The organism is Arthrobacter sp. R1-13 (assembly GCF_054161475.1).
Genome location: NZ_CP096420.1, coordinates 3149891 through 3380576 on the forward strand (window position 1 = coordinate 3149891; position 230686 = coordinate 3380576).

A 230686-nucleotide genomic window follows, 5' to 3' on the forward strand; every position below is an offset into this window, starting at 1 on the left:
GGTTGTAGGTCGGTGCCGGGATGTGCTCGATGATGGTCTGGAACAGCGGCTCCAGGTCTTCGTTTTCCGGGGCCGTGCCATCTGCGGGCTGCTCGAGGGAAGCACGGCCAACCTTGGCTGCCGCGTAGACAACAGGAACTTCGAGGATCTTGTCCAGGTCCAGGTCCGGCACTTCGTCGGCGAGGTCTGAGGCCAGGCCGAGCAGCAAGTCCATGGACTCGTGAACGACTTCATCGATCCGTGCGTCGGGGCGGTCCGTCTTGTTGACGAGCAGGATGACGGGAAGGTGAGCGGCCAGGGCCTTGCGCAGCACGAAGCGCGTCTGCGGGAGGGGGCCCTCGGAGGCGTCAACGAGGAGCACAACGCCGTCAACCATGGACAGGCCACGCTCGACCTCGCCGCCGAAGTCAGCGTGCCCCGGGGTGTCGATCACGTTGATGGTGATGGTCTCGCCCTTGGACGACGGGCCGTTGTATGCCACCGTCGTGTTCTTGGCGAGGATGGTGATGCCCTTTTCGCGCTCCAGGTCGCCCGAGTCCATGACGCGGTCTTCGAGGTGGTTGTGCTCGGCAAAGGAGTTGGTCTGCTTGAGCATGGCGTCGACCAGGGTGGTCTTGCCGTGGTCAACGTGGGCCACGATCGCGACGTTGCGCAGATCACTGCGCGAGGCAGTGTTTGCGGCGGTTTTGGTGGTGGTTTCAGACATGCGTAATGGCTCGATTCGATGGTGAAGTCAGCTGTAGTATCGCGACATTTCCAATCGGAACGCACGACAGATCAGGCCCTTTGCACAGGGCACCTATAGCCAGTCTAGTCGAACGTGCATTTATTGGCCTAAAAAACGAAAAGCAGTTCTGTGGCACCGTGACCAAATCGTGAACAGAGCGTTGCAGACATGAACCTAAAGTCACTGGATTTTCCTGACTTGATAGCCCATGATGACTGTGTTACCAGCAAGGAAGTCCGGAGACCATCGATGCGAATTGCCACGGCTCTGTACCGCTTCGCCGTGCCGATGGTTGCTCTAGGCCTGATCATGAGTGGTTGCGGACAGCCACCAGCGCCATCTGACACCGCGGGCGCAGCCAGGGCCGCCAGCGCCGCCGAAGCGCCCTCTGGCGCTAAATCAGGCGCTGACAGGCCGGGATCAGGCCATTCACACCCGGCGTCAGGGACAACGTCACCCGGGCCCACCGCGACAGCGGAGGCTGGCCCGAAGACCGGCCCAACAGCAGGGTCAGCGAGCGCGGACGCAGGCAAGGCTCCCGGCCTCGCGGCAACCGGCAGGGCCCTCCCCAATCCGGCAACGTTAGCTCCCGGCTCGCTGTATCTGAACCCGGCCACTGGCCAGAATGAAGTCATCGTGGCCGATCTGCGCCGCACGGTATTGCTCATTGGCGATTCCCAGTCTGAACCCTCCAATTCCTGGCCGCGTACCGGGCTAGCCGCCGTCGGCTACAAAGTGGTCTTCTGCGGCAGGGGCGGAACTGGTTTCGTGGCCTCCAACGGAAGGTTCGGAAACTATATTGAGGCCTTGAACCGAGGCGAGTGGACACTGCCATACGGTCAACTTCCCCTGGTGGTGATCGAAGGTGGTGGCAACGATGCGCGGCAAGGAGCAACCGACGCCCAGATCGTTGCCAATGCTGAGCGCCTGATAGCTGCCTTGAAGCAGAGGTACCCGGATGCGGCAATGGTTATGATCGGCACCCTGGCCAAGGGAGCCGGACATGGGGGAGGCCGCCGCACAGAGGTAGACGCGCTGCTGGGTCGCGTGGCCGCCAAACATTCGCTGCCGTTCGTGAGTGCGGGCGACTGGTTGACGCGTTATGACCTTTCCAAATACATGTCCGACGAAGTGCACATGGACGCGCAGGGCCACAGGGCCCTCGCCCAATTGCTGGCGGGACGTCTGGCCCAACTGCACATTCAGGCCCCCCAGCCAGGCGAGGAGCCGGGTCCGGAGTTTGACTGAGGGTCGGCGTCGCGCTGAGGGCCGGCGTCCCGACCCTCAGCGGTTTCCTGCTACTCGATCCCTGCCAACTGAGCCCTCAATTCCCTTCGCTCGCGCTGCTTCTCAGGATCAGGCAACGGAACGGCGGCGAGAAGCCTCTGAGTGTAGGCTTCCTGCGGGTTGCGAAGAATCTGGTCCCGGCTTCCCTGTTCCACGATCCGTCCGCGCTGCATAACGCAGATCCTGTCTGCCAGGACATCCACCACCGCCAGGTCGTGCGTCACGAAGAGACAGGCGAACCCGAGTTCCTTTTGCAGGTTCTGGAAAAGCTCCAAAACCTTCGCCTGCACCGAAACGTCGAGGGCCGACGTCGGCTCATCCGCCACCATGAGCTTGGGTTTAAGGGACAGTGCCCTGGCAATGCCCACTCGTTGCTTCTGGCCGCCGGACAGCTCGTGAGGATACCTGTTGCGGTAGTCACGAGGCAGTTCCACCTGGTCCAGCAGAGCCTCGATCCGTTTCTGCAAGGCTGACCCCTTGGCCTCCCCCGCAAGGAACATCGGCTCGCCGATGCTCTCGCCGATTGGAAGGCGGGGATTCAAGGAAGACGAAGGATCCTGGAACACCATGCCGATATGGCGGCGCACGTGGTGCAGCTGCTTTCCGTTCTTCTTGGCGGCAGAGATGTCCTCTCCCACCACCCGCATGGTTCCCGCCGCGACAGGCAAGAGTCCGACGGCAGCTCGTCCGATGGTTGTCTTACCTGAGCCGGACTCGCCCACCAGACCCACCACCTGGCCGGGATAGATGACCAAGTTGGCACCCTCCACTGCCCTGAAAGCCGGAACCCGTCCCTGTTTGGGGTATTCGATGGCGACGTCAGTCAGTTCGAGTACGGGATCACCCTTGGGCCTGGCCGCCTCTGCGGCAGCAAGGGCAGCAGCGTTCTCGCGTTCCCTGCGGACGAGTTCCACAGGATCGACGGACGTAAGTTCTGTGTGAGTTGCGGCTGCCAAGGCGGCTGTGACGTCCACTTCGCCCTCGTCTGCGCTCCCTTGCCCAAGATGGGGCACCGCGGCCAGAAGTGCCTGGGTGTAGGGGTGTTGGGGGTTATTAAAGATTTGCTCTGCCGTGCCGGATTCCACTATGACACCCCGGCGCATCACCGCAATCCTGTCGGCGAGATCAGCAACCACTCCCATGTCGTGGGTGATGAGCACAATGGCGCTGTCCAGCTTGTTCCTCAGATGCCGCATGAGATCCAGGATTTCCGCTTGCACCGTCACATCAAGGGCCGTTGTGGGCTCATCGGCGATCAGTAGCTTGGGGTCGCATGACAATGACTGGGCGATCATGGCCCTCTGCCGCTGTCCGCCTGACAGCTGGTGGGGATAGGACTTGAAAGCCTTCTCGGGGTCGGGCAGCTCAACCAGCTCCAGCATGCGCAAGGCCTGCTCACGCGCCTGGTCAGGTGATACCTCATTGTGCAGCCGAATCGTTTCCACGATCTGAACGCCCACGGTGTAGACCGGGTTGAGGGCCGTCATGGGCTCCTGGAAGATTACCGCGACGTCCTTACCCCTGACTGCCCGGATATTAGCGGCGTTTGAGCCCAGGAGTTCCTTACCGGAGAGCTTCACGCTTCCTGAAACCCTGCTGTTGCTGGGAAGAAGTCCAAGCAAAGCCATCGAACTGGCGCTCTTCCCGGAACCGGACTCGCCCACGATAGCCAGGACCTCGCCAGCCCTGACCTCATAGTTAAGTCCGATTGCTGCGGGCACCCACTTCTTCTCCACACCAAAGTCAACGCTGAGGTCGCGGACTTCCAGAACCACCGCGCCCCGGATTCCATCTGGTCCCGCAGCTGGAATCGGTTCTGGGCTGAGGCTGTTAGTCATGCGATATTCCTTCCGACCGGGACGCGTGGTCAACGGTGATTAGTACTGTGGCACGGAATCCTGAATTATTAGGCGCATGAGCACCGGATCGCATGCCGAAAATGAGGAAGTCTTCAAGGCCAGGACGAACAAGTGGTTCGCCCTGCTCTCCTGGCTTGTTGCGGGAGTGGGTGTTGCAGTAACGGCAGCCACCGGCGGTCCGGGCGCGCTGGTGGGAACGATGCCCCTCCTGCTGCTCGCATTCCTGGGTTGGTTGTTCTTCTGGATGCCATCGGTAGTAGTGCGCGACGACGGAATCACTTTGGAGAATCCCTTCCGATCCGTCCTGGTGCCGTGGGCTGCGCTGGTGAATGTGGATACACGCTACGCCCTCACTCTGGTCACTGTTGACAAGAGCTACGCTTCCTGGGCCGCGCCTGCCCCGGGAATCCGAGGTGGACGCAATGCCCATCCGGAAGACCTTCAGGGCCTGCCTGCATCCAGCTACGGTCCTGGCCGCTCGATCCGTCCGGGGGATCTGAAAACCACGGATTCGGGCGCAGCGGCACGTATAGTCCGGGGACGCTGGCAGGAATTGATTGACAGCGGAGGCCTGGAGCAAGGCAGCGCCGACACCACGCCCGTGACTGTGACCTTTCGCTGGCTGGCGATCGGCGCCGTCGTACTGCTTACCGGCGCAAGCTATTGGGCGATAGCCGTTCTCTGATCCGGTCACCGCGTCCTTCATGGTTCCTTTATCTCGCGTACGACCAGAGTGGGCGAAGCCGCACCAGGGACTGCAGGGTTGGGATCCGCAGCCACCTTCTCCCCCGTTTTGGGGCTGCCGCCCGGCCCCACAGCCTTCTTGGCGTTGAACTTCTTCTGACGTGGATCAAAGGCATCGCGCAGTCCGTCGCCGATGAAGTTGATGCTGAGGCAGATAAGCACAATGAAGAGCCCGGGATACCAGAAAAGCCAGGGCCGGGTAGAGAAGGCTTCCTGATTTTGGGAGATCAGCAGGCCGAGTGATGTGTCGGGGGATTTCACCCCGACGCCCAGATAGCTCAAGGCAGTCTCCAGCAGGATCGCGGCCGACATAGTGAGAGTCACATTTACGATCAGAACACCCACAGCGTTCGGCAGAATGTGCTTGAAAATGATCCGGGCGTTGCTGGCGCCCGAGATCCTTGCTGCATCCACGAATTCACGCTCCCGCAGTGTGAGGAACTCTCCGCGCATGAGCCTGGCGAGGCTTACCCAGCTCACCAGACCGAGGAATATGCCAAGAACAACAACGCCATTGCTGGCCGCGAGGCTGGAGAACCAGCCACCCTCGTCCCGGCGGCTCGCTCCTTGAGCCACTACCGCTGCGAGTAGGAGCACCGGGATGATGATGATGATGTCCGTGATCCTCATGAGGATGGCCTCGACCCAGCCGCGGAAATAGCCTGAGAGCCCACCAACCACTGTTCCTATCAGCCCGGCGATGCCACCAATCAGGATCATGATGGTTATGGACTGCTGGGCGCCTCGCATGGTCATGGCAAAGAGGTCGCGGCCAATCCGGTCCTGCCCGAACGGGTGCTCCCCCCACGCCAAGGGCCAAAATGAGGATGTCGGGGCACCGTCGTTGACCAGGGGTGAAACATCCAGGTGGTTGTACTTCCACCACCCCGGGAGTCCTGCCCAGCCTACGGACGTGAATGCCAGGAGGAAAATGAGTGCAAAAGCCACCAGTCCTACGATCGCACCACTGTGGCCCAGGAAACGCTTGCGGACGATCTGCCCTTGGCTGAGGCCTCTGAATTCCCGGTCGGAGGAATCGACCGGCGTCCTTGGGTCTGCCTCCTGGGCAAGCAGTTCTTCCTGCTGGGTCGGCTGGCTCATGCCTTAATCCTTACGCGCGGATCGAGTGCGGAATATGCAAGATCCGCAATGAGGTTGAATGTCATCGCTGTTATTGCCACGCAGACAAAAACACCCATGACGGGATTGGGATCGGTGTGCATGAGGCCATCGAGGAACAGGAATCCCATTCCTCTCACGGAGAACACCGTTTCTGTGATGACCGCGCCACCGATCAAGGCGCCGATGTCGAAGGCCACGATGGTGGCAATCGGGATCAGGGCATTTCGGAACGCGTGCCCCATCACTACCGACCTCTCGGACAGGCCTTTCGCCCGGGCGGTGCGGATGTAATCCATGTTCATGATTTCCAGCATCGATGACCGGGTAAATCGGGTGTAGCTGGCAAGGGACACGAGGATGAGAGCCATGGTGGGCAGTATCAGGTGCGTAAACGTATCCAGGCTCAGGACCCAGAAATCGCCTTCGATGTTGGGCGTTCCTGCCCCGATCGTGGCAATGGGGCGGCCGCGTACCCTGCTGTTGTTGAAGTAGCTCGGCCAAGCCTGCATAAAACGGTCCAACATAATCAGTCCGCCGACCAGGAATGCCGTGACTCCTGCTGCCCTCATGGACTGGCCCCGGTCGTAGCCGCCCATCAGGTACCCGGTGGCCACGCCGATGACGATGGTGGCGATGGCCAAGAGAAAGATCATGAGCCCTGTGGCCTGGTTGAGGAGCGGCTGCACGGCAAAGTAAGCAATCATGCCGAGGCCAACGACGATCAGCGAAGAGTGCAGCGCCCGGCGGTTTTTCAGCCCGGCTGCCAGAAGGGTGACTGCAAAGGCAATCCCCGTACCCATAACTGCAATGACCACGGGTCCGAGCCCGGGGTTCCGGAACCACTGGACTGCGGAAAAGTAGACGAGGATCAGGCTAACTGCGCCAAAGACGGCACCGCCTGTAATGACCCGGCGTCGCAATTCTCCGCCGACTGTCACGGCCACAATCAGCCCAGCGACGGCGCCTACAATGAGCGCGATGTGAAGTGGTATTTCAGGATTTCGAAGGAAGTCGTTGAAGCCGATTGCCCCATACTCCTTCAGTAGCACGGCAACCCAGAAGATCGGCAGTGAGAAGAAAAGGAACGCCATGAACGTTACGCCGTAGTCGAGCGCACTGTACTGCCTCAGGGCGGTGACGATACCAAACGTGATCCCGATGAGAATGGCAAGGATCGTCGCGCCGGTGACGAGCGTAAGAGTTTGTATGAGGGCAAACCCCAACGCCTCGGTGATGGGCTGCCCGGTGATGTTCTTTCCGAGGTCGCAGGTACTTCCGAAGGGAACGAGGCACTGGGCTGCCCCGCCGAGCCATTTGAAGTAGCGCAGGGGCGCCGGAGTATCCAGATCAAGGAGTTCGGTCCGGGCGTCGATGAGCTGTTGTTTGTTGGCCGCACTGCTTGTGCGGAGGTCGGCAAGTGGATCCCCTGACGACGCGGTCAGGAGATACACGAGGAACGATGCCCCGAGAAGTATGAGGGCGGCAGTGAATAAACGGCGGACGATGTAGGTCACCATTGGGGAAAGCCTCGTATCCGGGCTGGGAAGCCAGCCCTTAGCAGAATCATGCTCACCTCCGTGAAATGCATGAGGAGGCCGAGCAGTATGCCTTGTGGCAGCGAAGGGCGCCGAGACGTGTTGCATTGTCCCGGCGCCTTCACTTTGCTATGCGCTAGTGGAGCGCGTGCTTATTTTTCAGCCCATTCCCAGAAGTTCCACCACACTCCGGTCTGGTTGGGCATGAATTTCACACCCGTGACCCTGTCGCTGTAGGCGTCCACACCCACGAGCTGGAAGAGGGGGAGACCGTAAGCGGAGTCCCAGATCTTCTTGTCGATCTGGACTTTGAGCTCGTCCTGTTTCTGCCGGTCGGCGGTCACGATGAGTTCGTCCATCATCTTGTCTGCTTCTGGATCGGTGAACCCGTTGAAGTTCGAGCCGTTGCCGGTTTTGAAAATCTGAGGAACTCCGGAAACTCCCACTCCGGGATTGGTCCAGCCGAAAATGGTTGCATCGTAGCTACCGTCGCCCAGTGCCTTTCCCCAGTCGGAAGCGCCAAGGCCTCCGTCCACAATTTTGAAGCCGGCTTTTGTTGCCGATTCACGGATCAGCGAGAAGGCGTCAACCCGGTTTGGGTTGTCCTTGTTGTACATGATCCGAATCTCCGGCGTTGCACCATTCAGGAGCTTCTTGGCGCCATCAATATCCACGTCCTGGTACGAAGCGGAGCCGTTGACCTTGACTGCATCCGCATAGGCGGCCTGGGCAGGGACGAACAGCTGCGAATCCAAGGGCTTTGACTCCGGATCGAGCTTCTTGACGATCTTGTCGACGATGTCCTTCCGAGGTACGGATTTCATGAACGCTTCTCGGACTGACTTCTCTGCGAAAGCTCCTGAATAGTTGAGGTCAAGGTGGTCGTACGATAGTTCACTGCCGGCGTCAACAGTTACACCCTGACCTTCCAAGGCCTTCAGCTGCTCTAGAGTGTCGGCCGAGGGCTGCGGGGCAATGATGTCTGCTTCGCCGTTTTTCAATGCCTGTACCTGAGCCGGTGCCGAACCGATGAAACGGACTGTGATTTCGTCAAGGTTTGCTTCGGGGCCCCAGTTGTAGTCCTTATTGCGAACCATAGTAAGGGACTGATCCTGCGTCATACTCTTGACGATGTACGGCCCATTTGACAGGTAAAGCGAGTTATCGGAAGGAAGGGTCTTGGTATCAAAGCCCGTGTTCCAGAGGTCCGCCATGGTCTGCAGCTTGGGGTCGGCAGGCTTCGGGGAGGCCTTGTCGCCACGTGGCTTCTCTTTGAGGAAGTCGATGAACTCCTGCGTATCGCTCATTCCGGCTTTTTTGGCCAGGACGTGTGCGGGGATATCGAGCGAGGGGCCACCCAGTATTGTCTCCCAATCGGAATACGGCTTGGAGTACTTCAACGTCAGGGACCGGTTGCTGTCCCCAATTTCCGGGAAGTCGGTCAAGGCCAGGCCGCTGCTGTCCCCGGCTACCGAGAAATAAGACGTTCCGGTCTTCGCCTCGGGATCAGCGTCATTGTAGTACCCGGACAAAGCGGCCCACTGGAGCAGCAGATCCGCGGCTGTCACAGGAGTTCCGTCGGACCACTTCACGCCCTCATTGACTGTGTACTTCACAGTCAAGGGATCGTCCGAAGTCTTTTCATACTTACCAAACTTTTCGTTGTGCACGACGTTCAGCTGGTTGTCAATGTAGTAGAAACCCGAGTGTGTGGCGTAACTGATCTTGGAGTTGATTTCGTTGTTGCCGTCGGCAGTATTGGTGTTAAACGAATAGAAAGTGTTGGTTTCGACGACGGTCGCCGATCCGCCCTGCTTTCCCGCGGCTTCACTGGTTGGAGTTGTTCCTCCGCCATTGCCCGCACAGGCGCTCAATGCCAATGCTGTAGCAGCGGCAACACCTATTGCTTTGGAGATACGTCCCAGACGCATTCCGCCTCCTATGTCTCGAGTATTAGATGGACTCCCGCTTTGGGCAGAAGCCAGACAGCCCCAGCCCCCAGCGGGGAAGTGGCATGCCTCACATGAGCAGTAGCCTAGACCCGAAGGAGCGTCGCCCGGGACAAAAGTTACCTCGTAGTAAAGTTTGTTATCGAGATGCAACCAAGGGCTGTTTCCAGTTGCCTTTCGATTGCTGCACGCAACATGCCCGTTACTTGTCCGGAATAATCCCCAATCACCACGAAAGCCCCCATCCAACGGAGTCGCGGCTTCTGTGGTTAATCCTCAATCACTGAAATCCGTGATCTGGAGGAGACACGGCAACGGAAGGACCACTGTTCATTCTTCCTTCATGTGCCGTTTTCGTCGCCGTGTTGGAAGTCCGGGCCGCTTCGGGCCAAGGTCCCCGAAGCTTCGCCCGAGGCGTCTCAAACTGCAGAACTCGACGCCCATCCTGTGGTTAAAATTGGGCAAACGCGCGGCGGTCATCCTTAGCTGGATCTGAGCTTGTGCCGATAGCTTCGGGGCATCGTCCGTCGACGCTCAAGCCACTAAGAGCGCGCCGCAGTCCCTGCTGCGACACATCTGGCGACCCTGGCGGATCGGCTCAAGGAGTATTTTTCCAGGCATCAGGTCCGTCAAGGGTGCCCGTTTAGATAACCTCCGTCGCGGACACGCAGGCGGGTATGCTTCTGCGGGTGAGTGGGACACAGAGTTGACGACGCCGGCTGCAGATCCATCCTCGCCGCGAAACCTCGACGGGCAGCCGCCCCAGGCCGGGGCCACAGCTGCTTTCGTCGTCCTCCTGCCGCTGATTTATCTCCTCCCGTTCGGGATACTTGCCGTAGTTGCCACTATTACTTCCGTAAACAAGACGAGTTGGGAAGACGCTTGGGCCATCGTTATGTTGATAGGCATCGTGGCTGCCTACTCAGCGGTCTTCGCTGCCCTGATGCTGGTGCTCCGCCGGAACTGACGATTCCGATCCGCGTAGCGTGGAGACAATCTTCTATTGGGGGAAACGCATGAATGTGTATCCAGCTGTCGGTGTTTCGCGGACAGAGGACAGCTAGTGCACCCGGAGCCACCATATGCGGCATTCTGATCGCCACGATGGTTGTTTTGAGCGGCCGCGCTGCCCACCATTAATAAGTGGGAATGGTGGACACACAGCACCGGTTTGCGTTTGCCCTCTGCCTGTTGATTCCTCTAGGCGGAACGGCGGGGTGCGCCTATGAATATTCCGAGCCTCCACGCACGCCAACAGCTGACTCAACCTCGGTAACAGGGGCCCCGAAACCCTACCGGGATCCGCAGGTTCTGGAACAGGAGGCTAAGAACTACGCTCACCTGGAGCGGCTTATAGGGGAGCTGCCGGAGCCGGTCCTCCTTTCCGATGTGGGGCCGCTGGACGGCCCTGGCAGGGGATTTGGCAAAACTGAAAGGGTGCCGGCCGCCGGGCGTTATACCGTCACCGCAGCCTGTGTTGGTGCTTCCGGTGCGAAGGTAGCCGTAGGACAGGAGCATCCCGGCGCCCCCTTTCGGCCGGTGGAACTCGCGCTGGATTGTACCGGGGTCACTTCGCAGGTCATTGCACTTCAGGAGGGGTACGTTTTCGCACATCTGTCCCTCCCCGCCCCGGGCGATACTCCATGGACGGGAGCGGTTGGCGGTGTGCGCGTGAGCCGACCGGTTGAGGCGGCGCATGCCTAGCTGTACTGCCCAGGGACGTTGGTTGGGTGAATGTGATGACTCGCTGGAGTCCTTGGCTCATGGGTGAGGACCTCCGGTTGCACAGTGGAGTTGCTTAGACAACCGCTGAGGCGACCAGGAGGTCCTCATGTCCCACGCTAATGCCGCTTTGACTCCACGCCAACGTTTGCGGGTCGCGCGTCTGGTCATTGACCAGGGCTGGCCGGTTTCCCGTGCCGCCGAGCAATTCAACTGTTCCTGGCCCACCGCAAAGCGCTGGGCTGAACGCTACGCCGCGATGGGTGAGGCAGGCATGACTGACAGGTCCTCGCGCCCGCACAGTATGCCGAACCGGACTCCTCAGCAGCTCGTCCGCAAGGTCGTACATCTTCGCTGGAAGCAGCGGCTGGGACCGGTCGCGATCGGAGCGAAGCTGGCAATGCCTGCTTCGACGGTTCATGCGGTTCTGCTTAGGTGCCGGCTGAACCTGTTGCATCACGTGGATAAGCGCACCGGGGAGGTCGTCCGCCGGTACGAGCACGACAGGCCCGGGGCCATGATCCACGTCGACGTGAAGAAACTCGGAAATATTCCGGACGGGGGCGGCTGGCGCTACGTCGGCAAACAACTGGGTCACCGCAACCGTGCAGCGACGCCAGTCAGAACCGGCAGTCGCCGCCACCCCATCATCGGCACGGCCTACGTGCACACCGTCATCGACGACCATTCCCGGGTCGCCTATGCAGAGATCCACGGCAACGAAACCGCGGCCACCGCAGTAGCCGTCCTGAAAAGGGCTGTGTCCTGGTTCGCTGCCCGCGGCGTCACCGTCGAGCGGGTCCTCTCCGACAACGGATCCGCCTACAAATCCTGCCTCTGGCGGGATACCTGCCGCGAACTGAACATCAAGGCCAAGAAGACCCGCCCCTACCGCCCTCAGACCAACGGCAAGATCGAGCGGTTCCACCGCACCCTCGCTGACGGTTGGGCCTTCAAACGCTTCTACGCCACGGAGTCAGCCCGCAGAAACGCTCTCCCGGCCTGGCTACACCACTACAATCACCACAGGCCCCACACCGCAATCGGAGGCCACCCGCCCATCAGCCGCTTAACCAACCTGCCTGGGCAGTACACCTGATATGTAGTCCTGCGTTGTCAATAGGCATGGGGAAGCGGTCCCGGGGTTGAGTTGCCTGGGACCGCTTCCCTTTGTGGCCGGGATGGGCGTTGGTGTGTGGTCAGCGTGTCGTTGGCGACGGCGCGGTCAGACTGATATGCGCGGGTTGGTTACCGCAGGACGAAGTGTTCGGCTGGAGGTTACCGCTGGTCTAGCAATGACGGGCGTCGCCGTTTCCGGTTGCCCATAGGTGTATCGCGGGTTTACTCCACGCGCTGCAAGGACCACTCACGACTTTCACTTCCCGGGTTTTTCCTTGCCCCCTGGATCAGGGGCCGGAAGCTGTCGAGCGGGGGCCGACTTCGGCCTGATGTGCGCCGGTGGCCAGGGACCAGCACCAGCCGGCGAGCTCGCGGGCGACGGCGACGTTGGCGATGACCGGACGCTTACGGCGTTCGAGATAGTTGATCCAGCGGTTGTGCAGGCGCCGGTTCCCGGCATGGCCGCGGATCCGTGCTTCGGAACTGGCTTCTTCCCACCGGGACCGCATCAGCCGTGACGGGTTGTCGTATGGTCTGCGGTGGTGCCAGGCTGCCTCGACGAGCAGCCGGCGGGCGTGTGTGTTGCCGGTTTTGGTGATGGAGCCCAGAGACCGGGACGCTCCCGATGAATGCTCTGTCGGGACCAGCCCGAGGTAAGCCCCGATCGTGGCGCCGGTAAAGCGATGCCAGTCACCGATCTCCACAGCCAATCCGAAGGCAGTCAGGGTCGAGATTCCCCGCAGGCACTGCAGCGCCCGGACAACGGATGTGTATTCGCTCCCGTACGCCATCGCAGTGATCGCCTCATCGAGGCGGTCGCGGCGGTCCGAGATCTCGTGCATCGCCTCAAGAGAAGACTCGTAGGTCAGTTGCCGGGCAGGGGCATCGAAATGCTGCCGGGCCAACCAGAGCTGATGGGTTCCGGTCCAGGCCTGCCCGCCCGAATACACCATGCCCTGGCGAAGCAGGAGCTTGGAGATCCGGTGCCGGGACCGCATCAGATCCCCGCGGACATCTTCCCGGGCGCGCACGAGGTCCCGTGCCGCTTCTTGGTCCGCTGACGGGATCCTGACCGACGTAATCTCGCCGAGTTTCAGCAGCCGGGCCAGATGGAGTGCGTCCTTGGCATCGGTCTTCACTCGGTCCCCGGACGGGCGCTGGAGTTTGGACGGAGCCGCGACCACCGTGTCGATCCCCGCCGCGAGCAGGAACCGGGCCAGACCGAAACCCGTCGGGCCGGCCTCGTAGACCACCCTCACCGGGGTAGGCAGGGATACGATCCAGGCAAGAATCTCGCCATGGTCCGGAGTCATCCGGTGCGGAATGACTTCACCGGTCTGCCCGTCCAACGCGCATGCGACAACGGTACGGGCATGGACATCCAAGCCAACGCTTGTACGCTCGAACATAGCTGGAACCTCCAATTTTCAAATGTGGCTCTACCTGTCCGCCAAGTGTGGCAGGCAACCCACGCCTTGCTTTGAAAAGGAGGTTCCAGCCCTTTCGGGCCACACTTCCTGGTCCTTCTGGCAGAGGCCATCAGCGCCGGGACCAGGATCCGGAACGCCACTACACTTTTACAAGCGCCCCCACGAACCTGGCGATCCGGATCCGCCCCGGCGACAATGGCATTCAGAAGGACCGCCCCTCGGCAGCGAGCCCCTCCTGCCTCATATCGTCTAGCCGGCGTCCGGAAGTCTCCGTCTACGCCGAGAATGTGTCTATATGCGCCGTTTCAAGCCTACGTGGGCGGTCCGATATCCGAGTCGGGTGTAGAAGGCTCGAGCTCGTTCCCGTGCTTCGTCGGTGGTCACCTGCGACAGTTGCGCCCCACGCGCCCGCCCGAAATTGTGGGCCCACTCAAGCATCGCGGTCCCCAAGCCACGTGAACGTTCCGTGGCCGCAACTCGCAGTCCCTCGATTTGCAGTCGGGAAGAACCACCCCGGGAAAGGCCTGGAATGACGGTCAATTGCATCGTGGCAACGATGCGGTCGGCACCGTTGCGGACAACCCCCAAGTAGTTGGAACCGTCGCGAACAACCATGTTGTAGGCCGTCTCGTATCGTTCAAGCTCGACGCATTCCCGATCGGGACCGAACTGGTCATCAGACAGCAGCGCGGCGATGGCCTCAACATCATCGCGGCTCGCCCGCTCCAGCCTGAAGGTCCGGCCCGCCACCCGCAACAGTCCTCGAACCGAGGATCGCGCGTCTGCCTGCAAACGAGCGACCAGCAAATCGAGCCACCCGCCGACGTTGGATCGAGCCTCAACGGTGTCGGGATAGCGACATCTCAAGTGCAGACCTGACTCGTCCAGGATGAACCAAAGCATGACATTGTCGGTGTCGATTGTCGCGCTCACATAGTAGGCATCGAGCCCGACAGAGTCGATTCGCACCGGTAGTCTCCGCAGGTCCAGCCAAGAGATCGCGAACATACCGGGAGCTACCGGCATGCCGCCCCATGGAGCCAGCACGTCCGCGAGCGGCCATGAGCCCAGCTGTACAGCCTCTTTCACCGCAGCCGCTGCCGAACGCGGCTCGGCAACCGCCGACTCAAGTACCGAATTAGTAATGAACCAGCCGACTGAGTCATGCCAGTTGTCATCAAAGCGGCTGTGGACGGGAAAGACGGCTCGAAGCGGGGTTCCTGCCAACTCGCGGGTCACCGCAGTCATCGCAACAACAGCAAGTGCGAGCGTCGAGACACCGTCGTTGCGGGCCTGCGCGGCAAATGCCGCAGCGTCGTCGACGTCGAACACATCGCGCACTTCTACGCGCTCGCGCTGCGGATCGGGCGAACCCAGCGGGAGGGGGAATTTCGGCATTACTCCCCCGCTGTCCCCGATGATGTCTTCCCATCGCTGATGCACATGGTCCGGCGCTGTATTCCGATCCAGCAGTACTTGCGTGTGTTCAACAAATGCCGGCGCTGGCCCAGGGAACGGTTCATGGCCCGTCCGCCCGGTATTGAGCGCGGCCAGCAGGTCTCGCGCGATCACCAGCATCGACCACATATCGACGTGAGCGTGGTCGGCCGCAATCACGACGGTGAGTCCAGCAGCAGTCTCCAATACGCACAGCCGGTGGGAGGGCTGTTGGTATGGCGAACATTCGGCGTCGAGAATGTCCCGCACCGCGTCGTTGACGGCTTGACCGGGAGATACCTGATGCTCAACCCAGGTTCCGGGACCGATGTGGATTTCGTGAAGCTCCGGATCACCATCCTCACCTGGCACGAAGGCTGTTCGCAGGGTGCCATGACGTTCGACGACGGCCAGCCATGCATCCGCAATTGATTCACGACTAGCTGGCGTAGGCAGCCGAAAAGACAGCGCCATCCAGGAGCCGGGGCGGTCACCTGCCCCCACATGAAGCCGCTGGTCAAAAGACACTGGGAGACGCCGGTCGAGCGCAGACACACTGACGTCGTAGCCCCAAAGTCGTCCGAACGGTAGTCGCAGGTGCGTGACGTTGGTCAGGCGCATGGCAGTATCCTATAGCCCAAGTTAGCCTGAATGCCCAACGCGGCCGCTCTAGGCGAAGCGGTCATTCACGAAAACGAGGAGCCTGATGCCCACTTTCGAGGTTCCCGGGGCCGAGCTTGCGGTTGCTTTGAGCGACGAAGGTGGACACCCAGTTGTCCAACTGCACGGTCTTACGTCAAGCCGCGCGCACGATCGGGTGCTCAACCTCGACCTCGGACGAGGGCTTAGCGGCACACGACTGCTGCGGTACGATGCACGCGGCCATGGCTGGTCGACGGGGCGGAAGGTCCCGGAGGACTATCAATGGCAAAGCCTCGCCGACGACCTCCTGCGACTGCTCGACCACTGGTTCCCCGGCGAACGCGTTCACGGAGTTGGTCCCTCCATGGGTACCGGCACACTTTTGCACGCCGCTTCCCGCGAGCCAGACCGCTTTTCCGGGCTCACCCTTATGGTGCCACCGACCGCGTGGGAAACCCGACCTTCACAGGCTGCAAACTACCGGGTGTCCGCGGCGCTTATCGAATCTGTTGGCATCGATGCATTCCTCGCCACGACGCGCGGAGCAACACCGCCGCCAGCCACAATTGGTGCACCGGAGACGGTGCCCGACGTCGCCGACGCCCTGTTGCCTTGGGTGTTTCGAGGCGCAGCACTCAGTGATCTGCCTGCTCCTGAAGCTGTTGCACGAATAAACGTACCGACGACAATCTTGGCATGGGTAAACGATCCGGGCCACCCGCTGTCAACTGCGGAATCCCTTGCTGCACTGCTCCCGCAAGCAACGCTGACGGTCGCCCGCACCCCAGCAGATGTCGAAGCCTGGCCTAAAGTTCTGAGCCAGGATGTCGCCCGTCGGGGCTAGCAGCCAATCCGCCGTACTTTCTCACAGGTGAAGCGGAACTCGACTTAAACGTTGAAGCGGAACTCCACGACGTCGCCGTCGGCCATGACGTATTCCTTACCTTCGATGCGGACCTTGCCGCGGGACTTCGCCTCGGCCATGGATCCCGCCTCGATGAGGTCCTGGAAGGAAACAACCTCAGCCTTGATGAACCCGCGCTGGAAGTCCGAGTGGATCACCCCTGCTGCCTGCGGCGCGGTATCCCCCCGGTGGATGGTCCAGGCACGGGTTTCCTTCGGACCAGCCGTGAGGTAGGTCTGCAGCCCGAGGGTGTGGAACCCCACGCGGGCCAGCTGGTCCAGGCCGGATTCGTCCTGACCGTTCATTTCCAGCATTTCGCGGGCCTCTTCCTCGTCCAGTTCAACGAGGTCCGACTCCAGCTTGGCGTCAAGGAAGATGCAGTCGGCCGGTTCGACCAATGCACGCAGTTCAGCCTGTTTCTCAGGACTGCCCAGGATTCCTTCGTCCGAGTTGAAGACGTAGATAAACGGCTTGGCCGTGAGGAGGCTGAGCTCTTTGAGGTGCTCCATCTCCAGTTTGTCGCTCTTGATCGAGGAAAAGATGGTGTCGCCGCGTTCCAGGACGGTCTGGGCAGCCTTAATGGCTGAGAGTTCTGCAGCGTCCCGCTTCTTGATCTTGACTTCTTTTTCGATCCGGGGAACGGCCTTCTCGATGGTCTGCAGGTCCGCGAGGATGAGCTCGGTGTTGATTGTCTCCATATCGGAGCGGGGATCCACCTTGCCGTCAACGTGGATGACGTCGGGGTCATCGAAGACCCGAACAACCTGAGCGATGGCTTCTGCCTCACGGATGTTGGCGAGGAACTGGTTGCCCAGTCCTTCACCTTCGGAGGCGCCCTTGACGATGCCGGCGATGTCAACGAACGAGACTGCCGCCGGCAGGAGCCGCTGGGACCCAAAGATCTTCGCAAGCTCCTGAAGCCTGGGGTCGGGAAGGTTCACAACGCCCACGTTCGGTTCGATGGTGGCGAACGGATAGTTCGCTGCCAGTACCTGATTCCGGGTCAGTGCGTTGAAAAGAGTTGATTTGCCGACGTTGGGCAGTCCGACGATGCCAATAGTAAGAGCCACGAGCATAGATTCTACCCGCACCGCCGTAAAAGCCGTGGGCCGGCGTGGAACTCCACCCATATGGCCCCACCTGGTGCGTCCGTTCCTAAAACTGTCGTACGCCCATGTCACAGTGAAGGCATGGACGCTTTTGCACTGATTCTCGCTCTTCTGATGTTGCTTTTGGGTGCCCTTACCGGGGCGGTTGTCACCTTTGTGATGTTCCGGCGCCGCAATGTGGCCCTGGAACAGGATTTCGACGGCGTCTCCGCCCGGCTTTCCGAAGTCTCAGCACAGTTTGCGGCAGCGGACGCCGAACGTCGCCTCCTTGCGGCGCAAAACCGGGAGCTGGGCGAGTCACGAAACCAGGACGGAAGCGTACTGCGGGCTTTGGGCCCCGTCGCTGAGAAGCTCTCGGCGGTACAGCAGCAGGTTTCACTTCTTGAGCGTGATCGGCTGGAGCAGTACGGTCAGCTGGCCCAGCAATTGCAGGAGGCCCGGCTCTCCGATGAACAGCTCTTGCGGTCAACGCATGCCCTGGAGTCGGCTCTGCGCTCGAACAGTGCGCGCGGCCAATGGGGCGAGGTGCAGCTCAGGCGCGTTGTTGAAGCCGCCGGGATGCTGCGCCATGTTGACTTCCACGAGCAGCTTCACAGCGCAGGAACAGACAACTCGGTCCGCCCTGACCTGGTGGTTCAACTGCCGGGAGACAAGCAGCTGGTTGTCGATGCCAAGGTGCCGTTGTCGTCTTATCTGCAGGCTCAGGAGTCCCTAACCAGTGACGTCCGATCTCAGCCTGGGTCAGGAGCAAATGCCCAGCAGCTGCTTCTGGCCGCGCATGCAAAGGCGCTCAAGGCGCACGTAGATTCCCTGAGTAATAAGAAGTACTGGGACATCCCGGGTAACTCGCCGGAACTGGTGATCTGCTTCCTCCCCGCAGAATCCATTCTCGCAGCGGCCTTGGGGGCAGACCCGGGGCTCCTGGACTACGCCCTGAACAAGAACGTGGTCCTGGCGTCACCGGGTACTTTGTTGGCCGTGCTGAAGTCGGTTGCGTTCACCTGGCGCCAGGATGTTCTAACGGATAGCGCCCGGGAGTTGTTTGAGCTCGGTCAGCAGCTCTACGAACGCATGGGAACACTGGGAGAGAACGTCACCAAGCTCGGCTCATCGTTGAAAACGTCAGTGGACCGCTACAACTCACTGGTGGGCACCCTCGAGGCAAGGGTGTTGCCCACGGCAAGAAAGCTGAACGCCCTTGATGCCAGCGGCCTGGTAACGCCCGCCGCCGTCGAGGTTACGCCCCGTTCCATCGCTGCCCCGGAACTGCAGGCCGAATTGCGCGAAGAGGAATCTGCGGCCTAGGAGCGGGCTCCGCGTCCGCCCAAGGCCCGCGTCACGTCGCCGGCCTGCTTCAGGGTGGCGCGGAGCTCCTTAGGCAGCGAGAACAGAAGGTCTTCCTCGGCAGTGACTACTTCCTCAACGGTTCCATAGCCGTAGTCAGCCAAGAGGCGGAGGACATCCTTGACCAGCACTTCAGGTACGGAGGCGCCGGAAGTTACGCCGACAGTCGCAACACCCTCAAACCAGGTCTCGTCCACCTCGTTGGCAAAATCGACCCGGTAGGACGCCTTCGCGCCGTACTCCAGAGCAACCTCAACGAGGCGAACCGAATTTGAGGAGTTGGCGGAACCGACGACTATGACGAGATCTGCCTGAGGGGAGATCTTCTTGATGGCCACCTGTCGGTTGGTCGTCGCGTAGCAGATGTCGTCACTGGGCGGATCCTGAAGCGTAGGGAAACGCTCCTTCAGCAGGCGGACCGTTTCCATGGTTTCGTCGACACTCAGGGTGGTTTGGGACAGCCAGATCACTTTCTCGGGGTCCCTTACCGTCACCTTGTCCACTTCATGTGGACCGTTGATGATCTGGATGTGCTCCGGCGCCTCCCCTGCCGTGCCTTCCACTTCCTCGTGGCCGTCGTGGCCGATCAGGAGGATATCGAAATCGTCCTTGGCAAAGCGCACCGCTTCCTTGTGGACTTTGGTGACGAGGGGGCAGGTGGCGTCGATCGTCCGAAGCCCGCGGTCCTCGGCCGATTGGACCACCGCCGGGGAAACTCCGTGTGCCGAAAAGATGACCAGGGCACCTTCAGGCACTTCGTCCGTTTCGTCAACAAAAATGGCTCCCTTTTCTTCAAGGGAACTGACGACGTGCACGTTATGCACAATCTGTTTGCGAACATAGACCGGCGGACCGTAGTGCTCCAGGGCCTTCTCCACGGCAATCACGGCGCGGTCTACGCCGGCGCAGTAGCCCCGGGGAGCCGCCAGGAGCACCTTTTTGGGGCCTGACACAGGGACCGCAGCCAGCACTTCCTCAGGCGTTCGCCGCCTGCGCGGAACTGTTGGCATAGGTACGGATACAGCTGTCGAGGTCATTGTTCAATGCTACCGGCTCCGTTGCGGGTGCCATGCTTCGGTCATTCCGGCCTGCATCCTAGACACGTCGTCCCGGAAAGATCGCTAACACGATTCCCGCCAGCAGGAGGAATCCTCCGGTCCAGAAAGACGTGGTAATCCACTGCCCAAATGATGCAGCCGACGCGTTGACCAGTTCCTGCTGGAAAACTTCGGCAACAGAGTTCCCTGAGGGCATTGCGGAAACGGCGGCCGATGCGAGGTCCGACCCGAGCTTCCAGAGCGCTGCCATAAATAATCCGCCTACCCCTGCCACGAGGAAGATGACCCAGCGACGGCGGGCCGCCACCAGGGCGAGGACAAAGGCAATCCCGGAGCCGACGGCCATGGCATACCCCATGGGCGCGTATGCAGACAGGTTGGCGATCAGCTCGCGATGACCGGATTGCCCGATGTTGATGAGGGTTTCCCCTGGAGGATTGAACGGCACTCCCGTTGTTTCCGATAGCTGGCGTGTCAACAGACCAAGAAGCGGGGCAACATCAAGTGTGAGGGACGTTGAGGCATCAGCCTCGGGTGGCAAGCTGCCGGGATCGGTGAAGCTGAGACGGTGACTCTTCCGGAGGGTCTCCTCCCACGCTGCAGGATAGCCGGGCAGGCCCGTAAGGGAACCTGCCGCCGCTTCCAGGACAGGAGCCATACCGTCTGCCATGAAATCCGGAATCTGCCCGGCAGGATTGAAACTGGCTACAGCGGCCGAGGCAAGACGCCGCTGGAATTCCGGTTCCTTGCCCAGTGGAGACGCTAACCGGACAAAGCCGTCCTCCTGAACGATGTTCTGATCAACCCACATTGCCGGAACGGCCATAGCCGCGAGCAGTAAGCCGATCATGACCGCTATGGCGGAAACAAAAGTACGCAAGAGAGTCCTAGTTTGTTGGTTGGGATACAGCCATCCTAAAGGTCGGGCAGGACAGCCTCATGCCAGACAAGGGATGTCGGCCCGTGATGATAGAGCTATGGATAGAGTGATTGATATCTGAACCGCGTTCCTCAACATCCGCGAACACCCCGTACGAAATACCAGCTCAAAGGATCACCGCCCATGCATCAGTCAGGTACCACCGATGGATTGCCGCGTGTCTGAAGTCGTCACGACCACAACCACGGTGCCGGCTACGGCTGCGGAAACGAGTCCTGAGAATCCGTGGCCGCTGCAACTCCTCTCCCAAAAGCTGAAAGCGCATATTGAACGGGCTCCGTCGGTCTGGGTCGAGGGCCAGGTTATTGAGCTCAACCGCCGAGGGACCAACGCGTTCCTGACGCTGCGGGATGTCGATGCTGAGATCTCCCTTCCCGCTTCTGTCTGGACCAAACTGCTGGACCGTCAGGCTGCGCCCCTGGAGCGTGGATCACGTGTGGTTGCCCTGCTCAAAGCCGAATTCTGGGTGAAAACGGGCCGGCTGAACATGGCTGTGAAAGATATACGTCCGGTTGGCCTGGGGGATCTCCTGGCGAGGATCGAGAGACTCCGACAAGCACTGGGCGCTGAAGGACTCTTTGCCGAGGCAAGGAAGAAACCACTCCCCCTCCTCCCCCACCGGATCGGCCTCATCACCGGCCGTGATTCGGACGCCAAGAAAGATATCCTCCGGAATGCGGCATTGCGCTGGCCTGCCGTCGAGTTCGAGATCAGGGAAGTAGCCGTCCAAGGGAACACCGCCGTTTCGCAAATGATCGCGGCGCTGAAGGAACTTGATGAGGCACCTCAGGTCGACGTCATTGTTATCGCCCGTGGCGGAGGCGCCTTGGAGGACCTCCTGCCGTTCAGCAGCGAGGAGCTTGTCAGGGCCGTTTCAGGGGCCACCACCCCGGTGGTCAGCGCCATTGGCCACGAAGCAGACCGTCCCATCCTCGACGACGTCGCTGATCTTCGTGCTTCCACTCCCACCGACGCGGCGAAGAGAATCGTGCCGGATGTTGTGGAGGAACTCTTCAGGGTGAGGCAATCGAGGGACCGGCTTCGCAGTTCTGTCACGCGCCTCGTGGAGAGGGAAAGCGAGCGATTGGGCTCCTTGCGCAGCCGTCCAGCTCTGGCGGCACCGGAGGTTCTGCTGACCAGCCGGCATGAGGATATCGAAAGGTTGAGAACCCGTTCCGGTTCGTCCATTGACGTCGCCTTGGTGAGGGCAGCCGACGGGCTCGTACATCTCACGGCGCAAGTTCGGGCCCTGTCACCGCAGAAGACCCTGGACCGGGGTTACGCCGTAGTTCAGCTTGCCCTGAACGGCGATACAGGTGAGCCTGGGGAAACGCGGCGCAGGGAAATTGTGCGTCATCCTTCCCAGGCTCCCGCGGACGCGGAACTGTCTGTCCGGGTAGCGGGCGGCAGGTTTACAGCAGTGTCCACCGGCGGCACCGAAATCATCGAACACTGACAATCACCGAGCATTGACAAACATCCAACAAGGACGCCCTTCATCATGGACGTCCCAAAGGCCCGGAAACCCAGCAAGGAGCACCACTATGGCAGCGGCACAGAATCACCAGGCGGACATTGATTCGCTCAGTTATGAAGAAGCGCGGGAACAATTGGTGGGAATTGTGGGAAAGCTGGAGGCGGGAGGAGCCAGCCTCGAAGAATCGCTTGCCCTCTGGGAGCGTGGCGAGGCCTTGGCCAAGCGTTGTGAGGAGTGGCTCGACGGCGCACGTAAGAGACTCGCCGCAGCACGGGACCACGTCCAGGAGAGCTGAGCGGAGCGTTACTCAGGAACGCTCGACGAGCGCCTTTTCCTGTTCCACATCGAAGTCAGCCTCCGGCCACTTCAGTTTCAGCTCCTTCAATGCGTCAAGGAGCAGCTGCTGGACCGCTATCCGCGCATACCATTTCTTGTTTGCAGGAATGACATGCCACGGCGCAATTTTAGTGTTCGTGGCATCGATTGCCGCCTGGTAGGCGTCCATATAGTCGTCCCAGAACGCACGTTCCTTCAGGTCCCCGGTGCTGTACTTCCAGTGCTTTGCCGGATTGTTCAGCCGGGCCAGCAGACGCTTCTTCTGCTCATCCCGGCTGATGTTGAGCATTACCTTTACAATCCGGGTGCCGGAGTCCGTCAACCGCGCTTCGAACTCGTTGATGGCGATATAGCGGCGCTCCAGCTCCTTCTTTGAAGCCCAGCCATACACACGGTGGATCAGGACATCTTCGTAGTGGGATCGGTCAAAGACTCCCACCATCCCAGCTGCCGGCACTTCCTTTTCAATCCGCCAAAGGAAATCGTAGGACTTCTCCTCGTCAGTGGGCGCCTTGAAGGCCTTCAGCTGTACGCCTTGCGGATTCATCGCCCCCATAACGTGTGAGACGATACCCCCTTTGCCTGCTGTGTCCATGGCTTGCAGGATCAACAGGATGCGCTTGGTTCCGCCGAACCTGGCCTCCGCGAAAAGCTTTTCCTGCAGTTCCGTCAGTTCGCCGTCGAGGTCCTTAAGTAGCGCCTTGCCATCCTCTTTGACTCCGACGTACCCGGGTGTCGAGTCAGCGTCGACGTCCCCCAACTTGAAACCTTTTGCCGTCACCAGCGTTTGCGAGGGTTTCTGTCCGAACTTCACAACAACTGACATGGGAAGCCTCTTTCCGCTGCAGTGCATCCTGCGGCCGCGCTTGCCGTCAAGCACATTCCGCACGTTCACCTCCGATGAATCCGGGCGTGAACTGTTGAGATCAGGCTAGTTGCCTTGGTAGCGGCTCAGGAAGTCCCCCATACGGCCAATTGCCTCTTCAATATCCTTCACGTTGGGAAGCGTGACCATCCGGAAGTGGTCCGGCCGCACCCAGTTGAATGCCCGGCCATGAGAGACGAGGATCTTTTGCTCCCGCAGCAGGTCAAGGACAAACTTCTCGTCGTCCCTGATGTGGTAGACCTCGGGGTCGAGCCGCGGAAAGAGGTAGAGCGCCCCGCGGGCTTGTTGCGTACTCACGCCGGGGATGGCGTTCAGCAGATCGTAGGCTTTGTTCCGCTGCTCCAGGAGTCGACCGCCGGGAAGGATGAGGTCATTGATACTTTGATAGCCGCCTAGCGCTGTCTGAATGGCATGCTGCGCCGGCACATTCGCACACAAACGCATGTTCGCCAACAGGTTGATTCCCTCGAGGTAATCTGCCGCTGACTTTTTCGGCCCTGAAATCGCCATCCATCCGGCGCGGTAGCCACAGACACGGTAGGCCTTGGAGAGTCCGCTGAAGGTGAGGCAGAGAACAGCGTCTCCGGTTAGACCTGCCATATTCACGTGGACGGCATCCTCGTACAGGATCTTCTCGTAGATCTCGTCCGCAAACACCACCAGACCGTGCTTTTCAGCAAGCGCCACGATCTTACGAAGAGTACTTTCCGGGTAGACGGCGCCAGTGGGGTTGTTCGGGTTGATCACTACGATCCCCTTGGTGCGGGGAGTGATTTTCGCCTCCAGATCCTCAAGATCAGGCTGCCATCCGGACTCCTCGTCGCAGAGGTAGTGCACCGGCTTTCCGCTTGCCAATGCAACCGAAGCCGTCCAAAGGGGGTAGTCCGGAGTAGGGATGAGAACTTCATCGCCATCGTTGAGCAATGCCATGAGAGACATGGTGATGAGCTCGCTTACGCCGTTGCCCAGGTAGATATCGTCAACGTCAATGCTCTGGATGCCACGGGTTTGGTAGTACTGGGAAACGGCGGTGCGGGCAGAAAAAATACCTCGGGAATCGCTGTATCCCTGGGCGTGGGGAAGATGGCGGATCATGTCCACCAGAATGGCGTCAGGTGCTTCGAATCCAAAGGGCGCTGGGTTCCCAATGTTCAGTTTGAGGATTCGGTGGCCCTCAGCCTCCATCTGCTGGGCGGCCTCGAGGATCGGTCCACGGATGTCGTAGAGGACATTATGAAGCTTGGTGGACTGCTTGAATTCTGCCATCCATCAAATATGCCATATGGAGGATGTTAATCCCCTGAGACTTGACTCACACTCCGGAGCCCGTCACTTGGTGAAGCCCTTGTCCTTTAGCCAGGCCTGTGCTGCTTCCTTGGGGTCTTGCTTCTGATTGCCGCTGACTGCGCGGTTCAGGTTGATCAGGTCCTCCGTCGTCAGCGTCTTGGAGACGTTGTTCAGCGTCTCCTTCGCCTTATCCGTCATCTGGGCTTCGTTGTAGAGCGGAAGAACCTGCTGGGCAATAAAGTTGTTCTTTGGATCCTCCAAGACCACAAGATCGTTGTCGGCAATGGCAGGAGTGGTGGTGTAGATGTCGGCAATCTGCACTTGGTCCTCCAGCAGCGCCTTCACGGTGACGGCTCCGCCACCATCGTTGAACGGTTCCAGCTTTTTGGGGACGCAGTCATAGTTCTTTTTGAGGCCGGGAAGGCCGTAGGCGCGCTCCGCAAAGGTGGCCGGAGCGCCCACCACCAGTTCGCTGCATGCCTTGGCAACGTCCGCGAGGGACTTCAGCTGGTACTTCTCCGCCGTCGCCTTGGTCACCACCATGGCATCCTTCTTCTCGGCTTTGGAGGCATCAAGCACTCCAAGGCCTTTGGGCAGTTTGCCAGGCAGCGCCCGGATAATGTCATCGGCGGAAACCTGGGTGGTCTCCTTGTCGACCAGCAGCAGGAGATTGCCGCTGTAGTCCGGCACGATATCGATTGAGCCGTCCTGGACGGCCTTGAAGTAGACCTCCCGTGATCCGATATTGGGCTTGGTGCTGGCCGCAACCCCCGCGGCGTTAAGAGCCCCCGCGTAGACTTCGGCGATGATCTGGCTTTCGGTGAAGTCTGCCGAACCAATCACAAGTGGCTCACCGGTGGAGGCGGAACTGCTGGTGGCAGGTGTGGTGCTTACCGGATCCGATCCGCCCACACAGGCACTCAAGGCCAGTGCCAGGCCCAAAGCTGTGGCCCAGCCACCCAAAGCACGGCGCCCTGTCATCTGACGTCGTAAATCCTTCAAAACGTACCTCCTTGGAGAACAGGCTACGGGGATGTGGAGGCTGTGTGCCTTACCAGCGGCAACATCGGACGGTCAGGCAAGACGATCATAAGCCGGGTCATTCTTGGCGGTACAAATTACCACCACAGCCTACCCAGTCCCTTCGACAAAGCCGGAGGGACCGGCACGCCGGAGTGGAGTCGCCCTTTGCTCGGAACCAGCCGGCAGGTGGATGGGTCCTGATAAGAATCAGAACCCATCCACACCGTCAGTTCCTTCCGGACTTTCCGGACTTTCCGGACTTTCCGGATTTGCCTTCCCGCTCCACTGACTTTTCATGGCCATACCGTTCAGCTGACCGCTGACTTTTGCCCGCCGCCACAACTTTCTGGTGCCATTCCCGCTGGTAAGCCCTGCGCGCCGCAGCATCGTGGCGCCTGTTCAGCGCAGCAAGCTCGCGCTGAAGCTTCAGGTAGTTGGACCAGCGACGGTTATCCAGGGTTCCGTCGTCCAGTGCAGCCTGCACAGCGCATCCTGGCTCCCGATCATGGGCACAATCAGAAAACCGGCAGGCCTCCATGAGTTCCTCAAGGTCGCCGAACATCTCGCCCATTCCGCCCTCGGCCTCGAAAAGTTCGAAGCCTCGAACGCCGGGGGTGTCCATGAGCACCGCGCCGCCAGGCAGCGGCACCAGTTCCCTCGCGGTAGTCGTGTGCCTGCCCTTGCCGTCTCCGGTGCGGACCTCCCCGGTGTCTTGTGCCTGGTATCCAACCAGCGCGTTGATGAGCGTGGATTTTCCCGCCCCCGAAGGCCCCAACAGCACCAGGGTGGTTCCGGCGGGCACACGGCCCGAGAGTTCCTCCAACCCGTCGTGCTGTTCTGCTGATGTGGTAACCACATCCACACCGGCTGCTTGAAGCATGACCTGCCCAACGACGTCGTCCGCTACGTTGGCCAGATCCGCCTTGGTGACGATGACGAGCGGAGTAGCACCTGAATCCCACGCCGCTACGAGGGTCCGCTCGATCCTGTTGTGCGTAAGCGGCCGGTCAACCGGGACCACCACGCCGACGATGTCGATGTTGGCCCCGAGCACCTGGGCATTCGAGGATGCTGCAAATGCACGCTTTCGGCTGAGTTCCGAGTAGCGCGGGAGGACACTTTCGATAACGGGCTCGGCTGAGGCGTTCATCCCCAGCCAGACCCAGTCGCCCGTTGCGGGGATGGAGCCATGGAGGGGGTAGGGGACGTGGAAGAACCGCTCCGCCGCCGCTACCAGCACACGGTTGCGGTCCATCCGCACCACCCGCCCGGGCATGGTTCCGTCTGCCTGGCGGTGTGCGGCGAAGTACGCTGCCCTGGCCGGAGTGAATCCGTACTGAACGGGACCAGCCAGAACAGGTCCGTTGTTTAGGAGAGATTTGAGAGAAGGTTCAGCCGATGGAAGGCTGTTGGTGTTTTTCAATGGGAAGCCTTTGATGGGCCCCGCCAGTGCACAGAAGCGTCTGTGAGCCGCTAGGAAGTGCGATCAGACAGGGAAGGAAGGTTGGCGTGATTGAGGCGCGAGGCGCGCAGAACTATGACAGTCATCACTTCCACCTCCCCCTTTTTGCTTTCGCAGCGTGTCCCTGAAACGGCCGCCGGCCAACCGGCAACTCTGACAGGCTATCGAACTCTGCCGTTGCTGGCCATACCCGCGGACCGGACCCCAACATGGGCTCCAGGACCGCTGGCTTTCGCTGCCGTTGCCATGCACTGACACTGCATTCGGTTCTACAGTGGGGAGGTGACCAATCTTGAAGTCAGTCCCCGGGAACAAATATGTCCACCTGCAGACATTGGTGAGGGTTCGGGAGCCGGCCCGTGCCTGCAGTTGTGGCCCGCCCGGGAAGTTCCGCTGGGCGGTGTTCGTGCCATGAATGTCCAGCGCACTCTCCCCCAGCGAGGCCTGCCGACAGTCGGAGCCTGGTGCTTCCTCGACAGCTTCGGGCCCGACCGCGTGGCAATGTCCGTCCTGCCCCATCCGCACACGGGCCTTCAAACGGTAACGTGGCCGCTCATCGGCACCATCCGCCACCGCGACAGCGTGGGGAGCGACGTTATCGTCCGGCCCGGGGAATTGAACATCATGACGGCCGGCCACGGCATCTCCCACTCAGAATTCGCCGTGCTGCCGCAGCCCTCCCCTATGGCGGTCCAGGAGGAAACGCCCGACGGCGGCCAAGAGCTGCCGCTGCAGCGGGGACTCCAGTTCTGGGTTGCCTTGCCGGACAGCGAGCGGCACAGGACGCCGGCGTTCGAGCAGCACCGGGAGTTGCCATCGGTTGAGGGCGAGGGTTACGTGGCAACGGTCATGGTAGGAACTTTCGCCGGATCAACGTCGCCGGCGACCATGTATTCGCCCATCACAGGAGCGGACGTCACAGCCCAGGGACCTGTCGGGTTGCCACTGAATCCAGAGTTTGAGCATGCCATCCTGGTCCTTGACGGCAGCCTGGTTCTTGAGAATCAGCACGTGACTCCGGGCCCACTTTGCTACCTCGGGACAGGACGGGATTTCCTTGATCTCGACGCAGCTGCCGGTACCCGCTTCATCCTGCTGGGCGGCGAACCGTTCCAGGAAGAGTTGCTGATGTGGTGGAACTTCGTTGGCCGGACCCACGATGATGTGGCGTTGGCCCGCGAGGACTGGGAGGCGCAGGCCGGCCTTGGGGAGAATTCAGTTGAAGTCAGCCGGTTCGGAGTGGTGAGGGGGCATGGGCCCGAGGCCGGCTCCGAAGCGGGCCGCATACCAGCCCCGCCCTTGCCTGGTGTGCGGCTCAGGCCGCGAACACGTTCCTGATTTGTATGCAGGATCAGGCCTCTGAGCCCTGCTCCGCAAGAAGCTGAAGAACCCCGAATACAGGCTCCCTGTCCAGGACGCGCACATCGTTGATACCTTCTGACGCCAGGTGTTTCCGGAAGGAGTCCTGGATCCAGGAAACGTTCATGCCAAGGCCTCCTCCAAGAATTACGGGGCCGTCGACGTCGAGCTGCCGCAGCGTTTCCACGGCCAGATCCGCCAAGTCACTGCCTGCCTGTACCAGAAAGGCCAGGCTGGTGGCATGGCCGCTCTCGGCTGCCTCCACGACAAGGCGTGCGCGTTGGGCCCAATACCGCCGCCCTGTCTCGGCCGAATGGAAGAGTGCAATCAGCTTGTTGGGATGATCAACGGCGCAGGATTCCAAAAGCGCGGTGGTGAGCTCATCGGGTTCAAAGCCCTGGTTCATCCGTCGGAGGCTGTGGCGGACAGCCTCCCGGCCAAGCCAGTACCCGCTGCCTTCATCTCCCAGCAGATATCCCCAGCCGCCCGCCCTGGCTTCTTTGCCAGCCTCGTTCCGACCCCAAGCCGCGGATCCTGTGCCACCGATGACGGCCACGCCCGTGCTGGCACTCCCAGCCGCCAGAAGCAGCCGGGAATCATGGACAACGGTGATCCGCGCCCCGGGGACGTGGGGTGCGATCAGTGAGGCGAGCGCGGCGGCGTCGTCGTCGGTATCTATGCCTCCGGCCCCCGCATACACCTGCGCGATGGAACCGCCGCCTATTCTGGCAAACAGTTCAGCGAGATTCCGAGCTGCTTCTTCACGGCTGACGTTCTGGACGTTGGAGCTCCCCACAACCTCGTCTGCAACGGCTTCACCGTCGAGGAAGCGGACCCCATGGGTCTTGGTTCCTCCAATGTCCAGACCGATGACACTGCCTGCAACTCTCCCGGCAGGGAGGCGGTCCGCATCAACGGAATTCGATTCTGGGAAGCTGTCAGCACTGTTCACCTGAACAGACTACTTAACCGGCGGCAGACAGCCTGCAATCAGGGCAATATTGGCCGCAACATTTTCTGCCTCCCCTCCTGCCGGCCGTCCGACTCCCCTAAGCCGCTGTCTCCAATCCGCTGATCAGTGGGTGCGTTCGATGGCCTGAACGAGGTCTGCCACCACGTCGCTGGCACCTTCAAGTCCCACCGAGAGCCGAAGCAGGTTTGGCGATGGCCGCGCTTCACTGCTCACCGGTCGGTGCGTCAGGCCTGCAGGATGTTGGATGAGCGTGTCGATTCCGCCCAAGGAGACTGCATGGGTGATCAGGCTGACCGCCGAAGGAATTCGTTGGGCATGCTCAGGGCTACTGACCTCAAACGCTATCAAGGAGCCCGGACCGGACATCTGCGTACCCACCAGCCCCAGGGGATCGCACTCAGGCAACCCCGGATACAGGACCCCCTTGACCAGACCGTGCCCGGCCAGCGCCGACGCCACTTTGGAAGCCGTGGCCTGTTGCGCCCGGACCCGGATGGGCAAAGTGGCAAGTCCCCGGTGGAGCAGGTAGGCGGGCCAAGGCGTGAGGATACCTCCTGTGACGGCCCGGACGGCTCGGAGCCTGACCGCCCACCCGGGCGAGGTTGCCACGACACCACCCATGGCATCTCCGTGGCCGCCCAGGAACTTTGTGGCACTGTGCAGAACCATGGCTGCGCCGTGCCTGAGCGGCTGCTGAAGCACAGGGCTGGCGAAAGTGTTGTCCACCAGCAGTGGGACACCATCAGCGGCGGCAGCCAAGGCAGCAATGTCCACCAGCTACAGGCTTGGATTTGCAGGGGTCTCTACGATCACCAGGCCAGTGTCCGGTCGAAGGGTAGACCTGACTTCATCAGCAGTTGCGAAGGTAACCTCTGTTCCCAGCGTTCCTTGGGCGAGTACGTGATCGCTTCCGCCGTACAGAGGGCGGACAGCGACGACGTGTTTTTTGCCCATGGAAACCACGGCAAGCAGCACTGCCGAGAGAGCCGCCATACCCGTGGCGAACGCAACAGCCTCAGGGGCGTTCTCCAAGGCAGCAAGCCCATCTTCAAACCGTGCCACAGTTGGGTTCCATAGCCGCTGGTAGACCGTACTCTGATCCTTGAGATGGGCTCCACCGGTCGCAAGATGTTCATAGGCCAGTCCGCCTTCCACAACTGAAGGCAGCGGCGCAGTGGTTGAAAGATCGATGGGGACCGCGTGCACGCCCTGCTCCGTCAACCCGTCGCGTCCGGCATGTACCGCAAGTGAATCGAATGAAAGCACCGTGCTCCTTCTGAATATTCGTCATTGAATCTCGAAAGTATCTGGCATTTATTCGGGATTGCCCAGAGCAGTTGAATTCTAGGGATGAAAGAAGCGGTTTATGATGAACGCAGCACACTCTGAGGAGGACTTGTGGCCAGCAACGCGAAGAATATTCGGCCGGGATCGTTGAGCAGCGAGCCGCTGGACGCCATTGACGAGAAACTTCTCGCGGCTCTGGTGGAGGACGCGAGGATTTCCAACAAGCAACTCGCTGAACTGGTGGGAATTGCCCCTTCAACTGCCCTGATGCGTACCCGTGCCTTGTCCGAGCGGGGGATAGTGCAGGGGTATGAGGCGAAATTGAGCCTCTCGGCAATCGGCCGATCGGTTCAGGCACTTGTCGCCGTACGGCTCCGGGCGCACGATCGTGATCAGATTGACAGGTTTACTGCCCGCGTACCCCATCTCCCGGCCGTACTGTCGACCTTTCACACTTCAGGGTCGGTCGATTACCTGCTGCATATCGCCGTCGCTACGACGGAGGACCTCAGGGACTGGGTGCTGGACAACCTGGCCACCGACCCCGTCGTCGGCCACACCGAAACCACCCTGGTGTTCGAGCACATTCAGGGCAACCACGGTCCGTTGCCGGAGTAAGCTGACCACTGCCAAAATGACGGCGCACAACGCGCAAAGCAGCACAAACACTGTGACGGATGCGGGAAGGCCCCATGCCGCCGTCGCAAGTCCCAAACCGATCACCGGCACCGCGCTGCCCAGGTACGTGATGACGTAGACCGCACTGACGACCTGCGCATGCCGGGACGGTTCCGTCCTGGCAGCTACGTCGTTGAAGGCGGCCCGGAAGGAAAGGCCTTGGCCGAAGCCTGCGCCCATGCTTGCCAGGACCAGCAACCATGGGGTGGTCCGAGCGGCCGCGACGGCGATCAGGGCGACCGAAACTGCCAGGACGAGAAGACCCACCGGAACCACATAACGCCCACGGACTGCGAGTAACTGACTCAGCGCTGATGAACCCAGCGTCAATCCTGCCAGTACACCGATCAAAGGCCTCGAGTCCACGTGGACTATCCCGGCGAAGTACCCGGGGGCAAGGGATAAACAGAATCCAAACACCGCGAAACTAAGGAAGCCAACAGCGGCCGCGAGCCAGAATGCCCCACGCGCTTCCTGGGAGACTGATGGACGCCGGGGTGCCAGCGCCTTGATGGGCCATGCGCCATTCACGGGCCGGACGGCAGGCCGCGCCTTCAGGAAGTACAGAGGCACCAGCAGCCCGCCGAGGATGACGGAATGAACGGCGAAAGGCGTGGAAGTGGGCCCTGGGAGGAGCGAAAGCACTCCCCCAATCACAGGACCAGCAGCCACCCCTCCGGCTGACGCCAACAGTGTGAACCGGGACGCCCAGTCCGGTCGCAAGGGCAAAAGTTCGCGAAGTGCAGCAGCACTTGCGCCGGTGGCGAGTGCCACTGCCATGCCTTGGAGTGCCCTGCCAGCCGCAAGCGCGGCAAGATTGCCAGCGGTCGCGAAGACCAGACCGCCCATCAGCCCCACCAATACTGCCAGCAGCAACGCGGCGCGCCTGCCAATGTGGTCCGACCAGTGGCCGGCAAGCACCAGCGTGGCCACCAACACCAGGACGTAGGCGGAGAAAGCAATGGTGACATCCAGGGACGTCAGGCCGAGCTGAGCCTGGTAGAGGGGGTACAGCGGCGTTGCGAGGTTCGCTCCGACCAGCAGTGTGAAGATCACCATTCCCGCCAGGACCAGGCGGGCCGTGGTGGAAGCATCCCATCCCCTGGGGCTAACGGCGGCGGAGGACATACGGAGCTCGCCGAAGACAGTCATTGCCATGCCTTTCCCGATTATCCGGACCACACCGGATCCTTGTGGGACCGGCAGCGCTCCGGGCAGTTCTGATGGCTATATTTTCGCTCGTGAATGACTTGTGGGACTGAGAAAGGTGTAAGACTTGATCAAAACAGTCAAGGCCTGACCGTGGTAATGAGCCGGAGTGACGATTTGAACCAATTAGATCCCACGGATCTGAAGATCCTGCTGGAACTGATCCGGGACCCGCGGATCCAGATCGGCGAACTCAGCGAACTGCTGGGGATCGCCCGCAACACGGCCCAGTCCCGGGTCCGGCGAATGCTCCGCTCCGGCGTCCTTCACGACGGCGGTCGCGAAATCGATCTTGAGGCGGTGGGATACGACGTCGTCGCCTTTGTCACGATCGAAGTGACACACCGCGAACTCGACGGCGTCGTAGGCGCCTTGCGCCTCCTGCCCCAAGTGCTGGAAGTCCATGAAATCTCAGGCCGGGGAGACGTCTGGTGCAGGGTGGTTGCCACTGACACCCACAATCTCCAATCGGCCCTCCGGTCGGTTCTTAGGATCAAGGGGGTGATCCGCACCGAGACTGTCCTGGCTCTGCACACGCACATTCCGTACCGGACTGAACCGTTGATCAGCCGCCTTGCCCAGGGCGATACGCTTGCCCGGCAACAGACTCGGGGCAAAGCCTCGGCGGGGACATCCCCGTCCCAAGAGGGGAATAGGATTTCCACATGAGAATGGCGCTACCGTTTCCCGACCACCTGGCTGCATCCGAGCCCCCGAAGGTCTCCTCCTGGCTGGGTGACGGGATGTATTTTTCGTGACGATCATCGACAATGCCGTCTACGTGGACGGGGTGCGCAACTCACAACCTCACACCCTTGAGCAGACGTTTGAGACGCTCAACGAGCATGGCGGAATGGCATGGATCGGTCTATACCGCCCCACTGAAACCGAAATGGCAGAAGTGGCGGAAGAGTTTGGGCTCCATGAACTCGCCGTCGAAGATGCGATCTCCGCCCACCAGCGCCCCAAGCTTGAACGGTACGGTGACAACCTTTTCACAGTGTTGCGGCCTGCCAGATACATCGACGAATCCGAAACGGTGGAATTCGGCGAGCTGCACATCTTTACCGGGCGAAACTTCGTGGTCACCGTACGCCACGCTGAAACCGGTGGGGTTGCCCGTGTCCGGCGCAGGCTCGAAAGCAAGCCGGAACTGCTCGCCCACGGGCCGGAGGCCGTCCTTTACGCCCTCATGGACCAGGTAGTTGATGACTACGTTCCAGTGGTGGCCGGGCTGGAAAACGATATCGACGAGATCGAGGACCAGCTTTTCAGCGGCGATTCCCATGTCTCCCGACGGATCTATGAACTGGCTCGCGAGGTCATCCAATTCCAACGTGCCATCCATCCGCTGCCTGGCATGATGCAACTCCTCAAGCGGGGGTTCGATAAATACGAAGTGGAGACGGAACTCCAGCACAGCCTCAGGGACGTTGAGGACCACGTGGAACGGCTGATTTCCCGCGCAGATTCCTTCCGTGACCTGTTGCAGAATGCCTTGACCCTTGATGGCACACTGACGGCCAACCGGCAAAACGAGGCCAGTGCAGAACAGAACGAACAGGTTAAGAAGATTTCCTCCTGGGCGGCCATTTTCTTCGCCCCGTCCTTCGTAGCGGGCGTTTACGGCATGAACTTCGACTTCATGCCGGAGCTTCACTGGGAGTTCGGCTACCCGATGTCCCTGGCATTGATGGCGGGCATGGCGGGACTCATGTACGTCATTTTCAAGAAGAAGGGCTGGCTGTAGCGCGGAATGACCAAGACAGTGAATTCCGAGTGGAACCAGGGTTTTCGCGGCGGACGCATCATCATCCCCGGTACGGCGCGCCAATTGGGTGCTTTCGGGCTCTTCCGGCCTTCGCCCTCGAAGGGACAGTCACACGGGCACACCGTTCTTAAGCACGCCGAGGGCGGAGTTCTGTGGATAAGCCTCGGTGAACTGCTGGAGCAGAACGTCCCTTTGCCGGAACTGACTGACCTGGCGGACACATTTCGGACGTGGGTCCTGGACGCCCATGCACCGGAGATATTCAGCGGGTCCAGCCCCGTGGCGAAGCGTTTTGTTGACGTCGCTGCCGTCCTGGAGCGTTGCGACGTCACCGTGTTTCTTGTCTCAGCTAGCCCACTGCCTGTGGGGTCGGACAACCCGTTTTCCGCCCTTGAAGTGGTTGAATCCTCAGAAGTTCTGCCAATTGAAGGTGTCCACGGGTCCTGAGGAACGCCTGGGAGGTTCACAAGGTGGTCCGGATGCAGGCAACGAACAGGCAGTACTTGCATTCATGATGTACCGTTCTATCCCGACAGGTTTAGGCGAAGCAAAAGGACATATCAGGTGGCAACGGACTACGACGAAATCCGATCAGACGTCGCGGAGACGCGGAACGCATCACTCGAGGCGCTCAAGTCTGCGAATTCTCCGGATGCACGGAGCGTCGTGCGGGAACTTGACGAGACGGACACGGTAGACGGCGTTGAACTTCCGGGTGCCGATTTGTCCGGTGAGGAACTGAGCATTGAGGTAGTCCCGCAGAAGGCGGATGAATTTACGTGCTACTCATGCTTCCTTGTTCGGCACCGTTCACAGATCGCCCGCGAAAAGGGCGGACACGCCTACTGCGTCGACTGCGAAGGCTGAGAACTTCCACGCTCCAGGCAGGGCCCCAACGGGCCCTGCAAACGTGGAGCTAAGGGGATTCGAACCCCTGACCTCTTCGATGCGAACGAAGCGCTCTACCAACTGAGCTATAGCCCCCGACAAGAACATCTTTAAGTCGGATCCAGTACTGCCGTCCTTAGGCTACAAACTATCCGCATTCTTTGCCAACCAGGCTGGGAATGTCTCACGGCCAAAGGTTTGTTCAGCGATCAGGTTCTGCCCCTCACGAAGGTACTCACCCATGCTGCCTGGCAAAGGCAGCTCAATAACTTTCCCACGGGCATGGGTCGCCGTCTGCCAGATTTGTGCCATCGACCTCATTGGCAGAATCTCAGGACCCCCAACCGTACGCACGCGATGAGGCTCCCCAAGCCGGCTCCCCAAAGCCTCCTCGAGCAGGGCAGCGGCTGCTTCTGACGGGGAAATAGTCTGGAACCTTGCACCTTTGAACACCGGCATCAGCCGCACCCGCGAACCGGCATAGAACACCTCCGCCAGGAGACTGTGGAATTGCGTTGTCCTGACAACGACCGTTTCCACGTCCGAGCCGGCATACCTTCGTTCCTTTTCCGCTTTTGACCGTTGGTAGCCCAGGCGTACCTGATCACAATTGATGATGGAAAGCAGCACGACCTTCCTCACGCCTTCCATCTTCGCGGCGTGCAGCAGCCGGTCTCCCCCATCGGCAAAGCCCTTAATCGCCTTTCGTGACCGCCCTTCCAGGCAATCAACCACGACGTCGGCACCCGCCAACGCTTCTGCGACCCCCGACCCCGTGGCGACGTCCGCAGCCCAGTAGGCGGCGCCGTCGTGGTGCTTTGCCGTGCCCGGCATCGGTGGACGACGGCTGAAGGCCGAAACCTCTATTCCACGACCCAGTGCCTGCCGGACAACCTCGGTGCCAACCTGCCCGGTGCCACCGGCAACACAGATACGAATCATGTTCCGAGGTTAGGGCCAGGGAAGAGATCATGCACTATCACGAGACCCGGAGAGCGAACCGCAACTCGACTCGATTGCTTGACCTGATTAATCTGTGGCGTAAATGTAATGAACTGAGACCGGGCGGAGGGGCTACTTTGAGGTCCTCATGCTGATATCCTCTGATCGGAATTCAGTGTCCCGCGCGCTACCTGCCAAGGTGCGATTTACCTCGGTGGTAGATCGAGAGTTCCACATTTTGCTTTTTTGGGGGGACTCCTTGGCTCGCAACGCTGTTCGCCGTCGACTGCTGGCTGTTGCCATCGTCACCGGCTGTCTCTTTTCGGGCCTGTCCCCGTTAGCCGCTGCTTCAGCGCTGGAGGCCGCCCAGGACCCGTCGTCGTCTGCCACAGCAGCATTGACCGCCGGCAATCTTAAAGTGGAACACCGCGCGGACCCGTTGGGGGTTGATGCCCAACAGCCCAGATTCAGCTGGGAGATCCAATCCGCAGCACGGGACAAGGCCCAGTCGGGCCATCAGATCCAAGTCGCATTAAGCAGGGAAGCTCTGGCTACCGGAACCCCGGATGTGTGGGATTCAGGCGTGCGGCCAGGAGACGCCCAGAACCTGGTCCGTTACGAAGGCCCGGGCTTGTCCTCGGCGACTCCCTACTACTGGCGCGTCAAAGTCTGGGATGAGGCCGGCTCAGAATCCGCCTGGAGCGCAATCGGTACCTGGACAACCGGGTTATTGAAAGCTGAGGACTGGAAAGCATCGTGGATCAGTCCGGCATCCACCGCCGCAGGGGGTTCTTACCTCCGGAAGACTTTCACCCTGCCGGCCAAACCGCTTCGGGCTACCGCGTTCGTCTCAGGGCGGGGAATGTTCGAGCGTCCTCTGGATTACCAGGGATACTGCTGCCTCCAGACAGCAACCCTGGCGCGCGGCATCTATGAACTGAGCGCCAATGGCAGCAAAGTGGGTGATGCCGAGCTGGAAGCCCAGCCAACAGACAGCCGGGTCAGGTCGCTGTACAGGACGTGGGACGTCACCGGGCAGCTGCAAGCGGGCCCGAACGCTTTGGGCTTCCTCATCGGGGAGGACTCCGATGTGATCCTCCAAATCAACATTGAGTGGGAATCCGGACCCGCCACCGTCATCACCACGGACGGCACGTGGACGTCGCGGCCGGGCCCTGTAACCCGTGCACACAAGTTCCACGGGGAAACCTTCGACGCGCGGAAGCAGCTCGCCGGCTGGGATACCGCCACGGGAGGTGGGTCTGGCTGGAGTACGGTGCGCAGCAACAGCGTCCGGGGGACTTTGGAAGCGGCACCCAACAGCCCCATGCGCGTAGTCAATCAACTCCCGCCCGTCAAAACTCACCAACCGGCTCCGGGCGTTTATGTGGTTGATTTCGGTAAGAACATTTCAGGGAGCGTCGCCCTCTCACTGAAAGTGCCGGCGGGACGCACTGTCACCGTCAAACACGGTGAGCGCCTCCACAACGGCAGGGTCAACAATGGAGTGATCCAGGCCAACCAGACCAGCACATTCATCGGTGACGGCAAGACGTCCCAGTTTGCTGCCCGCTTTGGTTACGCAGGGTTCCGCTGGGCGGAAATAACAGGGCTGGACGCCGCTCCCCCTGCAGGCTCAGTAACAGCGCGGGAAATACGGAACGACGTCGCTCCCACTGGGACGTTCAAGGCTGCCACGCCTCTCCTGAATTCGCTGCACGACGCCAACATGCAAACCCAGGTTAACGGCCTGCACGGAATCCCGGAGGACACACCCACACGCGAGAAGCGCGGTTGGATGGCCGACGCACACCTGGCGGCTGAAGCGACCATCAACAACTACGATATGGCGGCGTTCTACACCAAGTTCATCCAGGACATGGAGGACGCCCAGAAGCCTTCAGGCTTTGTTCCTGACATCGTGCCTATCGAACAGGGCGAATTCTGGAACACCCAATCGGACCCGGTCTGGTCAGCCGCAACTGTCCTTATCCCGTACTACGTGTGGAAGAGCTACGGGGACACGGATGTCCTCGCCGGTCACTACGACTCCATGAACCGCTGGATGGCACACACCCAAAAGTCCACTGATGGCTACCTCATCACGAGGCCGAGCCACACCTGGGGACAGGACTGGGTTGCAGACGAGGATACAGACAGCAAACTGTTCCAAAGCGGATTTTATTATCTGACGGCCAAGCTCATGGCTGAGATGGCCAGCAAACTGGACAAACCAGCGGACTCTGCGAGGTACACAGCCCTCGCCGGCAAAATTGCGGAGGCCTTCAACTCACGCTACTTCGACGCCGGACGGGCCAGCTATGGAGTTAGCCAGTTTTCCAACGCCCTGCCCCTGACCTTGGGCATCGTCCCGGCAGGCCGGGAGGATGAGGTGGCCAACACCCTCGTGCATCAGGTGATGGTCCTGGGTGGGGGACACGTACGTGGCGGGCTTCCAGGCGCAAAGTACATCGTTGATGCGTTGGAGATGATGGGTCGCTCCGACGTTGTCAACACCGTGGTGGCCCGTACAGACAGCCCCGGATGGGCCTACATGCTCACGCATGGACCAGGTTCAATCTGGGAGGAATGGTATGGCTCGCCGTCCCTGAATCACCCCATGTTCACCTTCATCGACACCTGGCTCTACTCCTCCGTGGCCGGTATTTCGCAATCCCCGGCGGGCGGATACCGCGAGATCGTCTTCGATCCGCGGATTACCAAGCAACTGCCTTCTGCCGCCGGTTCCATCCAGACACCATACGGTGAGGCAAGTTCCACATGGGTCAGGGATGGCGACAGAACCACCTACTCCATCTCGGTTCCCGTTGGCGCCAGCGGGAAGCTGGTCCTGCGCAACACCGCTCCAGAAGCAGTAGCCGAGTCAGGCGAGCGTGCTGTCGTCGGCAACGGCATCCGATCGATAGAAGCAGCTGATACGGATACGATCGTCACCCTGGGCTCCGGGACATACAACTTCATGGCCGACCCCGCCCTGGCTGACCTCGTGACCGCATCGGGCACAACCGGCGGAATTGCTCAAGAAATAGCGGCCATGGACGCGGCGACCCCAGGGTCCAGCGGGCTCCGCAAACCGGCAGAGGAAACCGCCGGCCAGGTGAACGGTGCACTCGAGGCATATCTGGAACCCACCGGAGATCCTGCGCCCCAACTGCAGAACGCCATCTCGGCAGCCCGCACCTTCAGCGCCGCCGTCACCCAAGCCCGTGCTGAAGGGCTTCCCGCCGCCACAGCCGATTCCCTCTCAGTTCGATCGGCGGCGACCATTCATCAGCTTTCGGGGGCTGTTGCAGCCTCCGGTGTCACCGTTACGGCTGAAGCGGTGGAAGGCCAGCTAGCGCCCGGTGGCAGCACAGACGCCGTTGTCAAAATCGTAAATACGGGAGACACGGCACTGGTTCAGGCCAGCGGCGGGCTGTCCCTGCCGGATGGATGGTCAGCCCGGGCAACTTCCCCATTCCCCGCCGAGATCGCGCCGGGTGGGGAGGGCAGTGCAAGCTACAGCGTTTCAGCCCCCCGGGGCAGCTCAGACGGAAGCCATACCGTTCTCGCTCAGGTCTCCTTCAAACGCGGCGACGACGTCGTGAGCAGGAGCGCAAAGCTGGATCTCTCCGTTGGAGCCCACCTGCTCGCATCAGGCGCTGAAATGCGACCGGCTGTCACCGAGGGAGGTGCTACGGGTTATGCAGCTGTCAGGCTGCGGAACCTGCTGACCTCCACCGATCAGGCTGTTCGTGTCTACGCTGCCCACCTCCCCCAGGGATGGACTGCACAGCAGGCTGTGTCCGCGGTGATTCCCGCCGGTGCGGATCACACAGTTTTCGTTCCGCTGGACTCTTCGGGGTCCGCCCTCAGCGGCACGGTTGAATTGTCAGTCTCGGACGAAGCCGGTTCTGTCCTGGCCACTGCCCAGACGGTGGCCCTCGTACGGGGCAGCCGCAACTGCAGCCTCGATGCGACCGGCGAATCCTGCTTGCCCGGAAGTTCAACCATGCTGGGCAATTTCGAAAATGGGAACCTGTCGGAATGGTCCGCGGGGGCTGATTCAACACTGGCCGCTGGTCTTATCCCCGGGGCAGAAGGGGCTGAGGCACTCGTGGGGCATGGAGCCCTGAACGTCTCTGCTGTGGCACCCTCCGCTGCACCTGGATGGCGTGAAACCTCCGTCACGTTAAGGGATCCGGTGGGTACCGGCACTGCTTCTGCCCTCCTCGCGTCTCTGAGGATGACAGGTACGCCGGACGGTGTCCACGAAGCAAGGATCCGGGCCACTGACAAGTCAGGCCACATCTCCGAACTGATCCGCAGAGTGGCCCCGGGCTCCTGGAACCAGTTGGTGCTGCCTACCGTGGAAGCGGGGCTTGAGAACATAGCATCCATCAGCATCGGGCTCCGATCCACGATTCCCGGAGCTGATTCGCCAGGCTTCTCCATTGACGACGTCCGGGTCGACTACGGCCGGGGCGGGGTGAACTTCGCCGCAGGAGCGGAGGTCGAGACTGTTGATTCCTTGGAGTCCGACGCTTGGATGGCAGACTTCCTGGTGGATACACAGACGTTCAGTACCGCCGAAAGCCAAGGCTATCGAACCCCCGACAATGGACCTCATTCCGTAACGGTCGACCTCGGTGCCGGCAGGAACCTCGGCTCTGTCATTCTCCACCCCGTGACGACCGTTCCGGGCCAGGCACCTGAGCTGCAGGACAAGGATCTGCCTGCTTCCGTTCAGGTGGAAGTCTCCGCCGATGGCCGGCAGTACCAGCCAGCGACCCTTAGCCCGCCCGGATCAGCCCCGGCCGGGCCCCCGTTTGAGTTCAAACTCAGCCCTGTCGAGGCCCGCTACGTGAAAATCACCAAGACGGCCGAAGCAGAAGGATCACCCGGCGTACCTCTGTCTCTTTCTGAGATCGAAGTGTTCGGTGCCGGTAATACCGGATCGGGCCAGCCTTCTGACCAGACAGTGGACCAAGGGCAGGCCGTCACCTTCGCCACCCTGCCCGGACGGCCGGGAACATCCGTTAAATGGCAGCGTGCTGATGGCGCCGGACAGGTTTTCCGAGACATCCCTGGAGCCTTGGGAAGCACAGTAATCTTGCCCGTTCCGGTGAAGTCCGACGACGGTAGCCAGTTCCGCGCCGTCGTCGCCTCCGCGGACGGTACCGTTCTCAGCGAAACGGAACCGGCGACGCTGACTGTCAGGCACGTTCCCCTTGAGGTAACAGCCCATCCAGAGGACCTCTATCTGGCTCTGGACAATGCAGCCGGAGGAGAATTCAGCGGCTCATTCGCCGGCTCCGGAAGCCGTCTGCACTGGCAGAGCAGCGAGGATTCCGGTGCGAGCTGGAGGAATATCAGGGATGCAGGAAACGACTCGCTTACCGTCTCCTTCCCGCAGGGCACGGCCCTTCCGGCTGAACAGTTCAGGCTCGTGGCCACCAACCTCCTTGGCGAGCGGGTAGTCAGCCGGGCAGCCCGTGTGGATATCGCCCAGGCCCCCAGCGTGACCGCCACCGCTGTTAACGTCGCAGCCCAACCTGGACAACCGGTCGAACTGCGCGTCGAGGCCGAGGGAGCGCCCGCACCTAAACTGACCTGGTTTACCCAGGCGGATCCAGGATCGTCCTGGGTGGAGGTAGCCGAAGGCTCGGAGGAAAGTCTCCGGGTGGAAGCTGACGCCGTCCGCAATGGTGCCCGGTACCGGGCAGTAGCTGAGAATACCTTTGGCACCGCTACGGGATCGGAGATTATTGTGTCCCTTCTGACTCCGGCCAACTTGCCCGCCGAAGCCCTCAGCCCCGTGGGTGACAAGGCTGCGGAAGGCTCCGGTGCCCCGCTCTCCGTAACAGGAGTAACCCTCACGCCGCTCCTCGTTGCCTCCTTACTGCTCCTCGCCGGCTGCCTCCTCATAGCCGCACAACGTCTTAACCTCCGCCGCCATGCAATACGAGTCCAAAGGAACGCCAATGACTGATCTGAGAGCAAAGATGGCAAAGGGAGTGGCGGTGGGGACGTTGGCAGCCACCCTTGCTGCCGGGCAGTTGCCAATAGCTGCTGCTGCCGTCCAGTCGGCCCCTGCCTTGCGGAACGGGACTGTTGTTACGGCAGAGGAAACCCCTGCGCCGGAAACCTCAACTGCCACCGCAACGCCTCCCGCCGCAGGTGGTACCAGCAACGAACCCGCGCCCACCAGCCCTGCTCCAGCCGCTGAACCCACAGTCACGGCCGCCCCCGAGGGCGCGGCCACTCCGGGTTCCAGCCCCACGACTGATTCCCAGGCCACTCCGGAAACAACGGCCCCGGCAATCACAACCGAGGCTACGCCCGCTCCCCAGCCCACTGCTCTTGGCCAGTTCTCCACAGAGGCGCTGACGCCTGTATCGGTCCAGGATCTGAACACCTTCTTCGAGTCGCTGAACGCTTACCGCCGGTTGCACGGAGTCCCCGCCGTCGCCCTCAATTCCACAGTGAGCACCGACGCCCAAAACTGGGCCAACTCCCAGGCCGATTTTCCAAAAGCTGAGCCGGTCCCTTTGGACAATCTTCCGGCCGCAGCCAAGTACGGGCAGGTTACCGGCACTGTCTACAACGCCGCCGGGCCCACTGCCAAGCAGCTCCACGACCAGCTGATTAAGGACTTCGGATCCACAACGGCTCAGACAATGCGCGATCCGAAGTATTCGGAAGTAGGAATTGCAGCTGTCCGAAGCGGTCAAAACCTTTATGTCTACGAGGTTTTCCTTGAGAAGGCTGCGGAGAAATTCCCCACTGACTACGTCCGCTACTCCTGGTCTCCCGCGATCTACTCCGTCAGTTACACCTGGTCGGGCATGGTGTGGAAGAAGCTTGAGCACGCAGATTGGGCTGCCGCAGGATTCCCGGCACCGCGGATCGCAGGTTGGATTCCGGGTACCCGCGTTTTCACTTTTGCACCCGCGCCGGAAATTTATGCCACCTCCGCTGACGGCATCACCCATCTCCTGACGTATCGCGAATGGCAGGACATGGGCTACAAACAGCCTGAACGGACCGCGGGGAGTTTCGTTAAGTATCCGTGGTCAGGCAGCATCTACTCCGTGGAATTCCGTAGTCCTGCCTGGGTATGGAAGCGACTCAGCTACCCCGACTGGCAGCAGCTGGGAATGCCACAGCCGCAGATCGCGGGCTACATTCAAGGCACGACTTACTACCAGTACTACGGCTCCGGCGAGATTTTCGCCAAAGGCGAGGACTCAGTGATTCATAAGATGACGCTGCCGGAATGGGAAGCCGCTGGAACCCGTCCCTTTACCCGCTTGGCAAGTGCCTACTACAAAACCTCATGGTCAGGGACCATCTACTACAACGCAAATGTGAATGTGGAGGGTAGCCGGCCGATCGGATATGCAGAATGGTCGCAGGCGCAGTTTCCCACCCCGACAATCAATCAATTTGTCCCCTTTTCCTTCTACTGGAAGTACACCACCTCCGGAAACGTCTACTACCGGTCCCCGGGCGGGCAAGACATTCTTATGACTTACCAGGAGTGGCAACGGGCCGGAACACCATGGCCTCGCCCCTATACCAATAAGCCTGCGGCAGGAGAGCGCTAGTCCCTGGGCTTACCCGGCAAGAGAGGCTGGTCCTCAGCTTGCCGGGCAAGCCTGTAATGGAAGGGTCAAAGGGGAACTGCACCGCTAAGAACGGCCGCGAGAAAGTATGCGGAAGGCTGATCAGGCGCGACGGCGCTGAAGGACGTCATCCAGGTTGCTCAGTGCGCTTTGGGGCTTCGTCACTGGCTGCTTAGCCTGTGGTGCCGGAGGGGCAGCTGACGTGCCCTGCTTCAGTGAAGGCTTTCCGGCTGCCTTGGGGGCCTCCGGCAGTTCAAGGGGTTCCGGCGCTGCGCGCTCAGCTTTGGCCGCCTCAACATAAGTCGGCTTCGGCACCTCCACGGGCTCCCAGCTGGAACCCAGCCCACCCGGCACATCGGCCGACATAAACGGACGCCGGACGCTGTGGTCCCCTGACGCCACTGCTTCAGCCAAGGCAGCCTGCCGAAGTTCCAATGCGGTCAGCGGTTTGACCTGCGGGCGGGAAGCTTCGGCATCAAATAAAGGGATGTCATCATCCGAGCGGGTTTTCGTATTGCTCGTCGGGGCATCAGATGGGTCTCCAGAGGCCCGGTCCCTGCCTTGGCCAGTCGGCCCGGGAGCACTCATGGCGGACCTGAAAGCAGCTTGCACTTTGGCGCGCCGGTCCCGTACCGCGAGCCGCCGAAGCAAAGCAACTGTCAGCACGGCCGTTGCCAGAGCAGTAAATGGCAACCAGACAGGTCCGATACCGAAAAGACGAAAGACTCCGGACATGGCCGCCGCCAGAAGGGACATCACTCCGATCAGCGCAAGTGCGCACCGGCCATAGCGGATCCTGAACTGTTTGGGAGGCACCGCAGACTGGCGTTCCGAGTCGCGGGGCGCTACTCCCCTGGCGGATTCAGTACCGGGCACGGTGTCCATGGTTTTCTCCTGCTGGACGGCCATTTTCAGGACCGTTCCGGCTTGGGGGTCTGTTATTTCGACGTCGACGGGTTCCAAAACTGCCTCACCGGCGGTCTGGAGCTGCTGCCGGCCATTACGAAGCACATAGGGGGCAACCCATACAATCCAGAGCGCGACAGCGATAACAAGGATCACTGAGCTGCTAAGAGGGAAGTCCACACTCAAAACGGTATGAGCAATAGATGAAGCGGGCTTGCATTGTCCACGGTGTGTCGCAGGTCGGTGTCAAAATCAATGGTCAATTTCCGGCTGTACCCGTCCCGCCGTCTTCCCTCGTCTCTTGAAGCTGAATCCTAGCGGGGACGGTTTTGGAGCCAGCGGTTGAGAATTCCTTCCGGAACTTCTTCAGTTGTGAGGGCGAATGACCGGTGGTCGGCCCATTCGCCATTGATGTGGAGGAAACGTGGCCGATACCCCTCATCCCGGAAACCAAGCTTCTCGACAACACGGAGGCTGGGTCCATTATCAGGCTTGATGTTGATTTCCATGCGATGGAGCCCCAGGGTACCGAAGCAGTGGTCAGTGGCCATCGCCACCGCCGTGGGAGCAATCCCCCTTCCAGCATGGGACCTGTCCACCCAGTAACCGAGGGTTGCCATCATGGCAGATCCCCAAACAATTGACGAAACAGTCAGTTGACCGATAATCACCGGTTCGCGGACACCTGGACTCCACTCCGTGATCAAAAAAGGCAGCGCAGTTCCTTGGGCCGCCTGGATGTTGAGCGATCTGACCATCTGCCGGTAGCTGGGAAGTTGACCGCCCGGCATCGGATTTGAAGCCTCCCACGGAGCCAGCCAGTCCCTGTTGCGGGAACGGACCTCTGTCCATTCCTTGCGGTCCCGATAGCGGATGGGACGCAGAACGAGCTCGCCGCAGCTAAGCGTCACCGGCCAAATGGAACTGCCCATCAACAGCTATTTAGACAGGCTGGCAGTGAAGTCAGGCAACCAGTCCCGAAGCCCGGGGCCAAGGTCCTCGCTGTCGCAGGCCAGTTCCACGCAGGCTTTCAGGTAGCTCAGTTTGTCACCGGTATCGTAACGCCGGCCCCGGAAAACAACACCGTAGACTCCATAGCCATCGGCGTCGCCGGCAGCCAGTTCCTGCAGGGCGTCGGTCAGTTGAATTTCTCCGCCGCGCCCAGGCTCAGTGCCTTCCAGCACTTCAAACACGGCGGGGTGGAGGACATAACGGCCGATCAAGGCCAGGTTAGAGGGGGCCTCGTGCGGTTCGGGCTTTTCAACCAAGTGCTTGACCCGGACGTAGCTCTCGCCGTCAAGCTCCTCGATGTCTGCACACCCGTAGGAGCTGATCTGGGAAGGTTCCACCTCAATGAGCGCTACAACTGAGCCGCCCGTTTTGGCCTGTACTTCGATCATGGTGCTGAGCAGTTCATCCCGGGCATCGATGAGGTCATCGCCCAGGAGCACGGCAAAGGGCTCGTATCCGACGTGTTGTTTGGCACGGAGGACCGCATGCCCAAGTCCCTTGGGATCTCCTTGCCGGACATAGTGAATGTCGCCCAGGTTGCTGGCTGCCTGGATGGACTCCAGTTTGGTGGTATCCCCCTTGGCCTCCAGCATGGCTTCAAGAGCCGGGACCCGGTCGAAGTGATCCTCCAGTGCGCGCTTGTTCCTGCCCGTAATCATCAGCACGTCACTGAGGCCCACATTGACTGCCTCTTCGACGACGTATTGAATGGCCGGCTTGTCCACGACGGGGAGCATTTCCTTAGGCATTGCCTTCGTTGCCGGGAGGAATCTGGTTCCGAGACCCGCGGCGGGGATGACAGCCTTGCGGACGGATGCGTTGGTGGTAGTCACTGGACTAATCTAACGGAGGCGCCAGTTATTGGGTAATCATTCAAATGCTCCGGTTGCCCACGTAGAAGCGGTGGCGGGGACTGAAAGGCACTCCAATGTCAGTGAAAGAACTGTTGCGTTCCCGGCATCGGATGGCACGTGCTGCCATGACTGAAGATGACCGAAACCAGGCAGGCAATGACCTCGCCCTCCAGGGTCTGGCGTGGGCCAACCAGCAGGTTTCGGAGCAGCTGGCTTCCGGTAAATTGCGAACAACGGGATCGGCCACCTTTGCCGCCTACCTCGGAGTTGGGACGGAACCGCCCACTCTCCCCCTCATCAATGCGCTCCACGCGGCCGGCAACCGGATACTGCTGCCGGTCTGCCAACCTGAGCGCAGATTGAGCTGGGTCTACTGGTCACCCGAGTCCGCGTTCACTAGAAGCAAATACGCCCCGATACAGGAGCCAATCGGGGAACAGCATGGCTTAGGTGTTGTTGGCTCCGCAGCGGGAATTTTCCTGCCAGCCACGGCTGTGGACCGGGCGGGCAACAGAATAGGGCAGGGCGGCGGCTACTACGACCGCCTACTGGCGGACCTCAATGAGGGTGGATGGAATGTTCCCGGAATAGCGGTTGTTTATGACAGCGAGGTGTTGGCAGCGGGTTCCATTCCAGCCGAAGCCTTCGACCAGCCAGTCCGCTCCATCCTGACGCCGTCGGCGATCATCCAGCTGTGATGGACGCGAATCGTCGGGATGATAGAATTAGCACTCAGGCCCTGCGACTGCTAAAGGCGGGCATCCGGAAACGGAAATCCGCCAGGCAGCACGGGACCTGATCGTTTGCCCAAGAGGAGGAATTTCAGTGCCCACGTATGCATATGCCTGCAAGGACTGCAGCCACGCCTTCGACATCGTGCAGTCATTCACTGACAGCACCCTTACCTCCTGCCCTGAGTGCCAGGGAACCTTGCGCAAAAAGTTCAACAGTGTCGGAGTTGTGTTCAAGGGCTCCGGCTTCTACCGGACGGATTCCCGCGACGCCAAGGCCGGCGGCGTTGCGGCTTCTGCCCCGAGCACCGCTGCAGCGGCCAGCACTTCGGCCGCCGCTTCTTCGGGCACCGCTTCCTCCAGCGCAGCCTCCTCAACCACCGGTTCCAGCACTGGTTCTTCCAGCACACCAGCGTCTGCCGCGGCCAGCTGACGCTCGCTTGGTAGGTCGTCAACTGCGCAGGAGCATTCCACAACCGCAGCAGTTTTCCACATAGGCGCCAGCCACTCTTTTTCAGGCCATTCGGCCCTCTGTAGCTTGGCTGTATGCCGCTTAGAGGAACCGCCCGTGCCAACGCTCCAGACTTTCGTGGTTCCCGTTCGCGAAACTCCCGTAGTGGGCCACATTCGGGCTCACCTCAACGCAGAATGCTGGGCTGGCTCAACAGGAACCGTCGGCTTGCCGTAGCGCTTTTGCTCAGTGCAGCAGCTGGCATCACTGTCCAACAGCTCACCCCTGCTCCTGCCCAGACACTGAGTGTCATGGCTGCCGTCAAGGATCTTCCCACAGGCAGGACGCTTGGCCCTGACGACGTTATGGAGGTCCATCTTCCCTTGGAGCTCTTGCCGGAAGGGTCCTTCACGGACTCCACCGGGCTAAAGGGAAAACAACTGGCCGCACCTCTGAGGAAGGGGCAACTGTTCGCCGATTCCCACCTGGTGGGACCAGGTCTCCTCACCGGAGCGCCGCCCGGTTCTGCAGCCGTCCCGCTCCGCTTGGCGGATCAGTCATCCATCCAGCTTCTCACCCCCGGGCAACTCATCAACGTGGTCCTGACCGGAGGGAACGGCTACGAGCAGCAGGCTTCGTCCGAGGTCCTGGCGGAATCCGTACCGGTTCTCTGGACCTCGGCCCAGGGCGGCAAGACCGGTCAATGGCTGGAAAATGAAGACGCCGACGGTCTCATCGTCGTGACAGCCAACCCCGACCAGGCCGGCCGCCTTGCCGGGGCTTCGACGAAAGGAAAACTGTTCTTCGTTCTGGTGGGCTGACCTTCCGGCCATTGTGTACGGACCGGCAAAAGATCAGTCCCAGTGGGGAGGCTTCTGTTCCTTGAGCCAGGAATCGTGGTCGTACCCGGACGCTTGATCTCCCCATCGGCGGGGATCATCTTCGGAGGCTTTATTGGGCAGGACATCGCTCGACGCCGCGCCGGTCAGGACCGGCCTGGCTGTGCCCCGTTCCTCGCTGGGCGCGCTCTCCGTTTCGGTTTTGCGGGTTTCGGCCGCCCGACCCGCAGCAGCCTCCGAGGAGTTTTGGCTGGCCCTTTGGGGCACCGGCGGTTCATTGTTCTGTTTCATGGCCTGACGTTCCTCTCCCCCACGATCCGGGGCAACCGCGTTCGCTCCGCGGTCAGTCGCTCCCCGGCCAGTGGTTGCAGAGTCAATCGTCCCATGCTCCGCCGTTCCATGGTCAGCCGTTCCATGGTCAGTGCTCCCATGGTTGATCGCCCCGGAGTCCAGTGACAAGCCGTCCACGTCTTCATCCAGGAAGCCCACAGCTGTTGACCGGGAGGACGCCATCGGCTTTTCCAACCCCAGGTAACCTCCGATACGGTCTGCGCAGGCTGAAGGGTCAGTGAAGACCTCAATAGTCCACAGCGACAGATACCTCCAGCCAAGCCGCTCCAACAGTTGCGGTCGGAGCCGGCTCCGTTCACGGACACTCATAAGCCTGTACTGCTCGGTGCCATCGGATTCGATGGCAACAGGGCGCGGTATCTCAGCGTCTTCCTGCCCAATGGTGTTCATTGGATCCGCAGCGGCCACAACGTCGAGAACGCCGTCGTACTGGTGCCAGACCCTTGCTCCACGAGCCCGCAGACGGTCGCCGAGGTCCGCGACCAGAGGGTCAGCTCCCAAGGCCTGCTCACTGGCAGCGGCGCGCGACGCCGGAGTGCCCAGATCGGTATTGCCGGCGATTTCGCGGTTCAGCAATTCGTAAAAGTTGAGGGCTCCGTAACTCAACCGGCTGACATCCAGATCTTCGGGCCGGAAGCAGCTCAGGACATGCATCGACCTCCGGGCCCTGGTCATGGCAAGGGCAAACTTGGCACTGCCGCCCTCGGCCGACAACGGTCCGAACGTGTGAAGCGCACGCCCATGGGGAGTCCGGCCATAGCCCGGGGAAAAGATGACATGATCCCGGACAAGGCCTTGTGCGCGCTCCAAATCAACCACGCGGAATGATTCAGGCCCTGCGGTGAAAAAGCTGGCAAGCAGCGGATAGTTGGGCAGCTGCAGCCGGATGGCTTCACCGATGCGTGCTGCATGGCGAAGACTTGCAGTGACCACCGCCAGGGAGGTCCTAGGACGGAGGCGTGCGTGCTCGAAGACAAGCTGTACAGCGCGGTTGACTTCTGCAGCCGCGGATTCCACCCCTTCGTGATCGGCGCTGGGCAGACCCGTTCCGTCCGGAAGGTACTCCACAAACAAGGAACGATCCAGGCCGGTTGCAGCTTGTCCCTCGGGCAGGCGGCGAAGTTCGCCGTCGTAAAAGCTCTTGCTCAACTGCAGCACGAGGTCCTCGTCCACCGCACGGTACACCGAACGCAACCGAGTGACCGGCAATACCGCTGAAAGTGCTGTGTAGGCGCTCTCAACGCCTTGGAAGGGTGTTTCGCCGGCGGCCAGCCGTTCAACACCTACTGTGAACGTCCGTGGGCTGGCAATCTGGTCATCTCCAAAAGCTATGACTTGCCGTGCGCGGGCAATGGCAGGCAGCACGGCCTGCAGTGAAGTGGCTTCAGCGTCAAGGATCACAACGGCATCGAAGCGCTGGTCGACGGGGAGGAGCCCGGTCAGCAAATATGGGCTTACCGACCACACTGGTACGAGCATGGGCACGAGGTCCGGAGCCTGTGCCGTCAAGGCGCTCAAAGTGATGCGTCCGTCCTTCAGCAGGCTTCTGAGGAGGTCGGCCTGGCGTGCGTGCTGTGCGATTCCAGCCCGCCACCGTTCGGCCAGCTGCCACCGGAGCCGTGCAGCGCCGCTGGCGATGTGGGCGTTATCTGCCAGCCTGTACTCTGCTTCAAGCTGGCGCAGGGCTTCTCCGTCGGACATAGCAAGGTAGTCATCGCCGCTGATCATGGCTTCCAGTGCTGACTGCCACCAGGCGAGCTCGAGTTCGGCAGCTACACCATCCGGGGACACCTCACGCTCGGCAAGGTCGGTCAGGAGCTCCCCGAGGCCGTGTTCGCGCATGTTTTCAATCAGCAGCGTTCGCTCGGGAAGCGTCTTGAGGGTCCTGCTGTCTGCCACGAGGCTTTCGAGGCGTTCCATCAGTTCCTCGTACCGGGCGTTTTGGAGGTCGCCCCCGGCCGCCGTGTGGGCCAGGGCCGTGCCAAGCTGGATCAGTTCCCGTTCAAGACCCCGGTACATAACATTCATTTCGCCCAGCCCTGAAGGCACCGCAGGGTGACGTTGGGTTGTGGCGTAGTTTGCCCAGAGAGCACGCTGGTCCTGGACCAGCACCAGTGAGCTGTGGAGGTCGGCAATATGGACGCCCGGGCGTACATATTCTTTCGCTACCCGGCGCAAGCGTGACCGTTGCATGGAGGGCATGTCGATACTCCGCTCCCGTCGCCAGGCGGAGGAAGCGGTAGCCGAAATAAGGTCGTGGACTGGGCGGTCAAAGATGTCGGGGGTGAACTTGTCCAGGCTCTCCCGGACAGCCATCAGCAGTTCGAGCTGTGCCCCCCACTCGGAGAATGTGGAACCCAGGCTGATTTCGGCATGTTCGGCTACATCCCTCATTCGGTCCCGGAGCATCGGCAGCTTTTTCTCAATGGATCGGGCCACTTCGAGGGCTTCTTCGGTCTCCTTCCGGGTCACCAGACGGGCCCCGTGCCAGGGGCTGGTGGTGGAAGCACGGCTGAAGCTGCCAAGTTCGGCGGCACGCTTGAGCCGGCCGGCGAGTTCGGCACGGTCCCTGATGCTGTCCAGTACGCTCCGCTTCAGCCGGACGGTAGTAGCAGGAGCCGGCTGAATGGACGTTAACTCAGCCAGTGACTGCATGGCCTGGTATGGGGAGCACCCCCAACGCTGGCGGACATTGTGGAGGGAAGCAACGTGGTCCTGCAGGGCATGGCGGTGCTCAGTCAGCGTCTTGTGAAGATTGTCCAGCTGGGGTTGGAGAGACTTCTCGTTCCGCACGATGGCGCGGATCAACTGGCCTTTCAGCTGCAGCGGGGCGGCATTGCCGGAGAGTTGGAAAAGGATGGATTCCAGCGCCAGGCTCTCCAGCTTCGAGGATATTTCGCCAAGGCTGGCGCGCCTGTCCCCCACCACAAGAACGGACTTGCCCTCGTCAACCAACGCACCGATGGTGTTGATGGCGGTCTGCGTCTGGCCGGTGCCCGGCGGACTGCTGACCAGCAGCGAGTCACCGGCGCGCACGGAGTCCACGACGTACTGCTGATCCATGTCTGCGTCGAGGAGCAGCAGTTCGTTGGCCGGATCCCGCTCGTCGAGCGGGGGAAAGCGGTCTTCCTTGAGGGCGGGAACATCCAGAGGCTCCCCTGCGGCGGCCTTTGCCAACGCAGCCACCAAGGCGTTGTTCGGATTGATCCAGGGATCATCCAGGTTGCCGGAGAGGTCAGCGAATGTGGAGACCAGGAGATTGTGCTCTACTTCGGCGCCGTGAATGGGCTTCACCAGGGTTGCAAGCCGGTCGAGAACTGGCTGAGGATCAAAACGTGCGGTGCTGTAGGCCATTCTTGTGACGGCGTTTACATCGAAGACAATGCCGTGGACCTTCTTGAGATGCCGGATAAGGGCAGGATTGATCTGTGCTTGTTCTGTCAGCTGGAGTTCGTAATCATCTTCACCCTGCCGGATGGTGAGGGAGATGGCTGTGAGCATCACCGGCGCAGAGATCCGCTGGGGCTTGCCTCCCACTGCCGAGGTCCACACGACCGTTCCGGCGGAAAAGTAGGCGGCGTCGATTCCCCGATCATTGCCGAGTTCAAAGATCTTGGAGCGGAGATTGCGTGAGGCTCGGGCCGCCACGACGTACTGCTGGCGGTCCCGGATCAGGGTAGACAAGCGGGTCCGCCGCCCAGCCATCAGTTGCGCAAGCCCTGAGGGATGGGCGTTGGTCAGGTCGATGGAACCTTCAGGGGTCTTGGTGAAACGAAGCATTGTGTCTGCACCGGTTACCGGTTTGAGCCCCGACAGCCATTTCCTGAACTCCTCAGAGCCCTCTGGGTTGTCTTGCCCTACTGACACTGCTGCCTTCTTTTCTATGCTCGCGTTTTCTGTGCTCGCGCGTGACGCCCTGGACCATACCGGCATAGTTTCGAGCGTAGCCGGAATTGACCGCCTGTGAGACTCCGCAACACTGGGGCCGGCAAAATTGCACGGTTTTAGCCCATCCCGACAAAAAAGTGGCCGGCCTCCCGCTGGAGACCGGCCACTCAGAGGACTACTCCCACTCGATGGTTCCCGGGGGTTTGCTGGTCACATCCAGCACCACACGGTTCACGCCTTCGACTTCGTTGGTAATCCGGTTGGAAATCTTAGCCAACAGTTCATAAGGCAGCCTGGACCAGTCTGCGGTCATGGCGTCTTCCGAGGAAACCGGACGAAGGACGATCGGATGACCGTAGGTGCGGCCGTCGCCCTGAACACCAACGCTTCGGACGTCCGCCAGCAGAACCACCGGCATCTGCCAGACTTCGTTGTCCAGTCCGGCGGCGGTAAGCTCTGCACGTGCGATGGCGTCAGCCTTGCGGAGCAGGTCCAGCCGTTCCTTCGTGACCTCCCCCACGATGCGGATACCAAGCCCGGGCCCCGGGAACGGCTGGCGTCCCACGATCTCCTGCGGCAGCCCAAGCTGGGCCCCTACAGCGCGGACCTCATCCTTGAACAGGGCACGGAGCGGCTCCACAAGCTCAAACTGCAGGTCTTCCGGAAGGCCGCCCACGTTGTGGTGGCTCTTGATGTTCGCTGCGCCTTCGCCGCCGCCGGATTCGACGACGTCCGGGTACAGAGTGCCCTGGACGAGGAACTTGATCTTCTCACCGTGAGCAGCAGCTTCGGCGATGATGGCCAGCTCAGCTTCTTCGAAGGCGCGGATGAATTCGCGGCCAATGATTTTGCGTTTTGTTTCCGGATCGCTGACGCCGGCAAGCGCAGCCTGGAAGCGCTCCTGCTCGTTGGCCACATATAGTTTGACGCCGGTAGCCGCAACGAAATCGCGTTCCACCTGTTCGGCTTCGCCCTCGCGGAGCAGTCCGTGGTCCACAAAGACGCAGGTGAGCTGATCACCTACCGCGCGCTGGACCAGTGCAGCCGCCACGGCTGAATCCACTCCGCCCGAGAGTCCGCAGATGACCCTGGCGTCACCGATCTGCTTCCGGATCCTGTCAACCTGCTCTTCAAGAATGTTCCCTGTGGTCCAGTTGGGCTGCAGCTTTGCGCCCTTGAACAGGAAGTTTTCAAGGACCTGCTGGCCGTACGCGGAGTGTTTCACTTCCGGGTGCCACTGGACGCCGTAGAGGCATTTCTCTTCATTGGCGAACGCCGCAACTTCAGCGCCAGCCGTCGTCGCCAGTACTTCGAAGCCTTCCGGCGCTTCGTGCACTGAGTCGCCGTGGCTCATCCACGTGTTCTGGTGCTGGGGCATCCCTTCCAGCACGGAGCGGCCTTCACCGAGGATGGTTGTCTGGGTGGACCCGTATTCCCGCAGCCCTGTTTTGTCCACCTTGCCGCCAAGGGCGTTCGCCATGGCCTGGAAGCCGTAGCAGATGCCGAAAACGGGAATCCCGGCCTCAAACAGATCGGCGCCGACGCTCGGGGCACCGTCCGCGTACACGCTGGACGGGCCACCTGAAAGGATGATGGCGGCTGGGTTTTTGGCCAGCAGTTGCTCGGTGCTGTAGGTATGCGGAACCACTTCCGAATACACATTCGCTTCCCGGACGCGGCGGGCAATCAGCTGCGCGTACTGGGCACCGTAGTCAACAACCAGCACCGGCTTCTGGGAAGTCTGGGATGCAGTGGGAGTAGTCACTGTCCTAGGGTACTTGGCGCTGTTGCCCCGACGCACCTTGAGAAGCCGCCTTACGCGCCTTCTGCGGCCGGACGTAAGGCAACTCACACCCTCGGCGTCAGCAGTGCAGGGGGCCTGGATCAGTAGCGCTTGGACGCCTGCGGGTTGGCAGCGAGTTCTGCCTCCACTTCAGCATGGAACTTCTTCTCGACGATGAAGGAAAGGAACGGCACCACACCGCCCAGCGCAAGGATGATCATCTTCATAAACGGCCACCGCATCAGGGACCACAGGCGGAAGTTCGACATGAGGTAAACCACGTACATCCAGCCGTGGACAATGAGCACAGTTACAGAGACGTTGAAGCCTTCCACCACGCCCTTCGGCTCGGCGTCAGCGAAACCGAAGCCATGGGGCTGCCCCGTGACTGCGTCAGTACCGCCGGCAAACAGGTACTGACCGAAGCCGTAGCGGGCGATCAGTTCAGCGCACAGGAGCAGCAACATTGCGCCGGTCAGGTATGCGAGGACCTTGTAGAACTTCAGTGCGGAGCGGATCTGCGCCTCGGTGCCGCCAAATCGTCGCTTTTTACCTTTTGACCCGGCTCCGCTGGGAGATTGGGGCTGGATGGCGGGCTTGGGCTCGATCATGGTTGTACCTTTTGTTCAGAAGGGCTGGGCTGGTGTTCGGGTGCGCCGGCAGGTTGTCCGGGTGCACTGGCGGTTTGGTCAGAGGGCCTGGGCTGGGTGCGGGCATGATGCCCGTCATCTTCCGGGAGGGCGCCGTCGTCGTCGAATTCGTCTTCAAGGCCTCTGCGGTAGTCGTCTTTGACAAGGCGCCACCAGATGAACAACGCGAAGCCCGCGAAAACGACCCATTCCACGGAGTAGAAAAGATTGAGCCAATTGACCTGCTGGGGCGGAGGCTGGGCACCGATATTCAGGGGCTTCAGGTCACCGGATACGGCCGCCGCGCTGACGTCGGAGCTTCCGGCCATTTCGACGGTGGCAGCCATGAAGCCAGGGTAGCTGCTCACCTCCCAGACGTTGATGAGTTCCGCCACCGAAACGGCTGTCGCCCGGCCGGGGCCGGCGTCTGTGTTAGGCAACGGGGCTTCGGAGGGCAGGAGCCTGCCCGTCAGTTCAACAACGCCCGACGGCGGCGCCGGCACCTCTGCGGGATCCGCCACCCAACCGCGGGCGACCGGAATCCACATTTGAGGCGACGCCCCTGCACCGGACAGAAGCGGGGCATCCTGGACAGCGAAGGCATTCACCACCCAATAGCCGGTGGCCCCGTTGTTCAGCCGCCCTGGAACCAACACCTGCTTCCGGGGGTCGTAGCTCCCCTTGGCAATGACCATCTGGTCCGCAACTGAACCGGGGAAAAACGTACCCGGCTGCAGCGTTGCGGTCAGCGGACGTACGTCCTCCGTCCCTGTTGAAACCGGAACCTCCACCTGGGTGGACCGGCCAAACTGCCATTGGCTCAAGAGAACAAAAACGCCGGAAACGGCGATGGCAAATACCAGGCCTAAGATCCAGCGGGGTTTGAGCGCAGTTTTCAACACACATTAACCGTACTTCGTCGCCGCGTAGAACAACGAAACGCGCTGGAATCCCGACGCCCTGCTGAACCGTTCCTCAGTGGTCGAAGAAGACGAGACTGGAATTGATGAGCTCGGCAATGACTTCGGGATCGTAGGCCCGGCGAAGCGACTCCCGGAAGGATTCCTTGGACAGTGACCTCGCAAGAGTGGCCAGGACTTCCAAATGGTCAGAGAAGGAACTTGCCGGTGTAGCGATCAGCAAGATGACCGTTGCCGGGCCGTCGGAGGCGCCGAAATCCAAAGACCTGCCATATTTGGTGACTCCGACAGCTATGGACGTCCGCTGCACAAACTCGCTGCGTGCGTGGGGCAGTCCCACTCCTCCGGGGAGTCCCGTAGCGAGCTGGTGTTCCCGGGCGTTGACGTGGCGGAGGAAACCCTCAAGGTCCGAGACACGTCCGGCAGCGTGGAGCCGTTTCGCCAGCTGGACAGCGGCATCGGTCTTATCCTTGGCGTCCAGCTCCAGAATCACCATCTCGGGCGTAGTAAGTTCTGCATCGTAGCGGTCAAGTGGTTCCGCCAAGTGGTGTCCCTTCGGTGCGGCATGGAGGTGCAGGCGGCAGCCCGCTCAGCGCAGGGGAACGATGTCCTCGACTCCCAATCGTGCGGCGTCGGCAGATACATCATCCGGTTGCTCCTGGCTCAGCCGTTCAGCTTCCACCCGGGCAAGGTAATGCTTGATTTCGCTTTCGCGTTGCGCATCGCTCCAGCCAAGAATCTCCCCCATAAGTTTAGCCACGACCGGAACGGCAGAAACACCGCGATCCCAGGCTTCGATCGAGATCCGTGTCCTGCGCGTCAGGACGTCATTCACATGGCGGGCGCCTTCATGTGTGGCTGCATAAACTGCCTCGGCCTGAAGGTAATCATCAGCACCGGGGATCGGCTCGGCGAGCGCAGGGTTGTCCTTGATCAGCGCCAGGACTTCCGGCGCCATTGAGCCATAGCGGTTGAGGAGATGCTCAATCCTCGCTACGTGGACCCCTGATTCCTCCGCTGTTCTGTTACGCCGGTTCCAGGCCGCCTTGAAGCCGCTGGCCCCCAACAGCGGAATGGTGTCAGTGCAGCTTGGCGGAACCCGCTCATCCATGCTCCGGGTGGCTTCGTCCACTGCGTCCTTGGCCATAACACGGTAAGTGGTCCATTTGCCGCCCGCGACCACAACAAGACCGGGTACGGGGTGCGCGACCACATGCTCACGCGACAGTTTTGCTGTGGAGTCGTTTTCGCCAGCCAGCAGCGGGCGCAGGCCTGCGTAGACTCCTTCAACGTCCTCCCGCGTCAGTGGGCGCTTAAGCACCCTGTTGACGTGGTCCAGAATATAGTCAATGTCTTTCCTCGACGCCGCCGGATGGGCCTTGTCCAGGTTCCAGTCGGTGTCCGTGGTCCCGATGATCCAGTGCCTGCCCCATGGAATGACGAACAACACCGATTTCTCGGTGCGGAGGATCAGCCCGACCGTTGACTGGAACCGGTCGCGGGGCACCACCAGGTGAATGCCCTTGGAGGCGCGGACCTTGAGTTGCCCCCGCTCCGTGACCATGGCCTGGGTCTCATCGGTCCACACACCTGTGGCGTTAATAACCTGCTTGGCCCGGATGTTGAAGGTGGAGCCGTCCTCATGGTTAACAACCTTTGCCCCCACCACCCGTTCGCCTTCCCGCAGGAAGTTAACCACCGATGTCTGGTTGACTGCGTGCGCGCCGTAGTAGGCTGCCGTCCGCACGAGATTGGCGACATACTTGGCGTCGTCCACCTGCCCGTCGTAGTAGCGGATCGAACCAACAAAGGCGTCGTCCTTGAGGCTTGGAGCCGCCCGAAGGGTGCCTCGCCGGGTCAGGTGTTTGTGGAAGGGAACGCCGCGCGGGTGCCCGCTGGATACGGACATGAGGTCATACAGGGCGATTCCGGCCCCTACATAGGGCCGTTCAAAAAATGGCCTGGTCAGTGGGTACAGGAAAGGCACGGGCCTGGCGAGGTGCGGAGCGAGCTCCGAAAGCAGCAGGCCCCGTTCCTGCAAGGCTTCCTTGACGAGCCCGAAATCCAGCATTTCCAGGTAGCGAAGCCCGCCGTGGATGAGTTTCGAGGAACGTGATGACGTACCGGCCGCCCAGTCGTTGGCTTCCACAATCCCGACGTTGAGACCCCGGGTCACAGCATCCAGGGCGGCCCCGGTCCCCACGATTCCGCCACCGACGATGAGGATGTCCAGTTCCTTGCCCGGGCCCGTGGTGGCCCTCAGGGCTGTCAGGGAAGCCTCCCGGGCCTCGGGCCCCAACGCCCCGGCTGCCTGCGGCGAACTGCTGGAAAGACTGCTCATTTCTCGTCTCCATCCACTTCAAAGCTCGTAGTTCACCAGACTACTTGTATGTTTCGTGGATGGGCAGGGTTGCAGCCGAACAGGCCCGGCGCTCCGGACGACTCTCTGGGAGGTTCAGTTACCGGCGTAGGGCGAGACGACGACGTCGACCCGCTGGAATTCCTTCAGGTCCGAGTAACCAGTGGTGGCCATGGAGCGGCGGAGCGCCCCAATGAGGTTGGACGTTCCGTTGGTGTGGTGTCCCGGCCCGAAGAGTACTTCCTCAAGCGGGCCCACAGTGCCTACGTTTGCGCGGTCGCCGCGCGGAAGTTCAAGGTGGTGGGCTTCCTGGCCCCAGTGCCAGCCCTTGCCCGGAGCTTCCTCTGCACGAGCCAACGCGCTGCCCAGCATGACGGCGTCGGCGCCCATGGCAATTGCCTTGATGATGGCACCTGAGCTGCCCATCCCGCCGTCGGCAATCACGTGGACGTACCGTCCGCCGGATTCGTCCATGTAGTCCCGGCGGGCAGCAGCGACGTCGGAAATAGCGGATGCCATGGGCGAGTGGATCCCCAGGGCCCGTCGGGTGGTGCTGGTGGCTCCGCCGCCGAAGCCAACGAGGACACCGGCTGCTCCAGTGCGCATGAGGTGCAGGGCCGGTGTGTAGCCGGCGGCGCCGCCCACAATCACCGGAACGTCCAGTTCGTAGATGAACTGCTTGAGATTCAGGGGCGCATGGTCCTTGGAGACGTGCTCGGCAGAGACGGTGGTCCCGCGGATCACAAAGATGTCGACGCCGGCGGCCAGCACTGTCTTGTAGTGTTCCTGCGTGCGCTGCGGCGTCAGTGAGCCCGCGACCGTTACTCCCGCGGCCCGGATTTCCGCCAGGCGCGAGGTGATCAGATCGGGCTGGATGGGCGCGCGGTACAGCTCCTGCATCCGTCCGGTCACCGCCGGGCTGTTGGTCTTGTCTTCCAGGGCGCCAATCTCGTCCAGAACGGACTGTGGATCCTCGTACCGGGTCCAGAGACCCTCAAGGTCCAGCACGCCAAGTCCGCCCAGCCGGCCCAACGCGATAGCCGTGGCCGGAGACATCGCGGAGTCCATCGGAGCGGCGATAACCGGCATGTCGAATTTGTACGCATCGATCTGCCACGAGACTGACACATCCTTGGGATCCCGGGTACGCCGGTTGGGGATGATCGCTATGTCATCCAGGGAATAGGCACGACGCCCACGCTTGCCTCGGCCGATCTCAATCTCGTAAGTCACGTCACCACTTTACTTGACGGCCAAGGTACTCCCGTGAGGCGTGACGTTGCGTACGTTAAATGAGAGTTATATTCCAATTGACGGACGCTGTCAATGCATTTACAACATGCGAAATTCTGTTTACATTTGCACTCGGCTGCCAAGCTCATCCCGCTTGCGCCATCATCACTCCACCCAGATTCGGGACGAAGTGCTGTGCCCGATCCGAGAAAGCAGAACCCATGGAAAGTGCAAAATGCAGGACACCCCGTGTCCTGGCCCTGTCGTTAGCGGCCGTCGTCGCCCTGATGGCATTGGCAGGAGCCCCGGCAACCGGTGATCCCGGTAACGGAGGCGGAGGAGATTCGGCCGGAGACGCGTTCGTGCAGAACGTCTCCCCCGGGGAGGGGTATTCGGAGTTCATCGTCGAATACAAGGACGGGCCTTCCGGGGCAACGCCTGGAGCCCGCGCGAATGCCTGGGGCAAGGCCGCGCGAGCGCAGGGAGTTTCGGTCCACGAAGTACGTTCACTCGCTACAGGGGCAACCCTGATCGCAGCCGACAAGGCGCTTTCCGGCCAGGCCGCCAAGGATTTCATGACTGAGCTGGCGGCGTCCGGGGCAGTCACCTACGTGGAACCAAATGCCCGGATGTCTGCCTCCCTTACACCCAATGATCCGCGCTACAGCGAACAGTGGGATTTCACAGCCACGAACGGTATGCGCATCCCTGGTGCCTGGGACATCTCCACCGGCAGAGGCGTGAACGTTGCCGTCATTGATACCGGCATCACGTCCCATCCGGACCTGAACGCCAACATCCTGCCTGGCTACGACTTCGTCTCCGATTCCACGGCGGCCCGGGATGGCAACGGCAGGGATGCCAATCCGCAGGACCAAGGCGATTGGTATGCGGCCGGCGAATGCGGCCAGGCTCGGGCAGCTAATTCCTCCTGGCACGGCACGCACGTTGCCGGGACCGTGGCGGCGGTTACGGCTAACGCTACCGGGGTGGCTGGCGTCGCCCCCGACGCAAAGATCGTCCCGATCCGGGTGCTGGCCAAGTGTGGAGGCTCCCTCTCGGACATCGCTGAAGCAATTGTTTGGGCAGCTGGAGGAACGGTGAGCGGTGTACCAGCCAACGCCAATCCGGCCAAGGTGATCAATATGAGCCTGGGAGGTTCCGGCACATGCGGAACCACCTATCAAAATGCCATCAACGCTGCCGTCAACCGCGGAACAGCAGTAGTGGTGGCAGCAGGCAATGAAACCCAGAACGCCGCTAACTCCCGGCCGGCAAACTGCAGCAACGTCATCACGGTTGCAGCCAGCAATCCGAGCGGCTCGTTGTCCTACTACTCCAATTACGGTTCTGCCGTGGATCTGACAGCACCCGGCGGGGATGTAAGGGTGGCCGGCGGCGGGATACTTTCGACGATCAACACAGGCACAACCACTCCCGGTGCGGCCGGATATGCCGGCTACCAAGGCACATCGATGGCTGCTCCCCATATCGCCGGGCTGGCGGCCCTGATGAAGGCCAAGCAAGGCGCCCTCACTCCTGCCCAGGTGGAGTCCACCTTGAAGCAGGGCACACGGCCCATGCCAGGGGGTTGCACGCTCGGCTGCGGGACAGGACTCTCAGATGCTGCCAAGACGATGGGGTTGCTCGCCGGGACCGGCACGCCGCCTCCCTCCGGCAACCTGCTGCTGAACCCCGGATTTGAAACCGGGGCAGTGTCCTGGTCCTCCGACCACACGGATACTTTCGAAAGCGGCGCCGGAGCGCGCACCGGGACCGGATATGCGGGCCTGAACGGGTGGGGCCAGTCCAGCTCCTACAGCCTTGACCAGCCCGTTGCCATCCCTGCCGGCGCACCCAGCGTTTCTCTGTCGTTCCACCTCAACGTGCAGACAGATGAGGGCACAGGGAGCACGGCTTATGACACCCTCAAAGTCCAGGTGATCAGCGATGGAACCACCACCACGCTGGGCACCTATTCCAACCTGAACAAGTCAGCCGGGTATGTCATGAAACAGCTTGATGTCACGGCCTTCAAAGGCAAGAACGTAACCATCCGCTTCCTGGGCGTCGAGGATTCGTCCTTGAAGACCACGTTCTTCCTCGATGACACGGCGCTGACCACCGCCTAGCAGCTGCACGCGAAAGCGGAGCCGTCGGAGGCGAGGCACCTTCGGCGGCTCCGCTTGCCTGCCGATGCTGGGTCTGTACAGCTAGATGTCCTCGGGCTGGTCAACGGTGAGCTGGGATTCGAACATCCGGAAGTAGCGGCCACGGAGGGCCACGAGTTCACGGTGCGAGCCCTGTTCCACGATTTCTCCGTCCTCCAGCATGTACACAACATCAGCCTTTTCAATGGTGGCCAGTCGGTGGCTGATGGCAATGATCGTGCTGCTGCGCTCGGCGAACAGGCGGGAGAATATTCTGTGCTCCGCCAGGGCATCGATTGCCGATGTTGGCTCATCCATCACCATGAACGAGGCGTTGCGGTAGAAGTTCCGGGCCATCGCCAACCGCTGCCATTGGCCGCCTGAGAGCCCGCTCCCCTTCCGTCCGCGCGGATCCTCCATCCAGTTGCTGACGTGATTGTCCAGGCCGTTGGGGAGCTTGTTGATGAACTCCAACGCTTCAGCATCCGCTGCTGCCTTGCGGATCCGGTTCTCGTCGCGGGACGAGTGGACATCCCCGAAGTAGATGTTCTCTGCCGCCGTCGCGAATTCATACTTCAGGAAGTCCTGGCTCAATACGGCCAGGTGCCGGTGCCAGGAGGTGACGTCGACGGCGGCGAGGTCGACGCCGTCGAGCATTACCTGCCCGGAATCCGGATGGTAGAGCCCGGCAAGGATGCGGATCAGAGTGGACTTTCCGGCTCCGTTCTCGCCGACAATGGCGATGTGCTGACCCTCCTGGATGGTCATGGAGATTCCGCGGATGACTTCGATTTCGCTCCCGGTATACGTGAAGCGGATGTCGCGAAGCTCCACTTTCTGTGGTGCCTGGAGCAGCGGCGGAGCATGTTCGGAATGGACGGGCAGCGCCATGAACTGCTCGTAGTCCTTGAGGTTGGCCAGGTCCTCATCGATTGAGCTCAGCGATGAGACGAGGTTGTTGGCAGTGGACAAAGCCCGGCTGACAATCTGCTGGACGTAAAGGAATTGCCCCACCGGCTGGGCCCGGGCGATGATCTGGCCCACCACCCAGATGAGCGAAACCACCTCCGCACCGTACTGGAGGGCGTCCGCCGCAAGCTGCTTGGGAATATACCGCTTTTGGAAATCCAGGCGGCGGCGTTCATCCGCATCCCTCAGCCTGGACCGCAGCTCCATCAGGTACCGCACAATTCCGTAGAGGCGCATCTCGGCAATGTGCTGGGGGCGCAGCAGGTTGTTTTCAATCATGCGGCGCTGCCGGCGGGAATCAACCTGCGTATTCCAGTGCGCAATCTGCTCCCGGGAGAGCTTGAACTGCAGGTACACACTCGGAACGATCGCCACCAGTACGATCACAGCTATCCACCAGCTGACCAACAGCAGCGCTCCGATTGCAAGGATGACGGAAACCAGCTGGGTGAAGATCGCGGCGATCCTGTCCAAAACCCGGGCGTAGGAGTCCGAAAACCGCTTGGCACGGTCATAGAGGTCAACGGTCTCTTTGTCGTCATAGCGCCAGAATTCGAGGGCCAGGAACCGCTCATACATGAGGTCACCGACGATGGCGCCGACCTTGAAACTCATGAGCTGCTGGATGTACCGGTCCACGCTGCTGAAGGCACCCCAAAACAAACCCAGGGCTGCCGTGATGACGACATAAACAATTGCCTGCTGGCCTGCAGCCGAGTCACCGGCGTAGGCCGCGGCCAGGGCTGTTGTGGTGAGCGCCGCGAAGTACGTTGTCACCAGGGGAAGCAGCGCCGAGATCAGCGAACCGGCCACCTTCATAACGACCGCGACCGGCGAGGCCTGAAAACTCACCCGGAGAACCTGCGCCACTGCCTGGGCGTAGGGCCTCACAGCCAGCCTCCGCTGAGGTTCCCTTTTGGGACTCAGTTCGGCCGGATGGCGTGGTTCAGACATGTCCCCAGCCTAGTCCCGGCTGGGCCCACGGCGTCCGGGTTCCCTGGCCGCAGCGGAGCAAGGTCAGGGAGGCGCCGGCTGGGCCCACGGCGTCCGGGTTCCCTGGCCGCAGCGGAGCAAGGTCAGGGAGGCGCCGGCTGGGCCCACGGCGTCCGGGTTCCCTGGCCGCAGCGGAGCAAGGTCAGGGAGGCGCCGGCTGGGCCCACGGCGTCCGGGTTCCCTGGCCGCAGCGGAGCAAGGTCAGGGAGGCGCCGGCTGGGCCCACGGCGTCCGGGTTCCCTGGCCGCCGCGGAGCAAGGTCAGGGAGGCGCCGGCTGGGCCCACGGCGTCCGGGTTCCCTGGCCGCAGCGGAGCAAGGTCAGGGAGGCGCCGGCTGGGCCCACGGCGTCCGGGTTCCCTGGCCGCAGCGGAGCAAGGTCAGGGAGGCGCCGGCTGGGCCCACGGCGTCCGGGTTCCCTGGCCGCAGCGGAGCAAGGTCAGGGAGGCGCCGGGGATTAGCGGGAGCCGTAGTTTGGTGCCTCTACCGTCATCTGGATGTCATGCGGGTGGGATTCCTTCAGCCCTGCGGGAGTGATGCGTACAAACTTTCCGCGAGCCTTGAGTTCGGCAATGGTCGGAGCTCCCGTGTAGAACATGGTCTGACGCAGGCCGCCAACCAGCTGGTATGCGACGGAGGCCAGCGGACCACGGTAGGCGACGCGTCCTTCGATACCTTCAGGGATGAGCTTGTCGTCACCCGAAACGTCTGCCTGGAAGTAACGGTCCTTGGAGTAGGACGTGTTCTTGCCACGGGATTGCATCGCACCGAGTGAGCCCATGCCGCGGTAGCTCTTGAACTGCTTGCCGTTCACAAAGATCAGCTCACCTGGGGACTCGTCACATCCAGCCAGGAGTGAGCCCAGCATGACGGTGTCCGCCCCGGCGACCAGGGCCTTGCCGATATCGCCGGAATACTGGAGTCCGCCGTCGGCAATCAAAGGAACGCCTGCGGGGATGGCTGCCTTGGCAGACTCGTAGATTGCAGTGATCTGCGGAACGCCCACACCTGCCACAACCCTCGTGGTACAGATGGAGCCCGGCCCCACGCCGACCTTGATGCCGTCGGCGCCGGCGTCGATCAGTGCCTGTGCGCCCTCGCGGGTCGCGGCCTGGCCTCCGATAATGTCCACATGGGCGGTAACAGGATCCGACTTCAGCCGGCGGATCATGTCCAGCACACCCTGGGAGTGGCCGTTGGCGGTGTCAACAAAAAGTGCGTCCACGCCTGCATCGACAAGGGCCATGGCACGTTCCCAGCCGTCACCGAAGAAGCCGATGGCTGCCCCGACACGGAGGCGGCCTTCGTCGTCCTTCGTGGCCAGCGGGTACTGCTCAGCCTTCGTGAAGTCCTTCGTGGTGATCAGGCCCTTGAGGCGGCCTTGCTCGTCTACCAGCGGGAGCTTCTCGATCTTGTTGGTAGCCAGCTTGTGGGAGGCCTCTTCGCGGCTGATCCCGACGTGCCCGGTGACCAGCGGCATTTTTGTCATCACGTCGCTGACCAGGCGAAGCGGGAAATCGGACTCCGGGACAAAGCGGGTGTCCCTGTTGGTCACGATGCCCAGCAGCCTGCCGCCGTCGTCCACCACAGGAAGCCCTGAAACGCGGTACTGGGCGCAGAGTTCGTCCAGTTCCGACAGCGTGGCCTCGGGGCCGATGGTGAGCGGGTTGGTGATCATTCCCGACTCGCTGCGCTTGACCCGGTCCACCTGGTCAGCCTGGTCCGCGATGGCCAGGTTCCGGTGGATGACGCCGAGGCCGCCTTGCCGGGCCATGGCAATCGCCATACGGGACTCAGTGACCGTGTCCATGGCAGCAGAGAGCAGCGGGGTGTGAACCGAGATGCGCTTGGAGATCCGGGAGGACGTATCGGCGTCGGAAGGGATGACGTCAGTGTGCCCGGGCAGGAGCAGGACGTCGTCGTAGGTCAGGCCGATGAAGCCGAAGGGGTTGTGTTCGGGCTGGGTCATGAGTGCGCCTCTTACCTTGGTCACGGGGTCGGTTAGGGGTTGCAACCGATGACCAGCCCGTCATTACGGGACTGGCCTGTGCAGAGATTGCTGCAGGAGGTCCATGCAGAAGTGTTGAATAAATACTAGAACCTCCGAGGCGATCCCCATATTCCGTGAGCCCAATGTGAGCAACGGCACCGTCCGCATCAGGCAGGCTTGGTCTATTTCCAGCCGGTTGCCGAGAGGAGCCGCTGCTCAAACATGGGAATCATGCTTTGGACGTAGGTTTTGGTGAGGTGGTTGTCGTCCTTGTAGACATACACATTTCCCACCACAGCAGGGCAGATTCCATCAGCACAGATGAAGTCGCTCATGTCCATGAGGTAGAGCCGGTCCACTGTTCCCTTGTAGTCGTCCAAAGGCGATGAGGCCGCCAGGGATTCGGCGAGGGGCGGATTGCACTCCGGTGCCGACCCACCCTTCTTCTGGACGCATTCGGGCATGTTGATGGTGAACCTTGGATTGTCCCGGATTCCCACTACTTCGATGCCGGCGTCAGTGAACGGCCTGATTCCGTCGACGTAGCCGGGGACCTCGGTTTCGAAGGGCGCCTCCTTGTGCGTCAGCGACGCCACCGTGAAGACGGCATCGGGGCGGTGCTTCATCACGTACTCGGAGCTGGCCTTGTTGAAGGCATTGCACTCCGTGACGCGGTCCGGAGTCTCCGCGCCGAACCTGCAGTTCCCCAGCAACAGCGTGACCACTTCCCAGCCGCGCTGCTTGGCGATCGGGCCAAGGGCGGCCATGTACTGCTGCGCATGGGAATCCCCAAGAACGACGATGCGCTTCGTAACAACGTCCGGTTTTGAAAGCTCACTGCAAGACGAAAGGAGTGGGTCGTCCGGGACATTGGTGCCGGTGCACGGCCCTTCCAGGCTCGCCCATTCATCCTTCATGGCCACGGGCGCAGGAATGACGGTGGCCTCCGGAGTCGGCTTTCCCGCGTTCCCCGGCGTCAGGGCCATGGCACCGGGCGTCAGATCCCTGGGCTGAGCGGCGGCAGCGGCCTCTTCCGCCGTGAGCCGGGTCTGCCAGAGGGACACCGGCCCGGCGAGAAGGGCTCCGCAGGCCATCACGACGACGGCGGTCCGCCAGGTTTTGCGTTCGGGCCAGTGCCACAGCCGCAATGGTGTCTCAACAAAACGCGTGGTGAGCACTGCAAGCACCAGCGATACCGCCAGAATCGCGAGGCCTTGGGCAAGACTCGGTGTTGAGATGCCCAATTGGGCCAGGACAAACACCAGCACTGGCCAGTGCCAAAGATAGAGCGCGTACGAGTTGTTGCCCAGCGTGACCAAAGGCTTCCAGCTCAGCAGGCGGTCGACCCCCACACGGCTGCCGCTCTGGCCTGCCACGATGATGGCAGCAGCGGAGAGCGTGGGCCACAAGGCCGCAAAGCCGGGGAAGGATCTCTCCACTGTAAGCAGCAGGCCACAGGAAATCATGGCGATAAACCCCGTCCAGCCGAGGATTGTCCTAAGGAGCTTTCCGGGTTTTATGAACGGAAGGGCCAGGGCAAGCAGGGAGCCCAGTGCGAACTCCCACAGGCGCGTTCGGGCGTCGAAGTAGGCGTAGGCCTGGTTGGTGGCGGTCTGCTGTATGGAGAAGGCGAGAGAGACGGCGAAAATGACTCCGAACGCTACCGCGAGCAGCAGACGGTAGGAGATCCCCGTACGACGAAGAATAGTGCGGTGCAGGATTGCCGCACCGGCAAATATTAGTGGCCAGAGGATAAACACCTGGCCTTGGATGGATAGGGACCAGAAGTGCTGAAGCGGACTCGCGGCGGCGTGGTCCTGCGCGTAGTAGTCAATGGCGGTGTCGGCCAGCAGCCAGTTCTGCCGGTACAGCAGCGACGCCCACGCCTGATCAAGCACGTCAGGCCAGCGCCCGGGCGGAAGGATTGCCCATGTGCCGATCAGTACGCCCAGAATGACGACGACGACGGCTGGCAGCAACCGTTTGAAAAGGTGCAGCCAGTAACTGACCAGCCGTAAGGGCTTCTTTGCCTCCGCCTTACGGGCAAAGGAAAGGGTCAGCAGGAATGCGGATATGAGAAGGAAAACATCAACGCCTCCAGAGACCCGGCCCAGCCACACGTGATAAGTGACCACCATCAGCACGGCCAGTGCACGAAGTCCCTGCACTTCGGGAAGGAAGTGCTCGCTGCCGCGAGCAGGCCTGGCTGCTCCGACCTCGTTCTTGATGGTGTTCGTTGAGACCGCCACCATCAGATGTCCCAGCCGGTCAGTGCGCCGAAACGCTCCTCGAAAGCCGGGACCAGGGTCTTCATGTAGGTTGCCGTGGGATGGTTATCGTCAAGATAAACGACGATGTTTCCGATGACCGCCGGGCAGAATCCGTTGGGACAGAAATAGTCGGATAGATCAAGGTTGAGGATCTGACCGTACTGGCTTGCGGGAGACTCCCCGCTGTACGCCTCGGATTTCGGAATCCCGCAGGCCTGTTCGTCCTGGGCATTCTTAGTGATGCACTCCGGGACCGAAGCCGGGAACCGTGGTGTATCACGTACACCCATGACAGGAATTCCAGCGGCACCAAGGGGTTCCAGCATCTTCGCCCAGCTCGGGTCCAGATATTCAGTGCGATCGTCACCGCGCCCCAGCCTGGTGCTGGTAGTGAAGACGAGGTCCGGTTTCATCTTGACGATTTCGTCAGAGGCGGCCTTGTTGAAGGCCGCGCAGTCTGCGGGGACTGTGGTGTCGGTACCGTCAGTGATGGGGCACATCGACTTAAGGAAGGCCACCACTGCCCAGTTGTGCTTTTTTGCCATTTCCATGACGGGAGTCCCCCACACTCCGGCGTGGGAGCTTCCCCAGATGACAATGGACTTTTGCGGCGACTCGGTCACACCGTTGCTGCATTTGATCCCCTGGGGATCGTGAAACTTTTCACATCCGCCCGGATAGTCTGCCCAGTCACTTCCGACGGTGGCAAGATCCGGCAGCTGGACGGCGTCGGCTGCAGCCCTGTCCACGTAGCCGGGCTCAAGGCTTTTGGCTCCAGGATTGTTGTAGACCGCTTGGGCAAGTGCGGCATCCGCCTCCATCTGGAGAGCAATCCGCGCACCGCCCAGAGGGGCGGCCGCAACCACCAGAGACAGCGTCACCGCCACCAGGGAACGGCGCTTGTTGACTTCCGGCCATTTCCATTCCCGCCAGGGCTTCTCGAGGAAGCGGGTGGTCAGGTACGCGAGAATCAGTGAGGCGCCGATGATGACGGTCCCCGAAAGCCAACCGGCATGCTCCTTGCCGCTCCAGGCCAGCCCGATGACAAGCAGTGGCCAATGCCAGAGATACAGGGCGTAGGAGTTATCCCCCAGCTTGACCAGCAGTTTCGAACTGAGAATCCTGTCGACGCCCAGGACGCTCCCGGTTTGGCCGGCCGCAATGACACAGGCCGCAGCGAGCGTTGGCCAAAGTGCTGCCACACCGGGAAAGGCAGCCTGCACATTGAGCAGGATGCCACAGGCCAGCATGGCAAGAATACCCAGCCAGCCCAGCACGATGCGGACCTTCCGGGGAAGGCGCAGTCCCGGGAGTATGAGGGCCACAATCGTCCCCAATGCGAACTCCCACAGCCGGGCCCCTGTGTCAAAGTACGCCTGCGCCTGGTTGGTGGCGGTGAAGTGGATGGAATAAGCCAGTGAAACCACAAAAATGGCGCCGAAGACATAAACAAGAAGAGGGCGGTAGTGCAGCCGGTATCTCTTGGCCACCCAGGCCGCGAAGACAAAGATCAGCGGCCAAAGAATAAAGACCTGCCCTTGGATGGACAGTGACCAGAAATGCTGAAGGGGGCTGGCGATGCTGTGGTCTGTTGCGTAGTAATCCACAGCCTGGCTCTGAAGCAGCCAGTTCTCCGTGTAGGACAACGACGCCCAGCCCTGGTGGATGATATCCAGCCACCGCGTGCGGGGAAGGAGCAGAAATGTGGCCACCAGAGTCACAACAATGACTGTCACAGCAGCCGGGAGAAGCCTGCGGAAAAGGTGCAGCCAGTGCTTCAATAGGCTCACGGGAACCCGTTGTTCGTACCGTGCCACGAACTGCAGCGTCATCAGGAAGGCTGAGATGAGCAAGAAGACATCAACACCACCCGAAACCCGGCCGAACCACACGTGGTAGCTGACCACCATGAGCACTGCCAACGACCGCAGGCCCTGTATTTCCGGGCGGAAATTAGATTTTCGACGCACGTCCGGAACACCGTTTTGATGGCGTGGCGGCATCACGGTTCTCGCAACAGACACAGAAAAACCCTTCAGAGCGCCTAATCAAAACATCTATGTTACCGATTCGTGACCTTTAGTACCAATCGGCAGTATGGGCCGCCTTGCCCCGGGAGCCATTAATTCACGTTTTTCTGGGAAAAGACAAAACATTTCTTGAGGAATCCGGTCATGAAATTCCTCGAATCAGCTATAGAAAGTAGGCTTAGTATCCGCGAAGGAAGCGATATTCAGAAAGGATCAGCTGATGAGCGAACACCAGGACGATGGGCAGGGATTCGTTGTACCGGACCCGTCGGCGGTGCGTGAGGACATCCCGGGCGACTCCGGAGACGAAGCCAATGTGATCCGGTTCATCGAGGAGCAGGCGCTGATCGAGGAACAGGCAGGCGGCGTCCAGCCGGAGCGTTACGACGTTCCATCCGATGAGCCCGGCATGGGTGAGGCCCGCGGAGATCTGGACCTCCCCGACAAAACCGGCTCCAGCACTGCCGATGACAGCAGTGACGATCCGATGCACGGCGGCGCAATGGAGTAGCAGGGCAGCGCAGTAGCGGAGAACAGCAAAAAGCTCCGGCCAGGAGTTCCTGGCCGGAGCTTTTTGTGCGAACTGCGGGTTCAGCTAGTGCTTGTGGCCTGCGTGTTCTTCTTCTTCTGCAGGCTTCTCGACAACAAGGGTCTCGGTGGTGAGGACCAGTGCCGCGATGGATGCTGCGTTACGGAGTGCTGCGCGAGTCACCTTGACGGGGTCAATGACACCGGCAGCGATGAGGTCTTCGTACTGCCCGGACTTGGCGTTGAACCCGTGGTGCAGTTCTGCCTCAGCCACCTTGGCGACCACAACGTAGCCGTCGAAGCCGGCGTTCTGAGCGATCCAACGCAGCGGCTGGACCAGGGCACGGCGCACGATGCCAACAGCAGCGGCTGCATCGCCCTCGAGTGCCTGGACGGCCGGGTCCTCATCCAACGCCTTCAGGGCGTGGATCAGAGCGGAACCGCCACCGGCAACAATGCCTTCTTCAAGAGCAGCGCGCGTGGAGGAGACAGCATCCTCGATGCGGTGCTTCTTTTCCTTCAGCTCAACCTCGGTGGCTGCACCGACCTTGATAACTCCGATGCCGCCAGCCAGCTTGGCGAGGCGCTCCTGCAGCTTTTCCTTGTCCCAGTCGGAGTCGGTGCGGGTAAGCTCGGCGCGCAGCTGGGAAACCCGTGCCGCGACATCCTCAGCCGTTCCAGCGCCATCGACAATGGTGGTGTTGTCCTTGGTAACCGTGATGCGGCGGGCCGTACCCAGAACCTCGAGGCCAACAGTGTCCAGGCTCAGCCCAAGCTCCGGGGAGACTACCTGGGCACCGGTCAGGGTGGCGATGTCCTGAAGCATTGCCTTGCGGCGGTCGCCGAAGCCAGGAGCCTTGACGGCAACCACGTTCAGGGTGCCGCGGATGCGGTTGACGATCAGGGTGGACAATGCCTCGCCGTCGACGTCTTCAGCGATGATGAAGAGCGGCTTGGAGCTCTGCAGTGCCTTCTCCAGCAGCGGCAGGAAATCCTGTACCGAGGAGATCTTGCCCTGGTTGATCAGGATCAGTGCGTCTTCGAGGACAGCTTCCTGGCGTTCCGCGTCAGTGACGAAGTACGGGGAGAGGTAGCCCTTGTCGAACTGCATGCCCTCGGTGAGGACCAGCTCCGTCTGGGTGGTGGAAGATTCTTCAATGGTGATCACACCATCCTTGCCAACCTTGCCGAATGCTTCAGCCAGGAGTTCGCCAACCTCGTCGCTCTGGGCCGAGATGGCTGCAACGTTGGCCACCTGGGTTCCCTCGACAGGCCGGGCGTTCTCGAGCAGACGGGCGGCGACGGCCTCAACCGAGACCTCGATGCCGCGCTTGATCTGGCCGGGAGCAGCGCCGGCAGCAACGTTGCGCAGGCCCTCCTTGACCAGGGCCTGGGCCAGGACGGTCGCAGTGGTGGTGCCGTCGCCGGCGACATCGTTCGTCTTGGTGGCGACTTCCTTGGCCAGCTGGGCACCAAGGTTTTCGTAGGGGTCATCCAATTCGACTTCGCGGGCGATGGTCACGCCGTCGTTGGTGATGGTGGGGGCTCCCCACTTCTTGTCCAAAACAACGTTGCGGCCACGCGGGCCCAGCGTCACCTTGACGGTATTGGCGAGCTTGTCGATGCCGGCTTCGAGCGACCGGCGGGCAGCGTCATTAAACGCAAGCTGCTTTGCCATGGTTGTGTCCTTTCAAAGACAGAAACCCCGCGCTGCTGACCGTCAGACAAGTCAGACGAGTCAGCTGCGCGGGGTCCAAGAGTTACTTAACGACGATCGCCAGAACGTCGCGAGCGGACAGCACGAGGTACTCGGTGCCGCTGTGCTTGACTTCGGTTCCGCCGTACTTCGAGTAGATTACGACGTCGCCTTCAGCGACATCGAGGGGAACGCGGTTGCCGTTGTCGTCAAAGCGGCCGGGGCCTACTGCAACAACTTCGCCTTCCTGCGGCTTCTCCTGTGCGGAGTCCGGGATGACCAGGCCGGAAGCCGTGGTCTGCTCGGCTTCGAGCGGGCGGACAACAATACGATCCTCAAGAGGCTTAATAGAGACCGACACTCGGACCTCTCCTTTTCGTCAGCAAATTCATGGACAGTAAAACTGTGCCTTTGGCTGGCAAACCGTCGTCGCGGGTGCCGGCAGCAGCCGGGCTGGCAGTTCTTCATGTGTTAGCACCCTCCTAGGGAGAGTGCTAATGAAGACTCTATGTAACCGTTAGCACTCGGTCAAGGCGAGTGCTAAGAATTTCGTCGGAAGTGAACACTCCTGGCCGCCTTTTACCCGGTGGGCTAGGAGTCCGCCAGATCGTCGAATCCGAGGTTCTCACCGTTATCTTCCCTGTTCTGCGGCGAGTTCCGGCTACGGAACAAGACTATGGCTGCTGCAACCGCCGTTGCAGCAGAGGCGATCAGGACAACAACACCGCCAACCCGGACAGCTGAGTAGAGCTCCCGGATGTCCCTGGCTTCATCGCTGGGATCATTGATGTTCTTGCCGCCCACCGAGTAGACGGTGGCGTTGAAAGTATCGAGAGCGAAAATGACGGCGAGCAGTGCGAGGCTGATGATGACGATGGCGGCTGCCGCTATGAGGGCCGGCCGGGCGTACTTGACGATGCCGTCAGCGGGAATCTGGTCATTTGCGGCTGCCTGCGGTTCTTCATGCTCTTCCATGTCTTCAACCCTAGCGGGGCCACCACCGAGTCATGGCCTCCACTAGGGTTGACTGCATGGCTGACGCAACACAGGACCTTATCGCCCCACTGCTGACCAGCGAGGGGTGGGAGCTGTTGGCCTCTCTGGGTCCCTACCGTGAAGCGGAGGCGTTCCAGCAGAATGCGGCGCTTCGAAAAGCCGGGCACTCCCCCGCCCTCGTCTCGGCTGTCCTTACCCAATCGCGCCTTCGAACCAAGGCGGAAGGCAAATTCGGCGAGTTTGCCCGTCAGATGATCTTCACACCCGCCGGACTGGAGCAATCCACGCGCCTCCCTGTTGCCGCGCGCCACGCCGAACGGTTTCTCAGGGCCGGCATCAGGCATGTGGCGGACCTCGGCTGCGGTCTTGGGGCGGACTCCATGGCCCTTGCATCGCTGGACATTCGCGTTACTGCGGTGGAGCAGGATGAAACAACCGCAGCCTGCGCCACCATGAACCTCATTCCGTTCCCGAACGCCACGGTGGTCCATGCCGACGCCACCACGGTTTCCCTTGAAGGTATCGACGGCGTCTGGCTGGATCCGGCTCGCCGCACCACCTCCACTTCGGGAACACGGCGGATCTGGGACCCGGAGGATTTCTCACCCCCACTGTCATTCGTTGAATCGCTTGCAAAATCAGGCCGCTCTGTTGGCGTCAAGATGGGCCCTGGTATCCCGCATGGCTCTGTCCCGGCCGGATGCGAAGCCCAGTGGGTTTCGGTAGGCGGAGACGTCACGGAGGTGGCCCTCTGGTTCAACGCTGTCCGCCGCCCTGGAGTCCGACGTGCCGCTCTGCTGCTGGGAGCCCAGGGGGCCGCGGAGATTACCAGTGAGGAAGATTTCGACGGCGGTCCCGTAGCCCCTGTGGGGCCGGTCGAAGGCTACCTGTATGAACCCGATGGCGCCGTCATCCGCGCCGGCCTTGTGGCCGACGTCGCGCTTGAACTCGATGGCCATCTGGTGGATGAGCACATTGCCTACATCTGCGCTGCCGGTTTGCGTGATACACCTTTTGCCCGCGCCTACAGGATCCTGGAGGTCATGCCGTACAACGTCAAGGCATTGAAGTCATGGGTGAAAGACAACCGGATCGGCGTGCTGGACATCAAAAAGCGTGGGACCTCCGTGACGCCCGAGGAACTCCGGAAGCAATTGCTCGCCGGTGCCAAGTCCTCAGGAAAGAACGCAGCAAAGAAAACGGCCACCCTGGTTCTGACCAGGATCGGTGAGGACCGGGTGGCCATCTCGGTGGAGCCCGTTTTGTATCCTTAGTTCTGCTTATTGGCTCGGCTTACTGGGCCCGCATGAACTCCTCTGCAGCGCGCACCTGGCTATCCGTAGGCCTGATCCCGGTGTAAAGCACAAACTGCTCAAGCGCCTGGATGGTGGCAACTTCCGCGCCGGTAATAACGGTTTTGCCGGCTGCCCGGCCGGCAGCAACCAGGGGTGTCTCCGCCGGTAGCGCGACGACGTCGAAGACCACCTTTGCGGCATCGATCACCGGCTGCGGGAAGGACAGGCCGTTCGCCTCCGCTCCCCCGGCCTTGCTGCCTGCCTTACCGCCTGCCATGCCGATGGGGGTCACGTTGATGATCATGTCCGCCACGCGGGCACTGTTGACCTCAGTTGCGGGACCATCGCTGTCGCCATCGCCATCGAGCTGCGCCTGCCAGCGAAACCCGTAAAGATCGGCCAGCGAGCGTCCGGAGGTCTCATTCCGGGCAATGATGGTCACGTCCCGGAAGCCGGCGTCACGCAAGGCGGCCGCAGTGGCTTTCGCCATACCACCTGATCCCTTGAGCAGCACGGAGTAGTCGTTTGGGACGTCGTTCCGCTTCAGCAACTGTTCGATGGCTGTGTAGTCGGTGTTGTACGCCGTCAGCCGGCCAGCGTCATTGACGATGGTGTTGACTGAGTCGATGGCTTTCGCGGACGGATCCATGACGTCAACCAGTTCGATGACCTCTTCCTTATAAGGCATGGAAATCGCGCAGCCCCTGATTCCCAGGCCGCGAACACCGGCGATTGCCTGGCCCAGATCCGTGGGGGCAAACGCCTTGTAGATCCAGTTCAGGCCAAGCTGCTCATACAGATGGTTGTGGAAACGCGTCCCGTTGTTGCTGGGCCGGGCCGAGAGCGAGATGCATAAGGTCATGTCTTTATTCAGAATGGGCACAGCACCATTAAACCGCTTGTAAACGGCTCGCCGTCAGCCCTGGCGGGCTTTCCGTTCCGCCTCTTCCCCACCCTCGTTCCTCGGGCGGGGACCCCGGAGGCGTCTCTTAACTCATTTCAGCCCTGGCGGGCTTTCCGTTCCGCCTCTTCCCCACCCTCGTTCCTCGGGCGGGGACCCCGGAGGCGTCTCTTAACTCATTTCAGCCCTGGCGGGCTTTCATTCGCGGATTCTTTTTGTTGATGACGAATGTTCTTCCTCTTCGGCGGACTATTTGGGCACCTGGAATCTTTTTCAGGGCACGCAATGAATTCCTGACCTTCATGTTTTCTCCTTCAATGGTTGTGACCGGTGATGTGCCGGCCGTTTTCTACAGACTGCTTTCCAGCTCCCAGGGGTCCTCAAGGGTGGCGAAGTCCTGGGCCATTTCTTCGTCAGTGAGCTGGCAGCCATCAAGCAGGGAGCGGATCTCGCCGCCGTCGATGTCTTCTCCGCGACCCGTCACCGCTACCACGGTGCTCCGGTCCCCAAATCTCGGGTGCCAGGCAAGGATGGCATCGGCGTCGCCGGCGTTGGCCGTCAGTCCTTCTTCCTGGTCCGCTACCCAGCGGCCAGTGTTTTCCAACCAGACACGGGGACCGATGCCCATCAGGCCGATCCTCTGGGCCGGAGCGGACGCCATCCAGAGCCTCCCCCGCAACCAGTGTGACCCGGCGGCCAGCAGAGGAAGGGCCTCCCGGAAGCGCTGCGGATGAAGAGGCCGCTCCACAGAGTGCAGGACGGTGCAGAAGTCCCCGGAACGGTCCTGGACAGGAACCCGGACAGCCCCGAGCCGTGAGCGTGATACCGCTTCCCGCGCGTCATAGCAGCGGGGACGGAAGTCGTCGTGTGTTTCAACGAGTACGGCATGCGGGGCCAGTTGCGTCATGAGCTGGACCCCTGAGTGCCAGTCAGTTGATTCCTTGTCCACACTGCCGGCAAGTTGGGCCCCGAGGCCCGCCTGGACCATCACGGTATCAACGTGCGCGAATTCGGAAATCAGGAACTCTCCGCTGGTGCGGTCGTCTCCGCGTGCTGAGGTAAATCCCGATTCGAAGAGTGTATGCCTGTCCCAGATCTGGTGCTCGAGTTCCGTGGGATCGACCGCCAGCACCGCATTGTCAATGAAGATATTGGCCCCCAGCCTTGCTGTCAGCTCTGCGACCACCAAGCCTGTGGCTACTCCAGGCGGGAGGCCAAGAACCACATGGGCGCAGTCCGTATCCATGAGCCGCTCCACGGTGGGCACAACATCGAGCCTGACGGTGCAGCTCAGGCAGCCGTGCTCCAGTGGCGTCTCGGCACGCTCGATAAGCACGCCGTCCCGAAAAATCCGCCGCAGGACAACGTACCCCTCAAGGAGATCATGATGCACCACCACGGAGTTTCCATGGGTCTCCCCCAGGCGGAAGGTTGCTTCCTGACGGCATTGGGTATCGAGCGAACTAACCAGGGATAAATGCATTCCCCGAGCTTAGATGACAATCATTCTCATTAGCAAACAGCACGACAGGGGAATCCCAATCCGGGAACGTCGCCCCGGCATAGGGTCCCCTGATCCCGTCCGGCCCCGCCTACGGGCAACCCGAACCTCGGGGATAACTTCCGACGTCGACCGGTAGCTTTCCGGGGGCGCCAGCCTTGCCGGTAAGAACCGCAAGCAATGCGTCAAAGGCCCCCGGTGTGCGCCCGTACAGTGCAATCCTGGTGGCGGCTGTTGATGAAGCGAGGGACCAGGGTGCATCGAGGGAGACGGCGACGTCGGCTTTTACGGGCCCTTCGCCGAAGCCGATGAGGCTGACTGTAGGGCCGGTTCCAATGGTGACACCCGCACCCGCTGCGGCTTTCGCAAAGCGTGCACGGTCCGCTGCCGAACCCCCGGCCACCGTGACAGCGCCCTGAATGATCGGTCCGCGGCAAGGACCGGAAAGTACCGTGATTGCCGTCGCAGAGAGCTTCCGCGACAGATCCGCGCCGCTGCCCGGAGCCGGAGCGGGTGGAATCGTTGTCCGCCCCCGCCAGAGCATCATTGTTGCAACCCGCTGGGCTGCCTCGTCCAGTCGCTCCTTGGCGAGCGAACCATCTCCCACGGCAGCAACAATAGCCTGATGAGCGGCCTCGACGTCGGGTGGCATCAGCAGGAGATCCGCGCCGGCTGCCAAAGCCTTGGGCGCAGCAGACCCGCCCGGGAACTGCTTCTGAATAGCCTCCATGTTCAGGGCGTCGGTAACGGCAACTCCTTTGAAGCCGATGCCGCGCAGGACGCTGTACGTTGCTTTCGACACCGACGCAGGCATGCCCGGTTCCAGGGCCGGAACGGCGATGTGCCCCGTCATCACCATGGGAACGCCGGCCGCAATACCTGCCTTGAACGGCATCCAGTCCCTTGCCTCGAGTTGGGCCGTGGGAGCGGGCTGAACGGGAAGGTCCAGGTGGGAGTCCACTGTCACGGAACCGTGGCCAGGAAAATGCTTGATGGCCGGGAGTACCCCTGCGGCCAGCATCCCCTGAGAAAAGCCTACAGACATTTGGCCGACTGTTTCGGGGCTCCCCGATATCGAGCGTGACCCGATGGTCGGATCCCTCGGGCCAATAGTGACGTCCGCGTCCGGCGCGAAATCCACGTTGAACCCCAGCCCCGCCAGTTCACCCGCCAGCGAGCGGCCGGCGTCGGACGCCAAGGAGGGATTTCCGGCTGCCCCGTAGCTCATGGGCGAAGGCCATTCGGTGAGTGGCGTGCGAAGCCTTGAAACCAGACCGCCTTCCTGGTCGACGGCGATCATCCCCGGCCATTTTCGGCCGTCCGCCGTAATGGCCTTCTGCAGGGCAGCGGTGACCTTGCCCATTGCTGCCGTGTCGACCTGGCCGTCGGGGGTCCCTGGAACGTTGTCAGCCATAACTATGGAACCCGCGAGGTGGAGCCGTTCAATGGCGGCCGCCTGGGCCCCGTGGTCCAAGCCCTGATAGAACGGCAAAAGGACCTGGCCCGCTTTCTGGCTGACGGTCATGGCCGAAACGGCAGTGCGGGCGGCGTCCAGATCCTTCTGTCCAGGACCCCAGCCCAACTGTTCACCGGCGTCCGGTGAGTTTGTCGCGGGCGGAGGTGCCGCCGTCGTCGATTCCTGGGCCGATGGCGAGGCAGACGCACCGGGAGCCGGGCTAGAGCCGGATGGGGATGGCGTGCCGCCAGTGGGCCCTGGTGTACAGGCGGCAGCCAACAGGACGATTCCGAAAATCATCGTCAGGATTCTTGCGGGAGAACCACTGGTTCGAACACTGCTTGGACCCTCAGGGTGAACGCTGCCAATCCGAAAGGTGCCGATGTGAAAACTGTCACGTGCGCTTTGAAACCAAGCCATCATACCGATGCTACCCCTGCACTAGACTTGAGGCACGGTTGCCCGCTCTGGGGGAGGCAGCGGCAACGGCAAGTAAAAACGTAAAGGGACCACATGAAGATTGATTTTGCTGCCTCCAGGCAATCAACTCTTGGAGTGGAATGGGAGCTTGCGCTCGTCAATGCTGAAACCGGTGAATTGGCGTCCGTTGCCAATGAGGTTTTGCGCGGGGTTGCCGTCAATCACCCGGAACTGAACGACGACGACGAACACCCGCACATCAAGCAGGAGCTTCTGCTGAACACGGTGGAGCTCGTCACCGGCATCTGTGAGACGGTGGCTCAGGCCAAGGAAGACCTCAGCAGTTCCCTCGCCGCTGTACGTGAGGTCACCGACCCCATGGGCGTGGAAGTTTTCTGTGCCGGAAGCCACCCCTTCAGCCCGCCGCAGCTTCAACCCGTCACGGATAAGGCCCGCTACGCCAAGCTGATCGACCGCACGCAGTGGTGGGGCCGGCAGATGGTGATTTACGGCGTGCACGTCCACGTCGGCCTGGACCGCAAGGAAAAAGCCCTTCCCGTGGTTGATGGCTTGGTCAACTACTTCCCCCATTTCCAGGCATTGTCAGCGTCCAGTCCTTTCTGGGGCGGCGAGGATACCGGTTACGCCTCGCACCGGGCCCTGATGTTCCAGCAGCTTCCCACCGCAGGGCTTCCATTCCAGTTCTCCACCTGGGATGAATACGAGTCGTACGTGCAGGACATGTTCACGACGGGAGTCATCGACACCCTCTCGGAAATCCGCTGGGACATCCGCCCCGTTCCCAATCTGGGAACCATCGAGATGCGGATTTGCGACGGCCTGGCCACGCTTGAGGAAGTGGGTGCCGTCGCTGCGCTGACCCAGTGCCTCGTCGACGAACTCTCCACCACCCTGGATAACGGCGGAACCATTCCCACCATGCCGCCCTGGCACGTCCAGGAGAACAAATGGCGTGCCGCCAGGTACGGCCTGGACGCCATCATCATCCTGGACGCAAAGGGCAATGAACAGCTGGTGACCGACCACCTCCTGGAGACACTTAACCGGTTGGAACCTGTGGCCGCTAAGCTCCGTTGCGCGGATGAGTTGGCCGACGTCGAAAAGATCATCCGCCGGGGCGCCGGCTACCAGCGGCAGCGCCGCGTCGCCGCTGAAAACGGCGGCAATCTGCAGGCTGTGGTCCTCGACCTCGTGAAACAAATGAGGAACGGACCCACAGCCTGAGCGGCGGCCTCGAGGCAATAAATTAGTTCGCGCCCGGTGTAACCAAAGTCCCCGAAACGGAAACTTCAGGAGTGTGGCACGTTGCCATGCAGGTTCGATCCGGGGGAAAACCGTATGCCGCGTAAGTTGTTCTGTGAGTTGTCGCCGTTGACGTACTGGATATCGGTACAGCGGATGGTCCTCCAACGAAAGCTCCAGGACGTGTTTTCCGGAGCAAGGTTCGCCACTGTCAGAGATGGCGAAACGCTGCCGGTGGTTGTTTACCGGCACAACTCCCTGATCCGGAGGAAGCTCGGCAACGTCGACCTGCACTTTCAGGAGAACAAAGCCGTCAGCCTCGGAATCGCCGCGCCCTTGGTAAACCGCGTGGAGATCAGGCCCGGCGAGACGTTTTCCTTCTGGAATCTGGTGGGAAGCTGCACGGCGGCTAAGGGCTACCGCGAAGGTCTCACCATCAATAACGGGCGGGCCGAGTCAGGGATCGGGGGCGGGCTGTGCCAGTTCACAAACCTGCTGCACTGGATGGTCCTCCACAGCGAATTGACCATCGTGGAACACCATCACCACGGCGAACTGGATCTGTTTCCGGACTTCAACAGGCAGATCCCCTTCGGATCCGGCACGTCCATCATCTACAACTACCTCGACTACCGCGTCCGCAATGACACCGAGCAGAGCTTTCAGTTCCTGGTTTCTGTCACCGATGAGCACCTGTGCGGCGAACTGCGGGCGGAGAAGGTACCCGCGGTGAAGTTCCACATCAAAGAAGAAGACGCGTACTTCCAGGAGTCCGGCGGGCAGGTTTTACGGCACAACAGGATCGTCCGGCTGACCAGGGATAAACGGAGCGGCCTGATCGTCTCGAGAGAGCAGATCCTGAAAAACACTGCGCTGGTGGTCTACGACCGCGACCTGATCACGGCAGACATCCTGCCCGAAGAGGCAATCGTCCGCTCCGAGGGTTACAACGTTCTTGTCTAAGCCGAAAGTGTCGTTCAGGCCGAAACCGTGGCCTAAGCCGAAACCGTGGTGACCGGCATGGAGGAATCCGGCGCGAAAGCTATCCCGCTGGGCCCGATGCCGGCCATCATGAGCTGGGCTCCCAGGGCTGCCACCATGGCGCCGTTATCGGTGCAGAGGTCCAGGGGCGGGACGTGCAGTGCTATTCCGGCAGCGCTGCAACGTTCGCCGGTGAGCTGCCGGAGCCGGGAATTGGCCGCGACTCCCCCGCCAAGAAGCAGGCTGGTAATGCCGTTCTCCCGGCAGGCGAGAACCGCCTTGGACGTGATCACATCCACCACGGCCTCCTGGAAGGCTGCCGCGACGTCCGCAACCGGAACCGGCTCTCCCCTCGCCTCAAACTGCTCAACGCAGCGCGCGACGGCGGTCTTGAGGCCGCTGAAGGACCAGTCGTAGCGGTGGGGGCCGGGTACGTCTGCGGTGCCCATATACTTCGGCTGGGTCAGTCCTCTGGGAAAGCGGATTGCCTTTGCGTTTCCCGTTCGCGCCAGCCTGTCGATTGCTGGTCCTCCCGGGTAGCCCAGTCCAAGCAGCCTCGCCACCTTGTCGTAGGCTTCTCCGGCCGCGTCATCGATGGTGGAGCCGAGCATCTCCACGTCGTCGGTAATGCTCTTGATGCGAAGTATTTCAGTGTGCCCCCCGGAAACCAACAGGGCGCCAAGGTTCTGGGGCAGGGCTCCTGCCCTTTCACCATCGGCCTGGAGCACGCCGACCCCTACGTGCGCCACCAGATGGTTGATGGCATACAAGGGTTTGCCGGTGGCCACGGCGAGCGCCTTCGCAGCACAAACCCCCACCATGAGTGCGCCCGCCAGGCCCGGACCTGCGGTGACCGCGACGGCGTCGACCTCTTGCAAGGTGACACCCGCATCCGCGAGCGACTGCTGGAGGGTGGGAACCAAAGCGTCGAGGTGGGCCCGGGAGGCGATTTCGGGTATCACGCCGCCAAACCGGACGTGTTCCTCCATCGAGGATGAGACCGTGTTGCTCAGCAGGGACGTTCCCCGCACGATGCCGACGCCGGTCTCGTCACAGGATGATTCGATTCCAAGAACCAACGGCTCGTTGCCGTTCATGGGCGTTCTGCTTCCGTTGTGGGCACTGTTTCCGATAGTGGGAGCCGCATGATCAGGGCGTCTACGCCGTCCCGGTAATACCGCGGGCGGACGTGGATCTGCTCGAAACCGAAGCGGAGGTAGAGCTGCTGGGCGCGGGGGTTGTCCGCCCGGACCTCAAGCAATACATCTTCTGCGTTCCGGCGGCGGCTTTCCCTGATCAGGGCGGTGAGCAATGCCGAGCCGATTCCCTTGCCTTCCTGCTCCGGAATCACGGCGATGGTCTGGACGTCGGCTATGGGCTGGATGCACATGAGCCCGGCATAACCCACGATGGTCCCGGCCGCTTCGGCGACAAGATAGTGGCGGGTGTCTGACTGGCCCAGCTCGTCGAAGAACATCTGCAGTGGCCAGGCGTCCACGGGAAACAGTTTGCGCTCAAGCTGGTGTACTGCGGGAATGTCTTCGGCTGTCATTTCCCGCAGAATCACACTGCCCGTATCCTCGTGGCGTCCGCTCATAGCGCCCGCTTTCGGGGCCCCGGGACCTGGGCATCGGACTCGCGCAGGTACAGCGGCGTGGAATCCGGCAGTTCCCCGCCAGCGGCCAAACGAGCCAGGGCGAATTGCCCCAGGTAGAGTGCGTCCGGCTGCTCGGAGCTGAAGTCCGGATTGGCCTGGAGGGCGTCGGGGTACAGCCCGGCACCGGCACCATAGGCGGGGAGATCCGGAACGTCCACGGCAAAGCCGACATGCGGGCCGTCAACGAGTTGCGGCAGTTGCCCCTCTTCCAGGGTGTAGCGGGCCCAATAAACCTCTTTGCGGCGGGCGTCGGTGGCCACGATGAACTCAGGGACCGCCTCTGTTGATTCAGCCACTTCCAGGGCCACCGCATCCAGGCTCATCATCCCATAAAGGGGCTTTTGCCAGACGAATGCCAGTGTACGGGCGGTGGCGATCCCTGAACGCAGCCCCGTAAACGGCCCCGGTCCCACCCCTGTAACGATGGCGTCGATATCAGAGCCGGTGACGCCTGCTTCTGCCAGCATCCGGTTAATGCCTGGTGCCAGAACCTCAGCGTGGCTTCGGGTGTCTTCGGTGGAGAAGTTGCTCACCACGCCTTCCATGGCGTCATCGGAAACCAGGGCGGCACTGGCGACAGCCGAGGTGTCGATGGCAAGGATCAGCATCAGGAGATTCCTTCCGCGATGCCCGGCCACGACGGTTGCCGGGCCCACCGTGGCCCAAACCCACGGATCACAATGGTTCGTGGTTCGTCATCGTCCTCGGGAGCGAAATCGAGGACTGCTGCCTGTTCCGGGCTCGCCTGTTCCGGGCTCTCCGCTGGGTAGGAGACACCGGGGAGTCCTGCCGATCCCAGCCGGCGATAAAGTTCAACCTCGAGCCGGCTGTCACTCAGGTGCTCTACCCGTTCCCTCCCCCATTCCACCACTGTCACGGAGCTGTCCATCGTGTTCTCGAGATCGATGTCGTCTATCTCCGACGCCGATTCGAGGCGGTAGGCATCCACGTGTACCAGGTCCGGTCCGCCGGGGCGCGGCCCCTCGGACAGGTTGGGATGGATGCGGACCAGTACGAAGGTAGGCGAAATAATGCCTGCCCGTACACCAAGGCCCTCGCCCAATCCCTGAGTAAAAGTGGTCTTCCCCGCCCCGAGTTCCCCTGTGAGAACCAGGAGGTCCCCCGCCTCGAGTACCGAGCCGATAGCGCTGGCAAGCTGGTGAGTCTGTTCGGCGGTTTCGACGTGGAACGTCTGTTCCCACTGGGCTGAGTCCGACTGGGCTGAGTCGGATCGGGCCGAGCGGGATGGGGCTGAGGCGGGCCGCTCTGAGGCGGGCAGCGGGCCCTGTTCGGCGCTCACGGCGTCGTCTCTTCATTGATGTAGCGACGGGGCACGCGCGGGCTGATCCTGGTCACGATCTCGTAGTTGATGGTTCCGGCTGCCCGGGCCCAATCATCGGCGGTGGGGCCGCCGTCGTTCCCGTCCCCAAACAGAACCGCCTCGCTTCCGAGCCTGCTGTTCCCTCCGGCCGCCAGATGCAACGGTCCAAAGTCCACCACCATCTGATCCATGGCGATAGTGCCCACCACGGGGTATGTCACGCCGTCAATGCGGACCGGGCCTCCGGTGGCCACGCGCGGAACCCCGTCGGCATAGCCCAGCGGGATGAGTCCGAGTGTGCTGGCACTTTCCGTGCGGTACCGAAGTCCATAAGAGACTCCCTGATGGGCCGGGACGTCTTTGCAGTGCGCCACCAGGGTGCGGACAGTCATGGCGGGCCGCAGCCCGAGCTCGGCCGAAGTCTGTCCTCTGAAAGGGGAAAGCCCGTAGATGCCAAGCCCGACCCGCACGAGGTCGAAGTGGGTATCGGGTCGGGACAGCGCAGCGGGTGTGTTGGCAAGATGCCTTATTTCCGGGTCTATTCCGGCATCCTCCGCCACAGCCAAGGCATCGCGGAAGGCCGCAAGCTGTTCATCCGTCTCGGGCCGCTCGGGTTCGTCCGCCACGGCAAGGTGCGAGAAGATTCCAGCCACCCGCAGCAGCCCCTCCTCCTGGTATTCAACCGCTGCGCCCACGAGCTTGTCCCAAAACTCGATCGTGGCGCCATTACGGCCAAGGCCGGTATCCACCTTCAGATGAACTCTGGCGGGGCGCTCCTGATCCCTGGCGGCAGCCACAATACTGTCCAATTCCCAGCCCGAACAGGCGATATCTATTCCGGAAGCAACGGCTGCAACGAAGTTGGTTTCGCGCGTATGCAGCCAGGCTAGTATCGGAGCGTCGATGCCGGCAGCCCGGAGGGCCAGAGCCTCGGATACGTGGGCCACTCCCAGCCATTGTGCTCCAGCCGCGAGGGCGGCCCTCGCCACGGGAACCGCACCATGGCCGTAGGCGTCGGCTTTCACCACCGCCATGACCCGCGCAGGAGAAGCCACGGCTACCAGTCGCCTCACATTGTGGCGGATGGCCTCAAGGTCGATGACGGCGGACCGCTCGTCGCTCACATTGGGGGAAGCATACGACGCCGGTGCAGGGCCGCCTGCTGCTGGGTAAGTCACCCTAGTGATTCTAGTAGCGGCCGGACAAGTCGCTTAATTGGCCGCCCCGGCAGGCGACTGGCGGTCACGCCGTCGGGTTACGCATCGGAAAGGTGCGCGATGGTGGCCGTCGCACGTCGCTGTGCCTCGGGCGGGACATCCCGGACGATCTCCTCAAGGAACTTGTACCGCCGCAGCCACTGGCTCCCCTGCCGCTCGGGCCGCGCGTTCGCTTTCTTCCACCAGTCAGCGATGTCTCCCCAGCCGGGCGCAGCCAAGGATCCACCCACCTGTTGTACTGCCAGCGCGGCGCAGAGGTTGGCGAAACGCAGCCGGTTACCCAGGGGCCATCCCGCCAGGCACCCTACGACGAAGGCGGCACCAAAGCAATCACCGGCGCCGGTGGGATCAAGCGCGGGAACCGGCAGGGATGGCACCCACTCCTCTTCGCCTGTCTCGGAGTCCACGGCCATTGCCCCTTGAGGTCCGAGTGTCACCACCGCAACAGGAACCCGGTCAGCCAACGAATACAGTGCTGCCCACGGATCACGCTTGCCGGTGAAAGCCATAGCCTCCCGCTGGTTGGGCATAAAAGCGTAAAAGTACTTCAGGTTGTCCAGCCTGCTGGGCAGCCACGCCCCGCTCGGATCCCAGCCGACATCCCCGAAGAGCTTCACGCCGTCTCCCTGGGCTGCGAGCGCCCATGGCTCCATTTCTTCGGCGAGGTCGGTGACGGCAGCGAGGGCGGGCGGTGGGTATCCAATCAGGTCCGATGACGTCAAGGGCGCCGGGTGACCGTGGGTAACCATGGAACGGTCCTCCTGCACACCGAGCGAAACAGTGACCGGCGAATGCCAGCCCGGAATCCGCCGGGAGAGGGACAGGTCCACGTGTTCCTGCCCTGCCAGGATTTTCCAGTTGTAGTCCCCGTACCCGTCATCCCCGAAGGCGGCAGCCAACCCCGTCCGCAGGCCAAGCCTCGCAGCCGCAATCGCCTGGTTGGCCACTCCGCCCGGGCAGCTTCCCATGCCGTCGCTCCAGACTTCCGTGCCTGGCTCGGGTGCATGCGGCAATCCCGTGAAAATGATGTCCTGGAAAACCGTGCCGGAAAGGAGCAAATCGAAACCGTCTGCCCCCGGAGTACGGACACTGGACAGGGGATCGAACCGTCGGGCGGGAATAGCGTCCATGTCCCGCAGACTACGCTGTGACGCTACTGCTGGAAAGGGGGAGGCATAGACTCTGGTCATGCGGCTTATGATTGCCGGCGGCGGCGGTTTTCGTGTCCCCCTGGTCTACCGGGCATTGGCCTCCGGGCCCTTCTCCGGCCTGGTCCGGGAACTGGTCCTCTACGACGTTGATCCTGCAAGACTGGAAGCCATGGGCGCCGTTCTCCGTGCGATGGCGGATGAATCAGCATCGTCAGCATCCGGGAGCCGGCCGACGATCCGCACCACCACCTCGATTACTCAAGCCCTGAACGGCACTGACATGGTTTTCGCAGCGGTCAGACCAGGAGGTACTGCGGGCCGCGTCACCGACGAGCGGGTCGCCCTTGAGCTGGGACTGCTAGGGCAGGAAACCACCGGAGCGGGTGGGATTTCGTACGCCCTGCGGTCAATTCCCGCCATGCTGGAACTGGCTGAGGCCATGCGGCAACTCGCTCCGGAGGCCTGGCTGATCAACTTCACCAATCCCGCAGGGATGGTCACCGAGGCCCTGCGGCCCATCCTCGGCAGCCGTGTAATCGGCATCTGCGACTCCGCCAGCGGGCTGGTCCGGCGCGCTGCCGAAGCGGCCGGAGCCACCCTTCCCGAAGGAAAGCTCGACGGCGTGGGTTACTACGGGTTGAACCACCTGGGCTGGTTGTACCGGCTGGAGTCCGGCGGCCATGACCTGCTGCCGGAGCTTTTGTCCGACGCCCAGGCACTGGCCGGCTTCGAGGAAGGGAGGCTCTTCCCGCAGCAGTTCCTGGCACAGCTGGGCTGCCTGCCCAACGAGTACCTCTTCTACTACTACGACACCGCCAAAGCCGTTGAGGCAATGCGCGCAGCTGAAGGCACACGAGGCGAATCCATTCACAGCCAGCAGCAGGACCTCTACCCGCAGCTGGCCGTAGCAGGACCCGCGGCCTACTCCTTGTGGGAGTCCGCGCGCCGCTCACGCGAGGAGGGCTACCTGGCTGAGGCCCGCCCGGCAGGGGAAGGTCGTCACGCCGAGGACCTTCATGGCGGCGGCTACGAGCGGGTCGCACTCTCCGTGATGCGGGCGCTCGCAGGCGCCGGCAACGCCGAACTCATCCTGAATACTGCCAACGCTGCCCGCGGCAAAGCCGGCGCCGGTTCTGGCGCCAACGGAAGTACAGCGATACCCGCGATTCCCGGACTGCCCACGGACGCCGTCGTCGAGGTTCCCTGTGTTGTAAGCCCCGAAGGCGCCCTGCCGCTACTGCAAAGCCACCCCAACGATTCGCAGCTTTCCCTGATGCTCCGTATCAAGCAGGTGGAAAGGCTGACCATCCGGGCCGCCACCATGGGGGATCGCGACGCTGCGATCGCCGCGTTTGCCGGGCATCCGTTGATCGCGTCAGACAGTCTGGCGTCAGAGTTGCTGAACGGCTACGAAAAGGCCTTCCCGGCATTGCGGGAACGCTGGCGTTAGCCGGACTCAGTGGACTTCTACAGCTTCCGGTACATCACGTGAAGCCCCACCAGGCCGTGCTTCGGGTGGTTGAAAGCTTCGGGGATGGTGGCCAGTACCTCGAACCCGAGGCTCTGCCAGGCTTTTACGGCCCTCGTGTTGCTCTCGACGACGGCGTTGAACTGCATGGCGCGAAACCCGGCCTCACGGGCGGCCTCCAGGGAATAGGTGCAGAGGGCACGAGCCACGCCTTTCCCACTGTGATCCTGGTGCACCATGTACCCGGCGTTGGCCACATGGCTTCCCGCTCCGCCGTAGTTGGGGTGCAGCTCACCTGTCCCTATCACCAGGCCGTCCTGGACCGCGACGAAGGTCTGCCCTGGTGGTTGCTTGAACCAGATCTCCTTTGCCTTCGCCTCGGAGGTGTCAGGATCCCAGGTATAGGTCTCGCCCGCGCGGATGATCGGCTCCATGATGGCCCAGATTCCGGGCCAGTCGTCCTGGCTCGCGGATCGGATCCGGAAAGTTGTTGATTCTGCTGATTCTGGTTTTCGGCTCACTGGCGCCACGTTAGCAGCCAGGCCAGGGCTGCAATTGCGCCCGGTGTACAGGAGTAGTGTTTTATCGAATGCTGTTGGAGAGGCCGAAAGGAGAGCCGTGACCCTGATTCGGCGTGTCGCATTCCTGTCATTGCACACCTCTCCCATGGAACAGCCTGGCTCCGGGGACGCCGGTGGTATGAACGTCTATGTCCGTTCACTGGCTTCGGCGTTGGCCGCTGCCGGTGTGGAAGTGGAAATCTTCACGCGATCCACCTATGCCGGGCAGCCCGCCGTCGAACATCCCGATCCCGGTGTCTGTGTACACAACGTGATTTCGGGACCGCCGCGGAAGCTCCCCAAGGAGGATCTTCCCGAGCTGCTGCACAGCATGGTTGCGGAAATCCAACGGATCCGTGAGCGCCAGCCACACGGGCGCTACGACATCATCCATTCCCACTACTGGGTCTCGGGAGTGGCCGGACTGGAGCTTTCCCAACTGTGGAATGTCCCTTTGGTGCACACCATGCACACGATGGCCAAGGTCAAGAACCTGCTCCTGCATTCCGGGGAGAAGCCTGAACCGAGGCGGCGCGAGGACGGCGAACACCGGATTGTCGACGGCGCCACCCGGCTTATTGCGAACACCGGCCACGAGGCATCTGAGCTCGTTTCCCACTACAACGCCGATTTTGACCGCATCGACGTTGCCCCTCCCGGCGTCGATCTGACCGTCTTCACTCCCGCGTTCCGGAGCCGTTCCCGCAAGGAGCACGGCGTGCAGCCCGGCACCTTCCACCTGCTGTTCGCCGGCCGCATCCAAAGGCTCAAGGGACCCCAGATTCTCCTAAAGGCGGCCACGCTGTTGCGGACCCGGCGTCCGGACATCGATTTGCGGCTGACCATACTCGGGTCGTTGAGCGGGTCAAAGGACTTTGATTTGAAAGCCCTCATCAAGGCGGCAGGAATGGACGACGTCGTAACCCACCGTCCGCCGGTCAACGCAATGGACCTCGCGAGCTGGTACCGCTCAGCAGACGTCGTGGTGATGCCGTCGTACAGCGAGTCCTTTGGTCTGGTGGCGCTGGAAGCCCAGGCATGCGGAACGCCCGTGGTGGCGACGAAAGTGGGAGGGCTTTCCCGGGCTGTCTTCCACGGCAGGACGGGATTGCTGGTTGAAGGTCACAGCCCTGCAGATTGGGCCGACGTCCTGGAAGCTCTCTATGACGACCCCACCACCCGTGAGGATATGGGGCGGGCTGCAGCACTGCATGCCGAAAGCTTCGGCTGGCAGCGCACAGCGGCCATTACGCTGGAAAGCTACCACGCCGCCGTCGAGCAGTATCTTGGACACCGGCAGATCCCGGCCCGAGCGACCCCCTAGCCCCCTAGCTGAAGGACGACGATGTCTGAAGAAAAGGTGATGAGCGATCTTGAAATCGCCCGGCACGCAACCATGCGCCCCATCGGGGAGATTGCGGCGGCGGCAGGGATCAACGACGAAGCGGTCGAGGCATACGGCCGGTTTAAGGCCAAGATCGATCCGTCCCGGCTTGCGGCGTCGGAAGCGCGGGGGAAGGTTGTGCTGGTCTCGGCTATGTCTCCCACTCCGGCGGGCGAAGGAAAGTCCACAACCACGGTGGGTTTGGCTGACTCCCTGGCACGCGCCGGCCATAAGGTGATGATTGCCCTGCGCGAACCCTCGCTCGGGCCGGTCCTGGGAATGAAGGGTGGGGCTACGGGGGGCGGATACTCCCAGGTCCTGCCGATGGACGAGATCAACCTGCACTTCACTGGTGACTTCCATGCCATCACCTCGGCGAACAATGCGTTGATGGCGCTGGTGGACAACCACATTTTCCAAGGCAACGAACTGAACATCGATCCCCGCAGGATGACGTTCAAGCGGGTGCTGGACATGAATGACCGCTCGCTGCGCGAGGTGGTGATTGGACTTGGCGGCCCGGTCCAGGGCGTTCCGCGGCAGGACGGATTCGATATCACCGTGGCCTCGGAAATCATGGCGGTCTTCTGCCTAGCTACGGATCTGAGGGATTTGAGGGAACGCCTGGGCCGGATCACTTTCGGTTACACCTATGAGCGCCAGCCTGTGACTGTGGCCGATCTCGGGGTCCAGGGCGCGCTCACCCTGCTCCTCAAGGAGGCCATCAAACCCAATCTGGTGCAGACCATTGCCGGCACTCCTGCCCTCGTCCATGGCGGCCCGTTTGCCAACATCGCCCATGGCTGTAACTCACTGATTGCTACCCAGACTGCTCGCCGCCTGGCCGACATCGTGGTTACCGAGGCAGGTTTCGGCGCCGACCTCGGGGCCGAAAAGTTCATGGATATCAAGGCCAGGGTAGGTGATGTGGCACCGTCAGCCGTGGTCGTGGTCGCCACGATCCGGGCACTGAAAATGCATGGCGGGGTGGCAAAGGACAGCTTGACTGCACCGAACCTCGAGGCCTTGGCGGGTGGCGTCGCAAACCTTCAGCGGCATGTGCACAACGTGGAGAAGTTCGGACTGACACCCGTGGTGGCAATTAACAGGTTCGCGACGGACACGACGGAGGAACTCGACTGGCTGATGGACTGGTGCGCCAGGGAAGGTGTCCCGGCCGCCGTCGCTGATGTGTGGGGCCGCGGAGGTGGCGGAGACGGCGGCGACGATCTGGCAGTGAAGGTGGCGGCCGCCCTGGACGTTCCGCACACTTTCCGACACCTCTATCCGCTGGAGATCTCTGTGGAGGAGAAGATCCGAACCATTGTGCAGGAGATGTACGGTGCCGACGGCGTCGACTTCTCGGTACCGGCCCTCAAGCGGCTGGCGGAGATCGAGAAAAACGGCTGGAGCGTGCTGCCCGTCTGCATGGCCAAGACCCAGTACTCCTTCAGTGATGATGCGTCACGGATGGGCGCACCAAAGGGTTTTATCATTCATGTGCGAGATCTCCTGCCGAAGACCGGGGCCGGCTTTATCGTGGCCCTCACCGGTGCCGTTATGACCATGCCCGGACTCCCCAAAGACCCCGCCGCGCTGCGCATGGACGTAGACGCCGACGGCAACCCGGTAGGCCTCACCTGACCCTCCCTCACCTTTCGCCGGTTTTAACCCCACCCTCCATCACATCCCGCCCCCAAAAACCCAACCCTCCATCACATCCCGCCCCCAAAAACCCAACCCTCCATCACATCCCGCCCCCAAAAACCCAACCCTCCATCACATCCCGCGAGGACCATCGTCGCCTGTGGATAACTTCTGCAGGAACTGTCCAAGGCGGGTAACAATTCCCCTATGCAAAAAACCAGCCTGCCGGGCGACCTTGGGACGATGCCTTTCACTCTTGAAACTGCCGTGAGACTCGGCGTCACGGAGAGCAGATTGCGAAATTCGGATGTGGCACACATCAGCCGGGGCCTGTACCGCCCCGTCAGTTGGGACTTTGAGTTGGAGGCGGCGGCGAGGGCTCTGTCCGACGCATCTCCGGGAGCCTGGATCTCCCATGTCACTGCCGCACGCATAAAGTGTTTGATCTTGCCGCCTTGGCTTGCCGAGTCAGCTGAACTCCACTTGAGCAAGCCCCGATTACTCCCAGGAGTACGCCGCAAAGGAGTAATTGGCCATACAGTTCTGGCTCGGGAAGATGAAATCGAAGTGACAGACGGAATTCGGATCAGCACCTCGTCCCGCACGTGGCTCGATATGGCCAGACGGCTGTCCCTAGACGATCTGGTATCCATGCGAGACCAGCTGATCAGGATTCCGCGTCTGCATTTCGAAGGGAGATCTCAGCCGTTGGATACATTGGCAGGCCTGGGCTCCCTCGTGGACCGCCACCCAAACCTTCAGGGGGTTGTGCGAGCCAGGGAAGCCTTGGAGCTGATGCGGGTGGGGGCCGACTCAGGACCCGAGACACTGCTTCGCCTGGCAATTTCCGACTCAAATCTGCCAGAACCTGAGCTGCAGCTGACACTAAGGCCGGAAGACACGAACTCGCCTACGTGCGACCTTGGCTATCGTCAGCGCCGATTAGCAATCCAGTACGACGGCGGTCATCACCTTCTGGAGCCACAGAGACTGAGCGACAGGCGGCGGGATAAGGCTTTCGAAGCCGCTGGCTGGGACGTACTGATCTTCGATAAAGAAGATCTCAGCGACAGATTCCAAAAAGCCGTAATCAGAATCCGTCGGATGCTTCGCACCGGTCGGCTCGACCACCCGGCAGCGTCAGGATTTGTCGACGCGATGTGAAGGAGCGTTAGCCTAAAACCAGCGAAATGTGAGGGAGCGTTATCGTAAAACCAGCGAAACGTGAGGGAGCGTTTGTTAGAGAAACGACGAACGCTCCCCCACCTGCGAAAGGTGAGGGAGCGTCAGCCAAAAACCCGCGAAAGGTGAGCGAGCGTTTAGGTTAGCGCTCGAGGTCTCCGCGGATGAAGGCCTCAACCTTTTCGCGAGCAAGGTCATCGTTGAACTGCTCCGGAGGAGACTTCATGAAGTAGCTCGACGCGGAGAGGAGCGGTCCCCCGATACCGCGGTCCAGGCCGATCTTTGCGGCGCGGATGGCATCGATGATGACGCCGGCGGAGTTCGGCGAGTCCCAAACTTCCAACTTGTACTCCAGGGAAACCGGAGCGTCGCCGAAGTTGCGCCCCTCCAGGCGCACGAAGGCCCATTTGCGGTCGTCAAGCCACTGGACGTAGTCGGACGGGCCGATGTGAACGTCCTTGGCAGCCAGCTCCGCCTCGACGTTGGAGGTCACGGCCTGGGTCTTGGAAATCTTCTTGGACTCGAGGCGGTCACGCTCCAGCATGTTCTTGAAGTCCATGTTGCCGCCGACGTTCAGCTGGTATGTGCGGTCCAGGGTTACGCCGCGGTCTTCGAAGAGCTTGGCCATCACGCGGTGGGTGATGGTGGCACCGATCTGGCTCTTGATGTCATCACCCACGATGGGTACGCCGGCAGCGGTGAACTTGTCAGCCCACGCTTTCGTGCCTGCAATGAACACGGGAAGGGCGTTGACGAAGGCAACCCCGGCGTCGATGGCGCACTGGGCGTAGAACTCAGCGGCTTCCTGCGACCCGACCGGGAGGTAGCAGACCATGACGTCCACTTCGGCATCCTTCAGCGCCTGGACAACGTCCACGGGCTCTGCCGGCGACTGCTCAATGGTCTCGAGATAGTACTTGCCGAGGCCGTCAAGAGTGTGGCCCCGCTGTACGGTGACGCCCGACGGCGGGACGTCGGCGATCTTGATGGTGTTGTTTTCGCTGGCCAGGATAGCGTCAGCAAGGTCGACGCCGACCTTCTTGCCATCGACGTCGAAAGCGGCCACGAACTGAACATCATTGACGTGGTACTTTCCGAACTCCACGTGCATCAGACCCGGAATCGTTGCCTGGGGATCGGCATCCCGATAGTAATGAACGCCCTGGACCAGTGAGGCGGCACAGTTGCCTACACCGACGATTGCAACACGAATGGGATTTGAAGACACGGAACTCCTTTGAGAACAAACGTCACGCACCCTGCGCGGTCCTGCCCTGATGCGGAACGGCGGCTGATGGGCACAACGCCATGCGGCGCCCTTGCAGTCTATCCAATGGTGCCGTTGCTTCGCTTGTTCCCAGCTCTGCGATGCCACCTGTGTTACAGACAGCTGTTGCCTCCCATCCCGCAGGATGAGAGGCAACAGCTGTCAACTGGCCAGGGCCAGTCACGCAGGTCCGAGACGTATTGCTCCGGGACGGCTTAGGCCTTCAGAGCCACACTGATGTCGGACTCGACGGCGAACTGGTCAATCGCTGCCAGCTCCTCCTCCGTAAAGGCGAGGTTATTGACGGCCGACAGTGTGTCTTCGAGTTGAGTGACACTGGAGGCACCGATGAGGGCTGAGGTGACGGGGGTTCCCTTGGGCTGGTCACGGAGAATCCAGGCTACGGCCATTTGGGCGAGTGTCTGGCCTCTCTCCAAAGCGAGGCCGTTTAGCCCGCGGATGCGGTCCAGTTTGTCTTCAGTGATCGCTGCCCCGGAAAGGAAGCGTTCCTTGGCTGCTCGCGAGTCGGCGGGGATGCCGTTGAGGTAGCGGTCGGTCAGCTGTCCCTGTGCCAGCGGCGAGAAGGCGATGGAGCCGGCGCCCACCTGTTCAAGTGCCTCATACAGGTTCGGTGTGCCGTTCTCCGTCCAGCGGTTCAGCATCGAGTAGCTGGGCTGGTGGATCAGCAGCGGCGTGCCAAGGTCCTTGAGGATGGCAGCGGCCTCAATGGTCTGTTCCGGGGTGTAGGAGGAAATGCCTGCGTACAGGGCTTTTCCTGAGCGCACTGCATAATCCAGTGCCCCCATGGTTTCTTCCATGGGGGTCTCGGGATCGGGACGGTGGCTGTAGAAGATGTCCACGTAGTCCAGGCCCATACGCTGCAAGGATTGGTCCAGGCTGGACAGCAGGTATTTGCGGGAGCCCCATTCGCCGTAAGGGCCCGGCCACATGTAGTAACCGGCTTTGGTGGAGATGATCAGCTCATCGCGGTAGGGCTTGAAATCGTCCTGGAGGTGCCGGCCAAAGTTGGTTTCGGCCGATCCGTCCGGCGGGCCATAGTTGTTGGCGAGGTCGAAGTGGTTGACGCCAAGGTCAAAGGCGCGACGAAGGATGGCACGCTGTTCGTCGAAGCGTTTGTCATCGCCAAAGTTGTGCCACAGGCCCAAAGAGATGGCCGGAAGCTTCAGGCCGCTGCGTCCAACGCGGCGGTACGGCATGGATTCGTAGCGGTCTTCCGCAGCAGAATAAGTCATACGTACCATCCTGCCAGCCGCAGGACCGTCCCGGGGCTGGCGTCCAACATTCGGTCAGCGAAGTCAGGTGAGTCAGGTAAGTATGGCCGCGCTGTGCCCGGGCAATTCCAACTTTCCGGACTCCAGACGCACGCCGTCCTCGGTGGCCAAACGGATTGTCTCGGCTTCCGTGTTGAGCCTGCAGTCTCCGCTGGAGAAATTGAAGACGACGTGGACTGAGCCCCGTTCCAACCGAAGCCACCGGTCCTCTTCGCTGAATTCCACCCTTGTTTCCTCGAAGCCGGGAGCAACAAGATCGGGCAGCGACTTCCGGAGAGCAGTCAAGGACCGGTAGAGCTCCAGCAGGCGGACGTGGTGGCCCTCAGCGGCCTCATTCCAATTGAGTTTGGACCGCATGAACGTCTCCGGGTCCTGGGGGTCCGGAACCAGGGCAGGGTCCCAGCCCATCCTCTCGAACTCCTTGATCCGCCCCTCTGCTGTAGCCTTCCCAAGCTCCGGTTCAGGATGTGAGGTGAAGAACTGCCAAGGCGTCGTGGCGCCGTATTCCTCGCCCATGAACAGCATGGGAGTAAACGGTGATGTCAGCGACAGAACGGCGGCCAAGGCCAGCGGACCGTAGGAAAGCGACTGCGAGAGCCTGTCACCAACAGCCCTGTTGCCGATTTGGTCATGGTTCTGGGTGCAGACAACCAAGGCGGATGGATGAACGAGGTTGGAGTTGATGGCCCGGCCGTGGCGTCGGCCGCGGAAACTTGAATAGCTTCCGTCGTGGAAAAACCCGCCCGTCAGGACCTTCGCCAGGGCAGCCACGGAATCGAAGTCGCTGTAGTAACCGGTGGTCTCGCCCGTGAGGTTCACATGGGCGGCGTGGTGGAAGTCATCGCTCCACTGGCCAGAGAGCCCGTACCCATTGAGCTCCCTCGGATAGAGCAGGCGGGGGTTGTTGAGATCCGACTCGGCGATCATGGTAGCCGGGCGGCCTGTCTCAGCGGAGACAGCCTCTGCCAAAGCCCCAAATTCTTCCAGGATGGGAAGCGCACGTTCATCCTTTAGCGCGTGAACGGCATCGAGACGCAGCCCGTCGACGTGATAGTCACGCAGCCACATGGCCGCGTTCTGGAGGATATATGCCCGGACTTGGTCCGAGTCCGGGCCATCAAGGTTGATGGAATCGCCCCACGTGTTGCTCTTTCCGGACGTGACGTACGGGCCGAACCTGGGCAGGTAGTTGCCGCTGGGGCCGAGGTGGTTGTAGACCACATCCTGGATGACGCCCATGCCGGCCGTATGGGCTGCATCCACAAAACGCTGGTAAGCCGCTGGCCCGCCATAGCCCTCGTGCACTGCATACCAGAGCACGCCGTCGTAGCCCCAGTTGTGGGTGCCGTTGAACGCATTGACCGGTAGGAGCTCCACAAAGTCGATGCCCAGCCCGGCCAGGTAGTCGAGGCGCTGGGCCGCGGCGTCCAGAGTCCCTTCAGGAGTGAAGGTTCCCAGATGCAGCTCATAGATGACGGCGCCCTGCAGCTCGCGGCCTTTCCACCCGCCGTCCTGCCATTCGTGGGCCGTCGGATCGAAAGTTCGGGACAACGAGTGCACGCCCTCAGGCTGCCTGCGTGAGCGGGGGTCCGGAAGGGGAATGTCTTCGTCATCGACGAGGTAGCCGTAATCCACTTCGCCCTCCGCCGGAGCCTCCGTGGCAGTCCACCAGCCGTCGTCGCGCCGTGTCATGGGGTATTTTTGGCCAGCCGCCAATAGGGTGACGGATTCGGGCTCTGGAGCCCAAATGTCGAAGCGTTCGCTTCCGTTCACTGGAAGAGTCATCGGGTGGTTCTCCGTTCAGTGGGTGGTTTAGGAGGCTGGCTAGACGTTTTCGCTGATGGGGATGAGCAGCGCCACTGGGTAAACCCGCAGGATGTCCGCCACCTCCACCGGGCCGGGACCAAAGATGGTTCCAGTGAGCTCGTCCTGCATTTCCGCGTCAAGAGCGACGGCGGTATCCCGCCATCCGCCCTTGCGTTCGAGTCCGTGGGGGAGCCTCGTGACCAGGGTCAGCGCGCCGGCCTCGGCGGGTCCCGTGCTGTCAGCGCGGCTGAAGGCGAGGAGATGATCAGCCGCCGATCCCGTGGCTTGCACCGGCTTGTAGCCCCTGAACAATTCGGGACGGTCGCGGCGCAACCTCAGGGCACGTGAGGTCACCAGCAGCTTGCAGGCCTCTGCCTGGAAGACTGCCGGAAGCTGACCGTCATCCAATTCAGCCAGCGTGTTCCGTCTGCGCTGGAAATCCACTGGCCGGCGGTTGTCTGGATCTGCGAGAGAACGGTCCCAGAACTCTGTGCCTTGGTAGACGTCCGGCACGCCAGGCATGGTGAGCTGGACGAGCTTGGCGGACAGCGAATTCGACGCCCCATGCGAGTCAATGCCCGCCACAAAGGCTGTCAACTCTGTGCGGACATCGGGGTCGTCAAAAGCGGCGTCCACAGCGGCCAGGAGTTTCTCCTCGAATTCCGCGTCAGGATCCGTCCAGCTGGTGGAATTCCCGGCTTCACGCGCAGCCTTTTCTGCGTAGCCGCGGAGTCTGGCACGATCCGCTGGCCACGATCCGGCGATCGCCTGCCACACCAATGCTGCGAGGGGTCCGTCCGGTAAGGGTGCAAGCTCGCGCAGCCGTGCCAGGGTGGCCGCCCATTCAGGCGCCATTTCCGAAATTACGGAGATGCGTGCCCGGGTATCCTCGCTGCGCTTGGTGTCATGAGTGGTCAGGGTGGTCATTGACAGGGGCAGCCGCTCCTGGCGGCGGACCATCCGGTCGTGGAATTCCTGGGGGCTGAGGGCAAATTCCGTGGGGTCGGCGCCGACTTCCGTAAGCGTCCCCAGCCGCGTGTAGCGGTAGAACGCTGTGTCCTCGACGCCCTTTGCCATCACCATTCCGGACGTCTGCTGGAATCGACGTCCGAGTTCCGCATCGGCGTTATTGAGCAGCGGCAGGAGTTTAGCCACGGCATGGGAGAGGTCGGGCCTCGTGTCCATGGCGGCTTCGCAGGCTTCCTTCAGCACCTCGGCACCCTCGGGCAGGTAGGTGCGGTAAACAGGGAAGGCCGCAATAATCTCAGACAGCGCATCAGCAGATTCAGAGGCAGTGAGCCCCAGATCCTCAGGCAACAGCCTGACGAGCCTCAGGATTTCGGAGTGCAGCATCCCGTCGGTAATAGCACGCTTGGTCCCACGGATCATGGCGGCGTAGTCAGCTGACTTGCGGGTGCCACGCAGGCGGGCATCAAGCCGCGTCAGGGGCGCCTCCCCCTTGGGATCCACGAACACCCGGTCAACGTCCGCCAAGGCGTCATATCCGGTGGTGCCTTCACACTGGAATTCCGGCGGCAGCTCCTCCCCCGGTTCGAGGATCTTCTCCGCCAGGACGTACGCGCCGCCAGTCACTGCCTTCAACCGGCGAAGGTACCCGCCCGGGTCCGCAAGACCATCGGGGTGATCAATGCGAAGCCCGTCTACCAGGCCTTCTTGGAACCAGCGCGCAACCTCGGCGTGGGCTTCATCGAAGACCTCCGGGATCTCAACGCGGACTCCGGCCAGCGAGTTGATGGCGAAGAATCGGCGATAGTTCAGTTCGTCGTCCGCCCGGCGCCAGGCGATCAGCTCATAGTGCTGCCGGTCATGGACGTCACGAGGGCTGTCGCCGGGAGTATACGTCCCCTCGGCCAAGGGAAAGCGATGGTCGTAGTACCGCAGTTCGCCATCCTGGATCTCCAGGTGTTCGACGTCGTCATCGCTTCCGAGAATGGGTACGCGGACGCGGCCGCCCCCAAAGTCCCAGTCGACGTCGAACGCTACAGCGTATTTCGACTGCCGGCCTTCCTTCAGCAGCGACAACCACCAGGGGTTCTGGTGGGGAGTGGCGACGCCGACATGGTTGGGAACGATGTCAACAAGAACCCCCATGCCGGCGGCGCGGGCAGCTCGGGAAACTGCGGCAAGCCCTTCGGGACCACCCCGGTCCGGATCCACGACGCTCGGGTCGGTAACGTCGTAGCCATGGCCAGATCCCTTTTCCGCACTCAGCAGCGGCGACAGGTAGAGCCAGTCCACTCCCAGTGCGTGGAGATAGTCCACGATTCCGACGGCGTCGTGCAGGGTGAAGTCGGCGCGGATCTGCAGCCTGTAAGTCGAGACGGGGGTCTTCATGAATCAGCCGCCTTCGGCTTTCCTATCTTCCTGGTGTGTTTGGGCTCCGGCGCCGCGGGGGATGTCAAAGCCGCCGACTCCGGCGTGGAAGTCTGCGACAACGCGGCCAGGGAAGCGGCCACGGAGTGGTCCGGCTCCACTTCCGGAGTGCTGTGCGCCCGGAGTACCACCAGGGATTTGGCGTCCACCGGGAGGCTGCTTCCGGCCACGACGGGCTCTGTGTCGGCGTTGTGACCGGCAGTATCGATGATGATGTCCCAGGCCGGGGCGTACTCATCGGAGGGCAGTTTAAACTTCACTTCGTCGTCGTGGGCATTGAAGTAGAGGACAAAGTTGACGTCGGTAATCCGTCGGCCCCTCATGTCCTTACCCTGGATACCGTCGCCGTTGAGGAACATGCCCACGGAGCGGCCCAGGCCCACCTCCCAGTCCTCGGGCTGCATGGTTGAACCGTCCACGTCCAGCCATACGATATCCGGCAGCCGCTCGCCTTCGCCTCGGCGTACGGGCCGCCCGTCAAAGAACTTGCTGCGCCGGAAAGTGGGATGTTTCGCCCGCAGAGAATTGACAGCTGCCGTGAATTCCACCAAGGGCTGGTCAACGCTGTCCCAGTTGATCCAGGTCAGCTCGGAATCCTGGCAGTAGCCGTTGTTGTTCCCTCGCTGCGTCCTGCCCAGCTCGTCGCCATGGAGCAGCATGGGAACGCCCTGGGACAGCAGCAGGGAAGCGATGAAGTTGCGCTGCTGGCGTGCCCGCAGTCCCAGGACCTTGGGATCATCCGTGGGGCCTTCCACACCACAGTTCCAGGAGCGGTTGTGGGATTCGCCGTCGTTGTTTCCCTCACCGTTGGCTTCATTGTGCTTCTCGTTGTAGGAGACAAGGTCGGACAATGTGAAGCCGTCGTGGGCGGTGACGAAGTTGATGGATGCGACCGGACGTCGGCCGGAGTGCTCGTAGAGGTCAGCTGAGCCTGTGAGCCGGGAAGCGAATTCGCCCAGCGTGGACGGTTCTCCCCGCCAGAAGTCACGGACGGTATCCCGGTATTTGCCGTTCCACTCTGTCCATTGCGGAGGGAAGTTGCCCACCTGGTACCCGCCCGGACCAACATCCCAAGGCTCGGCGATCAGCTTCACCTGGGAGACTACGGGGTCCTGCTGGATGAGTTCAAAAAAGGTGGAGAGTTTGTCGACGTCGTAAAACTCGCGGGCCAGCGTGGAGGCGAGGTCGAAGCGGAAGCCGTCCACGTGCATCTCCGTGACCCAGTACCGCAGCGAGTCCATCAGCAGCTGGAGGGAATGGGGATGGCGGACGTTGAGGGAGTTGCCGGTCCCTGTGTAGTCCATGTAGTGCTTCTGGTCGCCTTCCATGAGGCGGTAATAGGCGGGGTTGTCGATGCCCTTGAAGGACAGCGTGGGGCCGAGGTGGTTGCCTTCCGCGGTGTGGTTGTAGACCACGTCCAGGATGACTTCAATCCCGGCACGGTGCAGCGTACGGACCATCGCCTTGAAGTCCTGCACCTGCTGGCCGGTGTCGCCGGTGGAGCTGTAGGTGTTGTGCGGGGCGAAGAAGCCGATGGTGTTGTAGCCCCAGTAGTTGTTGAGGCCTTTGTCCTGCAGGATGCCGTCGTTGACGAACTGGTGCACGGGCATCAGTTCAATGGCGGTAATCCCGAGCTTCTGCAGGTGGGCGATCACTGAAGGGTGCGCGACGCCGGCGTAGGTGCCGCGCTGCTCCTCGGGAATCTCCGGGTGAAGCTGCGTGAGGCCTTTGACGTGGGCCTCATAAATCACTGACTTGTGGTACGGAATCCGGAGGTTGTGGTCCCCGTCCCAGTCGAAGTAGGGGTTGATGACAACGCCGAGCATCATATGTCGGCTGGAATCGGCATCATTTCTCGAGTCGGGGTCGCCCATGTTGTAGGAGAACAGCGACGGGTCCCAGTCCACCTGGCCGTGTACAGCCTTGGCATACGGGTCCAGGAGCAGTTTGTTGGCGTTGAACCGCAGCCCTGACGCGGGGTCATACGGCCCGTGAACCCGGTAGCCGTACATCTGGCCAGGCTGGACCTGCGGGATGTAGCCGTGCCACACGTAGCCGTCCACTTCCTGCAGCTCGAAGCGGGTTTCCACCCGGTCCTCGTCGAAAAGGCAGAGCTCCACCTTCTCCGCTCTTTCGCTGAACAGTGCGAAGTTGGTTCCTGTGCCGTCGAAGGTGGCTCCCAGCGGGTAAGCCGATCCGGGCCAGATTTCCATCAATACTCCTCAGTTGTCCAACAGTTGCAATTCACACTCGCCATCCAGCTTATAACTGGAAAGTAAGCTTACTATTATTGCGGGTGTGACCATTGCACATTAGCGGGTACCCGCGACAAACGCCGCACAGCTATTCTGTCCGGGCGGGCCACACTCCCGGCACTGCATCTGCCAGACGGCCCGCTGTAAGGGGCCCTCCGGCCGACGCCGCGGTTCCGGCCAACCCGTGAACGCTGGCGGCCATCGCGGCTATCGCCCCCCACCGCGCGTCCGGATCAATTCCGACGGCGGCGAACCGGTCGGCGTCGGATCCCACCTGTGCCAGTAAGGCGCCCAGCACTCCCGCGAGTACGTCCCCACTGCCGGCAGTGGCCATCCACGCTGTTCCTTCCGCTTGGGTAAAAACCGCTCCCGTGGCTGCAGCGATGACAGTAGTGTGTCCCTTGAGAAGGACTGTTCCGCCCGTCAGAGTCGCAGCCCGGCGCGCCGCCAACAAGGGAGCCGCGTCGATCTCTGACCGGTGCGTGGCGGTGCCGAGCTCCGTCAGCAGCGTCGCCAACTCCCCCGCATGCGGAGTGAGGACCACTTGGGCTCCAAGGCGGCCGGGGAGGACCTGAAGGGCCCCGGCGTCGGCGATTACCGGCAGTCCTGACTCAAACACATCACGCACCCTGCCCAGCTGCTCCCCCGCAGAATCGTCCAGGCCAGAGCCCACCAGCCACGCCTGAACGTGTGCATCCGCCACGCGTCCCTGTCCGCACACCACTTCCGGGCAGGCGGCGCGAACTGCGGCTGCGACCTCCGGCGGACCGAGGTACCTGACCATTCCCACCCCTGCGGCAAGCGCCCCACGGCAGGCCAGCACAGCCGCACCAGGGTAGCGTTCAGATCCGGCCACGACGCCCAGTACGCCGCGCGAGTACTTGTGGGAACTGCGATCCGGCTGCGGCAACAGGGCCTTAAGGTCTTCCTGTTCAAGGCGGCGCAAGACCGGTGACGGCAGTGCCGACTCGATGCCGATGGGGACAATCACAATCCTTCCGGAGCTACCGGCCCCCGGATCCGCCAGCAACCCGGCCTTTACTCCCCCAAACGTCACGGTCACGCCCGCCCGCAGCACCGGCCCGTGCAGCTCACCTGTATCAGCATCCACACCGCTTGGAATATCGCACGCCACAACCAATGGGGTGCCCTCTGTCCCAAAGAGCTCCGCTCGCAGAACCTTGGCCTGCAGTTGCTCGATGAGTAATCCCGCCGCTCCAGTGAGCCCACCACGCGCACCTGTCCCGAGGACCGCGTCAATGACGACGTCGGAGCTTGCGGCGGCGGCGGACAGTTCAGGGATGTTGTCTTCCGTCAGGGCGTGCGTTCTTCCGCCGGCCCGGCGAAAGGCCGCGAGGCCGGCGGCGTGCGCGTCACTGGCGGTGAGCACCGCCGTCGTACGCATTCCACGGCCGGCCAGGAAAGCAGCGGCAAAAAGCCCGTCTCCCCCGTTATTGCCCTTGCCCACGAGGACGGTGACGCTGGAGCCGTAGATGCGTCCCCTGGATTTGAGCTCCCGGATGATGGCGTTCGCCAAACCATAGGATGCGCGTTGCATGAGAACAGCGCCCATACCGTCGCCCAGCAGAGGCTTTTCAGCCTCGCGTATCTGGGTTCCGGTGTTGGCGCTGATCATCGTGGTGGTCCAATCCTGTTGGTCCATTCATGCTCGTCAAATCGTGGCGGGAAAAGCCTAGCCCTCGGCGATAACGGTGGCCGTGGCGATGCCGCCGTCGTGGCTCATGGAGACGTGCCAGCGCTTGACGCCCTTGTTTTCTGCCACAGCCAGAACCGTTCCCTTCACCTGGATGGTGGGGCCGTGCTGGTCGAGTCCGATCCAGCAGTCCTGCCAGTTCATGCCCGCGGGAGCGCCGAGGACCTTGGCCACGGCCTCCTTCGCTGCGAACCTGGCAGCAAGGGACCTGGTGTTGAGTTCCCGTTCAGCCGGGACGAACAGCCTGTCCCGCAGCCCCGGCGTCCGCTCAAGTTGGCGGCCAAAGCGCTCGATATCTACTACGTCTACCCCAATGCCAACAATCATGGCGTCACTCTACCGTGACGCTCTTGGCCAGGTTGCGCGGCTGATCGACGTCGTAGCCCTTGGCCTGGGCAAGTTCGAGGGCGAAGATCTGCAGCGGAACAGTGGCCAGGAGCGGCGCGAGGAGGGTGGGCGCCTCCGGGATGTAGAACACGTGCTCAGCGTAGGCCTTGACGGCCTCGTCCCCTTCTTCGGCGATGACGATGGTCTTGGCACCACGGGCACGGACTTCCTGGATGTTGGAAACCACCTTGGAGTGCAACGAATCGCGTCCCCGAGGCGACGGAACCACCACAAACACCGGCTGGCCTTCCTCAATCAACGCGATCGGGCCGTGCTTGAGCTCGCCGGCGGCAAAACCTTCAGCGTGGATGTAGGCCAGTTCCTTGAGCTTCAAGGCGCCTTCCATGGCAACCGGGAAACCGACGTGGCGGCCCAGGAACAGCACGGACTTGGCGTCGGCCATGGAGCGGCCCAGTTCCTTGATCTGCTCCTCGTTTTCCAGGATGCGCTGGATCTTGGCGGGGATCTTGCCCAGATCCGCAAGGATGTCCTTGATCTGGCCCTGGAAGATGTTGCCGCGCAGCTGAGCCAGGTACAGGCCAAGCAGGTAAGCAGCCGTGATCTGGGCCAGGAATGCCTTGGTGGAGGCGACGGCGATTTCAGGACCCGCGTGGGTGTACAGGACGGCGTCGGATTCACGGGGAATGGTGGAGCCGTTGGTGTTGCAGATGGAGAGGGTCTTTGCGCCCTGTTCCTTCGCGTAGCGGACAGCCATAAGGGTGTCCATGGTCTCTCCCGACTGGGAGATGGAGACGACCAGTGTGTTCCCGTCCACGATCGGATCGCGGTACCGGAACTCATGCGAGAGCTCAACTTCGGTGGCGATCCGGCACCAGTGTTCAAAGGCGTACTTGGCCACCTGCCCCGCGTAGAAGGAGGTTCCGCAAGCCAGGACAATAATCTTGTCGATGTCCTTCAGGATTTCGACGTCGACGCGGAGCTCGTCAAGGCTGAGCTTGCCGTGGATGTCGGAACGTCCCAAAAGGGTCTGCCCGACGGCGTCCGGCTGATCGTGGATTTCCTTCTCCATGAAGGACGAGAAACCGCCCTTTTCAGCGGATTCGGGGTCCCAGTCGACATGGTATTCCTTGCCCTGTGCGGGGGCTCCGAAGAAGTCCGTGATCTCAACGGTGTCTGCGGTGATGGTGACGATCTGGTCCTGGCCAAGTTCCACGGCCCGGCGCGTGTAGTCAATAAAGCCGGAGACGTCGGAGCCGAGGAAGTTTTCGCCGTCGCCCAGGCCAACTACCAGCGGTGAATTGCGGCGGGCGGCTACGACGACGTCGGGCTGGTCACTGTGCACGGCAAGCAGGGTGAAGGCGCCTTCCAGACGCTGGCAGGCAAGCTGCATGGCCTTGGTGAGCCCGCCGTCGGAAACGTCGCCGTTGAGCTTCGTCCTGAAGATGTCAGCGAGAAGCGCAGCCGCCACTTCAGTATCGGTTTCGGAGAGGAAGGTGACGCCCTTGCGGAGGAGCTCGAGCTTCAGCTCGGCGAAGTTTTCGATGATGCCATTGTGGATCAGGGCGAGTTTGCCGCCGTCTGCCAGGTGCGGGTGCGCGTTCTTGTCAGTGGGTCCGCCATGGGTGGCCCAGCGCGTGTGCCCGATTCCAGTCAAGGATTCGGGCAGGGGGTGCTCCTCCAGCTCAGTGACCAGGTTGCTCAGCTTGCCCGACTTCTTCCGGAAGGAAATTTCCCCGTCTGCCAGGACTGCGACCCCTGCTGAGTCGTATCCCCGGTACTCCAGGCGGCGCAGTCCTTCCATGACCACGTCCAGCGCATTGTGTCCAACATGCTCCCCGTTCGAAGAACGGCCTACGTAACCCACAATTCCACACATGGTGACAAGCCTAGCGGGTTTGCGCGTTCTTCCCATTTCGCTCTCGTGGGCAACAAGGGCAGAATCTCTAGGGTGACTTTGCAACGCAATGAATCGAACGGTGAGGGTGTCTCCCCGTTCGTGGAGCTGGACCGGCAAACCTGGTCCCGGCTCTCAGCCCAGATGGAGCAGCCTCTGAACGAAGAGGATGTGCTTCGTCTCCGCGGTCTTGGTGATCCCCTGGACATCGAGGAAGTACGCGAGGTCTACCTCCCCCTGTCCCGGCTCCTGCACCTTTATGTGGAAGCAGCCGGGCAACTCCACGCGGCCACCACCACCTTCCTGGGTGACACTACCCAGCGCACACCGTTCGTCATCGGCGTGGCCGGTTCTGTCGCTGTGGGCAAATCGACCATCGCCAGGGTTTTGCGGGAGATGCTCCGCCGCTGGCCGGGAACCCCGAACGTGGAGCTCATCACCACTGACGGCTTCCTCTACCCGCTCGCCGAGCTCAAGCGCCGCCAACTGCTGGACAGGAAGGGCTTCCCGGAGTCCTACGACCGCCGGGCGCTTCTGCGCTTCGTCAGTGAAATCAAGAGCGGCGCGGAGGAGGTCCGGGCGCCCTGGTACTCGCACGTGACATATGACATCGTGCCGGGCAAGGAAGTGGTGGTCCGCCGTCCCGATGTGCTGATCGTTGAGGGCCTGAACGTCCTGGCGCCTGCCCGGCCGCGTCACGATGGCAGGCAGGGCCTCGCCCTGAGCGATTTCTTCGATTTCTCAATCTATGTCGACGCGAAGACGTCCTACATTGAAGAATGGTATGTGGACCGTTTCCGGAAGCTCCGCAGCACTGCCTTCGCGCAGCCCGAATCCTATTTCCATCGGTACGCCACGCTCTCTGACGAGGAGGCTGAGCGGACTGCCCGGGATATCTGGAAGCGCATCAACGAGCCCAACCTTGAAGAGAATGTGCTGCCCACCCGAGGCAGGGCCCAGCTGGTCCTCACCAAAGACGCAGACCATTCCATCCGGCGCATGCTGTTGAGGAAGGTCTAGCAGGCATGTGCCGCGACTGCGCGTCGTTCCCTGCCGGGCTCCCCGTTGCGGGACCCTCAACTGCCGGGGCCGCTCCGCTGCCGAGCCGGCGTGTCTTCACCCGGCTCCTGGCCACCGGGGCAGGCCTCACCGTCCTTGCCGCCTGCACGCCGGCGACCACGGAAGCGTCTCTCAGCTCCCCAGCGGTTTCACAGGCAGGCCCGGCAACAGGATCCCCCTCGCCTACTCCGACCACCACTGCAACTCCGATTGCCACTGACACAGCCTCGGCGGCAGCGTCTGCAGCCGCGCCGCCGTCGCCCGTTCCATCGCCCGTCTCGCCTGCCGCCGCCCTGGCGCAGCAGCACTCCCTCACTGACCCCGCAAGCCCCTGGCTTGTGGTCAACAAACACCGGCCCCTCACCTCGCCCCAATACGCGCCCTCGGATCTGGTACAGCCGAACGTTCCGCTGGCAGTCAGCGGGGAGGCATCCCTGCTTAACAGCACGACGGCGGCTGCCGCTGAGCAGCTGTTCGCTGCGGCTGCTGCGGAGGGAGTTACCATCACTCTGGCTTCGGGCTACCGGTCCTATGCCACCCAGGTGGCGACGTATGGCAGCTATGTGAGCTCACAGGGGCAGGCGCAGGCTGATACGGCGTCGGCGCGTCCCGGGTACTCCGAACACCAGACTGGTTGGGCTTTTGACATTGGTGACGGCGGCGGGGCGTGCGGATTCCAGCCGTGCTTCGCCGAGCAGCCGGCCGCTGTCTGGGCCAAGGCGCAGGCACACCGCTTTGGGTTTGTGGTCCGCTATCCCTGGATGTTCCACGAGATCACGGGTTACTACTACGAATCCTGGCATCTGCGTTACATCGGTATCGAGGCGGCCACCGACATGGCGAAGCGCGGAATCGCCACCCTCGAGGAATACTTCGGGCTCGAAGCGGCGCCGGGTTACCTCTAGGACCGCCCTGATAGCCATACGGTCAGGAGCGCTTTTCGGTGACAAGCTCCAGCGCGAGCTCCTTCTGGACCACGGCGGCAAGCCTGTCAGCGATCCGCTGAGCTATAGCCTGTTCTCCAGCTTCGACCATGACCCGCACAACAGGTTCGGTGCCAGAGGGGCGCAGCAGCACGCGTCCGGTGTCTCCGAGCTCGGCTTCAGCCTGCGCCACGGCGGCTGCCACTACGTCATCTCCCTTGACCCGGCTACGATCCACACCCTTGACGTTGATGAGGACCTGCGGGAGCTTGGTCATCACCGTGGCAAGTTCCTTCAATGGCCGCCCGGTCAAAGCCACCTGTGCTGCAATCTGCAGGCCGGTGAGGACGCCGTCGCCCGTTGTCGCGTGATCCGCAAAGATCACGTGTCCGGACTGCTCGCCGCCAAGGTTGAACCCGCCGTCGCGCATTTCCTCCAGGACGTAACGGTCCCCTACAGCTGTTTCACGGATGCTGATGCCGGCTTTGGTGAGGGCGATTTTGAGGCCCAGATTGCTCATCACGGTTGCCACCAGGACGTTGTCCTTCAGCTTTCCGGAGGTTTTGAGCGCAACTGCCAGGATGGCCATAATCTGGTCGCCATCCACCTCGTTGCCCTCATGGTCAACGGCCAGGCAGCGGTCAGCGTCGCCGTCATGGGCGATGCCCAGATCAGCTCCATGCCGCAGCACAGCCTCTTTGAGGGGACCGAGGTGGGTTGAACCGACACCGTCGTTGATGTTCAGGCCGTCGGGCTCGGCACCGATCACCACGACGTCGGCGCCGGCGTCCTTGAAGACCTGCGGGGAACATCCGCTGGCAGCACCATGGGCGCAGTCCAGGACCACCTTCAGTCCGTTCAAACGATGCGGGAGGGTGCCCAGGAGGTGCACGATGTAGCGGTCCTCCGCGTCAGAGAACCGCTGGATGCGTCCCACGTCGCTGCCGACGGGCCGACGGGCCTCATTGCCCATCTCGGCCTCGATGGCGTCTTCAACGTCGTCAGGGAGCTTCTGGCCGCCGCGGGCGAAGAACTTGATGCCGTTATCCGGGGCAGGGTTGTGGGAGGCGGAGATCATCACGCCAAAGTCAGCTTTCAGGTCCGCCACCAGGTAAGCGGCGGCAGGTGTTGGCAGTACCCCTGCGTCGTAGACGTCGATTCCGGAACTGGACAGCCCGGCTTCCACGGCGGCAGCGATGAACTCGCCGCTGGCGCGAGGGTCCCTTGCCACGACGGCGCGGGGGCGGCTGCCGTTGGTGTTGCGGTCGTGACCCAGCACGACGGCGGCAGCTTGGGCCAGCTGCAGTGCCAGCTCGGCTGTAAGCAGGCCGTTCGCCAGGCCACGGACACCATCTGTTCCAAATAATCTAGACATCGGGTCAAGTTTAGACGACGGTCCGCTGGCTCCGACCCAAAGCCCCGGTTCACTACAACCCGGTGCAGAACGTCGTCACCCGCCGAGCCGCGCAAAAGACAGTTAACGACGGAAGCCCGCCCTGCGAACAGGACGGGCTTCCGGGAAGCGGATTTAGCGCTTGGAGTACTGCTGAGCCTTACGGGCCTTCTTGAGGCCTGCCTTCTTACGCTCGATGACGCGTGCGTCGCGTGAGAGGTAGCCGGCCTTCTTCAGGATGGCGCGGTTGTTCTCGACGTCGATCTCGTTCAGTGAACGGGCGATGCCGAGACGCAGGGCACCGGCCTGGCCGGAAATGCCGCCGCCGTGAATGCGGGCGAAGACGTCGTAGGCTCCGTCAAGATCAAGGATCTTGAAGGGCTCGTTGACGTCCTGCTGGTGCAGCTTGTTCGGGAAGTAGTTGGCCAGCTCGCGGCCGTTGATGATCCATTTGCCGGAGCCCGGCACAACGCGAACGCGTGCAACGGCTTCCTTGCGGCGGCCAACAGCTGCGCCGGCAACGGTCAGGGCCGGGCGCTCCTTCTTCGGTGCAGCAGCTTCTGCAGCCGCTCCGCTTTCCGAGGTGTAGCTGGTCAGGGTTTCCTCAGCCTCAACGGCTTCGGTGGTCTCTTCGTTCTGAGCCACGGTTCTCCTTGTATAGATAAGTTGTTTGGTGGCCAGGACTACTGGGCGACCTGGGTGATTTCGAAAGTCTTGGGCTGCTGGGCGGCGTGGGGGTGCTCAGCACCGCGGTACACCTTCAGCTTGCCCAACTGCTGGGCAGCAAGGGAGTTCTTGGGGAGCATGCCCTTGATTGCCTTTTCAACGGCGCGGACCGGGTTTGATTCCAGGAGTTCCGCGTAGTTGACGGAGGTCAGGCCGCCCGGGTAGCCGGAGTGGCGGTATGCCCGCTTCTGCTCCAGCTTGGCACCGGTGAGGGCAACCTTCTCGGCGTTGATGATGATGACGAAGTCGCCCATGTCCATGTGGGATGCAAAGGTGGCCTTGTGCTTGCCGCGCAGCAGGATTGCGGTCTGGCTCGCGAGACGACCAAGGACAACGTCTGTGGCGTCAATGACGTGCCACTGGCGGTTGATATCGCCGGGCTTCGGGGTGTACGTACGCACGGTTTTTGCCTCGTTCTTATTCTGGCGTTCTTTTTTAGGTGTCACTCAAGCGTGTGCACCTACTATCTATGCGCTACCGGAACAGAGGTGAGGGCTCTATGTAACCAGTCATCCTGAAGTCCCGAATGTGCTCGTTGAGTAGTTATCCTGCAACCGGATTCTCAAGCGGGCACGCATCATCGAGATAGGACACGCACAACGACTGTCAAATATACCGTGGAGGGGCCGTCCGGGTCAAAATGGGGTAACCGGACAAGGCATCTAGTCTCCATCCACCTGCCGGCCAAGCACCAGACCCGAACGACAGACCGAACATAAGACCTGCCTTATAAGGAGCAATGTGTCCGTGTATCCCACCGGTGAGGCCAGCATGCCGTTGTTCGTCCTGATAATTGGCCTGCTCGGTGCCGGTCTCGGGTTGTTGGCGGAGATAGGCGTCCGGAAAGCCGTTCCGCGGCTCAGCGTTGACGCTTCCGTCCGCCTCAAAATCACGACGGCGGCGCTCACCGGGGCCCTTTCGGCCGCCATGGCATTACGGTTTGGCCAATCATGGGCACTTGCTGCCTATTTAGTGCTGGTAATTCTTGCCGTTCAGCTTGCCTTGATTGATATTCGCCATCACCTTTTACCTAATCGGCTGGTGTTAGCGCTTCTCATGGCCGGCGCCGCATTGCTTGCTGCCGCAGCCGCTGCCTCCCCCTCCTGGAATGCACTGCTTCGAGGGGTGGTTGCGGCGGCCATCCTCTTCACCGTTTACCTGATTTTGGCGATAATCTCGCCCCGCGGCATTGGAATGGGCGACGTGAAACTTGCCGCACCACTCGGTTTGTACCTTGGCTACTTGGGTTGGTCGCAGGTGTTCTACGGCGGGGCCCTCGGATTCGTGGCCGGCGGAGTGGTCACGGCCGTCCTGGTACGGGCAGCACGCGGAGAAAAGCCTTCAGAAGTGGCTTTTGGGCCATCCATGTTCGCGGCCGCTCTCGCCGTGATTCTGCTGCCGATCTGACGGTTAGCAAGCACCCTGCTTCGCCTTGATTGGTAAGGCTACTTAGTAAACCAAGTAGTCGGCAGTTAGGGACCCCTCGAGAAACTGAGTACACCCAATTCCTGGCTAAGTGCTGCCCTGAATTTCATTGGAAAAAGACGAGTACAGCCACTCATTGTTCCCCGTGTTTGCGCCATGCAATTGTTGTCCCAACGGAACTCCAGACGTCTGGGAAATGGGGGCAGCTGGAATTCCGTAAACCAATTCAATGTAATTCAATCTCTTGAAAAGGATAATAAAATGACTTCTCTTATGGTCTCATTTCTCGCCATGGTTGCCGGCGTAAAGGATCGTCTCTCCAACGAAAAGGGCGCAACTGCCGTTGAATACGGTCTGCTGGTTGCCCTGATCGCAGCTGTCATCATCGGCACTGTCGTGATTCTCGGCGGGCAGATTGATCTTGCGTTCCAGACGATCGTCGACCAGATGCCGGAACCGGCGGCTCCCGTAGTCGAATAGTCGTTCCCAAGCAAGATCCAGGGCGGGCCTGCCGGCAGCGGACTTCCCGCTCCACCGGCAGGCACCGCACTGGATCCTACTTTTTTCCAAGATCTTCGTCTCGCAAGGTCTTTCACTTCTTAGGTCATTCTCTTAGGTCTTTCGTTTTCTCCAGGGGGAACTCGTGGCTAGAAAATCTCTTCGCCGGCTCACCGCTCTCTTGAGCGGACTGGCCGTTGCCCGTCGATTGCCCGAATCAGAAACCGGAGCAACTGCTGTCGAATACAGCCTGTTGGTTGCGTTTATCGCTTCTGTCATCATTGCGGTGGTTACCACCCTTGGAGAACAACTCCTGCCCGGTTTCGAAACAGTTATCGGGGGTTTCTGATGCAGAACTTGTCTTGGCGCAGCAGATTTCCCGGGCACAAACGCACCGCAACGCGGCTTGGCGAAAAAGGTGCTGTAGCAGTCGAATTTGCACTGATTCTCCCCATCTTTTTAATGCTGGTTTTAGGCATCTTTGAATTTGGCCGCGCTTACAACATTCAGGTGTCGTTGTCTGAAGCGGCCAGGGAAGCTGCCCGCCACGCGGCAATCCACTATGCCGATCCGGACTACAGCGACGAAGACGCGCAGAACGCCGGCGTCGCCGCTGCTCCCTCTGTTGCGCTGGAACCGGCCGATGTTGCCCTTACCTATGACGACGGGGCGTGCTCGCCAGGGGACAACGTGACAGTGACAGTCACTTTCAACACAAGCTATCTCACTGGTCTCCCTGGATTGGTTCCAGGAATGCCAACGGACATTTCAATTTCTTCAAGGGGAGTAATGCGATGTGGCGGCTAACACGCGAGGATTCGGAGCGGGGCGTCGTGGCGCCCCTGACAGCTCTGCTCATGGTGGCATTGTTGGGGATGACGGCATTCTCCGTCGATGTTGCCATGATGTACTCCGAACACTCCCAACTTCAAAATGGTGCTGATTCCTCCGCGCTAGCGGTTGCCCAGGCTTGCGCTAATGACTCTTCGTCCGCAGAGTGCACCGCGCCTGATGACTTGGCCAAGACCATGGGAAATGGCAACACGCTGGACAATGCGACCAATATCCAAAACCTGGTTGTTGATACAAGTGCCGGCACAGTCGATGTCACAACCCAATCGAGGGACACCGATGGCAACAATCACTTTTCACTGACTTTCGCCCGCGCCTTGGGAATCGACACCGCTGACATCGGCGCATCCGCACGTGCCAGCTGGGGACCACCAGGTGCCGGACCAACTCTGCCGTGGACTTTCTCCTGGTGCGTTTTTGAGCAAGCGCTGAGTGAGGAGCAGCTAGAGGACCTCATCGCCACTGGTGATTTCACCGGTGACCCATCTCTGACCGACGTACTCATTCGGTATGACACAAAGGCGCCCACGACTACGTGCAATGGGCCAACAGGACATGTTGTACCAGGTGGCTTCGGCTGGCTTGATCAGGATGACAGCGGGACATGCACCGCCGACGTCAGTGTAGATGACGCCTCCGCCGGAAGCGATCCGGGAAACAACTTCCCGGCCTCCTGTAAGGCCAAGCTGGATGCCCTCAAGACGGGTCCAACGTTGATCCCCATCTTCCAGGAGACCAACGGGGAGTCCGGAAACAATGCAGAATACACCATCTACGGTTTTGCTGCCTTCCAGGCCACTGGCTGGAGGTTCGGCGGTCAGCCGGAGTTGAACTGGAACAGCACCACCGCACCTGCCTGCACCGGCGACTGCCGCGGCATCAAAGGCCACTTCGTCCGCTTCCTCTCATTTGAAGAGGGCCTCACGGGTACCGGACCAAACCTGGGCGGAACCACTGCCCGACTCATCGGCTAGATCCCACCATCTAACAGATTGGAAAAACCAAATTGAAAACTCGCCTACTGGGAGGCGCTGTAGCACTTGTGCTGGCAATAGTTGGCACTCTGCTTCTGGTCTCATACGTACAAGGTTCCGAGCAACGTGCTCAAAAGGACCTACAACCCCAAGAAGTCCTGGTTGTTCAGAACCAGATTCCGGAGGGCGCAACCCTCGAAACCATACAAAGCGCAGTGAAGCTCGAGTCCGTACCGTCAGCTTCGGTTCCCAACGGCGCCCTGAAGAGCCTCGAAGGGCTGCAGGGCAAGGTCGCCGGCGTCGAACTCCTGCCGGGTGAAGCGCTCTTGGGTGCACGCATGGTTGACCCGGAAAGTCTGTCCGCACCAGGGTCCGTGCCTGTTCCCGCAGGCATGCAGGAGATATCGGTTGAGCTGGGCGCCGAGAAAGTCATTGGTGGCCGGCTTGTCGCAGGCGACACTGTCGGAATAGTTATGTTGTTCGCCGATGGTGCCCTTCCAGCCGGTGCCGCCCCGGAATCGGGACAAATGGTCTTCCACAAGGTTCTGGTCACCAGCGTCCAGCGGGCCCTGCCTAAGGCCACGAAATCCACAGCCGAGACGGACCCCGCCGAAAAGGCCAACACCCAACTGCCGACCGGCTCGTTCATTGTTACCTTCGCCCGGAATGACACCGACGCCACGAAGATCGCTGTGGGCGCCGAGTTCGGAGAGTTGTGGCTCACGAAGGAGCCTGACACAGCCAGTGAGAGCACGCCCGTAGTCATCAAGAAAGCCGAGCTGTTCCAATGAGCCGCTTCGTCCTGATCACCGCAGACGCTGACTTCGAACGCCGCGTCAGGCAAGCTACGTCAGGTGTCCACGGCAGTCTGCACGCCATCCAGGCCGATTATCTTCCCCCGGGCCCAGATGATGTCCTTCGCCTTTTGACCGGCGATCCGGCTGAAGTCTTGCTTCTCGGTCCTGGCCTCCCCTTCGAAGATGCGTTCAGGCTGGCCAGTCTCTTCGATCTCCAGTATCCGGAGATCAGCGTCGTCCTCGTTGCGGCTGGGGATTCAGAGCTCGCCCTGCCGGCGATGCGGGCCGGAATACGGGATCTGCTGGATCCCCAGGCCGACGTCGATACCATCAGGATCCTGCTTGAACGTGCCAGCCTGGCATCAGCCGGGCGACGTCGGGGCCTTGGCAATTCCGTAGAGGGGCAGCGACAGGGCGGCCGGGTCATCGCCGTTATGTCGCCGAAAGGCGGAGTGGGCAAGACAACAGTCGCAACGAACATTGCCGTGGGATTAGCGAAGAGCCGCCCCATGGCAGTAGTAGTTGTCGACCTTGACCTGCAATTCGGAGACGTCGCTTCCGGGCTCATGCTTGCCCCGGAAAAAACGATCTCCGATGCTGTGACTGGAGCAGCGGTTCACGACACAATGGTCCTCAAATCCTACTTGAGCGTGCATTCAGCAGGACTTTACGCCCTGTGCGCCCCCCATGATCCGGCCGACATCGACGGTATCTCAGGCGGAGACATAACCCAGCTACTAAGCCAATTGCAAAGCGAATTCGAGTACGTCGTTGTGGACACCGCGCCTGGTTTGGGCGAGCACGTTCTGGCCACGTTGGAAGTTGCCACTGATGCTGTCTGGGTCTGCGGAATGGACATCCCGAGCATAAGGGGACTACGGACGGGTCTCCGCATTCTCAAGGAGCTCGATCTGTTGCCGCAACACCGCCATGTTGTCCTAAATTTTGCCGACCGGAGAAGCGGGCTTTCGCTGCACGACGTTGAGGCCACCATCGGCTGCCCCGTTGACGTCGTTCTGCCAAGGTCGCGAACGGTGCCGTTTTCCACCAATAAGGGCGTCCCCCTGCTCCAAGACGGCTCGAAAGACCAAGCAGCAAAGGGCCTCCACCACCTGGTCGACCGCTTGGGGCCGAACTGGGAAGCAAGACCACACAAGAAACTGCACCGAAGGGCGGTAGTGTCATGAATTTGTCCAAGCGACTGAATGCTGTTCGAGGATACGACAATCTGGAGACGTCGCCGGAGCCGGTTGCGGCAAATCAGTTGACCGGAACTCCTGCTCCGTTCGCAACACCAGTCCCCGGCAGTGCAGCTCCGTTCGGAGCACCGGCCGCCGGCACTACAGCTCCGTATGGAGCACCGGCCGTTGGCACTACTGAAGCAAGAGCCAACGCGGTGGAATCCAGCGACGCCTTGAGTGCCGTTAAAGAACGCGCGGCCACAGCCCTTTATGAGCGTCTTGGCAATCGGATCAGCGACTCTTCCGTGAATGAAGACGAGCTCAGCGCTTACGTAAAAGACGAGCTTCGCGCAGTGATCGAGGAAGACGATATTCCCCTTTCCCCCGGGGAGCGTCAGCGCCTCATCCAGGAAATCATGGATGACGTCCTGGGTCACGGCCCCTTGCAGCGCTTTCTTGATGACCCTTCGGTGACAGAAATCATGGTCAACGGACCCGACAGCGTGTACGTAGAGCGTGGGGGCAAGCTGCTTCTGACGAACGCGAAGTTCAGTTCTGAGGAGCATTTGCGGCGAATTATCGAGCGGATAGTGACCAAGGTTGGGCGTCGTATCGACGAATCATCGCCTCTCGTTGATGCCAGGCTGCAGGATGGCTCCCGTGTCAATGCCGTCATCCCGCCGCTTGCTGTCAGCGGGTCCACGCTGACCATCCGAAAATTCGGGCAGGTGCCGCTGACCGTTAACAACCTGATCGAATTTGGCACAATGTCGCCGGGAATGGCCGAACTGCTCCACGCGTGTGTCAGGGCCCGCCTGAACATTATCGTTTCCGGCGGAACCGGCACCGGTAAGACGACGCTGTTGAACGTATTGTCCTCGTTCCTGCCAGCAGACGAAAGAATTGTCACCATTGAAGACGCGGTTGAGCTCCAACTCCAGCAGGACCATGTGGTCCGGCTGGAAAGCAGGCCACAGAACATCGAGGGCAAGGGTGAAATCAGCATTCGCGATCTTGTTCGGAACTCCCTCCGCATGCGACCTGACCGGATAGTCGTAGGCGAAGTCCGTGGCGGCGAATCGCTGGACATGCTGCAGGCTATGAACACTGGGCATGATGGTTCAATTTCAACGGTCCACGCGAACTCTCCCCGGGATGCCATTGCCCGCCTGGAAACGCTGGTCCTTATGGCCGGCATGGACCTCCCGCTCCGTGCAATACGTGAGCAGATTGCCTCAGCAGTGAACGTTATCGTCCACATTTCCCGCCTTCGCGATGGCACCCGGCGGGTAACCAATATCACTGAAGTCCAGGGGATGGAAGGCGACATCGTTACTCTTCAGGATGCCTTTGCCTTTGACTACAGCGCGGGAGTGGATGCGAATGGCCGTTTCCTGGGCCAACCCATACCCACCGGGGTCCGACCCAGGTTCGTCGACCATTTTGCAGACCTTGGTATCACCATCTCGCCGGCGGTTTTTGGAGCCATGCCCATGGGAGGCGGATACCGATGACTACCACAAGTCCTGTCTTTTTGGCTTTTGGTGTTGGTCTTTGTTTCGTAGCCCTCACGATCGGCCTTTTGCTGGTACTTCGCCCGGGTTCTGCCATTCCGCTATCGCGACGCAGGCCAGACGTCGTTGATAAAGCGTCGCTTTTAACTCAAGCCACAAACACTGCGGTTTCGTTTATTGACCGTGGGGTCGGCAAGAACGTCAAATTCGTTTCGCCAGATGCATTGGAACAGGCCGGATTGCGCCTCAAGCAGGCCGACTTCATCCTCTTCGTGGCCTGTGCTGCTGTAACAGCTGGCGTCGTGGGTTTTATCCTCGGTGGAATTATCTTCGGCTTGCTTTTGTTGGCCGTGACTCCCTTTGCAGCCAAGATATGGTTGGCTTTCCTCACCGCCCGCCGACGGGCCAAGTTCGCATCCCAGCTCGGGGAAACCCTGCAGATGCTTTCAGGTGGACTTCGCGCCGGGCACAGCTTGTTGAGATCCATTGATGCCGTGGCTCAGGAAGCTGAGGCACCGACCTCTGAGGAGTTCACTCGGATCATCACGGAAACACGGCTTGGCAGGGATCTTAGCGAGTCCCTTGCGGAGGCCGCCCTCCGCCTGCGAAGCGAAGATTTCGATTGGACCGGCCAGGCTATAGAGATCCATCGCGAGGTCGGAGGCGACCTGGCGGACGTCCTCGACCATGTGGGGGAAACCATCCGGGAGCGGGCAGAGATCAAGGGGCAGGTACAAGCACTTAGTGCTGAGGGAAAGCTATCTGCCTACATCCTTATCGCATTGCCGGTAGGCATGTTTATCTACCTTAACTTCGCCAACCCATCCTACCTCGGCACCCTGTTCACCAGTCTGCTCGGGTGGGGCATGGTTGTCTTCGCCCTGATACAACTGGCGATTGGCTCCTTTTGGCTCAGCCGTGTCGTCAAGATTAAGTTCTAGGGGGAAATTCAATGTCTAACATCGCTTGGATGATCATCGGGATGATCATCATGCCCATCACCTTTATCGTTTGGTCATTGATAGCTGTCGATCGGCGGGGATTGGCTGCCGTGCAGGGCAACTTGGGCCGTGCTGTGAAAGGTGCCGCGATGGGTTCAGCGGCGGCCCTGGCAGAGCGCCCCGCTCTTGCGGACGTCGGCCGCCGCCTCACTCCCAAAGGGTATGCTGGCTGGCTCGACAAGCTTCTCGCCAAAGCAGGCCGTCCGGCCGGGTTTCCCCTGGAGCGGTTCCTGATGGTGAAACCGGCGGCAGCGTTGGTTGTCGCCCTTCTGGCGCTACTGGTAGTTCTAAAATCCCCATCCCCGGGTGGCTTTCTACTGGCTCTCTTCGTCACGGCCCTGGCTTATTTAGCACCGGATATTATCGTTCACAGCAGGGGTGCTGAACGCCAAAAGGCCATTGCTCTGGAACTACCCAACACCCTGGACCAAATGTTGATCTCCGTTGAAGCCGGGCTTGGCTTCGAAGGGGCTATGGCGCGAGCCAGCACCAACGGTCGGGGACCTCTGGCTGTCGAACTTGGCAGGGCCTTGCAGGACATGCAGGTGGGGCGAAGCCGCAAAGATGCCTACTTGGCGATGGCCGAAAGGGTGGACTCTGCTGACCTTCGGAGTTTCGTCCGATCAGTGGTTCGAGCGGACACGTACGGCATCGCCATTGCCGCAGTTCTTCGTACCCAAGCCAAACAGATGCGCGTCAGACGACGTCAGCGCGCCGAGGAGAAGGCAATGAAACTGCCGGTCAAGGTGCTTTTCCCGCTGATGTTTTGCATCCTGCCCGTACTCTTCACCATCATTATCGGCCCGGCCGCCATCAGCATTATGGATAACTACATGGGAAAGATGTAGACCCAGTTCAGGCCTCTACGCCTGACACCCTGCCCGACCAGGACAAAGACCGGACCTCCCGCGGAACCCAGACCGCGGGGGGTCCTCTTACGTGAGGGCGCAATCTGCTTGGCACCTCGGCGCCGAGCAACGGAGGCAAGAACCAGTCTTGAGCTAACCCCAAGTGAAAACGCAGGTTGCGCAGGATTTGTGCAGGAAAAAGGGCCGATTGGGAAGCCTTAGCACAGGATGTTGCAAGTTCCCGTCAACACCCCGTCAAGCGTTGCTATGTTTTTTCAGAGCTGGTGCAGGACCAGCCTCCCCATACTCGCTCAGGAGTCTCAAATGCTTTCTCTCTACACCAGTCTTCTTGCCCGTCTTCATCGCGAAGACAAAGGCGCCACTGCCGTCGAATACGGCATCATGGTAGGCCTCATCGCCGTCGTGATCATCGTCGCCGTTGCTCTCCTCGGCACCACGTTGAATGAGATGTTCGAACAGGTTCAGTGCACCATTCAAGGTGACACGTACAACCCTGCAGGCGGAACCACCTTCGCTGCTCGCTGCACGTAGCCGCAAGCAACGGAAGGGGTGGTGGAGGCGATACCCTCCACCACCCCTTCGGCGCCTTAGCCAGAGCTACCAATAGATGAAAGGCGACACCATGTCCAGGGCCTCCGAGCGCGGCGCCGTCGCTGTCGAGTTCGCCATCCTGGCACCCGTCCTCATCATGATTCTGATGGGCATCATGGAGTTCGGCCGCGCCTATAACACTCAGGCCACCCTGACCAATGCCGCCCGGGAAGGCGTCCGGGTCATGGCAATCTCCGGCAACCAGGCATCGGCGAGGACAGCGGCACGGAATGCTGCCGTCGGCCTCACCCCAGGCCTTGTCGACTCACAAATCACCTTCAGTGCTGCAACCTGCCCCGCTAACACGCAAATGACGGTGACGGTCACATACAATCTCACCACGCTGACAGGAATCGCAGGACCTTTCGCCATGAGAGGCAGAGGAGTTATGCAATGCGGCGGCTGAAGTTACGCCAAGGCAAAGAACGCGGCGGCATCAGCGTTATTGTGGCCCTCCTCATGGTGGTGCTCTTGGGATTCGGTGCAATCGCAGTGGACGTCGGAATGCTCTATTCCGAAAAGGCACAGCTTCAGAACGGCGCCGACGCCGCCGCCCTGGTGGTGGCACAGAGATGCGCCAGGAACGCGTCCGATCCGAACTGCGCTACAACCTCGGCCCTTGCAACGACCATGGTCAACGGCAACGCTCTTGATGGCAGAAGCAACGTAAGATCCCTCGCGCTCGACCTTCCGAACCGCACCGTCAAGGTGATGGCCAGCGCACAGGAACAGGGCGAGGAACCAAACAGGGTGTCACTGTTCTTTGCCAACGCCCTCGGTATTTCCAGTGCCGAGGTCAACGCTACATCCAGCGTCCAGTGGGGCAGCCCGGTGAAAGGTCCTACTCCGTTCCCGATTACTGTTTCCATCTGCCAGGTCCGCGGTCAAGCCGGTGTGATGCAACTACTCCAGCTCCACGGGGACAATGCCAATCCGGACTGCCTTTATGGGCCATCCGGCGCGGCAGTTCAAGGGGGCTTCGGCGGTCTCAAGCAAGGTACCGGCATCTGCGGAGCCATAATCGACATAACAGCCAGCACCGCTGGCGGAGATACCGGCAACAATCCGCCGCCGAATTGCGAGGTCACGCTGAACTCCTGGGCGGCGGACATGAACGCAAGCAAAGACGTCATTCTGTTGTTACCCATCTTCAATTCCGTTACCGGAACCGGAACTAACGCCATCTATGGATTGAAGACGTTCGCCGCTTTCAGAGTGGTTGGGTGGAAATTCGGCACGCCCGGGCTCCCTTACACATTCCGCAACAGATCTACCGACAACTCCTCTGGCCTTGAATGCCGAGAACCATGCCGGGGCATCATCGGTACTTTCGTCGAATATGTCTCGCTGGCTGATGGCTACACTTTGGGCGAGGTAGACCCAGACGGCGTCACCGTCGTCGAAGTTACCGGTTGATCCGAGCCATGAGAAACCTCGAACTAGAACTTTTCAGGAGCAGTCAGTGAAGTCACGCTTGTTGGCAGGAGTCGCGGCGGTAGTCCTGGCCATCGTCGGCGCTGTGCTTATGTTTAGCTATGCCCAGGGAGCCGATCAGCGCGCCGTCCAGAACTTGGAACCCGTGGACGTGCTGGTGGTGAAGCAGGCAATCCCTGCCGGTACGCCCGTTGAAGCCATCAAGGCGTCAGTCGCAGTCGAACAGCTGCCCGGTGCCTCCGTTACCGAGAGCTCCCTTAAGACTCTCGACGGTGTGACCGGAAAAGTAGCGGCGGTGGACCTCGTTCCAGGCGAACAGTTGGTGGCCGAGCGCCTCGTGGCACCAGAAGAACTGAAGACATTCGGCTCAGTTGAAGTCCCCGCCGGACTTCAGGAGGTGTCCTTTCAGCTGGAACCCCAGCGGGTTGTTGGAGGGCGGCTAACTCCGGGCGACCACGTCGGGGTGTTTATCTCGATGAAGGAAGGTGGGCTGGAAGCGAAGTCCGATAAGGAAACCACTCAGCTGGCCATCCATAAGGCCCTAGTGACTGCAGTCCAACGGGCCCCGGAAGCTGCAGCAGCAGCGCAACCGGAACCGGCTGCGAGTGCGGAACCAACTACAGATCCCCGCGATTCAACCCTTCCCACGGGTTCGCTGATGCTCACGGTAGCAGTGAACGACGTGGACGCCGCCAAGATCATCTTCGCCGCGGAGTATGCCACCATCTGGCTCACTCGAGAGCCACTCGATGCACAGGATAACGGGCCCCGCATCATGCAGCGTCCGGAGGTCTACAAGTGAGCCGCTTCGTACTGGTGACGCCCGACGTCGGCTTCGACAACCGTCTGCGTCAGGCTGTAGCCGGCGGACTGCAAGGCGGCGTGCAAACCTTCTTTACGAGTGAACTGCCCAGTGACCCCCACGAGCTGTTTGCCCAGCTGGACCAGGAATTTCCACAGGTGCTCATTTTGGGGCCCGAAGTTCCTGTTGATGACGCGCTGCGCCTGTCCACAGTATTGGCCGTTGGCTTTCCCGAGCTGAGCGTTGTCCTCGTTAATGAACCGGATCCCTCGTTCATCCTGCAAGCCATGCGGGCAGGTATCAGGGACATCCTCAGCCCAGCTTCCGACCCCGCGCAGATCCGCGTGCTCTTGGAACGGGCGTGCCAGTCATTTGCCAGCCGACATAGATCCCACGAACCGAAGGAGCCTGGCTCCCCCAATACTCCCCGGGGTTTGGTCATCGGCGTTTTTTCGCCCAAGGGAGGCGTGGGCAAGACCACAATAGCTACCAACATCGCTATCGGTCTCGGCAAAATCGCACCGATGAGCGTGGTGATTGTGGACTTTGACCTGCAGTTTGGCGATGTCGCCTCAGGCCTTTACCTCAATCCCGAACACACGGTGACGGACGCCGTCTCCCCGGCCGCAGCCCAGGACTCACTGGTCCTGAAGGCCTTCCTGACAGTTCATCCAGGAAGCATCTATGCCCTGTGTGCTCCGCGAACCCCTGTGGAAGCAGACGAAATCACCCCGGAACAGATCAACCGCCTGCTGGAACAGCTCGCAGAAGAATTCCAGTACGTCGTTGTCGACACTGCCCCCGGTCTCCCTGAGATCGGTTTGGCAGCCATGGAACAGTGCACGGACGTGGTGTGGGTCAGTGGCATGGACATCCCCAGTGTGCGTGGACTGCGTTCCGGGTTGGATGTCCTGCGTCAACTCGACATCCTTCCGGAGACCCGCCATGTGGTCCTCAACATGGCCGATGCGAAGGCCGGGCTCACAGTCCAGGACGTAGAATCCACTATCGGCGCCCCAGTGGACATCAGTATCCCCCGTTCACGTGCAGTCGCCTTCTCCACGAACCGTGGCATTCCTGTCCTTCAGGAGCCGGTGAAAGATCCCGCAACCAAGGGCCTACGTCAGTTGGTAGACAGGTTCAATCCAGCCTGGCGGGCGCAGGCACAACGAAAGCTGCATCGAAGGGTGGTTGTCTAAATGAAACTCTCGGAACGTATCCAGGCGGCCCAAGTTAAGGGCCAGCCCCAGCAGACAGCTGCTGCGGTAACCACCGCTCCCCCTGCTCACACCTATTCGAGAGCAGCACCCAGCCAGCCTAAATTGAGTGAATTCAAGCGTGCCGAGGCCCGCAGGCCTGGTCCCAAGCCGGCTTCAGCAGAATCCTCCACAATGCACGCTGCGCCTGCGAGCGCCCCTTCAAGTGGCGGCTTTGTGGATCAGCTTGAGGTGCCCAAGCCCAAAACCCAGCAACCCGTCGACGTCTTTGCTGCTCTCAAAGAACGGGCTGCCACAGCATTGTTTGAGCGCATGGGAACCCGCTTCAATGATTCAGCGGTCACCGAACACGAGCTCAGGACCACGGCTCGCGAAGAGCTGACGCGGATTATCGACACGGAACAGGTCCCCTTGTCAGCCGAGGAGCGATCCCGGCTCGTTCGTGACGTTGCTGATGACGTCCTGGGATATGGACCCCTGCAGCGGCTCCTTGACGACCCGGCAGTCACCGAGATCATGGTGAACCGCATGGACCAGATCTACGTTGAGCGGAAGGGACACCTGACGTTGACAGAATCCCGCTTCAGCTCAGAGGCGCATCTGCGGAAAGTGATTGAACGCATTGTTTCCAAGGTGGGTAGGCGCATCGACGAGTCTTCACCCCTGGTTGATGCCCGGCTTGAAGACGGCTCACGCGTAAATGCAGTGATCCCTCCGCTGGCTGTGGGTGGCTCGTCACTTACCATCCGTAAATTCAGCAAAGTGCCCCTGACCGTCAAGAACCTGATCGACTTCGGAACACTCACCCCGGAGATGGCGGAACTGCTGAACGCCTGCGTCAAAGCCAAGCTGAACATCATCGTTTCGGGTGGAACCGGTACAGGGAAAACAACCCTGCTGAACGTGCTTTCATCCTTCCTGCCCGAAAACGAACGAATTGTGACCATTGAGGACGCCGTAGAACTGCAGATCCAGCAGGAGCACGTAGTCCGGTTGGAAAGCCGTCCCCCAAACACCGAGGGCAAGGGCGAAGTGACCATCCGCGAGCTGCTTCGAAATTCCCTCCGTATGCGGCCTGACCGCATTGTAGTGGGTGAGGTCCGTGGCGGTGAGTCCCTGGACATGCTTCAGGCTATGAACACTGGCCACGATGGATCCTTGTCCACCGTCCACTCCAATTCACCCCGCGATGCGGTGGCCCGCTTGGAGACGCTGGTGCTAATGGCGGGCATGGATCTGCCACTCCGGGCTATTCGGGAGCAGATTGCCTCGGCCGTGAACCTGATCGTCCAGATCTCCCGCCTGCGGGACGGCACCCGGCGAATCACCCACGTCACCGAGGTCCAAGGCATGGAGGGCGACATCGTCACTCTTCAGGATGCCTTCGTTTTCGACTATTCAGCAGGCGTCGATCAGCACGGCCGTTTCCTGGGCAGCCCTGTAGCCACCGGCATTCGCCCCCGGTTCATCGATCGTTTTGAGGATCTGGGAATCCATGTTTCACCCGGGGTCTTTGCCACTCCGGCCGCTCCCGGATCCTCGAATGTGGCCCGGCCATGATGTTGACAGCCGGAGCGGCCATCTTCCTTGCAGCTGTAGTGCTACTGGGCTTTGCCGTCATCGTCCGGCCCGCCCCAGAGGTGCCCCTCGACAGGCGACGCCCCTTTGAAGCCGATCCACCCTCACAGCTGACCCGCATCGCGGGTTCCACCGTGCAGGCATTCGACAAGGCCCTTGAGGGTGGGAGCCTCCGCCTCTTCAACCGGGAGAAGTTGGAGCATGCAGGACTCCGGATGACGCAGGCCGAATTCATTGTCCTGGTGCTGGCCGGTGGTGTTGTGGGCGCGTTGGTTGGCATGATTGTCCTCGGGCCTGTCCTCGCCATCCTCCTGTTTATCCTTGCGCCGTTTGTTGGCCACATGGTCCTCAATTTCCGGGCTGGCAAGAGGCGCAACAAGTTCGATCAGCAGTTGGGGGACACCCTTCAGCTGCTGGCCGGAGGCCTTCGTGCCGGTCATAGTATTTTGCGCGCCGTGGATGCCGCAGCCGTGGAGTCGCAGAGCCCCACGTCGGAAGAAATGCGTCGGGTCATAACGGAAACCAGCTTGGGCCGTGACCTGCTGGCATCACTGACAGATACAGCGGCGCGAATGAGGAACGAAGACTTCGTCTGGATTGCCCAGGCTATCCAGATCAACCGGGAAGTCGGTGGCAACCTGGCGGAGGTCCTCGATCAGGTGAACGAGACCATTCGTGAGCGGTCAGAAATCAAGGGCCACATCAAGGCTTTGGCCGCGGAGGGAAAGTTCTCCGCCTACATTCTGATCGCGATGCCAATAGGGATCGTAATCATGCTCATGGCTATAAACCCTGGATACATGACTCCGATGTTCACCCACCCCTTGGGGTGGGGCATGATCGGGCTATCCGTCGTCCTCATGACGATCGGCAGCCTATGGATGCGCAAAATCATCGACCTGAAGTTCTGAGCTGAATCATGAACCCTTTGATACTCTCCTCGCTCCTTCTGGTAGCTGTGCCCATCGGCTACCTCACCTGGTCCGTTCTGTCTGTGGATCGCAAAGCCCGGGCCGCCACTGTGGAGATACTCAGCCACGGCAGGCAGGACGTTCAGGCCCCGGAAAAACCCAGCAGCGGCCTTCTATCTTCCATCGGCTACCGCCTCACGCCACCTGCCTACGCCCGTAAGCTCGACCGGCTGCTTTCGCTTGCAGGCAGGCCGCCCGCCTGGCCACTGGGGCGTATCCTTGCGGCTAAGCCGATCCTGGGACTGATGGGGGCGGGAGTGGGGCTCCTGATCAGCACCAGCTCCCCTGCACCCATGATCAAGCTCGTAGGCCTGGTGGTCCTCTTTTTTGGGTACTTCATCCCCGACCTCATGCTGTACAGCAAAGGCAGCGAACGCCAGAAGGTAATGCAGCTCGAATTGGCCAATACAATGGACCAGATGCTCATCGCAGTCGAGGCCGGATTGGGCTTCGAAGGCGCCATGGCCCGAGCCGGAGAGAACGGTAAAGGACCTCTAGCCGAAGAACTGGTCCGCACGCTTCAGGACATGCAGGTGGGGCGGAGCCGCCGGGAATCGTATCTGGCCCTAGCCGAGCGCACCAATCTTCCGGAGCTCCGCAGTTTTGTCCAGGCCATTGTGCAGGCTGATACCTATGGCATTGCCATTAGCCGGGTCCTGAGGGTTCAGGCTAAAGTCATGAGAGTCAAGCGCCGGCAGCGGGCCGAGGAGAAGGCCATGAAGCTTCCGGTCATGATCCTCTTCCCGCTGCTGTTCTTTATCTTTCCCGTGCTGTTCATCGCCATCCTGGGCCCAGCCGTCGTCAACACAGTCATGACTTTCGCGGGCCAATGAACACGGCCGCCATCTACACTTCCGCTAGCCAATGAACGGCGTCAGGGCTAAGCTTTGCGGCTCTCAAGGAAGCCACAATGTTTCCGCAGGATATACCGAGGGCGGGCAGTTCCGCCAAATCAGGAAGTAGCCTTAACCCATGTCGATTCCGAGCCCTATGTCCAGTGACGGTGGTGTCAGCCGCTTCATGCCAGCAGCACCGCTTGGGCATGCCAGGCTGGCAGCAGACTTCGGAGTCCTTGACCTGCTGCTCGTGGACCCCGCAGTGTTGAAGGACCTGGAAGACCAACTGGATGGCCGGGCCGTGGCACAACGGTTTGTGAGCGACTACACCGACATGTGGGAACAGCGGTTCCGTCGACTCGCCGCTTCTGTTGCGACCCAAGACTGGCCGGCAGCTATGGACGCTGTGATCAGCCTGAAGATTGCCTCCGCCATGGTGGGTGGACAGCGACTCGCGTGGCTGGCCGAAAGCCTGGAAAAGCTCATCCGTCGTGAAGACTACACAGCTGCAAATCCCCTCCTGGCAGATATTGCTGAGCATGGAGGGCAAACCATCCGCGAGCTCCGGTTCATGTACCTGGAAGTCGCTGAGTAAGGTTTCAGTTGGACTCATCCGGTTTGGATGGAGCCAGCCGGTAACCTACTCCACGGACCGTCTGGAGCCAGCGTGGTGACTGCGGATCCTCCCTGAGTTTCCGCCGGAGGTTCCCAATATGGACTTCAACTGCCCGCTCGTCGGATTCGCTGATGTACGTATTCTCTTCGTAGTAATCCCCCCGGACGACCCGGACGAGATCCGCCTTCGTGCACACAGCGCCCCCACCGCGGAGCAGCTCGTGCAAAAGGTCGAACTCACTGCGGGTGAGGCCCAAAGCTTCACCGCGGAGCACTACTGAACGGGTTTTACGGTTCAGGTCCAGGCCGTTGTGCCGCAGGACGGCGGTGTCCTGCTGGGCTGCCGGAACTGCCGAAGGTACCGGAGCCGACGGCGGCTGCGCCCCCTCGCCGTGGTATCTGGGCCGGCGCATCATTGCGGCGACCCTGGCCCGCAATTCACGTGGCCGGAAGGGTTTCGCGATGTAGTCGTCGGCTCCGGCGTGAAGCGCCATCAAAACATCAGGCTCTTCTGTTCGGCCCGTCAGCATCACCACATAAGCGTCGCTGAAGTTGCGGATTCTCCGAAGCACCTCAAAGCCGTCAATGTCCGGCAGGCCAACATCAAGCGTCACAACGTTGGCTTGATGCTCCCGAACAATTTCAACCCCCTCGCGCCCGTCGGCTGCCGAATGAACTTCAAAGCCGGCTTGCCCCAAAACCGCTTCCAAAAGGTTACGCATGTCGGCGTCGTCTTCGATTACGACGGCCACCCCAAGATCGTTCATTTGTTACCCCATGTCCGGTGAATTCCCTCATCTGCCCAGCGCCAATGCGGCATTCACTGCAACACTATCCACGCTACAAGGCTCAATGTCACTTAGCACTACTTTTTTTCATCACGAATGGGCCAGTGTGATTTATCATGACAGCAAATGCAAAATACAGAATCCAGCGACAGCTTTATTGCGCGGACCATCGACCGCTACTTCCGTAGGGTGGGAACTCGTGCCCAGGTAGCGCTGTGCCAATTGCCGCTGACGCTGATTATCGGCATATTGGTCGTGGCGGCCCCTGCTGTCTGGGCAGGCGTGTTGAGCAGCCAGCTATTTATGGTGTCCCTTTTGATGCATGCCGCAATATTTGCGAGTTGCCTTCTCATCCCATGGGAAAAACTGGGCCCCCAAGCGCCGCTGTTCATCCCCATCCTAGACCTTATCGCCATCGGATTAAGCCGCAACGGAGCTGGCGCGAGTTTACAGGGCCTGGGTGTCCTGGCGATATTCCCGGTTATCTGGCTCTCCGCGGCCAGCGTTTCGGCCAGAACCAGCATCACTTTGAGCTTTTTCGGGCCATTGATGATCTCGCTGCCTTCTCTGTTGGCGAAGATTCCAAATATCACTCCAGCTGACATTATGACCGCACTGTTCTTGCCGTTTATGATGCTGGCTGTTTCCCTTGCCATACGTTTTGCCAGTGTCAGTATGAGACGCCAGCAGCGGCAGCTTGAAGGGCAGGACGCTGAAATGCGGGCGTTGCTTACAGAAAGCAAAGAACGCGAACGGCTGCTACACACGGTGTTGGATACCGTCGACGTTGGAATCATTGCTGTGGATTCCGCAGGTAAACTACTGCTGGTAAATCACCAGCAGAGCCTCTTTGAGTCCAGAGAGCATCCCAGCGAAGCAGAAGGTGCCGCAGGTTCTGAAGGGGAACAGCCTTTGCTTTTAAGCCAGGATCGAAAAACGCCCCTCCCTCCCGATCGGCACCCGGTGGAACGGGCTATTCGGGGCGAGACGTTCGCAGATCACCTCGTGTGGTTGGAAGATGGATCACGTCAGCGGGCGGTCTCCACTGCCGCGCGCGCTATGCGCAACGACGACGGCGACTTTGACGGCGCCGTCGTGGTGTTTAACGACGTAACGGGTCTTGTGGAAGCCATTGCTTCCAAAGACGAGTTTGTAGCCAACGTTTCCCACGAGTTCCGTACCCCGCTGAATGCCATCATTGGCAATCTGGATCTTGTCCTGGATGACGAGCAGGCGCTTCCTCCTTCAGCAGTGGGGCGTCTGGAAGTGGCTCAGCGAAATGCTGAACGTTTGCTGGCGCTGGTGTCCGATCTTCTGGTTTCTGCTTCCACGGCTGCGCACATCTATCCGAAGCGGACGGATTTGGCAGGGCTGGTGGAGACCAGCATCGGCTCGGCACACCTTCAAGCCGAACGCTCCCGGGTTGAATTGGATACGGATGTTCCGGCCCCTCTCTGGGTGCAGGTGGACCCCCTGCGGATCGGCCAGGCGCTGGATAATCTGGTTTCCAACGCCATCAAGTATTCCCCTGATGGAGGCCGCGTAAAGGTTTCCGCGCGCGCCGAACACGGTTGGGTGCGGCTGCAAGTCCAGGACGCTGGAATGGGCATGACGGAAGCCGAAACGTCACGGATCTTCACCAGGTTTTACCGGAGCGCTGCCGCGAAGGAAGCCCGGATTCCCGGCGTGGGATTGGGCTTGTCAATCACCAAGGCCATAGTGGAGCGTCATGGCGGGGCGATTTCCTGCACCAGCAAACCAGGCGGCGGCAGCACATTTACGGTCGCGCTCCCGGCTGACGGTCCCCCGCCGCAGGCCTAAATCCAGGTCGTTTTGACCAACTCTTGAGCATTCCTGCGTCAATGCTAGGAAGAACTCAATCGCTCCTTGAGTCGAGATCGCAACAATTATTGCAACGGGACGCTCAGGTCCCGGCAGTAAGTTCTCAGCAGTAAATAGGTCTCAGGGGGGACACAAAATGAACAAAGCAACAAAAGGCGCAATAGCGGCCGGCGCAGCAGGCATCCTGCTCCTGGGGGGAGCAGGTACCTTCGCACTCTGGGAGGACACTGACTCCGTTGACCCGGCCTCAATATCAACAGGTGTACTCACCATGGCCGTCGGCGCCGGCAGCTGGTACGACGCAACTGCCGGAACAACCGGAACAATCACCAACATCGCCGACTTCGACATCGTTCCCGGCGACACCATCACATACACCACGCCCGTAACCATCACGGCCGAAGGCGACAACCTGGACGGCGAGTTCAAAATCCTCAAAACTGCCTTCGAGACATCGGCAGAGACGGCCGCGCCGTACCTCAACGTCACCGTGGCTTCCAACGCCGCAACAGTCCCGGGGCTTGTCGTCAACGGAACAACCGGAACGATTACCTTCGCTTCAGCGGGAACCTACAGCGTGAATGTCACAGTCACCGTGGTATTCGAAAACGTCACGGGCGTAATCGGCCAGAACGCAGATATCGACCTCACCGCACTTGCCCTCAAGCTCGAGCAGGCTTAGCAGCTCCTGCTGTTGCCGGAGAACACACAATGAAAAACGTACTGTGGCTGATTCTTGCGGGGATGGTGGTGCTCGTCCTGTTGGTTTCGACCAGCACCACCGGAGCCCTCTGGCACGATCAGTCCACAGTCGACGCCGGCTCCGTTTCCTCGGGCAGCATGGTGCTGCAGGTCGGCGGTCAGGAAGCATACGTGTTCACCGCTTTGACAGCCAGCAACCTCGTCCCGGGACAGTCCGTCCGGGCACCGCTCAGCATCAGCAACGGCGGAAGCACGGACATGGTCTACGGTCTCAGTGCCGTTACCACCGCAGCTGCTGGCCCGGCTGACGAAACGCTGGCCGCCTGGCTGCGCCTAACCGTCACGGATGATGCAGCTTGCGAGGTTTCACAAACCCAGGACGTGGGCCTTCCTTTCAAAGATCCGCTGGATGGGACGGCGACATTCACCGGAAGGGAACTGGCGCCGTCGTCGTTCGAAACTCTCTGTATTGAAGTCGAACTCGACGCCAATGCACCAATCGCTGCCGCCTCAGGTTCGACGACGGCGACGTTCACTTTCAGGGGTGACCAGAAACTATGACCATGACTCAGCCCTCGGGATCCCAGAAAACTTCGGCATCCCGATCGACGTCGGCGGCCCGGCCAACGGGTCCATTGTGGTGGATCCTGCAGACCGCGTCGTGGATGCTCCTGCTGACCATCGTGACCCTGCTCGTGGCCATGATCGGCCTTCCTCGGGCAACAGGGGCAACGCCATACACCGTGCTGACGGGATCTATGCGGCCCACGATGCCGCCAGGTAGCTTGGTGGTCACCAAGCCGGTCGAAGCCAGCGAGCTGAAGGTCGGCGACGCCATCACTTACCAACTCCGTTCGGGCGAGCCAGAAGTGGTCACCCATCGGATAATTTCCTTGTCGCAGACACTGGGCGGAGAAACCCTCTTCACCACGCAGGGGGACGCCAACCCGCACCCGGACGAGAAGCCAGTCAAGGCCGGCCAGATCCGCGGCGTGGTCTGGTACAGCATTCCGTTTGCAGGCTATCTGAACTCGCTGCTGACGGGCGAGCAGCGCATCTGGGGTGTAGGATCCGCAGTGATTCTCCTCCTTGGCTATGCCGTCTTCATGGGTGTAGGTGCGATGATGGACGCACGGAAGGCCGTGCGGAAGTCGGGGGGCGCACGCACCAAGGTGCAGGCATCATGAGATCCGAAATCCCCCGGTTGGGGAGGCGGGGAGTTATGGAATCTGCCGAACGAAGTGTCCGTATCCGCGCGCTGCTGGCCGCTGGAATGGTCCTGGGTCTGGGCGCCGTTGGCACCCTCGCCGCTTGGACCGATGAGTCCACGGCCACCGCCACCTTCAGTGCAGGAACACTGGATCTTAAATTGAGCACCGTTCCCCAGGGCCCTTTTACCGATACCGTGGCGCTAACCACGCTGGACATGCCGGCGATGTACCCGGGAGTGAGCAAGGCCGGGATGGTCTCGGTCTCCAACTCCGGCACCGTGCCGCTCGCCTACACCCTGACCGGAGCAGCTAGCGGTGAACTTGGAGCGGCGCTGAAAGTCAGCGTTTATCTGGGTGGGACGGCCACTAACGTTGCTTCGACCGGGACCTGCAGCGGTACCTTGCTGGGAACTGCGGACCTGCCCCTCGCCGGGACGCTCATTTCCTCTGCCCGAACGCTGCCCGCCGCGAGCACCGAAAGCCTTTGCCTGCTGGTGAAATTGCCGGCGACCGCATCTAACAGTCTTCAGGGCACCACCACAACAGCCAACTTTACGTTTACCGGCAGCATGGGGAGCTAAAGGGCCATGCGCAACCTCTCGCGGTTAGAGAACAATCTGCTCACCCTCGGAGCGGTCCTCGGAACCCTTTGCCTCCTGGCAGCACTAGCGGGGATGATGCTGGGAGCAAAGCCGTTGATTTTCCGTTCGGGATCAATGTCACCTGCCATTGCAACCGGCGCCCTCGGGATCAGCTTCCCGGTGGATGCGCAGGAGATCAGAACCGGCGACATCATCAGTGCCGAGAACTCTGCCGGAGTCCGTATCACGCACCGGGTTGTGACCTCAGAGGTAGGGAACGGAGCCGCCACCGTAAGGCTCAAGGGCGATGCCAACGCCGTCGCCGATCCCGAACCATACGTTCTTCGGACGGCAGACCGGGTGGTGTTCTCCTTGCCGCTTCTGGGCAATGGAGTAGCCTGGCTCAGCAGCCCTGCAGCGATGTTTGTGGGCGGCCTCTTCACCGCTTTCCTCCTGTATCTGGCCTTTGGATCGGCCAGAACGAACGGTGCCGACAAGCGGCCTAAGAACCACGACGACGGTCCCGATGCAGAACCGGTCACACCTCAAACTGCAAGTTCCAAACCTGGCAAGGCCCGCCACAGCAGTAAGCGCCTGGCAATAACCACGGTGACCAGTCTCGCGTTGGTGGCGGCAGGTGCCCTTCAGACCAGCACCCCCAGCCAAGCCGCCTTTATGGACACTGCCTCGGCCTCAGCCGGCTTTACAGCTACATCTCTGCAGGCCCCAACGCTGGCCTGTACGAATTCTGGCAACTATGACGTGACACTGACGTTGACTCATCCTGGAGGTCCCGCTACCCTCTACGAACTCAACTCGGCGGTGCCCGCCAGGACCTGGAGCACCGGAACCTGGTCAGCGGGCGGCTCGGTCAACTTCCTTGTAGACGCTGACCATTCGGCTTTCACTTTCAATCAAACAACAAACGTAACCTTCAGGGGACTTTCCAAAGTCGGCCTCTGGACGTCGCCAGCCGCCACGAAGGCGGTCACCTACACGCCGGAGTCGACCGTGGTGATTATCGGCTTGACTCCGGCAAAGCTACGCTGTGCCTAGGTTTCTTTCGCCAAGCCCTACAGCTAGTTCCGCAACGCCCGGGTAAGTTCCGCGCGGGCCAGCAGTTCGCTGTCCGAGGGATAAGCTACTTCCTCCAGGACGAGCGGGTGAGGGGCGGCCAAGACGGACCTGGCATCACGCTTCTGCAGCAGCAGCCGCTCATGCAGCCACCCCGGCGACTCGGCGCCTTCGCCCACGTAGAGCGCAGATCCGATCAAGGCACGCACCATGTTGTGGCAGAAAGCGTCAGCCTGGACTGTTGCCACAACGACGCCGTCGGTCCCCCGGGCGAATTCGAACCGCTGGAGCTCCCGGATAGTGGTGGAACCTTCCCGGGGCTTGCAATAAGAGAGGAAGTTCTGCAGGCCCAGAAGTTTGGAGGCGCCCTCGTTCATCAGAGTCAGGTCCAACGGCGCCTTGTGCCACAAGGTGGAGTACCTGCCCAGCGGATCCCACAGTGCCGGACCATCGGCGATGCGGTAGCTGTAGCGCCTCCACAGGGCAGAAAAGCGGGCATCAAAACCCTCTGGGGCCAATGCCACCCGGTGGACTTCGACAGCCCCCGTGAGGTCACCCAAGCCCCTGCTGAGGGAACCGCGCAGGCGGCGGAGAAGGGCGACGGCGGGATCAAGTTCGGCGCCCCGGTTCAGCCCCAGCCACTCAGCCCGGGTGAGGTCCAGATGCACCACCTGACCGCGGGCGTGCACTCCGGAGTCAGTCCGTCCGGCAACTGTCACCCGTACCGGCCGCCGGATCAGCAGCGCCAAAGCCTCCTCGAGGACGCCTTGGACGGTCCGCAAACCGGGCTGTACTGCCCAGCCGCTGAACGGCCCGCCGTCGTACGCCAGATCGAGCCGGATACGCAAAAACCCGCCGTCCCCCAAGACGGGGGCAGCGGGTTTTTGGTCGTTCATAGACTTAAGTCTAAGCCAAGGTTTTAGCGAATTACTTCGCGTCCTTTTCCTCAGAGGCAGCAGCCTCTTCGGTCTCAGCAGCTTCAGCAGCCTCGGCCTCAGCGGCAGGAGCCTCTTCGGTCTCAGCAGCTTCGGTCTCAACAACCTCAGCCTCAGCAGCTTCTTCAGCAACCGGAGCAGCAGCTGCTTCCTTCTTGTCGGCGTCGCGCTTGGCGGCGTTGGTAGCCTCGGCTACGACGGCCTGCTTTGCGGAAACCGGCTCAAGAACGAGCTCGATGACAGCCATGGGAGCGTTGTCGCCCTTGCGGTTGCCGATCTTGGTGATGCGGGTGTAGCCGCCATCGCGGTTCTCCACAGCCTTGGCGATGTCGGTGAACAGCTCGTGGACGACGCCCTTGTTGCTGATCAGGCCGAGTACACGACGGCGGGAAGCGAGGTCACCACGCTTGGCGAAAGTCACCAGGCGCTCGGCGTACGGCTTCAGGCGCTTGGCCTTTGTCACCGTGGTGGTGATCCGCTTGTGCTCGAACAGTGCTGCTGCCAGGTTCGCGAGCATAAGACGCTCGTGAGCCGGGCCGCCTCCGAGGCGCGGACCCTTAGTGGGGGTAGGCATTATTGTTTCTCCTCATATGAAAGCCAGTGGGCCGAGCACAACGTGGTGCGCCGGCCCGCTGGCCAAGATCTGCTTGTTAGAGCTCGTCGTCGCTGAACGCGGCGTCGTCCTCTTCGATGGCTGCGGCGCGGGCTGCAAGGTCGAAACCGGGAGGCGAGTCCTTGAGGGACAGGCCCAGTTCAACCAGCTTTGCCTTGACCTCATCGATGGACTTGGCACCGAAGTTACGGATGTCCATCAGGTCAGCCTCGGAGCGGGCAACGAGTTCACCCACGGTGTGGATGCCCTCACGCTTGAGGCAGTTGTAGGAACGGACGGTGAGGTCCAGATCCTCGATCGGCAGGGCCATGTCTGCTGCCAGGGCAGCATCCGTCGGCGACGGGCCAATCTCGATACCTTCAGCTGCGGTGTTCAGCTCGCGGGCCAGACCGAACAGTTCCACCAAGGTGGTGCCTGCGGAAGCAACGGCGTCGCGGGGAGCGATTGCCTGCTTGGTCTCGACGTCGACAATCAGCTTGTCGAAGTCAGTGCGCTGCTCAACACGGGTGGCTTCCACGCGGAAAGTAACCTTCAGCACCGGCGAGTAGATCGAGTCGACCGGGATACGGCCAATCTCGGCGTCGCCGGACTTGTTCTGAGCTGCCGAAACGTAGCCGCGGCCGCGCTCGATGGTGAGTTCGAGCTCGAACTTGCCCTTCGAGTTAAGCGTGGCGATGTGCAGATCCGGGTTGTGGAATTCGACGCCGGCCGGCGGAGCGATATCCGCGGCGGTGACGACTCCCGGGCCCTGCTTGCGCAGGTAAGCAACAACCGGCTCATCGTGCTCGGAGGACACGGAAAGGTTCTTGATGTTCAGGATGATCTCGGTGACATCTTCCTTGACACCCGGAACCGTGGTGAACTCGTGCAGCACGCCATCGATCCGGATGCTGGTGACAGCAGCGCCGGGGATGGAGGAGAGCAGGGTACGGCGGAGGGAGTTTCCGAGGGTGTATCCAAAGCCCGGCTCCAGCGGTTCAATGATGAAGCGGGAGCGGTTATCGGAGACGACCTCTTCGGAGAGGGTGGGGCGCTGTGCAATGAGCACTTAGGTTTCCTTTCGGCGAGCATCCGCTATATGACGCAACACAGGTGGTGGAAAGTTCGGTCTAAAGACTTAAAGCGGGCGGGCTTGCCCGGACCTGTTACGGTCCGGGCAAGCTCACGCTGCTGGGAAGAGCCTTAGACGCGGCGGCGCTTCGGCGGACGGCAACCGTTGTGGGCGCTGGGGGTTACGTCCTGGATGGACCCAACCTCAAGGCCAGCGGCCTGCAGTGAACGGATAGCGGTCTCGCGTCCGGATCCCGGTCCCTTGACGAAAACGTCAACCTTGCGCATGCCGTGCTCCTGTGCACGCTTTGCAGCAGCTTCGGCAGCCATCTGGGCAGCGAACGGGGTGGACTTACGTGAGCCCTTGAATCCAACCTCACCGGACGAAGCCCAGGAGATGACAGCACCGTTCGGGTCCGTGATGGACACGATGGTGTTGTTAAAGGTGCTCTTGATGTGCGCCTGGCCAAGCGCGATATTCTTCTTGTCCTTCTTACGCGGCTTGCGAACCGCGCCACGAGTCTTCGGGGGCATTATTTCTCCTACAGAAAGTTTATTGGGGAAAGTCAGCAGCTATTTCTAGCGGCCGGCTTTCTTCTTGCCGGCGACGGTACGCTTCGGGCCCTTGCGGGTACGTGCGTTGGTCTTCGTACGCTGTCCGCGTACGGGCAGGCCCTTGCGGTGGCGCAGGCCTTCGTAGCTGCCGATTTCAACCTTGCGGCGAATGTCAGCTGCTACTTCGCGGCGAAGGTCACCCTCAACCTTGTAGTTGCCTTCAATGTAGTCACGCAGCTCAACCAGCTGCGCGTCCGTCAGGTCCTTGACCCGAACGTCAGCGCTGATGCCGGTAGCAGCCAGGGTTTCGTGTGCACGGGTCTTGCCCACGCCGTAGATGTAAGTAAGCGCAATTTCCAGCCGCTTTTCGCGGGGAATGTCTACGCCAGCGAGACGAGCCATAGTGGCAGTGCTCCTTGAATAAACCGGAGGTCGTAGGCAGTACACCCGCACGTTCTGTGCGGCCCCAGCCTCCGACCGGGGGTTAACTGTCCAGGCTCGTTATTACTCGATGTCCCGGTTCAGCTTGTGCTGCCTTTTATTTACTTGCGTGGGTTAGCAACCCAGGGATTTCCAGAAGGAAATTAGCCCTGGCGCTGCTTGTGGCGCGGGTTCTCGCAGATCACCATGACCCGGCCATTACGGCGGATCACTTTGCACTTTTCGCAGATCTGCTTGACGCTCGGCTTGACCTTCATGGCGTTCCTTTGCGTGTTGCAGTTGGACCACTGGAGCGGCTTCCAGCTGATGCCGTTGCCGCCCAGAGCTTATTTGTAGCGGTAGACAATACGACCACGTGTCAGGTCATAAGGGCTCAGCTCCACCACTACCCGGTCCTCAGGGAGAATCCTGATGTAGTGCTGACGCATTTTTCCAGAGATATGTGCAAGTACGATGTGCTTGTTGGTGAGCTCAACACGAAACATCGCATTGGGCAGCGCCTCAGTCACAACGCCTTCGATCTCTATGACCCCGTCCTTCTTGGCCATATCCTCCGCTAACTGTTGTTGCCACAGCCCTCCGGAATGCACCGGGCATGACTGTGAACGTTTTTTGATTGATTGGCCATCGCCTAGCGACCGCAAAAGGGCGCAACAGGGCAGACAACCAACAGACAACACTACGCCATGATGGCGCAAATGTTAAATCCTGCCATGTTAGCGCACGGTGCCCCTAAATGCAGCAAATTCCCCCGCCGGGGTGCTGACACTCTCCGCGTTGGTGACCCCGTCCATGATGGCCAGATGCACCACGTCGGCTGCCGCGCTTTGCAGCTTGATAAGACTCAACATCCGGGCCTCCGCACTGCTCCGATCCAGCTGAACGGCGCCGGTCGCCAGGGTGAACACGGTGTCGCCGTCGGCCAAAGTGTGGCTCGGATTCAACGCCCGCGCGATCCCCGCATGAGCCGCCGACGCCGTCCGCTTGCACTCAGCCTTGTCCAGGACCGCATTCGTGGCGACGACGACGAGCGTTGTGTTGAGTTGTTGCGGTTCTACCGCTGCCGGAGCCACAACCCTCGGCGTGCTCGCTCGTTCCTCGCTTAGACGCACGCTGCCGGGTTCCACCCGCTGCTCCGATGTGGCAGCCTCACCACCTGCTTCGCCTAGTTGAAACGGTAATCCCAGCGCGTTAACCACTGCCAGTGCCCCTACTACCACCCCATTCTCGAGGGTGATTGAGGCCGTGCCTACTCCGCCTTTGTAGGTTCGGGCCATGGCTGCTCCGGTGCCGGCTCCCACATTGCCGCGTTCGACGTCGTGCCTGTCCTTCTGGGCGAAGGCGACAGCAGTGGCTTCGTAACCCATGCCCTGATCCGGGCGGGCAGCGAAGTCTCCTCCCCTGCCGAGGTCGAAGATGGCTGCGGCCGGGACGATGGGAACAACTCCGCCGGGAACTTCAAAGCCCCGGCCGTTCTCCTCGCACCAACGCTGGGCGCCGTGGGCTGCCACGAGTCCGTACGCACTGCCGCCTGCCAGGACCACCGCGTCAACGAAGGAGGTCAGCGTGGTGGGATCCAATGCATCGGTTTCGTGGGTGCCCGGCCCGCCGCCTTGGACGTGAACGGAGCCGACAGTCCTGGGCGGCGGCAGGACGACTGTCACCCCGCTCAACCACCCGTCGTCGGACTTTTGGACCTGGCCTACCCGGATACCTGTGACGTCAGTGATCGCTCCCATGGCTCCATTGTGGTGCACGTGTGCCGTTATTTACCTTGCTGCTCCCGCAGCATCTTCTCGACATCGAGGGTCGCGGGGCGCATGCCCACTTCGGGACAGAATTCCTCAGTTGATATCGGGACGTCTCCCGGGGCAGGCAGTACCGCGTACCGCCAGTCATCCCGGATGCACTTGACCAGCACAGGCACTTTTGACGGCGCCGGAGGTGCGGTTGCAGGCGGCTTCGGTGTGGGCCGAACGGTGGCTCCGGCCTGGATTCTGCCCTCGAGCCACAGTGAACTGCAGAGCTCTACAGGATCGACGGCCTCGGTGTTGTCCCCGGGTCCTCCCACCGCCAGAGCCACCTCTTCAGCGTAGGTGTTGGCGGAGGGACCCGAATAACAGAAAGCAGTGTATTTTGCCTGTTCCGGCGTCACATTGAAGATATAGAAACCAGCAGTCGCAGCAGCGAGGATCACGGGCGCCATGACCGCCGCGCTGATGCGGCGGCTGCGCTGCCGCCGCCGGCGCAAATCGGCGCTGATCCTGTTGGTGAGCGCGGCACGTACCCGCTCACGGCTTTCACTCAGATCCTCCATTTTTGAGTCACCTCCTCCCCCTGGGTCTCGTTAAACAGCTCTTTTAGTTTGGAACGCATCCGCAGAACGCGGTTCTTTACGGCGGCAGTGGTAATCCCTGTAGCTGCGGCAATCTGGGCGTGAGGCACATCGCCCAGGAAGAACATCCGGAAAACGGCCTGGTCCTGGACAGACATAGTTGCGACGACCGCCATTACCTGCGAGATCTGGTCATTGGTGACCACAATGCTCTCAGCAGAGACGGCCACCAATGCCTTACTGGCGTCCAGCTCATCAATGTCAGCTGTGGGCTGGTTCCCGTGTTTCCGGTTGTGGTTGTAGCTCAGGAACTTGGCTGTGGAAAAAATCCAGGGGCGCAGCGAACCGTTGACAAGGCTCACAGTCTTTGCCTTCTCCCACAGCAGGAAAAACGTCTCCTGGGCGAGTTCTTCTGCAGCGGGGATACTGCCTGTCATCTTCACGAGGTATCGCAAAACGCCATCGGCATACCGGTCATAGACCTCGGCAAACGCGTTCTCATCACGCTTTACAAGCCCTTTGAGCAAGAGTGCTTCGTTATCAGGGTCGTCCGGCCCGACGCCGTTGCCGGTCCGGGACCTGAAAAAACCTGCCACTTAGCTAAGGCGAAAAGCTGATGGACGACGTGCGATCGTTCATGGTGCCAACCCAGGATGAGGATGCGTACCAGCCGTAACCGGCCCCTGTACCGTTTGAATGCTCGTGGAGGTACAAGCGGCAGCCTGATCCGCCGATAAAGGAGGAAAGACGGTCATTCCAACCCGTCCAGGTCAGGTCAATAAAATCCCTGTAGCCGGACCAGCACGAATTCCCGACGATGTTCAAATAGCCGCCGCCGTAACCGGAGTTGTCATAGATGGTGCCGATGACAGATGCCGCCTGAGCGGTTGGGGTTGATTCGGACTGGAGCCCGAGCCCTTCCGTACCTTTAGCCGTTTTTCCCGTATCCACGCCGGAAAGCTCCAGCGATCGGTTGAGCTCTTCAGGTGTGTCATGGCAATGAAGCTTCTGCTTGATGACGTCCGCTGAGCAGTATCTGGCAGCGGATGCAGGATTCTTCGCTGCCGTCATGGTTGCTGCAAGGGAAAAGCAAGCGCCAAGTGCCAGGACAGCCTTCAATGAACCGCGACGAACAGACATGTCCCCAGTTTACCCATGGGCCCCCTCCCCCTTTTGCCGCCGCGCATTTGAACGGCCGGCTATTGGGTTAATGTCCCGGGAGGGGAAAAAGTCTCAGGATCAGGGAATCGGGGTAGGAACTACTCCCAGCGGTGCCAGGCGCTCCGCGCCGCCATCCGGAGCGGAAAGAACCCAGATCCCCTTACTGTGGACTGCAACGGAGTGCTCCCATTGGCAGGAGCGCTGGCCGTCGGTGGTGACCACGGTCCAGTCGTCGTCGAGCACCGCGGTGTCAATTCCGCCTCGGACGAGCATCGGCTCGATGGCCAAGCAGAGACCCGGGCGGATCTTTGGCCCCCGGTGACCCGTCCTGTAGTTGGGTACGTCCGGTGCCATGTGCATCTCAGAGCCGATGCCGTGACCCACGTAGTCTTCCAGGATTCCGAGCGGTTTGCCCGGCACAGATGAGACGTAGTCATCCACTGCGGCGCCTATGTCACCGACGTACTTTCCAGTGGCAAGCGCTGCTATCCCGTGCCACATGGCTGTCTCAGTCACGTCCGAGAGGCGCTGATCGGCGGGATCGGCCGTGCCGACAATGACGGTCCGTGCGGAATCGGAATGCCACCCGTCCACGATGGCACCGCCGTCGATTGAGAGAATATCTCCGTCCCGCAAGATCCGGCTGCCCGGGATTCCGTGCACCACTTCCTCATTGACGGAGGTGCAAATGGTCGCCGGGAACCCGTGATAGCCCAGGAAATTTGACTTGGCACCGGAGTCGCTGAGGACAGCGGCGAATACCTCGTCCAGCTCCTTGGTGGTGGTGCCGGCAGTGGCAGCGGCGGCAGCGGCATCGAGGGCGCGACTCAGAACAAGCCCTGCCTTGTGCATGGTGCGTATCTGGGCGTCGGTCTTGTACTCAATACGGGGCTGGCCGAAGGCCATCTTCCGATCCTTTCAGAGGGTCTGCAAGCTGTTGGGGATGCGCTTGGGGTAAATGGGTGAGGCTCCTCCCGATAACCGGGAGGAGCCTCGTAAAGCTGGGCTGATCAGGCCGCCTGGGCAGTCTTGATGGCCTGCATCACGCGGTCCGTCACTTCGTCGATGGCGCCGATGCCGTCGACCTGAGTGAGAATGCCGCGCTCCGCATACTTCGCCACAACGGCTTCAGTCTGCTCGTGGTAGAGGTCCAGGCGGTGCCGGATGACGGCTTCATTGTCGTCACTGCGGCCGTTCTCCTTGGCGCGTCCCAGGAGGCGGGTAACCAGCTCCTCGTCGTCCGCGGTCAGCTGGAGCACGACGTCGAGCTTCTGCTCACCGTCCGCGAGGATCTGGTCCAGGTAGTCGACCTGCGCCGTGGTGCGCGGGTAGCCGTCCAGGAGGAAGCCGGCGTCGACGTCGCCTTCGCTGAGGCGGTCGCGCACCATTTTGTTGGTGACGCTGTCCGGAACAAAATCTCCGGCGTCCATGTACTTCTTGGCCTCGAGGCCCAACGGAGTCTCACCCTTGACGTTGGCGCGGAAGATATCGCCGGTGGAGATCGCTACGACGCCGAGCCGCTCCGAAATACGTTCCGCCTGCGTTCCTTTGCCGGAGCCAGGAGGTCCGATAATCAACATTCTGGTCATCGTAAGAGCCCTTCATAGTGACGTTGCTGTAGCTGCGCATCAATCTGCTTGACCGTTTCAAGGCCTACGCCCACCATGATCAGGATCGAGGTGCCACCGAACGGGAAGTTCTGGTTGGCGTTGATCAGGACCAGGGCCACCAGCGGAATCAGTGCGACGAAGCCCAGGTAGAGAGCTCCGGGCAATGTGATCCGTGAGAGGACGTACTGCAGGTAATCTGCGGTTGGCTTGCCGGCCCGGATGCCGGGAATGAAGCCGCCGTACTTCTTCATGTTGTCCGAGACCTCTTCAGGGTTGAAGGTGATCGCGACATAGAAGTAAGTAAAGAAAACGATCATGGCGAAGTAGAGCGCCATGTAGATGGGGTGGTCCCCGCGTGTGAGGTTGTTGTTGATCCATTCAACCCACGGCTGGACGGGTTCGCCCGCCCGGGGCTGGTTGAACTGGGAGATCAGGCCCGGCAGGTACAGCATTGAGGAAGCGAAGATAACGGGCACGACGCCGGCCATGTTCACCTTGATGGGGATGTACGTGCTGGTTCCGCCCACAGTTCGGCGGCCGATCATACGCTTCGCGTATTGCACGGGGACGCGCCGCTGGGACTGCTCCACGAACACGACAAGCGCAACGGTCAGAAGGCCGATCGCGATCACCATAAAGAACGTTCCCGGGCCCTGTGACGTCCAGATGGCGCCAAGAGAGGTGGGGAAGCCGGCGGCGATCGACGTGAAGATCAGGAGGGACATACCGTTGCCGACACCCTTTTCAGTCACCAGTTCACCCATCCACATGATCAGGCCGGTACCGGCCGTCAGCGTGATGATGAGGAGGATGGTGGTAATGACGCTGTCATCAGGAATGATCGGAAGGTTGCAGCCCGGCAGCAGCTGGCCGGAACGGGCCAACGACACCAGCGTCGTGGCGTTCAGCAGGCCAAGGGCGATAGTCAGGTAACGCGTGTACTGCGTCAGCTTCGACTGGCCAGAGGCGCCCTCTTCATACAGTTGCTGGAAACGGGGAATGACCACCCGCAGGAGCTGCACAATGATGCTTGCCGTGATGTACGGCATGATCCCCAAGGCGAAGATGGACACTTGCAGCAGGGCACCGCCACTGAACAAGTTGACGAGCTGGTAGATACCGCCCGTGGTCTGACCTGTCGACAAGCATTGCTGGACATTCTGGTAGTTCACACCAGGCGAGGGGATGAAAGCGCCCAAGCGGAAGATTGTGATGATTCCCAGCGTGAACAACAACTTGCGTCGCAGATCAGGCGTGCGAAAGGCCCGGCCAAATGCGCTAAGCAAGCGTCCTCCTGAGTTGTTTAATGAAGTCATGTGAGCAGGGTCAATAAACCCAACAACCGAGTCTAACGGGTGGATGCGCTCCGCCGATAATCGGTGAGGCCCCAAAAATGAAAAAACTCCCGGTCGACGAGGCCTGAGCCCCGGCAACCGGGAGTTTTTTCGCAATAGGCAACTGCTTGCCCACACTCATTTAGAGTGCGGTGGTGCTTCCGCCTGCTGCAGCAATCTTTTCGGCAGCGCTGGCCGAGAATGCATCGACCGTGACGTCAACCTTGACGGTGATGTCACCGGTGCCCAGCACCTTGACGGGCTGGTTCTTGCGAACGGCACCCTTCGCGACCAGGTTCTCCACCGTGACAACGCCACCTTCCGGGAACAGCTCGTTGAGCTTGTCCAGGTTAACAACCTGGTACTCAACCCGGAACGGGTTCTTGAAGCCGCGCAGCTTCGGCAGGCGCATGTGCAGCGGCAACTGGCCGCCGGCAAAGCCAGCCTTGATCTGGTAGCGGGCCTTCGTACCCTTGGTACCGCGACCAGCGGTCTTACCCTTGGAACCTTCACCACGACCAACACGGGTCTTGGCGGTCTTGGCACCCGGGGCGGGACGCAGGTGGTGAACCTTCAGTGCGTTCTGCTTCTCAGCAGTGGCGCCCTGTGCCTTTTCGGCGGTGTTCTTCTCTGCCATTTACTTCGCCTCCTCTACCTTTACCAGGTGCGGAACCGTGTTGAGCATTCCGACAGTCACGGCGTCGGCGGTGCGGACAACAGTGTGTCCGATCCGCTTCAGGCCGAGGGACCGCAGGGTGTCGCGCTGGTTCTGCTTGCCGCCAATGGCGGACTTGATCTGAGTGATCTCCAACTGTGCGTCAGAGGGAATCAGGTTCTTGGCCATGTCTTAGACACCTGCCTTCTGGTTCTGGTTCAGAAGAGCGCGCACCAAAGCAGCCGGAGCAACCTCGTCCAGGGGCAGGCCACGACGGGCTGCCACAGACGCGGGCTCTTCCAGGCGCTTCAGAGCGTCAACAGTCGCGTGAACGATGTTGATGGCGTTGGAGGAACCGAGCGACTTGGAGAGGATGTCGTGGATGCCCACGCACTCCAGTACTGCACGGACCGGACCGCCGGCGATAACACCGGTACCGGCGGAAGCCGGACGCAGCATTACGACGCCTGCAGCAGCTTCGCCCTGCACACGGTGCGGGATGGTGCTGCCAACGCGGGGAACGCGGAAGAAGGACTTCTTGGCCTCTTCAACGCCCTTAGCGATTGCTGCGGGAACTTCCTTCGCCTTGCCGTAGCCGACGCCGACCATACCGTTACCGTCACCAACGACGACGAGTGCGGTGAAGCTGAAGCGACGACCACCCTTGACGACCTTGGAGACGCGGTTGATGGTAACAACGCGCTCTACGAACTGGCTCTTCTCGGCTTCGCGGCCGCCGTCGCGGCCACCACGGCCACCACGGTCGCCACGGCCCTGGCCACGGTCGCCACGCTCGCCACGACGAGCGCCACCACGGCGGTCATCAGCGGCTGCGGGGGCAGTGGTCTCAGTGGCTTCAGCAGCTGCGGCAACGGATGCCTTCTGATCTGCAGACACAGTGTCCTTTTCCTTGTTTGCTTCCGTCACAGTGACAGCCCACCTTCACGTGCACCGTCAGCAACAGCTGCGATCCGACCGTGGTACTTGTTACCACCGCGGTCGAAGACTACAGCTTCGATACCGGCGGCCTTGGCGCGCTCAGCGACGAGTTCGCCAACGCGCTTGGCCTTGGCAGTCTTGTCGCCGTCGAATGCACGAAGGTCGGCTTCCATTGTGGAGGCGCCAGCCACGGTCAGGCCCTTGGTGTCATCGACAACCTGGACGAATACGTGGCGTGCGGAACGGTTGACGACCAGACGAGGACGTACAGCCGTACCTGAGAGACGCTTGCGGATACGAAGCTGGCGACGGCTGCGTGCGGCAGACTTGCTCTTGTTCGTACGCTTCTTGTTAATTGCTATGGCCATGGTTACTTACCAGCCTTTCCGACCTTGCGGCGGATGACTTCGCCGGCATAGCGGATGCCCTTGCCCTTATAGGGGTCCGGCTTCCGCAGCTTGCGAATGTTGGCAGCAACTTCGCCGACCTGCTGCTTGCTAATTCCAGAGACAGAGAGCTTGGTCGGACCCTCTACTGCAAAGGTGATGCCGTTCGGTGCAGAGACATTGACGGGGTGGCTGTAGCCCAGAGCGAACTCCAGGTCAGAACCCTTGGCCTGAACGCGGTAACCGGTACCGACAATTTCAAGCTTCTTCTCGTAGCCTGCGGTGACACCCTGGATCATGTTGGCGATCAGGGTGCGTGTCAGGCCGTGCAGCGAACGGGAGGCGCGCTCGTCGTTCGGGCGGGCGACAGTCAGGGTGCCTTCTTCCAGGGATACCTCGATCGGGCTGGGCACAGTGTGGCTCAGCTCGCCTTTGGAACCCTTGACGCTGACGACAGAGCCGTCAACCTTGACCTCAACGCCGGCAGGAACGGTGATGGGGAGACGTCCAATACGTGACATTATTCTCTTCCTTTCCCGTTACCAGACGTAAGCGAGGACTTCGCCGCCCACGCCCTTCTTGCCGGCCTGCTTGTCAGTCAAGAGGCCGGAAGAGGTGGACAGGATTGCGACACCCAGGCCACCGAGCACGTGCGGCAGGTTGGTGGACTTTGCGTAAACGCGCAGTCCCGGCTTGGAAATACGACGAACGCCAGCAATTGAACGCTCGCGGTTCGGGCCGAACTTGAGCTCGAGGGTCAGCTTCTTGCCAACCTCAGCGTCTTCTTCTTTCCAGGAGGCGATGTAACCTTCGGCCTTCAGGATGTCAGCGACGCGTGCCTTGAGCTTGCTGTAAGGCATAGACACGGAATCGTGGTATGCCGAGTTTGCGTTGCGCAGACGCGTAAGCATATCTGCGACAGGATCTGTCATAGTCATGTGGGCTCTTGCCCTTCCTCATAACGGTTTCCGCTGGCTGGTCCGGGAATCAATTCCCAGTACCTGGTCAGGCGGACCTTTTATGTAGCTAGATTAATCTTCGGTCTTGAACGGGAAGCCAAGCGCCTTCAGCAGCGCGCGGCCTTCGTCATCGGTCTTTGCAGTGGTGACAACCGTGATGTCCATACCGCGAACGCGGTCAATGGAATCCTGGTCGATCTCGTGGAACATAACCTGCTCGGTCAGACCGAAGGTGTAGTTGCCGTTGCCGTCGAACTGCTTGCCGCTGAGGCCGCGGAAGTCGCGGATACGGGGCAGTGCGAGGGTTACCAGGCGGTCCAGGAATTCCCACATGCGGTCTCCACGCAGAGTTGCGTGTGCACCGATGGGCATGCCTTCGCGCAGCTTGAACTGAGCGATCGACTTGCGGGCCTTGGTGACCTGGGGCTTCTGGCCGGTGATCAGGGTGAGGTCGCGGACAGCGCCGTCGATCAGCTTGGAGTCCTTGGCGGCATCTCCAACACCCATGTTCACGACAACCTTGACCAGGCGCGGAACCTGGTTAACGTTCTCGTACTTGAATTCCTCAACAAGCGTGTCCTTGATGGAATCCGCGTACTTGGTCTTCAGACGAGGAACGATCTTGCTTGCCGGAGTCTCGAGAGTCTCAGTCATTAGATGTCCTTCCCGGAGCTCTTGGCCACGCGTACGCGCACTTCACGCTTCACGCCATCGCGCTCAACGGTCTCGGTGCGGAAACCTACGCGGGTGGGCTTCTTGGTGGACGGGTCAACCAGAGCCACGTTGGAGATGTGGATTGAAGCCTCAACGACCTCGATGCCACCGGTCTTGGTGCCGCGCTGCGACTGACCGACCTTGGTGTGCTTGGTTACGCGGTTAATGCCTTCAACCAACACGCGGTTGGTCTCAGGGAATACGCGCAGAACCTTGCCCTGCTTGCCACGGTCGCCGCCGCGCTCAGCCTTGGCGCCAGTGATGACCTGAACGAGGTCACCCTTCTTGATCTTAGCCATGGACTACAGCACCTCCGGAGCCAGAGAAACGATCTTCATGAACTTCTTGTCACGGAGCTCACGACCAACCGGTCCGAAGATACGGGTGCCGCGGGGGTCACCGTCGTTCTTCAGGATCACAGCTGCGTTCTCGTCAAACTTGATGTAGGAACCATCCGCACGGCGGCGTTCCTTCTTGGTACGGACGATGACGGCCTTAACCACATCGCCCTTCTTTACGTTGCCGCCCGGGATTGCGTCCTTGACGGTAGCGACGATGACGTCGCCAATGCCTGCGTAGCGACGGCCAGATCCACCGAGAACGCGAATGGTAAGGATTTCCTTAGCACCCGTGTTGTCGGCGACCTTGAGTCGCGACTCCTGCTGAATCACTGTTTACTCCTTGCGTCGCGCGGGTTCTCAGACCGAAAATCTTCCTACGGAATGAGCCTTGCGGAACGGTTGATCGGGGTGTCTCTTGACCTGCCTGGATTTTGCCAGACCAGGCCTAAACTCCCGTGCCAAAAACATTTGCTTCCCAAGCGGATTCTGACTGATCAGGACGCAAGGGGGCACTATGCCGTGGCACGATTGTTTACGAGGTTGATGACGGCGCACGAACGGCGCCATACAAACTCAATATCCTAGCACAATTCTTCCGGGTCCCCATATCACAGGGAGACGCGGAAACCCCCGCTCCCAAAGGGAACGGGGGTTTCCAGTGCAGCTTCGTCTCAGCGAAGCCGCTGGTGTTACTTGGCCTTTTCGAGGATCTCCACAAGCCGCCAGTTCTTGGTGGCGGACAGCGGGCGGGTCTCAGCGATGAGCACGAGATCGCCGATGCCGGCGATGTTCTGCTCGTCGTGAGCCTTGACCTTCGAGGTGCGGCGAATGACCTTGCCGTACAGGGCGTGCTTCACGCGGTCTTCAACCTGGACAACGATGGTCTTTTCCATCTTGTCCGAGACCACGTAGCCACGACGCGTCTTACGGTAACCGCGCTGCTCAGCCGTAGCTGCCTCAGCAGAAACAGTTTCCGTCACGTTCTCGTCCTTTTCACTCACTTGGCGTCCTCCTCGGTCTCAGCTTCGGCCGGCTTTTCAGCCTTCTCAGCCTTGGCTGCTGACTTCTTGGACTTCTTTTCTTCCTTGGCTTCCACAACCGGTGCGGCAACCTCGGCACGAATGCCCAGCTCGCGCTCACGGAGAACGGTGTAGATGCGAGCGATGTCCTTCTTTACCGCGCGCAGACGACCGTGGTTCTCCAGCTGACCGGTGGCGGACTGGAAACGCAGGTTGAACAGCTCTTCCTTGGACTTGCGGAGTTCTTCAACGAGACGCTCGTTGTCGAAACCGTCCAGCTGTGCGGGTGCGAGATCCTTCGACCCTACTGCCATTTCTATTCACCACCTTCGCGACGCACAATGCGTGCCTTCAACGGGAGCTTGTGGATTGCAAGGCGCAGGGCCTCGCGAGCTACCTCTTCATTGACACCGGAGAGTTCAAAGAGAACCCGGCCCGGCTTGACGTTTGCAACCCACCACTCCGGAGAACCCTTACCGGAACCCATACGGGTTTCAGCAGGCTTCTTTGTCAGCGGACGGTCCGGGTAGATGTTGATCCAGACCTTGCCGCCACGCTTGATGTGGCGGGTCATTGCAATACGTGCGGATTCGATCTGACGGTTAGTGACGTATGCCGGGCTCAGAGCCTGGATGCCGTACTCACCGAAGGAGACCTTGGTGCCGCCCGTAGCAGCGCCGGAACGACCCGGGTGGTGCTGCTTACGGTGCTTGACTCGACGTGGGATAAGCATTTAAGCCTGTCCTCCTTCTACTGCAGCGGGTGCAGCCTCAACTGCCGGAGCGGCTACTGTCGCTTCAGCTGATGCTGCTGCTGCTTCGGCTGCCGGACGGTCGGTACGACGGCGGCGGTCACCACGGTCAGCGCCACCGGGGCGGCCCGGGCGGTCGCTGGCACCACGGCCGCGGGACGGAGCAGCAGCTGCCTGCTGTGCCAGTTCCTTGGCGGTGACGTCACCCTTGTAGATCCAGACCTTCACGCCAATGCGGCCGAAGGTGGTCTTGGCCTCGTAGAAGCCGTAGTCGATGTTCGCGCGGAGGGTGTGCAGGGGCACACGGCCTTCGCGGTAGAACTCCGAGCGGGACATTTCTGCGCCACCCAGACGACCGGAGCAAGCGATACGGATACCCTTGGCACCGGCGCGCTGTGCGGACTGCATTGCCTTCTTCATCGCACGGCGGAAAGCCACACGTGAGGTCAGCTGCTCTGCAACGCCCTGGGCAACAAGCTGGGCTTCCATTTCGGGGTTCTTGACCTCGAGGATGTTCAGCTGAACCTGCTTGCCGGTGAGCTTTTCGAGCTCGCCGCGGATGCGGTCTGCCTCGGCGCCGCGGCGGCCGATAACGATACCCGGACGTGCCGTGTGGATGTCCACGCGGACACGGTCGCGGGTGCGCTCGATCTCAACCTTGGCGATACCGGCGCGCTCCATGCCCGTGGACATGAGCTGGCGGATACGGATGTCTTCGCGAACGAAGTCCTTGTACCGCTGGCCTGCCTTGGTGCTGTCAGCGAACCAGTGCGATACGTGATCGGTGGTGATGCCGAGTCGGAACCCGTGCGGGTTTACTTTCTGTCCCACTTAGCGAGCCTCCTCTTTCTCCGGGGTAGCGACTACCACGGTGATGTGGCTGGTGCGCTTCTTGATCTGAAATGCACGACCCTGAGCACGCGGCTGGAACCGCTTCATGGTCGGGCCTTCATCAACAAACGCTTCGCTGATGATGAGGTCACCTTCGTCAAACGCCATGCCGTCGCGGTCCGCGAGGACCCGGGCGTTGGAGATTGCCGACTGTACTACCTTGAATACCGGCTCAGAAGCTGCCTGGGGGGCAAACTTCAGAATTGCCAGAGCCTCGTTCGCTTGCTTACCACGAACAAGGTTGACGACGCGCCGGGCCTTCATAGGCGTTACGCGGATGTGACGCGCAATTGCCTTGGCTTCCATTGCTTTCCTTCTCTCGTCTTTGACGTAAGTGCAGGCGCCTAGCGGCGCTTGCCCTTACGGTCGTCCTTGACATGGCCGCGGAATGTCCGCGTGGGAGCGAATTCGCCGAGCTTGTGCCCGACCATCGACTCGGTGACAAACACCGGAATGTGCTTGCGTCCGTCGTGCACGGCGATCGTGTGGCCGAGCATGTCGGGGACGATCATCGAGCGGCGGGACCAGGTCTTGATGACGTTCTTGGTGCCCTTTTCGTTTTCCCTGGCTACCTTTACAAAGAGGTGCTGGTCAACGAAAGGACCTTTTTTCAGGCTGCGTGGCATGTGTCCAGGCTCCTATCGCTTGTTCTTGCCAGTACGACGGCGACGAACAATAAGCTTGTCGCTCTCTTTGTTGGGGCGGCGGGTACGGCCTTCAGGCTTACCGTTCGGGTTGACCGGGTGACGTCCACCGGAGGTCTTACCTTCACCACCACCGTGCGGGTGGTCAACCGGGTTCATGGCTACACCACGGACTGTCGGGCGGACGCCCTTCCAGCGCATACGGCCGGCCTTGCCCCAGTTGATGTTCGACTGCTCAGCGTTGCCCACTTCACCGATGGTTGCGCGGCAGCGCACATCGACGTTGCGGATTTCGCCGGAGGGCAGACGCAGCTGGGCGAAACGGCCTTCCTTGGCGACGAGCTGTACAGAAGCGCCGGCGGAGCGTGCCATCTTGGCGCCGCCACCCGGACGCAGTTCAACTGCGTGGATAACGGTACCCACCGGGATGTTGCGCAGGGGCAGGTTGTTGCCAGGCTTGATGTCAGCGTTGGCACCTGCCTCTACGAAGTCGCCCTGGGACAGCTTGTTCGGCGCGATGATGTAACGTTTGGTGCCATCAACGTAGTGCAGGAGGGCGATGCGAGCCGTGCGGTTCGGATCGTACTCGATTTCGGCAACGCGGGCGTTGACGCCGTCCTTGTCGTGGCGACGGAAGTCGATCAGACGGTACTGGCGCTTGTGTCCACCACCCTTGTGACGGGTCGTGATCTTACCGGAGTTGTTACGGCCACCCTTTTTGGGCAACGGACGTACCAACGACTTTTCCGGCGTCGACCGCGTGATTTCAGTGAAGTCCGCTACGCTCGAGCCGCGACGGCCCGGGGTAGTCGGCTTATATTTACGGATTCCCATAATTCATTTCCTCGTTAAAGTGGTCTCCGCTACGCGAGCGGACCGCCGAAGATGTCGATAGTGCCTTCTTTGAGGGTGACAATCGCACGCTTGGTGTTCTTGCGGGTACCCCATCCGAATTTGGTCCGCTTGCGCTTACCGGCACGGTTGATGGTGTTGATCGATTCGACCTTGACGGAGAAGATTTTCTCCACGGCCAGCTTGATCTCGGTCTTGTTCGAGCGGGGGTCCACCAGGAAGGTGTACTTGCCCTCATCGATCAGGCCGTAGCTTTTTTCCGACACGACAGGTGCAAGCACGACGTCGCGGGGGTCTTTGATGGTGGCTGCACTCACTTGGCATCCTCCTCGTTCTTTGCAGCCTTGTCAGCAACGAATGCTTCGTAGGCAGCCTTGGTGAAGACTACGTCGTCAGAAACGAGAACGTCATAGGTGTTCAGCTGGTCTGCGTACAGAACGTGAACTTCCTCGAGGTTGCGCACGGACAGTGCTGCAACATCGTTGGCGCGCTCAATGACAACGAGCAGGTTCTTGCGCTCGGAAACGCCGCGCAGTGTTGCCAGTGCTTCTTTGGCAGACGGCTTGGTGCCGGCAACCAGTTCAGCAACAACGTGGATGCGTCCGTTGCGGGCGCGGTCAGACAACGCGCCGCGCAGTGCAGCAGCAATCATCTTCTTGGGGGTCCGCTGGCTGTAGTCACGGGGTGTGGGGCCGTGGACAACGCCACCACCGGTCATGTGAGGAGCACGGATTGAACCCTGACGGGCGCGGCCGGTGCCCTTCTGCTTGAACGGCTTGCGACCGGCACCGGAAACTTCGGCGCGGGTCTTGGTCTTGTGGGTACCCTGGCGAGCAGCAGCGAGCTGTGCAACGACGACCTGGTGCAGCAAGGGCACGTTGGTCTGAACGTCGAAGATCTCTGCAGGCAGGTCAACCTTGACAGTGCTAGTCATTGAACTAGGCTCCCTTCACGGCAGTGCGTACGAGTACGACCTGGCCGCGGGCACCGGGAACGGCGCCCTTGATCAGGAGCAGCGACTTCTCGACGTCAACCGCGTGAACGGTGAGGTTCAGCGTGGTGTGACGGACGGCGCCCATGCGGCCGGCCATTTTCATGCCCTTGAAGACGCGGCTCGGGGTGGATGCGCCACCGATTGAACCGGGCTTACGGTGGTTCTTGTGGGCACCGTGGGAAGCTCCAACGCCGTGGAAGCCGTGACGCTTCATAACACCGGCGAAGCCCTTACCCTTGGTGGTGCCAACGACGTCGATCTTCTGGCCGGCTTCGAAGAGCTCAACTGAAAGCTCCTGGCCCAGCTCGTAAGAGTCAGCATCTGCAGTGCGCAGTTCGACGACGTGACGGCGAGGCGTGACGCCTGCCTTTTCAAAGTGACCAGCCAGCGGCTTGGTGACCTTGCGGGGATCGATCTGGCCGTAGCCGATCTGAACGGCGACGTAGCCATCAGTCTCTGCATTGCGCAGCTGAGTGATGACGTTCGAGTCAGCCTGGACCACAGTTACGGGGATGAGCTTGTTGTTCTCGTCCCAGACCTGGGTCATGCCGAGCTTCGTGCCCAGCAGGCCCTTTACGTTACGGGTTGCGGTCATAGTCTCTCAGCACCTCCCTACAGCTTGATTTCGATGTTCACGTCGGCAGGCAGGTCGAGACGCATAAGCGAGTCGACGGCCTTCGGCGTGGGATCGATGATGTCGATCAGACGCTTGTGAGTACGCATTTCGAAGTGCTCACGGCTGTCCTTGTACTTGTGCGGAGAGCGGATAACACAGTAAATGTTCTTCTCCGTCGGAAGCGGCACCGGGCCAACAACCGTTGCGCCTGCGCGCGTGACCGTCTCAACGATCTTCCGTGCTGAAACGTCAATGACCTCGTGATCATATGACTTCAGCCGGATGCGGATTTTTTGTCCCGCCATGTCGCCTGACTCTCTTTCAGTCTGTAGCTTCCCCCGAATTAGGGCTGCCCTGTTTACTTTCGTGTTGCATGTGGCTGCCGAAGCATTTGAAGTCGTGACTACCACCCGCCGCACAAGCTGAATCCGGACGTTTCCGGGTTCCTCAACCTGCCGACGTAACCGACCCCCGCGGTCGGGCGTGTCGCGCTTCTTACGCGCAGCAGCCCGCAGTTCCATGGGGAGTGGGTTATGTTTGGTCTTCCACTTGGACCCTGACACCCGGCATTATCCGGATCGGGACGCGAAGAAGCGCTTGAACAACTCATCTAGTATGCCGGATTTTATCCACAGAAGCGAATCAGTCGGTATCCGTGCCCATGAGGACCCCTCGCTCCTGATTCTCGCCAGGCCGGTTATTGCCTTCAGCAACTGCCGATTAGAAGATAAGGGCATGACTGTGCAGGATCCTGTGTCTGTTCAAAGTCTGGCCAGCCGGCTGCGGCCAGGCTTTACGCTGGGCGTGGCCACGGCCTCTTTTCAGATCGAGGGCGCCCTCGCCGCCGACGGAAGGGGGCCGTCCGGCTGGGATGCATTTGCCGAGAAACCCGGTGCCATTCTTGACGGACATTCGCCTGCTGTTGCCTGCGACCACTACAACCGTTCTGCCGAGGATATAGCGCTGATGCGGGACCTGGGGGTCGACTCCTACCGTTTCTCCCTTTCCTGGCCGCGTATCCAGCCTGACGGCACCGGGCCTTTCAATGGCCAAGGCCTTGATTTTTACGATCGCCTCATTGACCAACTGCTCGGCGCCGGCATATCCCCCATGGCCACCCTTTATCACTGGGACACTCCCCTGCCCTTGGAGCACCAGGGCGGGTGGATGAACCGCAATACCGCGGAGCGGTTCGCCGAATACAGCGCGGCTGCGGCCGAGCGGTTCGGTGACAGGGTGGCCCAGTGGGTAACTCTCAATGAGCCCGTCTCGGTGACCCTTAACGGCTACGCCCTCGGTGTTCATGCACCCGGCCGGGACCTGCTGTTCAACGCATTGCCCTCCATTCATCACCAACTGCTCGGCCATGGTCTCGCAGTGCAGGCACTCAGGGCTGCCGGAGTCAAAGGCGGCATTGGCGTGACGAACCTTCACTCCCCTGTGCGCCCGTCAACCTCCAAGCCGGGCGACAGGCTCGTAGCCAGGGTGTTCGACACGCTGATGAACAGGATCTATGCGGATCCTGTTCTGCTGGGGAGGTACCCGAAGCTGCCCCTCGTGGCCCGGCCATGGCTGCGTTCCATGGGAAAAATTTCCGACGCCGATCTCCGCACCATCCATCAGCCCCTGGATTTCTACGGCCTCAACTACTACTACCCCGTGAAGGTCGCCTTGGGCCGCGGCGCAGTAAGCCTGCCAGCAACTGCTGCCGCGATCGCGCGTATGCCGTTCCACGAGGTGGGCTACCCGGAGTACGGCACAACGGGATTCGGCTGGCCTGTGGCGCCGGAGCACCTTGGTGTCCTGCTGCGGGAACTCAAAGACAGATATGGTGCAGCGCTGCCGCCTGTGTTCGTGACGGAGAGCGGTGCCAGTTTCCCTGAACCCGATCATGTGTCAGGTCCCATCGACGACGCCGACAGGATCAGTTACCTCTCAGGCCACCTGGGCCATGCCCTGGACGCTACCGCGCCCGGCGGAATCGCGGAGGATGTGGAACTGCTGGGGTACTACGTTTGGACGCTGCTGGACAACTTCGAGTGGGCCGCCGGCTACTCCCAGCGGTTCGGTCTTGTCCACGTGGATTTTGACACCCTGGAGCGAACCCCCAAGGAGTCCTTCTACTGGCTGCAGGCTCTTAACAGGGCGCGCCGAACTTCATAACCGAACCTGCTAACCAGCGCCCAGCGCAGGTTCGCCTCAATTAATTGGGCTACTTGTTCTTGTTTGCCCTGTTGATACGTTTTACGCGATCAATCTCTTGGCGGAAGTGGTTTTTCGCCCAAAAGACTCCGGCTACAACAACTACAGCTACCACCAGGAATATCAGCCAACCCATGCCGGCTCCTCTCGTCGAAATCAACACTATCAGGGGCCACCGACAGGTTCTTTGCCGTTTTGCGCCCGTTCGGGAGTGCCGGACGCGGTGGGTGGCTGGAACCCCTCCGGCGTGCCGGGAGGCGAAATTCCAAAGGCTCCGGACGTCCCCGAAGAATCAGCCGCTGCTGGTTTCGTCCGGTTCAGCCGCCACACCGCAAAGATGATGAGGGCGACGGCCATGAGCGCCAGAAGAGCAAAAGTGTACTGACGCATCGCCCACATCAGGCAGAGCGTGACGCCCGCCGCTCCCCACCAGACGAAGAGAGTTTCGTTACGGGCCGCACCGACCAGCAGCAGGATAGCCAGAAGCACCAGCACCCAGAGCTGCTGGCTCTGAGTACCACCAAAAACTATGGCGACACCACTTGCCGACAACAGCGCCGCTCCCGCGCCCAGAATTACTCGGGCCGGCATGGTTTGGCCAGCCATGAACCTCAACGCAGCGAGCAGGGCGGCCAGAATCACGAACCACTGGGCTGCCCAGAACGGATCCGGTCCCTGACCTTGCCCGCCATTGAACAGAACTGCACGTTGGATGGACGCGGTAACTGCGAGGGCGCCAAGTTCGGCTGCCAGCCGCCGGTTCCTCTCAGGTGCCTCCAACCAGCAGGCGAGGGACACGGCTGCCACCAGAGCCGCCGAAGCTCCGGCAGTTGCATCTTCACCCATCCCTGCTGCTGCTACAACAGCCAGGCCGGCGATTCCTCCCGCGGCCAATGACCAGCGCCGCACGGGGTCGGCCGCGAGCTGCTGGTGGTTGACCCACCGTCCGAGGTACATGACTACGGCAACAAGTCCACATCCTGCCAGCCACGGAAGATAGCTGCCCCAAGGTTCGTCTCCGACAGAAACCATGTTGAAGGCAGTCACGTTAGCACCAACCAGCGCGGCAACCGCGGCCGGCGGGTACAAAGCCCCGATCCGTTCAAGATGGGACGCCACAAAACAGACAACGGAAACAACAAGGATGGACATGCCGGCAATCCAATCGGCAGCCAACGGCGACACCGCATAAGCCGTGACTGCCGCGGAGCCAGCAGCTGCCAGCCAAAGCCGGTCTTCGATATCTGGAATCGGCCGGTGGCTGTAGGCGGCCCCACTCCGGCTGGTTTTGCCGGCCGCAAGATGAGGTCGTCGGCTGACGATGCCGAAAGCAGCACCTGCAAGCGAGAGAGCGAGCAGTACCAAGGCAACGCCGTCGTGATTCAATACGGGGGCTGCCAGGAAAACGGCCTGCTGTTCCGGCCCTGCCCCTGAGCGAAGCAGCGGCCCGAGAGCCATCACACCGAAGACAGCGGCGTAGACAGTCAAGTAGATGGCGCCACTGGCCTTGAAGGAGCGGCTGGCAATGACCGCCGAGGCCAGCAGCAGCACCAGTTCCAAGAGAACCACCCAGCGCAGGCTTCCAGCATCCTGCCCGGAGGAAAGCCGTCCCAGTAGTATGGCGTGAATCGGCAGCGCTGCCTGAACAGCCAAGGTGGCCCAAACGGCAGCCTGCTGGTAAGAAATCTCCACCAGCCGGTTCCGCACCAGCCATCGAACCGCATGCTGGGCGGCAAGAACGAGGGCAAGTGACACGGCTACCGCCGAGGCAGAACCTGTGACGTCAGAGACCAGTACGACGACCAACGCAGCGGACAGTACTCGTACTCCGAGGAAATAGGCGCCCTTGGTCCGGTTTCCTTCGCTCACCATAACCATGGCCGTGCTGTAGACCGTAAGGATTCCCAGGATGAGTTCAACATCCAGGAGCTTGTCGCCGCGGACAACCAGCAGAAAGGCCAAAACCAGCGGAGCAAGGGATGCGGCCGGCACGTTCCCGCGCAGAACGAACCCCGAGCTTGCAGCACTCACCGCGAGCACAACAGCGCAGAGAGTACCCGGCCAGCCAGTGCCCGAATTGTCCGCTGACGATCCCAGCAGCAGCACGGCAATGGCTTGCAGCCCCAAGACCACAGCGACATCTGCCACCACGACCCCATGCCCGGGTGCCCGCTTGGGTGATAAGTGCCAGGACGCCAAGGGAAAAACCAGCTGCGCCCCCAGCACAAGGACAGCCACGAGGGACGGGGTAATGCTTTCACCGGCGAAAATCAAAGGCCCTGCCGCATCCGTGATCTGCTCAAAAACAGTCAGGCCCAGAACAGCGAACATGCCGCGGGCCATCCACCAATAGGTCCAGCGATGCTGAATGGCGGAAAGCCTGGCGCCAGATGCCGCCAAATAGGCCGCCGTCAGAAGCAGCGCCATGTTTCCCACTGACAAGGACACCTGGTTAAAGGCCAGCGGCACAAGAATGACGGAAGCCACCAGTGGCATCAGCTCGCCTACTGTGGGGATCCACCGCCCGCGGCTTCCTTCATTTTCCTGGTCTGGCGCTGCTGGAAGAGGGCCGTTCAACAACAGGAGCCAGCCGATGAGGAGGGCTGCCCCAAGTTGAACGAGGAGTACAGTACCCGTGAGGGCCTTGCCCGCACTGTCATCGAAAGACGGCATCGCGATCACAGCAAGTAACGCGGCAACCGCACTGCCTGCAAGCGTGGAACCGGGGGCAACTGTGGGAACACCGTCTTTTAGCAATCCGGCCGAGACCAGTTGCTGCACCACGAGGGTAAGGATGAAGGCCAGCAGAGCTCCGACGATGCGCTGGGATGACTCCCCCATCACCTCAAACACCACGAGCGGGACAGCCAATGTACTGGCGATACGGGCGCCGAGCACAAAGTAGCCGCGTCCGGCTCCAGGCCGCGCCGCCCTGGCCAGCCAGAACAGGACTGTGAGGATGAGGAAGATAGCCAGCTGCCACTCTCCCAAGAGGGGGCTTACAGATGCGGCAGCCATGATCGTCGCCACCGGCATCCATTCGGCTACTCCGAGCAGCCGGACCGCCAGTGTCATTCCGATCAGCAGCGTAGCCAGCAAGGGAAGCAAGACGGGCAGAGCAGGCGGACTGTAACCCGCTTCGAATCCGGCCCAAATAATCCAGGCCCACGAGCCAACGAGCTGGAGAGTGAATGTGGCTGCGGCGTCCCGGTTCCAACGCCTGGTATCCCCTGCGAGCCATTGCGTCATGCGCTGACGGGCAAATCCCACGGCCAGAGCCTGAATTGCCAGCAAAGCGGACATCGCAAGGGCCGTAGAGGAAGGCCGATCCGTCAGCTCCCAGACGATGGCCGCACCTGCAATGGTGAGCGCTGCCCGCGCGCCATAGAAGTTCAGGAGCCTGAAGCGACCCGGAACGGCGGCCACCACGGCCAGATACAAGCCGCAGAGAAACATCACCAGAGCGTATTCGGCTTTGGTGAACAGGATCGGAACCGAGGTAACGGATACAGCAACAGCCGGAACCACCAGCGGATGTAACTGGATCAGCGGCCTTATATAAAGCGGGGGAAGCCACCGCGGACGAACCGCGGTCACAAGCGTCAGGAGCACCGCCAGGCCGATCATTGCCGTGAAATACCAGACCAAGGCCCCGCCCAAAACGGATACCCCTGACCAGGTGCTGGAGATCACGAAGGTCAGCGACAGGTATGCAAGAACACGGCTTTCCAGCCTGACGGCAGCAAACGAGTAGGCGGCGAGGCCCAGCAATGACGTCGTCAGCCAAGCAATTGGCCCATCCTGCAGCGCAAAGTTGTACAAGGCCAGGCCCACCACGGGGATAAGAGCAAGGCCGGTTCCGGCAAAGGCGACGGCAGCAGGGCGCAGTCTGGGAACCTTTTGGTGCAGCACGAATCCCGCAGTGTAGAAGAGGGCCGTAATGCCACAAACGCCCGCAAACTTCAGAAGCGTCGGGAGATTGGTGCCCAGGAATAACGCGCCCGCGGCAACAAGGAGGAGGCTCGCAATGTACAGCGTGATGTTGATGTTTTGGCGGTCCCGTTTCTCCTTACGCACCCGCCGCTCCTCCTCAGATTCCTGAGGACTCGGCCATGGCTGCTGAGGCGGCGCGAAAGGCGGCTGTGGCAAAGCCGGGTTAGAAGTCGCAGAGGCAGTTACGGACGAGGGCAGCGCCGGTGCGGGCGCCGCCGTCGACTGGTGTCGAACTGGACCAGCTAAGGGTATCCATGGACGGTCCTGCTCGCTCACGAAGGGACTGCCTGCGTGCGGGAAATTGCCGGTGTTGATTGATTCTGGATGGAAGATGAAGCCATCTTCTGCCAGGTCCCGCCGTGCCCGCTCGGATGAGGGCCGCACCTCAAGTGGGCGAGGTGCGGCCGCTGGAGCCGATGCTTGTGCAATCGCATCCCGCCAGCCTTGGAGATGTCCGGCCTGAAAGCCTGCCTGGAAGGACCCGGCTCCTGGCAACTCCGCGTGCTGGGGAAGTTGCCGCGGGGCTTCCACAGCGTTTTTGTTGCCTGCTTTTCGTCCCCACAGGAAGCCAATCAGCAGAAACGCTCCCCCTATCAGGAGGAATTCGATGATCTGGTATGCCATCGACATGACGTGACCTTCCTGTGGGCATTCCGGGGAGCTGGAGGGATCAGTGCACTGCCCTGCTGCAATAAATCCATTGAATTGATTAATATTAGCAAAGAAAGGCCCCGCTGCACCAGCAGCGGGGCCTTTCAAAGTTCACGAGAGCCCTTACAAGGGCACCCGATCCACGATCAGCAAGAACTACTTGATGATCTTGGTAACGCGTCCTGAACCAACGGTGCGGCCGCCTTCGCGGATTGCGAAGCCGAGGCCCTCTTCCATGGCGATGGGCTGGATGAGCGCAACGGTCATCTCAGTGTTGTCGCCAGGCATAACCATTTCCGTGCCTTCCGGCAGGGTGATAACGCCGGTTACGTCCGTGGTGCGGAAGTAGAACTGCGGGCGGTAGTTGGAGTAGAACGGGTTGTGACGTCCGCCTTCGTCCTTGGAGAGGATGTAGACGTTAGCCTCGAAGTCGGTGTGCGGGGTGATGGAACCCGGCTTGACGACAACCTGGCCACGCTCTACGTCATCACGCTTCAGACCGCGGAGCAGGAGGCCACAGTTCTCGCCGGCCCATGCTTCGTCGAGCTGCTTGTGGAACATCTCGATACCGGTAACGGTGGTCTTCTGAATCGGGCGGATACCGACGATCTCGACCTCAGAGTTGATTGCCAGGGTGCCACGCTCGGCGCGGCCCGTAACAACGGTTCCACGACCGGTGATCGTGAAGACGTCTTCGATCGGCATCAGGAACGGCTTGTCACGGTCACGTACGGGGTCCGGAACGGACTCGTCGACAGCTTCCATGAGGTCCTCGACGGACTTGACCCAAACGGGGTCGCCTTCGAGAGCCTTCAGGCCGGAAACGCGAACTACGGGAGCGTCGTCGCCATCGAAGCCCTGTGCGCTGAGCAGCTCACGAACTTCCATTTCAACGAGGTCCAGCAGCTCTTCGTCGTCAACCATGTCCGACTTGTTCAGCGCGACCAGCAGGTAGGGAACGCCAACCTGGCGGGCAAGCAGAACGTGCTCGCGGGTCTGAGCCATCGGGCCGTCAGTGGCGGCAACCACGAGGATTGCACCGTCCATCTGTGCAGCACCGGTGATCATGTTCTTGATGTAGTCAGCGTGACCCGGAGCGTCTACGTGTGCGTAGTGGCGCTTTTCGGTCTGGTACTCAACGTGGGAGATGTTGATGGTAATGCCGCGCTGACGCTCTTCGGGAGCAGAGTCAATAGACGCGAAGTCGCGCTGCTCGTTGAGAGTCGGGTACTTGTCATACAGCACCTTGGAAATGGCGGCCGTCAACGTCGTCTTACCGTGGTCAACGTGACCAATGGTACCGATGTTAACGTGCGGCTTAGTCCGCTCGAACTTTGCCTTTGCCACAGGTTCCTCCTAGAACGTTTTCAAATGACTTACCCTTCAACCGCGCTTGTCGCGGCAGAAACTCCGGTAAGTCTACTTGGGGGCTTTGGATTGGTGAAATTGCAGATTCAGGAACTAATACTAGTCCCTAGAGCCTGTTCGCGCAGATGGCCGGGCCCGGCTTGACCAGGCTGCATCTAACCTGGCCACGGCCACCTGCACCAGGCGAATTTCCGGAGATCGGAAACGCACCCGAGTTTGTCGCTGGAACAGTCGCCAGGACTATTCGCCGCGGGTCTTCTGGATGATCTCGTCGGCAACTGCCTTCGGGACCTCGGCGTAGCTGTTGAACGTCATGGAGTACACAGCGCGGCCCTGGGTCTTCGAACGCAGGTCACCGATGTAGCCGAACATGCCGGACAGCGGAACGTGTGCACGAATAACCTTGACGCCCTGGGCATCTTCCATGGACTGCATCTGGCCACGGCGGGAGTTGAGGTCACCGATAACTTCACCCATGTATTCCTCAGGGGTGCGGACCTCGACATCCATCAGCGGTTCAAGCAGAACAGGATTCGCCTTACGTGCGGCTTCCTTGAAAGCCATACGTCCGGCGATCTTGAACGCCATTTCCGAGGAGTCAACATCGTGGTACGCGCCATCAATCAGCGTGGCCTTGATGCCGACGACCGGGTAACCGGCCAGGACGCCGTCGTTCAGTGCATCCTGGATACCGGCGTCAACCGACGGAATGTACTCGCGGGGAACACGGCCACCGGTGACCTTGTTCTCGAACTCGTACATTTCGCCCTCGGACGTGTCCAGGGGTGCGATCGCAATCTGGATCTTTGCGAACTGGCCGGAACCACCGGTCTGCTTCTTGTGCGTGTAGTCGTGACGCTCAACAGCACGCTTGATGGTTTCGCGGTAAGCAACCTGCGGCTTGCCAACGTTTGCCTCGACCTTGAATTCGCGGCGCATGCGGTCCACCAGGATGTCCAGGTGGAGCTCGCCCATACCGGCGATGATGGTCTGCCCGGTGTCCTCGTTGAGGGAGACCTGGAAGGTCGGGTCCTCAGCCGAGAGCTTCTGGATAGCCGTGGAGAGCTTCTCCTGGTCACCCTTGGTGTTCGGCTCGATCGCAACAGAGATCACGGGCTCCGGGAAGCTCATGGACTCAAGGACGATCTGGTTGCCGGAGTCACACAGGGTGTCGCCAGTAGTGGTGTCCTTCAGGCCGATCGCTGCATAGATGTGGCCGGCAGTAGCGCCCTCGACGGGCATTTCCTTGTTGGCGTGCATCTGGAACAGCTTGCCGATGCGCTCCTTCTTACCCTTGGTGGAGTTGACCACCTGGGCACCTGCTTCAACGTGACCGGAGTACACGCGGATGAAGGTGAGCTGCCCGAAGAACGGGTGGGCGGCAATCTTGAACGCGAGAGCCGAGAACGGCTCCTCGGAGGAAGGCTTACGAGTCAGTTCCTTCTCTTCGTCGCGGGGATCGTGACCGATCATCGGCGGGACGTCGAGCGGGTTCGGCAGGTAGTCCACAACAGCGTCGAGCATCGGCTGTACGCCGCGGTTCTTGAACGCTGAACCACAGAACACCGGGTAGATCTCGGAGTTGATGGTCATCTTGCGGATGCCGGCCTTGAGCTCGTCAATGGTCAGCTCTTCGCCCTCGAGGTACTTCTCCATGAGTTCCTCGGTAGCCTCTGCAACGGTCTCAACGAGAGTTGCGCGGTACTCCTCGGCCTTTTCGCGAAGATCGGCGGGGATCTCCTGGACCTCGTACTTGGCACCCATGGTGACGTCACCCTTGGAGTCGCCGGGCCAGACCAGTGCACGCATGTACAGGAGGTCCACGACGCCGATGAAGTCGTTCTCGGCACCGATGGGCAGCTGCATCACGAGCGGCTTGGCACCGAGGCGGCTGATGATGGTGTCGACGGTGAAGTAGAAGTCAGCGCCCAGCTTGTCCATCTTGTTGACGAAGCAGATACGCGGAACGTTGTACTTGTCAGCCTGGCGCCAGACAGTCTCGGACTGCGGCTCCACACCTTCCTTGCCGTCGAACACGGCAACGGCACCATCGAGGACGCGCAGGGAGCGCTCAACCTCAACGGTGAAGTCCACGTGGCCGGGGGTGTCAATGATGTTGATCTGGTTGTTTTCCCAGAAGCAGGTCACGGCGGCAGACGTGATGGTGATGCCGCGTTCCTTTTCCTGTTCCATCCAGTCGGTGGTCGAAGCGCCGTCGTGCGTTTCGCCGATCTTGTGGTTCACACCTGTGTAGAACAGAATGCGCTCGGTGGTGGTGGTCTTGCCGGCATCAATGTGGGCCATGATGCCGATGTTTCTGACCTTACTAAGGTCGGTAAGCACGTCCTGTGCCACGGTGTCTCCCTTTCGGATGGACTACACGTTCGCCGCCGGCTCAGCGAGCCGGCGGCGTTCGGGAAGTATTACCAGCGGTAGTGTGCGAAGGCCTTGTTCGACTCGGCCATCTTGTGGGTGTCTTCGCGACGCTTCACAGCGGCACCGAGACCATTGGAGGCATCCAGGATTTCGTTCTGGAGGCGCTCGGTCATGGTCTTTTCCCGGCGGGCCTTGGAGTAACCAACGAGCCAGCGGAGGGCGAGGGCGGTGGAGCGGCCAGGCTTGACCTCAACGGGAACCTGGTAGGTGGCGCCACCGACGCGGCGGGAGCGGACCTCGAGGGAAGGCTTGACGTTCTCCATGGCCTTCTTGAGGGCTGCAACCGGGTCTCCGCCGGACTTGGCACGGGCACCTTCGAGGGCACCGTAAACGATGCGCTCTGCGGTGGACTTCTTGCCGTCAACCAGGACCTTGTTGATCAGCTGAGTGACCAACGGGGAGCCGTAAACGGGATCTAGTACGAGCGGCCGCTTGGGGGCCGGACCCTTGCGAGGCATATTACTTCTTCTCCATCTTTGCGCCGTAGCGGCTGCGGGCCTGCTTACGGTTCTTGACACCCTGGGTATCGAGGGCACCACGGACGATCTTGTAACGGACACCCGGGAGGTCCTTCACGCGACCGCCGCGGACGAGCACAATGGAGTGCTCCTGGAGGTTGTGGCCTACACCGGGGATGTAGGCGGTAACTTCAACGCCACCGTTGAGGCGTACACGCGCAACCTTACGCAGAGCCGAGTTCGGCTTCTTCGGGGTGGTGGTGTAAACGCGGGTGCAGACACCACGGCGCATCGGGCTGCCCTTAAGCGCGGGGGCCTTGGTCTTTGAGACCTTCGGCGTGCGGCCCTTACGGACCAACTGGTTAATCGTAGGCACTTTCGTGTTCTCCGTTTTATCCGGAGCGGCCGCTGACAGCGCGCTCTCCTGTTGCTTTGCCCCGCCGCCCGAGCTTTGAAGAAGTCTCCAGAGCAGCTGAGGCGAAGCCTTAATAGTCTGATCGCAGACATAGGGAACGACCGACTCGCGTCATCAAAGGTCCCTAGGCATGCAAAAATGTGGCATACGTTGCACAAGAACCCTGCAAACCGGAAACGTCGCTCTGATTCAGCCTTTCAGCTGTATCGGCGCACTCATCCACTGCCACAATAACAATTGGTACCCAGTCTAACACGGACGGCCAGCAGACCTTAATCGGCCCGATGCAGGCCCCCTCCGCACGCATTAAACGGGGATGGTCCCCCACCTCGCGGTGCGGGACCATCCCTTTCTCAGACGTGAACAGACTGACTCTTAGCGGAAGTCGCTGCCGAGGTCGTAGTCATCCAGCGGGATGGCGTGGAACTCGGGAGCTCCGTCACCACCCAGCGAGTCGTAGGAGAAATCGCTGAAGGCGCTAGGGCCGGTGAAGAGGTTGGCCTTTGCTTCCTCGGTCGGTTCGACGGTCACCTCGGTGTAGCGCGGGAGACCCGTGCCGGCCGGGATGAGCTTACCGATGATGACGTTCTCCTTGAGGCCGAGCAGCGGGTCGCTCTTGCCTTCCATGGCCGCCTGCGTCAGGACGCGGGTTGTCTCCTGGAAGGAAGCAGCGGACAGCCACGACTCGGTTGCCAGCGACGCCTTGGTGATACCCATCAGTTCAGGACGACCGGAAGCCGGCGTCTTGCCCTCGGATACAACGCGGCGGTTGGCGTCCTCGAAGCGGCTGCGCTCAGCCAACTCGCCCGGAAGCAGATCTGATTCGCCGGACTCAATGACCGTGACGCGGCGCAGCATCTGGCGGACGATAACCTCGACGTGCTTGTCGTGGATACCGATGCCCTGGCTGCGGTACACGCCCTGGACCTCGTCAACCAGGAACTTCTGAGCAGCACGGGGACCCATGATGCGCAGAACCTGCTTGGGATCGACCGGACCGTTGATCAGCTTCTGGCCGACTGTGACGTGCTGGCCGTCTTCGATCAGGAGACGTGAACGGCGCAGTACCGGGTAGGCGATCTCTTCCGTGCCGTCATCAGGGGTGATGACGAGGCGCATCTGACGCTCGGACTCTTCAATGGTGATGCGGCCGGCTGCTTCAGCAATCGGTGCAACACCCTTCGGGGTACGGGCTTCGAAGAGCTCCTGGATACGGGGCAGACCCTGGGTGATGTCGTCGCCACCGCTGGCCGAAACGGCACCACCGGTGTGGAACGTACGCATGGTCAGCTGGGTACCGGGCTCACCGATGGACTGGGCGGCAATAATGCCAACAGCCTCACCGATGTCAACGGTCTTGCCAGTGGCCAGCGAACGGCCGTAGCACAGGGCGCAGGTACCGACGCTGGACTCACAGGTGAGAACAGAGCGGACCTTGACCTCGGTGATGCCGGCTGCGAACAGTTCGGCGATAACAACGTCACCGCAGTCGGTGCCGGCGGCAGCCAGCACCTTGCCCTTGGAGTCGACGACGTCGACTGCCAGGGTACGTGCGTAGGCGCTGTTCTCGACGTTCTCGTCCAGGGTCAGCTCACCGTTGGCGTCAGCCACGGCGATCGGAGTGACCAGACCACGCTCGGTGCCACAGTCCTCTTCGCGGACGATGACGTCCTGCGAGACGTCCACCAGACGACGGGTCAGGTAACCCGAGTTGGCGGTACGCAGCGCGGTGTCAGCCAGACCCTTACGGGCACCGTGCGTAGCGATGAAGTATTCCAGCACCGACAGGCCCTCGCGGTAGGAGGACTTGATCGGACGTGGGATGATTTCACCCTTCGGGTTGGCCACCAGACCACGGATACCCGCGATCTGACGGACCTGCATCCAGTTACCACGTGCACCGGAGGACACCATGCGGTTGATGGTGTTCATCGGGGAGAGGCTGTCACGCATCGCCTGGGCGATCTCGTTGGTTGCCTTGTTCCAGATCTCGATCAGTTCCTGGCGACGCTCGTCGTCGTCGATCAGGCCCTTGTCGTACTGGCCCTGGATCTTGGCAGCCATGGTCTCGTAACCGGCGAGGATCACGGGCTTGTCCTTGGGCACCTCGATGTCCGAGATAGCCACGGTGACGCCTGAACGGGTGGCCCAGTAGAAACCGGCATCCTTCAGGTTGTCCAGCGTTGCGGCTGTAACCACCTTCGGGTAGCGCTCGGCAAGGTCATTGACGATCCGGGACAGTTCGCCCTTGTCGGCAACGTCCTCAACCCACGGGTAGTCCTCAGGCAGGGTCTCGTTGAAGAGGACCTGTCCGAGTGAGGTCTCAACCAGCGCGGTCTGACCCGGCTCCCAGTCTTCAGGAGCTTCCCAGCCGGCGTAAGGGACAAAGCCCTCGAGCCGGATCTTGACCTTGGAGTTCAGGTGCAGCTCGTGGAGATCGTAGGCCATGATGGCTTCCGCGACTGAACCGAACACGCGGCCCTCGCCAGCTGAACCAATGCGCTTGGTGGTCAGGTGGTAGAGGCCGATGATCATATCCTGCGAAGGCAGGGTCACCGGACGGCCGTCGGACGGCTTCAGGATGTTGTTCGAGGACAGCATCAGGATGCGTGCTTCAGCCTGGGCTTCGGGGCTCAGCGGCAGGTGGACTGCCATCTGGTCGCCGTCGAAGTCAGCGTTGAAGGCGCCACAAACCAGCGGGTGAAGCTGGATTGCCTTACCTTCAACAAGCTGCGGCTCGAAGGCCTGGATGCCAAGACGGTGCAGGGTAGGTGCACGGTTCAGCAGCACAGGGTGCTCGGTGATGATCTCTTCGAGAACGTCCCAGACCTGCGGACGGTAACGCTCAACCATCCGCTTGGCCGACTTGATGTTCTGCGCGTGGTTGAGGTCAACCAGGCGCTTCATCACGAACGGCTTGAAGAGTTCCAGGGCCATCTGCTTGGGCAGACCACACTGGTGCAGCTTCAGCTGGGGGCCGACGACGATGACGGAACGGCCCGAGTAGTCAACACGCTTACCCAGGAGGTTCTGACGGAAACGGCCCTGCTTGCCCTTGAGCATGTCGCTCAGGGACTTCAGCGGACGGTTGCCCGGTCCGGTGACCGGACGGCCGCGGCGGCCGTTATCGAAGAGGCTGTCAACAGCTTCCTGAAGCATGCGCTTCTCGTTGTTGACGATGATCTCCGGAGCACCCAGGTCAAGCAGTCGCTTGAGTCGGTTGTTGCGGTTGATCACACGGCGGTAGAGGTCGTTGAGGTCGGAGGTCGCGAAGCGGCCACCATCCAGCTGGACCATCGGGCGCAGTTCCGGCGGGATCACCGGGACGGCGTCCAGCACCATGCCGAGCGGGCTGTTGTTCGTGGTCAGGAATGCGTTGACCACCTTCAGGCGCTTCAGGGCACGGGTCTTGCGCTGGCCCTTGCCGTTGGCAATGACATCGCGCAGGAGGTCGGACTCAGCCTGCATGTCGAAGTTCTCAAGACGCTTCTTGATGGCTTCGGCACCCATGGAGCCTTCGAAGTACATGCCGTAACGGTCACGCAGTTCGCGGTACAGGCCCTCGTCACCTTCAAGGTCAGCGACCTTAAGGTTCTTGAAGCGGTCCCAAACCTGTTCCAGGCGCTCGATCTCGGCGTCGGCGCGCTTACGCACGTTGGCCATCTGACGGTCCGCGGAATCACGGGCCTTCTTCTTGTCGGCAGCCTTGGCGCCTTCGCCTTCGAGACGGGCAAGCTCGTTCTCGAGATCGCGGGCGATCGTGGCGATGTCGGAGTCGCGGTTGTCAACCAGCTGCTTCTTCTCGATGTCGTGCTCAACCTGGAGGTTGGGCAGTTCCTCGTGACGGCTTTCGGCGTCGACACTGGTGATCATGTAGGCAGCGAAGTAGATGACCTTTTCGAGGTCCTTCGGTGCCAGGTCAAGGAGGTAGCCCAGACGGGAGGGAACGCCCTTGAAGTACCAGATGTGGGTTACCGGAGCGGCGAGCTCGATGTGGCCCATGCGTTCGCGGCGCACCTTGGCGCGGGTGACTTCAACGCCACACCGCTCACAAATGATGCCCTTGAAGCGCACGCGCTTGTACTTACCGCAGTAGCATTCCCAGTCGCGGGACGGGCCGAAGATCTTCTCGCAGAAGAGGCCGTCCTTCTCGGGCTTGAGCGTGCGGTAGTTGATGGTTTCCGGCTTCTTAACCTCGCCGTACGACCAGCCGCGGATGTCTTCCGCGGTAGCGAGGCCGATTTGCATGAGGCCGAAGGAGGATTCGCTGGACATATGGTCCCTGTTCTCTCTTGTTCTCTAAATTCTGAAGTCTTGGTTACGGAAAGAGGGAGGAATCCGGGAAAAGCGGCGCCGCTGAGCGAACCGCCTTCCCCGGACGCCTGCTAAACCTCTTCTACGGAACTGGGCTCTGCACGAGACAGATCAATACCCAGTTCCTCCGCAGCCGTGAAGACTGCGTCATCAGAGTCACGCATTTCAATTGTGGTTCCGTCCGTGGAAAGTACTTCCACGTTCAGGCACAGCGACTGCATTTCCTTGATCAAGACCTTGAAGGACTCAGGAACGCCCGGTTCGGGGATGTTCTCGCCCTTGACGATGGCTTCGTAGACCTTCACACGGCCATGGATGTCATCCGACTTGATCGTGAGGAGCTCCTGGAGCGTGTAGGCGGCGCCATAGGCTTCGAGCGCCCACACTTCCATTTCACCGAAGCGCTGGCCACCGAACTGAGCCTTACCACCCAGCGGCTGCTGCGTGATCATGGAGTACGGGCCGGTGGAGCGGGCGTGGATCTTGTCGTCCACCAGGTGGTGGAGCTTCAGGATGTACATGTAGCCGACCGAGATCGGATCCGGGAACGGCTCGCCGGAGCGGCCGTCAAACAGGCGGGTCTTGCCGGAGGAGTTGATCAGGCGTTCGCCGTCGCGGGTCACGTTGGTGGAATCCAGGAGGCCCGTGATTTCCTCTTCACGCGCACCGTCGAAGACCGGCGTTGCGACAGTGGTCTGGCCACTTTCGCGCGGCAGGTTCGGCAGCTGCTTCATCCACTCGGGCTCGCCTTCAATCTTCCAACCGGTCTTGGCAACCCAGCCAAGGTGCGTTTCCAGCACCTGGCCGACGTTCATACGACCCGGAACACCCAGGGGGTTCAGGACGATGTCGACAGGGGTGCCGTCAGCAAGGAAGGGCATGTCCTCGACCGGAAGGATCTTGGAGATAACGCCCTTGTTGCCGTGACGGCCGGCGAGCTTGTCGCCGTCGGTGATCTTGCGCTTGGCAGCCACGTAAACGCGGACCAGCTGGTTAACGCCCGGCGGCAGTTCGTCGTCGTTGTCGCGGTCGAAGACGCGGACACCGATAACGGTTCCCGACTCGCCGTGGGGAACCTTCAGGGAGGTGTCACGCACTTCGCGGGACTTCTCACCGAAGATGGCACGCAGCAAGCGCTCTTCCGGGGTCAGTTCGGTTTCACCCTTAGGGGTGACCTTTCCGACCAGGATGTCGCCGGCTTCAACCTCGGCACCGATGTGGATGATGCCACGCTCGTCCAGGCCTGCGAGGACTTCCTCGGAGACGTTGGGGATGTCACGGGTGATTTCCTCGGCACCAAGCTTGGTGTCGCGGGCATCGATCTCGTGCTCCTCGATGTGGATGGAGGAGAGAACATCCTCAGCGACGATGCGCTGGGACAGGATGATGGCGTCCTCGAAGTTGTGGCCTTCCCATGACATGAATGCCACGAGGAGGTTCTTACCGAGGGCGAGCTCACCCTGGTCCGTTGCCGGGCCGTCAGCAATGATGCCGCCGACCTCAAGGCGCTGGCCTTCGCTCACCAACACGCGGTGGTTGTAGCAGTTGCCCTGGTTGGAGCGCGCGAACTTGTTGATGCGGTAGTTGGTTTCCGTGCCGTCGTCGTTAAGCATGATGACGAGTTCAGCGGACACCTCGGTGACAACACCTGCCTTCTTGGCGATGACTACGTCACCGGCGTCGACGGCTGCTGCACGCTCCATGCCGGTGCCCACGAAGGGCGCCTCGGAACGGACCAGCGGCACGGCCTGGCGCTGCATGTTCGCACCCATGAGTGCGCGGTTGGCGTCGTCGTGCTCGAGGAACGGGATCAGGGCGGTAGCCACGGACACCATCTGGCGCGGGGAAACGTCCATGAACTGCACGTCGGCGGCGGGAACCAGCACGGGCTCGCCTCCACCACCACGGGCGCGGACCAGGACGGTCTCTTCGGCGAACTTCTTGTTGGAGTCCAGCGGAGCGTTGGCCTGTGCGATCAGGACCTCTGCTTCGTCGTCGGCGGTGAGGTACTGGACCTCATCGGAAACGACGCCATCGGCAACAAGGCGGTACGGGGTTTCGATGAAACCGAACGGGTTGATCCGTCCGTACGAAGCCAGCGAACCGATCAGACCAATGTTGGGGCCTTCAGGAGTTTCGATGGGGCACATACGTCCGTAGTGGGACGGGTGAACGTCTCGGACTTCCATGCCTGCACGGTCACGGGACAGACCACCCGGGCCAAGCGCAGACAGACGGCGCTTGTGGGTCAGACCCGAAAGCGGGTTGTTCTGGTCCATGAACTGTGACAGCTGGGAAGTTCCGAAGAACTCCTTGATCGCTGCAACAACCGGGCGGATGTTGATCAGGGTCTGCGGCGTGATCGCTTCGACGTCCTGGGTGGTCATACGCTCGCGGACGACGCGCTCCATACGGGACAGGCCGGTGCGGACCTGGTTCTCGATGAGCTCGCCAACGGCGCGGATGCGACGGTTGCCGAAGTGGTCGATGTCGTCGATTTCAACACGCAGCTCGTGATCCTGGCCGTCGCGCTTGCCCATGAGGGTTTTCTCGCCGGCGTGCAGGGCCACAAGGAACTTGATCATTGCGACGATGTCTTCAACGTGCAGGACCGAGGCTTCCTTGTCGCCAAGGGAGCGGTCGATGCCAAGCTTGCGGTTGATCTTGTAACGGCCAACCTTGGCCAGATCGTAGCGCTTGGAGTTGAAGTACAGGTTGTCCAGGAGCGACTGGGCAGCCTCAACTGTGGGCGGCTCGCCTGGTCGCAGCTTCCGGTAGATATCCAGCAAGGCGTCTTCACGGGTTTCCGTGGCGTCCTTCTCCAGCGTTGCGCGCATGGAGTCGTACTGGCCGAACTCTTCGAGGATCTGGCCTTCGGTCCAACCCAGGGCCTTCAGCAGAACCGTGACCGACTGCTTGCGCTTGCGGTCAAGGCGAACGCCGACCTGGTCGCGCTTGTCGATCTCGAGCTCAAACCATGCACCGCGGGACGGGATGATTTTGGCAGTGAAGATGTCCTTGTCACTGGTCTTGTCAGCGGTGCGCTCGAAGTAGGCGCCCGGCGAGCGGACCAACTGGGAGACAACAACACGTTCGGTGCCGTTGACAACGAATGTTCCCTTCTCCGTCATCAGCGGGAAGTCACCCATGAACACGGTCTGCTGCTTAATTTCGCCCGTGTTGTTGTTCATGAATTCGGCCTTGACGTACAGGGGTGCCGAGTACGTAGCGTCCCGGTCCTTGCACTCAGCCATGGTGTACTTCGGGTCAGCGAACTCCGGATCGGAGAAGCTCAGGGACATGGTGCCCTGGAAGTCCTCGATAGGGGAGATCTCTTCGAAGATGTCGGAGAGGCCGGAGGAGGTGGCGACGCTGAGGTCGCCTTCTTCCACAGCTTTCGCAACGCGTGCCTGCCAGCGTTCGTTGCCGACCAGCCAGTCAAAGCTGTCCGTCTGCAGGGCAAGCAGATTCGGAACATCAAGCGGTTCGTGAATCTTTGCGAATGAGAGCCGGCGAGTGGCACCATCGGTGCTGTCGGCGTTGATAGCGGTTGCGGCGTTATTTACATTAGAGGTGCTCGAGGCGACCAAGAGGGATCCTTCCACAGACCTTCAGGCGTATTCAGATCTTCCCCGCTATGTACCCTGCGGAACTCTCCGCAGTGCTACCAGTCCGGTTCCGCTATATGACCCGGGGCCCGTGCTGTTCAAGAGGGTGCCGTCGTCGACGGCGCGTTCGTGAAACAGCTGCCAGACAAAGCCCACCGCTATATGAAGGCTGAAGGTAAACAGGGAAGACGCAAATATCCACAATACGGCAAATCCGCCTACGTGTCTACCCCACTTCCCGCCGTAATGCAAGCACTGTTGCCGGGGGCACCTATCGGCGCCGGATCCATACAGATTCCGGGCTTCTCCCCTTGAATACTCCCACGCTGAACCCATGGTGAACTGGACGGAATTGAGGGGTAGTGGAAACGTTAAACATAGAAGCAGCGGGAACCCAGGCTGTTCCGCTCGGATAGCCTGTCCACATTCGGTTAGCCTGTCCATACGTCAAAGGAACGGAAGATCACCATGACTTACTCCTCAGACGACAATGACGTTGTCATCCTGTCCGGCGCCCGGACACCACAGGGCCGGCTCAACGGACAACTGGCCGGTTTCACCGCCGTCGAACTTGGTGCACACGCCATAAGGGCAGCTATTGCGGCCAGCGGCCTGGACGCCGGCCGCGTGGAAGCCGTCATCATGGGACAGGTGCTGCAGGCCGGTGCGGGACAGAACCCAGCACGGCAGAGCGCCGTCGGAGCGGGAATTGGCTGGAACGTTCCCACTGTCACCATCAACAAGGTTTGCCTTTCGGGGCTGACCGCCGTCATCGACGCTGCCCGGATGATCCGCGGCGGTGATGCAAGCGTCGTCGTCGCCGGTGGTCAGGAATCCATGACGAGGGCGCCGCACATCCTCCCCGGCTCACGCCAGGGGTGGACCTACGGTGCCATCCAGGCGCTGGACGTTGCTGCACATGATGGACTCACCGACGCCTTTGACGGGCAATCGATGGGGCTCTCCACCGAAACCAAAAACGTTGTTCTAGGCATCGACCGCACCGCCCAGGACAACGTCGCCGTCGAGTCGCACAGGCGTGCCGCAGCAGCTTCCGGGAACGGAGTGTTTGACCAGGAAATCGCGCCTATTACCGTCAAGCAGCGCAAGGGCGATCCGCTCACCCTGACCGCCGATGAAGGCGTCCGGCCCAACACCACCTTGGAGACTCTTGCCGGCCTCAAGCCCGCTTTCGCCACCGACGGCACCATCACGGCGGGCAACTCCTCCCCTCTTTCCGACGGGGCAGCAGCTTTGGTTCTCACTTCCCGCAAATATGCAGCAGACAACAACCTCGAATATCTTGCCGTTGTTGGCAAACCCGGGCAGGTGGCAGGCCCCGACAACTCCCTGCACTCTCAGCCGTCCAGCGCCGTACAGCATGCACTTAAGCGGGCTGGCTGGACCACCGCCGACCTTGATTTCATCGAGATCAATGAGGCCTTCGGGTCAGTTGCCGTACAGTCCCTGAAGGATCTGGACTACCCGCTCGAGAAATGCAACCTCCACGGCGGCGCCATAGCACTGGGCCACCCGATCGGCGCATCAGGGGCACGGCTTGCCCTTCATGCTGCACATGAACTGAAAAGGCGGGGCGCTGGCAAAGCGGCCGTCTCACTCTGCGGAGGCGGGGGCCAGGGCGAAGCCTTGCTGCTCTACCGGGACTGACACCGGGGATCCGGCACGAAGACCTACCCTGGAGACTTGCCCCAGGGCGCTGACACAAACGAAAGAAGTAAATGACTGACGACGACGGCGGGGCCACAGGCCGGCAGCGTTTCCTGAGCGACGCTGCGGACAGGGGGTTGCAGATCCAACTGGTGGAGCGACCCCCGGCTAAGACCCTGGAGGAGGCGGCCGCCATCCTTGGGATCCGGCCGTCAGATATTGTGAAGTCCCTGGTGATCAAGCACAAGGACGGCAGCTTCTTCTTCGCCCTCGTGCCAGGGGACCGTCAAATCTCCTGGCCCAAACTCCGGAGTCTGTTGGGAGTCAACAAGCTTTCGCTGCCGGCTGCCGACGTCGCTTTCGAGGCGACCGGATATGAGCGCGGGACCATCACACCGCTCGGCAGCACCACTGCCTGGCCTGTTTTTGCCGATCAGTCCATCGCCGGCCGAAGGATCTCACTAGGTGCGGGACAGCATGGGTACAGCGCTTTCGTGGACGCTGATGCCCTGACCGCGGCCCTCGGAGCAGTGGTCGCGGACATCAGCGAGGAAGCCTAGGCGGTTACTGTTAGTGGCTCCCCGTTGACCACAAGCCTCCAGTTCTGCTGACTGAACACGGCAGCGTCAAGAGTGCCCCTGGCCAGGACGTAATCGATGATCCGTTGCCGGATCTCCTGCTGGCTGTTGGAAAGCAGAGGTGCTTCTTTCACGCCCGGGAAGTTGCCGCCGCCGCTCTGGCGATAGTTGTTGATGGCCAGGGCGAACTCTTGCCCAGGCCCGATCGGCTCGCCCCCGTAGCTCAGGTTGATGATGCGCTCCCCCACCGGCAGTGCGACGTCGATGTCGTAGGTCAACGGTGCGTCCAGGCCATACACGACGTCGTAGTTGTAGTCGGGCGTGCCGGCCGGGGCCATGGAGGTGGGGGCGTTGGTGAGGTCCTGGGGCGCCACTGATGCAGTGCTTACCGCCTTGAAGTATCTGGCTGACCATTCGAGGTAGTCCTTGACCAACGCCCCGTTGACCTTGATGGAGAGCAGGGTGTTGTCGAAGATGTAAAGACCGGCCACGTCTCGGATGGTCAGAGGCCCTGCCTTGACGTCGACAGTACGGGAAAAGGGAGCCGCAATGGAAAGGACCGGAAGCTGTGCGGCCGGCCCGCCGGCAAGTTCAGCTTTGATGGTGGTGGCCTGGACGTAGTTGATGGCGTCGATTGCAAGGGAATCGGACCAGCATGCCGTTGCCGTGTTCAGATCCGCCGTCGAGGTCCCGATGACCGTGTTGACGTACTTAACGGTTGCCTCGTGGCCGGCTTGAACTGCGCTTACGACGGCGGGATCCGCCTCCGCTGTTTTGGCGTCCAGCAGGTGGGAGCTTGCTGAGGCGACCGACCACCTGCCGCGTTCCTTGGCCAGCACAAGATCCATGACCGACACGCGCATCCCCCATTTCAGGGGCTCCGTGAGAAGAACCTGTTTTCCGGTGGCTTTGTTGAGAACGAACCGCTCGGCAATCTCGACGTGGGCATGGCCGACGAGGATGGCATCGATGCCGGGCACCTCTTCGGCCAGCTGTGTGGAAGCATTTTCCGGGAAAGGCAGGGCATCACCGTAGGAGGATCCCGGCGTCGCTCCTGAATGGCTGGAAACAATGACCACGTCGGCTCCGGCCGCGCGGACTTCCGGAATTACCAGCTTTGCCTCCTCAACGATTCCATTGAAATCGAGGCGGCCATGAACGTTGTCGCGGTCCCAGAGGGCACAACCTGGAGTCACCAATCCAACCAGGCCGACAGTCACCCAGCCGTTCCCGGTATCGATGCGTTTGAGGATGTAAGGAGTGAACGCACGCCTGCCGGTGGTGACGTCACGGACGTTTGCACCCAGCAACGGGAAGTCCAGCTGGCTCTCCCAGGTGCGGAGCAGCGGAATGCCGTAATTGAACTCATGATTGCCAAGGGCCACGGCGTCGTAGCCCACCTCATTCATGGCAAGCGCCATCGGATGCTTGACTGTTCCGGAAGCCGGTTCAACCCTGGCATAGTAGTAGGCCAGCGGTGTTCCCTGGATGGTGTCGCCGGCGTCCAAGGTGAGGCAGTTCCCTGCTCCACGCTCGGCCCGCATAGCCTTGATGAGGGTAGAGGCCTGGGCAATACCAATACGGTTGCCCGCGGAGTCGGTGTACGGCACGTCCTTGTAGTAGTCCCAATTGAGGACATTGTTGTGGAGGTCCGTGGTACCCAGCACCGTGAGGGTGAAGCGCTTCCCGCCCGGCTGAAGTCCGGGTCTTGCCTGGGCCGCAGGGGCTCCTGCCAGCGAGGCGGCCGCAACGCTTCCTCCGACGAGGGCCGCGGCAAGCATTGTGCGGCGGGACATGGATGAACCGGGATCTGTCATGAAGTGGGCTCCTGGGCGCTCTGCTGATCGGGGATCTTTCCACAATCGGTAAAGCCACAGTCTAGGGTCCCCACGTTCTCAACCCGGGGATTAAGCAGGAAACCCCGTCCACTAAGTGAACGGGGTCTCCCGGAAGCGAGCGGCGGGCTTAAGTGCGGCCTGCCGGACACAGAATTACTTGAGGGTAACGCGTGCGCCAGCCTCTTCGAGCTGGGCAACTGCCTTCTCGGCAGCTTCCTTCGTGACGCCCTCGAGAACAGCCTTCGGTGCGCTGTCAACCAAGTCCTTGGCTTCCTTGAGGCCGAGGGAGGTGATGGCGCGAACTTCCTTGATCACTGCGATCTTCTTGTCGCCAGCAGCTTCGAGGACGACGTCGAATGCCGTCTTCTCCTCTTCCTCTGCAGCAGCGCCGCCACCGGCGGGGCCGGCTACGGCAACAGCAGCAGCGGTAACTTCGAAGGTCTCTTCGAAGAGCTTGACGAACTCGGAGAGCTCGATGATGGTCAGTTCCTTGAAAGCTTCAATGAGCTCTTCGTTGGTGAGCTTCGCCATGGTTGGCGTCCTTCCTGTTGTGGTGATCAGCGGCCTATGGCCATGCCTTCACACCGGAGTCTGGTGGTGAGAGAGTTAGTTCTCTTCGGTGGCTGCTGCGGGAGCTTCAGCCGGAGCTTCTGCTTCAGCGGCCGGAGCTTCTTCGGCTGCGGGTGCTTCTTCAGCGGCGGGAGCTTCGGCTACAGCCGGAGCACCGTTCTCTTCTTCAAGCTTGAGGCGCAGAGCGTCAATGATGCGTGCAGCAGCGGCAGCAGGAGCCTTGAGGACACCTGCAACACGGGCGAGCTGCAGCTCACGGGACTCGAGGGCTGCCAGGGCGATAACTTCGCTGGCATCCATCTTCCTGCCCTCGAAGTAACCGGTCTTGATAACCAGCTGCTTGTTGGTCTTGGCAAAATCCGTCAGGCTCTTAGCCGCTGCAACTGCGTCACCCTTGATGAATGCGATTGCAGTAGGGCCGGCAAGCTGACCGTCGAATGCTTCGACACCAGCTTCCTTGGCTGCAATTGCGGTGAGGGTGTTCTTGACGACCGAGAACTTGGTGTCCTGGCCGAGGGAAACACGCAGCTGCTTGAGCTGTGCAACAGTGAGCCCACGGTATTCGGTCAGGACAGCGGCGTTCGATTCCTTGAAATCGTTAGTGATCTCAGCTACTGCTGAAACCTTTGTAGGCGTTGCCATAACCCTCCTTCCGGGGATAGTGCCGGTATTCCCGGTCCCCGCTCAAGTGAGCTAAAACTAAAAACGCCCCGCGCAGATGCACGGGGCTTGGCTCAACGCAGTCTGAAGACTGCGGAACTTCACTTCGTTCACCTGCGCCGGCCGCCCTATGTTCAGGGTCCTTCGTCTGAAAATCCACTGGATCTTCCCGCCCACAACTGCAGAAGTGAGTTGTGTTTGAAAGAGTGGATTCCAACAACCGACGGTCTTTGGTAGTTCAAGCTTACGGGAAGCCCTGTCCTTCGGCCAAATCCGGTCGAGATCAGCAGGAGATCAGGCGCCGCATCCGTTGCGAGATCAGTCACCGAATCAGCTGGTGCTGTCCCTGAAGTCCGGCAACTCCTTCTGCCAGATCCCGGTGACTCCAGCGGTGGTGAAGCCCAGTTGGCGGTTCACCGTGAGCAGGTAGCGGTTCTCCGGCGCATTCCACGTATAGATGACGCGTGCATCCGGAAACTGTTCAGTCAGCCGTTCCATGTTGGCCAGTTTGATCAGAAGGCCCAGTTTATTTCCACGGTGCTGCTCCAGCACCATCGTGTCGTCCTGGAAGACGACGTCCTGGCGCTGGGCCAGGACGCTTATGGTTGTCAGTCCTACAAGCTCGCCGGAGGCAATATGCTCGACGGCGGTGACCACCGTGCGCCTTCCTTGCGACATGGTGACGGCCTCAGCTTCCCTGAGGACGCCGGCGTCGAACACCATTCCCGCTTGCCCTTGGCCAGGTGGCAGGTCATCCACGCCAGCCTGGTTTTCTAGGACGGCGACGGCTTCCAGCCACTCGTCCGGGCAACGGTCGGTCCAGTGATGAAGCCGGTAGCGGCCAGCATTGGCGGCCTCGGCCTCCGCCTCAAGCTCGGCAACAAGCTGGGTGTCCAACGGAAGGGTACAGGCGCTGAACTGTTCAATGTGCTGCAGGGTGTATCCGGAACGGCGGGCGAATTCCACCTCGCGGCTCCCCAGCGGCACAAATCCATCTCCCGTACCGGGGATGAGTTGCTCGGATTCGAGATCGCTCAAGGAAGTGCCGGGATGGTTCGTATCAACCAGGATCATGGACCTGCCCTCTCCCCTCGCAACGTCTTCGGCCGCCTCGAGGAGCTGCTTGCCTACTCCGCGCCGCTGGTACTCGGGCAGAATGTCGAGCGTGAATTCCGCCAGGTCCTGGTTGTCCGCGAGAGGCAGCGCTATGTCTACTGTTCCCACGATTTCCTGACCCATCTTGGCCACGAGGATTACTTGCCGTTCGTAAGGATCTGCCAGTTCGAGGAGCTTCTCAATCGGGGCATAAGCGAGGTCGTCACTGCCCCACGTCTCCATACGGACTCGCCGTCCCACCTCGACGGCGGCCAGGAAGTCTGCAGCATCAGCTGCTTCCAAAGAATCCGGAATCCACAGCTGCTCTATCCGTACGTCATGTGCCATAAAGGGGATCATCCAGCCGTTTCTGCCACTCGCCTTCAAATCCGGAGGGCTTGAATCCGAGCGATGTATTTATCGCCAGCATATGACGGTTTTCACTGGCATTCCATGTCAGGACAGAGCGCGCCGCGGGCCACGCTTCCTGCGCGCGGCGGATGTTGGCGATCTTGACGAGCATCCCGAGTCTGTGACCTCGGTGGTCTGAGGCAACCAGGGTGTCTTCCTGCAATACCACATGAGTTTTTGGCCCGTCGGTATGAGAGCCCCGTATAGGCAGCCAGTCGGCCGGTGCTGTTGTGCAAGGTGGCGGAAACCAGCGCACAGGAAGCGCCAGTCGACTGGAGGTTTCCACTTGCTCAAGGCTGTAGCCTGCTCCCCTGGCCAAGATGCTGGAAGGCAAAGCCAAAGGGAGCTGCCGCTGCCGGACTTCCCCCGAGCACTTCGCCGGAACCACCGAGCAGCTGCCCACCGGCACTCCGTTTTTCCTTGCGAGGAACAGAAGCCGCTCGAAGTAGCTGTTTCCCCGCCAGTAGAAGAGTGCTTCACTGAACGTGCCACACCGGTCGGTGTTGCCCCACACCGAGAGGTTGTGCGCCTCCTCAAGGCGGAGGCACTCCAGCAGGTCGGGAGCGCTGCTCGGGTTATCGGGCTGGGCATCATCAGGGATCACGACGGCGGCGATGTCCGGATCGTTCATGGAAGCAGCCGCTGCCACTCACCGTCGTACCCCGCGGGCCGGAACCCGAGCGCAACATTGATGGCCAGCATGTGTTCGTTTTCGGCCGCATTGAACGTGAGGACCCGCTCCGCTGAAGGGTGTGCGGCCACAAGGCGCCGGAGATTGTGGATCTTGATGAGCATGCCCAGGCGATGGCCCCGGTGTGCCCTCGAGACCAGCGTGTCATCCTGCTCGGCCATCCACGGCTTGACGGGTGAAAACTGCAGGACGGAATAGGCTGCCAGCTCTCCGCTGTCCTTGTGCATGGCTGCCGCGACAAGGGATATCCGTCCGGTACGTTTCCACAGATCCTCAACGTGGCGGACACGTCCCGCGTCCCACTCCTCTTCGTCGTGGAGGAGTTCCCCGGCCGGAGCATCAGTACTCATACGGCTCATCAGTTCCGCCATCTGGTCGACGTACTCCTCGGGACAGCGGTCCGTCCAGCCCAAAAGCTCGTATTCATCACCGGCAGAAGTTCCGGCCTTGGCCTCCAGTTCGTCAAGGACGGCTGCCACCGGCGGCATGTCAAGGGCACTAAAGCGGGAGACCTGCTCCAAGGCGTACCCCGCGGCTGCAGCAAAACGCACAGGACGGGACTCGGCTGGAAGCGCCCCCGTTCCCGTGGCGGGCTTCAGGACGTTTTGACCATCGGGATCGAAGTTGGCCATATGTTCTGTGAAGCTTTGCAGCGTTGTCCGGCCGGAGCTGACGGCTTGCTCCTCAGCGTGGCGAAGGAGCGCCTTTCCCATCCCTCGCCCGGTGTGAGCTGCCAGGACGTCCACCCGCACCGTTGCACTCCCCAGGTTTTCCTGTGAGGTGAACCTGATCCAGGAGCGGGCAACCATGCGCCCGGCGCTGCGGATGAAGAACATGTGAAGTTGTTTGTAGGGGTCATTGCGCCACGCCTCCAGGCGTGCGGCCGGCGGGCTGGCGCGGTCTAGGTTCCGCCATGTCTCCATTACCAGGGCGTCTGTGAGCTCGCTGAACTCAAGGAAGTCCTTGGCGTCCGGGGCATCCAGCGAGGCAGGGAGGACCAGTGGCTCGATAAGGTACGGCGGCGAAGTCACGCGTTCAGCCTAGTGTCATCTGCTGTCGGCTTCTAGAGCGTGCTCAAGCCAAAATACGGCCCAAAGAATGGAAAAAGAAACAAGGGACCGCCCGGCGTGAGCCGGACGGTCCCTTGTTGTTAGTTCTTAATTCAGATTCGGATTATCCGAATGCTCAACCCTTAGACCTCGGTCAGAACCTTGGTGACGTTGGGGTCAACGCTGATGCCAGGACCGAAGGTGGTAGCAACTGTTGCCTTCTGAATGTAGCGGCCCTTGGAAGCGGAGGGCTTCAGGCGAAGAACCTCTTCCAGTGCTGCTGCATAGTTCTCAGCCAGTTTGACGGCGTCGAACGAAACCTTGCCGATGATGAAGTGGAGGTTAGAGTGCTTGTCGACGCGGAAGTCGATCTTTCCACCCTTGATGTCGTTGACAGCCTTGGTGACATCGGCCGTGACGGTACCGGTCTTCGGGTTCGGCATCAGGTTACGGGGACCCAGCACCTTACCAAGACGGCCAACCTTACCCATGAGGTCAGGGGTGGCGACGGCGGCGTCGAAGTCGGTCCAGCCGGCTGCGATCTTTTCGATCAGGTCATCGGAACCAACGAAGTCGGCGCCTGCAGCGATTGCTGCTTCTGCCTTGTCACCCGTTGCGAAAACCAGAACGCGGGAGACTTTACCGGTGCCGTGGGGCAGGTTGACCGTTCCGCGGATCATCTGGTCTGCCTTGCGAGGGTCTACACCCAGGCGGAAAGCGACCTCAACGGTGGCGTCGAACTTGGACGGGTTGGTGTCCTTGGCGAGGGTCACTGCCTCGAACGGCGCGTAGAACTTCTCCGCGTCGATCTTGGCTGCGGCTGCCTCGTATGCTTTGCTGCGCTTTGCCATGCTGCTTATTTCTCCTTGTGCAGTTGTGGTCTGCGGACCGCGCTGGGCCCTGCCACAGTTGGGATGTCCGGCTGAATATCCGGCTGTTCGTCCGGATGGGATGCCCAACATTACGGTTTGTGCCGGTGGTCCGGCAGTGGTGCCGGTTTCCCGGCGGTGCTGTCCGGCGTCGTCGGTCTTCATCCGACTCTGCCGCAACAGCGGTGGGCCTAACCTTCTACGGTGATGCCCATGGAGCGTGCGGTGCCGGCGATGATCTTCGCGGCGCCTTCAAGGCTTGTGGCGTTGAGGTCTTCCATCTTGGTGGTGGCGATCTCGTTGACCTGGGCCTGGGTCAGCTTGGCAACCTTGACGGTGTGCGGGGTAGCTGAACCCTTGGCGACGCCTGCAGCCTTTTTGATGAGCTCTGCAGCCGGCGGGGTCTTGGTGATGAACGTGAATGAACGGTCTTCGTAAACCGTGATTTCCACGGGGATGACGTTTCCACGCTGGGCTTCTGTCGCAGCGTTGTACGCCTTGCAGAATTCCATGATGTTGACACCGTGCTGGCCAAGCGCAGGACCGATCGGCGGAGCCGGGTTAGCGGCACCTGCCTGGATCTGCAGCTTGATGAGGCCGGTGACCTTCTTCTTGGGAGCCAATGTAGGGTCCTTCTCTCAAATGCGTCCTGGGACACAGGAGCGTGCCTCAGGTATGTGGCCGCCATGGCGAGGCGGCCGGCCGCTTCGGAGCTGCTAAGCGGGCAGTTCCGGAGCGAAATCTAAAGTGATCGTTAGATCTTGGTGACCTGGTTGAATGCCAGGGTAACCGGGGTTTCACGCTCGAAGATGGAGACGAGCACCACGAGGGTCTGGGAGTCAACCTTGATCTCGGAGATCGTTGCCGGGAGGGTCTCAAACGGACCTTCCTTGACGATGACGGACTCGCCGACCTCGAAGTCGACATCCACCGGAGCAGCAGCGTGCTTGACGGGCTTGCCCTTTTCGGCCTGCTCTTCTTCGAAGACCGGTGCGAGCATGGAGAAGACCTCGTCGAGGCGCAGCGGAACCGGGTTGTGGGCGTTACCCACGAAGCCGGTGACACCGGGAGTGTGGCGAACTGCGCCCCAGGAGGCGTCAGTCAGGTCCATGCGGACCAGCACGTAGCCGGGGATCCGCACACGGTTGATGACCTTGCGCTGGGCGTTCTTGATCTCAACGACTTCTTCCATGGGAACCTGGATTTCGAAGATGTAATCTTCCATGTCCAAGGTCTGGATGCGGGTCTCAAGGTTGGCCTTGACGCGGTTTTCGTAACCGGCGTAGGAGTGGACGACGTACCAGTCACCTTCCTGGCGGCGCAGTTTGGACTTGAATTCCTCGGCGGGATCGACGTCCGCTGCGGCTGCTGCCGCTGCCAAGGCATCGGTGGACTCGTCGTCGGAGTCTGCTGCCTCAGAATCGGAGTCGTCTGCGGTTACGTCGGCGTCCTCGTCGTCAGCTTCAACGGCGGAATCGGGCGCAGAAAAGTCCTCCTCAGACTCTTCCACGGCGTCCGTTGTGGTGTCCGTGGACCCATCCAGCTCAGTCTCGGTTACCTCGAGCTCCTGCTCTGACACTTGGTCTCCTGCTTCCTCATTGCCTAACATGCCTATTTAAATGGCTCAATTCCGCACACTCCGTGGAACCTCCTTGTTCAGGAGTTCACGAAGCCTGCGGACCGATCGCCCTAGTTGTCCGTGGGGCCTGAACCGCCGAAGACCCAGCCCACTCCGGTCCCGAAGGCCAGATCAAGGAGCGTGACGATGATCATCATGATGATCACGAATACCAGCACCACGAGCGTGTAGTTGATCAGTTCCTTGCGGGTGGGTGCCACGACCTTCTTCAGTTCGCCGATGACTTGGCGGACAAAAAGCGCGATTCGAGCAAAGATGCCAGCCTTGGCGGCATTCTTGGCGGGGCGGCCCTTGGAGCTGCTTGCAGCTGTTTCGGTCACCTGGTCCTCACTCATTCTCGCAATGATCGGATACCCGGCTCTGATCTGAACCATGGTTGCTGCGCTTGTTCCGGCTTATCGCCGAAACAGCTTGCGCAGGGCAGACAGGACTCGAACCTGCAACCTGCGGTTTTGGAGACCGCTGCGCTACCAATTGCGCCACTACCCTATGGATCGAAAACACGCATGCCACTTTCAGCAACCTTCACTGAGGCGCACGCCATCAACATGTTTTCAACACCGGAGAACTATTCTACGCAAGAACTGCGCCTACGTCGAACCAGCCTCGTTGCGGACCATCCACGGCTGCCAGTCAAAGAGCACGACCAACATGCGGTCACTTTTCCCTGTCGCCAACGAACGATCCGCTGAACAGCATAGAGTAGAACTCGTCGAATCCCATATCCAGCCACTGAGCTGTCAAAAGAATGGACCCGCCATGTCTGCCGCCCGCGTTTCCAAGCGCATTTCCGCCATTGCCGAATCCGCCACCCTTGCCGTCGACGGCAAGGCCAAGGCGCTCAAGGCGGCCGGACGGCCCGTTATTGGCTTCGGTGCCGGTGAACCTGATTTCCCCACCCCGGGCTACATCGTGGAGGCTGCCATAGAGGCTGCCAGCCAGCCGAAATACCACCGCTATTCCCCCGCGGGAGGGCTGCCTGAGCTGAAGAAGGCAATTGCCGAGAAGACGTTCCGCGACTCCGGCTACCGCGCGGATCCTTCCCAGGTCCTGGTAACCAACGGCGGCAAGCAGGCTGTTTACAACACCTTCGCTACCCTGGTTGACCCGGGTGACGAGGTCATCGTCCCTACGCCGTACTGGACCACCTACCCTGAGGCCATTCGCTTGGCCGGCGGAGTCCCGGTCGAGGTGTTTGCCGGTCCTGAGCAGGGATACCTCGTCACAGTGGAGCAACTCGAAGCCGCCCTGACTGAGCGCACCAAGATCCTGCTGTTCGTTTCCCCCTCGAACCCCACAGGTGCTGTCTACTCTCCGGAGCAGGTGGGTGAAATCGGCAAGTGGGCTGCCTCCAAGGGCCTCTGGGTGGTCACCGATGAGATCTACGAGCACCTCACCTTCGACGGACTCCCTTTCACGTCCATCGCCACAGCTGCCCCGGAACTGGGCGACAAAGTGGTCATCCTCAACGGCGTAGCCAAGACGTACGCGATGACCGGCTGGCGTGTGGGCTGGATGATCGGCCCGGCCGACGTCATTAAGGCTGCCACCAACCTCCAGTCCCACGCGACGTCGAACGTCTCGAACATCATGCAGATCGCCGCCCTCGCGGCAGTCTCCGGCCCGCTGACCGCCGTCGATGAAATGAAGGTTGCCTTCGACCGGCGCCGTAAGGCGATCGTTGCCGGACTGAATGCCATTGAGGGCGTTGACTGCCCGACGCCGCAGGGCGCCTTCTACGTCTACGCGGACGTGCGCGCCTTGCTGGGCAAGGAGTTCCCGACGTCGAACGGGTTGGTGCGGCCTGAAACGTCAGCGGATCTGGCGGCTCTGATCCTCGATGAGGTGGAGGTGGCGGTGGTACCGGGTGAGGCATTCGGCCCCTCCGGTTACCTCCGGCTGTCCTACGCATTGGGCGACGACGACCTCGCCATTGGGGTGGCACGGCTCCAGGATTTCCTCGGCAAGGCCAGCTAGGGTTCGTTTCCATTTTCCGGACGCTCCCTCAAATGTTTCGCGTGAGGGAGCGTTTGTGGTTAAACCGCGAGACGTGAGGGAGCGTTTGTGGTTAAGCCGCGAAACGTGAGGGAGCGTTGGTGGTTAAGCCGCGAAACGTGAGGGAGCGTTGGTGGTTAAAGCAGCCGGCGCTCGGCAGCCCACTTGGTGAGCTCATGACGGCTGGAGAGCTGCAGTTTTCGGAGAACCGCAGAAACGTGGGTCTCCACGGTCTTGATGGAAATGAACAGTTCCTTGGCCACTTCCTTATAGCTGTAGCCACGCGCTATGAGCCGCATGACCTCCAGCTCACGGGCCGAAAGCCGGTCGAGTTCGTCGTCGGCAATGTCTGCCGGGGCGGTGCCGAACGCGTCAAGGACGAATCCGGCCAGCCGGGGCGAAAAGACAGCGTCTCCGCCGGCCACCCGCAGCACGGCGTCCGTGATTTCCGCCCCGGAAATGGTCTTGGTGACATATCCCCGGGCGCCTGCCCTGATAACAGCCACAACATCCTCTGCAGCATCGGAAACACTCAAGGCCAGGAACCGCGTGGTGCCCAGCAGCGCACTTGAGCCGGCAATGACTTCACGCCCACCACCGCCCAGCCCGCCGGGGAGGTGAACATCCAGGAGCACGACGTCCGGCCGGGTCTGGGCGATCACGGCGATCGCCTGCTCGACCGTTCCGGCCTCCCCCACTACGGAGATCCGGGAGTCGAGGTCTGCCTTAAGGCCCGAACGGAAGATGGCATGATCGTCCACCAGGACAACCCGAACGCTGCCTTCCCTCGCCGGCTGCAAGCCCCCTGCTTCGATGCTGCTCACGACGTCGTTTCTCCTTGTTCCGTAGCCACGGCGGGCAGCCCGAGACGTACCTCTGTGCCCTCCGGGCCACTGTTGATCACGGCACTGCCACCGTGGCGCTTCATGCGGCCGATAATGGATTCCCGCACACCCAGCCGGTCCTCCGGCACCGTGTGAAGATCGAAGCCGGCTCCTCGGTCCTTGACAAAGACCTCAACCTCTTTGTCCGAGGCCTCTACGTAAACGGAAACGGAGCCGCCCCCATGGCGGGCCGCATTCAGCATGGCTTCCCGACTCGCCTGGACCAGTGCTTCATGGCGCTCCGTCATTGCCGTGTCACCCACGTTTACCACTTCCACGGCTTGGCCCAGTGCATCTTCCACCTCGGCGGCCACGGCCTTGATGCGTTCCGAGAGGTTCCCAATGTCCTTGCCCTCGTCGCGATACAGCCAGCTGCGCAATTCCCTTTCCTGCGCCCTGGCCAACCGCACGACGTCGTGCTCGTTTCCGGCCCGCCGCTGAATAAGGGCGAGGGTCTGCAGAACTGAATCGTGCAGGTGGGCAGCGATTTCGGCCCGCTCAGTAGCGCGTACCCTACCGGCTCTTTCCGTCTCCAGATCCCGCCAGAACTTGAGTCCCCAGGGCAGAAGCACCACGGCGACTCCTCCCAGGACAGCGACGGAGGCGAGCAACGCCAGCCACGTCTGTTCCCAGGACCCGGAGCCGGACACCATCACCAGCACGCCTGCCACCACCAGCGCCAGCCCGGCGGCAAGTCTGACCCAGCCGCCGGCCTGGTTGGCCTTGGCCTTGTCCACGATTCCGGCACGGCGGGTCTCGTCCAGCTGCATCCAGGCGATGGAAGCGCCGCCAAGGATCGCCGCGGCTGGAATAAGCGTTCCCAAGGGCACATCGACGCCAAGAAGCCGGGCAGTGAGAATGGCCCCTGCCAGCAGCAGCCCGATGCCGAGGAGGATTTCCTTGGCGTACGGCATCCTGCGGAATCGGAACCAGGCTTGTCCCTCACCGTTGGTCGGGCGGACCATGCCTGAGACTGACTGGGCTGACGCCGAAGCCGGGACACCGGTGGGAAATGACTGCCACGATGGATCTGTGAAGACCCCCTCCCCTGCCGGGTCCTGCCAGGTGAAGGCCGAAGGATCCGAAGATCGGGGCTGTGCTGGATAACCCATTGGGTCCGGAGACAAACCCCTATTCGAACTTGACCAGGTTGACTGCGCTGGCAAGGGTCCGCTGACTGCCGGAGCAATCGGCGACGCCGGGCGGCGTGCGTTCCGTTTGGCGCTTTCATCGGCAGTGGGAACCATGATCCAAAGCCAGGCATAGAACACCAGGCCGGCTCCACCGGCGAGGGCCGCCAGCGCCATCCCGATGCGGATCAATCTCACCGGCAAGCCCAAGTGGGCGGCAAGTCCTGCACAGACGCCGGCTATGACGCGGTCCGCGCTCCGAACCAGTGGCTGCCGAAGGACAGGGGTACTCATGGATCCATCCAAACACGGATCAGGGTTCCCCGGACCCGTTTTCCGCCGGAACCGGGGGCCGTTCAGGGACAGCTCAGGGTATTCCCCAATAGAGCCGGACACCCCACGGGCAGGAGGATCGAAGTATGAACCCGCACAACGTCAACCCTGAAGACCAGCAACCGGCAGACAATCATCAGCCGTCAGTCACACCTTCCGATTCCGCAGGGGACTCCGCCACGGATTCCCCTCCCAGCCCGGCTGCGAGCTCCCCAGGCGGTTTCCCTTCGGATTCCACATCCGACTCCCCTTCAGGCGCCACGGGACAATCGCCGGACTCCCCCGCACCACCGTCCGAAACTACAGATTCCGGCTTCCAACAGGGTGACCCGGACCGGGGAAGCCATAGTCAGGGATATGCAGGCCCAGGTTATGCAGCCCCGGGATACCCGCAGCCGGCGCCGTACGCAGTGGCGCAACCGCGAAACTTCTTCGAATGGGTTCGGGGAAACGGAATCTACCGGGGCAGTGATCGCTGGATTGGCGGCGTTGCCAGCGGAATTGCCCACCGGACCGGTGTGGATCCGCTCATTGTCCGGGGGATCTTTATCGTCTTGGCCTTGTTCGCAGGCATAGGAGTCCTCCTCTACGGCATCGCCTGGGCCCTGCTGCCTGAACCTGACGGCCGCATCCATGTCCAGGAAGCCGGTGCCGGACGCTGGACGGGCGGCATGACCGGCGCCCTGATCACCACAATCCTGGGCTTCCCCAGCCTTGGCACAGGATTCTGGGGTTGGGAAGGCAACGGATTCGGACGCTTCATTTGGGCTGTTTTCTGGATAGGCGCCATCGCATATCTCATCTACTTCCTGGTGCAACGGAACAGAAACCGGAGTGGAAACCCGGGCATGAACACCAATGCCCAGCCCGGAACACCAGGAGCCGCTGCATTCAGTGGTGGCCCTTATGGCGCCTACCCTGCCAGTGTCCCCGCCGCGGGCTCCAACACTGCCCCCTTCAGCAGCCAGTTCGGCACAACCACGTCGGCCGGCGGCCCGCACTCCGGCGCAGGCGGATCGATGCCAATTCCGCCTGCGGGATCCGTTCCTCCGACCGGCCCCAACGGACCCTATAGTCCGGGAGGACCTTACGGTCCCAGCGGCCCGTACGACGGCGGCTTCCGGACTCCCGCTGGAGCCACACCTCCGCCGGCCAAGCAGCGCAAATTCGGACCCGGCGCTCCCGCCGTCGCCATAACGGCCGGCACAGCCTTGCTGGTGGGAGGCGGTATCAAAGCACTCGACGCCGGCAACGTGATCGATCTCGGTAGTTCAGCCAACGCCGTGGTCTGGGCAAGCGCAGCTGCTGTCCTGGGGTTGGGCATACTGATCTCCGGACTCCGCGGCCGGACTTCAGGAATCCTGGGTTTCTTCGCGGTGGTTGCCTTGATCATTGGCGGCATCTTCAACGTGGTTCAAAACGGTGATAGGTTCCGCTCCCAGCAGGTCGACTGGACTCCTGTCAGCATCGAGCAGGCACGGGAAGGCTTCGACGTCACAGGCCGCCAGGGAACTGTTGACCTGACGAAGCTGAATGTCCCAGCCCCCTTGACCTCCGACGTCGTGATTCCGCTGAACATCACCGCCAGCAACGTTGACATCATCATCCCGCACAACGTCCCGGTGGAAATAGAAGCCGACATGACTATGGGAAACCTCAACGAGGGCTCTGAGCATCATGGTGGGATGACGAGGAAGCAGAGCACATACAACACCGACAGGCCAGGATCGCCCCTGATCTTAAAGATCGACGGCACCATGAGCAACGTGACCATCCAGGAAGGAAACTGACATGAGCAGCTACGAGCCCACTCCGGACCCTGCTCCGGATGCTTCCACCACACCCATATCCACACCCTCGGATACAGTCTCCCTCACCGAACCGGAATCCTCAGTCCGCGTGGGAACCGTCGTCTGGGGCCTGATCGTCGTGGCGCTGGCCGCCCTGATCGTCATCGCACAGCTTGGCATCGTGGAACTGAACGGCACCTACGTGCTGATCGGACTCATGGTTGGTGCAGGTACCGCGCTGGTGGTGGGTGGCCTCCTGTCCGCCCGACGTGACAAAGAAACCACAACAGGGAAGTCTTGAACCATGGATAAATTCTTCAGCATTGTCAGGGGCACTGGCCTGCGGCGCGGCCCACAGCGGTTGCTGGGCGGGGTATGCGGCGGGATTGCTGCGAAGCTGAAGGTGGATGTCGCCTTCGTCCGGATAGCATTCCTGCTCCTCGCCCTCCTGCCGGGCCCGGCCTTCGTGTTCTACGTCGCTGCGTGGCTGGTCCTCCCGGATCAGCGGGACAGCATCCTCCTTCAGTCGTTCATTGAGAAGCGCACAAACAAGCAGCTTTAGACCCACAGGAACCGCCAACTACGTGCCTCCGCTCCATGAGCGGGGGCACGTTTCTGTAACCGTTTGTGTCCTGTCCCACACTGCCCACTACAATCTAGGTGAGCTCAGTGTGGCGCTCTGCCTGTACACCCTCAACCAGGATTTGAGCCTAAAGATATGAAAATTGGAATCCTCACCAGCGGCGGCGACTGCCCTGGACTGAACGCTGTCATCCGTGGAGCCGTTCTCAAGGGCATTGCCATCCACGGACACGAATTCGTGGGGTTCCTGGATGGCTGGCGGGGAGTTGTCGAGGGGGACATCATCGAGATCCCCCGCACCATGGTCCGCGGCATCGCCAAGCAGGGCGGAACCATTCTGGGAACATCCCGCACCAACCCGTTCGAAAACGGCGGCGGCCCTGAAGTCATCAAGGACCACATGAAGAGGCTGGGCATCGACGCCATCATCGCCATCGGCGGCGAAGGCACCCTCGCAGCGGCGAAGCGCCTCACTGACGCCGGGCTGCGGATTGTGGGGGTGCCCAAGACTGTTGATAACGACCTTGACGCCACCGACTACACGTTTGGTTTCGACACAGCGGTACAGATCGCCACCGAGGCCATCGACCGGCTGCGGACAACGGGTGAATCCCATCACCGCTGCATGATCGCCGAAGTGATGGGCCGCCACGTAGGATGGATTGCCCTGCACGCAGGCATGGCCGCCGGGGCCCACGCCATCCTGATTCCGGAACAAAAGGCGTCCATGGACCAAATCACCGAATGGGTGCAGGAAGCCCACGACCGCGGCCGCGCACCGCTGGTAGTGGTGGCTGAGGGTTTCGTCCCGGAGGGCCAGGAGACTCCCCACTCGGAGCGTGGCCTGGACACCTTCGGACGCCCCCGCCTCGGCGGCATTGCAGAAATGCTGGCGCCGGAACTGGAAGCACGGACGGGCATCGAAACCCGTGCCACCGTGCTCGGCCACATCCAGCGCGGCGGCGTGCCCTCTGCCTTCGACCGCGTCCTGGCGACCCGGCTGGGAATGGCAGCAATCGACTCAGTGGTGGACCACCGCTGGGGCACCATGGTGTCACTCAACGGTACTGACATCGTGCACGTCGGTTTCGAAGCTGCGCTCGGCAACCTCAAGTCAGTCCCACCCCACCGCTACGAAGAAGCAGCTGTCCTCTTCGGCTAGGCCGCAGCCTTTTTCCGCCGCGACTCCTGAGGAAGGACCCTGAACGCGGCGGTCAGCAGTTGGCTCCCTTTGCTCGGTAGGGTGGAGGCATGACACTTGAGGTCGGTTCAGCCGACATCATCCAGCTGGCCTGGGCCCGCCACCTGGGACTTGATGACGATGCTTTCAATGCTGCCCGCTCAGCCGGAACGGGGCCGTCGGCCCGGATCACGCGTGCAGACGAGTCCGAACGGTGCGTGCAGTTCGTCCGTCTCTTCGGTACCTCCGCCCTGGTGGGTCCGGAGTGGGCGCTGGACGCCGCCGTCGGAATTCCCGATGAGGATCTTGCCCAGCACGTCACCCTGTTGACCATCACCCGCTCCCATGGCGGTCATGGCCTGGGAGCGGCAGCCTTGTTCTTCGCCGATGACCTGCCTTTGCTTCAGGCCCCCGAGGAACTCACGGTCTCGCGCGGGGATCAGGAAGCGATTCAGCTGGAAAGTCTCTGCCCGCCGGATGACGTCAACGAAGTAGGGCTTTCTGACCTGGAGAACCGCTTTACGATCATGCGGGGCGACGACGGGAACCGGGTTCCGGTGGCGTGTGGCGCGTACGCCGAGTGGGAGGGCATCCTCGCGCACATGGGCGTGCTGGTGGATCCGGTGTGGAGGCGCCAAGGCCTCGGCTCGCTGGCAGCATCCGTGGCAGCGCATGAGGCCCTTGCGTCAGGCCTGACCCTGCAGTGGCGCGCCGATGTGAGCAACAAGGGATCCCTGGCAATTGCACGCAGCCTTGGATTCGCCGCCGGCGGCATCCAGACCAGCGTGCTCCTGGGCTGACCGAGATGACAGATAACGGCAGTGTTCTCCGCAAACACTGCCGTTATGTGTCATCTCGTGCCGCGGAATCTACTCCAGCAGGGCCAGAATCTCCGAGCGCGCGAACATCTGGGCGGCCGCCCGTGCGCTGGGTGTGCCGGCATCAGGATCAGCCCCCGCGTCCACAAGCACACGGGCCACGTCTGTGTACCCCTTGAAGGCGGCCCCCGCCAAAGGTGTCTGGCCCCGGTCATTGGAAGCGTTGGCATCGGCTCCGTGGTGCAGGAGGAGCTGAACGGTCTCCGCATGGCCGTGATAGGCGGCGAGCATCAACAATGAGTCTCCCGCTGCGTTGGTGAGTGTTGCCGGGGCCCCGGCATTGAGGTAGCTCCGCAACATGTCGGATTCACCCTGGCGCGCCGCTTCGAACAGCGTGTGGGCCAGAGCCAGCGTCTCCTCGTCGGGACCGGGCTCGTCGGCTGCGCTTGAATCTTCTCCGCGATAATCGCTCATCTGGTTCCCTTCAGAAAACCGGTCTGCCGGCCTACCACCTGGCCGGCGTCGGGAGCCACGATGACTTCCTGGGCAGCCGTATACGGTTCGTCGCCATCCATGACGGTCAGCACCTCATCCGGCGAGACCGACCTTTTGATCACCGCGAGGGCAATGGGGCCCATTTCATAATGCTGGATGGCTGAAGTCACCGTTCCCACTTTGCGCTCCCCCAGGAGTACGGGACTCCCGACGGCGGGCACCGTGTGCTGGGACCCGTCGAGCTGGAGGAAAACAAGACGACGCGGCGGATGGCCGAGGTTGTGCACACGCGCCACGGTCTCCTGGCCCTTGTAGCACCCCTTGGCGAGATGCACCGCAGTCCGCAGGAGGTCCAGTTCGTGGGGAATGGTTTTATCGTCGGTCTCGGCGCCCAGCCGGGGGCGCCAGGCAGCGATCCTCAAAGCCTCAGAAGCCCAAACGCCTGCGAGCGGCCTGTCACCGACGGACGATTCCAGCTCCGCTGCCGGGATGAGGTATTCAAACCAGGGTCGTTCCAGGCCAGGGTGGGCCTCTTCCCCCACCACGGAATACGAGTAGCCGCCGGCGCCAATGTGCGGCCAAGGGTCCTCCCAGACGATCCGCCCGGACCACTCCTCAACCTTGCGCGTGGAGCCCACCACGGCCCAGTCTGCGGAAACATCAGCAATCTCTACGCGGAGCATGAACTTCATTCGGTTAAGCCACTCGGCCAGTGGCGGGGCCTCGTGGGCTTCGACGATCAGCCAGGTGGTGGCGCCGTCGTCCACTACCCGCGCATCAAACTCGATCCGGCCCTGCACGCTCAGCAACAGCAGTTCGCTTGATTGGGCGGGACGGAGATCGGTGACCTGCTGCGAGGACAGTGTATTAAGCCAGCTGAGGCGGTCAGGACCCGTCACTGTCACCACACCGCGGTGTGAAAGATCGACGACGGCGGTCCCTGCGGCAAGAGCCCGTTGCTCCCGCAGCGGCTCCCCGTAGTGGGAGGCGACGCCGGCATCGGCGCCTCCGGCTTCAACTGCACCGGGGCGCGACAACAGGGGGCTCTTAATAGTCATATGTACTAGAAGTCCTTTGACGCCTGCTGTATTCCGTGGGGACGGTGGAACTAGCTGACTTTTTTCAGGATGGCGGAAGCGTGGGCCTCGAGGCCGCTTCCGGTGGACGAAGACCCGCCCGTTGCAACGTCCCAGCGCCACAGGAGATTGCCCTCTACAAGACCAAAGATCCTGGTAGCGGCGCTGTAGTCCTTTGAGTGGCTGCCCCGCATGACCATGTCCGTGCTGAGCTGAATCTGCGGGCCCTTGATCTGGCCGTAGTAAAGCTCAGAGATACCGCCCGGATGAGAGATGGAGACTGAAATATCGAAGCCGCCGTCTTTGTTGCGGAGGGCTTCAACCTCGTCGGCACTCTTGAGTACGGGAACGATGTCCGCGGGGACGAGTCCGGGGCCGCCGTCTTCGTCATGTTGTTTGCGTTCCAGCGCCCAGAAGCCGGTTTCCACAGTCAGGGGCCGGAGCTTTACGCCGTCGTCGTCGACGAGCCAGCTTTCCGCCCGGTACTGCAGGTAGGGCAGTCCGTTATGGGTGAATGAGACGTGCTGGAGGAAATGCTCCGAACCCTCGTCACCGGAGCCGAGCCGGCCGCGGCCTTCCCACTCACCTATGAGCCAGGACAGCGGGACGAGTTCGGGGGTCAGGTCTGTGGGAATCTCAATCGGCACAGCTACTACCTCTGGAAACGGTCTGGATTATTGGACGCGAGGCGTGGTTACTTCTGGCCTTTGAAGAGCCGGTAAACCACGAAGCCGGCGAACCAGGCCATTGCCAGGCCGGCAATGCCGAGCAGGACGAGGAAGAAAATTTCAAATGCAAGTACGGACATGATGCCATCCTAACGCGTTAGTAGATGAGTATTTTGTCTATGAAGTAGGCCAAGGAACCCACAGCCAAAACCGGGGCGATGGCTACGCTGATGGCCGCAGCAACGTTCAAAGCCTCCCCGCGGAGTATAACCAGCCGCCGGAAGCTGACCAGTACCGAGCCGATGACGACACCCACCAGGGCGGCAGGAACAACGGCGATGTCGGAGAAGATGAGCCCGGCCAACGGACCGGCCAATCCGGCCAGGACGATTCCAAGGGGCGCAACAACACGGTCAGGCCAGCGAAGAAGGCCGGTCAGCAGGGCCACGGCCGCACTGATCGCGGCCACGAGAAGCATTTCGCGAACTCCATTGAACCGGGAGGCCGCGATCCAGCCCGCACCCAGGCACGCGAGGAGCACGCCGGCGCAGGATCCCAGGATGGACTCCAGTCGCTGGGCCTGTCCGGTCCCCCGGATGAGCTGCATGACAAACACGGCCACGACACCGGCTGCGATGAAGGCTGGTGTCCAATCCAGGAAGGCAGGAGCGGGTACATAGGTGGCAGCCACCGCTGACCCGGCGCCAGGGAGGCCGATCAGGACTGCGAGTGTTTTACGCGCCGGTATACCCAGGAAGTGAGGCCAGCCGACCCCTACGGCCAAAGCAAGGACGACGGCTGCGATCAACAGGACAAGAGGTGAGCTGTAGGCGCCTACGACTATTGCCGCCAGGCCCACGAGGCCAATGACGCCTATTTGCCACGGCTTCATGACCCACCCCCGCTCACTGCCTACCCGATTTCGGCATGCTCATCCTCGACTCCGCACGTAACTCTGCTGTGTCCTTTTTGCCGCTGTGACCTTGGGCCACCTTCAGGAGTCCCAGTGAAGAAGGACTTGCCGGTCCCCGACCATCCAATCCTGCCTCATCTGAACGTCATATGTCGCAAATTAGACGCGGGTGCCACAGGTTCAGTGTCCGCGAAGGGGTGTTTAGGTATACTCAAGGTTCAGCTACGCTTTCCGCGAACACGGCTGGTGGGAAATGCTGGTGAGACCAGCGTCACCCACCGCTCCTGTTTCAGGAAGCACAGTACCGGCCGGTGCAAGCCCGGTTCAGACGCCCAATGATGTGCGGACAGCCCCTTGGAGGAACAATGTCACACATCCTGCTACTGACGAACAGCGCCGGCTCATCGGTGGACATACTGCCTGCCCTGGAACTCCTCAACCACCGGGTTCATATCCTTCCGGCCGAGCCCACTGCGCTCCTGGAAACTGACCCCTGTGACATCGTGCTGCTCGACGCCCGCAAGGACCTCGTGGGTGCCCGTTCGCTAACCCAGCTCCTGAAAGCCACCGGCCTTAGCGCACCCCTCGTACTGATTCTGACGGAGGGCGGCATGGCAGCCGTTTCATCCGCCTGGGCAGTGGATGACATCGTCCTCGAATCGGCGGGACCGGCGGAGGTCGAGGCCAGAATCCGTCTTTCGGTGGCACGGGCTGTTCCCGATCAGGAGGACGCCCCCACTGAAATCCGGGCCGCCGGCGTCGTGATTGACGAAGCCAGTTATACAGCGCGAGTCAACGGTGCACCGTTGAACCTCACGTTCAAAGAGTTTGAACTGCTCAAGTACCTCGCGCAGCATCCGGGCCGAGTGTTCACCCGCCAGCAACTGCTCACCGAAGTGTGGGGCTACGACTACTACGGCGGCACCCGCACAGTTGACGTCCACGTGCGGCGGTTGCGGGCAAAGTTGGGTGCCGACCACGAGAACCTGATCAGCACTGTGCGCAACGTTGGCTACCGTCTGACACTTGTCCGGCTGCCGGAGGAAGAACTCAGCGAGGCCTGATTCAAGGCCCTCGAACAAGGCCAGATGCAAGAAGCCCCGGACTCCAGGAGTCCGGGGCTTCTTGCACTAATACTTCAGTGGAGGACATACGGGTCGAACGTATCGAGGCCACCCCAGTGGTGGATCCCCCTCGCATCCCGTTCAGCGAGCGGGACGAGTAACGACTATAGCCGACGGGGATGACTCGTTCAAAATCCTGACTTTGACGCTGGTTCAGCCACAGCCGCAGCCGCATTCGGTCAAGCCGTATAGCCTTACCTCATGAGTCCCGCACATCCTGAAACCTGGCCGGTACTGGTTGCCAAAGACACCCTTGAGCCTCAGCTGTACAGGGACTTCAAGGATCTTGCAGCAGCGGCCGAGGAGTCCGATGGAAATCCGCCCCTTTCCGAGCAAACACTCCTGACCCTGCGCCCCGGGGCACTGCATCCCGGCGATCCGCACCAAGCTGGCTCAGGAGTTGCGGGCGGGCATTCGGTACTCGCCCTCGCGCTGTACGCCGTCGACGACGACTCCCGGCCAAGCAGCGCACAGGACCTGGCCGGGCTCGCCGTCGTAATCGAGGAAGGTGACGGTTCCGGTGTGCTGGAAGTGGCCGTTCACCCGAGTTACCGCAACCAAGGAGTGGCGGACCGGTTGATTCGGACCCTGGAATCAGAACGTGGCTTCACTGGACTCACTGCTTGGTCACATGGCAACCATGAGGCCGCGGCGGCGCTTGCCATCAGGTACGGCTACCGGCCCGTCCGGGAGCTGTGGAAGATGCGTCTCACCACCGCAACTGCAGAATTGCCTGAAGCGCCCATGCCTGATCGTGTGGCCCTCCGCGCTTTTGTTCCAGGCCAGGATGAAGACGCGTGGCTCGCTGCCAATCGCGCCGCCTTTGCGCACCACCCGGAGCAGGGCAACTTGACGCAGGCAGACCTCGAGGCACGGATGGCCGAAGACTGGTTCGATCCAGCCGGATTCCTCCTCGCCGAAGACCCCACAGGGAAACTGCTCGGCTTCCACTGGACCAAAATCCATCCCAGGAACGGGAAGCATCCTGCAATGGGTGAGGTCTACGTTGTTGGTGTTACGCCGGAAGCCCAAGGCATGGGACTCGGTAAGGCCCTCACCGTGGAGGGCATCAGGTACCTGCAGGAGAAGGGCCTGCACGCCGTAATGCTGTATACCGACGCCGACAACCTGCCCGCAGTGTCGCTGTACCGCCACCTGGGCTTTTCACGCTGGGACGTCGACGTGATGTACGGGCCGGTGCCTCCCGCTAGACCTCAGGCCTGACGCACTGGAGCGGCGATGGAAACCATGAGTCTCAGCGGAATCGAATGCTTGTATGGTTGAAACTAAACCGCGCCAGCAATAAGGAGAGACCATGCAGCCGGAATCCGGCGGGACCACCACCTCTGAAGCCACGGTGCCATCGGTTCGGGCACGCTTTGGCTCCTCAGAAGTGCCGGCGTCCCGCGCAACGCAAGACCGGATCGACATCCCGGAATTCGCTCCGAACCTGGAACCTGAGGGTGACATCAGCCCGGACCGCTTCCTTGACCGGGAACTCAGCTGGCTGGCCTTCAACGCACGCGTTCTGGAGCTGGCCGAGGACCCCGATCTCCATCTCCTTGAGCGGGTTGGCTTCCTCTCAATTTTTGCTTCGAATCTGGACGAATTTTTCATGGTTCGGGTTGCCGGGCTGAAGCGGCGCATCGCCACAGGCTTGGCTGTTCCGTCACCGGCAGGCCTAAGCCCCGTGCAGGTCCTGGAACAGATCGGCGAGGCAGCGCATGAGCTTCAGCAGCGGCACGCGCGCGTCTACGCAGAGCAGATCCGGCCGGCGTTGGCCTATGAGCACATCCACCTCATGCACTGGAACGAGCTGGATGACCAGGCCAAGGACCAGCTCAGTGCGATGTTCGCCGAGAAGGTCTTCCCCATCCTGACTCCCCTGGCCGTGGATCCTGCCCACCCCTTCCCGTACATTTCCGGGCTTTCGCTGAATCTCGCCGTCGTGGTCCGCAACCCGGTCAGCGACAAGGAGCTGTTTGCCCGCGTTAAGGTGCCCGACCAGCTGCCCCGGCTGATTTCCATCGACGGGCCGCGCGCCGGTTCCATTCCGGGCCGGGTTGCGCGCTTTATCGCCCTGGAAGAGGTCATCGCTGTCCACCTTGACCAGCTGTTCGCCGGTATGGAGGTCCTGGAGCACCACACCTTCCGCGTGACGCGCAACGAAGACGTGGAGGTTGAAGAGGACGACGCCGAGAATCTCCTGCAGGCGCTTGAAAAGGAACTCCTGCGCCGGCGCTTCGGCCCGCCTGTCCGTCTTGAGGTCACCACTGACATCAACCCGAACATCCGCGCCCTGCTCATCCGGGAACTTGGAGTGGATGAATCTGAGGTTTACTCGGTTCCCGCGCCTCTCGATCTCCGGGGGATGTCCGTTATCGCCGGCATTGACCGAGCCGATCTTCACTACCCCAAGCACGTGCCGCATACCTCCCGGTACTTGAACGAGTCCGAGACATCGAAGGCAGCGAACGTCTTCGCGGCCATGCGGCGTCGGGACATTCTCCTGCACCACCCTTACGATTCGTTCTCGACGTCGGTCCAGGCCTTCCTGGAGCAGGCTGCGGCGGACCCCAAGGTTCAGGCCATCAAACAGACCCTGTACCGGACGTCCGGCGACTCCCCCATCGTGGATGCCCTGATCGATGCCGCCGAGGCTGGCAAGCAGGTCCTGGCGCTCGTGGAGATCAAGGCCCGCTTTGATGAACAGGCCAACATCTCGTGGGCCCGCAAGCTAGAGCAGGCCGGGGTGCACGTGGTGTACGGCATCGTGGGCCTCAAGACACACTGCAAGCTCTCTCTGGTGGTCCGACAGGAAGTGGACGGACTCCGGCGCTATTGCCACATCGGCACCGGCAACTACCATCCTCGCACCGCCCGTTACTACGAGGACCTGGGACTCCTGACCGCCAATGAGCAGGTGGGCGAGGACCTGTCCAAACTGTTCAACCAGCTCTCCGGCTACGCCCCGAAATCTACGTTCAAGCGCCTTCTCGTGGCTCCGCGTTCGGTGCGGTCAGGTCTGATTGACAGGATCGAAACTGAGATCCGCAATGCCCGCGCCGGGATCCCCGCGCGCGTCCAGATCAAGGTCAACTCGATGGTGGATGAAGCCATCATCGACTCCCTCTACCGGGCGTCCCAGGCCGGGGTGCAGGTGGACGTCATCGTCCGCGGTATCTGCTCCCTTCGGCCCGGCATCCCAGGCCTGAGCGAAAACATCATTGTGCGCTCGGTGTTGGGCCGGTTCCTGGAGCACTCCCGCGTCTTTGCCTTCGCCAACGGCGGGGATCCCGTGGTGTTCATAGGTTCCGCGGACATGATGCACCGCAACCTCGACCGGAGGGTGGAAGCGTTGGTCCGCCTCAGGAGTGGCGATGACACCTCCTATGTCCTGGACATGCTCCGCAAATACATGGACCCCGGAACCTCCAGCTGGCATTTGGACAGCCTCGGAGAATGGACGCGGCATCATTTGGCGGAGGACGGCAGGCACCTGGAGGACGTGCAGTCATGGCTTCTGGCTTCGCGTTCCCGCCAGCGGTCGGCGAGCCGACGATAGGCACCGGGTTGAAAAGCGATTCTTCGATTGCTGACCTTGATACTCCCGTTGCCGACCAAACCGACCACCCCGGGGAACCGATTGCGGTTACGGCGGCCGGAGCTCTTCCTTGGCGCCTCACCAAGGACGGCTTGGAAGTCCTCCTCATCCACCGTCCCCGCTATGACGATTGGTCCTGGCCGAAGGGCAAGATCGACGACGGCGAGACCGTTCCTGAATGTGCCATCAGGGAAGTCGAGGAGGAGATAGGGCTCAAGGCAGCCCTGGGCATTCCGCTTCCACCGATTCACTACCACGTTTCGGCGGGGCTGAAGGTGGTGCACTACTGGGCTGTCGACGTCGACGGCGCAACGCTGCGTCCCGACGGCAAAGAAGTGGACAGTGTCATGTGGTGTTCCCCGGACAAGGCCGCCCGGCTGCTAAGCAACCCCAGTGATGTGGGTCCGCTGGAAGAACTTGTAGCGGCCCACGAAGGCAATGCGCTGGAAACGTGGCCGCTGGTGATCCTTCGCCATGCCAAGGCGAAGCCGCGTTCCTCCTGGAGCAAAGCTGAAGGCGATCGGCCCTTGGCGGCCACCGGGCTCAGGCAGGCCCAGGCAGTCCGCCGGCTGCTGATGGCGTGGAAGCCCTTGCGCATCAGCACCAGTCCGTGGCTTCGATGTGTCGCTACTGTGGCGCCCTACGCGAAGTCCATGGACGCAAAGGTCAAGCTGATTGAGGCACTGACCGAGCACAAGCATGCCCGGAGTCCGCAGAAGACGGCCGCCGTCGTCGAATCCCTGTTGGACAAACAGCGGGCCACGTTGTTGTGCACGCACCGGCCGGCACTGCCCACCGTCTTCAAGCAGCTGGGCCATCACATGAATGCAAGCCTCCGCACCCTCTTGCCCTCCAAAGATCCGTACTTGGCTCCGGGGGAAATCCTTGTATGCCATGTGTCCCGCGGAGACCGCAGCAGGATTGTCGCTGTGGAGAAGTTCAGGCCTTTCGACGACTGACTCGCGCCTTCCGTAAGACGCCTCCTCAAACGGGCAAAATCATGCCCGGCCGCTGTCGCACCCCCCGGCTCCGGTGAGACTGCAGCGACGGTGACAGCCGCCGTCGAACATTACATAGCCGAGGGCCGCAAGGCCGGGCTGGCGAACGACACACTGCTCCGGCTCCTGGCAGAACGTCGTGGCGAGCGTCAGTAGACTGGAACCGTGAGCATTCCTACGCCCTATGAAGACCTCCTGCGTGACGTGCTGGAACATGGCACCCACAAATCAGACCGGACCGGCACAGGTACGCGCAGCGTATTCGGCCGCCAGATGCGCTTTGACCTGAGCAAAAGCTTCCCCCTGATCACCACCAAGAGGGTCCACTTCAAGTCGGTGGCGGTGGAGCTGCTGTGGTTCCTGCGCGGCGAAACCAACGTGAAGTGGATGCAGGACCAAGGGGTCACCATCTGGAACGAATGGGCAGATGCCGACGGCGAACTCGGCCCCGTTTACGGCGTCCAGTGGCGCAGCTGGCCCACTCCGGACGGCGGGCACATCGACCAGATCGCAGAGCTCGTGGAGAACCTGAAGGCCAACCCCGACTCCCGGCGGCACATCGTTTCCGCCTGGAATGTTGCCGAACTCCAGGACATGGCGTTGCCCCCGTGCCATGCGTTCTTCCAGTTCTATGTGGCTGACGGGAAGCTCTCCTGCCAGCTCTACCAGCGTTCGGCAGACACCTTCCTGGGCGTCCCCTTCAACATCGCATCCTATGCCCTGCTTACCTGTATGTTGGCGCAGCAGGTAGGCCTGGAGCCCGGGGAATTCGTCTGGACCGGAGGCGACGTGCACATCTACGAGAATCACATGGACCAGGTCCTGAAGCAGCTCGCGCGGGAACCGTATGAATATCCGCAGCTGAAGATCAACCGCAAGCCTGCCTCCATTTTTGACTACACCCTGGACGACTTCGAAGTGGTTGGCTATCAGCACCACCCCACGATTAAGGCCCCGATCGCCGTATGAACAGCAAAGATTCCGCACCCCAGGCAGCGCCGGAAGGTTTTACAGCGGACCTGGCTGAAAATGTCACTGGCGTCGGCTTGGTTTGGGCACAGACCACAGCCGGCGTGATCGGCAAGGACGGCGACATGCCCTGGCACCTTCCTGAGGACCTGAAACACTTCACGAAGCTCACTACAGGTCACCCGGTCATCATGGGGCGCAAGACGTGGCTGTCCTTCCCCGCCAAGTACCGTCCGCTGCCAGGCCGGACCAACATCGTGATAACCCGCCAGGAAAACTGGGGCAGCACTCCCGAGGCGGAGGGCGCCGTCGTCGTGAAGTCCCTGGATGACGCACTGCTCGAGTCCCAGTTCGTGCCCGGCGGGGGTACCGTCTGGATCCTGGGCGGCGGGGAAATCTTCGCCCAGTCCGTCGACATCGCCGACGTCGCCGTGGTCACCTTCATCGATTCCGAGGCCGACGGCGACACTTACGCCCCGGAGCTCGGTTACGAATGGGAGAACTCGGCCAACGAACCGCCAAAGGGGTGGCTGACCTCGGCCAACGGCACCCGCTACCGGTTCACCGTATGGCGCCGGAAGGGTGCATAGAGATGCTGAAGAAACCAGAAACACTGTTCGTGCTGGGCTACATGCTGTTGCCGCTTCTCGCGCTGCTCTCCGCGATCGTGGGACTGACCATGATCCTGGGCGGAAACAAAATCGTCGGCATCATTGTGCTGGTTGTTGTTGCCCAGGTCTTCGCCTTCGGCGCTTTCTTTGCCATCCGGGCTCGGAAACAGTTGCTGCTTTCGGAGCATCCGGGCGCGTAAGTGGTGTCTGGGCTCGCCTGATTGCCGTCCGGACGCCCTGATGGCGAGCCAACCTCGCTGCTGATGGGGAGTTGGCCCCATCGCGGAGCCGGCTTGAAGTTAGCTACAGTTTGTTGGGCAGGGCAGCATTCACGCTGTTCCATACGGAACCTTTGGGGGATTTGGATGACTGGGAACTTGTGGGGCGCTGACGTCGCACAGCTGCGGACGCTCGCACAGCAGTTTGGTCAGGCTTCAGAGAGCCTCCAGCAGCAATCCACGCTGCTGACCAGCCAGATCAACAACAACACTTCGTGGAAAGGCAATGACGCCCTCCAGTTCCGCTCCAATTGGAACGGAAATCACCATGCTCTCCTGCAGCGAGCCGCCGACCGTCTCAAGGAAGAATCCAAAAAGCTCCTCGAGAACGCTAACCAGCAAGAGAAGGCGAGCGATGCCGCCCCCGGTTCCGGTGGCGGGCCCCTGGGTAGCTCGGGTTCGGGCGGTTCCGGCTGGGCGCTGCCGGCAGTGCTCGGTGGCGTGCTCATGGGCGGCGTTGGTGCGCTCAGGACAGGCCTGACGATTCAGAAGTTCATCAAAGCTCCACTTACCCTGGCCAAGCATGTAGGGCAGTACGGCTGGGTACTTAAGAACCATCGGGCGGAGGCAGCTCAGGCGTTGCTGTCAAGAGGCCTGCACCGGCTCGGAGGCCCCGTTTTTGATACCCGCCATTTGCTGCAGACCACAAAAGGGACGGCAGCCCTTGAGGGCCTTCTCAGCAACTCTTCGAAAGCAAACCGCGGAATCGGCATCATCGATAAAGCAACGGACCTTGCCTCCCTGAAGAATCTGCATCAGTACCCCGGACTTTCCAGGCTCGCTCCGTTGCTGGAGGAAAAGCCCTTGATCGGTGCGGGTACAAAGCTGGAATGGCTGGGTAAGAGTGGCCTCGCCCGCGGGCTGGGCTGGGCCGGCGTTGGCTTCAGCGCTATCGACTCGGTCAACGCCTTCGCCAACGGCGATATCAAGGGCGGCGTGGGGGGCGCCCTCAAAGCTGGCCTCGGGGTTGGATGTTTCCTGCCACCGCCCGCCGGGACTGTCTGTCAGGTCGCCAGTGTTGGAGTTGCCATCTACGAAAACTGGGACACCATCAGCAGCGTCGGGAAGAACATTGGCGAAGGCATAGCAAACGCTGTGCAGGATCCCGGAAAATTCGTTAGCGACACGAAAGACAATCTGGTGGATGCTGGCAAGTCCGTGGGCAAGTTCTTCGGGATCGGCGATTAGGAGAGAAGCATGACCATTCAGGACCAGACCCAGCAAGAGCCTCGCCTCGGCGTCGATGTCATCGGCTTCGGCGTGGGCGAGTTTGCCTATCTTCTGAACGTTTTTGAAGGTCCGGCGCGAAACAGAACCGTCAGTGTTTTCCGCGCCGAGGAAATGGTCGACGATGTCACCCTATCCACGGCCGGCGCATCATCGCTCCTGGCGCGAGATATGGCCACCGTTGACGATAACGGGCAGCTGGGAGTGACCGGTGTCGCAGCCGCAGTAGCCACAGCGTTCGGCAGCGCGACCCGTTGGACGGAGATCGCGCTGCTGACGGGTGAGACCATGGACAACGTCGCTCTCCTGGAAGCACCCGGCGTATCGCTGATGCTTCAACCCCGGCTGCTCGGCACCTGGTTCGTATTTGCCCAGGACCCCAGCATCACGTCGGCGGAAGCTACACTTCGGGTGGTGCAGCAACATGTACAGCAAAATCATGGCGGCTCCGCCTACCTCGTCTTCAAGACTCTGGACTCCGAACAGCACCTGCTGATTCGGTGTGAGAACGATACTTGGACCACCGGCATCCCGGATTTCGACAAGGACGAGGTCGCCGAAACCATGGTCCTGGACGACGCCGGACTGCTGGCAGCGATTGCGAACTCCCGTGGCCAGGCGCAGTAACGGAGTCCCCCAGGACCCAGGCTACGAGCAGTCCGGGTCCTCCGACCAACAGCTGATCCACCGCCGCGCCGAAAATGGTGAGCTGGTGGGTTATACGTCTGAGGAGTACGGCGTCCGCAAGGACGATGGTGTCAGCCTGGTTAAGCCCGTTAACAGCTCAGCGGGCTTGCTGTTCCTCGCAGTCCTGATCAGCCTGGCTTTTGGCGGGATGCTGTACGGAATCTTGCAGATGGCCCTCACTGATCAGTGGCACATCCTGCGCGAGATCTGGTGGATGTACCTGCTGATCCTCATTCCCCTCCTCGCCGGTTGGTCAAGCTACTTTAAGGAACGCAAGGCCGAGAAGCTGCGGAGGGACCGTAATCTGCCGCGGCCGGTTGAATAGGACGCCATGATAGGGCTGTTGTTCCTGACCTCGTAGGTGCTGCTCCCAATGCTGTTGGCGAAGAGGGAACAACCCCTAGGGGCATGCGGCGAGTACCGACGTCGTGCGACGCGCGCATAGTGACGTAACCGACTGCGCCATGCGCGTTCCGAAGTCTAAACTGGACGAATGACTACAGCAGCTACCCCTTCCGTCGGCCTGGTCGGATGGCGCGGCATGGTCGGTTCCGTCCTCATGCAGCGCATGCAGGACGAGGGCGACTTCGCCAACATCAACCCGGTCTTCTTCTCCACCTCGAATGCAGGAGGTGCCGCGCCTTCTTTCGCAGAAGGCTCAGGCAAGCTCGAGGACGCGTTCGACGTCGACACGCTGGCTAAGCTGCCCATTATTGTCACCGCGCAAGGCGGCGATTACACCAAACGCGTCCACACCGAGCTGCGCAGCCGCGGCTGGGACGGCCTGTGGATCGACGCCGCCTCCACCCTGCGTATGAGCGATGACTCGATCATCGTGCTCGACCCGATCAACCGCGACGTCATCGACAAGGGCCTGGTGAACGGTACCAAGGACTTCATCGGCGGCAACTGCACCGTGTCCTGCATGCTGATGGGCCTCGGCGGCCTGTTCAAGAACGGCCTCGTCGAGTGGGGCACGTCCATGACGTACCAAGCTGCCTCCGGCGGCGGTGCGCGGCATATGCGCGAGCTGCTAAGCCAGTTCGGCACGCTCAATGCCGAGGTCAGCACCGAACTGGACGACCCGGCGTCGGCCATTCTGGACATCGACCGCAAGGTCCTGGCCCACCAGCGCACGGATATCGACGCCACCCAGTTCGGTGTTCCGCTGGCCGGCTCGCTGATTCCTTGGATCGATGCTGACCTGGGCAACGGCCAGTCCAAGGAAGAGTGGAAGGCGGGCGTGGAGACCAACAAGATCCTCGGCACTTCCGCCGAGAACCACATCATGATGGACGGCCTGTGCATCCGGATCGGCGCCATGCGTTCGCACTCCCAGGCTCTCACCCTCAAACTCCGCGAAAACCTCTCCGTTGCTGAAATCGAAAGCATCCTGGCTGCGGACAACGAGTGGGCCAAGGTGGTGCCGAACACCAAGGAAGACTCCATGGCGAGCCTTACCCCTGTCGCTGCATCCGGCACGCTGGATATCCCCGTGGGCCGAATCCGCAAGCTCGAGATGGGCCCGGAGTACATCAGCGCGTTCACGGTGGGAGACCAGCTCCTCTGGGGTGCCGCCGAGCCGCTGCGCCGCATGCTGAACATCGCCACCGGCACTCTGTAGTTCCACTCCTTAGCTTCACCCGCTCACCAACACCCCGCTCACCGCAATCACGGCCCTGCCCCGCTTGAACTGCCCCTTCCCGGGCCGCTCAAGCGGGGCAGGGCCGTCTTTGCGTGGGTTAGCCAACCGACCATTTCTGAACCCTGGCAAAGGTAGCCTGAACCCGTCGTCGTAGCTCCCACGGGTCTTCCAATTGCTGCCAATCGAGGCGAAGAAATATCCACCCTTCTTCAGTAAGGGCATTCTCCCGTCTCCGTTCGGCCAGCAGCACTTGGTCTGCCGGCTTGTAATCGCCGTACTTTGCTCTGCCGTCGAACTCGATGACCACTCTGGAAGCCGGGTACGCGAAGTCTGCACGAAAGAGCCCTGCGCTGGTTGGAATCTCGTATTGGGGAACAAACGAGTGGAAGCCGAAGGAATGCAGCAAGAGGCGAGTGCGGGTTTCCCCGGAAGATTCCGAGCGGGCGTCAAGCGCGTCCAGCACTGCAGCGGCTCGCACGCTCCCCCGCTTCACCGGACTTTCCTCAAGCTTTTTCCTCATGCTTGCCAGATCCGCTCCTTTCCTCAAGGCATCGTCCCCGATCACGGCGGCAGCGGCGAGATGGAGGATCCTGGCGCAGTCCAGCACTGTGCGCTCCATGCTGGTTACCTGGATGTCCCGGCCGTCCGCTGTCTGCAGCGTGATGAGGTCCGAGGAGTCCAGTGGAAGGCGGTGGGTTCGAACGTCGATCCCGGTGCTTGTGGCGACGCGATTACCCAGTTCAGCCTGAGCGAGTTGGTGAGTGGAGGCGACCGAATGTGCTGGCCAGCGCGAGTCAATGACTGTGGTCAGCTTGTGGGGATTCATGTTTCAAGGCTGGATGCATTAGTCCTTGTATCGATAGCACTCATCGGCCGTATGTGGAGAAGTCAGCAGTTCCGGCTCTTGGCTCCTGCGCTTCTCCTTGCCCTACGACCGGCCCTAACCCACAAGACCGTAGCTGCCCAGGGCCGTTTGAGCGGGGCAGGGCCGTTTAAGCGCGGCAGGGCGGTTGGGGGGCAGGGCCGGTGAAGCCTCCCGCGGCCTCAGCCGGCGAGGAACTTCAGGTAGCGTTCCCCGGCCTTCCGGAAACCTGCTGCCGCGGCAGAACCCATGGGCTTGGCCTCGCTGAAGATTACAGGCACGACGGCGGCAGCCTTACCACTCCCCTGTACGCCCCATGTCCCTACCACCGCACCTCCCGACACGATGATTTTCTTGAACACGCCGTTGCCGCCGGGGACGATCTTGTCTGCGTGCTCCGGGGGAAGGACCAGGCTGCGGTCCGTGTAGCCGAGGAGAAACTCGTCAAAGGCGGGGAGTGCCTGAACCGAACGCTCGCCGGGTACGCCGACGTCGAGCAGTTCCGCCGTGGAGGGTGAGATCCAGTAGGTGCTCCCCTCAAATACCAGCTTCACTAGCTCAGACCCGACCGAGCTCAACCCTTTGCGGACCTCGGTAAGAGGGATGCCGGACCACCAGGAAAAGTCACGTTCAGTAGCAGGCCCGTGGCTGCGCATGTAACGAAGAACCCACTCGGCAATGCCCTCCTCGCGTTCCAGGCTCCGCGACTCGGGTATCCACTCATCGAACGCAGCAAACTTCTGCTGGTTTCCGGCTAAGGGACCGGGGACGATCGACGCGGTTTGACACAACAGACCAAGCAGATGGACTCCGCGCTGCTCCTTGGTCACCTGACCCGCAGCCTCGAAAGCCGCGAACATTTCCTGCCGGGTGGCGGCCTTTCCGCCTGTCAGCATCTCCAAGGCAACGTCACGGCACAGTTTGATGTCCCCCTCGGAAATCTCAAGTTGCCGGTGCCTGGTCGCGGCCGCGCGGATCATCCGCGGGGTGGTGATACTGAGCATCCAGCGAAGGTCCTCGGGAGCCACCAGGTGCAAAGTCCCGCGCATGGGCCAGGAACGGACGATTCCGCCGTCGTCCAAGGCAGACCGCACCGATCCAAGCCCGGCGCCGGAAGAGCGGAGGCTTACGGCCCAGAGTGCTGCCGGCAGGTCCTGGGCCTGCAGTGCCGTCATCCACCGGACCGTCTCAGGCACGGAGCCAAGGCCCTCCCCCAGTACGCCTTGGGATGAGAGACGAAGCCGCCCCATGACCCGGGCCGAAAGCCGCCCGGACACGTTCGAAGAATCGCGGGTCTGAGCCGAACCTGAGTCGGCCGCTGAAACCTGGGCCTGCACCTGTGCCGTCATGGCAACATCCTAGGACCAGCTGCGGACGAATACAGTCCGCAGCGAAGCCCTCCAGGCGCATCCAGCCAGATGGGAGCGCCTTACAAGCCCCGCCAGTTGAGAGCAAGGTACAGTCAACTCCCAGTTGGTGCCCAGCCCGCACTCCTACGCTGATTTCATGACCATGGGTGATCTGTGGCCCCTCCTGCGGCCCCTATGCCGGAGGCTCGCCCTGCTCGGCTGGGCCTCCAGCGCGGCAGGGATGGCCGCCGGACTTGCTGTTGCGGTCGCCAGCGGGACAAGTCTTTCACCGGTCATGGCGAATCTGCAGCGGGTCTCATCAGTGGGCATCGTGCTGGCCGTATTCAGCTTCACGGCGGCAGTACTGCTCCAGCCGCACCGCGAAACTGCTCCGGACGCCGGTGAAGAGCTCCCTTCCACGCTGCGGAGCTTCCTGCCCGGCACGGTGGTACTCCTTCTGGGAGCCGTTGCCTTCGCCGGGGCAGGACTCCTGCTTCGAAGCGGGCCAAGTCCCCAATCGGTGGCCTTCTGCCAAGTCTTCGGATTGGCGGCAGCGGCGTCCGGGTTCACCTATCTGCTCTTCAGCAGGGCGGCGCCGCACCCTCCGACAGAAAATAAGCCATAAGCCCGGAACCCGGAATATACAGCCCGATCCCGGACCTACAGTTCCACGCCAATCAGCAGCGGTTCCGGATGCAGTTCAATGCCAAAGCGTTCGACGACGCCGCGCCTCACCTCACGCGCGATGGCCGCCATATCGGAGGCCTTGGCGGAGCCGCGGTTGGTGATGGCCAGGGTGTGCTTGGTGGACAAAGCGGCCCGGCCTCCCGAAACACTGTCCGGTTCCAATCCGAAGCCCTTCGCGAAGCCGGCCTTATCGATGAGCCAGGCAGCTGAGAGTTTCACCAGACCATCGCTGCCCGCCGGGTAGCGGGGCGCGTCCTGCGGCAGGCCGTCCGCGACAGCCGGAAGAACGATCGGGTTGGTGAAGAACGATCCAGTCGAGTAGGTGTCCCTGTCTGCGGCATCCAGGACCATGCCTTTGGATGCCCGGAGCCGTAGCACTTCCCGCCGCACGTCGTTGGAGTACGCCCTCTTGCCCTGTTCAACGCCAAGCGACCGGGCCAGCTCGGCATAGCGGATGGGCGCGCTCATACGGCCCAGCGGCAACTGAAACTCCACCGTCAGCACCACAAATCGGGGGGACCCGTTTACAGTTGTCTGCTTCAGTAGGGAATCCCGGTAGCCGAACTTCAGCTCGGAGTTCGTAAACGTCCGCACGGCGTTCTGCTTCCTGTCCCACGTCCGCACGGCAGCTATGGTCTGCGAGACATCTGCACCGTAGGCACCCACGTTTTGAACCGGAGTAGCGCCCGTGGAGCCAGGGATTCCGGAAAGGGCTTCGATGCCGGACCAGGCGTGCAGCACCGCGTGCTTCACCAGGTCATCCCAGTTGTGCCCCGCCTGGACCACCACGGCCACGCCACCACAGGAGTCTTCGGCGCTGACTGTGAAACCCTCGGAGGCGAGCTTCAGGACGGTTCCGGGGAACCCGTCGTCGGAAATCAGAAGATTGGACCCGCCGCCGATGATGAGCAGCGGCTCCCCAACGGCGTCAGCGGAACGCACGACGTCGATGATCTCCGCTTCCGTGCGGGCCTCCACGAAGGTGGCGGCGGGACCGCCGACGGCGGCGGTGGTGAGTTCGGCAAGCAGCGTCTGGGTCACCTCAACAGCCTAACGGGGATCGAAAGATCCACTGTTTCAGCCAAGCCTGACTACGGCCTGGGCCTTCATCAGCACTTTTTGTCCTCCGGAGACGACGGTGAGGTCCACCCGCGCTGTCTTGGCATCCTCATCGAGTGCTCCGACTGCGCCACTGACCTCGATGCTGGCGCCGGGCTCGTCGGTTCCCGTGGTGTCGGTTACCGGGACGGGCTTGGTGAAGCGGGTCTGGAAATCCACAATCGCTGCCGGGTCCCCGGCCCAGTCGGTGACCAGCTGCACGGCGGCTCCCATGGTGAACATTCCGTGGGCGATGACACCGGGGAGGCCCACACCAGTGGCGAATGACTCGTTCCAGTGAATGGGGTTGAAGTCCCCGGAGGCGCCGGCGTACTTGACCAGATCCTGCCGGGTGACGCTGATGGTCCGGCTGCCAAGATCCTGGCCGATAGTGAGGTCTGTAAAGGAAGGTGTCATGGTTACTGTTCCTCTCCGCGAACCAGAATCGAGGACGTGGTGGTGGCGACGTTCCTGCGTGAAGCGCCCTCTGACAGGGCAAAGATCTCTGAACGGGTGGTGATCATGGCACCACCGCCCATGGAGCGGACGCCGTCCACATGGAGTTCAGCCACAAGCCTGTCACCGGCGACGATGGGCAGGTGGTGGACGAACCGCTGATCTGCGTGGACCACGCGGGAGAAGTCAATGCCGGAATCCGGATCCTCGATCAGCTGGGCGTCGGCCCGCTGGGCGACGATGATCGCAAACGTAGGGGGTGCCACCAGGTCCCGGTGTCCTAGGGCGATGGCTGCGTTCAGGTCAAAATGGGCGGGATGCGTTGCCTTGACCGCGCGGGCAAACTCGCGGATTTTCTCGCGGCCGACGTCGTACACCTCTGCGGCAGGGTAGCTACGGCCCTGCAGATCCGGATTGATACTCATGGCCTCAAGCCTATCGTCCGGGCGGACTACCTCTTGTAACCCTTCCGGATCTGTTGGCCGCGGACCACCAGGCCCACAATGTGCAGAACGAGGCCCAGCCCGATCACCGGCAGGGACGCCGCAGAAAGTCCCTGGTTCTGTGAGGTGTTGCCCAGAATATTGAGGATGATCCCGACGGCGATCAGTCCCATCGCACTGAAGACGACGATTTTGTACGCGGTTGAGGCCGAGGCCCAGAATTCGTTCAGCACCGTGCCAGTTTACTGGCTGTTCAAAACCGGGATGTCAAAACAGGGATTCCTGAACCGCCGGCACTTCGAACCGATGGTTGCCCAGTTCAATCCTGCGGGCCTTGAGCAGGCCCAGGCTCACGACGAACTCGATTTCGGAACCTTCGATGGACGCCAGGGCGTAGCCACCGTTGAGGGAGTTGATCCGGAACCCGTGCGCGCCCTCGCTCAGATCGTGCGGATAGGCGTGCCGGAGCCCCGATCCTGGTACAGAGACCGGATCGGCCTGGGACGGACGGATCCACTGTTCATCCACCACGGCGAAACCTCCCAGGGCTGCACCCGCGAGCAGCGTGCGGACCTCCCCTGCCAAGGCCTTGTTCTTTGCATCCAGCCCAAAGGCGGGGGAAGGCTCGGTCAGGGCAGCAGCTTTTGCGGCAGACCGGATCTGTTGTGGCAGCCCAGCCTCCCGGCTGACCATGTCCTCCAGCACCCTGACGATCCGGCCGTCATCGGCACGCGCAACATACCTGGCAACCACAGCGCCCTGTTCGGCCAGGCGGTTCCACTTCCGCAGGTTCGACGCCGTTCCCACCTTGCTGGCACCATCCGCGAACGTTGCCACGTAGAGCCAATGCTGCTGGGACAGGTAGGCACGCAGACCCGGGGGCACACGCCCGCCGCGGTGAAAATCGTGGATGAGGCGGGAGTCGTCCACCATGAAGCAGCGCTCACACTGGTTCCCCTTCACGGCGATAGCCTGGTTGGGGCACAAGACATGATCGCGCTCGGACGCTGAGTGCACCTTGTGGTGCCCGAGGCAGAATTTTCCGGATTCCGACAGGCGGAAGCCAAGATGGGTGCCGGAGGCTAGTGGGACCTCGCTGAACCCGCCTCCGCGGCGCTCAAGCCGCAGGTGCGGGGTTCCGCCGTCGGCTCCTGGCCGTGCGGCTGCAGGGCCATCCCAAAAGACCCCGTGGACCAGATAGGTGGAATCGGTCACGGGGTCCCCTGTGGATCAAATGGTGGGCGTACTGAGAGTCAGAGCGCGGGCTGCACCCCAAAGGCCACCGCGAGCTTGATGATCTTTTCTGCCCGGCCCAGGCGCGGAAGGTCGGAACCGTCCCGGATGACCCGGCCGTTGGCCTCAAAGTCAGCCATGAAGTCCGTGGCCCATGCGACGTCCGAGGGTGTGGGGCTAATGACCTCATTGATTACGCTGGTCTGGTCGATGGCGAGGCAGAGCTTACCGGTCATGCCCATCATGACGGTGATGCCCGTCTGCTCACGCAGGATGGGGTGGTTGGTTCCCACGGTGGGGCCGTCGATAGGGCCCGGCAGATTACCGACCCGGCTGGCCACAACCAGTTTGGCACGCGGGTAGGCCATGGCTTCGGGGGTAGCTGCCATACCGGTGTCGCGGCGGAAGTCGCCGGAACCGAAGGCGAGCCGGAAGGCGCCCTGGGCTTTGGCGATGTTGTTGGCTTCTTCAATGCCCACTGCTGATTCCACGAGGGGGATGACGGGAGTGTTGCCGTCCATGCGGTGGAAGCTCTCGGTGACCTGGTCTGCGGACTCGGTCTTTGCAAGCATGACGCCCAGAAGCCCGGGGGTGCCGCGTAGTCCGGCGAGGTCTGCGGCCCAGAACGGGCTGGTGGCGTCGTTGATCCTGACCCATGCCTTGCCGCCGGCTGTCAGCCATTCGATGATGTTCTGGCGGGCACGATCCTTCTGGGAAGGGTCGACCGCATCTTCGATGTCAAGAATGATCGCGTCAGCGCGGGAGACAGCGGACTGCTGGAAAAGCTCCGTCTTCATGGCGTTGACGAGAAGCCAGGAACGGGCAATTTCAGCGGGGATACTGCGAGTCGGCCGTAGTGTTTCGGCGGCGGTGGTAGACGTCATACATCTACCGTATCCGGCGAGGGCGGCCTACGGCGAAGTAATTCGGCTACCTCTTGTGAACAATATGACCAATTGTCCCGGTGAAAACGGGAGCATCCCGCCCGACAGGCCAGGAGTTGGCCTGCCGGACGGGGTGGACTTTTCCGCAAGTATTACTTCCGAGTCAGCGCAGCCACACCGTGGTGTTGGCTGGCAGCCGGCCGTCTTCCAGCGGGCCGCTGCTGACGAGGAGTTCCCCTGTGGGAAGCTCGACTGGCTCCTTTCCGAAGTTTGTCACCACGTGCCAGCCGCCCGGACGGGTGAAGTGCAACACTTCGCCGTTGGGGCTTTCGTGCCAGGTCAGCTCCTCCGCGGTCTGCAGCTCACGGCGCAGGCGCAGGGCCTGGCGGTAAAGCTCCAGGGTAGAAGCTTCCCGCTCCTCCTGAACGTCAACGGCGTAACCGCCGAACCATTGCGGCTGCGGAAGGTGGGCACCGCCGTCGCCGAATCCGTAGGAAGGGCCCTCGGCCGTCCAGGGCAACGGCACGCGGCAGCCGTCCCGGCCGATCTCGACCCCCTTGTTGCGGAAGAACGACGGATCCTGGCGTTCGGAGTCGCGAATCTCCGACACTTCCTGAAGGCCGAGTTCCTCGCCCTGGTAAAGGTAGGCGGAGCCGGGCAGTGCCAGCATCAGCAGGGTCGCGGCCCGGGCGCGGCGAAGGCCCAGCTCACGGTCCAGCTCCTCCTCGGGTGCACCTGCGAGGAGCCACGCCTTGCCGTCCTGGCCCTTGCCGCGCTTGTGGGCCTCCCGTGTGGCTTTGGGCAGGCCATAACGGGTGGCATGCCGGACGACGTCGTGGTTTGAGAAAACCCAGGTGGACGATGCTCCGGTGGCTGCGGCTTCATCGAGGTTCCGGGTGATGATGTCCCGGAACTCCTGCGCGTCGAAATCGGCTTGCAGGAGGTCGAAGTTGAAGGCCTGGCCCAGACCCTTGGGGCTGGCATAGCGGGGACGGCGGCTGGTGTGCACCCACGCCTCGGCGACGGCCGTGCGGGGCGGGTTGTACTCATTGAAGACCTCTCGCCATTCCGCATAGATCTCGTGGACTTCGTCCCGGTCCCAGAACGGGTGCGAGCCGTCCAGGGTGCCGTCCTCCGTGCCGATTTCCAGCTTGGACTGCAGGGGCTCGGTCAGGTCCTTCGTGAGGGCGTGGGCCACATCCACCCGGAACCCGTCCACACCCCGGTCCGACCAGAAGCGGAGCGTCTTGAGGAAGTCTTCGCGGACTTCCCGGTTGGCCCAGTTCAGGTCGGGCTGCTCTTTGGCGAAAATGTGCATGTACCACTGCCCGAGGCTGCCATCGGGTTCGGTAATGCGTTCCCAGGCAGGACCGCCAAAAACAGAGTCCCAGTCCGACGGCGGGAATTCGCCATCCGGGCCCTTGCCGTCCCGGAAAATGTAGCGGTCGCGTGCGGCGGAGCCCTTGGGTGACGCCAGGGCCTCCTGGAACCAGACATGCCGGTTGGACGAGTGATTCGGGACGATGTCCGCGATCAGCTTGATGCCGGCGGCATGCAGGGCCGCTGACATCTCGGCAAAGTCTTCGAGGGTGCCAAGCTTCGGGTCAACGTCACGGTAATCGTCGACGTCGTATCCTCCGTCCGCGAGCGCCGAGGGATAGAACGGGCTCAGCCAAACAGCGTCAATTCCCAGCTGTTTCAGGTAAGGCACCTTGGCGGTGATGCCCCTGATGTCGCCCAGGCCGTCCCCATTGGAGTCAGAGAAGCTGCGCGGGTAGATCTGGTAAACGGAAGCCTGGCGCCACCAGTTGGGATCGGCTGCGAGGTCAGAATCGGACAGGGTTGCCAGAGTGGCAGTGGTGGACAAGGGAATTTTCCTTTTCTGGTGTGTTTGTTTGATTTGGTATTGGAGGACTTGGCCGCGCTACTTGACCGCTCCGCGCATTACTCCGGAGAGTACCCACCGTTGAGCCAGGATGTACACCACCAGGGTGGGCGCCATGGCCATGAGGTAGGACGCGAAGGCGAGGCTGTAGTTGGTATTGAATTCGCCTTGGAAAAGCATCTGCACCACGGGGAGCGTCTGCAGCGCGGGATCGGCGATCATCATCTGGGGCAGCAGGAAGTCATTCCAGGAACCCAGGAAGGCGAAGATGCCCACAGTGGCGTTCATCGGGGCCAGCAGCGGAAAGATGATCTTCCGGAACACCTGCCACGTGGTGGCCCCGTCCATCCGCGCTGACTCCTCCAGTTCGACCGGGATGGACCGGACAAACGCGATGTACAGCAGGGTGTTGAACGATATGCCTCCCAGGACGTGCAGGAAGATCACTCCACCCGGGTTGTCCAATCCCAGCAGGGCCGTCTGCTTGATGAGGGGCAGGATGATGACGGGAAACGGTATGAACATGGCCGAAAGCAGATACACGAAGGATCCGCGGAAGAACTTCCGGTGCCAGTTGCGCACTATCGCATAGGCGACAAGCGAACTGGATGCCAGTGCACCGAGCACACTGAACACAGTAACAAACGCTGTGGACAGGAAGGCCTTTGGAAAGTTGGTGGCCACGTAGGCCTCAGCGAAGTTGTTCCAGTTCATGGGTGAGGGCCAGGCCAGGCCGGTACCGGTGCCGATCTGATCCGCTGACTTCAGGGCCATGGCAACAGTGAAGTAGAGCGGCAGCAGGATGGTCAGTGAGGCAACAAGCATCAGGGCCGTCAGCCACCAGTTGACCTTGAAGCCTTCTCTGGAGGAGCGGCGCACAGCGGGCGGGCGCGCAGAACGCTGGACGTCGGCGGCGGAAGCGGAATCGGGCAGTGCTGTGGATGCGGTCATTAGAGTGAGACCCCCCGGCGCTGGATGAGGCGCAGTTGAATGACGGAGATGAGCAGGGTGATGAGGAAGTAGATGACGGCGTTGGCCATCTGGTAGGAGTAGTCCCCTCCTGTGAAGCCCGAGAAGATCCGCATGGCCACGGACTGTGTTGCCATGCCCGGGCCCCCGCCCGTGAGCCCCACGATGATTTCGTATGTGCCAAGGAATCCCTTGAAGCCGAGGATCACATTAATAACCAGGTACCCGAGGATCAGCGGCAGCGTCAGGTGCGTGAACTGCCGCCAGCTCCCAGCGCCATCCAGGTCGGCTGCCTCGTAGACCTCGGACGGAACACTTTGGAGGCCGGCCAGATAGATGATGGTGGCGCCCGGTGCCGCCTGCCAGACGGTCACGAGCACGATCGCGATCCAGGCGAGGTTCTCGTTTGCCAGAATGCTGCTGGCCAGCGGTGTCAGCCCGAAGCGCTCGGCAAGGACCGGAAGGGTGTTGGAGAACAGGTAGTTGAAGACAAACGAGACGATGAGCGCCGACAGCACCATGGGAATGAAGAACACGGTGCGGATGCCGGTGCGCCATTTGATCCTGGCATTCAATCCCAGGGCGATGGCCAGGGAAACAACGTTGACCACCACGGTGGTGGTCAGTGCGAAAAAGAACGTGAAGAGATAGGACTGCAGAACCGCCGGGTCCTTGAAGATGTTGACGTAGTTGGTGAGGCCGATGAATTTCCAGTCGCCGTAGCCCGCGTAGTTGGTCAGGCTGAAAAACACTCCAACGAGTGCCGGAAGCGTAATGAAGAAGGCGAACAGCGCCAGCACGGGGATGAGCATCCAGTAAAACGTGGGATCGATTTTGTCCCTGATCTGCCTGAGTGGTGGAGAGTCCGTGCTCGCGGTGTGACGGGTTGACGGCGGCGTTGCCTGGCCCACCTGGGAAGTTGTGGTCATTGCTTGCTCCTGAAGGTGGGGGTCAGACGGCGGTGCGTTCAGCAACGCGGCGCCATTCGGCGTCGAGGTCCCTGAGGAACTGCCCGGCGTTGCGGTTGTAGACGAAGGATTGGATGTAATTTCCCAGCGGGACCGACGGCGGGAAGTAGGTGCCTGCCCCCTGGTAGTAGCGCCCCTCCGCGACATAGGGAGCCAGGCCGCTGATCTGCGGGTTACTCACCGCCGGAGCATCCGCGAGTGGTGAGAACGCGGCGTTCTTTTCGTTAAAGGTGTTTACAACCGACGGCTCCAGGAGATAGTTCACAAACCTTTCCGCCGCAGCCCGGTTGGGTGTGTTCCGGGTGATGGACAAGGCCATATCCACGTTGACGCGGGCTTTGGTGTCGGCGGGATTGTTCGTGGCAGGCAGCGGAAAGCTACCCAGCTGGATGTTTTTGTTGGCTTTGACCAGTTCGGACAGCGCCCACGGCCCTTGGAAGTACATGGCTGCCTGTCCCCTGCCGAAGGCTGCGTTGCCGTCTGCGTAGTTTTTGCTTGACGCCCCGTTTTGGGTGAACCCGGTGAGCTCCAGGATCTTGGGAAGGGCTGGCCCGAAGTTGCTGGAGAAGGACTCGGACGCGTCTTCCCGGATGTCGGCGCCCTTGGCATAGAGGCGGGCGAAGAAATCCTCCACGTCTACGGTCCCGCCGGTGACGTAGTCGAAGGCACCCTGTTGAAGGGTCCACGTGTCCTTAAACGTGCCGTAAACGGGGGCAATTCCGGCCGTGCGGAAGGTTTCGCAAGCTGCCAGGAACTCATCCCACGTCGTCGGGACAGCCACTCCATATTGAGCGAAGATTTCCCTGTTGTAGATGACTCCGGCCCCGGCGAGGGAAAAGGGAATGGCGCTGGTCTCGCCCTTGTACTGGCCCCAGGAGTTCACCAGTGCCTGAACCTTTGGATCGATGGTCGCAGCGGACGGCAAACCCGAAAGGTCAGCAAAAACTCCCTTCCGGGTGAAGTCTGCAGTGGCTTGGGCAAAACCACGGGTCACGACATCGGGCGGGTTATTGCGGACGAGCGAGGGCACAAAGTTGCCTTCGTTGAAGTCCTGAACCACGTGAATATCCGGATTCAGCGCTTCGAAATCCTTGATGACCTGGTTGAAGTACGCCACAACTTCAGGCTTGTTCTGCATGAAGCGCAGCTGGGTGACGCCCTTTTGCTGCACCTGTGAAGATGTTGCGCAGCCGGAAAGCGGCAGGAGCCCCGCGGCGCAGGAAAAGCCCGCTGCCTTGAGGAGCAAGCGGCGGGTGGGCAAGGCGGCATTCATAGCTCACGTCCGCCCTGGCTGCGGCCAGGGACGTGTCGAAAAATTCTCACTGTTGCTCCTTTGCAAAAGGGCCGGGTAGTTCGCTTACGACAAACTGAAGGGGAATTGACACTTTATATAGGTTCTAAATTTAGTTCCTCAAGTATTATGTGAGCAGAACCACAGGGAGGTCAAGAGGATGTCTGAAATTACGGCAGCGACGCCTCAATTGCTGCGCAGGGTGAACGCCGAAGCCATCTTGCTGGTGATGCGTACAACCAACGCGGTCACCGTCACAGAGCTCATCGAGGCAACCGGCCTGACGCGGGCCACAGTGATCGCCGTCTGCGAAGACCTCGAGCAGAGGGGCTGGGTGCGGGAACTTCCCAACCAGCGCGATTTCGGTGGCTACCAGAAGGGGCGCCCGGCGCGCCGCTTCGAACTTAACGAGCGGGCGGGCTACGTGCTTGGAGTCGACGTGGGGGTTGCCAAGACGACCGTGGTGGTGGCCGATCTCCGCGGCACCCTGCAGGGCCGTGCGAGCCAGCCCTTCCGCTCAGACGACATCCCGGCAACGGAAAGGATCGAGGTCATTGACCGCACGGCCATCGCCGCATTGAAGGACGCCGGAGCGTCTCCCCAGGACGTCATGTCAGTCTGCGTTGGCATCGCCGCTCCCGTGGACCGCAACGGAGACGTCCTGGTCACCCAGAGCTTCTGGGGCAAGTTCGACGTCGGGCTTCGCTCGGCGCTGACGGACCTCCACGGCTGGGACGTCCTGCTGGAGAATGACGCGAATCTAGCGGCTTTAGGCGAACGCTGGCGCGGCTCGGCCGCTGGCGTGGACGACGTCGTGGTGATTCTCGCCAGTGAGCGCTTTGGCTCAGGAGTCATCGAAGATGGCAGACTGCTTCGGGGATCCGGCGGCGGTTTCGGCGAGATGGCTTATCTGGACCTGGTGGAAGGAGTCGGCGATCCCTTCGGCATCGCCACACTGGCGCGTCTCTGGGCCGCGGAAGCCCTCGCCGGGCGCGCCAAGACGGCTTTGCGGCGGTCCGCGCCGGGCGCTGAGGTAGAGGCCGAGGATGTTTTTGCGGCCGCTGCGGCCGGCGACGCCGTCGCCCTGGGCATCCTCGACCGCCTGTCCGACCGCGTGGCGCGGGTGGTGGCCACCGTCTCCACCATGGTGAACCCCGAACTCGTGGTGCTCGGCGGAGGCGTTGCAAAGTCCGCAGGGGTCCTCCTGGGGTCAGTGGCCGAACGTCTCCCGCGACTGACCGCCACGCCGCCGCGGCTGGCTGTCTCGCCACTGGGCGATGCCATCGTCACCGTCGGGGCAGTGCGCCGGGCATTGGATCACGTTGAGGCCAATTGGCTTGAGCTGGACCCTGCCGCAGCATCCTGACCACAGGCTGTTAGCGCTCAGTAGACTGCCTGCAGGGCTGCAGCTATGGGCAGTGAACCGTCCCGGAACTCGATGGTGTGTCCCGCGGTCTCCGGAAGGCCCAGGACGGCCGCGGCCACCAGTGCCACGTTTGCCCGGGAGGTAGCGGTGCCCGTTGAGGTGTCTGCAGGGTTGACGTCAATGAGCCCGTTTCCCGGACCGTCGGTGAGGGTACCCGGGCCCAGGATGGTCCACTGAAGACCGCTCCCCCGCAGGTATTCATCAGCGGCGGCCTTCGCGTCGGCGTAGGGGAAAAAGCCGTTGTCCTTCGGTACGCCGTGTCCGGGCCCCGCGCCCAGATACGAGACCATAATGTACCGCCCCACTTCTGCCGCGGCCGCAGCATCCATCGAGCGGATGGCTGCATCCCTGTCCACGGCATAGGTGCGCGCCGGGTTGCCGCCTCCTGCGCCCGCCGACCAGACCACGGCGTCGTGGTTCTGCAAGGCGACGGCGAGCTCCGCCGTCGTCGAGTTTTCAACGTCAAGGATCGACGGCGTGGCACCAGTGGCGGCGACATCGTCCCGGTGGTCCGGATTGCGGATGTAGGACGTGACGCCCTGCCCCTGTGCGGAGAGAATGGTGGAGAGCTGCAAGGCCACTTTGCCGTGGCCGCCGATGATGGCAATACGCGTCATGCACTCATTGTGCCTCAGGCGACCGCCTGGGCCCGGGAAGGAGCCGTGATGCAGCAGGTCAACGCGAAGTACATCAACTTCGCGTCCATTATCGACAAAGGCACGCTGGAGCAGAATGTGAAGACATCCTCCATGCCCTTCATCTGGCCGCACCTCGCTTCAATGCCTGACGCACATCTGGGGAAGGGCGCCGCGGTGGGGTCGGTCATCCCCACGGTCGGCGCGATCATTCCCGCTGCAGTCGGCGTCGACATCGGGTGCGGAATGATCGCTGTCCGCACGCAATTCAGCCTCCCGGACCTGGACCACAAGGACCGTAAGACGCTGCGGGTGGCCATTGAACAGGCCATCCCGTTATCCGCCGGAAAGAACAACCGGAGGCTGACCGAAAGTGCCGCGGCAAGGGCCAAGGTCCTTGAGGCCAATGCCCGGAACGAAGGGTTCAACCCGTCCACCTACCTTGAGACCTGGGACCTGCAGCTGGGAACCCTCGGATCCGGAAACCACTTCATTGAAGTTTCCCTGGATCAGGACGATCATGTTTGGCTGTTCCTGCATTCGGGCTCGCGAGGTGTGGGAAACAGAATCGCGCAACACCACATCAATGTGGCCCAGGATTACTGCCGTCGGCAAAGCATCACGGTGCCGGACCGGGACCTTGCCTATCTGGAGGAGGGCACACCGGAATTCAGCCGGTACATATCCGAACTGATGTGGGCCCAGAAGTTCGCCCTGCTCAACCGTGAGGAGATGATGGACCGGGTCGTCCGCGCCATGACCCAGTGGATGGGACAGCCCGTGGTGGAGAAGGAACGCATCAACTGCCATCACAACTACACCACCAGGGAACGGCATTTCGGGAAGGAAGTGTGGCTGTCCAGGAAGGGTGCCATCGACGCCTCCCTTGGCAGGCCCGGCCTCATCCCGGGGTCCATGGGAACCAGGTCCTATGTGGTGGAGGGAAAAGGATTCGCGCCTTCCTTGAATTCCGCCCCGCACGGAGCTGGACGCGAGTATTCCCGCACAGCCGCGCGGAAGACCTTCTCCCGGGAGGAACTGCGCAAGGCCATGAAGGGCATTGAGTACCGGGACACTGACGCGTTCATCGACGAGATCCCTGCCGCGTACAAGGACATCGACGTTGTGATGCAGGACGCCAAGGACCTCGTAGCCGTCAGGGCAACGTTGCGCCAGATCGTCAACGTCAAGGGTGACTAGCCCAGGCTGCTGTTTGGCTGCTCGGGGGTTGGGGTACGTGACGTGTGCAGCGGTAGTACGTTGCGACGATTCTCAGGAAATTCTTAGGAGAACTGCATGAACTACTCGGCCAGCCCCAACGAGAAGGCAATCACGGCCGGTGAGCTGAACCGCAGCCACGTCGGTCACACCATCAGCTTCCAGTCCAACGACTTCACCGTGGTTTTCGGGCGCATCGCCGGTATTGCCAGGACTGACGTCCAGGTCTATCTGTCCCTTGATGGTGTGTCAGGCGGGACCCATCTGAAGGACGAGTACGACCTTCCCGTGGGCCAGGAGGTCTACCTGCAGCTGGATCCCCTGAGCGGGGCCGGAAAGGCCCTCTCAGACGCGGAGAAGACCATCAAAGAAAAGCTGGACGATATTGTTCGGAACCTTCGGGACCGGGAGCAGAAGGCCGGTTCCGAGTAGCCCGCAAGGACCTGCCGGCCACTGAGATGAAGCGGAGATGGCTGTCCCTAACCGGCTTCATCTTCGTGCTGCTGGCCGCGGGCTGCGAAGGCCCCGCCCCATTCCAAACAGACACCGGCCCTCCCGAGGTGTCGGGGCCGCAGCAGACACAAGCTCCGACGTTGCCTCAGACGACGGCGGCGCAGACAGCCATGCCCCCGTCCACGATCCTGCGGCCCGGCAAGTACAGGTTCAACGCGGCCACCGGGGCTACCGGGACGATGGAAATCCCCGCTCCGCCCGTCCCTGAAATCGAGGAACTACGGAGCCTGGTGAAGGAAGCTCCGGTCACGTACCTCACCGCCGTCGTCGATAACCGGCAGGGATCAGTAGCCATCAACATGGACAGCGTCAGCATTTTCACCCCGGAAGGGGCCGAATACAGGTATCAGAGCGCGTCCGAGTACATCAGCAGACTTCGTGAGGCGTTGCCGGCCGACGCGCCTGCAGAGACCCGGACCCGGTTCGATGAACTTTTCAATGCGCACAGCAGCGAGGCACCGCCGCTGGGAATGAAGGACTTCGTGCTGGTGGGGCCCCCGGTTCCGAAGGAAATGAGCGAAATCATCGTCCACCCCACCAGCGGTTTCCACCCGGTCCCGGCTGTCCCGGCAAACAACTAATGAGGATGCCGGGTTTCACATGGACGGCGCCTGGGTATGGGTTTGGTACCACCGACGAACTAAGTCATGGGGTCTCTGTCGGTGGAAGGCGGCTCGTTATGTCAAAACGGGGGTGACGAGCCGCCGCCTCAAACCCTTTGCAGCACTCCGTGCCATGGGTCGCAGCACCCCTCAGCAGCATCGCGCGCCATTGACAGCCAGTCCGGGCCTGAGGAAACATCAAAGGTGCCGGTGCGCCTGGCTGCCCTCCGGGAGCCGACCTGTTGTCCGGCTTCTGGAAGGGTGAATAGATGCAGGCAGCACTCTCTCGTCTCAGATCCTTCCGGAGTGTGGCCACAACGGCCGCAGCCCTGGTGGCAGTCTCTGTGGCGGGTTGCACCAGCCCTCCGGGACCGCCCGACGAGCCCACGTCCCGTGCGGGGGATGTCCGGATCGCTGCTGTGGGTGACATGAACCCCGTCAAGAACTATGCGCCCGATAGCCCGTCCGGTTTGAATGGCGCCGCAATCACGAGGCTCGTACAGAACAACGAGATTGACGCGTTCCTGGGGCTCGGGGACTTCCAATACGACACGGCGTACTGCTCCAGCTATGTGGACTACTGGACACGGCTATGGGGAGGCACCAAGCCTAAGTTGTACTGGGTGTCCGCCCCCAACCACGACTGGAAACCCGGCCGCAACGAAGACCTCGACAAATTCATGAATGGCCAATGCCCGGGAGCCCCGTCGAAGGCTGCGATCAACGAGCAGCGTGGGTTCATCGGGAACGGGGAACCGTACTCGAAGGACTTCGGAAACTGGCACTTCGCGTTCTTGTCATCCGCCCACTGGCGATACAACGCCAAGGAGGCCCGGGCGTTGACGAAGTGGCTGGACAACGACCTCGCGGCTGCGAAGGCGGCAGGTAAGCACCTGGCAGTCGTGCATCACGAACCGTACTTCACGTCGGACACGAACGCACATGAGCGGGCCGCTGACCACAAGCCGTGGATCGATGTGATGTGGAAGCACCGCGTCCGCCTGACTTTGTCGGGGTCACAACACAACTACGAACGGTCATGTCCGGTGAACAACGCTGACCAGTGCGTCAGCGACGGGATGACAGCGTTCCAGGTTTCGACCGGAGGTATCTCCCTCCGCCCGTTCATCAGCAGTCCGTCGTACATCGTGAAGCGGTTCAGCAACACTCACGGGTTCCTTCGGATGACACTCCGGGACGACGGGTCTTTCGACTGGAACTTCGTTCCAACGTCGGGGTCGGGCACGGATACAGGTACCCAGTCCGCACCATAGCTGGATTCAGTCCTTAAACAGCAGCAGGCCAGAGGCCTTACGCCTCTGACCTGCCGAAAATGTAGCGGTGGGGAGGCTCGATCTCCCGACCTCACGATTATGAGTCGTGCGCTCTAACCAACTGAGCTACACCGCCACGAATGAGAAAAACCTGCACCAAGCCGGTCAAAACCGCCTTGACACAGGCCCTCATTCAGAGCCCCCCACCGGAATCGATCCGGTGACCTCGTTCTTACCAAGAACGCGCTCTACCACTGAGCTAGGGGGGCAACGAGTAAATACTCTACCGGACATTCTCCCCACCAACAAATCGAGGAAAGGAAGGAGTGAAAGGCCCTGATTCAGCCGATCCTGCGGCCATTTAAGGGCCCCGAAAGCGGCCACGGCAGCCTGATGCCCGGCACCTGAACATCGTGATTCCCGGCACTTAAAAAGAACGGGCCGGCCCCTAAAGGCCGGCCCGTTCTCAGGGACTAACTGGGCTTACCATTTGCCCTTGCGATTGAAGTCGCGCTGTCCGCCTTCGTTGCCGTGGCGGGGCTTGCGCGAGCCGTCACCGTGTCCTGCGAAGCGGGAGTCGCTGGACTGTCCACGGCTGGCACCGCTGTCGGCTCCAACGCTGCGCTCGGTGCGCTCGCTGTACGTGCGTCCACCGCGGTCAGCAGAGGAACGCTCGCCGCCGGCGTAACCGCCGCGGTCGCCGTCGTTCTTCCGGAATTCCTTTTTGAATCCGCCGTTGCCCTTGAAGTTGCCACGGTCCCCACCGGAGTAACCGCCGCGGTCGCCGCCACGGTTACCCTGGTAACCGCCACGCTCGCCGCCACCGGAGGGCTTGCGGCCGTTGTCCAGCTCGAGGTGGATCAGCTCGCCGCCGATCCGGGTGCGGGACAGGGCGCGCAACTGGTCAGCGCTCAGGTCCGCCGGGAGTTCCACGAGGGAGTGGTCCGAGCGGATGTCGATGCCGCCGATCTGGGCCGAGGAGATGCCGCCTTCGTTGGCAATGGCGCCAACGATGGAACCCGGCATAACGCGCTGACGGCGTCCGACTGCGATCCGGTAGGTGGCGTTGCCCTCGGTGAGGGTGCGGGTGGGGCCACGTGAGCCGAAGCCGTCCTTGGCGCGTTCGCGCTTCTGGAATTCAGGAGCAGCAGGAAGTTCCTTGACCAGGAGCGGCTGTCCGCCCTGAGCCATGACGGCCAGGGCTGCGGCGATCTCAGCGGCGGGAACGTTGTGCTCTTCCTCGTAGGAGGCAATGAGGTCGCGGAAGGCCGAGACGTCCTGGGACGCCAGGGTCTCCGTGATCTTTTCCGCGAACTTGCCAAGGCGCAGCGTGTTCACAGTCTCGGCAGTAGGCAGGTGCATCTGCTCCACCGGCTGGCGCGTGGCCTTTTCGATGGAACGCAGCAGGTACTTCTCCCGCGGCGTCATGAACAGGATCGCGTCACCCGAACGGCCTGCACGGCCGGTGCGGCCAATGCGGTGCACGTAGGACTCGGTGTCATGCGGGATGTCGTAGTTGATGACGTGGCTGATTCGTTCCACGTCAAGACCACGGGCAGCGACATCGGTGGCAACCAGAATGTCGATGCGGCCTTCCTTCAGCGCCTCAACAGTGCGTTCGCGCTGCTGCTGCGGGATGTCGCCGTTGATGGCGGCTGCCTGGAAACCGCGGGACTTCAGCTTGTCCGCGAGGTCCTCGGTGGCCATCTTGGTGCGTACGAAGGCGATGACGCCGTCGAACTCTTCAACCTCGAGGATGCGGGTCAGCGCGTCAAGCTTGTGCGGGCCCATGACCTGCAGGTAGCGCTGCTTGGTGTTGGCACCGGTGGTGGTCTTGGACTTCACCGAGATCTCGGCCGGGTTGTTCAGGTACTGCTTGGACATCCGGCGGATCTGACTCGGCATGGTGGCGGAGAACAGTGCCACCTGGCGGTCCGAGGGGGTCTGCTGGAAGATCTGCTCAACATCTTCAGCGAAGCCCATGCGGAGCATCTCGTCGGCCTCATCCAGCACGAGGTACTGGAGTTCGGAGAGGTCCAGGGAACCCTTGGCGATGTGGTCGATCACACGGCCCGGGGTACCGACAACAACCTGGGCGCCGCGGCGCAGGCCGGCCAGCTGGGGACCATAGGCGGAGCCACCGTAAACGGGAAGCACGGTGAAGTCATCGATGTGCTTGGCGTAGGAGGTGAAAGCCTCGGCGACCTGGAGGGCAAGCTCGCGGGTCGGAGCCAGCACCAGGGCCTGCGTCTTGCGGGACGGGCCGTTGAGGTCGTGGAGCTCGGCCAGCCGGGAAAGTGCCGGTACTGCGAATGCTGCAGTCTTACCGGTTCCGGTCTGAGCCAGGCCCACGACGTCGCGGCCTTCGAGCAGCAGCGGGATGGTTGCTGCCTGGATGGGGGAAGGCTTCTCGTACCCGACGTCCTGCAGCGCGGCAAGAACGCGGGGATCGATGCCGAGGTCCACGAAGCGGATGCCTTCGGCCTCGGTGTCAGTGTCTCCAGCGGAGGTGTCAGCCTTCGGGGCTTCTTCGCGGGCGGCTTCCGCAGCAGGCGCAGCTTCTTCAGCAGGCGCAGCTTCTTCAGCAGGCGCAGCTTCTACGGGAGCGGGTTCGGTGAAGACGGGGGTGGAGTCAGCCGGTGCGGCTGCCTCGGAAGTCTCGACGCCGGCAGCAATCTCGGTGTTCGCTTCGAAGGGGTCGTTCTGATTTTCGGGCATAGGGAAGAATTCCTCATCCATAGGGGGCCAGGCGGCACAACCCGAGGGTGAGCGGAGCCGCAGTACATGTGCCGTGGATGCCGGGCATACTTTGACCGGCCGGTCACGTAGAAGTCCGGCGCTTTCGCAATCCCGTGGCAGGACTTCCCGCTGCATCTCTTGGCTGCTATCCCAGCAGTCTGTACAGCGTTTTCTTTAGCCGGCTCTCCCTATGAAAATGCCCGCAATCACATTGTCGGGCCCCAACACTTGCCAGTCCTGCCTCAAAAATTGGGCAAGAATAAGGGATTTCCGGAGTGGGGGATGTTTCAAGTGTAGGGTACAGGTGCCAACTCAGGGAAATCGGGAGGCCGACGGCGGCCGTGACCTTGCGCACACAGCGCACCTTCCGCCTGCACGACATCGGTGAAGTCGCCGGAAACCGGTCAACTCGCCGGAAGTTTACGGCGACCCGGCGCCTTTCCGGCGACCTCGACGGCGGCCGAGGCTAGGCCTGAAGCCTGCGCTCGAGCCTGGCAAAAGCCTCCTGGAACTCCGGCTGCAAGCGGATCTCGCCGTCGGCGTCGGCGTCCCGCAGTGCCTCCATGTCCTCAACGGTGGGTTCACTGAACCATTTGCCGATGGTGACTCCGTGCGTGGGCACGTAAAGCTTGTGGATGTGGTCTCCTGCCCTGATGGTTCCGGTCCGGAGGACGCGCAGATAGGTCCCCACCTTTCCGGCTTCCGCAAAGCGCTTGACCCACTGGGCCTCGTTCATGCGGCGTTGGAAGGTGGCACACGGCGTTCGGGGGGACGTTACCTCCACCTCGACGTCGAGCCAGATTTTCCAGCGTTCGCCGATGATGGCCCCGGTGGTTTCGATATCGGAGACGCGCAGGTTTTCGCCGAAGATTCCGGGCGGAAGCTCCCGCTGCAGTTGGTCCGTCCAGTAATCAGCATCGGCTTGCGAGTAGGCGTACAGGGCCTGGTCCTCGCCGCCATGGTGGACGCGGCTCGCCTGGATATCGGCGTGCAGACCGAGTTTGTGAACCTTCACCGGGCCTGTCACTGGTCGCTTGTCGATGGCGGTGACACCCACACTCCCCTCATCCTGGAGGAGCTGGTGTACGCGGCAGACTGCAAGCACAGCGGCGGTGTTCATGGCAACAGTCTAGGTTCTCCCGCCAGCGGCCTGCGGACCGGGCTGCAGATAGGTCCTGCTCCCCCAGAAACTGTTAGCCGACGGGGTTTGCAACGGCTAGGCTGATTTCAGGATTGTCACTCCGGCGTTAGACCATGCCCGCAGTGCGCCAACGGAGTCAGCATGGACAAGCAAGGGGGACCCATGAACCCGAATCAGGACAAGAACCGGGACGAAAACGACCGCTCTTCAGGGGAACCACAGCCGGAGTGGAAAACTTCGCCTGCAGATTTCACACCGGACCCCTCAGGATCCAAGGCGCCGCCCTTCCAGGTTCCGAAGCCTGAGCTTCATCCAGAGCTCCTGAATCCGCAGAATCCCCCCACCCAGCCACAAGATGCAGCACAGCCACAGGACGGACCGCCTCCGCTGATCGACCCCTTCGCCCGCGAGAGGGAACGGGAACAGGCGGCCCGGAAGAAGCGTTCGCAGCGACGCACCGTCGTCGTCGGCCTTGGCGTTACTGCCCTCCTGGCCGGAACCATTACCGCCATCGTGGCGAGCAACGCGGATGAGCCGGACTACGCGCAGGTTTGTTTTGACGAGGCAACGGGTGAACGGGTGGAGGACACCCAGTGCAACAGCAGCGCCGGCCGGGGCGGCGGACTCTACGCGTGGTACTTTTACTCCCGCGGTGCCAACGTTCCGCCGGTGGGTCAGAACCGAACCAGCTACCCAAATTTCACCAGAAGCATCCCCGAGGGCGCGAAGGCTTCCACCGGTTACAGCACCAAGGGCGGCACTGTCAGCAGGGGCGGCTTCGGCAGCAGCTCCAAGGGTGGAAGTACGGGCGGATAGCGTGAAGAGACTTTCCTCAGCTCCCCGCCCAGGCTGGAAAGAGAAAATCCAGGAGCAGGGGCTGGTTTTCTCCACCACCACCATGCCGGACGGCAAGAAGATCGAATACTGGAACGAAGCCGCCTACTACGAGTTCAGCATGGACGAGGTGGAAACCCTCGAAAAGACTGCCGAGGACCTCCACCTCATGTGCCTGGAGGCCGCGAAGTATCTGGCCACCGGCGCCATGGGACCCATCGGGATCGGGCCGCAGGCCCTTGAACTGGCGGCAGAATCCCTGCAGGCCGGCGACATGGACATTTACGGGCGCTTCGACGTCATCTATGACGGCCAGGGTGGCGCCGCCAAAATGCTGGAATACAACGCCGATACCCCTACCGGGCTGATTGAAGCCGCCGTGGCCCAGTGGTTCTGGCTGCAGGACGTCTTTCCCGAAAAGGACCAGTGGAACGGGATCCACGAAGCCCTCATCCGGCAGTGGAAGAAGCTCCAGTACCGGACGGGCATGAGCACGCTCCACATTGCGCACTCTGAGGCCGAGGAATCCGGGGAAGACTGGATGACTGCTGCTTACATGCGGGACGTTGCAGGCCAGGCCGGGTGGACCACGATCGGCATCAACATGTCCGATATCGGCTGGGACCCGAATCTCAACCGTTTTGTGGATCTGGACAATTTCATGATCAGCACCATCTTCAAGCTCTACCCCTGGGAGCTGATGATGAAGGAGCCGTTTGGCCATCGCCTCCTGCAGCGTGCCCACAACCCTCGCTGGCTGGAGCCTGCCTGGAAGATGCTCCTCTCCAACAAAGCACTCCTGGCCGCCCTCTGGCACCTCTATCCGGACCACCCCAACCTGCTTCCGGCCTACCTGGACGATCCCGGGCCACTCAAGGAATGGGTGGCCAAGCCTTTGCACGGGCGCGAAGGGGACAACATCCGCATCAACGCGCCTGGCATCAATCTGGAGATGCCCGGAGGATATGGCCGTGAAGGCTGGTGCTACCAGCAGTACCACCCGCTCCCTGATTTTGACGGCAACCATCCGGTGCTGGGGCTTTGGGTGGTGGATGGAGAATCCGTGGGCTGCGGCATCCGCGAATCCGACGGGCCCATCACCGATTACTTCTGCCGTTTTGTCCCCAACACCATTGACGCGCCTGCTCCCCTTTCCACCCAGGCACAATCCAGCAAGGCAGGTATTGCACTATGAGCACCGAGACAACGACGCCGGGAGTCCCCGGTTCGCCCGTTCCCTCCAAAGGGTTGCGGGCCGGGATCCTGGACCTCGGTGACTCCGTCATGCTGGGCCTGGCGTCCACCGCTCCGGTGTATTCACTGGCGG

General features: G+C 61.4%; 214 protein-coding genes, 4 tRNA genes and 3 pseudogenes (2 of these 221 cut by a window edge). 86 read left to right on the forward strand and 135 right to left on the reverse strand.

What is annotated here, in order from left to right; all coding sequences use genetic code 11:
- Positions 1-706: the start of a translational GTPase TypA gene (typA, locus tag M1D88_RS14550; protein WP_458111507.1), read on the reverse strand. Its footprint begins 1223 nt before the window's first position; the window shows 706 of its 1929 coding nt (coding positions 1-706); the start codon lies at positions 704-706; its stop codon lies beyond the left edge, outside the window.
- A gap of 270 nt (positions 707-976) precedes the next feature.
- Here typA and M1D88_RS14555 point away from each other — a divergent pair, with 270 nt between their 5' ends.
- A complete protein-coding gene (locus M1D88_RS14555) occupies positions 977-1975 on the forward strand; it encodes an SGNH/GDSL hydrolase family protein (RefSeq protein WP_458111508.1) in 999 nt (332 codons plus the stop codon).
- Positions 1976-2025: 50 nt separating this feature from the next.
- Here M1D88_RS14555 and M1D88_RS14560 read toward each other — a convergent pair whose 3' ends face one another.
- Positions 2026-3852 carry an ABC transporter ATP-binding protein gene (locus tag M1D88_RS14560; protein WP_458111509.1) on the reverse strand — a complete coding sequence of 609 codons (1827 nt, stop codon included), beginning with the start codon at positions 3850-3852 and terminating at the stop codon, positions 2026-2028.
- Positions 3853-3928: 76 nt separating this feature from the next.
- Between M1D88_RS14560 and M1D88_RS14565 the strand changes: the two genes are divergently transcribed.
- The gene (locus M1D88_RS14565; protein ID WP_458111510.1) at positions 3929-4558 is read left to right on the forward strand and encodes a PH domain-containing protein; all 630 of its coding nucleotides are present in this window, start codon (positions 3929-3931) and stop codon (positions 4556-4558) included.
- Between the two features lie 17 nt (positions 4559-4575).
- Here the strand turns inward: M1D88_RS14565 and M1D88_RS14570 are convergent, their stop codons facing one another.
- The 3 genes from M1D88_RS14570 to M1D88_RS14580 all read right to left on the reverse strand — a co-directional run bounded on the left by M1D88_RS14570 (position 4576) and on the right by M1D88_RS14580 (position 9205).
- Positions 4576-5718, reverse strand: coding sequence for an ABC transporter permease (locus M1D88_RS14570; RefSeq protein WP_458111511.1), 1143 nt, complete (start codon positions 5716-5718; stop codon positions 4576-4578).
- Positions 5715-7256, reverse strand: coding sequence for an ABC transporter permease (locus M1D88_RS14575; RefSeq protein ID WP_458111512.1), 1542 nt, complete (start codon positions 7254-7256; stop codon positions 5715-5717). Before M1D88_RS14575 ends, M1D88_RS14570 begins: the two co-directional genes overlap by 4 nt.
- A gap of 170 nt (positions 7257-7426) precedes the next feature.
- Complete coding sequence (locus tag M1D88_RS14580; protein ID WP_458111513.1) at positions 7427-9205, reverse strand: ABC transporter family substrate-binding protein; 1779 nt, start codon at positions 9203-9205, stop codon at positions 7427-7429.
- Positions 9206-9929: 724 nt separating this feature from the next.
- On the opposite strand from M1D88_RS14580, the gene M1D88_RS14585 reads away from it, so the two are divergent.
- From M1D88_RS14585 to M1D88_RS14595, 3 genes are all read left to right on the forward strand, one after another.
- Positions 9930-10190 (forward strand): hypothetical protein, encoded by a 261-nt coding sequence (locus M1D88_RS14585; protein WP_458111514.1) that lies wholly within the window; start codon positions 9930-9932, stop codon positions 10188-10190.
- 182 nt (positions 10191-10372) lie between these two features.
- Positions 10373-10927, forward strand: coding sequence for a hypothetical protein (locus tag M1D88_RS14590; RefSeq protein ID WP_458111515.1), 555 nt, complete (start codon positions 10373-10375; stop codon positions 10925-10927).
- Between the two features lie 127 nt (positions 10928-11054).
- A complete protein-coding gene (locus M1D88_RS14595; RefSeq protein WP_458111516.1) occupies positions 11055-12044 on the forward strand; it encodes an IS481 family transposase in 990 nt (329 codons plus the stop codon).
- A gap of 307 nt (positions 12045-12351) precedes the next feature.
- Here M1D88_RS14595 and M1D88_RS14600 read toward each other — a convergent pair whose 3' ends face one another.
- Both M1D88_RS14600 and M1D88_RS14605 read right to left on the reverse strand, forming a co-directional pair.
- On the reverse strand, positions 12352-13473 hold the full coding sequence (locus M1D88_RS14600) for an IS110 family RNA-guided transposase (RefSeq protein WP_458111517.1): 1122 nt from the start codon (positions 13471-13473) through the stop codon (positions 12352-12354).
- Between the two features lie 312 nt (positions 13474-13785).
- On the reverse strand, positions 13786-15552 hold the full coding sequence (locus M1D88_RS14605; RefSeq protein ID WP_458111518.1) for a GNAT family N-acetyltransferase: 1767 nt from the start codon (positions 15550-15552) through the stop codon (positions 13786-13788).
- 85 nt (positions 15553-15637) lie between these two features.
- Here M1D88_RS14605 and M1D88_RS14610 point away from each other — a divergent pair, with 85 nt between their 5' ends.
- The gene (locus M1D88_RS14610) at positions 15638-16417 is read left to right on the forward strand and encodes an alpha/beta fold hydrolase (protein ID WP_458111519.1); all 780 of its coding nucleotides are present in this window, start codon (positions 15638-15640) and stop codon (positions 16415-16417) included.
- Positions 16418-16461: 44 nt separating this feature from the next.
- Here the strand turns inward: M1D88_RS14610 and ychF are convergent, their stop codons facing one another.
- The gene (gene ychF, locus M1D88_RS14615; protein WP_458111520.1) at positions 16462-17547 is read right to left on the reverse strand and encodes a redox-regulated ATPase YchF; all 1086 of its coding nucleotides are present in this window, start codon (positions 17545-17547) and stop codon (positions 16462-16464) included.
- Positions 17548-17667: 120 nt separating this feature from the next.
- Between ychF and M1D88_RS14620 the strand changes: the two genes are divergently transcribed.
- Positions 17668-18891, forward strand: coding sequence for a DNA recombination protein RmuC (locus tag M1D88_RS14620; protein WP_458111521.1), 1224 nt, complete (start codon positions 17668-17670; stop codon positions 18889-18891).
- Here M1D88_RS14620 and M1D88_RS14625 read toward each other — a convergent pair.
- Complete coding sequence (locus tag M1D88_RS14625; RefSeq protein ID WP_458111522.1) at positions 18888-19967, reverse strand: 4-hydroxy-3-methylbut-2-enyl diphosphate reductase; 1080 nt, start codon at positions 19965-19967, stop codon at positions 18888-18890. The genes M1D88_RS14620 and M1D88_RS14625 overlap by 4 nt on opposite strands.
- 58 nt (positions 19968-20025) lie before the next feature.
- The gene (locus M1D88_RS14630) at positions 20026-20838 is read right to left on the reverse strand and encodes a hypothetical protein (RefSeq protein WP_458111523.1); all 813 of its coding nucleotides are present in this window, start codon (positions 20836-20838) and stop codon (positions 20026-20028) included.
- A gap of 235 nt (positions 20839-21073) precedes the next feature.
- Here M1D88_RS14630 and xseA point away from each other — a divergent pair, with 235 nt between their 5' ends.
- Both xseA and M1D88_RS14640 read left to right on the forward strand, forming a co-directional pair.
- Positions 21074-22384 carry an exodeoxyribonuclease VII large subunit gene (gene xseA, locus M1D88_RS14635; protein ID WP_458111524.1) on the forward strand — a complete coding sequence of 437 codons (1311 nt, stop codon included), beginning with the start codon at positions 21074-21076 and terminating at the stop codon, positions 22382-22384.
- A gap of 88 nt (positions 22385-22472) precedes the next feature.
- Entirely contained in the window at positions 22473-22700 is a 228-nt protein-coding gene (locus tag M1D88_RS14640) for an exodeoxyribonuclease VII small subunit (RefSeq protein WP_458111525.1), read from the forward strand.
- Positions 22701-22712: 12 nt separating this feature from the next.
- On the opposite strand, the gene M1D88_RS14645 is transcribed toward M1D88_RS14640, so the two are convergent.
- From M1D88_RS14645 to rsgA, 4 genes are all read right to left on the reverse strand, one after another.
- On the reverse strand, positions 22713-23567 hold the full coding sequence (locus M1D88_RS14645; RefSeq protein ID WP_458111526.1) for a polyphosphate kinase 2 family protein: 855 nt from the start codon (positions 23565-23567) through the stop codon (positions 22713-22715).
- A gap of 105 nt (positions 23568-23672) precedes the next feature.
- A complete protein-coding gene (locus M1D88_RS14650; RefSeq protein ID WP_247046386.1) occupies positions 23673-24893 on the reverse strand; it encodes a pyridoxal phosphate-dependent aminotransferase in 1221 nt (406 codons plus the stop codon).
- Positions 24894-24956: 63 nt separating this feature from the next.
- Positions 24957-25895, reverse strand: a complete 939-nt coding sequence (locus tag M1D88_RS14655) for an ABC transporter substrate-binding protein (RefSeq protein ID WP_458114537.1) — start codon at positions 25893-25895, stop codon at positions 24957-24959.
- Between the two features lie 268 nt (positions 25896-26163).
- Positions 26164-27291, reverse strand: coding sequence for a ribosome small subunit-dependent GTPase A (rsgA, locus tag M1D88_RS14660; protein ID WP_458114538.1), 1128 nt, complete (start codon positions 27289-27291; stop codon positions 26164-26166).
- 390 nt (positions 27292-27681) lie between these two features.
- Between rsgA and M1D88_RS14665 the strand changes: the two genes are divergently transcribed.
- On the forward strand, positions 27682-28737 hold the full coding sequence (locus tag M1D88_RS14665) for a pirin family protein (RefSeq protein WP_458111527.1): 1056 nt from the start codon (positions 27682-27684) through the stop codon (positions 28735-28737).
- A gap of 13 nt (positions 28738-28750) precedes the next feature.
- On the opposite strand, the gene M1D88_RS14670 is transcribed toward M1D88_RS14665, so the two are convergent.
- Together M1D88_RS14670 and M1D88_RS14675 are read right to left on the reverse strand one after the other, a co-directional pair.
- Positions 28751-29629, reverse strand: coding sequence for an N-acetylglucosamine kinase (locus M1D88_RS14670; RefSeq protein WP_458114539.1), 879 nt, complete (start codon positions 29627-29629; stop codon positions 28751-28753).
- Between the two features lie 204 nt (positions 29630-29833).
- A pseudogene (locus M1D88_RS14675) lies at positions 29834-30997 on the reverse strand (trans-sulfuration enzyme family protein).
- A gap of 132 nt (positions 30998-31129) precedes the next feature.
- Here M1D88_RS14675 and M1D88_RS14680 point away from each other — a divergent pair.
- Positions 31130-31636: an Lrp/AsnC family transcriptional regulator gene (locus M1D88_RS14680; protein WP_309105878.1), complete on the forward strand. Its 507-nt coding sequence runs from the start codon at positions 31130-31132 to the stop codon at positions 31634-31636.
- On the opposite strand, the pseudogene M1D88_RS14685 reads toward M1D88_RS14680, so the two are convergent.
- Positions 31634-32848, reverse strand: a pseudogene (locus tag M1D88_RS14685) (MFS transporter); the annotation flags it as partial. The gene M1D88_RS14680 and the pseudogene M1D88_RS14685 overlap by 3 nt on opposite strands.
- 174 nt (positions 32849-33022) lie before the next feature.
- Here M1D88_RS14685 and M1D88_RS14690 point away from each other — a divergent pair.
- The 4 genes from M1D88_RS14690 (at position 33023) to M1D88_RS14705 (ending at position 35543) form a co-directional block, all read left to right on the forward strand.
- The gene (locus M1D88_RS14690) at positions 33023-33574 is read left to right on the forward strand and encodes an Lrp/AsnC family transcriptional regulator (RefSeq protein ID WP_458111528.1); all 552 of its coding nucleotides are present in this window, start codon (positions 33023-33025) and stop codon (positions 33572-33574) included.
- Positions 33575-33659: 85 nt separating this feature from the next.
- The gene (gene corA, locus M1D88_RS14695; RefSeq protein WP_458111529.1) at positions 33660-34655 is read left to right on the forward strand and encodes a magnesium/cobalt transporter CorA; all 996 of its coding nucleotides are present in this window, start codon (positions 33660-33662) and stop codon (positions 34653-34655) included.
- Positions 34656-34661: 6 nt separating this feature from the next.
- Positions 34662-35123 carry a hypothetical protein gene (locus M1D88_RS14700; protein WP_458111530.1) on the forward strand — a complete coding sequence of 154 codons (462 nt, stop codon included), beginning with the start codon at positions 34662-34664 and terminating at the stop codon, positions 35121-35123.
- Between the two features lie 117 nt (positions 35124-35240).
- Positions 35241-35543: a DUF4193 domain-containing protein gene (locus M1D88_RS14705; protein WP_309105874.1), complete on the forward strand. Its 303-nt coding sequence runs from the start codon at positions 35241-35243 to the stop codon at positions 35541-35543.
- Between the two features lie 44 nt (positions 35544-35587).
- Here the strand turns inward: M1D88_RS14705 and M1D88_RS14710 are convergent.
- A tRNA-Ala gene (locus M1D88_RS14710) sits at positions 35588-35660 on the reverse strand.
- Positions 35661-35705: 45 nt separating this feature from the next.
- A complete protein-coding gene (locus tag M1D88_RS14715; RefSeq protein ID WP_458111531.1) occupies positions 35706-36506 on the reverse strand; it encodes an SDR family oxidoreductase in 801 nt (266 codons plus the stop codon).
- Between the two features lie 259 nt (positions 36507-36765).
- Between M1D88_RS14715 and M1D88_RS14720 the strand changes: the two genes are divergently transcribed.
- Together M1D88_RS14720 and M1D88_RS14725 are read left to right on the forward strand one after the other, a co-directional pair.
- Positions 36766-42498, forward strand: a complete 5733-nt coding sequence (locus tag M1D88_RS14720) for a family 78 glycoside hydrolase catalytic domain (protein WP_458111532.1) — start codon at positions 36766-36768, stop codon at positions 42496-42498.
- Positions 42491-44116 (forward strand): CAP domain-containing protein, encoded by a 1626-nt coding sequence (locus tag M1D88_RS14725; protein WP_458111533.1) that lies wholly within the window; start codon positions 42491-42493, stop codon positions 44114-44116. Before M1D88_RS14720 ends, M1D88_RS14725 begins: the two co-directional genes overlap by 8 nt.
- A gap of 120 nt (positions 44117-44236) precedes the next feature.
- Here M1D88_RS14725 and M1D88_RS14730 read toward each other — a convergent pair whose 3' ends face one another.
- The 3 genes from M1D88_RS14730 to galU all read right to left on the reverse strand — a co-directional run bounded on the left by M1D88_RS14730 (position 44237) and on the right by galU (position 46884).
- Positions 44237-45196, reverse strand: coding sequence for a hypothetical protein (locus M1D88_RS14730; RefSeq protein WP_458111534.1), 960 nt, complete (start codon positions 45194-45196; stop codon positions 44237-44239).
- Between the two features lie 158 nt (positions 45197-45354).
- Complete coding sequence (locus M1D88_RS14735) at positions 45355-45972, reverse strand: GNAT family N-acetyltransferase (RefSeq protein WP_458111535.1); 618 nt, start codon at positions 45970-45972, stop codon at positions 45355-45357.
- Between the two features lie 6 nt (positions 45973-45978).
- Positions 45979-46884, reverse strand: coding sequence for a UTP--glucose-1-phosphate uridylyltransferase GalU (gene galU, locus M1D88_RS14740; protein WP_458111536.1), 906 nt, complete (start codon positions 46882-46884; stop codon positions 45979-45981).
- A gap of 95 nt (positions 46885-46979) precedes the next feature.
- Here galU and M1D88_RS14745 point away from each other — a divergent pair, with 95 nt between their 5' ends.
- From M1D88_RS14745 to cpaB (M1D88_RS14755), 3 genes and pseudogenes are all read left to right on the forward strand, one after another.
- Positions 46980-47603 carry a 5-formyltetrahydrofolate cyclo-ligase gene (locus M1D88_RS14745; RefSeq protein WP_458111537.1) on the forward strand — a complete coding sequence of 208 codons (624 nt, stop codon included), beginning with the start codon at positions 46980-46982 and terminating at the stop codon, positions 47601-47603.
- Between the two features lie 127 nt (positions 47604-47730).
- A pseudogene (locus tag M1D88_RS14750) lies at positions 47731-47982 on the forward strand (FmdB family zinc ribbon protein); the annotation flags it as partial.
- Between the two features lie 302 nt (positions 47983-48284).
- Positions 48285-48908, forward strand: a complete 624-nt coding sequence (gene cpaB / locus M1D88_RS14755; protein ID WP_458111538.1) for a Flp pilus assembly protein CpaB — start codon at positions 48285-48287, stop codon at positions 48906-48908.
- A gap of 33 nt (positions 48909-48941) precedes the next feature.
- On the opposite strand, the gene M1D88_RS14760 is transcribed toward cpaB (M1D88_RS14755), so the two are convergent.
- From M1D88_RS14760 to M1D88_RS14790, 7 genes are all read right to left on the reverse strand, one after another.
- A complete protein-coding gene (locus M1D88_RS14760; RefSeq protein WP_458111539.1) occupies positions 48942-53144 on the reverse strand; it encodes an AAA family ATPase in 4203 nt (1400 codons plus the stop codon).
- 196 nt (positions 53145-53340) lie between these two features.
- Positions 53341-54930, reverse strand: a complete 1590-nt coding sequence (guaA, locus tag M1D88_RS14765; RefSeq protein WP_247046415.1) for a glutamine-hydrolyzing GMP synthase — start codon at positions 54928-54930, stop codon at positions 53341-53343.
- A gap of 119 nt (positions 54931-55049) precedes the next feature.
- Positions 55050-55559, reverse strand: a complete 510-nt coding sequence (locus M1D88_RS14770; protein WP_458111540.1) for a DUF3817 domain-containing protein — start codon at positions 55557-55559, stop codon at positions 55050-55052.
- Positions 55556-56479 (reverse strand): SURF1 family protein, encoded by a 924-nt coding sequence (locus M1D88_RS14775; RefSeq protein ID WP_458111541.1) that lies wholly within the window; start codon positions 56477-56479, stop codon positions 55556-55558. Before M1D88_RS14775 ends, M1D88_RS14770 begins: the two co-directional genes overlap by 4 nt.
- A 73-nt stretch (positions 56480-56552) precedes the next feature.
- Complete coding sequence (locus M1D88_RS14780; protein WP_458111542.1) at positions 56553-57041, reverse strand: PTS sugar transporter subunit IIA; 489 nt, start codon at positions 57039-57041, stop codon at positions 56553-56555.
- Positions 57042-57086: 45 nt separating this feature from the next.
- Positions 57087-58838, reverse strand: coding sequence for a glycerol-3-phosphate dehydrogenase/oxidase (locus tag M1D88_RS14785; RefSeq protein WP_458111543.1), 1752 nt, complete (start codon positions 58836-58838; stop codon positions 57087-57089).
- Positions 58839-58952: 114 nt separating this feature from the next.
- Entirely contained in the window at positions 58953-60089 is a 1137-nt protein-coding gene (locus tag M1D88_RS14790) for a GuaB3 family IMP dehydrogenase-related protein (RefSeq protein ID WP_458111544.1), read from the reverse strand.
- Positions 60090-60310: 221 nt separating this feature from the next.
- On the opposite strand from M1D88_RS14790, the gene M1D88_RS14795 reads away from it, so the two are divergent.
- Positions 60311-62221, forward strand: a complete 1911-nt coding sequence (locus tag M1D88_RS14795) for a S8 family peptidase (RefSeq protein WP_458111545.1) — start codon at positions 60311-60313, stop codon at positions 62219-62221.
- A gap of 81 nt (positions 62222-62302) precedes the next feature.
- Here M1D88_RS14795 and M1D88_RS14800 read toward each other — a convergent pair whose 3' ends face one another.
- From M1D88_RS14800 to M1D88_RS14815, 4 genes are all read right to left on the reverse strand, one after another.
- A complete protein-coding gene (locus M1D88_RS14800) occupies positions 62303-64162 on the reverse strand; it encodes an ABC transporter ATP-binding protein (RefSeq protein WP_458111546.1) in 1860 nt (619 codons plus the stop codon).
- Between the two features lie 494 nt (positions 64163-64656).
- Complete coding sequence (gene guaB / locus M1D88_RS14805) at positions 64657-66168, reverse strand: IMP dehydrogenase (RefSeq protein WP_458111547.1); 1512 nt, start codon at positions 66166-66168, stop codon at positions 64657-64659.
- A gap of 203 nt (positions 66169-66371) precedes the next feature.
- Positions 66372-68441, reverse strand: a complete 2070-nt coding sequence (locus M1D88_RS14810; protein WP_458111548.1) for an acyltransferase family protein — start codon at positions 68439-68441, stop codon at positions 66372-66374.
- Positions 68441-70483: an acyltransferase family protein gene (locus tag M1D88_RS14815; protein ID WP_458111549.1), complete on the reverse strand. Its 2043-nt coding sequence runs from the start codon at positions 70481-70483 to the stop codon at positions 68441-68443. Before M1D88_RS14815 ends, M1D88_RS14810 begins: the two co-directional genes overlap by 1 nt.
- Before the next feature lie 226 nt (positions 70484-70709).
- Here M1D88_RS14815 and M1D88_RS14820 point away from each other — a divergent pair, with 226 nt between their 5' ends.
- Positions 70710-71000: a hypothetical protein gene (locus M1D88_RS14820; protein ID WP_458111550.1), complete on the forward strand. Its 291-nt coding sequence runs from the start codon at positions 70710-70712 to the stop codon at positions 70998-71000.
- A gap of 84 nt (positions 71001-71084) precedes the next feature.
- Here the strand turns inward: M1D88_RS14820 and groL are convergent, their stop codons facing one another.
- From groL to M1D88_RS14835, 3 genes are all read right to left on the reverse strand, one after another.
- Positions 71085-72695: a chaperonin GroEL gene (gene groL, locus M1D88_RS14825; RefSeq protein WP_458111551.1), complete on the reverse strand. Its 1611-nt coding sequence runs from the start codon at positions 72693-72695 to the stop codon at positions 71085-71087.
- A gap of 82 nt (positions 72696-72777) precedes the next feature.
- The gene (groES, locus tag M1D88_RS14830) at positions 72778-73074 is read right to left on the reverse strand and encodes a co-chaperone GroES (protein ID WP_050054380.1); all 297 of its coding nucleotides are present in this window, start codon (positions 73072-73074) and stop codon (positions 72778-72780) included.
- A gap of 230 nt (positions 73075-73304) precedes the next feature.
- Positions 73305-73688 carry a hypothetical protein gene (locus M1D88_RS14835; RefSeq protein ID WP_458111552.1) on the reverse strand — a complete coding sequence of 128 codons (384 nt, stop codon included), beginning with the start codon at positions 73686-73688 and terminating at the stop codon, positions 73305-73307.
- A gap of 56 nt (positions 73689-73744) precedes the next feature.
- Here M1D88_RS14835 and M1D88_RS14840 point away from each other — a divergent pair, with 56 nt between their 5' ends.
- On the forward strand, positions 73745-74983 hold the full coding sequence (locus M1D88_RS14840; RefSeq protein ID WP_458111553.1) for a THUMP-like domain-containing protein: 1239 nt from the start codon (positions 73745-73747) through the stop codon (positions 74981-74983).
- Positions 74984-75002: 19 nt separating this feature from the next.
- Here the strand turns inward: M1D88_RS14840 and M1D88_RS14845 are convergent, their stop codons facing one another.
- The 4 genes from M1D88_RS14845 to M1D88_RS14860 form a co-directional block, all read right to left on the reverse strand.
- Positions 75003-75866, reverse strand: a complete 864-nt coding sequence (locus M1D88_RS14845; RefSeq protein WP_458111554.1) for a shikimate 5-dehydrogenase — start codon at positions 75864-75866, stop codon at positions 75003-75005.
- 220 nt (positions 75867-76086) lie between these two features.
- Positions 76087-76209, reverse strand: a complete 123-nt coding sequence (gene ykgO / locus M1D88_RS14850; RefSeq protein ID WP_011693081.1) for a type B 50S ribosomal protein L36 — start codon at positions 76207-76209, stop codon at positions 76087-76089.
- 45 nt (positions 76210-76254) lie between these two features.
- Positions 76255-77388 carry a GTP-binding protein gene (locus M1D88_RS14855; RefSeq protein WP_458111555.1) on the reverse strand — a complete coding sequence of 378 codons (1134 nt, stop codon included), beginning with the start codon at positions 77386-77388 and terminating at the stop codon, positions 76255-76257.
- 109 nt (positions 77389-77497) lie between these two features.
- Positions 77498-79162 carry a glycoside hydrolase family 3 protein gene (locus M1D88_RS14860; protein ID WP_458111556.1) on the reverse strand — a complete coding sequence of 555 codons (1665 nt, stop codon included), beginning with the start codon at positions 79160-79162 and terminating at the stop codon, positions 77498-77500.
- 213 nt (positions 79163-79375) lie between these two features.
- Here M1D88_RS14860 and M1D88_RS14865 point away from each other — a divergent pair, with 213 nt between their 5' ends.
- On the forward strand, positions 79376-80527 hold the full coding sequence (locus tag M1D88_RS14865; protein ID WP_458111557.1) for a glutamate--cysteine ligase: 1152 nt from the start codon (positions 79376-79378) through the stop codon (positions 80525-80527).
- Positions 80528-80701: 174 nt separating this feature from the next.
- Positions 80702-81508 (forward strand): VanW family protein, encoded by an 807-nt coding sequence (locus M1D88_RS14870; protein WP_458111558.1) that lies wholly within the window; start codon positions 80702-80704, stop codon positions 81506-81508.
- Positions 81509-81540: 32 nt separating this feature from the next.
- Here the strand turns inward: M1D88_RS14870 and tsaD are convergent, their stop codons facing one another.
- The 6 genes from tsaD to M1D88_RS14900 all read right to left on the reverse strand — a co-directional run bounded on the left by tsaD (position 81541) and on the right by M1D88_RS14900 (position 86851).
- Entirely contained in the window at positions 81541-82623 is a 1083-nt protein-coding gene (gene tsaD / locus M1D88_RS14875) for a tRNA (adenosine(37)-N6)-threonylcarbamoyltransferase complex transferase subunit TsaD (RefSeq protein ID WP_458111559.1), read from the reverse strand.
- Complete coding sequence (gene rimI, locus M1D88_RS14880) at positions 82620-83123, reverse strand: ribosomal protein S18-alanine N-acetyltransferase (protein WP_458111560.1); 504 nt, start codon at positions 83121-83123, stop codon at positions 82620-82622. Before rimI ends, tsaD begins: the two co-directional genes overlap by 4 nt.
- On the reverse strand, positions 83120-83791 hold the full coding sequence (tsaB, locus tag M1D88_RS14885; RefSeq protein WP_458111561.1) for a tRNA (adenosine(37)-N6)-threonylcarbamoyltransferase complex dimerization subunit type 1 TsaB: 672 nt from the start codon (positions 83789-83791) through the stop codon (positions 83120-83122). Before tsaB ends, rimI begins: the two co-directional genes overlap by 4 nt.
- Positions 83791-84483 carry a tRNA (adenosine(37)-N6)-threonylcarbamoyltransferase complex ATPase subunit type 1 TsaE gene (tsaE, locus tag M1D88_RS14890; protein WP_458111562.1) on the reverse strand — a complete coding sequence of 231 codons (693 nt, stop codon included), beginning with the start codon at positions 84481-84483 and terminating at the stop codon, positions 83791-83793. The genes tsaB and tsaE overlap by 1 nt, the downstream gene beginning before the upstream one ends.
- On the reverse strand, positions 84480-85682 hold the full coding sequence (gene alr / locus M1D88_RS14895) for an alanine racemase (protein ID WP_458111563.1): 1203 nt from the start codon (positions 85680-85682) through the stop codon (positions 84480-84482). Before alr ends, tsaE begins: the two co-directional genes overlap by 4 nt.
- Before the next feature lie 77 nt (positions 85683-85759).
- Positions 85760-86851, reverse strand: a complete 1092-nt coding sequence (locus tag M1D88_RS14900; protein ID WP_458111564.1) for a carbohydrate kinase family protein — start codon at positions 86849-86851, stop codon at positions 85760-85762.
- 58 nt (positions 86852-86909) lie between these two features.
- Between M1D88_RS14900 and M1D88_RS14905 the strand changes: the two genes are divergently transcribed.
- Positions 86910-88322 (forward strand): family 4 glycosyl hydrolase, encoded by a 1413-nt coding sequence (locus M1D88_RS14905; RefSeq protein WP_458111565.1) that lies wholly within the window; start codon positions 86910-86912, stop codon positions 88320-88322.
- Between the two features lie 17 nt (positions 88323-88339).
- Here the strand turns inward: M1D88_RS14905 and M1D88_RS14910 are convergent, their stop codons facing one another.
- Positions 88340-88774, reverse strand: coding sequence for an N-acetyltransferase family protein (locus M1D88_RS14910; protein ID WP_458114540.1), 435 nt, complete (start codon positions 88772-88774; stop codon positions 88340-88342).
- 184 nt (positions 88775-88958) lie between these two features.
- Here M1D88_RS14910 and mshA point away from each other — a divergent pair, with 184 nt between their 5' ends.
- From mshA to M1D88_RS14925, 3 genes are all read left to right on the forward strand, one after another.
- On the forward strand, positions 88959-90224 hold the full coding sequence (gene mshA, locus M1D88_RS14915; RefSeq protein ID WP_458111566.1) for a D-inositol-3-phosphate glycosyltransferase: 1266 nt from the start codon (positions 88959-88961) through the stop codon (positions 90222-90224).
- Between the two features lie 21 nt (positions 90225-90245).
- Positions 90246-91928: a formate--tetrahydrofolate ligase gene (locus M1D88_RS14920; RefSeq protein ID WP_458111567.1), complete on the forward strand. Its 1683-nt coding sequence runs from the start codon at positions 90246-90248 to the stop codon at positions 91926-91928.
- Between the two features lie 570 nt (positions 91929-92498).
- The gene (locus M1D88_RS14925; RefSeq protein WP_458111568.1) at positions 92499-93095 is read left to right on the forward strand and encodes a DUF559 domain-containing protein; all 597 of its coding nucleotides are present in this window, start codon (positions 92499-92501) and stop codon (positions 93093-93095) included.
- Positions 93096-93255: 160 nt separating this feature from the next.
- Here the strand turns inward: M1D88_RS14925 and M1D88_RS14930 are convergent, their stop codons facing one another.
- The 8 genes from M1D88_RS14930 to glmS form a co-directional block, all read right to left on the reverse strand.
- The gene (locus M1D88_RS14930; protein ID WP_309108178.1) at positions 93256-94341 is read right to left on the reverse strand and encodes an inositol-3-phosphate synthase; all 1086 of its coding nucleotides are present in this window, start codon (positions 94339-94341) and stop codon (positions 93256-93258) included.
- Between the two features lie 254 nt (positions 94342-94595).
- Positions 94596-95633: an L-glyceraldehyde 3-phosphate reductase gene (gene mgrA, locus M1D88_RS14935; RefSeq protein WP_458111569.1), complete on the reverse strand. Its 1038-nt coding sequence runs from the start codon at positions 95631-95633 to the stop codon at positions 94596-94598.
- Between the two features lie 72 nt (positions 95634-95705).
- A complete protein-coding gene (gene treZ / locus M1D88_RS14940) occupies positions 95706-97457 on the reverse strand; it encodes a malto-oligosyltrehalose trehalohydrolase (protein ID WP_458111570.1) in 1752 nt (583 codons plus the stop codon).
- A gap of 39 nt (positions 97458-97496) precedes the next feature.
- Positions 97497-99833, reverse strand: a complete 2337-nt coding sequence (gene treY, locus M1D88_RS14945) for a malto-oligosyltrehalose synthase (RefSeq protein ID WP_458111571.1) — start codon at positions 99831-99833, stop codon at positions 97497-97499.
- A complete protein-coding gene (glgX, locus tag M1D88_RS14950; protein WP_458111572.1) occupies positions 99830-102085 on the reverse strand; it encodes a glycogen debranching protein GlgX in 2256 nt (751 codons plus the stop codon). Before glgX ends, treY begins: the two co-directional genes overlap by 4 nt.
- 130 nt (positions 102086-102215) lie before the next feature.
- A complete protein-coding gene (locus tag M1D88_RS14955; protein WP_458114541.1) occupies positions 102216-103763 on the reverse strand; it encodes an NAD(P)H-hydrate dehydratase in 1548 nt (515 codons plus the stop codon).
- Positions 103764-103820: 57 nt separating this feature from the next.
- Positions 103821-104168 (reverse strand): holo-ACP synthase, encoded by a 348-nt coding sequence (locus tag M1D88_RS14960; RefSeq protein ID WP_247046454.1) that lies wholly within the window; start codon positions 104166-104168, stop codon positions 103821-103823.
- 4 nt (positions 104169-104172) lie between these two features.
- Positions 104173-106065, reverse strand: coding sequence for a glutamine--fructose-6-phosphate transaminase (isomerizing) (gene glmS, locus M1D88_RS14965; protein ID WP_458111573.1), 1893 nt, complete (start codon positions 106063-106065; stop codon positions 104173-104175).
- Between the two features lie 72 nt (positions 106066-106137).
- Here glmS and coaA point away from each other — a divergent pair, with 72 nt between their 5' ends.
- Together coaA and M1D88_RS14975 are read left to right on the forward strand one after the other, a co-directional pair.
- On the forward strand, positions 106138-107103 hold the full coding sequence (gene coaA, locus M1D88_RS14970; protein WP_458111574.1) for a type I pantothenate kinase: 966 nt from the start codon (positions 106138-106140) through the stop codon (positions 107101-107103).
- 5 nt (positions 107104-107108) lie between these two features.
- A complete protein-coding gene (locus tag M1D88_RS14975) occupies positions 107109-108047 on the forward strand; it encodes a M15 family metallopeptidase (RefSeq protein WP_458111575.1) in 939 nt (312 codons plus the stop codon).
- Positions 108048-108069: 22 nt separating this feature from the next.
- On the opposite strand, the gene glmM is transcribed toward M1D88_RS14975, so the two are convergent.
- The 3 genes from glmM to rplM form a co-directional block, all read right to left on the reverse strand.
- Positions 108070-109440, reverse strand: a complete 1371-nt coding sequence (gene glmM / locus M1D88_RS14980) for a phosphoglucosamine mutase (protein ID WP_458111576.1) — start codon at positions 109438-109440, stop codon at positions 108070-108072.
- 153 nt (positions 109441-109593) lie between these two features.
- Positions 109594-110103 carry a 30S ribosomal protein S9 gene (gene rpsI / locus M1D88_RS14985; RefSeq protein WP_309108168.1) on the reverse strand — a complete coding sequence of 170 codons (510 nt, stop codon included), beginning with the start codon at positions 110101-110103 and terminating at the stop codon, positions 109594-109596.
- A gap of 38 nt (positions 110104-110141) precedes the next feature.
- Positions 110142-110585 carry a 50S ribosomal protein L13 gene (gene rplM, locus M1D88_RS14990; RefSeq protein WP_015937805.1) on the reverse strand — a complete coding sequence of 148 codons (444 nt, stop codon included), beginning with the start codon at positions 110583-110585 and terminating at the stop codon, positions 110142-110144.
- Positions 110586-110925: 340 nt separating this feature from the next.
- Between rplM and M1D88_RS14995 the strand changes: the two genes are divergently transcribed.
- The 19 genes from M1D88_RS14995 (at position 110926) to M1D88_RS15085 (ending at position 127319) form a co-directional block, all read left to right on the forward strand.
- Positions 110926-111591 carry a prepilin peptidase gene (locus M1D88_RS14995; protein ID WP_458111577.1) on the forward strand — a complete coding sequence of 222 codons (666 nt, stop codon included), beginning with the start codon at positions 110926-110928 and terminating at the stop codon, positions 111589-111591.
- A 279-nt stretch (positions 111592-111870) separates the two neighbouring features.
- The gene (locus M1D88_RS15000) at positions 111871-112089 is read left to right on the forward strand and encodes a Flp family type IVb pilin (RefSeq protein ID WP_458111578.1); all 219 of its coding nucleotides are present in this window, start codon (positions 111871-111873) and stop codon (positions 112087-112089) included.
- A gap of 163 nt (positions 112090-112252) precedes the next feature.
- Positions 112253-112456: a Flp family type IVb pilin gene (locus M1D88_RS15005; RefSeq protein WP_458111579.1), complete on the forward strand. Its 204-nt coding sequence runs from the start codon at positions 112253-112255 to the stop codon at positions 112454-112456.
- Between the two features lie 161 nt (positions 112457-112617).
- Entirely contained in the window at positions 112618-112914 is a 297-nt protein-coding gene (locus M1D88_RS15010) for a hypothetical protein (RefSeq protein WP_458114620.1), read from the forward strand.
- Entirely contained in the window at positions 112902-113933 is a 1032-nt protein-coding gene (locus M1D88_RS15015) for a pilus assembly protein TadG-related protein (protein WP_458111580.1), read from the forward strand. Before M1D88_RS15010 ends, M1D88_RS15015 begins: the two co-directional genes overlap by 13 nt.
- Before the next feature lie 215 nt (positions 113934-114148).
- The gene (locus tag M1D88_RS15020) at positions 114149-114724 is read left to right on the forward strand and encodes an RcpC/CpaB family pilus assembly protein (RefSeq protein WP_458111581.1); all 576 of its coding nucleotides are present in this window, start codon (positions 114149-114151) and stop codon (positions 114722-114724) included.
- Positions 114721-115917 carry an AAA family ATPase gene (locus M1D88_RS15025; protein ID WP_458111582.1) on the forward strand — a complete coding sequence of 399 codons (1197 nt, stop codon included), beginning with the start codon at positions 114721-114723 and terminating at the stop codon, positions 115915-115917. Before M1D88_RS15020 ends, M1D88_RS15025 begins: the two co-directional genes overlap by 4 nt.
- A complete protein-coding gene (locus M1D88_RS15030; protein WP_458111583.1) occupies positions 115914-117425 on the forward strand; it encodes a CpaF family protein in 1512 nt (503 codons plus the stop codon). Before M1D88_RS15025 ends, M1D88_RS15030 begins: the two co-directional genes overlap by 4 nt.
- Entirely contained in the window at positions 117422-118366 is a 945-nt protein-coding gene (locus M1D88_RS15035; protein ID WP_458111584.1) for a type II secretion system F family protein, read from the forward strand. Before M1D88_RS15030 ends, M1D88_RS15035 begins: the two co-directional genes overlap by 4 nt.
- 11 nt (positions 118367-118377) lie before the next feature.
- A complete protein-coding gene (locus tag M1D88_RS15040; protein ID WP_458111585.1) occupies positions 118378-119274 on the forward strand; it encodes a type II secretion system F family protein in 897 nt (298 codons plus the stop codon).
- A gap of 324 nt (positions 119275-119598) precedes the next feature.
- A complete protein-coding gene (locus M1D88_RS15045) occupies positions 119599-119826 on the forward strand; it encodes a Flp family type IVb pilin (protein ID WP_458111586.1) in 228 nt (75 codons plus the stop codon).
- A 91-nt stretch (positions 119827-119917) separates the two neighbouring features.
- On the forward strand, positions 119918-120292 hold the full coding sequence (locus M1D88_RS15050) for a TadE/TadG family type IV pilus assembly protein (RefSeq protein ID WP_458111587.1): 375 nt from the start codon (positions 119918-119920) through the stop codon (positions 120290-120292).
- The gene (locus tag M1D88_RS15055; protein ID WP_458111588.1) at positions 120280-121302 is read left to right on the forward strand and encodes a pilus assembly protein TadG-related protein; all 1023 of its coding nucleotides are present in this window, start codon (positions 120280-120282) and stop codon (positions 121300-121302) included. Before M1D88_RS15050 ends, M1D88_RS15055 begins: the two co-directional genes overlap by 13 nt.
- Positions 121303-121348: 46 nt before the next feature.
- Positions 121349-122122, forward strand: coding sequence for a Flp pilus assembly protein CpaB (gene cpaB, locus M1D88_RS15060; RefSeq protein WP_458111589.1), 774 nt, complete (start codon positions 121349-121351; stop codon positions 122120-122122).
- Positions 122119-123321 carry an AAA family ATPase gene (locus M1D88_RS15065; protein ID WP_458111590.1) on the forward strand — a complete coding sequence of 401 codons (1203 nt, stop codon included), beginning with the start codon at positions 122119-122121 and terminating at the stop codon, positions 123319-123321. The genes cpaB (M1D88_RS15060) and M1D88_RS15065 overlap by 4 nt, the downstream gene beginning before the upstream one ends.
- Positions 123322-124899, forward strand: a complete 1578-nt coding sequence (locus tag M1D88_RS15070; protein ID WP_458111591.1) for a CpaF family protein — start codon at positions 123322-123324, stop codon at positions 124897-124899.
- Positions 124896-125828: a type II secretion system F family protein gene (locus tag M1D88_RS15075; RefSeq protein ID WP_458111592.1), complete on the forward strand. Its 933-nt coding sequence runs from the start codon at positions 124896-124898 to the stop codon at positions 125826-125828. The genes M1D88_RS15070 and M1D88_RS15075 overlap by 4 nt, the downstream gene beginning before the upstream one ends.
- 8 nt (positions 125829-125836) lie before the next feature.
- A complete protein-coding gene (locus M1D88_RS15080; RefSeq protein ID WP_458111593.1) occupies positions 125837-126721 on the forward strand; it encodes a type II secretion system F family protein in 885 nt (294 codons plus the stop codon).
- 139 nt (positions 126722-126860) lie between these two features.
- A complete protein-coding gene (locus M1D88_RS15085; protein ID WP_458111594.1) occupies positions 126861-127319 on the forward strand; it encodes an Hpt domain-containing protein in 459 nt (152 codons plus the stop codon).
- A 4-nt stretch (positions 127320-127323) separates the two neighbouring features.
- On the opposite strand, the gene M1D88_RS15090 is transcribed toward M1D88_RS15085, so the two are convergent.
- Positions 127324-128106, reverse strand: a complete 783-nt coding sequence (locus M1D88_RS15090; protein ID WP_458111595.1) for a response regulator transcription factor — start codon at positions 128104-128106, stop codon at positions 127324-127326.
- Positions 128107-128303: 197 nt separating this feature from the next.
- Positions 128304-128783 carry a hypothetical protein gene (locus M1D88_RS15095; protein WP_458111596.1) on the reverse strand — a complete coding sequence of 160 codons (480 nt, stop codon included), beginning with the start codon at positions 128781-128783 and terminating at the stop codon, positions 128304-128306.
- A 19-nt stretch (positions 128784-128802) separates the two neighbouring features.
- Here M1D88_RS15095 and M1D88_RS15100 point away from each other — a divergent pair, with 19 nt between their 5' ends.
- The 6 genes from M1D88_RS15100 (at position 128803) to M1D88_RS15125 (ending at position 133519) form a co-directional block, all read left to right on the forward strand.
- Positions 128803-129948: an ATP-binding protein gene (locus M1D88_RS15100; RefSeq protein WP_458111597.1), complete on the forward strand. Its 1146-nt coding sequence runs from the start codon at positions 128803-128805 to the stop codon at positions 129946-129948.
- A gap of 157 nt (positions 129949-130105) precedes the next feature.
- Positions 130106-130651 (forward strand): alternate-type signal peptide domain-containing protein, encoded by a 546-nt coding sequence (locus tag M1D88_RS15105; RefSeq protein ID WP_458111598.1) that lies wholly within the window; start codon positions 130106-130108, stop codon positions 130649-130651.
- Positions 130652-130680: 29 nt separating this feature from the next.
- The gene (locus M1D88_RS15110) at positions 130681-131232 is read left to right on the forward strand and encodes a hypothetical protein (RefSeq protein ID WP_458111599.1); all 552 of its coding nucleotides are present in this window, start codon (positions 130681-130683) and stop codon (positions 131230-131232) included.
- Positions 131233-131234: 2 nt separating this feature from the next.
- Entirely contained in the window at positions 131235-131858 is a 624-nt protein-coding gene (locus M1D88_RS15115) for a signal peptidase I (RefSeq protein WP_458111600.1), read from the forward strand.
- 35 nt (positions 131859-131893) lie between these two features.
- On the forward strand, positions 131894-132463 hold the full coding sequence (locus M1D88_RS15120) for a SipW-dependent-type signal peptide-containing protein (RefSeq protein WP_458111601.1): 570 nt from the start codon (positions 131894-131896) through the stop codon (positions 132461-132463).
- Positions 132464-132469: 6 nt separating this feature from the next.
- Positions 132470-133519 carry a signal peptidase I gene (locus M1D88_RS15125; RefSeq protein ID WP_458111602.1) on the forward strand — a complete coding sequence of 350 codons (1050 nt, stop codon included), beginning with the start codon at positions 132470-132472 and terminating at the stop codon, positions 133517-133519.
- A 23-nt stretch (positions 133520-133542) separates the two neighbouring features.
- On the opposite strand, the gene M1D88_RS15130 is transcribed toward M1D88_RS15125, so the two are convergent.
- The 34 genes from M1D88_RS15130 to rpsJ form a co-directional block, all read right to left on the reverse strand.
- Positions 133543-134433 carry a tRNA pseudouridine synthase A gene (locus M1D88_RS15130; protein WP_458111603.1) on the reverse strand — a complete coding sequence of 297 codons (891 nt, stop codon included), beginning with the start codon at positions 134431-134433 and terminating at the stop codon, positions 133543-133545.
- Between the two features lie 31 nt (positions 134434-134464).
- On the reverse strand, positions 134465-135046 hold the full coding sequence (gene rplQ / locus M1D88_RS15135) for a 50S ribosomal protein L17 (protein WP_458111604.1): 582 nt from the start codon (positions 135044-135046) through the stop codon (positions 134465-134467).
- Between the two features lie 76 nt (positions 135047-135122).
- Complete coding sequence (locus M1D88_RS15140; RefSeq protein WP_056626606.1) at positions 135123-136133, reverse strand: DNA-directed RNA polymerase subunit alpha; 1011 nt, start codon at positions 136131-136133, stop codon at positions 135123-135125.
- A gap of 134 nt (positions 136134-136267) precedes the next feature.
- Complete coding sequence (gene rpsK / locus M1D88_RS15145; RefSeq protein WP_018773682.1) at positions 136268-136669, reverse strand: 30S ribosomal protein S11; 402 nt, start codon at positions 136667-136669, stop codon at positions 136268-136270.
- 45 nt (positions 136670-136714) lie between these two features.
- A complete protein-coding gene (gene rpsM, locus M1D88_RS15150) occupies positions 136715-137092 on the reverse strand; it encodes a 30S ribosomal protein S13 (protein ID WP_011692780.1) in 378 nt (125 codons plus the stop codon).
- A gap of 182 nt (positions 137093-137274) precedes the next feature.
- A complete protein-coding gene (gene rpmJ, locus M1D88_RS15155; protein WP_009358722.1) occupies positions 137275-137388 on the reverse strand; it encodes a 50S ribosomal protein L36 in 114 nt (37 codons plus the stop codon).
- A 69-nt stretch (positions 137389-137457) separates the two neighbouring features.
- Positions 137458-137679, reverse strand: coding sequence for a translation initiation factor IF-1 (infA, locus tag M1D88_RS15160; RefSeq protein WP_009358723.1), 222 nt, complete (start codon positions 137677-137679; stop codon positions 137458-137460).
- Between the two features lie 168 nt (positions 137680-137847).
- Positions 137848-138870: a P1 family peptidase gene (locus M1D88_RS15165; RefSeq protein ID WP_458111605.1), complete on the reverse strand. Its 1023-nt coding sequence runs from the start codon at positions 138868-138870 to the stop codon at positions 137848-137850.
- A 26-nt stretch (positions 138871-138896) separates the two neighbouring features.
- Positions 138897-139448, reverse strand: a complete 552-nt coding sequence (locus M1D88_RS15170; protein ID WP_458111606.1) for a hypothetical protein — start codon at positions 139446-139448, stop codon at positions 138897-138899.
- Entirely contained in the window at positions 139436-140062 is a 627-nt protein-coding gene (locus M1D88_RS15175; protein WP_458111607.1) for an RNA polymerase sigma factor, read from the reverse strand. The genes M1D88_RS15170 and M1D88_RS15175 overlap by 13 nt, the downstream gene beginning before the upstream one ends.
- A gap of 4 nt (positions 140063-140066) precedes the next feature.
- Positions 140067-140606 carry a hypothetical protein gene (locus M1D88_RS15180; protein WP_458111608.1) on the reverse strand — a complete coding sequence of 180 codons (540 nt, stop codon included), beginning with the start codon at positions 140604-140606 and terminating at the stop codon, positions 140067-140069.
- Positions 140607-140705: 99 nt separating this feature from the next.
- Positions 140706-141533 carry a type I methionyl aminopeptidase gene (map, locus tag M1D88_RS15185; protein ID WP_458111609.1) on the reverse strand — a complete coding sequence of 276 codons (828 nt, stop codon included), beginning with the start codon at positions 141531-141533 and terminating at the stop codon, positions 140706-140708.
- A gap of 104 nt (positions 141534-141637) precedes the next feature.
- On the reverse strand, positions 141638-142207 hold the full coding sequence (locus M1D88_RS15190) for an adenylate kinase (protein WP_458114542.1): 570 nt from the start codon (positions 142205-142207) through the stop codon (positions 141638-141640).
- A 5-nt stretch (positions 142208-142212) separates the two neighbouring features.
- Complete coding sequence (secY, locus tag M1D88_RS15195; protein WP_458111610.1) at positions 142213-143523, reverse strand: preprotein translocase subunit SecY; 1311 nt, start codon at positions 143521-143523, stop codon at positions 142213-142215.
- 190 nt (positions 143524-143713) lie between these two features.
- Positions 143714-144208, reverse strand: a complete 495-nt coding sequence (gene rplO, locus M1D88_RS15200) for a 50S ribosomal protein L15 (protein WP_309076380.1) — start codon at positions 144206-144208, stop codon at positions 143714-143716.
- The gene (rpmD, locus tag M1D88_RS15205; protein ID WP_056626615.1) at positions 144209-144415 is read right to left on the reverse strand and encodes a 50S ribosomal protein L30; all 207 of its coding nucleotides are present in this window, start codon (positions 144413-144415) and stop codon (positions 144209-144211) included.
- Between the two features lie 3 nt (positions 144416-144418).
- Entirely contained in the window at positions 144419-145153 is a 735-nt protein-coding gene (gene rpsE / locus M1D88_RS15210; protein WP_458111611.1) for a 30S ribosomal protein S5, read from the reverse strand.
- Positions 145150-145533 carry a 50S ribosomal protein L18 gene (gene rplR / locus M1D88_RS15215; protein ID WP_458111612.1) on the reverse strand — a complete coding sequence of 128 codons (384 nt, stop codon included), beginning with the start codon at positions 145531-145533 and terminating at the stop codon, positions 145150-145152. Before rplR ends, rpsE begins: the two co-directional genes overlap by 4 nt.
- Positions 145534-145535: 2 nt before the next feature.
- A complete protein-coding gene (gene rplF / locus M1D88_RS15220) occupies positions 145536-146072 on the reverse strand; it encodes a 50S ribosomal protein L6 (RefSeq protein WP_458111613.1) in 537 nt (178 codons plus the stop codon).
- 18 nt (positions 146073-146090) lie between these two features.
- Positions 146091-146489, reverse strand: a complete 399-nt coding sequence (gene rpsH / locus M1D88_RS15225; protein ID WP_056425243.1) for a 30S ribosomal protein S8 — start codon at positions 146487-146489, stop codon at positions 146091-146093.
- Positions 146490-146582: 93 nt separating this feature from the next.
- Complete coding sequence (gene rplE / locus M1D88_RS15230) at positions 146583-147164, reverse strand: 50S ribosomal protein L5 (protein ID WP_309076384.1); 582 nt, start codon at positions 147162-147164, stop codon at positions 146583-146585.
- Positions 147164-147523 carry a 50S ribosomal protein L24 gene (gene rplX / locus M1D88_RS15235; RefSeq protein ID WP_066436866.1) on the reverse strand — a complete coding sequence of 120 codons (360 nt, stop codon included), beginning with the start codon at positions 147521-147523 and terminating at the stop codon, positions 147164-147166. The genes rplE and rplX overlap by 1 nt, the downstream gene beginning before the upstream one ends.
- A 3-nt stretch (positions 147524-147526) precedes the next feature.
- The gene (gene rplN / locus M1D88_RS15240) at positions 147527-147895 is read right to left on the reverse strand and encodes a 50S ribosomal protein L14 (RefSeq protein ID WP_003803789.1); all 369 of its coding nucleotides are present in this window, start codon (positions 147893-147895) and stop codon (positions 147527-147529) included.
- Positions 147896-148254: 359 nt separating this feature from the next.
- The gene (gene rpsQ, locus M1D88_RS15245; protein ID WP_458111614.1) at positions 148255-148566 is read right to left on the reverse strand and encodes a 30S ribosomal protein S17; all 312 of its coding nucleotides are present in this window, start codon (positions 148564-148566) and stop codon (positions 148255-148257) included.
- The gene (gene rpmC / locus M1D88_RS15250; RefSeq protein ID WP_281507255.1) at positions 148563-148898 is read right to left on the reverse strand and encodes a 50S ribosomal protein L29; all 336 of its coding nucleotides are present in this window, start codon (positions 148896-148898) and stop codon (positions 148563-148565) included. Before rpmC ends, rpsQ begins: the two co-directional genes overlap by 4 nt.
- A gap of 2 nt (positions 148899-148900) precedes the next feature.
- Positions 148901-149317, reverse strand: a complete 417-nt coding sequence (rplP, locus tag M1D88_RS15255; RefSeq protein ID WP_003803795.1) for a 50S ribosomal protein L16 — start codon at positions 149315-149317, stop codon at positions 148901-148903.
- Positions 149318-150166: a 30S ribosomal protein S3 gene (rpsC, locus tag M1D88_RS15260; protein WP_458111615.1), complete on the reverse strand. Its 849-nt coding sequence runs from the start codon at positions 150164-150166 to the stop codon at positions 149318-149320.
- On the reverse strand, positions 150167-150532 hold the full coding sequence (gene rplV, locus M1D88_RS15265; RefSeq protein ID WP_458111616.1) for a 50S ribosomal protein L22: 366 nt from the start codon (positions 150530-150532) through the stop codon (positions 150167-150169).
- A 38-nt stretch (positions 150533-150570) separates the two neighbouring features.
- The gene (gene rpsS, locus M1D88_RS15270) at positions 150571-150852 is read right to left on the reverse strand and encodes a 30S ribosomal protein S19 (RefSeq protein WP_018773666.1); all 282 of its coding nucleotides are present in this window, start codon (positions 150850-150852) and stop codon (positions 150571-150573) included.
- A gap of 12 nt (positions 150853-150864) precedes the next feature.
- Positions 150865-151704, reverse strand: a complete 840-nt coding sequence (gene rplB, locus M1D88_RS15275; RefSeq protein WP_214968817.1) for a 50S ribosomal protein L2 — start codon at positions 151702-151704, stop codon at positions 150865-150867.
- Positions 151705-151733: 29 nt separating this feature from the next.
- A complete protein-coding gene (gene rplW / locus M1D88_RS15280) occupies positions 151734-152039 on the reverse strand; it encodes a 50S ribosomal protein L23 (RefSeq protein ID WP_011692807.1) in 306 nt (101 codons plus the stop codon).
- Entirely contained in the window at positions 152036-152656 is a 621-nt protein-coding gene (gene rplD, locus M1D88_RS15285) for a 50S ribosomal protein L4 (protein ID WP_247046533.1), read from the reverse strand. Before rplD ends, rplW begins: the two co-directional genes overlap by 4 nt.
- Before the next feature lie 4 nt (positions 152657-152660).
- Positions 152661-153311 (reverse strand): 50S ribosomal protein L3, encoded by a 651-nt coding sequence (rplC, locus tag M1D88_RS15290; RefSeq protein WP_003803812.1) that lies wholly within the window; start codon positions 153309-153311, stop codon positions 152661-152663.
- Positions 153312-153328: 17 nt separating this feature from the next.
- Positions 153329-153637, reverse strand: coding sequence for a 30S ribosomal protein S10 (rpsJ, locus tag M1D88_RS15295; RefSeq protein ID WP_038464699.1), 309 nt, complete (start codon positions 153635-153637; stop codon positions 153329-153331).
- Positions 153638-154067: 430 nt separating this feature from the next.
- Between rpsJ and M1D88_RS15300 the strand changes: the two genes are divergently transcribed.
- Entirely contained in the window at positions 154068-155495 is a 1428-nt protein-coding gene (locus M1D88_RS15300; RefSeq protein ID WP_458114543.1) for a GH1 family beta-glucosidase, read from the forward strand.
- 204 nt (positions 155496-155699) lie between these two features.
- Here M1D88_RS15300 and M1D88_RS15305 read toward each other — a convergent pair whose 3' ends face one another.
- The 7 genes from M1D88_RS15305 to rpoB form a co-directional block, all read right to left on the reverse strand.
- Positions 155700-159611: a hypothetical protein gene (locus tag M1D88_RS15305; protein WP_458111617.1), complete on the reverse strand. Its 3912-nt coding sequence runs from the start codon at positions 159609-159611 to the stop codon at positions 155700-155702.
- A gap of 723 nt (positions 159612-160334) precedes the next feature.
- On the reverse strand, positions 160335-161525 hold the full coding sequence (gene tuf, locus M1D88_RS15310; protein WP_247041846.1) for an elongation factor Tu: 1191 nt from the start codon (positions 161523-161525) through the stop codon (positions 160335-160337).
- A gap of 261 nt (positions 161526-161786) precedes the next feature.
- Positions 161787-163901, reverse strand: coding sequence for an elongation factor G (fusA, locus tag M1D88_RS15315; protein WP_458111618.1), 2115 nt, complete (start codon positions 163899-163901; stop codon positions 161787-161789).
- Positions 163902-163969: 68 nt separating this feature from the next.
- A complete protein-coding gene (gene rpsG, locus M1D88_RS15320) occupies positions 163970-164440 on the reverse strand; it encodes a 30S ribosomal protein S7 (RefSeq protein ID WP_011692813.1) in 471 nt (156 codons plus the stop codon).
- Between the two features lies 1 nt (position 164441).
- On the reverse strand, positions 164442-164816 hold the full coding sequence (rpsL, locus tag M1D88_RS15325) for a 30S ribosomal protein S12 (protein WP_009358312.1): 375 nt from the start codon (positions 164814-164816) through the stop codon (positions 164442-164444).
- Between the two features lie 414 nt (positions 164817-165230).
- A complete protein-coding gene (locus tag M1D88_RS15330; protein ID WP_458111619.1) occupies positions 165231-169130 on the reverse strand; it encodes a DNA-directed RNA polymerase subunit beta' in 3900 nt (1299 codons plus the stop codon).
- Positions 169131-169240: 110 nt separating this feature from the next.
- Positions 169241-172759, reverse strand: a complete 3519-nt coding sequence (gene rpoB / locus M1D88_RS15335) for a DNA-directed RNA polymerase subunit beta (RefSeq protein ID WP_458111620.1) — start codon at positions 172757-172759, stop codon at positions 169241-169243.
- A 486-nt stretch (positions 172760-173245) separates the two neighbouring features.
- Between rpoB and M1D88_RS15340 the strand changes: the two genes are divergently transcribed.
- Both M1D88_RS15340 and M1D88_RS15345 read left to right on the forward strand, forming a co-directional pair.
- Complete coding sequence (locus tag M1D88_RS15340; protein WP_458111621.1) at positions 173246-174445, forward strand: acetyl-CoA C-acetyltransferase; 1200 nt, start codon at positions 173246-173248, stop codon at positions 174443-174445.
- Positions 174446-174516: 71 nt separating this feature from the next.
- The gene (locus tag M1D88_RS15345) at positions 174517-175005 is read left to right on the forward strand and encodes an aminoacyl-tRNA deacylase (RefSeq protein ID WP_458111622.1); all 489 of its coding nucleotides are present in this window, start codon (positions 174517-174519) and stop codon (positions 175003-175005) included.
- On the opposite strand, the gene M1D88_RS15350 is transcribed toward M1D88_RS15345, so the two are convergent.
- The 11 genes from M1D88_RS15350 to M1D88_RS15400 form a co-directional block, all read right to left on the reverse strand.
- A complete protein-coding gene (locus tag M1D88_RS15350) occupies positions 175002-176840 on the reverse strand; it encodes a 5'-nucleotidase C-terminal domain-containing protein (RefSeq protein WP_458111623.1) in 1839 nt (612 codons plus the stop codon). The two genes, M1D88_RS15345 and M1D88_RS15350, sit on opposite strands and share 4 nt — an antisense overlap.
- Positions 176841-177014: 174 nt before the next feature.
- Positions 177015-177392, reverse strand: a complete 378-nt coding sequence (rplL, locus tag M1D88_RS15355; protein WP_309108164.1) for a 50S ribosomal protein L7/L12 — start codon at positions 177390-177392, stop codon at positions 177015-177017.
- A 75-nt stretch (positions 177393-177467) separates the two neighbouring features.
- Entirely contained in the window at positions 177468-178073 is a 606-nt protein-coding gene (gene rplJ / locus M1D88_RS15360; RefSeq protein ID WP_247041866.1) for a 50S ribosomal protein L10, read from the reverse strand.
- A gap of 348 nt (positions 178074-178421) precedes the next feature.
- Entirely contained in the window at positions 178422-179534 is a 1113-nt protein-coding gene (locus tag M1D88_RS15365; protein WP_458111624.1) for a GNAT family N-acetyltransferase, read from the reverse strand.
- Positions 179524-180228, reverse strand: a complete 705-nt coding sequence (locus tag M1D88_RS15370) for a hypothetical protein (RefSeq protein ID WP_458111625.1) — start codon at positions 180226-180228, stop codon at positions 179524-179526. The genes M1D88_RS15365 and M1D88_RS15370 overlap by 11 nt, the downstream gene beginning before the upstream one ends.
- Positions 180225-181319, reverse strand: a complete 1095-nt coding sequence (locus tag M1D88_RS15375) for a GNAT family N-acetyltransferase (RefSeq protein WP_458111626.1) — start codon at positions 181317-181319, stop codon at positions 180225-180227. Before M1D88_RS15375 ends, M1D88_RS15370 begins: the two co-directional genes overlap by 4 nt.
- A gap of 161 nt (positions 181320-181480) precedes the next feature.
- Complete coding sequence (rplA, locus tag M1D88_RS15380) at positions 181481-182188, reverse strand: 50S ribosomal protein L1 (protein WP_247041875.1); 708 nt, start codon at positions 182186-182188, stop codon at positions 181481-181483.
- Between the two features lie 209 nt (positions 182189-182397).
- Positions 182398-182829, reverse strand: coding sequence for a 50S ribosomal protein L11 (gene rplK, locus M1D88_RS15385; protein ID WP_018773647.1), 432 nt, complete (start codon positions 182827-182829; stop codon positions 182398-182400).
- 131 nt (positions 182830-182960) lie between these two features.
- Complete coding sequence (gene nusG / locus M1D88_RS15390; RefSeq protein ID WP_458111627.1) at positions 182961-183785, reverse strand: transcription termination/antitermination protein NusG; 825 nt, start codon at positions 183783-183785, stop codon at positions 182961-182963.
- A gap of 110 nt (positions 183786-183895) precedes the next feature.
- Positions 183896-184180: a preprotein translocase subunit SecE gene (secE, locus tag M1D88_RS15395; protein WP_458114544.1), complete on the reverse strand. Its 285-nt coding sequence runs from the start codon at positions 184178-184180 to the stop codon at positions 183896-183898.
- An 81-nt stretch (positions 184181-184261) separates the two neighbouring features.
- Positions 184262-184334 (reverse strand) — tRNA-Trp (locus M1D88_RS15400).
- A 270-nt stretch (positions 184335-184604) separates the two neighbouring features.
- On the opposite strand from M1D88_RS15400, the gene M1D88_RS15405 reads away from it, so the two are divergent.
- On the forward strand, positions 184605-185822 hold the full coding sequence (locus M1D88_RS15405; RefSeq protein ID WP_458111628.1) for a pyridoxal phosphate-dependent aminotransferase: 1218 nt from the start codon (positions 184605-184607) through the stop codon (positions 185820-185822).
- A 155-nt stretch (positions 185823-185977) separates the two neighbouring features.
- On the opposite strand, the gene M1D88_RS15410 is transcribed toward M1D88_RS15405, so the two are convergent.
- Positions 185978-186655 (reverse strand): LuxR C-terminal-related transcriptional regulator, encoded by a 678-nt coding sequence (locus tag M1D88_RS15410; RefSeq protein ID WP_458114545.1) that lies wholly within the window; start codon positions 186653-186655, stop codon positions 185978-185980.
- A gap of 5 nt (positions 186656-186660) precedes the next feature.
- The gene (locus M1D88_RS15415) at positions 186661-188148 is read right to left on the reverse strand and encodes an ATP-binding protein (protein WP_458111629.1); all 1488 of its coding nucleotides are present in this window, start codon (positions 188146-188148) and stop codon (positions 186661-186663) included.
- Positions 188149-188273: 125 nt separating this feature from the next.
- On the opposite strand from M1D88_RS15415, the gene M1D88_RS15420 reads away from it, so the two are divergent.
- The 5 genes from M1D88_RS15420 (at position 188274) to M1D88_RS15440 (ending at position 192539) form a co-directional block, all read left to right on the forward strand.
- The gene (locus tag M1D88_RS15420; RefSeq protein ID WP_458111630.1) at positions 188274-189977 is read left to right on the forward strand and encodes a PspC domain-containing protein; all 1704 of its coding nucleotides are present in this window, start codon (positions 188274-188276) and stop codon (positions 189975-189977) included.
- A 1-nt stretch (position 189978) separates the two neighbouring features.
- A complete protein-coding gene (locus tag M1D88_RS15425) occupies positions 189979-190278 on the forward strand; it encodes a hypothetical protein (RefSeq protein ID WP_458111631.1) in 300 nt (99 codons plus the stop codon).
- A gap of 3 nt (positions 190279-190281) precedes the next feature.
- Entirely contained in the window at positions 190282-190539 is a 258-nt protein-coding gene (locus tag M1D88_RS15430) for a PspC domain-containing protein (RefSeq protein ID WP_458111632.1), read from the forward strand.
- Between the two features lie 156 nt (positions 190540-190695).
- Entirely contained in the window at positions 190696-191721 is a 1026-nt protein-coding gene (locus M1D88_RS15435; protein ID WP_309108153.1) for an ATP-dependent 6-phosphofructokinase, read from the forward strand.
- A gap of 89 nt (positions 191722-191810) precedes the next feature.
- Positions 191811-192539 carry a GNAT family N-acetyltransferase gene (locus M1D88_RS15440; RefSeq protein ID WP_458111633.1) on the forward strand — a complete coding sequence of 243 codons (729 nt, stop codon included), beginning with the start codon at positions 191811-191813 and terminating at the stop codon, positions 192537-192539.
- A gap of 69 nt (positions 192540-192608) precedes the next feature.
- Here the strand turns inward: M1D88_RS15440 and M1D88_RS15445 are convergent, their stop codons facing one another.
- The 4 genes from M1D88_RS15445 to M1D88_RS15460 all read right to left on the reverse strand — a co-directional run bounded on the left by M1D88_RS15445 (position 192609) and on the right by M1D88_RS15460 (position 195688).
- Positions 192609-193031, reverse strand: a complete 423-nt coding sequence (locus M1D88_RS15445) for an ankyrin repeat domain-containing protein (RefSeq protein ID WP_458111634.1) — start codon at positions 193029-193031, stop codon at positions 192609-192611.
- Positions 193028-194110 (reverse strand): CAF17-like 4Fe-4S cluster assembly/insertion protein YgfZ, encoded by a 1083-nt coding sequence (gene ygfZ / locus M1D88_RS15450; protein ID WP_458111635.1) that lies wholly within the window; start codon positions 194108-194110, stop codon positions 193028-193030. The genes M1D88_RS15445 and ygfZ overlap by 4 nt, the downstream gene beginning before the upstream one ends.
- 50 nt (positions 194111-194160) lie before the next feature.
- Positions 194161-194775: a nitrobindin family protein gene (locus tag M1D88_RS15455; RefSeq protein WP_247041898.1), complete on the reverse strand. Its 615-nt coding sequence runs from the start codon at positions 194773-194775 to the stop codon at positions 194161-194163.
- A gap of 178 nt (positions 194776-194953) precedes the next feature.
- Positions 194954-195688, reverse strand: coding sequence for a permease (locus tag M1D88_RS15460; protein ID WP_458111636.1), 735 nt, complete (start codon positions 195686-195688; stop codon positions 194954-194956).
- 386 nt (positions 195689-196074) lie between these two features.
- Between M1D88_RS15460 and M1D88_RS15465 the strand changes: the two genes are divergently transcribed.
- From M1D88_RS15465 to asd, 11 genes are all read left to right on the forward strand, one after another.
- A complete protein-coding gene (locus M1D88_RS15465; protein WP_309108148.1) occupies positions 196075-196773 on the forward strand; it encodes a winged helix-turn-helix transcriptional regulator in 699 nt (232 codons plus the stop codon).
- A gap of 261 nt (positions 196774-197034) precedes the next feature.
- On the forward strand, positions 197035-198057 hold the full coding sequence (gene mshD / locus M1D88_RS15470) for a mycothiol synthase (protein WP_458111637.1): 1023 nt from the start codon (positions 197035-197037) through the stop codon (positions 198055-198057).
- Positions 198058-198148: 91 nt separating this feature from the next.
- Positions 198149-200398, forward strand: coding sequence for an RNA degradosome polyphosphate kinase (locus tag M1D88_RS15475; protein WP_458111638.1), 2250 nt, complete (start codon positions 198149-198151; stop codon positions 200396-200398).
- 8 nt (positions 200399-200406) lie between these two features.
- Positions 200407-201396 (forward strand): NUDIX hydrolase, encoded by a 990-nt coding sequence (locus M1D88_RS15480; RefSeq protein WP_458111639.1) that lies wholly within the window; start codon positions 200407-200409, stop codon positions 201394-201396.
- 204 nt (positions 201397-201600) lie between these two features.
- Positions 201601-202404: a thymidylate synthase gene (locus M1D88_RS15485; RefSeq protein WP_458111640.1), complete on the forward strand. Its 804-nt coding sequence runs from the start codon at positions 201601-201603 to the stop codon at positions 202402-202404.
- Positions 202401-202994 carry a dihydrofolate reductase gene (locus tag M1D88_RS15490; protein WP_458111641.1) on the forward strand — a complete coding sequence of 198 codons (594 nt, stop codon included), beginning with the start codon at positions 202401-202403 and terminating at the stop codon, positions 202992-202994. The genes M1D88_RS15485 and M1D88_RS15490 overlap by 4 nt, the downstream gene beginning before the upstream one ends.
- 2 nt (positions 202995-202996) lie before the next feature.
- The gene (locus M1D88_RS15495) at positions 202997-203215 is read left to right on the forward strand and encodes an NF038396 family protein (protein ID WP_458111642.1); all 219 of its coding nucleotides are present in this window, start codon (positions 202997-202999) and stop codon (positions 203213-203215) included.
- A gap of 165 nt (positions 203216-203380) precedes the next feature.
- Positions 203381-204481: a WXG100 family type VII secretion target gene (locus M1D88_RS15500; protein ID WP_458111643.1), complete on the forward strand. Its 1101-nt coding sequence runs from the start codon at positions 203381-203383 to the stop codon at positions 204479-204481.
- A gap of 9 nt (positions 204482-204490) precedes the next feature.
- Positions 204491-205147, forward strand: a complete 657-nt coding sequence (locus M1D88_RS15505) for a hypothetical protein (protein ID WP_458111644.1) — start codon at positions 204491-204493, stop codon at positions 205145-205147.
- A complete protein-coding gene (locus M1D88_RS15510; protein ID WP_458111645.1) occupies positions 205131-205532 on the forward strand; it encodes a hypothetical protein in 402 nt (133 codons plus the stop codon). Before M1D88_RS15505 ends, M1D88_RS15510 begins: the two co-directional genes overlap by 17 nt.
- 168 nt (positions 205533-205700) lie before the next feature.
- Positions 205701-206831, forward strand: a complete 1131-nt coding sequence (gene asd, locus M1D88_RS15515) for an aspartate-semialdehyde dehydrogenase (protein WP_458111646.1) — start codon at positions 205701-205703, stop codon at positions 206829-206831.
- Positions 206832-206949: 118 nt separating this feature from the next.
- Here the strand turns inward: asd and M1D88_RS15520 are convergent, their stop codons facing one another.
- Positions 206950-207678 carry a hypothetical protein gene (locus M1D88_RS15520; RefSeq protein WP_458111647.1) on the reverse strand — a complete coding sequence of 243 codons (729 nt, stop codon included), beginning with the start codon at positions 207676-207678 and terminating at the stop codon, positions 206950-206952.
- 218 nt (positions 207679-207896) lie between these two features.
- Positions 207897-208964, reverse strand: coding sequence for a winged helix DNA-binding domain-containing protein (locus tag M1D88_RS15525; protein ID WP_458114546.1), 1068 nt, complete (start codon positions 208962-208964; stop codon positions 207897-207899).
- 256 nt (positions 208965-209220) lie between these two features.
- On the opposite strand from M1D88_RS15525, the gene M1D88_RS15530 reads away from it, so the two are divergent.
- Entirely contained in the window at positions 209221-209688 is a 468-nt protein-coding gene (locus M1D88_RS15530; protein WP_458111648.1) for a hypothetical protein, read from the forward strand.
- Between the two features lie 35 nt (positions 209689-209723).
- On the opposite strand, the gene M1D88_RS15535 is transcribed toward M1D88_RS15530, so the two are convergent.
- The 10 genes from M1D88_RS15535 to M1D88_RS15580 form a co-directional block, all read right to left on the reverse strand.
- Positions 209724-210791, reverse strand: coding sequence for a UDP-N-acetylmuramate dehydrogenase (locus M1D88_RS15535; protein ID WP_458111649.1), 1068 nt, complete (start codon positions 210789-210791; stop codon positions 209724-209726).
- 36 nt (positions 210792-210827) lie between these two features.
- The gene (locus tag M1D88_RS15540; RefSeq protein ID WP_247041918.1) at positions 210828-211265 is read right to left on the reverse strand and encodes a MaoC family dehydratase; all 438 of its coding nucleotides are present in this window, start codon (positions 211263-211265) and stop codon (positions 210828-210830) included.
- Positions 211266-211267: 2 nt separating this feature from the next.
- Positions 211268-211729 carry an FAS1-like dehydratase domain-containing protein gene (locus M1D88_RS15545; RefSeq protein ID WP_458111650.1) on the reverse strand — a complete coding sequence of 154 codons (462 nt, stop codon included), beginning with the start codon at positions 211727-211729 and terminating at the stop codon, positions 211268-211270.
- 26 nt (positions 211730-211755) lie between these two features.
- The gene (locus M1D88_RS15550) at positions 211756-211980 is read right to left on the reverse strand and encodes a DUF3188 domain-containing protein (protein WP_458111651.1); all 225 of its coding nucleotides are present in this window, start codon (positions 211978-211980) and stop codon (positions 211756-211758) included.
- Between the two features lie 34 nt (positions 211981-212014).
- Complete coding sequence (locus M1D88_RS15555; RefSeq protein ID WP_458111652.1) at positions 212015-212962, reverse strand: DUF2797 domain-containing protein; 948 nt, start codon at positions 212960-212962, stop codon at positions 212015-212017.
- Positions 212963-213000: 38 nt separating this feature from the next.
- The gene (locus M1D88_RS15560; protein WP_458111653.1) at positions 213001-213864 is read right to left on the reverse strand and encodes an HpcH/HpaI aldolase/citrate lyase family protein; all 864 of its coding nucleotides are present in this window, start codon (positions 213862-213864) and stop codon (positions 213001-213003) included.
- 163 nt (positions 213865-214027) lie between these two features.
- Positions 214028-215731: a glycoside hydrolase family 13 protein gene (locus M1D88_RS15565; protein ID WP_458111654.1), complete on the reverse strand. Its 1704-nt coding sequence runs from the start codon at positions 215729-215731 to the stop codon at positions 214028-214030.
- A gap of 57 nt (positions 215732-215788) precedes the next feature.
- Positions 215789-216700: a carbohydrate ABC transporter permease gene (locus M1D88_RS15570; RefSeq protein ID WP_458111655.1), complete on the reverse strand. Its 912-nt coding sequence runs from the start codon at positions 216698-216700 to the stop codon at positions 215789-215791.
- The gene (locus M1D88_RS15575; RefSeq protein WP_458111656.1) at positions 216700-217647 is read right to left on the reverse strand and encodes a carbohydrate ABC transporter permease; all 948 of its coding nucleotides are present in this window, start codon (positions 217645-217647) and stop codon (positions 216700-216702) included. Before M1D88_RS15575 ends, M1D88_RS15570 begins: the two co-directional genes overlap by 1 nt.
- Positions 217648-217669: 22 nt before the next feature.
- Positions 217670-218959 (reverse strand): ABC transporter substrate-binding protein, encoded by a 1290-nt coding sequence (locus tag M1D88_RS15580; protein ID WP_458111657.1) that lies wholly within the window; start codon positions 218957-218959, stop codon positions 217670-217672.
- 178 nt (positions 218960-219137) lie between these two features.
- Between M1D88_RS15580 and M1D88_RS15585 the strand changes: the two genes are divergently transcribed.
- Entirely contained in the window at positions 219138-220343 is a 1206-nt protein-coding gene (locus M1D88_RS15585; RefSeq protein ID WP_458111658.1) for an ROK family transcriptional regulator, read from the forward strand.
- A gap of 17 nt (positions 220344-220360) precedes the next feature.
- Here the strand turns inward: M1D88_RS15585 and M1D88_RS15590 are convergent, their stop codons facing one another.
- Positions 220361-221020, reverse strand: a complete 660-nt coding sequence (locus tag M1D88_RS15590) for an SDR family oxidoreductase (protein ID WP_458111659.1) — start codon at positions 221018-221020, stop codon at positions 220361-220363.
- Between the two features lie 48 nt (positions 221021-221068).
- On the opposite strand from M1D88_RS15590, the gene M1D88_RS15595 reads away from it, so the two are divergent.
- The 4 genes from M1D88_RS15595 (at position 221069) to M1D88_RS15610 (ending at position 224645) form a co-directional block, all read left to right on the forward strand.
- On the forward strand, positions 221069-222238 hold the full coding sequence (locus M1D88_RS15595) for an RtcB family protein (RefSeq protein ID WP_458111660.1): 1170 nt from the start codon (positions 221069-221071) through the stop codon (positions 222236-222238).
- A gap of 96 nt (positions 222239-222334) precedes the next feature.
- A complete protein-coding gene (locus M1D88_RS15600) occupies positions 222335-222688 on the forward strand; it encodes a hypothetical protein (protein WP_458111661.1) in 354 nt (117 codons plus the stop codon).
- A 26-nt stretch (positions 222689-222714) separates the two neighbouring features.
- Positions 222715-223350, forward strand: coding sequence for a hypothetical protein (locus M1D88_RS15605; RefSeq protein ID WP_458111662.1), 636 nt, complete (start codon positions 222715-222717; stop codon positions 223348-223350).
- Between the two features lie 290 nt (positions 223351-223640).
- Complete coding sequence (locus M1D88_RS15610; protein ID WP_458111663.1) at positions 223641-224645, forward strand: hypothetical protein; 1005 nt, start codon at positions 223641-223643, stop codon at positions 224643-224645.
- 62 nt (positions 224646-224707) lie between these two features.
- On the opposite strand, the gene M1D88_RS15615 is transcribed toward M1D88_RS15610, so the two are convergent.
- The 3 genes from M1D88_RS15615 to M1D88_RS15625 form a co-directional block, all read right to left on the reverse strand.
- Positions 224708-224781: transfer RNA gene (locus M1D88_RS15615), tRNA-Met, on the reverse strand.
- Between the two features lie 61 nt (positions 224782-224842).
- Positions 224843-224914, reverse strand: a tRNA-Thr gene (locus M1D88_RS15620).
- Between the two features lie 214 nt (positions 224915-225128).
- On the reverse strand, positions 225129-227363 hold the full coding sequence (locus tag M1D88_RS15625; protein WP_458111664.1) for a DEAD/DEAH box helicase: 2235 nt from the start codon (positions 227361-227363) through the stop codon (positions 225129-225131).
- A gap of 362 nt (positions 227364-227725) precedes the next feature.
- On the opposite strand from M1D88_RS15625, the gene M1D88_RS15630 reads away from it, so the two are divergent.
- The gene (locus tag M1D88_RS15630; RefSeq protein WP_458111665.1) at positions 227726-227854 is read left to right on the forward strand and encodes a hypothetical protein; all 129 of its coding nucleotides are present in this window, start codon (positions 227726-227728) and stop codon (positions 227852-227854) included.
- Here M1D88_RS15630 and M1D88_RS15635 read toward each other — a convergent pair.
- Positions 227851-228504, reverse strand: coding sequence for an MOSC domain-containing protein (locus M1D88_RS15635; RefSeq protein ID WP_458111666.1), 654 nt, complete (start codon positions 228502-228504; stop codon positions 227851-227853). The genes M1D88_RS15630 and M1D88_RS15635 overlap by 4 nt on opposite strands.
- Before the next feature lie 183 nt (positions 228505-228687).
- Between M1D88_RS15635 and M1D88_RS15640 the strand changes: the two genes are divergently transcribed.
- The 3 genes in view from M1D88_RS15640 to M1D88_RS15650 are tightly spaced (at most 1 nt apart) and all read left to right on the forward strand, a layout consistent with a single transcriptional unit that may run on beyond the window.
- Positions 228688-229341, forward strand: coding sequence for a Tat pathway signal protein (locus tag M1D88_RS15640; protein ID WP_458111667.1), 654 nt, complete (start codon positions 228688-228690; stop codon positions 229339-229341).
- A 1-nt stretch (position 229342) separates the two neighbouring features.
- Positions 229343-230554, forward strand: a complete 1212-nt coding sequence (locus tag M1D88_RS15645; protein WP_458111668.1) for a glutathionylspermidine synthase family protein — start codon at positions 229343-229345, stop codon at positions 230552-230554.
- Positions 230551-230686, forward strand: partial view of an APC family permease gene (locus tag M1D88_RS15650; RefSeq protein ID WP_458111669.1) — the beginning only. The gene runs 1367 nt beyond the window's last position; only the first 136 of its 1503 coding nucleotides appear in the window; the start codon lies at positions 230551-230553; its stop codon lies off the right edge, out of view. The genes M1D88_RS15645 and M1D88_RS15650 overlap by 4 nt, the downstream gene beginning before the upstream one ends.

Coding starts and splice junctions, on each gene's coding strand:
- rplF (WP_458111613.1), bottom strand. CDS start 146,072: ATGTCACGTATTGGACGTCTCCCCATCACCGTTCCTGCCGGCGTTGAG.
- M1D88_RS15340 (WP_458111621.1), top strand. CDS start 173,246: ATGACTTACTCCTCAGACGACAATGACGTTGTCATCCTGTCCGGCGCC.
- M1D88_RS14810 (WP_458111548.1), bottom strand. CDS start 68,441: ATGGTGGCGGTCTCAACGAACACCATCAAGAACGAGGTCGGAGCAGCC.
- M1D88_RS15440 (WP_458111633.1), top strand. CDS start 191,811: ATGACACTTGAGGTCGGTTCAGCCGACATCATCCAGCTGGCCTGGGCC.
- rplC (WP_003803812.1), bottom strand. CDS start 153,311: ATGACCGCAACCCGTAACGTAAAGGGCCTGCTGGGCACGAAGCTCGGC.
- M1D88_RS14715 (WP_458111531.1), bottom strand. CDS start 36,506: ATGATTCGTATCTGTGTTGCCGGTGGCACCGGGCAGGTTGGCACCGAG.
- M1D88_RS15415 (WP_458111629.1), bottom strand. CDS start 188,148: ATGAGTACCCCTGTCCTTCGGCAGCCACTGGTTCGGAGCGCGGACCGC.
- M1D88_RS15495 (WP_458111642.1), top strand. CDS start 202,997: ATGCTGAAGAAACCAGAAACACTGTTCGTGCTGGGCTACATGCTGTTG.
- rpmJ (WP_009358722.1), bottom strand. CDS start 137,388: ATGAAGGTCAAGCCGAGCGTCAAGCAGATCTGCGAAAAGTGCAAAGTG.
- M1D88_RS15600 (WP_458111661.1), top strand. CDS start 222,335: ATGAACTACTCGGCCAGCCCCAACGAGAAGGCAATCACGGCCGGTGAG.
- M1D88_RS14700 (WP_458111530.1), top strand. CDS start 34,662: ATGACCAAGACAGTGAATTCCGAGTGGAACCAGGGTTTTCGCGGCGGA.
- mgrA (WP_458111569.1), bottom strand. CDS start 95,633: ATGACTTATTCTGCTGCGGAAGACCGCTACGAATCCATGCCGTACCGC.
- mshD (WP_458111637.1), top strand. CDS start 197,035: ATGAGTCCCGCACATCCTGAAACCTGGCCGGTACTGGTTGCCAAAGAC.
- M1D88_RS14785 (WP_458111543.1), bottom strand. CDS start 58,838: ATGAGCAGTCTTTCCAGCAGTTCGCCGCAGGCAGCCGGGGCGTTGGGG.
- M1D88_RS14745 (WP_458111537.1), top strand. CDS start 46,980: ATGTCAGTGAAAGAACTGTTGCGTTCCCGGCATCGGATGGCACGTGCT.
- M1D88_RS15190 (WP_458114542.1), bottom strand. CDS start 142,207: ATGTTGATTATCGGACCTCCTGGCTCCGGCAAAGGAACGCAGGCGGAA.
- M1D88_RS14620 (WP_458111521.1), top strand. CDS start 17,668: ATGGACGCTTTTGCACTGATTCTCGCTCTTCTGATGTTGCTTTTGGGT.
- M1D88_RS15035 (WP_458111584.1), top strand. CDS start 117,422: ATGACTACCACAAGTCCTGTCTTTTTGGCTTTTGGTGTTGGTCTTTGT.
- M1D88_RS15560 (WP_458111653.1), bottom strand. CDS start 213,864: ATGACGTCTACCACCGCCGCCGAAACACTACGGCCGACTCGCAGTATC.
- M1D88_RS15370 (WP_458111625.1), bottom strand. CDS start 180,228: ATGAACGATCCGGACATCGCCGCCGTCGTGATCCCTGATGATGCCCAG.
- M1D88_RS14865 (WP_458111557.1), top strand. CDS start 79,376: ATGAAGATTGATTTTGCTGCCTCCAGGCAATCAACTCTTGGAGTGGAA.
- cpaB (WP_458111538.1), top strand. CDS start 48,285: ATGCTGGGCTGGCTCAACAGGAACCGTCGGCTTGCCGTAGCGCTTTTG.
- rplJ (WP_247041866.1), bottom strand. CDS start 178,073: ATGGCAACGCCTACAAAGGTTTCAGCAGTAGCTGAGATCACTAACGAT.
- M1D88_RS14800 (WP_458111546.1), bottom strand. CDS start 64,162: ATGTCTGAACCACGCCATCCGGCCGAACTGAGTCCCAAAAGGGAACCT.
- ykgO (WP_011693081.1), bottom strand. CDS start 76,209: ATGAAGGTCAGGAATTCATTGCGTGCCCTGAAAAAGATTCCAGGTGCC.
- M1D88_RS14590 (WP_458111515.1), top strand. CDS start 10,373: ATGGTGGACACACAGCACCGGTTTGCGTTTGCCCTCTGCCTGTTGATT.
- M1D88_RS15015 (WP_458111580.1), top strand. CDS start 112,902: ATGTGGCGGCTAACACGCGAGGATTCGGAGCGGGGCGTCGTGGCGCCC.
- M1D88_RS15000 (WP_458111578.1), top strand. CDS start 111,871: ATGACTTCTCTTATGGTCTCATTTCTCGCCATGGTTGCCGGCGTAAAG.
- groL (WP_458111551.1), bottom strand. CDS start 72,695: ATGGCAAAGCAGCTTGCGTTTAATGACGCTGCCCGCCGGTCGCTCGAA.
- glgX (WP_458111572.1), bottom strand. CDS start 102,085: ATGGAAATCTGGCCCGGATCGGCTTACCCGCTGGGAGCCACCTTCGAC.
- M1D88_RS15625 (WP_458111664.1), bottom strand. CDS start 227,363: ATGCCCGAAAATCAGAACGACCCCTTCGAAGCGAACACCGAGATTGCT.
- M1D88_RS15025 (WP_458111582.1), top strand. CDS start 114,721: ATGAGCCGCTTCGTCCTGATCACCGCAGACGCTGACTTCGAACGCCGC.
- M1D88_RS15120 (WP_458111601.1), top strand. CDS start 131,894: ATGGAATCTGCCGAACGAAGTGTCCGTATCCGCGCGCTGCTGGCCGCT.
- M1D88_RS15605 (WP_458111662.1), top strand. CDS start 222,715: ATGAAGCGGAGATGGCTGTCCCTAACCGGCTTCATCTTCGTGCTGCTG.
- M1D88_RS15345 (WP_458111622.1), top strand. CDS start 174,517: ATGACTGACGACGACGGCGGGGCCACAGGCCGGCAGCGTTTCCTGAGC.
- M1D88_RS15580 (WP_458111657.1), bottom strand. CDS start 218,959: ATGAATGCCGCCTTGCCCACCCGCCGCTTGCTCCTCAAGGCAGCGGGC.
- M1D88_RS15180 (WP_458111608.1), bottom strand. CDS start 140,606: ATGTCTGTTCGTCGCGGTTCATTGAAGGCTGTCCTGGCACTTGGCGCT.
- M1D88_RS15445 (WP_458111634.1), bottom strand. CDS start 193,031: ATGAGCGATTATCGCGGAGAAGATTCAAGCGCAGCCGACGAGCCCGGT.
- M1D88_RS14725 (WP_458111533.1), top strand. CDS start 42,491: ATGACTGATCTGAGAGCAAAGATGGCAAAGGGAGTGGCGGTGGGGACG.
- M1D88_RS14735 (WP_458111535.1), bottom strand. CDS start 45,972: ATGGGCAGTTCCATTTGGCCGGTGACGCTTAGCTGCGGCGAGCTCGTT.
- M1D88_RS15130 (WP_458111603.1), bottom strand. CDS start 134,433: ATGAACGACCAAAAACCCGCTGCCCCCGTCTTGGGGGACGGCGGGTTT.
- M1D88_RS15525 (WP_458114546.1), bottom strand. CDS start 208,964: ATGGGGCGGCTTCGTCTCTCATCCCAAGGCGTACTGGGGGAGGGCCTT.
- M1D88_RS15075 (WP_458111592.1), top strand. CDS start 124,896: ATGATGTTGACAGCCGGAGCGGCCATCTTCCTTGCAGCTGTAGTGCTA.
- M1D88_RS15085 (WP_458111594.1), top strand. CDS start 126,861: ATGTCGATTCCGAGCCCTATGTCCAGTGACGGTGGTGTCAGCCGCTTC.
- M1D88_RS15425 (WP_458111631.1), top strand. CDS start 189,979: ATGAGCAGCTACGAGCCCACTCCGGACCCTGCTCCGGATGCTTCCACC.
- M1D88_RS15595 (WP_458111660.1), top strand. CDS start 221,069: ATGCAGCAGGTCAACGCGAAGTACATCAACTTCGCGTCCATTATCGAC.
- rplB (WP_214968817.1), bottom strand. CDS start 151,704: ATGGGAATCCGTAAATATAAGCCGACTACCCCGGGCCGTCGCGGCTCG.
- rpmD (WP_056626615.1), bottom strand. CDS start 144,415: ATGGCCAAGAACCTGATTCCCTCTGACGCACAGTTGGAGATCACTCAG.
- M1D88_RS15520 (WP_458111647.1), bottom strand. CDS start 207,678: ATGAATCCCCACAAGCTGACCACAGTCATTGACTCGCGCTGGCCAGCA.
- M1D88_RS15170 (WP_458111606.1), bottom strand. CDS start 139,448: ATGGAGGATCTGAGTGAAAGCCGTGAGCGGGTACGTGCCGCGCTCACC.
- rplP (WP_003803795.1), bottom strand. CDS start 149,317: ATGCTTATCCCACGTCGAGTCAAGCACCGTAAGCAGCACCACCCGGGT.
- M1D88_RS14640 (WP_458111525.1), top strand. CDS start 22,473: ATGGCAGCGGCACAGAATCACCAGGCGGACATTGATTCGCTCAGTTAT.
- rpsH (WP_056425243.1), bottom strand. CDS start 146,489: ATGACTATGACAGATCCTGTCGCAGATATGCTTACGCGTCTGCGCAAC.
- M1D88_RS15110 (WP_458111599.1), top strand. CDS start 130,681: ATGAAAAACGTACTGTGGCTGATTCTTGCGGGGATGGTGGTGCTCGTC.
- rpmC (WP_281507255.1), bottom strand. CDS start 148,898: ATGGCAGTAGGGTCGAAGGATCTCGCACCCGCACAGCTGGACGGTTTC.
- M1D88_RS14630 (WP_458111523.1), bottom strand. CDS start 20,838: ATGATCGGCTTACTGCTCGCGGCTATGGCCGTTCCGGCAATGTGGGTT.
- M1D88_RS14870 (WP_458111558.1), top strand. CDS start 80,702: ATGGTCCTCCAACGAAAGCTCCAGGACGTGTTTTCCGGAGCAAGGTTC.
- M1D88_RS14905 (WP_458111565.1), top strand. CDS start 86,910: ATGCGGCTTATGATTGCCGGCGGCGGCGGTTTTCGTGTCCCCCTGGTC.
- glmS (WP_458111573.1), bottom strand. CDS start 106,065: ATGTGTGGAATTGTGGGTTACGTAGGCCGTTCTTCGAACGGGGAGCAT.
- M1D88_RS15095 (WP_458111596.1), bottom strand. CDS start 128,783: ATGGCAAGGGAAACAGCCAGCATCATAAACGGCAAGAACAGTGCGGTC.
- rplV (WP_458111616.1), bottom strand. CDS start 150,532: ATGGAAGCCAAGGCAATTGCGCGTCACATCCGCGTAACGCCTATGAAG.
- rplO (WP_309076380.1), bottom strand. CDS start 144,208: ATGGCAGAGAAGAACACCGCCGAAAAGGCACAGGGCGCCACTGCTGAG.
- M1D88_RS14975 (WP_458111575.1), top strand. CDS start 107,109: ATGTGCCGCGACTGCGCGTCGTTCCCTGCCGGGCTCCCCGTTGCGGGA.
- M1D88_RS15435 (WP_309108153.1), top strand. CDS start 190,696: ATGAAAATTGGAATCCTCACCAGCGGCGGCGACTGCCCTGGACTGAAC.
- M1D88_RS15115 (WP_458111600.1), top strand. CDS start 131,235: ATGACTCAGCCCTCGGGATCCCAGAAAACTTCGGCATCCCGATCGACG.
- M1D88_RS14645 (WP_458111526.1), bottom strand. CDS start 23,567: ATGTCAGTTGTTGTGAAGTTCGGACAGAAACCCTCGCAAACGCTGGTG.
- tsaD (WP_458111559.1), bottom strand. CDS start 82,623: ATGAACGGCAACGAGCCGTTGGTTCTTGGAATCGAATCATCCTGTGAC.
- M1D88_RS15530 (WP_458111648.1), top strand. CDS start 209,221: ATGACCATGGGTGATCTGTGGCCCCTCCTGCGGCCCCTATGCCGGAGG.
- M1D88_RS14600 (WP_458111517.1), bottom strand. CDS start 13,473: ATGTTCGAGCGTACAAGCGTTGGCTTGGATGTCCATGCCCGTACCGTT.
- M1D88_RS15420 (WP_458111630.1), top strand. CDS start 188,274: ATGAACCCGCACAACGTCAACCCTGAAGACCAGCAACCGGCAGACAAT.
- rplE (WP_309076384.1), bottom strand. CDS start 147,164: ATGACTGAGACTCTCGAGACTCCGGCAAGCAAGATCGTTCCTCGTCTG.
- M1D88_RS14855 (WP_458111555.1), bottom strand. CDS start 77,388: ATGCATTTATCCCTGGTTAGTTCGCTCGATACCCAATGCCGTCAGGAA.
- M1D88_RS15405 (WP_458111628.1), top strand. CDS start 184,605: ATGTCTGCCGCCCGCGTTTCCAAGCGCATTTCCGCCATTGCCGAATCC.
- M1D88_RS15635 (WP_458111666.1), bottom strand. CDS start 228,504: ATGAACACCGCCGCTGTGCTTGCAGTCTGCCGCGTACACCAGCTCCTC.
- M1D88_RS15500 (WP_458111643.1), top strand. CDS start 203,381: ATGACTGGGAACTTGTGGGGCGCTGACGTCGCACAGCTGCGGACGCTC.
- M1D88_RS14650 (WP_247046386.1), bottom strand. CDS start 24,893: ATGGCAGAATTCAAGCAGTCCACCAAGCTTCATAATGTCCTCTACGAC.
- M1D88_RS15045 (WP_458111586.1), top strand. CDS start 119,599: ATGCTTTCTCTCTACACCAGTCTTCTTGCCCGTCTTCATCGCGAAGAC.
- M1D88_RS15545 (WP_458111650.1), bottom strand. CDS start 211,729: ATGAGTATCAATCCGGATCTGCAGGGCCGTAGCTACCCTGCCGCAGAG.
- rpsM (WP_011692780.1), bottom strand. CDS start 137,092: ATGGCTCGTCTCGCTGGCGTAGACATTCCCCGCGAAAAGCGGCTGGAA.
- M1D88_RS14920 (WP_458111567.1), top strand. CDS start 90,246: ATGTCTGAAGAAAAGGTGATGAGCGATCTTGAAATCGCCCGGCACGCA.
- xseA (WP_458111524.1), top strand. CDS start 21,074: ATGGATTGCCGCGTGTCTGAAGTCGTCACGACCACAACCACGGTGCCG.
- glmM (WP_458111576.1), bottom strand. CDS start 109,440: ATGTCTAGATTATTTGGAACAGATGGTGTCCGTGGCCTGGCGAACGGC.
- M1D88_RS14580 (WP_458111513.1), bottom strand. CDS start 9,205: ATGCGTCTGGGACGTATCTCCAAAGCAATAGGTGTTGCCGCTGCTACA.
- M1D88_RS15505 (WP_458111644.1), top strand. CDS start 204,491: ATGACCATTCAGGACCAGACCCAGCAAGAGCCTCGCCTCGGCGTCGAT.
- ygfZ (WP_458111635.1), bottom strand. CDS start 194,110: ATGACTATTAAGAGCCCCCTGTTGTCGCGCCCCGGTGCAGTTGAAGCC.
- rimI (WP_458111560.1), bottom strand. CDS start 83,123: ATGAGCGGACGCCACGAGGATACGGGCAGTGTGATTCTGCGGGAAATG.
- rpsS (WP_018773666.1), bottom strand. CDS start 150,852: ATGCCACGCAGCCTGAAAAAAGGTCCTTTCGTTGACCAGCACCTCTTT.
- M1D88_RS15575 (WP_458111656.1), bottom strand. CDS start 217,647: ATGACCACAACTTCCCAGGTGGGCCAGGCAACGCCGCCGTCAACCCGT.
- M1D88_RS15105 (WP_458111598.1), top strand. CDS start 130,106: ATGAACAAAGCAACAAAAGGCGCAATAGCGGCCGGCGCAGCAGGCATC.
- M1D88_RS14835 (WP_458111552.1), bottom strand. CDS start 73,688: ATGGAAGAGCATGAAGAACCGCAGGCAGCCGCAAATGACCAGATTCCC.
- M1D88_RS14840 (WP_458111553.1), top strand. CDS start 73,745: ATGGCTGACGCAACACAGGACCTTATCGCCCCACTGCTGACCAGCGAG.
- rplQ (WP_458111604.1), bottom strand. CDS start 135,046: ATGCCTACCCCCACTAAGGGTCCGCGCCTCGGAGGCGGCCCGGCTCAC.
- rplA (WP_247041875.1), bottom strand. CDS start 182,188: ATGGCAAAGCGCAGCAAAGCATACGAGGCAGCCGCAGCCAAGATCGAC.
- M1D88_RS15040 (WP_458111585.1), top strand. CDS start 118,378: ATGTCTAACATCGCTTGGATGATCATCGGGATGATCATCATGCCCATC.
- M1D88_RS14555 (WP_458111508.1), top strand. CDS start 977: ATGCGAATTGCCACGGCTCTGTACCGCTTCGCCGTGCCGATGGTTGCT.
- M1D88_RS15540 (WP_247041918.1), bottom strand. CDS start 211,265: ATGACACCTTCCTTTACAGACCTCACTATCGGCCAGGATCTTGGCAGC.
- rpsK (WP_018773682.1), bottom strand. CDS start 136,669: ATGCCCCCGAAGACTCGTGGCGCGGTTCGCAAGCCGCGTAAGAAGGAC.
- M1D88_RS15090 (WP_458111595.1), bottom strand. CDS start 128,106: ATGAACGATCTTGGGGTGGCCGTCGTAATCGAAGACGACGCCGACATG.
- M1D88_RS15610 (WP_458111663.1), top strand. CDS start 223,641: ATGCAGGCAGCACTCTCTCGTCTCAGATCCTTCCGGAGTGTGGCCACA.
- rplD (WP_247046533.1), bottom strand. CDS start 152,656: ATGACTAGCACTGTCAAGGTTGACCTGCCTGCAGAGATCTTCGACGTT.
- M1D88_RS14845 (WP_458111554.1), bottom strand. CDS start 75,866: ATGACCTTATGCATCTCGCTCTCGGCCCGGCCCAGCAACAACGGGACG.
- M1D88_RS14860 (WP_458111556.1), bottom strand. CDS start 79,162: ATGATTTTCGGAATCGTCCTGTTGGCTGCCGCCTGTACACCAGGGCCC.
- M1D88_RS15030 (WP_458111583.1), top strand. CDS start 115,914: ATGAATTTGTCCAAGCGACTGAATGCTGTTCGAGGATACGACAATCTG.
- M1D88_RS14655 (WP_458114537.1), bottom strand. CDS start 25,895: ATGACAGGGCGCCGTGCTTTGGGTGGCTGGGCCACAGCTTTGGGCCTG.
- M1D88_RS15055 (WP_458111588.1), top strand. CDS start 120,280: ATGCGGCGGCTGAAGTTACGCCAAGGCAAAGAACGCGGCGGCATCAGC.
- M1D88_RS14625 (WP_458111522.1), bottom strand. CDS start 19,967: ATGACCTCGACAGCTGTATCCGTACCTATGCCAACAGTTCCGCGCAGG.
- M1D88_RS14610 (WP_458111519.1), top strand. CDS start 15,638: ATGCCCACTTTCGAGGTTCCCGGGGCCGAGCTTGCGGTTGCTTTGAGC.
- M1D88_RS14570 (WP_458111511.1), bottom strand. CDS start 5,718: ATGAGCCAGCCGACCCAGCAGGAAGAACTGCTTGCCCAGGAGGCAGAC.
- M1D88_RS14910 (WP_458114540.1), bottom strand. CDS start 88,774: ATGGAGCCGATCATCCGCGCGGGCGAGACCTATACCTGGGATCCTGAC.
- M1D88_RS15165 (WP_458111605.1), bottom strand. CDS start 138,870: ATGGGAGCGATCACTGACGTCACAGGTATCCGGGTAGGCCAGGTCCAA.
- M1D88_RS15125 (WP_458111602.1), top strand. CDS start 132,470: ATGCGCAACCTCTCGCGGTTAGAGAACAATCTGCTCACCCTCGGAGCG.
- M1D88_RS15430 (WP_458111632.1), top strand. CDS start 190,282: ATGGATAAATTCTTCAGCATTGTCAGGGGCACTGGCCTGCGGCGCGGC.
- M1D88_RS15365 (WP_458111624.1), bottom strand. CDS start 179,534: ATGGCACATGACGTACGGATAGAGCAGCTGTGGATTCCGGATTCTTTG.
- rpsG (WP_011692813.1), bottom strand. CDS start 164,440: ATGCCTCGCAAGGGTCCGGCCCCCAAGCGGCCGCTCGTACTAGATCCC.
- guaB (WP_458111547.1), bottom strand. CDS start 66,168: ATGACCCAGCCCGAACACAACCCCTTCGGCTTCATCGGCCTGACCTAC.
- M1D88_RS15585 (WP_458111658.1), top strand. CDS start 219,138: ATGTCTGAAATTACGGCAGCGACGCCTCAATTGCTGCGCAGGGTGAAC.
- rpsJ (WP_038464699.1), bottom strand. CDS start 153,637: ATGGCGGGACAAAAAATCCGCATCCGGCTGAAGTCATATGATCACGAG.
- M1D88_RS15465 (WP_309108148.1), top strand. CDS start 196,075: ATGTCACACATCCTGCTACTGACGAACAGCGCCGGCTCATCGGTGGAC.
- M1D88_RS14560 (WP_458111509.1), bottom strand. CDS start 3,852: ATGACTAACAGCCTCAGCCCAGAACCGATTCCAGCTGCGGGACCAGAT.
- M1D88_RS14955 (WP_458114541.1), bottom strand. CDS start 103,763: ATGATCAGCGCCAACACCGGAACCCAGATACGCGAGGCTGAAAAGCCT.
- treZ (WP_458111570.1), bottom strand. CDS start 97,457: ATGACTCTTCCAGTGAACGGAAGCGAACGCTTCGACATTTGGGCTCCA.
- tsaB (WP_458111561.1), bottom strand. CDS start 83,791: ATGCTGATCCTTGCCATCGACACCTCGGCTGTCGCCAGTGCCGCCCTG.
- asd (WP_458111646.1), top strand. CDS start 205,701: ATGACTACAGCAGCTACCCCTTCCGTCGGCCTGGTCGGATGGCGCGGC.
- M1D88_RS14770 (WP_458111540.1), bottom strand. CDS start 55,559: ATGATCGAGCCCAAGCCCGCCATCCAGCCCCAATCTCCCAGCGGAGCC.
- M1D88_RS14605 (WP_458111518.1), bottom strand. CDS start 15,552: ATGCGCCTGACCAACGTCACGCACCTGCGACTACCGTTCGGACGACTT.
- M1D88_RS15640 (WP_458111667.1), top strand. CDS start 228,688: ATGAACCCGAATCAGGACAAGAACCGGGACGAAAACGACCGCTCTTCA.
- treY (WP_458111571.1), bottom strand. CDS start 99,833: ATGAAGACCCCCGTCTCGACTTACAGGCTGCAGATCCGCGCCGACTTC.
- M1D88_RS15590 (WP_458111659.1), bottom strand. CDS start 221,020: ATGACGCGTATTGCCATCATCGGCGGCCACGGCAAAGTGGCCTTGCAG.
- rplX (WP_066436866.1), bottom strand. CDS start 147,523: ATGGCTAAGATCAAGAAGGGTGACCTCGTTCAGGTCATCACTGGCGCC.
- M1D88_RS15475 (WP_458111638.1), top strand. CDS start 198,149: ATGCAGCCGGAATCCGGCGGGACCACCACCTCTGAAGCCACGGTGCCA.
- M1D88_RS14575 (WP_458111512.1), bottom strand. CDS start 7,256: ATGGTGACCTACATCGTCCGCCGTTTATTCACTGCCGCCCTCATACTT.
- M1D88_RS14960 (WP_247046454.1), bottom strand. CDS start 104,168: ATGATTGTTGGCATTGGGGTAGACGTAGTAGATATCGAGCGCTTTGGC.
- secE (WP_458114544.1), bottom strand. CDS start 184,180: ATGAGTGAGGACCAGGTGACCGAAACAGCTGCAAGCAGCTCCAAGGGC.
- M1D88_RS15350 (WP_458111623.1), bottom strand. CDS start 176,840: ATGACAGATCCCGGTTCATCCATGTCCCGCCGCACAATGCTTGCCGCG.
- M1D88_RS15080 (WP_458111593.1), top strand. CDS start 125,837: ATGAACCCTTTGATACTCTCCTCGCTCCTTCTGGTAGCTGTGCCCATC.
- map (WP_458111609.1), bottom strand. CDS start 141,533: ATGGCCTTCGGCCAGCCCCGTATTGAGTACAAGACCGACGCCCAGATA.
- rplL (WP_309108164.1), bottom strand. CDS start 177,392: ATGGCGAAGCTCACCAACGAAGAGCTCATTGAAGCTTTCAAGGAACTG.
- M1D88_RS15490 (WP_458111641.1), top strand. CDS start 202,401: ATGAACAGCAAAGATTCCGCACCCCAGGCAGCGCCGGAAGGTTTTACA.
- rplR (WP_458111612.1), bottom strand. CDS start 145,533: ATGGCCATAGCAATTAACAAGAAGCGTACGAACAAGAGCAAGTCTGCC.
- M1D88_RS15460 (WP_458111636.1), bottom strand. CDS start 195,688: ATGAAGCCGTGGCAAATAGGCGTCATTGGCCTCGTGGGCCTGGCGGCA.
- M1D88_RS14795 (WP_458111545.1), top strand. CDS start 60,311: ATGGAAAGTGCAAAATGCAGGACACCCCGTGTCCTGGCCCTGTCGTTA.
- M1D88_RS15070 (WP_458111591.1), top strand. CDS start 123,322: ATGAAACTCTCGGAACGTATCCAGGCGGCCCAAGTTAAGGGCCAGCCC.
- M1D88_RS14820 (WP_458111550.1), top strand. CDS start 70,710: ATGAGCGAACACCAGGACGATGGGCAGGGATTCGTTGTACCGGACCCG.
- M1D88_RS15330 (WP_458111619.1), bottom strand. CDS start 169,130: ATGTCCAGCGAATCCTCCTTCGGCCTCATGCAAATCGGCCTCGCTACC.
- M1D88_RS15300 (WP_458114543.1), top strand. CDS start 154,068: ATGACTGTGCAGGATCCTGTGTCTGTTCAAAGTCTGGCCAGCCGGCTG.
- M1D88_RS14900 (WP_458111564.1), bottom strand. CDS start 86,851: ATGGACGCTATTCCCGCCCGACGGTTCGATCCCCTGTCCAGTGTCCGT.
- M1D88_RS15570 (WP_458111655.1), bottom strand. CDS start 216,700: ATGACCGCATCCACAGCACTGCCCGATTCCGCTTCCGCCGCCGACGTC.
- infA (WP_009358723.1), bottom strand. CDS start 137,679: ATGGCCAAGAAGGACGGGGTCATAGAGATCGAAGGCGTTGTGACTGAG.
- M1D88_RS15100 (WP_458111597.1), top strand. CDS start 128,803: ATGAGACGCCAGCAGCGGCAGCTTGAAGGGCAGGACGCTGAAATGCGG.
- M1D88_RS15050 (WP_458111587.1), top strand. CDS start 119,918: ATGTCCAGGGCCTCCGAGCGCGGCGCCGTCGCTGTCGAGTTCGCCATC.
- M1D88_RS14595 (WP_458111516.1), top strand. CDS start 11,055: ATGTCCCACGCTAATGCCGCTTTGACTCCACGCCAACGTTTGCGGGTC.
- M1D88_RS14565 (WP_458111510.1), top strand. CDS start 3,929: ATGAGCACCGGATCGCATGCCGAAAATGAGGAAGTCTTCAAGGCCAGG.